Below are 230,686 nucleotides of genomic sequence, written 5' to 3'. Positions count from 1 at the left end.
ATAAATAGAAATTGAGGGATTAATATCGAGTATTCATTTTTATTAATATGAGAACTTCCTATTTATTGTTTTTAAATGGCTTTTAATTCCTATCAAAAAATGATGATAAAACGTGTTGATATTGAAATAAGCAAGAATGCTTAAGTAAATAGGTGGGCGTGAGTGAGATATCAATATTGCAAAATAAAAAGTAAGCCCTTTAAATAATCTTATTTAAAGGGCTTAAAATAAAGCTTATGGCTGGATAAGATTATCGACCATGTTCGGGTAACCAAATCTGCAAACGTAAACCACCAAGTGGACTATCGTCAGCTTTTACCCAACCTTTATGTTGTGATATCGCTGTTTCAACAATCGCCAAACCTAACCCCGTGCCTCCGGTCTCTCTATCACGAGCTTCATCAGTGCGATAGAATGGGCGGAAAATATTTTCACGGTCTGCTGGGCTAACCCCAGGGCCATCATCATCAACAGTGATTAATATGCCGTTGTTTTCCTCTTTAAAATTCACCGCAATGTGTGTATTAGAGTAACGAAGGGCATTACGAACAATGTTTTCAAATGCACTGCCAATTGCCGATGGGTTGCAGTAGATAGGCCATGGGCCGGGCGGTGCGGTTACATCCAACGTTTTATTCATTTGCTCTGCTTCAAAGCGAGCATCCTCTAAAATATCTCCCCATAAATCATCGGCTTTAATGTTCTCCCTGAGGATTTCATTTTTGTGTTGGCTACGTGATAACACCAATAAGTCGTTGATCATACTATCTAAGCGATGGGTTTCGGTTTCGATGCGTTCTAACTCTTTACTTTCACCGTGGCGACGACGTAATAGTGCCGTTGCCAACTGCAATCGAGTTAATGGCGTTCGTAATTCGTGTGAGATATCAGAAATTAAACGTTGTTGGGCGGTGACCATGCCATCAAGCGCACTGATCATCTGGTTAAAACTATTACCTGTAGAAAGAAATTCTTGAGGTCCAGATTCAAGTTCAGGGTGTGGACGTAAATTGCCTTTTGCGACATCGTCAGCTGCCATTTTTAATTTACGAGCAGGGCGAGCCAGACTCCATGATAGCCAAAGTAGTAACGGAGCACTGATTAACATGGTGGCAATTAACAGCAGGAATGGTCTATCAAACAATAAGTTAATAAAGTCTGATTGCGGGCTATTTGCCGGTCGTACTAAATAGAGTTGATAGTGATCTTCACCGTCGCGAATGGAAAACGGTCCAAGAATTTCGGCTCGTCCGTATTTTTTCTTTTTCGGGTGATCGGCGTTGTCGGATTGCCCGATAAAGTTACGGATCACTTGCATTTCACTGGGCATCGCACCGATAACACGTCCTTCACTGGTCACAATGATGAGACGTTGCCCCGGGGGAGCCCATTTTTTGATGGAGTTAGAAATACGTCGCCACCAAAGTAGGTCGTTCATCGGTGCCTGTGCAAGTTCGGCTTCGATGTGTTGCTCAAGCATCTCCCCTTGGCGTTGCTCACTTTCCAGTAGGGAAGTGAGCTGCCTAGAGTCTAGCTTGGGTACCATCAGCACTAGCATTAAAACTAGTGCGAGGGTAAACCAGAAAATCGCAAATATTCTCGCGGTTAAGCTATTTATCATGTTGCTGAAACCATCAAGTATCCACGGCCACGCAAGGTTTTAAACCAAGGTTGACCATCTGTACGTTCTGGGAGTTTACGGCGTAAGTTAGATATGTGCATATCAATTGCACGGTCAAACGGTGTTAACCGCTTACCGAGCACTTCTTGACTTAAATGTTCTCTTGAAACAACTTGACCAAGGTGCTGTGCTAATAAATACAGTAACGTGAATTCGGTACCTGTTAGGTCAAGAATTTCATTGTCAAAGCTAGCTTCTTGGCGGCCTGGATTCAATTGTAGTTTATCCACCTGTAATACTGGTGTATTGCTGTTATCTCCTTGGTTTTGTTCACTCCAATTAGAGCGGCGCAATAATGCACGGATACGCGCGACTAATTCACGGTCATTAAAAGGCTTAGGCAAATAGTCGTCAGCACCTAATTCTAACCCTAATACTTTGTCGAGTTCGCTTCCGCGGGCAGTCAACATAATAACGGGGGTTTGGTGGATTTGACGTAGCTCTTTTAATGTCTCAATACCATTTTTCTTTGGCATCATGACATCGAGTAATAACAGGTCAATGGACGAATCAAGTTGTTGCAAAGCCTGTTCACCATCATAGGCGATGACAACGTTGAAACCTTCCATTTCGAGCAGTTCTTTTAAGAGCGACGTGAGTTCACGGTCGTCATCAACTAATAGGATTTTATGCATGTGTTTAAGTCCTCCAGCTGCCAAAATACGATAACAATCTTCACGATTCCATGACTTTACGTTCTTTTACATGCTCTGACGCTAGTTTGCAGCCACCAGCGTATAGTTGTCTACATTGAATCACGAGCACTGTCCGAGAACAAGGAGTTGGGAATGCAAAGAACAGCACAAACAACAGTTATGTTGACGTTAACCTCTGCATTTATTATCGGATCAGTGACGGCTTTTGGGGATACACCAGAAAATATTATTCAAACTGGTGATTCATCGACTCCCCTAATGTTACAAATGCAAAATGAGCCGGAGTCTCCATCAGTAGTTGCTCAGCTTCAGCACCATGAGCTGTTTGGTAATGCAGAACGCACAAGTACATTTATGTTTAATGGTATCACGTTAAATGAAAAACAGCGTCAGCAATTGCGAGATTTAATGGCAACACAGCGTCGTTATCAATTTGATAACCCAGTTTCCATGCAAGAGCGTGAAGCACTGCACAATTTAATCATCGCCGATGATTTTGATGAAAAAGCGGTTCGTGACCAGTTAGAAAAACATATGCAAAAAGAATTGGCCCAGCGTGTTGAAATGGCGCGTATTCACCATGAGTTGTACCAGCTATTAACACCTGAGCAGAAAGCCCAACTTGAGCAGATCCATCAACAGAAGATGTCTCAATTTCAGGCTTTACAGTAAATAGTTTTGTTGAAGTTGTTTAATTCGAAATTCTCTTGATCGTAGTAGTGAAGTAGCAATAAGTGAAGTTTTTCCTTGCCATAGACACCATCCCTGTCTTTTACAGCCCCTTCTTGGGGCTATTTTTTTGCCTATTACTATGTATCATAGGCCTTATAAATCCAAAAAAGACTGATTTAATGAATATGAACAGTTGAATTGTGCACAGGTTAATATCGGGATAGGGCTTTCCTGTTATTTAATTTTAATCATATTATTTAGTCTATCGTGATTTATTCTGCTGCAAATTCTACTATTGAGATAAAAAACAGATGAACTTCACTTTATAAGTCGATTCTTACTATATTCCTATTGTTATTTTTTGCAGACTTTATAGTCTTTAAAACCTTAAAAAGAATGGTTATGTGTATTGCAAAGGAAAAAATATGATGAAGATGAAGGCGCTTGTTGCAGTCGCTGTTTCAGCCGTGATTTTGACGGGATGTAAAAACTTAGATCAGGGCATGCTAACAAACTCGGGTATGCAATTACTGCAAGCTGCTACTTTAACTGACGGTGACGTGAAGCAATTAAGTGACCAGTCATGTAAAGAGATGGATGCACAAAATAAAATTGCACCTGCTTCTAGCAAATACTCGAAGCGCTTAGATAAAATTGCTAAAGCATTAGGCAATGAAATCGATGGCACTCCTGTTAACTATAAAGTTTATCTGACCGATGAAGTAAATGCGTGGGCAATGGCGAATGGCTGTGTGCGTGTTTATAGCGGTTTGATGGATATGATGAATGATAATGAAGTTGAAGGTGTATTAGGCCACGAAATGGGCCACGTTGCACTGGGTCACTCACGTAAAGCTATGCAAGTTGCTTATGCCGCTGTTGCTGCCCGCACCGCAGCGGCTTCAGCAGGTGGCGTGGTTGAGCAATTGAGCGCGTCTCAGGTTGCTGCATTGGGTGAAAAACTGGTTAACTCTCAGTTCTCTCAACACCAAGAAAGTCAGGCGGATGATTTCTCTTATGACCTGCTGAAAAAGCGTGGAATTAAAACCGAAGGTCTGGCAACCAGTTTTGAAAAATTAGCAAAACTGGGCGGTAGCGAAAGCAGCATGTTTGACTCGCATCCACCGTCAGCTGAACGTGCTCAACATATCCGTGACCGTATTGCGGCTGATAAATAAGCCTTTTTGTTAGTCAACAATCATATTGAAGTGCAGCTATGGTGAATCCATCGCTGCACTTTTTTTTGCATTTTTTGTGAGTTTTTTCAGAGAATTTGCAGCGTGTCTGCGAGTGTAATCTCAAATAAGAGGAATTCAGAGCTTCCCTGTTGTGCTAATAAATAAACCCGTTTAGCTTAAGTCTTAATTTTCATTTCTGATGTGTTAATTAAAAAATATTTATCCCTTCTGACTAAGAACTGGGTAGAAAAATAGAAAAACGCTTTGCAAGGAATAAAGATGGAAAAAGCTCAAAGAGTTTCTTTGATGGCAAAAGGAATGGGGATGTTATTATCATTTACTTGCCGCTTATTAACCGGTGTACGTACGCGTTGGGTCGGTTGTCAACCAACGATGACGTCTCGTATATATTATGCGAATCACTCTAGTCACCTTGATGGTCTTGTTATTTGGTCTGGCTTACCTCCTTTAATGCGCCATACCGTCCATCCTGTGGCAGCAAAAGATTATTGGGATAAAACACCGTTTAGACGTTATTTGGTTAATAAAGTATTCCGAGCCGTATTGGTTGATCGAAAAGGGGAGGGTGCCGCCAAAGACAATATATTAGCGCCGTTAGAAGCGGTGTTAGTACAGCAACAATCATTGATCCTCTTTCCGGAAGGCACTCGCGGCGATGGCGAAGAATTAAGTCATTTCAAAAGTGGTATTTACCACCTAGCTAAAAAATTTCCTCATGTCGAAGTGGTTCCTGTTTATCTTGAAAATTTAAACCGTGTGTTGCCAAAAGGCTCCAAGCTCGTGGTTCCCGTTATTTGTTCCGCGGTAGTGGGAGCGCCTCTCTCGCCATTAGGCGAGGATGAATCTAAAGCTGAATTTTTACAACGCGCTAAATCTGCATTAGAGGAGTTGATGCCATGAGCCTTTGGGATAGCGAGATCGTGTTATTGCTATCGGGTGTATTCAGTATACTCGTGGTAGCCAGTATCATTGGTGGGATCCTTGCTTATCGCTATTCAGGAGAAAAGAGCAATCCTACAATCGACAATTTAAATGCCAGAATACGTGCATGGTGGTTGATGTGTATCGTGTGTGTATTGGCCGTTGTGATAGGCAATATCGGTGTTGTGATTTTATTTGCGCTAATTTCATTTTTCGCATTGAGAGAGTTTATTACTTTAACGCCAACTCGACGTAGTGATCATGAAGCGTTATTTTGGTGCTTTTTTATATTCCTGCCGTTGCAATATGTTTTGGTTGGTATTCAGTGGTATGGCATGTTTTCTATTTTTGTACCGGTATTCGTATTTCTTTTCTTACCGACACGTATCGCTTTAGCGGGGGATACTTATCATTTTCTTGAACGCACAGCCAAAATTCAGTGGGGCATGTTAGTTGCGGTGTTTTGTTTAAGTCATGTTCCTGCTTTATTGATGTTAGATATTCAAGGTTATGAAGGCGAGAATGTAAAATTACTCCTGTTTTTAATTGTTGTGACCCAACTTTCTGATGTGTTGCAGTATGTGTTTGGGAAATTGTTTGGCAAACATCCGATAGTGCCAAAATTAAGTCCTAATAAAACAATTGAAGGCTTTATCGGTGGCATACTCTCTTCGGTGCTTATCGGGATCTGTTTATATTGGGTAACGCCTTTCAGTTGGTGGGTTGCAGGATTGATGTCTCTTGCGATCACTTTAATGGGATTCGTCGGGGGGTTATGTATGTCGGCGATCAAACGTGATAGTGGTATTAAAGATTTCGGCGCAATTATTGAAGGGCATGGTGGCATGTTAGACCGTATCGACTCGTTATGTTTCGCAGCGCCAATATTCTTTCACTTAACACGTTATTTTTATACGTAATTTGGCTTCTGTGTTCGATTAACTCCAAAATGAAAAAAGTGCTTGAACCCGCGCGGGTCAAGCACTCAACTAAAGCCTATCAAATTTTATACCTCGCGACAGTTGTTGTGTTTAGCAACCCAACGACGGCATGTTGTCGTCCTCACGCTACTGGGGAATGATGCAAGGAGGTTCACCTTGGCTTCCTTAACACCCGTGAATAATGGCGCTTTATCATGTGAATATAGATAACCGTGCGAGTGACTGCCGCTGATGTTTAACTCGCAAGGTTAACTTTCTATTTCATATCAATGCTATGATGGAGACTTAATTTTTGTTTCGAAGTAAGGCAACAACCGCTATAGTGAGCCTGTGTTTTTACGGTAATCCATTTTATGAACTAAAATTGTGTAGACTGGATCACAATAAAGTATCAAAACTTGATGGAAAACAGGTATATCAGTACCTTTACCGTATTATAGTGGTAGGTGAATCAATTCAGCACGATGGTTTATAATCGAATTTGATGTAGAAAAGCGCAGGTGTTGTGTCTTTTATCGATTTGCAATTTATATTCATTAATCAGAGGTCATCATGGTCAAGCAGATTAAAAGAATTGGGGTATTAACAAGCGGTGGTGATGCACCAGGTATGAATGCTGCAATCCGCGGCGTGGTACGTGCTGCATTGAGCGAAGGGTTAGAAGTCATGGGTATCTATGATGGATATCTAGGTTTATATGAAAATCGCATGAAACAGCTAGACCGTTATAGTGTTTCTGACATGATTAACCGCGGTGGTACCTTCCTCGGATCTGCGCGTTTTCCTCAATTCCGCGATGAAAAAGTTCGTGCTGTTGCCATTGAGAATCTGAAAAAAAATCATATTGATGCTCTGGTCGTGATTGGTGGTGATGGTTCTTATCTCGGTGCTAAAGCATTAACAGAAGCTGGTTTCCCATGTATTGGTCTACCCGGCACTATCGATAATGACGTTGCAGGAACAGACTATACCATTGGTTACTTCACTGCCCTTGAAACCGTTGTTGAAGCGATTGACCGTCTGCGTGATACCTCAACTTCTCACAAACGTATTTCTATTGTTGAAGTGATGGGACGCTACTGTGGTGATTTAACGCTATCCGCGGCGATTGCGGGAGGGTGTGAGTTCTTAGTCTTGCCTGAAAATGAAATGGCTTATGATCGTGAAGAGCTGTTGTCTGAAATCAAACAAGGTATTGAGAAAGGCAAGCGACATGCCATCGTTGCGATTACAGAACATGTTTGCGATGTTGATGAATTAGCTAAATATATTGAAGCAGAAACCCATCATGAAACGCGTGCAACGGTACTGGGGCATATTCAACGTGGTGGATCGCCTGTTGCCTATGACCGTATTTTGGCCTCGCGTATGGGGGCATACTCTATTCAGCTCCTTTTAGAGGGCTATGGCGGTCGTTGTGTCGGGATCCAAAACGAAAAATTGGTTCACCATGACATTATTGATGCGGTAATGAACATGAAGCGCGTCTTTAAGAAAGATTGGTACGATACAGCGAAAAAACTGTACTGATTTTTACCTCTACAATTGCAAATCTCTCCTGTATCGTGCATTAACGGCACGATACAGGTTTGTTCTCTCTCATCGAATTCACGGTATATTCTTTTGTTGCATAAATTGTCATTTTTAATTATTTCATGTTATCTATGAAATCTGTCAGCCTGCCTTAACATTTAAATGAATGAGGTATGGAAGAATGGCACGAAAATGGCAGTCAGCAACGGCATTGTTATTAATCCTGACGACGGGAGCATGGGCGAAAAACATTCAATTATTAAATGTTTCTTATGATCCGACTCGGGAATTTTACCAGCAATATAACCAAGCTTTTAGCCAGTATTGGCAAGGAAAAACTGGGGATACGGTAACCATTCGTCAGTCTCATGGTGGTTCAGGTAAACAAGCAACATCTGTCATTAATGGCTTGGAAGCCGATGTCGTCACGCTAGCGTTAGCTTATGATGTTGATGCCATAGCGGACAGCGGGCGCATTGATAAAAATTGGATAAAACGGCTCCCCGATAATTCCGCACCTTACACTTCAACAATTGTCTTTCTTGTCCGTAAAGGTAATCCTAAAAATATCCAAGATTGGGATGATTTGATCCGTCAAGATGTTGCGATTGTGACACCGAATCCCAAAACCTCAGGCGGAGCGCGTTGGAATTATCTTGGGGCTTGGGGATATGCTTTGGAAAAAAATCATCATGACCCAGAGAAAGCCAAACAATTTGTTAAACAACTCTATCAAAATGTTGAGGTGTTAGATTCTGGTGCTCGCGGCGCAACAAATAGCTTTGTGGAACGTGGAATTGGAGATGTATTAATTGCGTGGGAAAACGAGGCGTTATTAGCGATTAATGAGCTTGGTGAAAATGGTGAATTTGAAATTGTGACGCCTAGCATCTCTATTTTAGCTGAGCCTACTGTGGCTGTGGTTGATAAAACCGTCGATAAACGTGACCGGCGAGAAGTCGCACAAGCCTATTTGGAGTATTTATACTCCCCTGAAGGGCAAGAAATAGCCGCTAAAAATTATTACCGACCCCGTGATGCGGATGTCGCTAAAAAATATCAGCAACGCTTTCCTAAACTGAAACTATTGACGGTTGATGATGTGTTTGGCGGTTGGACTCAAGCGCAATCTACGCATTTTGCCAATGGGGGCGTTTTTGATGAGATTAGTCGCCGCCCCTAACACTCACGGCATATTTTGAGTTGCCGACATCATTTTTGTGCACCTAACGGCCGGTTCTTTAGCCACCGAACGGCATGTTACATAGGAGAAACAGGGGTTGCTTTATGATGCTTGTGGATTGCTACCGCTCAATGAGGGGATGAGCGGTAGCAATATTTTTTCTGTTATTGCCAGACGTATTTCACGCCTAATTGGCCTAAGTAGAATGTTTGGCGGTTATGACTACCAGAGGTAATGCCGGCACCTTTCGGATTTTCCCAAGTACTCGGTTCAACCGCGAATCCACCCCATAATGTGATTTTGGGGGTTAAATTATAGAAAACTTGTGTGCCAACTCGGTAACCCTCTTTCACTTTCTGGGTCGTACGTTGGTTGCTGTCGTAATTGTGCTCATTTAGGTAATAGCGGAAGTACGGCATAATACTCCATTCTTGGTTTAGGGTAACTGGGAAGTAGCCACGGATTTGGTTTTGTTCCCATGTTTTATTGAAGTCTTTATCCCATGTCCAGTCGGTGTACATATAGAGTTTAGCGGTTGCCGAATCATTCACCTTGTAGACGATACCGTGCTCGGATTCCCACTCATAACTATTGGGGGCGTGGAAATTATCGTAGTGGTAAAACGCATCCCAGAAATTAAATGCCCACTTATCGTTGAAATTATAAGTCCCGCTAGGCATCAACCAAAATAGTGTGTTCGATGGACGCGCCATCGTTCCGGGAGCCGAGTCATTTGATTCTTTTCGGTAGGTCACGTTTAGGTTGAATTGCCCTACATCGCTCGAATACATTTTACGTGTTGCCCCAATTTGGGTACGGTTACGAATAAAAGAGTCTTTTGATGTAGAGAAATTATGGTTATAGCTTCTTAAAGACTCTTTGTGTTCAAGAAAGAAGCTCCATTTAGATTCAGGGTTTGATAAGAAGAGCTGGCCTATCATCGTTGTTTTGTCATATACCTTGCCGCCACTGGTATTATGGTGACCTTCAAATTTTTCTAATTCCATATAAACGTTAGACGTAATTCGCCAGTAGTCATTATTTATAGGCTCAGCCGCTAATACTGGGGTAGCAAGGCTAGTAACAGAGAGAAAGAGTAAACCATTCAATGATATTTTCATGATGATCCTTTAATTTTTAATTATTGTTTATGAGGTAGCAGTGTTTGTTTTTGTTGAGGTGTAATAACCAGCCTTATATTTCCGATGGAGATATAGAGGCTGGAAAGTACAGAGTGAAAATAGGAGTTAATGTGTTGTGTTGTAGGTTTCACCGTAACCATAAGGAAACAGGATTTTATCCCCTTGAGGGTTCTTGATATTGACCGGCAGTTGCCCCTTAGGCATATTCAAAGGTTGTGTCTGTTGGTCTGCAAATAATGTGCGTAATCCACTACGAATATTTGTTTCCAGTGAATTACGGTTATTATTCGTAATATCAAATCCAGTAATGCCGTAGATAGCGATGTTAGCTTTAACGTCTTTCAAATAGGCGATATCGTAAGGGTTACGAGAGGAAATAACGACGAGCGGAATATTTGCTTTATTCGCTTCATCAATGATTATCTGAGCGTTAGTTGGATTATCTTTTAAGTTATAGGTGGTCAATAAGATCAGATCTTGGTTTTTTAATCGAGGTTTAATATCTTTTTCAGTGAGGGTGTTTTCCGCTAATTTGATCACGATTTCTTGGCTATCAATAGTGACACCCGTTTCATTAGCAATAGCATTTAAGTGTTTTTGAATTAATTCATTACGTGGTTTTTCATCGGAAATGACGAGTATTCTATTTTGTGGTTTCAAGATATAAGGCAGCACATGATCATTTTTGATCACCGTAATCGCTTGCTCTGAAACCATATTCTCCAGATCTTTATGGCCTTTAGAGGCGACAATCTGTTGAGCATTTTTTAAATCAACCGGTTGAGCGGTGATCTCTTGCTGTAATTTTTTCAGTATGACGCGTTTAGCCGACTCATCAATACGTTTTTGTAATTCAGGGTTTTTCTTAGCCTCACTTTCAAGATAGCGATACATATTGTCTAGACGAGTAATTGATTCGCTGTCCCACATTTTGATTGGCATAAGGATGATATCCGAGCCTGCTAATAAAGAGGTTTCTACAGCCCAATTCATATCAAAATTATCCGCAATCGCTCCCATATCCATGGCGTCAGTGATGATGAGGCCATCATAATTTAGCTCATCACGTAAAATGCCGTGTAGGATAGGTTTTGACAGCGTAGCGGGTGTTCCCACCTCTTTCCCTGTTAGCGTTTTGATCTTGCTGTTATCGAGGGCAGGCACAATGATGTGCGCCGTCATTACTGCGTCTGCGCCATGGTTGAGCGCATACTGGAAGGGCGGTAACTCTGTAGAGCGCCACTCTTGTTCATTTGAATTCACGACAGGTAAGTCTACGTGAGAGTCAGAGGAAACATTACCATGCCCAGGGAAGTGTTTTAGTGAGGTCAATAAATTGTATTTATGGATGCCTTTGATGTAATTGGTCGAAAGCTGTTCGACCAGCTCTTTATTATCCGAATAGGAGCGCACACCAATGACAGGGTTATTTTGATTGTTATTCACATCGACAACAGGGCCAAAGTTGATATTAAAGCCGAGGCTGGATAATTCATAGCCATGGATCATGCCGGTTAGCTCTGCGAGAGCAGGATTACGGGTCGCGCCTAAGGCCATATTACCGGGCATTTCGGTTCCGACACGAAGGCGAGTGACATAGCCGCCTTCTTGGTCAGTACCAATAAAGAGTGGCAAATTACTACGGGAAGCTTGTAGCTGGTTAATTAATTCCACCGTTTGGGGGGTATCAATTAAATTTTCACGGAACAAGATGACAGAACCTAAGTGGTATTGATTAATCACTTTAGAAACTTCCTCGTTCATGACCAGAAATGGAGCTGGCTCACCTTTGCTATCCTGATTCCAATATCTGAAGTCCAACATAAATAGTTGGCCAATTTTTTCGGCTTCAGACATATTATTGACAATTTCTTCAGCAGATTTTTGTTTGTTTTTCCACAAAGTATCAAGCTGTGCTTGTGAAATAGGTTCAGCTAACGACACGGCGCTCAATAAACAGAGGGAAAGTAGAGTCAGATTTTTCATCGAGTTATCCCTAAGTTATTTTTCGATGAATAATAAGTAGGGTTAATTAATTATAAAGTGAGATAAATCACAGATAAGATTATTCTTATTTGTTATGAAAGAAGAATAGTTATCGATTTAACAAATTGTGCTATATTAAATAGCGCATTGATTTTGTTTGATTAATTTTGTGGAATACTTAATATTTCTATAGAATAATTCCACTTTGGAATTATTCCCTTATGTGATCTAGGCTGTGAATTGCGTGAAAAGATTTAATTATCTAAACTATTAATTGAAACTGAATTTTTATTCTGATTAATGTGTAAAAAATGTTTTAATTATTAATTTTAATATAAAATATAGCGTTTAATAAAAAAGCCGTATTACTGCTATTACGACTTTTTTATCTTTTAAAATAAAGTGTTGTGTTCCGCTTATCATTGCCAAGAGTATTTGATACCAATTTGCCCCAAGTAGTAGGTTTGACTATGACTCCTTCCTGATGTCATATGATTGTTTATGGGGTATTTCCACTGTGTCGCTTCAATCGCTGCGCCACCCCAGAGTGTTAATTTGGGGGTCACGTTATAAGCGATTTGTGTTCCAATACGATAGCCGTTTTTGATCCGTTGAGTTAAATTTTTCTGGCTATCATAACTGCTGTCATTCAAAAAATAGCGAAAATAAGGCGTAATCGCCCATTTTTCACTGATCTTAATAGGGAAGTAGCCTCTTATTTGATCCCGTGCAAAAACTTGATTGAAATCTTTATCCCACACTCTATCGTTATATAAAGTGAATTTTGCTGTAACGGCATTCGAGTGTTTGTAAGTGACGCCGTGTTCAGCTTCCCACTCATAGTAGTTTGATGCTAAAAAGTTACTGTAGTAATAGAGCGCATCCCAAAAATCAAAAGACCATTTTTTATTAATTTGAATGCTACCTGCTGGCATTAACCAATATAAGCTATTGGATGAAAGCGCGGTGGTATTTGGTGCGGAATCATTGGATTCTTTTCGGTAACTTCCATTTAGACTGAATGCTGCAACCGCACTTTGGTAGAGCTGGCGGGTCGCGCCAATTTGAGTTCGATTACGGATAGAGGAGTCACGGGAACTCGAAAAGTCATGCCCATAATTTTTTAATGACTCACGATGTTCGAAATAAAAGCCCCATAATGATTGCGGGTTAGTCAGTGCAAGCTTACCTACCATGCTGACTTTGTCGAATACTTTGTTATTAAAGCTGTCTCGTTGACCTTGGTACTCTTCAACTTCGACATAAACATCTGTGTCTACATGCCAATAATCATTACTGGCTTGGGAAAAAGCGGTTGTTGGTAATATTATGACTGTGCTTAGAATTAAACCTTTAAAATATTCCATAATCATCCTTATCGTGAATGCTTTATTTGATGAAAATTAATAATGCAATGTTGATGACGAATAGCCGTTATCATTTTTTATTTAACAGTAAGGTGTTATTTATCGTTAACATTCATTTTTTTAAAACGTGTAAATAATTTAAGGTCGAAGCCAATGTGAATTTAATGTAAAAAAAGTCGCCTTGTCGAGTATTCTTGATAAGAGGTATGAAAGGAATATTTAAGATTATTAGTGGGATAAGTAATAAATCATATTGATGATTTATAGTTTATTTTTCTAGGGATGATAAAATGCGAAAAGGAATAATTTATTTTAGGGAGTTTTTGTTTTTGTGACTCAAATAAATAAAATGAATTTTCTTTATTGTGGAAATATATTGTTTTTTATTAGTGTTATTATTCTTTTATTATGGCAGCAAATAAAAAAACCGCCAATAAACATTGACGGTTTATTCTCAATAAAAATAAATTATTTCGCGTTTTTCGCTTCAGCAGCCGCTTTAACAATCACAGCAAATGCGTCAGATTTTAATGACGCGCCACCGACGAGTGCACCATCAATATCTGGTTGAGTGAAAAGCTCTGCCGCATTACTTGCATTAACAGAACCACCATATTGGATGATCACTTGTGCTGCGATGGCAGCATCTTTTTTCGCAATGTGGTCACGAATGAATTTATGAACAGCTTGTGCTTGCGCTGGGGTCGCTGATTTGCCTGTACCGATAGCCCAAATAGGCTCATAAGCAATCACTGCTCCTTGGAATGCCTGCGCGCCCAGTGTATTGAGCACCGCATCGATTTGGCGAGCACACACTTCTTCTGTTTTACCCGCTTCGTTTTCCGCTTCTGTTTCACCAATGCACAGCACAGGGATCAAACCTTGTTCTTTCAATACCGCAAATTTTTTAGCAATAAACTCATCGCTTTCTTTATGGTATGTACGGCGCTCAGAGTGACCGATGATAATGTATTTTGCACCGATATCTTTGAGCATTTCAGCAGATGTTTCACCAGTGAATGCGCCGGAAAGGTTTACGTCAACGTTTTGTGCACCTAATGCGATACGGCTACCTGCAAGCGCATGTTTTGCTTGACCTAGGTAGATAGCAGGTGGGGCAATCGCTACATCGCAGCCATCAACACTGCTCAGTTCATTGCGTAAACCCGCGATCAGGTCATTAACCATATGGGTGCTGCCGTTCAGTTTCCAGTTACCCATTACCAATGGATGTCGCATGTTGTTTCCTCCAACCAGAGAGTTTGATTTATCAATAAGTGACTCGCCGCGCTGTTACATTTTGTGCAACGAGAAAAATGTTTCTGTCACTGTGCCTAAAATTGAGGTGTTAAGTATAAAGAGAATACATAACAATAGCTTTGCTTTTTATCACGCTGCTGACGATTGCTGTGATCCTTATCTATTTAAGGCGCTTCTGTTTCTAGCTTAATCGGTTCAACAGCAAAAGTAAGCACATTATTTTCACTTTTTACTAAAATGTAGCGTAGACCGCCTAAACGAACCTCTTCGGCATGGACGGCATCTTTATTCGCCATAAATTTATTTAATGCGAGGGTTAATTCAGGCGCTTTATCGACAGAAATGTTTGGGTCAAATTGATGGATAATCGCCATAATATAGCGCTCTGCTAATTGCCTATTCGCTTGAGTATCTTGACGCTCTTCTGGCAGTAAAGTGACTTGTAAACTTTTAATCTTTTCGCTTCCACGCTCAAGAACAGCGGATGAATATAGGTGAGCATTAATTCGAGAAGCGGCACGAATATAGGGAGCCGAAATATCTTGGCTCGCTATCACCTTGTATTCATATAGCGGTAACGTCGGATTGGTTTGATTAAACTGGTTACGTAACTGAGGGATAGTGAGGTCGAATGAGGGCGCATCAGGGGCTAAGTAAGCCACTTCAAAGTCCGTGTTAGGCAGTGTCGGTACTTTTTGTGCAAATGTCAGTTGTGGCAAACCAAGTAGAAAAACGGTTATGATGATAGGGATTGAACGGAGTGCGGGTTGTTTCATTTGTTTTGCCACTCATTTTAGGGTTTTTAATAGTGTATCAGGATCTGGTGTAATGACATTACAACAATGGGCCTTCTCCTTCAAAGGGCGAATAGGTCGTCGACCTTTTTGGGCGGGTATCGCCTTATGCTTTATTTTAATGACGGTTATTGTGCTTTTGCAAAATGCATTGCGCTTACCTGAAATCGTAGTGATCGTGTTGTTTGTATTGTTGCTATACCCGTTAGCGGCAATTTTTACCAAACGTCTACATGATAGAGGAAAACCCGGCGGCTGGTTTGCATTAATTATTCTTGCATTTGCCTTGTTTTCCATGGACGTCAGCCAATTAGCACCTGTTTGGCAATGGGGAATTGGGCGTTTTTTACCTCTTTTAATCGCCATGATTATGTTGTTAGACTGTGGTGTTTTTGTCGGGATGGATTCTGAAAATCAATACGGCAAAAAAACACAACCTGTTGATTATCTTTCTTGATCCCCTATATCACGCATTAAGGGGATCTTAGGATGACTACCAATATTGCTCACTGCTGATATGACCCGGTTTACGGCGTAAATGTTTGCGCATATCACGGGTTTTTATCAGTACCTCTCGTGTATCTTTAACCATTTCAGGGTTACCACATAGCATTACGTGGCTGCTAGCAGCATCAAGGGAAACTCCTGTAACGTTTTCGAGCATCTGGTTTTCAATTAATGCAGGCACTCGCCCATATAAAGCGCCTTCACACTGCTCGCGGCTGACAACGGTCACCAAATGGAGCTTTTCTGGGTAGCGCTCGGCTAGCTGTTTCATTAAAGGAAGATAACTTAGGTCTTTTTGATAGCGGACGGCATGTAAAAGGATAATTTTTTCAAAACGCTCAAGATCCTTACCTTCTTGTAAGATAGAGAGAAAAGGGCCTATTGCCGTGCCCGTTGAGAGCATCCAAAGATGCTGGCAGTCAGGGATCTCATCCAAAATAAAGAAACCAGACGCCTCATCAGTGACTTGCAGTGTATCTCCTACACGCAATTGGGCAAGTTTAGGGCTTAATTTCCCGTTAGGGACGACGACAAAGTAGAATTCAAGTCGATCATCGCTGGGAGCATTGACGTAAGAGTAGGCGCGTTGTACACGTTCTCCCTCGATTTCCAAGGCAAGTTTTGCAAATTGACCAGCGATAAAAGGTTTAATGGGGGCATTGATGACTAAGCTAAAGAGTGACTCGGTCCAAAATTTTGCTTCAATAACAGTTCCGTTAACCCAATTGGCCATAAATTTTCACCTCTGAATTTTTTTCAGCTTTGCGACTTATCAGAGTTTCATACTAAATCAGTTTACTATTTGCGCTTATCGATAAAGTGTTCCAGTGAATTATTCTTTTAAATGGTGCACTGCTAAATTTAATGTACAGTTTTATTGCCATATGTGGCGAATTTTGCTGACGTTGGCATGCTAATTAAAATGCTATCCTATCTCGAAAAAAAAATTCAATTTGTTATCTTAGTCGCGCAGCAGCTAACGATGGGATAACGGCTGCTTTATCAAATAAAACAATCGATAACACTCTGGGGTGTTCCCCTGAAATAAAGCTTTCATGTTATTTGTGTCTAATGACACAGCTAGGCTGTGCGCTCAGGATGATAAAATTAGTTTGAGAAGAAAATGAGAAAACTGGAAAATTTTAATTTACTGATCTTGCTGATTGCTTTAGCGGCAGTGGGGCAGATGACGCAGACGGTTTATGTACCTGTCATTGCGGATATTGCCGTGTATTTTGGACAACCGTCCGGCTCTGTGCAACGCGTCATGGCGGCCTATCTCTTTACTTATGGCTTTTCTCAGCTGATCTATGGGCCGTTGTCAGACCGAATTGGTCGCCGTCCCGTGATTTTAGTGGGAATGGTGATCTTTTTACTCTCAACGTTACTGGCTATTTTTGCGCCTACACTGGATATTTTAGTGCTCGCGAGTGGTTTGCAAGGTCTGGGAACTGGCGTCGCCGGTGTTATGGTTCGTACCATGCCACGCGATCTTTATAAAGGCACTTCATTACGCTATGCGAATAGCTTATTAAATATGGGTGTATTAGTGAGTCCTTTAGTGGCACCGATGTTTGGGGGCTTATTAGCCCACTTCTGGGGCTGGCATGCGTGTTATATTTTCTTGTTTGTATTAGGCGCTACTGTACTGTTAAGCATGTATCGCTGGTTGCCTGAAACAAGACCTGTTTCACCAGAAAAACACAAAATGCTCACTTCATACCGTCAATTATTATCAACGGGTTCTTTTGTGTCTTATTTAATCATGTTGATTGGCGCATTAGCGGGTATTGCTGTTTTCGAGGCGAGTAGCGGAGTGTTGATGGGCGGCGTACTGGGTCTTAACAGTATTACTGTCAGTATTTTATTCATTATTCCTATTCCAGCGGCGTTCTTTGGGGCTTGGTATGCAGGGCGTGATGGTAAAAGTTTTTATCAGTTAATGTGGCAATCGGTCATTTGCTGTCTGATAGCTGGCTTAATGATGTGGATCCCTGGTTGGTTTGGCACAATGAATATCTGGACTTTACTGGTACCGGCTTCTGTCTTTTTCTTTGGTGCGGGTATGTTATTCCCGCTTGCTACAACGGGGGCCATGGAACCTTTTCCCTATTTAGCGGGGGCGGCGGGCGCCTTAGTCGGCGGTATGCAAAATGTGGGATCCGGCATAGCAACTTGGGTGTCCGCGTTATTACCCCAAAATGGGCAGTTTAGTTTAGGGTTATTAATGTTCTTGATGTCAGTACTTGTTTTATTGTGTTGGCTGCCATTAGCACATCGCATGGATAGGACTGAACATACGGTATAATCCTCAGTTGCAGGCGGTACGCAATACCGCCTGCTCTAGCTTAGAGAGTTAAAGGCGCAGAAAAATTCTTGGTGCTAGCTGACCACAGTGTGTCGTTTTCTACACGCATATGCAGCGGTGTGTTATCCATCGCAGCAATCAAATCAATGTGTTGATCTCGCTGATTAAAAACAACGGGCCGATTGTAATCTAGCCACTGAGTATTCTCACTGAGCGGTATGGATGTATTTTGGTTTAATATTAATGTATTAGGATGAATATCGTCTTGTAAGTGCCTATCGATATAAACCTTAAGCCCTGTGATAGTTAATTTGGGTGTACTGTCGATATTGCCGATAATCGATAATTGCTCTCCCTGTCGTGATATCATCCATTGCTCTTGGGGAACTTGCTCTTGAATTTGCCCTGAGCCATCATCCAGCAGTAAGGTTAGCCAATAAGTGTATTGTCCTTCTGGCAGTTGCATCGCTGAGATATCCACGGTTTGATTAATATAGGCATCAGACAGCAGTAAACTCTCTGATTCAACATCATAAGCGATTGGCGTTACATATTTATCGATAACCTGCTCTAAGTGATTGATGGGTGAAAATGTGTGTACACCGTGAGGTAAGGCATGTTCTCCCCACGGATCACGTAATGAAAAATATTGTTTTTGCCGCTGCCCATCTTTCACCCAAATAGCACATAACACACTGTCTTGAGTTATTTTCTGTTTGTCGATTTTTCCAGTGGACATATCAATCAACGCGGTGTCTGTTGCTGACCAAAATAGTTTACTGCCTTGCCAATAGTCATCGAGCGTCAGCTGAGGAGTCGGGGATTTGCTATCCCACTGGCTAAATAGGCGGTTTGCCAAAGCATTGGGGTTGTTGTAGGTATAAATGGGCTTATCGAGTTGTTTATCGGTATTGATTTTGGCTAATTCAAGTTTGACGAGTTCCCCTTTGTCAGGAAGATTGAGGTTGATTGTTGTTAAGTCCGTGATCGCTTGTAGATGTTCGGTCAATAGACCATATTGAGTCGCGTAGGTCACTTTAAGTGCATAGTGCATGTCGTCATTGTAAGGCCGACCTGTTGCTGTGATTAAATTATGGTATGGCGCTGGTAGGTGACCACGTGTTCGTATTGGCTTGAGCGTGCTATAGGGGTGAAGCTGACCATTTGGCATGGTTAAGATTGAAGCATTGATCCAATAGACAGGGACATCTCGTTGATGGGCTAATTCATAGGGAGAACTCGTTGGGTAAAACTGCGCGAAATTATCCTCCGTGAGTGTCTCCCATTGATGACTATTATCTGACCAACGCTGATAATAACCGTCACCAGCGAAACCATGATCTTCAATATCTTCACCTTCTAGAGCGTTTGGCTGCCAGCGTAATTTTTGTCTCAGAAATTGTTGTATACGCTGAGTAAAATAATCGGAGTGGGAAGTGAATGCATTAAAAATATCATGGCCTGCATCACTTAGGTAAGGATATAACATAGGCAGCACTTCAGCCACTTGGCCTGTATACGCATTGATGTACTTGTAAGTCATATATGACTGTGCCTGTTGGTCAAATGCGATGTTGAAGCCGTTGTGTTTCTTATCAAATGGGTAAGCCGTGCTAGGCTCCGTAGTATGGTGCAGACCAAATCCATGTCCGTACACTTCGTGCCACATGACATTGGCATAAGCGACACCACTACCTTGGTTTTTCCATGCTAAGCCAAGTAGGCTACTCACGCCTGTCGGGGTCAGTGAATAGTAATTAAAGTCACTATCAAGTCCATTTGTTCTACTGGTTTCGATGCTGCGATGGGAACCCCAAGAAATTTGTTCGCTGTGATGAGGATAAAGGCCGCTTAGCCTATCATAGGTCGGCATAAAAAGTGCTGCACGATGTGTGATTTGTGGCTCGAGAGGTAAAAACTGCGACAAAGCTGGGTAACTATATAAGGTAAATGCGTTAGTGGGCAACTTGGCTGCGGCTTCCATCCCCCAGCTCAGGGGGGAATAGGCATAAACACCTTGTCCATGACGATAAAGGCTATGGTTCGTGACACGCGAAACCATGTCATTGCTTGTGCTAATTTGGGGAGTAAAGATACCGTGGTGATCGGTGTACGGCATCACCACCGGGGTATCGCCTACCAATAATTGCAATTTGATACCCGGTTGTATCCATTGACCTTGAAGCGGAGCCGTATAACTCTGCTGATGCAGCTCATGGCTTTTTATGGTCGGCGTATTTGGAATAACAGGTAATTGCTGAGGTAAATTTTCTGGTCCAGTTAAACGAATTCGCCCAATTTCTTGGTCATCTTTATCCATCACGACTGCGGTAATGTCTGGCGCATTCGCGGAGGATGGGCTTGTGATATCAACTTTTAATAATGCCCAACGATTGGCCGTGAGTACGAAATAGGGGGTATCGGGGCTTTGTAAATGGGTCTGTGCGAGCTGGATGGTGTGAACTTGCATATCTACCGGTACGTGATTGCCACGCGCAGCAGGCTCATGGTAGATCGGATCAGGTAGTGTAAAGACTCTTTTCCCCGGGTAGTTTGTCACAGGGGCATCGTCTGATTGTAGTTGAATCGACATGGGGGCGGAATATTGGCCATTTTTCAAAATGGCCATAAAGTCAAATTGATCGCTCCCTGAAAAAGGACTATCGCTATTTGCCTGATAGAGCCATTCACCTGTTTGATGGTTGAGTCTGACCTTGCCAAATGTTGGCTCCTCAAGTAAACGGTATTCAATAACATCTGGGTGAGTAGGCAATTTTCCCGTTATTGCTCCGATGATCAAAGAGGCGGCTTCTTCTCTATGATTTTCAGCGATAACCAAAGGCAATGTCTGATGTTGCAAACCCAAATTGAAGTTTTCAAGGGAACGCTTTAATGGGTCGAAGAGAGATAGTACCTGCTGATTTTCATCATAGCTTACATGCAGCGATTGGGTCTGCGCTTGGGACCGTAGATAATGCTGTAATTGTGCAACAAATTGCTCGGATGATGTGATCGGTAAGTCAGGCGATTTAAATTCACTCTTTAGCAAATGTGCACGCTTGTCCGTTTCGCCTGCCAGTGATAAAGAAAGATGTGTTAATTCTTTCAGGCTATTCGCATACAGTTTGAAGGTGTGTGTCGTGCCATTTTCATCCTCTGTCGATGCTATGTGTGTGGGATTGATGGATATATGGGCGGTTGGTCGATTTTGTTTCAGTTGAAACTGAGTAAAATAAACATCATCACCTTGAATAATAATATGATTATTTTGATATCTGACGGATACCCTTGTGTCCACGTGGTCGGTGATCCGCTGATTAATATGTTGTTCTATTTCTTGTACTAATGATTGCCATGAAGGGTGAGATGACAGAGGGATATCTTCTAAGATAAAGGGCGTCGTGGCTTCAGGCGTGTGTAGCGTGAGTGAAAAGTACTCAGTTTGAGCAAGCATTTCTTCCGTTAAATTCAGCGTATTTATTGATGTTGAAGGCAACTGAATGGTTTGCTGATAATGAGATTGCCTTAATGAAGGTTCGGTTATTGTCGGAATAGGGTCTGAACTCACTTGAACGTCAGCGGTGTCATACTCTAAGGCGTCATCAGGAACCGGTTTATAGTCTTCACCATGACAAGCTAATTGCCAATAAAGTGCGAAGTGAGGCACTTCCCCCTGTGTCATTATTGTGGCTTGAATAAGGTAGCTTTCACCTGATTTTATATTATGAACTTGATTGCTTTCAGGGTCCTGAATGTGGCTGACTGAATTTATTTGATAAGAGAAGGGCTCTGAACCTCTGCTGGTTAACCATAAGTCACCATCTTCAGGTGCCGTGACTACACCACTAAATAGCCATTGAGTTGGTCGGCTACGAGCAGGTAGGGGATCATTTGAGTTTGCAGAGAGCATATATTCTGCAACTCGCGTTGTTTCGTTAGTCAGCGGATCCCAGTCACTTACGGTCACTTGTAATCCCTTTCTCTTAAGGGTGACCGCCGGAATGGTGATATGTTCTTCATGGTTTTGTTGAGGATGAATGTCACTGATTAATTGTTGAATGGCTAGGCTGGGAACATGATGAGTTGGGCTGTGTAAAATAAAAACACTGCCGCCAGTCAGCTCCATCCAATGGCGGATTAACGCCACTTGTTGTTGATTCGCATTTGCTGGTAATACGACGATGTCATAATGGCGATGCCATTCACCACTGGGGAGTAGGGCATCTGCTAGTTGCTCTGCGGCTCGATGGTCGTTATCTTGCCAATGGTGTGGCGAGTTAAAGCTATCAACAAATAGATTGTGTTTGGTGTGAAAATCAAACCCAGAAAATTGTTCGGTATCGACCGCACTTAATAGGTAAGTTTTGCGGCTTTCATGAGCAATTCGTGGTTTTCCTGCTAACCAACTGATCAATTGAAAGGCCGTATTGCCCATCTTGGAATCGGTTGGACCTTGGTGAGATAATGCAGCGAGTAGTGCTGAATCATCGCGTATTACCGCAACACGACCACGATTCTTGTAATAGCCTAGCTGTAGTTTTTTTTGCTCAACTTCATGCACAATAATGGTATTGATGGCTTCATTTTGCGGATGATCGAGGGGCGTTGTGTTTATATTAGAGGCTTCTCTATGCTGAGGGTGGTGAAGTACATGATCGGGCACCACTTCAAACCCATTTCCAGCATCCCAATAAAAGCGAAATTGTGGCACTAAGCCATCTGTAATGGCGGTAAATCGGATGGGGTATTGTTCCCCTGATTTGAGATGGTCGACGGTGATACCATCAGCGATTTGTTGTTGGCTTAAGTCGATTTTTTGCTGATTGATTTCAAGCGATAACGGTGTGTTATGCTGATCAACCATGAAGAGATATTTTCCATCCCGTGGCACATTGAGTACTCCCTCATAAACCCACTGGCTTTGAGAGGGCCTTGCCGTTAAAGGCGTCGTGTTATTTCTTAAATCCGAAATGGCAACAGATTGTGTCATAACAGGGAGATTTGGATCTGCCATATCATAAACAAACGCTAACAAACCAGATTCATTTTTTTCTTCTTGTGGTAAAGATACGGCCTCTTTTTGGTTATCCATAACCTATCTCCGTTGTTGAACAGTGGCTTTTATTCCCTATAAAATCAATTGGATATTTTAAGTTATTAAAATGTGGCGTCTAATTTATTATTAATATACTAATAAGCTAATTATTTAATTAATCGATGGCGCGGTCATATAAAAAAGGCAACACCGAAGTGTTGCCTTTTTGTATGGGTTAGTGAAACGTGGCGTGAAAACTAGGCGCGATCTTCCCACTCTTGCGCTCTTGCAACCGCCTTCTTCCATCCTTCATATTTATAATTACGTTCTGTTGTTTCAATCCCCGGTTTGAAGACGCGTTCGATGCTTGCTTTTGATTGCAGTTCATCAAGGCTATTCCAAAAACCAACGGCTAAGCCGGCTAGGTACGCGGCACCTAAAGCGGTGCTCTCACGCACTTGAGGACGCTCAACAGAAGTCCCTAAAATATCCGCTTGGAATTGCATTAAGAAGTTGTTTGCGACCGCACCGCCATCAACACGTAGCGCTGCAAGGCGTGTTTCAGCATCCGCTTGCATTGCATCCAACACATCACGAGTTTGGTAAGCGATGGACTCCAGTGTGGCACGAATAATATGATTACGGTTTGCACCACGTGTTAAGCCAAAAATAGCCCCACGAGCATACGGATCCCAGTATGGTGCCCCTAAGCCAGTAAAAGCAGGTACAACGTAGACACCGTTACTGTCTTTGACTTTGGTGGCGAAATACTCGGAGTCAGTCGATTCATCGATCAGCTTCAACTCATCTCGTAGCCATTGAATGGATGCACCACCGACGAAAACAGCCCCTTCCAGTGCATAATTGACTTCACCTCTTGGACCACAAGCGATTGTGGTAAGTAGGCCATGGTTTGAACGAACCGCAGTTTCACCCGTATTCATCAATAAGAAACAACCGGTGCCATAGGTATTTTTTGCCATACCCTGTTTCACGCATAATTGGCCATAGAGTGCTGCTTGTTGGTCACCAGCCATACCTGAAATAGGAATACGTGTTCCACCTTTACCACCGATGTTAGTTTGCCCATAAACCTCAGATGATGGACGAACCTCGGGTAGCATTGCTCGTGGAATATTTAAGGCTTTTAAAATCTTATCATCCCATTCCAGATTGCGGATATTGAACATCATGGTACGGGAAGCATTGGTATAATCTGTTACGTGAACACGCCCTTGCGTCATTTTCCAGACAAGCCAAGTATCGACTGTACCAAATAGCAGTTCTCCTTTTTCAGCACGTTCACGTGCCCCTTCCACATGGTCCAAAATCCATTTGACCTTGGTGCCGGAGAAGTATGGGTCAACAACCAGCCCAGTGTTTTGACGAATATACTCTTCTAGTTCCCGATCATTTTGTTTGAGATGCGTACAAAAATCAGCGGTACGGCGGCACTGCCAAACAATGGCATTATAAATTGGCTTACCTGTCGCTTTTTCCCAAACAATGGTTGTTTCACGTTGGTTGGTGATCCCGATACCCGCAACTTCGTCGGTACGAATATCTGCTTTCGCCAAGACTTCAATCAGTGTTGAGCTTTGTGATGCCCAGATTTCCATCGGGTCATGTTCTACCCAGCCTGGCTTAGGGTAGATTTGGGTGAATTCACGTTGAGAAATACTGATAATGTTGGCGTCGTGATCGAGTACAACGGCCCGCGAACTGGTTGTTCCCTGATCAAGAGCGACAATATATTTTTTCTCGATATTTGTTTCTGTTGTCATAATTTAAACCTGTTCCGGTGATGATTAAACGTTTTTACTCGCTGTTTTTGATTGCTCGTCTTTTTTCGTATGAATGAAACCGGGTAAATGACGAGTAATCAGCATGCGATAACCAAATGCACCAATTAACGCACCTACAATAGGAGCAATTAATGGGACAAGAAAATAAGGAATTTCACGGCCACCCGTGAGCGCAATGTCTCCCCAACCAGCAAAATAGGCGACGACTTTAGGGCCAAAATCACGAGCTGGGTTTAAGGCAAATCCTGTCAGTGGTCCGAAAGAGCCACCAATAACAGCGATTAATATACCAATTAGAAGAGGTGCTAAAGGACCGCGTGGAATACCATTACCATCGTCAGTGAGTGCCAAGATTAGGCAAAGTAGAATCGCGGCGATAACGACTTCAATAAAGAAGGCATGCATTTCGCTTAGCTGTGGTGCTGGGTAAGTGGAGAAAACACCCGCAGTAAAGAGACTCTCTTGTGTGCCGCGAACAATGTGATGAACTTGGTCGTAGTCAATGAATACAGGGGAGTACATGGCGTAAACTAAGGCAGCAGCAAAAAAGCCGCCTAACATTTGCGCAACAATATAAGGGGCAACTTTATGTCTTTCGAAACTCGCGAATAACCATAATGCGATGGTTACAGCTGGGTTAAGGTGAGCTCCGGAAATACCGGCTGTTAGATATACAGCGAGAGCAACACCAAAGCCCCAAATAATACTGATTTCCCAGAGACCGAGTTGTGCTCCCGCGATACGGACGGCAGCAACGCAGCCTAATCCGAAGAATACGATGAGTGCAGTACCTAAAAATTCTGATATGCACTGACCTGTAAGTGTAGTTGTGGTCGTTTGGCTCATATCTTTCTATCCTACGAAAATTAAAATTATTGTAATGTTTTTCAGATTAAGATCTTCAAAGTGAAAACCTATAGTGTAAATTTATCGTTAATGAGCGCAAACGAGAAATATCGAAATTGAAATATGTGTGTTACATCACCAAAACGAAAAAGAACGACCAAAAATAGTGACGTAATCGACCTTTACAATGTGATCCGACCAGTGTTTTAAAATAAGTGATTAAGGGAATCAGAGTCAAGCTACTAGACACAGGGGATCATGCTACTTACAATCGATAATAAAGCTTACATGGGAGGTTAGAAGAATGTCATTTGAAGTATTTGAGAAATTAGAAGCAAAAGTCCAACAAGCGATTGATACAATCACATTGTTGCAAATGGAAATCGATGAACTGAAAGATAAAAATAGTGCACTCGTTCAAGAACTCGATAACGCGAAATCAGGTACTGAGTCACTCGTACGTGAAAATGAACAACTGAAACAAGAGCAGCAGACTTGGCAAGAAAAGTTGCGTGGGTTGCTCGGCAAAATGGAAGAAGTTTAAATACCCGTTATGTTTCGCGCCGCAGCAGTGCTGGCATCTCTCGGTTGCCTGATGCATATCTAGTGTATGTTCATCGGGGTCACTTGCGAATCGCTGCCTAGCTGCAACTCGAATAATTTAGGGTATTCAGTTAACGAGTTTCAATTCGTTAGAGCGGTATGTTTATTCATCAAGATAACAGTAATTTGGTGTTTAACGGCAACACAGGCTAGTTAGAGCGTTATACATTCAAGACGTTATGACGCCGTGTATGTTTGCCGTTATAGCTTGTGATGGCGACCCAGTTACAATACGAACGGTGTAGAGTATTTGGGAGAGTAATGGCTTTAATCCTTTATAGCTGTTACTGATACTTGTAGGTGACATATTGGCATTAAAAGCTGACATGCTTGATGGGGTAGTGAGATTAACACCGCTACCCTTTGTGATATAGATACAGCAAAACGTGTTCTACCGAAAAGAAGGGCCGATATCATCATCGGCCCTTCTTTTTTAATGGAATTTGTTTATTTAAGGCCTAGAGGTCTTCATCGTCAATGACTTCAAAACCTGCACTATCCTGCGTTGCAAGAGGCTCTTCTGACAGAATAATGCCTGTATTATCGGCATAAAGGTAGTCACCAGAGAAGAAGGTAACGCCGCCAAAATTAACGCGGATATCACTTTCTCCAATCCCTTCATCTGGGCAACCGCTCGGTATTGCAGCAATGGCTTGAATACCCAGATCGAGCTCCATCAATGCATCCACTTGGCGTACAGCACCGTATATCACAATGCCTTCCCAGTGGTTATCGACCGCTAATCTAGCGAGCTCTGCATCAATGAGTGCTTTACGCACAGAACCGCCCCCATCGACGAGGAGAATACGGCCATGGCCATCTTCTTCCAGCAAATCATACAGTAGGCCATTGTCTTCAAAGCACTTAACCGTAATGATTTGACCGCCAAATGAAGTACGCCCACCAAAATTGGAAAATAGAGGCTCTACCACATTGACGCTTTCTTGGTAGATATCACAGAGTTCGGAAGTATCATATTTCATAGTGTATAGGTCTTTTTTTGCTGCAAGAGAGATAAAGTATATCCCTTTTAAGAGGTGATTGGCAAAATTCACCTCTTAAAAATAGGGGAGTCGAGTCAAAAAATAAGCAATTATTTACTCAATACTACACCGATAGAAAAGAGAACGTTAGTGAATAGTGCTGCTTTCACCATGTTTTCTAGCATCGGACGCATGCCTTCGGGTGTCGGATCACTGAGTACACGGCGAATATGATTCATCAACATAGGCACCGCCAGTAAAAATAACCAGCCGGCCCAACCGTGCAGATACAGTAAATTAAAGAAAGCTAGGCATAAAATCGCGATAATAATGATAGCTGCGTGATAGATCCTCGCACCTTGAGGGCCTAAACGTACCGCGAGGGTATTTTTGCCCGCTTTAATATCATTTTCGATATCGCGCATATTGTTAATATTGAGCACTGCAACTGAAAGTAATCCACATGCCGTTGCAGGTAAAAACGTGATCATATTAAAGCTGTTGGATTGCAAATAATATGTGCCAATAACACTGAGCCAGCCGAAGAAAATAAGAACAGAAATATCCCCTAAGCCTAGGTAACCATAAGGTTTTTTACCAACGGTATAGGTGATTGCCGCAACAATTGCAACTAACCCTAACACTAAGAAGCCGATAGCGTCTTCTGGTTTTTCACAAGCGACTATAATTAACAGCAGCCCTGAAATACAGGCAGCGATAATATTAATTTTGAGCGCTTTTTTCATCTCTGCTTGGGTGATGACCCCTTTTTGCATGCCACGCAAAGGGCCTATACGTTCGGCAGTGTCAGAGCCTTTCACGGCATCGCCGTAATCATTAGCAAGGTTAGACAATATTTGCAGTAAACCTGCTGTAATTAGTGCTAAAAGGGCAACTGGCCACTTAAACGTGCCCATTAAATAGGTTAACGCAGAGCCAGTGATAATCGCAATCACCCCTAGAGGCAGGGTTTTAGGGCGTAAACTTTCTAGCCAGGCCTGCTTACGGCTAATAGAAGTAGATGAGCTCATTCAATAATTTCACAGGTTTGTTATGTTCAATATCATTAATAAGCCCTCACATGACATACCTTATGACTCTCGTTTCATGAGAGCGTCCTCATGGACAGCATAGGTCATGGTTTTGTGAGAAGCTGAATATTTGCTGCTTAATCTCATATTATAAAGTACAACGATGAATCACCGTTGTACTTTATTAGATGCATATTAAGGATACATGAAAACCTGATAATTAATAAGCTTATAAAATAAATCTACTCAGATCTTCATCAGCCACTAATTCATCTAGGTGTTGTCTGACGTATGCCGCGTCAATGTGAATGGTTTGACCGTTACGTTCACTCGCATCATAGGAGATATCCTCCATTAGACGCTCTAAAACAGTATGTAAGCGACGAGCACCAATATTTTCAGTCGACTCATTCACTTGCCATGCGGCTTCTGCAATGCGGCGAATACCATCTTCTGTGAACTCAATTGTGACACCTTCTGTTGCCATTAAGGCTTTGTATTGTTCAGTCAGCGAGGCATTTGGCTCCGTCAGAATACGTACAAAGTCTTCTGTCGTCAGTGCTTGTAGTTCAACTCGAATTGGCAAACGACCCTGTAATTCAGGGATCAGGTCAGAAGGGCTAGAGACTTGGAATGCCCCAGAAGCGATAAACAGAATATGATCTGTTTTGACCATGCCATGCTTAGTCGAAACAGTACACCCTTCGATCAATGGCAGTAAGTCACGCTGGACACCTTCACGGGAAACATCAGGGCCGGAGCTTTGTCCACCTCGTTTACAGATTTTATCGAACTCATCGATAAATACGATGCCGTGTTGCTCAACCGCTTCGATAGCCTGCTCTTTCAACTCTTCAGGGTTGACTAACTTGGCTGCTTCTTCTTCAACCAAAAGTTTAAAAGCTTCTTTTATCGTCATCTTACGTGCTTTTTGTTTTTGGCCCGCAAGGTTTTGAAACATAGATTGCAGCTGATTAGTCATCTCTTCCATACCTGGAGGAGCCATGATTTCAACGCCCATTGGCGCGGCAGCAACTTCAATTTCAATTTCTTTATCGTCTAACTGGCCTTCACGTAGTTTTTTACGGAAAGATTGACGCGCTGGTGAGTGCCCATCAACAGGCTCTGATTGGCCCCAGTTATTTTTTGCTGGTGGAATCAAGACATCGAGAATACGCTCTTCGGCTAATTCTTCTGCACGATACCGATTTTTTTCGATAGATTGCTGACGTACCATTTTGACAGCAGAGTCTGCGAGGTCACGGATGATAGAGTCTACTTCTTTACCAACATAGCCAACTTCAGTGAATTTTGTTGCTTCAACTTTGATGAAGGGGGCATTAGCAAGCTTTGCCAGACGGCGTGCAATTTCCGTTTTACCAACACCAGTTGGTCCAATCATTAAAATATTTTTTGGCGTGACTTCATGGCGCAACGTTTCATTCAGTTGCATACGACGCCAACGGTTACGCAGGGCGATTGCGACAGAACGTTTTGCCTTATTTTGACCAATAATATGGTTATCAAGTTCGCTAACTATTTCGCGTGGAGTCATTTCGGACATACAGGCAATCCTTATGATTTTGAAGAAATTTCTTCAAAGTTGACATTGTGGTTGGTATAGATACAGATATCACCGGCGATAGACAGTGCTTTTTCAGCAATTTCACGAGCACTTAAGTCGGTATTTTCAAGTAATGCGCGTGCAGCGGCTTGTGCATATGAGCCACCTGAACCTATAGCAATTAAATCATTCTCTGGCTGAACGACATCACCATTCCCTGTAATAATGAGGGAGGTATGTTCATCAGCAACAGCAAGTAGCGCTTCGAGTTTGCGTAGCATGCGGTCAGTACGCCAATCTTTTGCTAGCTCAACAGCAGCTTTAGTTAAATGGCCTTGATGTAGCTCAAGCTTGCGCTCAAACAACTCAAAAAGAGTGAATGCGTCAGCAGTGCCACCGGCAAATCCGGCAATAACTTTGTCGTTATATAAGCGACGAACTTTGCGGACATTGCCTTTCATGACGGTATTACCCATCGTCGCCTGCCCATCTCCACCAATTACGACCTGGCCATTACGGCGAACACTTACGATTGTTGTCATGAGTTAGCCCCTGGTTTTATGACGAAAAAATGCGGCGTATTAATTTTCCCAATTACCGACCTTCTTAAATCGGTAACTGGAAATAAACAAAATGCTGTAATAGCCGCTCTTGATAGTACGTTACAACAGTACATGGGGGAGGGGATTATATTTTTCAACCCCCAGAGGCACGAAGAATACAACCAGAAACACCGACGCTACTTGCTCGATCGCGCATTTTTTCTGCTGTTGCCTTAGAATAAGGGCCAAGCACAATACGATGCCAACCACCACCAACAGTGATTCTGCTCTCGATTCCCGAGAATGCGAGAGTGGCTCGGACAGATTCAGCCTGCTCGGCAGTACGGAAAGAGCCACATTGTACGAGCATATTTTGTAAATTATTGGCTGGCTTACTTTCAGATTGTGCAGGTGACGACTGCGCTGGTTGTGTAGAACGCGTCTCTGTTTTTGTCTCAGGTGGCGTTGTAGGCTTGTGCCGCACGGGTGGACTCACCGGCTGAGTTGGCTCATTGATGATCACTTGTGAGCGCGGTACAGGCTGCCCGTTATAAGGAACCTCCTGTAAATTGGTTACAGGACCACGTCTATCTGAATCAATTTGCTCCAAGAGCTGACGCTGTTCAGGTGTCAGATCGGATGGACGCATAATATTGCCATTCTGGCTGTTTGGTTGCTGAATATTTGGCGTATCAACACCACGTCGTTCCAGCTCTTTAATATAGCGCCAGCGCTCCTCGGGTTTTGGCGGCAGAGTATTGGTCGGCGCTGACGGTGGATTAGCCCCCACATTCTGCGGCGACTCTTTTTTATTTTGAGTGATATAGAAAAGGCCACCAACAAATAAAACCACAATGCCGACGGCAACGACCAATGTCGTTATCGGCAGTCCTTGTGCTTTCTTTGATTTACCTTTACTGGTTTTTCGGCGGGCTGGTGACCGCCCACGAGCTACATAATCTTTTTGTGCCACGCTGTTAATTCACTAGTTTATTGAGTGTCTGTGATTATTCAGTTTTATACTTGCATATCTCAAGCTGTAGTTGATTCGTTAGGCTGATTGACAATAATGGCCTATTGTTGCAGGCATTTCACTATTGTTCGGATCACCACTTAAGCTGCACCTTGAATAAGTTAGGACATACATGTTACTTAACCTGAACGACTTTGCCTAGCTTTTAGGCGCTTTTGCACTCTCTCTGATGATTAAATCAGAATCTAGGAGGCGAGAACCCGGAGTGACACTATTACCCTGTAGTTGTTCAAGCAGCAATAACATAGCATGTCGACCAATTTCATCTCGGGGATGGTTAATGGTTGTTAATGCCGGCAGTGTATACTTGGCTTGTTCTAAATTATCAAACCCGACGATAGATAAATCGTCAGGTAGCGTTAAACCTAATTTTTTAGCCTGCCACATGGCGCCGATTGCCATAATATCGCTATGACAAAAAATAGCGGTAGGAGGTTCCGGTAGCGATAGCAGAGTTTTGACTGCTTCAGCGCCACTTTCATGGGTAAAATCGCCTCGAACAATATAATATTCCCGCAATTTTTCGCCAGTACGTAGCATCGCTTTTTTATAACCTTCTAAACGATATTGGCTGTGAGGCATATGCTCAGGCCCTGCAATACATGCAATGCGCTTATGACCTAATTTTTGTAAATAATGGGTGGCATTAAAGGCTGATGTTAGGTTATCGATATGAACAGTCGGTAATTTTAATTCAGGCGAGAATTCGTTAGCCATAACGATTGGCGGTAAATTTTTTTGTTCTTCTGCGGATACATCAAACGGTAAGTTCGACCCTAACAGTACCATCCCATCGATTTGCTTTGTGATGATTAGATTAATAAAAGCGTTTTCTTGCTTTTGCTGATGTTTGCAGTCACCAATCAGTACAAAATAGCCTTCTTGTGCGGCAACTTTTTCAAGTCCACAAATAACATCACTAAAAAAAGGGTCGCTAATATCAGGCACTATCGCCAAGATCGTTTTCGATTCGTTACGTTTGTAGCTTCTCGCTAGGCTGTGTGGATAATAGCCCACGTCCATCACTGCTTGCTCGACTTTTTGACGAGTTTGTAATGAGACCTTTTCAGGCGTCATTAATGTTCTAGAGACAGTCGCCGTTGATACGCCCGCTGCTTTAGCAACATCTTTCATGGTTGCAGTAGCATTTTGTTGTTTTTGTTCCACAACGCCTTCCTTACGTTTAGTTAATCGATTGCTTTTTTGAATGGCGCAAAGACGTCATCGCTTCAAGTAACGAGTTATTCTAATTGGTTTAACAATAATATCTGTTACCTAGTTTACATAAAAACTGTGACTCACGTCATTTTTTAGAGCTGGTTCGCAAATATTGAAAATAGTTAGCATAAAGTTTCTGAATAAAAAGGAGGGATAATATCTGGTGAGTCAGTTTGTATGATTGCAGGTGATCGCAGGAAAAAAGTGCGGCTATTTGCATATCAAAAGAGGCTGGGAACGGTCGAGCCATGTCGAGTGTGATTCACGGTCATTGCAATAACATAAGCAGCACTTCAAACGGGTAGGCTTTGCTTACTGTTAAACTCACCGGTAGGGCGGGCCTGACGCTGTAAATTCCCCCAAACACCCTATTGGCCTTGCTAAACGATATTACCTTTATTCTTGGTAAGAACCTCTGACACGCCATTCAACCTATCGTGAGTATTTTAGAAAATCTATAAAATCAATGAATTTTACTTACTGGAAATAAGTGTTTTTACGCAAGTAAACACAATAATCTACATGTCGAATACATAATCAGAATTTATCTATGATGTTTAGAATATTTTATAAAAATTTTAAATTATCAGACACAGAGCAGCTCATGATCTGAAGCTCAGAAGGTTTAGTCTTAACAAATGTACTACCTGAGATATTTGAGGAAGACATAATTGCATTATCAAATATACAGTCTTCAAAATAGCAGTTGTAAAAATTACATTTTTTTAAACTAGCATTAGTGAAATCACATTTGATAAATTTTTTACCATTGGCTAAAACATCTTTCATGTCGGAGTTAATAAACTGACAGGAAAAAAAATCAGCATTTAATTTTGATGACTCAAATTTTGCTCCACTGAAATTACATTTTGTAAATTTTTCAGCCAAGTTAGCAGGCATCTGTGAACCAATAAAGTTGCAATCTTCAAGTATCGAACTAATAAATCCAGTTACTCCTCTTGATGGTCCGTACTTATCTTTATTACCACTTATTACCCGTGAATAAGAAAAATCAATATTTGAGATATAGTGGTAATGAATAGGCTCTCTAAAAACAAATCCTCTAAAATCTAGTTTATTATTATCGGTGGACCCAAAAGGAGCCATATTCCAACGAGCATTAATAATATTTTTGTCTCTCCAATCTTCCTTTTTAAACATGGCGTTTATCTTAAAGTTCAGCTCATCAGTCCATCTCTCTACCATTTCTTTTTTTAATTTATTATTCATATAAAATAACCTCTATTGATAAAGAATATTAATCAACCAATCCGTAACATCGTCAATATTATATTTACTCATTTTAGATGCTTGCCCCGAAGTAGTTATATCAAATACAGCTACTTTTCCGTTTGGTAGTTCGAAATGATAATCTGGGCGTAAGCTCCCCCACCATGAACCTGTTTTATTTCTGATAATACCTTCAAGATATCTATTGTTAACGGTTAATTTGTCCGTTATTTGCTGAATAGCATTCCCGCTAGCAACATTTTTTAACCACTGGGGTATATGTTGATTATTTGCCCAATTTTGATATATCTTTCCCCATGCAGTATTCATATGACCACCGCGGTCAAGATATTTACTTGCTCTCTGCACTGCGTAATCAAGTTCTCTCGCTGCTCGATCAACTTTTTGATTTCCGCCTAACCCTTTTCCACCTGAAGTTTTTCCAGAACACACCCAACCCCACGGGTCCACCCATGTCAGTGGATTTGGCGCATACTGGTACAGATTGAACCCACCCGCTAACCCGATGGGGTCTTGCTGGGTAAAGCGGCCTAAATCTGGGGCGTAGTACCTGAAGGTATTGTAGTGCAGGCCAGTTTCTTTGTCGAAGTATTGCCCTTGAAAACGCAAGTTTTGTTCACTGTTAAACTCACCGGTAGGGCGGGCCTGACGCTGTAAATACCCCCAAACACCATACTAACCTTGCCAAACGAGATGATCGTCACTGTTGGTGAGCGCCTCCGGCAATCCGTTTAAGCCACTGTGCGTGTAATAGATGGCGCACCGTGGATTGGCGGGGGTATCCGTGCACTCAATACGGGCTAAGGAGGTATAACTGTGGTCATTGTACGCATGGTACACCGTGGTGTGCGGTTTGGTGTCTAAATGCTGGGTTAATTACCCTAAAAGGTCATACTGATCGCTGTTATAGAACCCGTACCCTGAAGTAGAAATATAGCGTTGAAGCTCCTTTTGGGCTGGATTTATGCAATAATTGCCTGTTATCAATTGTTATTAGCAAAAGTTGGTATGCGCATTGGGAAAACGTAAATATATTTTTTGTTTACCCTGATGATATCCGCAAAGCCATTTATACCACGAATACCATCGAGTCACTAAATAGCGTTATTCGTCATGCGATTAAGAAACATAAGGTATTCCCCAGCGATGATTGAGTGCGTAAAGTGATTTACTTAGCGATTGAATCAGCTTCTAAAAAATGGAGCATACCAATTCAAAACTGGAAACAGGCAATGAGCCGTTTTATTATTACGTTTGGCGACCGCCTAGACGGTCACCTTTAATGAAAGGCAAATACACAGAATTATTTACAGGGTCTAATACCTCGGCAGTTTCTTATTTAAGAGATAATAGTTTAAAATCAAGAAAAGTATGATCAAATTTTACCGATAATAATTTTTCTTTAAAACTTTCAGATATCACGATATTAAACGCATCATTCCATTCATACAAACGAAAGGCATCTAAGTTTTTAGGTATCTTACTTTTATAAATAACAGGTTCAATAAAAAACGCCCACGCTTTGACTCCCATGTTTCTGGAATATATCCCACAGGCCAGTGATCAACTTTAGAATGTTCCCAATCAACACAATCAATGTAATTAAATACATGCATCAATATATATTTTAAATGACTATCTCTATTAATAATTGGTATTGGCTGGACGCCGTTAACGTCAAAATCATCTGTACAAAAAATACTGCCATTAAATGCTAAGAATCTAGAGCCTGTTGAGGTAACTGGGGGAATCTTACCCTGACTTAATATATCGAAATATAAAACACCATTAAATCTCTCTTGGATAGCTGATAGTTTTACATCATTTAATTCATTTCCTTTATCATCTAAAAAAAGTGGGCTTGGGTTCATATAACCTTTCCACTTTTTACTTGCAGGATTTATACCCAACTTATAATAATTCATTATTTATTAACCTTCGTCAATATATCATTAAGCCAAGAGCCTGGAGTGATAGCGTCAACTCTCAGTTTTTCTATATTTACTATCACCTAACAGTCAGTGGGATCCACGTCAATATTCCACTTCACTTTGCGGCTTTCTGGTTGGCTCTGCAATTCAGGCAAAATTTGTGCGACAAATTGCTGCAAATAACCTCGTGATGGGTGTTGTAATAATAATTGCCAGCGAAAGCGACCACCTCGCTTAGCTTGGATCGATGGGGTAGGGCCTAAAATCCATAAACGGGGATCACTTTGCGGGTGTTCAGTAATATATTGGCGAACGTTTTGTAAAAATTGCCGAGCATCCTGATTATTGTGATCTTCTGAACGCAATAAAATATGGCTAGAAAACGGTGGTAGCATAGCGATGCGCCGCTCTTCCATCGCTTCTTGAGTAAATGCCTCATAGCCATTTTCTAACAGCGTTAGTAATAGTGGGTGCTCGGGGTGATGTGTTTGCAAAAATACTTCACCTTGTTTACCCGCGCGGCCTGCTCGTCCAGAAACTTGAACATAGAGTTGAGCAAATCGCTCGGCGGCTCTAAAGTCACTTGAAAACAGGGCGCCATCCACATCCAATAAAGCGACCAGCGTGACATCGGGAAAATGATGGCCTTTTGCCAACATTTGTGTGCCAATCAAAATTCGTGCCCCACCAGCATGTACTTCATTTAAATGCTGTTCAAGTTCCCCTTTACGGCTGGTGGTATCACGGTCAATACGCGTGACAGGTATGTCAGGGAATAATTCATTGATGCCTTCTTCCAATTGCTCTGTCCCCATACCAACAGGCACAAGGTGTGTTGAGCCGCAGTGTGGGCATTGGCGAGGCACGGGACGTTGGCTATCACAATGATGGCAGCGTAGCTGACGGAAATTTTGGTGTAAGGTGTAATAGTGATCGCAGCGTTGGCATTCCGCTATCCAGCCACATTCATGGCAGAGCAATGCGGGTGAGTAGCCTCGGCGATTTAAAAACAAAATAACCTGATTATTTTGCGCTAAATGCTGCTGAATATGCTTAATCAATAAATGGGATAAACCAAATTTAAGCGGTTGACCTTTTAAATCAATCAGATGTTGTGTCGCAGGACGCGCATTGCCTGCTCGTAATGTTAAATTGAGTTGGCGATACTTTTTTTGCTGAACATTGGATAACGTTTCTAAAGAAGGCGTTGCTGTTCCCATGATAATCGGGATATTTTCTTTTTTAGCGCGGAAGACGGCGAGATCGCGCGCATGGTAACGCCAGCCATCCTGTTGTTTGTAAGAGTTGTCGTGCTCTTCATCAATAATAATGATGCCTAAACGAGCGAAAGGGGTAAACAGAGCGGAACGAGTTCCTATCACAATAGCGTTACTGCCTTGCTTCGCACGTAGCCACACGGCAAGGCGCTCACTATCATTTAATCCTGAATGGAGTACGTCCACGGGAGCATTAAATCGCTCTCGAAAACGGCTAATTGTTTGTGGGGTTAAGCCAATTTCAGGAACTAAAACCAGTGCTTGCTTACCTTGAGCGAGAATGTTTTCGAGTACGCTGAGATAAACCTCCGTTTTACCTGAACCAGTAATGCCGGCAAGAAGCCAAGGTGAAAAATGGTCATCTTCGGCACGAATAGCCCCAACAGCGGTAGCCTGTTCACTGTTTAAGCGTAGGCGTTCACCACTGACAGCAAATTGTGATTGCCATTTTTCAGTGATAGGTTGAACTGGATATAGCTCAATATATTCTTTCTTTTTCAGTGATTGTAATGCGCTTTCACTTAATTCTAATTCAGCGACTTGGTGACGATATACGGAGCGGCGGCGTAACAATGCTAACGCTTGTTGCTGTTTTGGTGAACGTTTTAATTCATTAAGGTCAAGTGCGCTGCCTTGTGGTGTTATCTGCCATTGCCAAATAGGTGAAAACTCCGCTGCCTTACCCTGTCGTAATAGAATGGGCAGAGCATGAAACAACACTTCGCCAATGGGGTAGTGATAATATTGTGCAGACCATAGTAATAGCTGCCATAAGTCATCAGGGAATAGCGTTTCTTTATCGAGAACAAGCTCAATGGTTTTTAACTGATCTTCAGATAGTTCACTTGTATGGCTGTGATTGACCACCACGCCGAGCGCTTGGCGCTTTCCAAAAGGCACCATGACACGGCCACCTATGGGGGGAATGGGCATGTTGTCGGCTAAGCGATAGTCAAATGCACGATTTAAAGGAACAGGTAAAGCCACCTGAACGACGATCATAACTGGAGTTCCGTCTAGTTTTTATGCAATAATAGTTTAATTATTTTGTTAGAGTACCATAAAAACTACGTGGTTTTCATTGCGCGATAAACAGATTTTCTGTATGATCCGCCGCCTTTGGTATCTAATTTTGCCAATAAATCATTTTAATCAACACGACGTGTGGTGTCCGGCGTTAGGGCTGGAATGGCGACACGGCCTTAATAGAGGTTTTCCCATGAAAAAAGGTATTCACCCTAAATACGAAGAAGTTACTGCAACCTGCTCTTGCGGTAATGTTATGAAAATTAATTCAACAGCAGGTCACTCGCTGAACCTGGACGTTTGTGGTAGCTGCCACCCATTCTACACTGGTAAACAGCGTGACGTTGCTACTGGTGGTCGTGTTGATCGCTTTAACCAACGTTTCAGCATCCCAGGTTCTAAGAAGTAATCAAACCTGTGAAATGCGAAGAAAGGGAAACTTAGTTTCCCTTTTTTTATGCGCGTAATATGGCTGAAAATCATTTAACGCCTTCCAGTCATTGGGTTCTTACTTGTGATAGGAGATCGACATTGACACTGTCATATTGTCGTCCGTTTGTTGCCAACCGACACGGGGCATATTGTTGAGTTCTGAGTGACGTTAATATTGAGTCCAGCAACTGTGTAAGGGTTAACAGTACGCTCATCATCTTTATCATAGGCATACGCATCAATATAAGGGATGTAACCCGTAAACGCATCACGGTCACTGTTGAGTTTAATCTCTGTAGCCACTTCTCCATCCACTGAAAACATCTCATGAATATCATGTTTGATATCCATTCCTAATTGCAGATCGGTGAGTTTGTTACCGATACGGCCATATTCTGCTGTAAATTCAGCATGTTTGGTTTTGGTATAGCGGTTACGGCGGCTATTTTTATAGGATAAAGTGACTTCAGGCATTCGCTGAGTTTGAGGCGTTACGGGAATACCATAACCAATACTGAGTTTTTTCTGCGTTTAAGAACGGGTCTTTAATGTCAATATGGGGATTATTAATCGGTTGATGGTACGCAAAATTAGCGTATGGGGTGATACGCTAATTGCGTGATGTCGCGATTAATACTTACGGCAGGGAGCCGGTGCGTATTGTGTATTAGCTGGGAACGGATTAGCTTCACATGCAGGTAAGGTTTCCTGTACTTCAAAAAAAGCGAGGCCAATCACGCCAATATTTCGAGCATCACCTTGTACGTTTTGATTCACGTAGGATGATTCAGGTGCTGCAAAACGAAATGCGGCAACGTGCTGACTATTCTTGCGAAAGCCTTCGATTGTCAGTTTCTTTCCTGGTCGAATTAAATAGCCTCTATTTCGGTAAGCGCCTGCTTGTCCATTGAGGACATCAAGGCCATCAACAGTAGTGACCACCTCATAGGTTCTATTTTTATCATTGTTAGTGATTTGTAGCGTATAACGCATCCCCTCTGTTGCTGGCAGTTTATATCCCTTTTGGGAATGGCGGTACATTGGCATGGCGTGTTTATTTTCATCGAGTATTTGGATCTCGAGAGGAGATGCGGCGATATAAGTTTGTGTTGCAATATGCTTTGGTACCGCTTCACCTTGATAATAAATAGTGGCGGCATCATAAGGTGTCTCTGTGAGGCGGCTGGCTGTCACACCCTGTACGGCAGAGTGAATATCTTCCCCCCACTGTGTGCCTAACGTTTTTGCGGTTGACGTTGGTTGGGGTTCCTGTGTTGCCGTAGAATTGATTGCTTGGCGTGGGTAAGAAGAGCATCCCGCTGTGAACAGCAAAACACTACTGAGTAGAACAAATGAAGCCTGAGCGTATAAACCCATGGAGATTAACCTTTGTGCCTTTATAATTGATAGAGGAAAAACTCACTACAAGTATAAATAAACACAAAAAAGAGGGACTGGGGGGAGTCTGAAATATAAATAAATAGGAATAATCGCCCCTTATCCTACCGATTAAAAACCTTAATCTGCAATCAAGGCAAGTAGGATAAGGGGAAAGAGAATTAATATTCCCAAGTTTCTGGGTCAATACCAAGTTCGCGCATGATCTCTTTTGCTGCTTCAGGGATTTCATCACTACGCTCTTTACGCAAATCTTCATCATTTGGCAGAGGCTGTCCCGTGAAGGCGTGTAAGAAAGCTTCACACAGCAACTCACTGTTGGTTGCATGACGCAAGTTATTGATCTGTCTGCGAGTACGCTCATCAGTTAAAATTTTCAGTACCTTTAATGGGATCGATACTGTGATTTTTTTTACTTGCTCACTTTTTTTGCCATGTTCAGCATACGGACTGATATATTCACCGTTCCATTCAGCCATGAGTTACCTTGGTTAGTTTCATTGATAATAAAAAATAATATGCCCGTAATCTTTCCAAGAACAAGATATTTGTGTTCTTGAATGTAAAACCAGCATAGTCAGTTAGAATCTGCATAAAATATAATAATTTCTTTTGAAAATTATTATGTTAATTCATTTTGTACAAATTACAAACAATTTACGCATAATCTTTAGGGATGATTATTTCATTAGTTAGTATAAACGTAAAGAAGTTTGGACGTCTAGATATATTGACGTCCATACATCTAATGAGTATTATTTGACTTACCGTCAATCAGGAGAAGCGTTTATGTCCCTTAAACCGTCGACTATCGCCATTCATAATGGATTAAATGAAGATACGCAGTTTGGTTGCGTTGTTCCCCCTATTTACCTGTCGAGCACTTATAACTTCACAGGATTCAATGAGCCGAGAGTTCATGATTATTCACGTCGAGGAAATCCAGGACGTGATATTGTGCAAAGAACCATCGCACAGCTTGAAGGCGGTAGTGGTGCGGTAATGACTAACAGTGGAATGTCCGCATTACATCTTTTATGTACGGTGTTTTTACAGCCTGGTGACTTACTGGTCGCCCCTCATGATTGTTATGGTGGAAGTTATCGTCTCTTCAATAGCCAGCATCAACGAGGCGCTTATCAAGTACAGTTTGTTAATCAAAACAATCAAGATGAGCTACTTGCTGCACTGAAGAAAAAACCTAAATTGGTCCTGATCGAAACACCAAGTAACCCGCTACTGACTATTTATGATATTGAGCATATTGCGCGTTTAGCGCATGAAGTGGGGGCTTTCGTTGTTGTCGATAACACGTTTTTAAGCCCTGTTTTACAACAACCTATCGCGTTAGGGGCAGATTTTGTGGTGCATTCCTGTACAAAATATCTTAATGGGCATTCAGATATTATTGCGGGTGCAGTGATTGCCAAAGAGGAAAAATGGGCTTTAGAATTAGCGTGGTGGGCGAATAATATTGGTGTCACGGGTGGCGCATTTGATAGTTATCTGTTGTTAAGAGGGATACGAACGTTGTCTCCACGCATTAAGCAGCAACAAAGTAATGCGCTGGAAATTGTCAATTATCTTACAGCTCAACCATGGGTGAAAAAGTTATACTACCCAGCGTTACAAGACCATGCTGGTCATGAAATCGCGGTGAAACAGCAAAAAGGCTTTGGTGCGATGCTGAGCTTCGAGTTTAATGGCGATGAACAACAGTTGTGCCGTTTTTTGAGTGCATTAACATTGTTTACATTGGCGGAGTCATTAGGCGGTGTTGAAACATTGATCTCGCATACCGCAACGATGACCCATGCAGGGATGTCGGCAGAAGCACGTGCCGCCGCCGGTATTACCGATAGTCTACTCAGAATTTCTGTTGGGATCGAAGATAGTGAAGATTTGATCGCAGACTTAGAGAATGCATTTAGAGTTGCGGCGCAACGTTAGTGGAGTATTTGATGAGCGTACTGACAGCAGTTGAGGCGGGTCCATATCACCGCCAGTTACATAAATTTGGGGGGAGTAGTTTAGCCGATGTAAAATGTTACCAGCGAGTTGCTAACATTATGGCGAATTATAGTCAGCCTGGTGACTTAATGGTCGTTTCCGCCGCTGGCAGTACAACTAACCAGTTAATTAGCTGGTTGAAACTGAGTCAAAGTGATCGTATTTCTGCTCATCAAGTTCAGCAATACTTGCGTCGTTATCAGCAAGAGTTGATCAATGGGTTATTGTCTGAAGAAAAAGCGGCTCAACTAAATCATCAATTTGTTGAAGACCTAGAGCGTTTAAGTACGTTATTAGATAAACCTATTAATGATGCCTCTTATGCTGAGGTTGTCGGGCATGGTGAAATTTGGTCAGCGCGGCTCATGTCAGCCGTATTACAGGAAGCTGGCATGCAAAGCGAATGGCTGGATGCTCGTGCTTTTTTACGGGCAGAAAGAGCCGCTCAACCTCAGGTTGAAGAGTCGCAATCACGCCAATTATTGCAACAAATTTTAGTGCAGTATCCTAAGCATCGTCTCGTTGTAACCGGTTTTATTTCGCGTAACCAAGCGGGAGAAACCGTGCTATTAGGCCGTAATGGTAGCGATTACTCCGCCACGCAAGTCGGTGCATTAGCTAACACCGAAAAAGTGACAATTTGGAGTGATGTTGCGGGGGTTTATAGTGCGGATCCACGCAAAATTAAAGATGCTTGTTTATTACCATTATTACGGCTTGATGAAGCCAGTGAATTAGCTCGTCTTGCCGCCCCAGTCTTACACACACGGACACTACAGCCCGTTTCTGTCAGTAATATTGATTTGCAGTTGAGGTGTAGCTACCAGCCAGAGCAAGGGTCAACAAAAATTGAACGTGTTTTGGCCTCTGGCACAGGCGCTAAGATTGTAACCAGTCATGATGACGTCTGTTTGATTGAGTTGCGCATTGCACAAGGGCGTGATTTTAATCAGATATATAAAGATATTGATCTATTATTAAAGCGAACTCAATTACGCCCGTTGGCGCATGGCATTCACCCCGATAGAAACCTATTACAATTTTGCTATACCGCTGAAATTGTTGAAAGTGCGTTGGATGTGTTAGAAGAAGCGGCATTGCCGGGCACATTATCTCTTCGGGAAGGCTTTTCGCTGGTGGCACTGGTTGGTGCTGGTGTCTGTAAGAACCCACTGCATAGTCATCGTTTCTATGAAGAGTTAAAAGAACAACCAGTTGAATTTGTTTGGCATTCAGAAGAAGGTATCAGTTTAGTCGCGGTCTTGCGTTCAAATCAGACTGACCATGTTATTCAAGGCATGCATCAAAGCCTCTTTCGTGCTGAAAAACGTATTGGGTTGGTATTGTTTGGTAAAGGTAATATTGGTGCGCGTTGGTTGGAGCTGTTTGCCACAGAACAACCCAATATTTCAGCACGCAGTGATTTTGATTTTGTGTTGGCCGGCGTTGTCGATAGTCGCCGTAGCTTACTGAATTATCAAGGAATTGATCCTAGCCGTGCGTTAGCGTTTTTCGACGATGAAGCGATTGAGCATGAAGATGATAATCTCTTTTTATGGATGCGCGCACATCCATACGATGATTTAGTGGTGCTTGATGTGACCGCCAGCCAAGCGCTAGCAGATAGTTATGTGGATTTCGCTAGCTATGGCTTCCATGTGATCAGCGCAAATAAAATTGCCGGCGCTGCACCAACACAACAGTATCGTCAGATCCGTGATGCATTCAGTAAGACTGGCCGTCATTGGTTATACAATGCGACGGTGGGAGCCGGTCTACCAATCAACCATACCGTACGCGACCTTAAAGAGAGCGGCGATGCAATTTTAGCGATTAGTGGTATTTTTTCAGGTACGCTGTCATGGCTGTTTTTACAGTTTGATGGTTCAGTGCCTTTTAGCGAGCTAGTCGAACAAGCATGGCAGCAAGGGCTGACGGAACCTGATCCTCGCATTGACCTTTCAGGTGAGGATGTTATGCGTAAATTGATTATTTTAGCACGCGAGGCGGGCTATGAAATTGAACCGAGTGATGTGCGTGTTGAATCCTTGGTGCCAGCGCAGGCAGAAGAGGGGTCTTTAGACGAGTTCTTTGAAAATAGTGCGGTCATTAATGAACAAATGCAGCAGCGTTTAGAAGCCGCTAAAGAAATGGGAATGGTATTGCGCTATGTTGCACGATTTGATGCGGTGAAAGGTCGCGCTCGTGTTGGTGTTGAAGCCGTTAAACCTGAACATCCACTCTCTTCTCTGCTACCAGGGGATAATGTGTTCGCGATAGAAAGTCGCTGGTATCGTGATAATCCATTAGTTATACGTGGCCCTGGTGCCGGCCGTGATGTGACTGCTGGAGCTATTCAATCAGACCTTAATCGGCTTTCACAATTGCTTTAATCAGTTTGATAGTTAGGCATCGCGATGGTGCCTAACTATCACTATCCGTGATTTCCCTTATTTTTCTTCTCCTATTTTTCACCTTTTTGTTCTGATGATTTAATTCTTAAGCAATATTCATGTCTTGAAAGTGCTGAATCGACGATATATTGCGCTGAAACAATACTTAAATAAGAAAAACTAATAAGAATAAGGCTGTAATTAAATTTCAGAAAAATCCCCCAAAGTGCTTTTTTTCTGATATCTATATAGAGACAAGGGTAAAATTTGGCGGCTGTATCACAAAACAACAACTCTATCGCAGCCGATTGAAATTTAGTTACAGGAAATTAGGTCGCAGTCTGTTAACCGTCAACCAACCTGAGGCGGTGTTGCATTCTGCCAGAAGCACAAGGTCAGGAGTCTCATGAATCAGCAATATTCCGCAATGCGCAGTAATGTCAGTATGCTGGGTAAACTACTTGGCGACACAATCAAAGAAGCGTTAGGTGAGGATATCCTCGATAAAGTTGAATCTATCCGTAAGTTATCAAAGTCATCACGCGCGGGTAATGAAGTACAACGCCAAAAACTATTGATGACGCTACAAAACCTCTCTAATGACGAGCTATTGCCAGTTGCAAGGGCGTTTAACCAATTTCTGAATCTGACGAATGTTGCTGAACAGTATCACAGCATCTCTCCGCATGGTGAAGCAGCGAGTAATCCTGTTGCACTTAAAAAACTTTTTAGTCGCTTAAAAGAGAAACATTTTACCGATGCTGATCTCTGTCAGGCAGTCAATCAGCTGTCGATCGAACTGGTATTAACGGCGCATCCGACTGAGATCGCACGCCGTACCTTGATCCATAAATTGGTTGAGGTTAATAACTGTTTATCGCAACTCGATCATGATGATCTGGCTGATTATGAACGCAATAATATTATGCGTCGTTTACGCCAGTTGGTCGCTCAATCATGGCATACAGATGAAATCCGTAAAATACGCCCAACGCCGATTGATGAAGCAAAATGGGGATTTGCCGTAGTTGAAAATTCATTGTGGGAAGCAGTTCCGGCTTTCTTACGTGAATTTAACGAACAACTTGAAGATTCAATTGGTGCTGAACTTCCTGTCGAAGCAAACCCAATTCGTTTTACTTCTTGGATGGGGGGAGATCGCGACGGTAACCCGAATGTCACCGCTGAAGTGACTCGTCATGTCTTATTGCTTAGTCGCTGGAAAGCTGCCGATTTATTTTTGAAAGATATTCAAGTGCTCGTTTCTGAATTGTCCATGACAGAAGCGACGCCAGAGCTACGGGCGTTAGCGGGGGGAGATGATATTGATGAGCCATACCGTCAAATTGCAAAAAATTTACGAGGTCAGCTTTTCTCCACATTAGAATATTTAGAGCGCCGCGTAAAAGGCGAGCAGGTATTACCTCCTGCTGATTTACTGACGGATAATGCGCAATTGTGGGAGCCTTTATACGCTTGTTATCAGTCACTGATGGCGTGTGGGATGAGCATTATTGCTAATGGACAATTACTGGATACCTTACGCCGTATCCGTAGTTTCGGCCTGCAACTGGTGCGTATTGATGTTCGCCAAGAAAGTACGCGTCATACAGAAGCACTTTCTGAACTGACTCAATACCTTGGTTTAGGTGATTATGCCGCGTGGTCTGAAGACGAAAAACAAGCGTTTCTTTTGTCTGAACTACAATCACGTCGCCCACTGATCCCACGTAACTGGCAACCTAGCCCAGAGACAGAAGAAGTCTTCGAAACGTGCCGCGTTATTGCCGAATCGAAAAATGATTCTATTGCCGCCTATGTTATTTCTATGGCGAAAGTACCTTCTGACGTTTTAGCCGTTAAATTACTGCTAAAAGAAGCTGGCGCATCTATTCGCCTGCCTGTCGCACCGCTTTTTGAAACACTTGAAGACTTAAATAATGCTGAAAGTGTGATGAAAAAATTATTGAGTATCGAGTGGTACCGTGAGCTGATTGATGATCGTCAAATGGTCATGATTGGTTATTCAGATTCGGCAAAAGATGCGGGAGTCATGGCTGCGTCATGGGCGCAATATCGAGCACAAGATGCGCTAATTAAGCTATGTGATAAAGAAGGGGTAACCTTGACGCTATTTCACGGCCGAGGTGGTACTATCGGTCGTGGCGGTGCACCTGCACACTCAGCTCTCTTATCTCAACCACCGGGTAGTTTGAAAGGCGGCTTACGTGTTACTGAACAAGGTGAAATGATCCGCTTTAAATTTGGTTTACCGCAAGTGGCGATCAGTAGTCTTGCTCTGTATGCGAGTGCCATTTTAGAAGCCAACTTGTTGCCACCCCCTGAGCCGAAACAAGAGTGGAAATCCGTGATGGATACGCTCTCTGATGTTTCGTGCGCCATGTATCGTGATTATGTACGTGAACAACCTGACTTTGTGCCATATTTCCGTGCTGCAACGCCTGAACTCGAATTAGGCAAATTGCCATTGGGCTCACGTCCAGCAAAACGCCGTCCAACTGGGGGTGTCGAAACCTTACGTGCCATTCCATGGATTTTTGCATGGACCCAAAACCGCCTTATGTTGCCTGCATGGCTAGGTGCTGGTGCTGCTTTGAAATACGTGATTGAGGAAGACGGTAAACAAGCCATATTAGATGAGATGTGGCAACAATGGCCATTCTTTAACACCCGCATCGCCATGTTGGAGATGGTTTACGCCAAGGCTGACTTGTGGCTGGCGGAATATTACGACCATCGCTTGGTCGAAGAACGTTTATGGCCGCTGGGGCTAAAATTACGTGAACAGCTTTCTGAAGATATTAAGAGTGTGCTCGCGGTATCGAAGGATGAAGCTTTAATGGCGGACTTACCTTGGATTGCTGAGTCGATCGCATTACGTAATGTGTATACAGATCCACTCAACGTATTACAAGCGGAGCTATTACACCGTTCTCGCCAACAAGAACAACCCGACCCACGTGTTGAACAAGCGCTGATGGTGACGATTGCGGGTGTCGCTGCGGGAATGCGCAATACTGGCTAGGTAATATACCGGTCAGATCAGTTCGCTGATTTGGCCGATATCACATCCTTTATTAAAACAGTAAGAAGGTTGCCAAATTGAAATGGCGCCTTCTTTTTTTATTGATTTTTTCTGTATTGCCTTTGACGCAGTGGTATCACTTATCTTATTGAGAATAACCACAAGAACTTTATTGATATTTATGTTAAGTTGCTAAAATAGACATGAGTTATGGACTGAATTGCATGACTTCATTCATGTATCAAACGACTAATGGAATGATGGATGTCGGTCAGATTTAATTTATTCCTGTTGTATTCAACAACGGATATCCGAAGGATAGAGTGTCATAACAATGCGTAAACTGATTATTTCTATTTTAGCGCTTATTATTATTATTTCGGTCATTGTCATTACCAACTACAACAGTATTCAACAAAATGATGAAGCTGTTGATGCTGCCGCATCCGAAGTTATTAACCAATATCAACGTCGTGCTGACCTTATTCCGAATTTAATTAATGTGGTAAAAGGTTATTCTGGTTATGAAGAAAAAATACTGATAGACGTTGTGCAATTAAGGGCGAAAGTTGGTGCAATTAACATTGATGCCAGTGCGTTATCAGACCCTGCTATTTTAGTGGAGTATCAAAAAGCACAAGCACAATTAGGGCAATCATTATCCCGTTTATTAGCCATATCGGAAAGTTATCCAGACCTTAAAGCAAGCCCATTATATCAAGACTTAATGACACAACTGGAAGGTGCTGAAAATCGTATTGCAGTTGCAAGAGGTCGTTATATTGAAGCAGTCCGCCAATACAATACACAAATTCGCAAGTTCCCTAATAACTTGATTGCAAGTTATTTTGGTGACTCTGCAAAAGCGAATTTTAACGTAGAAAACGAACAGGCGATAAAAACAGTACCGACGGTGGATTTTAATTGAAATATCGGCATGTCATCTGGCTATTATTATTCTGTGTATTGAGCAGCGGAACTTGGGCGACACAACGCATTCCACTTCCTGCATTGGGAAGTGATAGGGTACTCGACCATGCAGGTCTATTAAGTGAGTCACAGTATCAAACGTTAAATAACCAGCTATTAAACTTTGAAAAGCAGCGTGGTGATGGAACGCAATTTGTTGTTTATATTGTTCCAACGACAGCACCTGAAACAATAGAGCAATTTTCATTACGCGCGTTTAATCGTTGGGGACTCGGAAAAAAAGGCAAAAATAATGGTATATTGCTTGTTGTATCGCTAGACGACCGCAATGTCCGTTTTGAAGTTGGGTATGGTTATGAAGGCGTGATGACCGATGCCCTCTCTGGGCGTATCATTCGCCAAAGTATTATTCCTAATTTTAAACATGAACATTATTACACAGGGATCCAAAATAGCGTATCTCGTGTGATAAATGTGATCAATGAAGCCGTAGGCTATCAAATGGGCGGCTCTTATGGTGGATTTGTGCTACCAAAGAGTATCGAGAACTATAAGCTCTTCTATTTCATATCATTTATTACCGCTTATTTTACGGCGCTCTTCTATGGTACTAAACAACGTCGACTATATATTGAAAAGAAAATCTATCGTATCGCGTATGCGGATAAATCCAAACGGGCACGAGCAAATCAACAGCTACAGTTAGCTAAGCTAAAAAAGTATCATCAATATAAATACTACTTTCCTTCACTATTTAGTACGTTGTTGATAACGACTCTCTATTATTTAGCACTCATGTTATTAACGACCTTGTTAGAAGGAAGATTTGACCTAATTTTACTTCTCTTGATGGCCCTATTTTGTGTTGTAGGGAGCATGTTTGCGACACCAATATTCTTGGTCGTGATACATACCATTTTGCCAGCTTACCGACAGCAACAACAGGAATGGAATGATATTTGCCGACCTTATTATTCCTCTTCTTTTAGCTCATCGGATTTTTCGAGCTCGTCAAGCTCCTCGAGTTCATCGAGTGATCATGACAGTGGCGGAGGCGGTGGTGGGTCGAGTGGCGGCGGTGGTGCCTCAGGGCATTGGTAATAGCATAAGAGAGATGAAGGTCGCAAAGTGCGGCCTTCATACTCTATAGCGGCTATGGTCTTACTCCAAGCGTGTGGCAAATCGCATACGTCAGTTCAGAGCGGTTTAAGGTGTAAAAATGGAAATCTTTCACGCCTTCACGGCTTAAAATCTTCACCATATCCATGGCAATTGAGGCGCCAACTAAATTACGGCTTTCAGGATCGTTATCTAACCCTTCAAACATTTTATTCATCCATGATGGGATACGCACATTGGTCAGCTTGGCAAAACGTTCCAATTGACGGAAGTTTGAGACAGGGAGAATTCCCGGTACAATTTCAACATCAATCCCCGTTGCGACGCAGCGGTCACGAAAACGTAAATAGCTCTCTACATCAAAGAAAAATTGCGTAATAGCCCGATTCGCTCCCGCATCAATTTTCTTTTTTAAGCTAATCAAATCAGCTTGGGCGCTTTTAGCTTCAGGGTGCACTTCTGGGTAAGCGGCGACTGAAATATCAAAATCTGCTTCTGTTTTAAGAAGCTCAACTAAATCAGCCGCATACATATCTGGTTTACGGCTATTATCCGGCAAGTCACCACGTAATGCCACGATTTGGCGAATACCGTTATTCCAGTAATCACGCGCGATTTCTTTGAGTTCCTCACGGGATGCATCAATACAAGTCAAATGAGGCGCTGCAATTAAGCCGGTTTTGTCTTTAATATCTTTAATAATGCTATGGGTTCTATCACGCTCACCTGAATTTGCACCATAAGTTACAGAGACAAATTTGGGTTTAAGGTTTTTCAGTCTATCAATGGATTTCCACAGGGTTTGTTCCATCTCTTCAGTGCGTGGCGGAAAAAACTCAAAGGAGACATTAATTTGCCCATCTAGCTCAGCGAGACTTTGATTTAGCGCTTCGCGCTGATTTGCGTGAAAGAAACTCATACCCTGTCCTCATGACTTTGTAATGACGAAACGAAAATTGTATCGATAATTGACTATATCCATTTGTGCGTCTATACGTTTAGACGTCTAAATAGAGATTACCGGATATGCTGATACTGAGTCAACACTTAAATGAAATAGAGGTGTGAGGGTTTTTCAGGGGGAATAGGAAAAAAATTCATGTAAGAAAATGCGCAATAACCAAAGATTATTGCGCAGAACGCATTTTTATTCAGTTAAGCAGAAGTGCTCAATTAACTGGCTAATGAGTTGTCGAGTGGGTTCGATGAATTTCATATCAATAAACTCATCGGGTTGATGCGCTTGTTCAATAGAGCCGGGGCCCAGTACCAACGTTGGACACAATTCTTGAATAAATGGCGCTTCAGTACAGTAATTTACGGTATCCGCTTTTTGACCAAGGAGCTGTTCAATCACTGCAACCATTTTATGATCGGTTGGGCACTCATAACCGGGGATCGGTGGGTGGAGAGATTCAATGGCTAGCCGTCCCGGCCATTGTTTTTTCACCGGCTCTAAGGATTCATTTAATAATTCATCGAGATCTTGCAAAGTCAGCCCAGGTAATGGGCGAATATCCATGTGCAATTCACAGCAACCACAAATTCGGTTAGCTGCATCTCCACCATGAATATGACCAAAATTCATGGTTGGATAAGGGATGACAAAAGCCGGATTGTGATAGCGCTCTTTCAGCGTATTACGCAGTGTCATGAGATGTGAAATAGATTCATGCATCAATTCAATTGCGTTAACGCCTCGGGCAGGGTCACTCGAATGGCCTGATTGGCCAGTAATACGGATCGCATTGGAAAGATGGCCTTTATGTGCTCGTATCGGTTGTAGTGAGGTTGGCTCACCAATAATCGCAAAATCAGGACGTAGCTGTGTACTGGCCGCAAAATAACGCGCCCCCGCCATTGATGTTTCTTCATCTGCCGTTGCAAGGATATGCAGTGGGCGAGTCAGTTTATTGATATCAATATCACGCAACGCATCAACGATAAAAGCAAAAAAGCCTTTCATATCCGCAGTGCCGAGGCCATATAACTTGCCGTCTTGTTCTGTCAGGGTAAATGGATCTTTGCTCCATCGACCTTCATCAAACGGCACGGTATCCGTGTGGCCACATAGCATCAAGCCACCACTTCCTTCACCAATCGTCGCGAGTAGGTTGTATTTGTCGCGGGTATCTGGCACTGGTTGTATATTCACCGTAAACCCGAGTGTTTCTAGCCACCCACCAAGCAGTTCGACCAGAGCCTTATTACTCTGATCGAGTTGCGAATCAGTGGCACTGATAGAGGGAGTGGCAATTAATTGACGATAAATCTCAATAAATGCAGGTAATTTAATATTCACTGTTGACAGCCTTTATCCATAATAGTATCAATATTCATGCACTTTATTTGAATAAAAATACACATTAAACTGTTTGGGTCACGAGCACAAGGTAGAAAGCATATGTTGAACACACTCATTATCGGAGCCAGTGGTTATACTGGAGCAGAATTAGCGGCTTATCTGCAACGTCATCCTGAAATAAATCTTCAGGGATTGATGGTGTCAGCTCAAAGTGCTGATGCAGGTAAATGCTTTTCTGATCTACATCCCCAGTATAAGGGTATTATCGATATTCCTGTCTTACCATTAACGGATGTTGCGGCTGCGGCACAAGGTATTGATGTCGTTTTTCTTGCCACTGCTCATGAAGTTAGCCATGACATCGCCCCTCAGTTTTTAGAGGCAGGCTGTGTCGTTTTTGATTTATCGGGTGCTTATCGTGTTCAAGATGCCGCTTTCTACCCAAAATATTACGGATTCGAACATACAAACAGTCAATGGTTAAATCAAGCGGTTTACGGCCTTGCTGAGTGGCAAGCCGACAAAATTCGTCAAGCACAACTCATCGCTGTGCCGGGATGCTATCCAACGGTTTCTCAATTAGCGTTGAAACCGTTGATTGAAGCGAAACTACTTGATGACCAAATGTGGCCAGTGATTAACGCGACGAGTGGGGTCTCGGGCGCGGGTCGTAAAGCTTCTATGACAAATAGTTTTTGTGAAGTGAGTTTACAGCCATACGGTATTTTCACGCATCGTCATCAACCTGAAATCGCAACGCATTTGGGACGTGAGGTCATTTTTACACCGCACTTGGGGAATTTTTCTCGCGGTATTTTGGCTACGATTACTTGTAAGGTAAACGCTGGTGTGACGACCGAACAGATTCAACAAGTCTTCAAAGATGCCTATCACAACAAACCGCTAGTGCGTTTGTATGAAAAAGGTGTTCCAGCACTGAAAGCTGTCGTTGGCACACCATTTTGCGATATTGGCTTTGTATTAAAAGGCGAGCACCTAATCTTAGTCGGAACGGAAGACAACTTATTAAAAGGTGCAGCGGCACAAGCGGTACAGTGCATGAATATTCGTTTCGGTTTTAATGAAACGCAATCATTACTTTAGTGATATCACGGTCAACGAACTTATTAAGGATTAACCCATGCAACCATTAGTGATCAAATTGGGTGGTGTATTACTGGATAGCGAAGAAGCGCTTGAAAGATTATTTACTGCATTACAAACCTATCGTCAGTCTCATCAACGACCTTTAGTGATTGTACATGGTGGTGGTTGTCTGGTTGATGAACTTATGCAAAAGCTCCAATTACCGGTGGTGAAGAAACAAGGACTCCGTGTCACACCTGCTGATCAGATTGATATTATCACTGGTGCATTAGCAGGCACTGCCAACAAAACACTATTGGCGTGGGCGACTAAATACCAGTTACAAGCGGTTGGACTATCATTAGGTGATGGACAAAGTGCAACAGTCAGCCAGTTAAATGATGAGCTTGGTCATGTTGGGGATGCGAAACCCGGTGATCCTAAATTGTTACAGTTACTATTGGGGGCAGGTTATTTACCTATCATAAGCTCGATCGGTGTGACTGAACAGGGTTTATTGATGAATGTGAATGCTGACCAAGCAGCAACGGCTATCGCACAAGCTTTGAATGCCGACTTAGTCCTATTATCAGATGTTAGCGGCATCCTCGATGGGAAAGGGCAAAAAATTGATGAAATGACCACAGCAAAAGCGCAGAAGCTCATTGAACAAGGCATTATCACAGATGGCATGATCGTCAAAGTGAACGCGGCATTAGACGCAGCAAAAACGTTGCAACGCCCAGTAGACATTGCAAGTTGGCGTCATGCAGAGCAACTCCCCGCACTATTTAATGGCACAGCCATCGGTACGCGGATTTTAGCATCATAAAATGGGTGCGTTCGGGGGGCTTTGCCAACCAATAACACATGAACTCTTTAATTAAGCGAAATCGGGATAGGTAAGTTATGAAAAAGGGCATCAAAAAAATCGTATTGGCATATTCAGGCGGTTTAGATACATCAGCCATTATTCCATGGTTGAAAGAAAACTATGATGACTGCGAAGTGGTTGCCTTTGTGGCAGATGTAGGTCAAGACAGAGAAGATCTGGTGGGTGTGGAGCAAAAAGCACTGCAATCAGGTGCATCTGAATGTTATGTGGTGGATCTGCGCGAAGAATTTATCAAAGAATATATCTACCCAGTATTAAAAACGGGTGCGTTATATGAAGGGAGCTACCTATTAGGCACGTCGATGGCACGTCCTATTATTGCTAAAGCACAAGTTGAAATCGCATTAAAAGTTGGGGCCGATGCCGTTGCGCATGGCGCAACCGGTAAAGGAAATGACCAAGTGCGTTTTGAAAGCACCTACACCGCGCTGGCACCTCAGTTAAAAGTTGTTGCGCCGTGGCGTGAGTGGAATTTACGTTCCCGTGAAGCGCTACTGGACTACCTGAAAGAACGTAATATTCCAACAACGGCAAGTTTAGAGAAAATTTATAGCCGCGATGAAAACGCATGGCATATTTCGACTGAGGGTGGCGTATTAGAAAGTACTTGGAATGCAGCCAACCAAGACTGCTGGGTGTGGACTGTGGATCCAAAAGATGCCCCAGATGAAGCGGAACTCGTCACTGTTGGCGTTAAACAAGGGGAAGTGGTTTCTGTTAATGGTCAAGCTTTATCTCCACTCGGTTGCCTTGAAGCATTAAACGTCTTAGGTGCGAAACACGGTGTGGGTCGTATTGATATCGTTGAAAACCGTTTAGTAGGCATGAAGTCTCGTGGTTGTTATGAAACACCCGGAGGCACCATTATGATGGCAGCTCTACGTGGTATTGAGCAACTTGTTTTGGATCGCGATAGCTTCAAATGGCGTGAGCAGCTAGGCCTAGAAATGTCTTATGTGGTCTATGATGGACGCTGGTTCGCTCCTTTACGTCAATCACTGCAAGCGGCAGCAGAATCTTTAGCGCAGGATGTCACCGGTGAAGTTGTTTTGAAACTGTATAAAGGGCAAGTGACAGCTATTCAGAAAAAAGCTGATAACAGCCTGTATTCAGAAGAGTTTGCAACTTTTGGTGAAGATGAAGTCTATGATCACAGCCATGCTGGTGGCTTTATCCGTTTATATTCTCTTTCTTCACGTATTCGTGCACTCAAAGAGCAGAACAAAGCGAAATAGTTTTATTGAAATACTCCGCCGACAGCCATTGGCTGTCGGGGATAACATTTATTTTATCAATCAGATAGGGAACAGTTATGGCACTTTGGGGTGGACGTTTTAGTCAAGAAGCCGATCAACGGTTTAAACAATTTAATGATTCATTGCGTTTTGATTACCGCTTGGCGCAACAAGACATTATTGGTTCGGTTGCCTGGTCAAAAGCGTTAGTCACAGTCGGGGTGTTATCAGAAGCAGAACAACAATCCCTTGAACAGGCATTGAAGGCGCTATTGAAAGAAGTACAAGATAACCCCGAAAGCATTTTGCAAAGTGATGCAGAAGATATTCATAGCTGGGTTGAAGGAAAACTGATTGATAAAGTAGGTGATTTAGGTAAAAAACTGCATACGGGTCGTAGCCGTAACGACCAAGTCGCGACGGATTTGAAATTATGGTGTAAAGACCAAATAGCACAACTATTAGAAGCGGTGATTGAGCTACAAAAAGCCTTAGTTATCACCGCTGAAAATAATCAAAATGCAGTGATGCCTGGTTACACCCACTTACAACGTGCTCAACCCGTTACTTTCGCACACTGGTGTTTAGCATACAGTGAAATGCTGGCTCGGGATGAAAGCCGCCTCAAAGATACATTAAAACGTTTAGATGTTAGCCCATTAGGCTGTGGTGCATTGGCAGGTACGGCTTACGATATTGACCGTGAACAACTGGCTTCTTGGCTGGGGTTTGCATCTGCAACACGTAATAGTCTTGATACGGTGTCAGATAGGGATCATGTTTTAGAACTGTTATCTGATGCAAGCATTGGTATGGTTCACTTATCCCGTTTTGCGGAAGATTTAATTTTCTTCAATAGCGGTGAAGCTGGTTTTGTTGAACTTTCTGACAAAGTCACCTCCGGTTCATCATTAATGCCTCAAAAGAAAAACCCAGACGCACTTGAGTTAATTCGTGGTAAGTGTGGTCGTGTGCAAGGGGCATTAACTGGGATGATGATGACGCTTAAAGGATTGCCATTAGCTTATAATAAAGATATGCAAGAAGATAAAGAGGGCCTGTTTGATGCTCTTGATACGTGGCTAGACTGTATGCATATGGCTGCATTGGTGTTAGATGGTATTCAAATCCGTCGTCATCGTTGTGAAGACGCAGCAAAACAAGGCTATGCCAATGCGACAGAACTCGCAGACTACCTTGTTGCTAAAGGCGTTCCATTCCGTGAAGCACATCATATTGTGGGCGAAGCCGTTGTGGCGGCAATTAGCCAAGGAAAAGCATTGGAAGAAATGACATTAAGTGATTTACAAAAATTCAGTGATACTATCCAACTCGATGTATATCAAATCTTATCGTTACAATCATGCTTAGATAAGCGTTTAGCCAAAGGTGGGGTTGCAAAGAGCCAAGTGAGTCAGGCAATCATCGAAGCTAAATTACGTTTAGGGCTGTAAGAGATGGTTGGGTGTTGAGTAGAAACATAAAAAAAGCGGGGTAGTTATTCTACCCCGAGGTCAATCGTTGCTACTTAAATATACTTAATTGTTAAAAGGCCTAATTGACTTTGCTTATCAACCCAATGATAGGTATAAACGCCTCTACCATTATTCATGGTTCCCCAGTCTTTAGACTGCGCTATTTTTTTGATATCCAATTTTTCTTCTACCATATCCGCCTTGTCATTTAAGCAATTAAATATTAATTGTTGTTGGTTGCTTACACTGTTCATACAAGGTGGATGGACAATAGAGCCAGTAAAATGAATAACCCCACTGTGCGTTCTTTGTTTTACTTCCGTATCTGCAACGCTAAATACAGGAGTCATTAAGAGTACTGTTAATAGAGCGAAAAGATTTTTGTTTAAAGTTGAAGATAATGTTTTCATGATTTTTTTCCTTGCTGATCTGTAGTTTATAATTAACTGTTTGTTTTTATTTATTTTTTGTTAAAGGTACTGCACTGAAATCATGGCAAGATTTCTTTCTTTATTCGTCCATTTGAATTGATATATGCCGCGATTATCAGTTGTTTGCTTCCATTCAGATGTTTTGCTTTGTCGTGAGTAATGAATATTTGATTTTTTAGTTTTATTTTCTTTGCTATTAAAACAATTCAATTGAACGTTGTTGTTATTAAAATCATAGCTGCAAGGCGGTTGTACAATAACTGCTTTAAATGTAATGGTGGTATTGTTTGTCTTTGCTTGTGCATTCTCTGTTAATAGTACTGTAGCGAGTAATACAAGTGACATTGATGATATGACGACTTTTTTCATCATGGCTTTCATCCTCTAGATATATTTAAGTGTGGTTTGCGTATATTAATTACCACCAATTTTTGATGAGCGAATTATATAGATATCAACTCGATTTAGGTGTTAATTTTAAAAAGCAAATGTGAGTAAATATATTTAAAATGAGTTGGCTTTATTTATGCACAGCATTGCCTTATGTATAATGTGTCAGAATTAAACTCTGTAAAATATCATCAATTGTTGGTATTTGGTGTTATATGCCACTGTCTGTCTTTATTTTGTTGGTTTTATCTTTCGCAGTGTGAAAAAAGTCATTATCTAATTTGATGTAAAATATAAAGTAAATCATGGGAATTTTTATTGATTTTTTAATTAAAATTAATAAATCAATAAACAAAATCGACATAATGTATCTAAATGTTTCACTGGGTAAGTGAATTATTAATTATCTTTTTTAATCCTTATTGTGTTTTACCTTAATATATTTGTAAGTCTTTAAAATGTTTTTATTTTACTTAATTATCTGTTGTTAATATTGATGGCTGATTTTATGTAATAATAAATTTATATCTTTAACACTCAATCGGCGTATTACAGGGCCAATAAGAGTACATTAGTTGTTTATACCTATCGGTGTGCTTTGCTTATTAACTCTCTAATGATAGTTAGGTAATGCCATTCTTAATTTTTTGGTGGCTATTGTGCTTCTCATCGTGAAAGCCATAATTCTCTTCATATCTATATGAGTGATTCTTTTTGGTTATCAAGATCGTTGTTATGAATGCTGACAGGACTTGCCACCAATGAAACGCGATGGTTCCAACGATAAGTACAGTGTTTAACAAGTCGCTAAGCGTTTTGCTAATCGAGTACAAGAATGTGAATGGATTAATACGGTTTACGATAGGATTTAAGCTTTTCATAGCGTTTCTCCTTTGGCTGTACCTGTAATAGGTTTTAAGCATTCCAGAAAATCGCTATTCCATTAACGTCTATTTCCTTTTTGTTGTTCCTTCTTATTTACCTAAATATAGCCTCCATTTTGGAATGCAATTTATTTTTTCACTAATAATATGTTGCTAATTATTAGTGAAAAACTTCAAAATTAATCACGATATCGATAATTTTTTGGGTATAAATATTATTTATATTTCTTAGTTAAGTGATTAATTTTTTATGGTGGGTTTTGAGTTTTCTTTAGAAGGGGGGCACAGAGCTAAAAAATATATTTATAAATAATATGTTAATAAACGTGAACTAATATTACTATTTATTTCATTAATAATGGCATTTAATTTCATTAAAACGATGAAAATTAATGATATTTGAAATGTTCTATTGGGTTATTTTATGAGAGATTCAATGTAATATTTAGTCATATTTGGTTTCATTTAGACATGTTTATACTGAGTACACAGGATACCTAAAGCAGTAAAGATGAAGAAATACTGAGCATCTCAATGGTAATTGATAGTTAAAAGCATTAGATTTCTGCTATACTGATTGGCAATCTATATTAAGAAGGGCTGCAAAATGAACATTCGCGATCTGGAATATCTAGTAGCATTAGCTGAACACAAACACTTTCGTCGAGCCGCGGACTCTTGTCACGTGAGTCAACCAACACTGAGTGGCCAAATACGTAAGTTAGAAGAAGAACTCGGTGTTATGTTACTGGAACGAACCAGTCGTAAAGTGTTATTTACTCAACAGGGGTTGCTGCTTGTTGAACAAGCGAGAACGATTTTACGCGAAATTAAAGTATTACAAGAAATGGCGGCTCTACAAGGTGAAAGTATGTCGGGACCTTTACATATAGGGTTAATTCCGACAATTGCTCCTTATCTTCTACCTCTGATTATTCCCGAATTGCATAAACTGTTTCCTAAACTTGAGATCTATTTACACGAAGCGCAAACGCAACAATTACTCGCGCAGCTCGATAGTGGGAAATTAGATTGTGCAATTTTGGCTCAAGTAAAAGAAACAGATCCGTTTATTGTGGTTCCTTTATTTGAAGAACCGATGAAGTTAGCTATTTATGAAGGTCATTCATGGCGTGATCGCGACACTATTGATATGAGTGAATTAGCAGGTGAAAAGCTATTGATGCTTGAAGACGGCCATTGCTTACGTGATCAAGCCATGGGCTTTTGTTTCCAAGCTGGCGCAAAAGAAGATACACATTTTCGTGCTACCAGTTTAGAAACTTTGCGGAATATGGTCGCGGCGGGAAGTGGAATTACATTATTACCTGATTTGGCAGTACCGAGTGAAACATGTCGTGATGGGGTGTGCTACTTAAATTGTATTCATCCAGAACCGAAGCGTACTGTGGTATTAGTTTATCGTCCAGGATCACCATTACGTGGACGCTATGAGCAACTTGCTGAAGCTATTTATAATTTAATGAGTAGTTATTACAGCCAAAAGGCGCGTTAAAGTGACATAGAATCTATTTTACTTGCGAGTAGTGATTGCCGTGTGATTTTCGGCAATCACTAACGTCACTGCTTAAAATAAACGGTTTAACCCATTTAATGCTGCGACACGAAATGCTTCTGCCATCGTAGGGTAGTTGAATGTAGTATTCACAAAATACTCGATCGTATTTCCTTCCCCTTTTTGCTCCATGATAGCTTGACCGATATGAATAATTTCAGCGGCTCTTTCACCAAAACAGTGGATACCCAAGATCTGCAATGTTTCACGATGAAATAGAATTTTCAAGCTGCCAACATTCATACCCGCAATTTGCGCGCGAGCCAAATGCTTAAATTGAGCGCGTCCGACTTCGTATGGAATTTTCATCGCTGTTAATTGCTGTTCTGTTTTACCAACAGAACTAATTTCAGGGATGGTATAAATACCAGTAGGAATATCTTCAACTAGATGGGCATTTCCTAAATCTTCAGCAATAGCTCGAGCGGCAATACGACCTTGGTCATAAGCAGCGGATGCCAAGCTTGGGTAACCAATAACATCGCCAACAGCATAAATACGTTCATTAGATGTACGATATGCGCTATCGACTTTAACGAGTCCTCGGCCATCAGCTTCAATACCAACATTAGCTAAGCCAAGCTTGTCTGTATTACCTGTCCGCCCGTTAGCGTAAAGTAAACAGTCAGCTTTGACTTTTTTGCCTGACTTAAGATGAACAATAACCCCATCATCGACGCCTTCAATTTTTTCATATTCTTCGTTATGACGAATAACGATACCGCTATTCCAGAAGTGATAAGAAAGGGCATCTGACATTTCTTGGTCTAAGAATGCCAGTAAATGATCGCGAGTATTAATTAAATCAACTTTAACACCTAATCCGCGGAAGATAGATGCATATTCACAACCAATCACGCCAGCACCATAAATAATCACATGACGCGGTTCATGGGTGAGATTTAGGATGGTATCACTGTTGTAAATACGGGAGTGATTAAAATCAACATCGGATGGACAATAAGGGCGAGAGCCTGTCGCTATCACAATATTATCTGCGCTGAGAACATCGCAGCTTCCATCCGCATAGCGCACACTAACATGGCGCTCATCAATAAAGGTTGCTTCGCCAGAAAACATTGTGCAGCCATTACGCTCATAAAAACCTTGGCGCATACGTGTTTGTTGGCTAATGACACTTTCAGCATGCTTAAGGATTTCAGAGAAAGAGGAGCGTAAAGAGCGAGAATTATCACTGTAGAGAGGATTTTGGTTGAATTCGATAATTCGACTAACGGCATGACGGAGTGCTTTGGAGGGAATGGTTCCCCAGTGGGTACAGCCACCGCCGACACTATTATAACGTTCTATAACGGCGACGTTTTTTCCTTGCTTCACCAGTCCCATGGCGGCGCCTTCTCCACCTGGCCCGGAACCAATGACGATTGCATCAAAATGAATGTGTTGCATGAGGTAAGACCTGCTATAAAAACAAAATGACAACATGATGTTAGCATATCCGCTGATTATTTACCCGTTTTAGTCATGACCTTTCAATCTATAACTTAATTTATACCGCTTATTTTATTGGCTGACGGGGAATCGACAGCTTAAATTAACAGGCGTGGCTGGCTTTGATTCAGAAAAATATTTCTTTATGCCTTATTTAAATGGGGTAATGAATTTTGAGCAATTAAGCCATGAAAAGCCAAAAGTTATTGAAAAATGATTTGGTCAAATTCTGAAAAGCAGTAATCTGTATACTTAATCGCTTTTTCCCTCAAACAGTCTAATAATTTTAGGGTATGCTAGAACGATAGCCGCGCTGTCATTTTAATATTTTGGTATATTGAAAGTTAATGGCTGTTTAATGACATAGAAATCAGGATCACCGTGAGCAATAATATTGGCGTTAGAGCAAAACAGAAAGAAAAAACTCGTCGTTCGCTCATTGAAGCCGCATTTAGCCAATTAAGTGCAGAACGTAGTTTTACCAGTCTCAGCTTACGTGAAGTCGCACGTGAGGCAGGCATTGCACCCACTTCATTTTATCGCCATTTCAAAGATGTTGACGAACTGGGTCTGACCATGGTTGACGAAAGTGGTTTGATGTTGCGTCAACTGATGCGGCAAGCTCGGCAGCGTATCGCAAAAGGCGGTAGTGTGATCCGGACGTCAATCTCAACTTTTATGGAGTTTATTGGTAATAACCCTAATGCCTTTAGGTTATTATTGCGTGAACGCTCCGGTACTTCAGCTGAATTCCGCGCTGCGGTGGCACGGGAAATCCAACATTTTATTGCTGAATTGGCGGATTACCTAGAACAAGAAAGCCATATGCCGCGCCATTTCACTGAACTACAAGCAGAATCCATGGTTACCATCGTTTTTAGTGCGGGTGCTGAGGCGCTCGATATTGATGAAGAGAAAAGGCAACATCTGGAAGAACGGCTTGTACTTCAACTACGAATGATTGCTAAAGGCGCATATTACTGGTACCGACGCGAACAAGAAAAACAGAATCAAACTGACCCCGATCTCACTAAATAACATAAGGAGAATCAATGACGGAACACAATCGCTATGAGAAAAGCACATTACTACTCGCCTTAGTCATTGGCTTATCGACTCACGGAACTTTCTCTGCTCTGTTTAACTCCTTAGTAGAGTTTTCCATTTTTCCAATTATTACTTTAGTATTAGCAGTTTATTGCTTACATCAGCGTTATTTACATCATGCGATGCCTATAGGATTGCCTAAATTTGTCGTGGGTAACTTCTTTTTAGGTTTGTTTGCTTATGCGGCAATTTTACGCGTACAACACCCAGAAGTTGGCTCTAACTTTATTCCTGCAACGATCATTGTTGCTTTAGCATTGTGGTTGTATACAAGCTGGAAGGCACGTAAAAGAGAGCAGCAAGAATTGACAGCCGAAAATGAAGCTGAAATTTAATTTCAATTAAAATGAGCTTGATAGAAAACGCCGTAATGTTAAGCATTGCGGCGTTTGTGTTTCACAATCAAAAAAACTAACGGCGAGTCAGCAAAACACCACTTTCCATATGATGGGTGTAAGGAAACTGATCAAACAGCGCGAGTTTTTTCACTTCATGAGTTTCATTTAAAACCGCTAAATTGTCACACAAGGTTTCTGGGTTGCAAGAAATATAGAGGATATGGTCATACTCTTGCACTAATTGAACGGTTTTATCATCTAGGCCACTGCGTGGAGGGTCAACGAAAATAGTATTACATTGGTAATCACGTAAATTAATACCTTCAAGGCGTTTAAACTCACGTATGCCACGCATAGCCTGTGTAAAGTCTTCTGCTGACATACGGATAATCTGCACATTATTGATGTTGTTTGCAGCGATATTATATTGTGCAGCAGATACCGACGGTTTAGCAATTTCAGTTGCTAAGACGCGCTCAAAGTTTTGTGCTAATGCCAATGAAAAATTGCCATTTCCACAATACAGTTCAAGTAGGTCGCCTGTAGCCCCTTTAGTTGCAGCGATTGCCCACTCCAACATATTAATATTCACGTGAGCATTAGGCTGGGTAAAGCTATTTTCAACTTGCCGATAAATCATATTCCGACCATTAACGGGTAGCACTTCATCAACATAATCATTATCGAGCATGATTTTAGTTTTTGATGCACGACCGATGAGTTGAAGGTCAAAACCTTTACTCACTAATTTTGCTTTTAATTGTTTAGCTTCTTCGGTCCACTCGTCATTCAGTTTTTTATGATAGAGCAAAGAGATAATTAACTTATTACTCAGCGTTGAAAGATAGTCGATTTGAAATAATTTCTGACGCAGAAGCGTACTTTCTTTTATTAAAGGCAAAAGTGCTTGCATTGCCTGGTTAATTAGCTCACTTGCAACGGGGAATTGATCAACCCGAATACGTTCTTTGGTTTCTTTATCAAACATGATATGAAATAAATCATCACCGTCGTGCCACACTCTAAATTCTGCACGCATCCGATAATGGGATTCTGGTGACGCAAATACTTCAGGCTCAATTGTCGTATAAGGGGCCATCATCATTTTTAGTCGTTCTACTTTTTCTGCAAGTTGCAATGCATAGTGCTCGGTGTTCATTAATATGGCCCCATTCATAGAAAACAGTAAAAATTGCATCAGGGACGAAATTGTAGGGCAAGTCGTGCAGATGTCCAGTTTTGATTCTATTTATAAAGTCTCTGGGCTGAATAAGATGCCAATCGTGAGTGTCATATGAGGGATCATGAAAATAGATCCATAGACACCTATACTCGTTCCCTTTAGGATAATACGGCTATGGTCTCAATGCATGAAGAGGGAACTCGGTGTGATTCCGAGACTGACGCGCAGCGGTAATGAAGTATAAGAGGAGATACAACACTGTTTTAAATTGATGGGAAGTTGCCTCCATAATTATCGTACCCTTAATGGGTATCACTTCTAAGTCCGAAGACCTGCCATAGCTTTATCGCTTTGTTGATTATTAGCGCGGATCTGATATTCAACCTCGCGGAATTTTAATTTTATTGATATTCCGAGTTTATCAAAATGAATAAGAATAAGTTGTTGCCGTTATCGGCTGCTGCTATGGCAGTGTTGTGTGGTATTTCTTCTTTGGCAAATGCAAATAATCAATCAGATGAAATGGTGGTATCAGCGAACCGCTTTGAACAGCCTATCTCATCGATATTAGCGCCAGTAACCGTTGTCACGCGTGAAGATATTGATCATTGGCAGTCGAATACTGTGATTGATGTATTACGGCGGCTACCGGGTGTGGATATTGCCCAATATGGTGGTATAGGACAGCAGAGCTCCCTCTTTATTAGAGGTTCAGAGTCTCGCCATGTATTGGTATTAGTTGATGGTGTTCGTTTAAACCAAGCGGGTATTTCTGGCTCATCAGATATGAGCCAAATTCCTATCTCTTTAGTTCAGCGAATCGAATATATTCGTGGAGCAAGATCGGCTGTTTATGGCTCGGATGCAATTGGTGGTGTTGTTAATATTATTACTCGCCGAGATAATGTAGGAACCACATTAAATGCGGGTATTGGTTCTTATGGTTATCAGAATTATAACGGCTCAACTCAACAGAAAATCGGTGAAAATACAACAGTAACCGCTGCCGCAGCTTATACCTATACAAAAGGATTTGATCTAGCACCTAAGGACGTTAGTCCACGTGACTACGATAAAGATGGTTTTCTTAATAAATCACTATGGCTAGGTGTGGAGCACCAGTTATCATCTGAAATATCAGCTTATGCGAGAGCATATGGATATGATAATAGAACTCGTTATGATGCCTCTGAATACTCAGGTGTGCGGGTAGATACCCGTAAACTTTATAGCCGTACATATGAAACTGGCGTTAAATATCATCAAAACCAATACTCAACCTCACTATCCGGAAGCTATAGTTACGTTAAAGATTACAATTTTGATCCAAGGCAAGGGCAGTATGCTAGCTCTTCTAATCTAGATGAATCAAAGCAGTATAATATTCAGTGGGGTAACAATTATCGTTTAGATAAAGGTAATATTAGTGCGGGTATAGATTATCAGCGTCAAAGCATAGAACCTAATGGCTATGCTTTAATAACTAAAAAAGAAACCATGAATAACACGGGGCTCTATTTGACGGGGCAATACTCGTTTGTTGATTCTGTTATAGCTGAAGCCGCCGTTCGCACGGATCATCATTCAGAATTTAATTGGCATACATCATGGCAATCAGGGCTGAGCTGGGAATTTTATGATGGGTATAAACTGGTTGGATCATACGCAACAGCATATAAAGCACCTAATCTAAGTCAACTGTACGCATATTCTTCATCAAGTTGGGGAACAACAAAAGGTAATCCGAACTTAAAACCAGAAGAAAGTAAGCAGTGGGAAATTGGTGTTGAAGGAACAACAGGGACCGCTATTCTGGCAAATTAATGCTTATCATAATGATATTGATAACCTGATTGAATATAAATATGGCAATTTTATCAATACATATGAAAATATTGGAAAAGCAGAAATTAAAGGTATCGAGTGGGTTGGTGAATTTAGCACTGGCTTTTTACATCATCAATTAACATACCAATATGTCGATCCCAGAAATAAAAAAACGAACAAAGTATTGGAGCGCCGAGCTAAGCAACAAGTGAAATACCAATTAGATTGGAATATTGCTGAGGTAGATATGGGGCTAACTTATCACTATATAGGTTCGCGTTATGATAATGACTTTTCCCAATCACCATCAAAACGTCTAAAACAAGGGGGAGTTAGCCTTTGGGATCTCACAGCGGCATATCCAATCACTTCACAGCTCACAATTCGTGGTAAAATAGCTAATATGTTCGATAAAGACTATGAGACCGCGTATGGTTATCGCACCGCTGGAAGAGAATATTTCCTTACAGGAAGCTACAACTTCTAATCACAACCTATCTATTCGCCCGACCATCCTTGTGTTTGATTCAGGGGTGGGCGGGTTATCTGTTTATCGTGAAGTCAAAAAATTACTGCCTAACGCACATTATATATATGCATTCGATAATGAAGCTTTTCCTTATGGCGAAAAGAGCGAAGAGTTTATTGTCGATAGGGTTTATCAAATCGTGAATGCAATTGCCAAAAAGCATCCTTTGACTATTACTATCATCGCATGTAACACCGCAAGTACGATTAGCTTGCCTAATCTTAGAGCGCATTTTAATTTTCCTGTGGTTGGTGTCGTACCCGCGATTAAACCCGCCACTAAATTAACCCGAAATGGCATAGTTGGGTTGTTAGCGACGAAGGGCACCGTCAATCGCGAGTATACGAAAGAGTTGATTGCGCGATTTGCGACAGACTGTAGAGTCATTTCACTTGGTTCAGCGGACCTTGTGCAATTGGCAGAAAGAAAGCTACATGGAGAACAGATACCTTTAACAGAAGTCGCCAATGCGGTGAAACCATGGTTAAGAATGCCAGAAGCGCCAGATACCGTTGTTCTAGGCTGTACTCATTTCCCTCTATTAATAGAAGAACTTGAGCAAGTGCTTCCAAATGGAACTCGATTCATTGATTCAGGCGCTGCAATTGCTAGGCGTACGGTATGGCTGATTAACAATCAAGCAGAAGATATCATTGCGAGTCATGATGCAGATTTTGCGTATTGTCTATTAATGAATCATAGCGCGATAGAATTGCAATCAGTGTTGGCCACTGAAGGGTTTAATTCGTTGGAAAAACTGGCTATCTAAGTTAAATTTGATGGCAATCTGAGCAAACGAAAAAAAAATTGAAAAAAGGGGTTGCCAGAATTTTCTGACTCCCTATAATGCGCCTCCACTGACCGACGATGAGCCAACACAGAATGTGATGGCAAGCCCAAAAGGCTAACGACGGCAGACGAGAGAATCTGAAAAGATAAGCGAAAAAAAAGCTTGACTCTCGATGAGGAAAGCGTAATATACGCCACCTCGCGACAAAGACCTAAACGGTTAATATCGAAAGATAAAGTCGCAACGCTCTTTAACAATTTATCAGACAATCTGTGTGGGCACTCACAGGACACTATCAAAAAAAATATTTGATTTTAAGTCTTGAAGAGTGACTAACACGTTAATTCATATATGAACTAACAATGTGCAATTCGATTGTAGAAGGATAACGCGAAGGCGAGTGAGCATTTCCGAGACAGTACTGAGGTACGGCGAGGAAAGCGGAGCGAAGCCGACAATGTTAGCCGAACAGAAGCGAATTGATAAACAGTATAATTCTTTGAGCATCAGACTACTTTTAATTGAAGAGTTTGATCATGGCTCAGATTGAACGCTGGCGGCAGGCCTAACACATGCAAGTCGAGCGGTAACAGGGGAAGCTTGCTTCCCGCTGACGAGCGGCGGACGGGTGAGTAATGTATGGGGATCTGCCCGATAGAGGGGGATAACTACTGGAAACGGTGGCTAATACCGCATAATCTCTAAGGAGCAAAGCAGGGGACCTTCGGGCCTTGCGCTATCGGATGAACCCATATGGGATTAGCTAGTAGGTGGGGTAATGGCTCACCTAGGCGACGATCCCTAGCTGGTCTGAGAGGATGATCAGCCACACTGGGACTGAGACACGGCCCAGACTCCTACGGGAGGCAGCAGTGGGGAATATTGCACAATGGGCGCAAGCCTGATGCAGCCATGCCGCGTGTATGAAGAAGGCCCTAGGGTTGTAAAGTACTTTCAGTCGGGAGGAAGGCGTTGATGCTAATATCATCAACGATTGACGTTACCGACAGAAGAAGCACCGGCTAACTCCGTGCCAGCAGCCGCGGTAATACGGAGGGTGCAAGCGTTAATCGGAATTACTGGGCGTAAAGCGCACGCAGGCGGTTGATTAAGTTAGATGTGAAATCCCCGGGCTTAACCTGGGAATGGCATCTAAGACTGGTCAGCTAGAGTCTTGTAGAGGGGGGTAGAATTCCATGTGTAGCGGTGAAATGCGTAGAGATGTGGAGGAATACCGGTGGCGAAGGCGGCCCCCTGGACAAAGACTGACGCTCAGGTGCGAAAGCGTGGGGAGCAAACAGGATTAGATACCCTGGTAGTCCACGCTGTAAACGATGTCGATTTGGAGGTTGTGCCCTTGAGGCGTGGCTTCCGGAGCTAACGCGTTAAATCGACCGCCTGGGGAGTACGGCCGCAAGGTTAAAACTCAAATGAATTGACGGGGGCCCGCACAAGCGGTGGAGCATGTGGTTTAATTCGATGCAACGCGAAGAACCTTACCTACTCTTGACATCCAGAGAACTTAGCAGAGATGCTTTGGTGCCTTCGGGAACTCTGAGACAGGTGCTGCATGGCTGTCGTCAGCTCGTGTTGTGAAATGTTGGGTTAAGTCCCGCAACGAGCGCAACCCTTATCCTTTGTTGCCAGCGATTCGGTCGGGAACTCAAAGGAGACTGCCGGTGATAAACCGGAGGAAGGTGGGGATGACGTCAAGTCATCATGGCCCTTACGAGTAGGGCTACACACGTGCTACAATGGCGTATACAAAGAGAAGCGACCTCGCGAGAGCAAGCGGAACTCATAAAGTACGTCGTAGTCCGGATTGGAGTCTGCAACTCGACTCCATGAAGTCGGAATCGCTAGTAATCGTAGATCAGAATGCTACGGTGAATACGTTCCCGGGCCTTGTACACACCGCCCGTCACACCATGGGAGTGGGTTGCAAAAGAAGTAGGTAGCTTAACCTTCGGGAGGGCGCTTACCACTTTGTGATCCATGACTGGGGTGAAGTCGTAACAAGGTAACCGTAGGGGAACCTGCGGTTGGATCACCTCCTTACCATTGAAGTGTTCTTGTGAAGTGTTCACACAGATTGTCTGATGAAAAGTAGAGCAAAGCCAATCTAAGATTGACTGAAGACCTTGTTGTCCCCTTCGTCTAGAGGCCTAGGACACCGCCCTTTCACGGCGGTAACAGGGGTTCGAATCCCCTAGGGGACGCCATTCAGTGTGGGTCAATCGAAAGGCTGCGCGTCGACCTTTCAGCGTTGTGCGGTGCTCGCGATGCTCATGTACTGAATGTACATTCCGCTCGCTGTGCGCCTACGCCTTGAAATGTCTTAGCTCGCACTTTCTCGAAAGTGCTGGCCATAAATAATGATTAAACTAATTCACTGAGTTAGTTTAACAATTATGCTCTTTAACAATCTGGAACAAGCTGAAAATTGAAACAACGCACATTGTTTATCGCTTAAACAATGTGAGAGTCTCTCAAAATTTCAAACCTGAAATTTTCGGTCATTCAAACGAGTGGCATGAGCGAGCAGTGTGAAATTCGCGGCGTAGGAGCGCAGTCAGCGCAGCGTACATGGGTACGTGAGCATGACGAGCACCGCGCAACAAAGAATTTCACCACGCACAGCCATGACAGTTAGGTGATCGTTGAAACAATTTCGGGTTGTGAGGTTAAGCGACTAAGCGTACACGGTGGATGCCTAGGCAATCAGAGGCGATGAAGGACGTGCTAATCTGCGAAAAGCGTCGGTAAGGTGATATGAACCGCTATAGCCGACGATGTCCGAATGGGGAAACCCAGTGCAATTCGTTGCACTATCGTTTGATGAATCCATAGTCAAACGAGGCGAACCGAGGGAACTGAAACATCTCAGTACCTCGAGGAAAAGAAATCAACCGAGATTCCCCTAGTAGCGGCGAGCGAACGGGGAGCAGCCCAGAGTCTTAATCAGCATCAGCATCAGGAGAACGGTCTGGAAAGTCCGGCAGTAAAGGGTGATAGCCCCGTATCCGAAGGTGTTGGTGTTGTGAACTCGACGAGTAGGGCGGGACACGTGTTATCCTGTCTGAATATGGGGGGACCATCCTCCAAGGCTAAATACTCCTGATTGACCGATAGTGAACCAGTACCGTGAGGGAAAGGCGAAAAGAACCCCGGCGAGGGGAGTGAAATAGAACCTGAAACCGTGTACGTACAAGCAGTGGGAGCACCTTTTAGGTGTGACTGCGTACCTTTTGTATAATGGGTCAGCGACTTATATTCTGTAGCAAGGTTAACCGTATAGGGGAGCCGTAGGGAAACCGAGTCTTAACTGGGCGATTAAGTTGCAGGGTATAGACCCGAAACCCGGTGATCTAGCCATGGGCAGGTTGAAGGTTGGGTAACACTAACTGGAGGACCGAACCGACTAATGTTGAAAAATTAGCGGATGACTTGTGGCTGGGGGTGAAAGGCCAATCAAACCGGGAGATAGCTGGTTCTCCCCGAAAGCTATTTAGGTAGCGCCTCGTGAACTCATCTTCGGGGGTAGAGCACTGTTTCGGCTAGGGGGTCATCCCGACTTACCAACCCGATGCAAACTACGAATACCGAAGAATGTTATCACGGGAGACACACGGCGGGTGCTAACGTTCGTCGTGAAGAGGGAAACAACCCAGACCGCCAGCTAAGGTCCCAAAGTCATGGTTAAGTGGGAAACGAAGTGGGAAGGCTCAGACAGCCAGGATGTTGGCTTAGAAGCAGCCATCATTTAAAGAAAGCGTAATAGCTCACTGGTCGAGTCGGCCTGCGCGGAAGATGTAACGGGGCTAAACCATGCACCGAAGCTGCGGCAGCGACATGTAAATGTTGTTGGGTAGGGGAGCGTTCTGTAAGCCTGTGAAGGTGTGCTGCGAGGCATGCTGGAGGTATCAGAAGTGCGAATGCTGACATAAGTAACGATAATGCGGGTGAAAAACCCGCACGCCGGAAGACCAAGGGTTCCTGTCCAACGTTAATCGGGGCAGGGTGAGTCGACCCCTAAGGCGAGGCAGAAATGCGTAGTCGATGGGAAACAGGTTAATATTCCTGTACTGGTGATAATTGCGATGGGGGGACGGAGAAGGCTAGGCTGGCCGGGCGACGGTTGTCCCGGTTTAAGGATGTAGGCAGGTGAATTAGGCAAATCCGGTTCACTACATGCTGAGGTCTGATGACGAGTCACTACGGTGGCGAAGTAGCTCATGCCCCGCTTCCAGGAAAAGCCTCTAAGCTCTAGATTATCATTAATCGTACCCCAAACCGACACAGGTGGTCAGGTAGAGAATACTCAGGCGCTTGAGAGAACTCGGGTGAAGGAACTAGGCAAAATGGTGCCGTAACTTCGGGAGAAGGCACGCTGGCGCTAGGTGAAGTCCCTCGCGGATGGAGCTGAAGCCAGTCGCAGATACCAGCTGGCTGCAACTGTTTATTAAAAACACAGCACTGTGCAAACACGAAAGTGGACGTATACGGTGTGACGCCTGCCCGGTGCTGGAAGGTTAATTGATGGGGTTATCCGTAAGGAGAAGCTCTTGATCGAAGCCCCAGTAAACGGCGGCCGTAACTATAACGGTCCTAAGGTAGCGAAATTCCTTGTCGGGTAAGTTCCGACCTGCACGAATGGCGTAATGATGGCCAGGCTGTCTCCACCCGAGACTCAGTGAAATTGAACTCGCTGTGAAGATGCAGTGTACCCGCGGCAAGACGGAAAGACCCCGTGAACCTTTACTATAGCTTGACACTGAACATTGAGCCTTGATGTGTAGGATAGGTGGGAGGCTTTGAAGTGTGGACGCCAGTCTGCATGGAGCCAACCTTGAAATACCACCCTTTAATGTTTGATGTTCTAACGTGGCCCCATCATCTGGGGTGCGGACAGTGTCTGGTGGGTAGTTTGACTGGGGCGGTCTCCTCCCAAAGAGTAACGGAGGAGCACGAAGGTTGGCTAAGCATGGTCGGACATCATGCGGTTAGTGCAAAGGCATAAGCCAGCTTGACTGCGAGAGTGACGGCTCGAGCAGGTACGAAAGTAGGTCTTAGTGATCCGGTGGTTCTGAATGGAAGGGCCATCGCTCAACGGATAAAAGGTACTCCGGGGATAACAGGCTGATACCGCCCAAGAGTTCATATCGACGGCGGTGTTTGGCACCTCGATGTCGGCTCATCACATCCTGGGGCTGAAGTAGGTCCCAAGGGTATGGCTGTTCGCCATTTAAAGTGGTACGCGAGCTGGGTTTAGAACGTCGTGAGACAGTTCGGTCCCTATCTGCCGTGGGCGTTGGAAGATTGAAAGGGGCTGCTCCTAGTACGAGAGGACCGGAGTGGACGCACCACTGGTGTTCGGGTTGTCATGCCAATGGCACTGCCCGGTAGCTAAGTGCGGAAGAGATAACCGCTGAAAGCATCTAAGCGGGAAACTTGCCTTGAGATGAGTCTTCCCTGACTCTTTAAGGGTCCTAAAGGAACGTTTAAGACTAAGACGTTGATAGGCTGGGTGTGTAAGCGTAGCGATACGTTGAGCTAACCAGTACTAATGAACCGTGAGGCTTAACCTGACAACACCGAAGGTGTTTTAGAGAGAACGTTGTGAAGCGCACGCAGAGTGCGAGAAATTAGCTTGTTCAAGATTGCTGTTCTGGTTGGTGTAAGCCAACGGGAACGAAAACCGAATTTGTCTGGCGGCAATAGCGCGGTGGTCCCACCTGACCCCATGCCGAACTCAGCAGTGAAACGCCGTAGCGCCGATGGTAGTGTGGGGTCTCCCCATGTGAGAGTAGGGAACTGCCAGACATCAATTTTAAAGGTTGTGTCAGTACTGACTGACCGCACCATATTGCTGATATGGCTCAGTTGGTAGAGCACACCCTTGGTAAGGGTGAGGTCCCCAGTTCGAATCTGGGTATCAGCACCATGAATTATCGGCATTTAAAAAGAATTTACCTAGCGGCAATAGCGCGGTGGTCCCACCTGACCCCATGCCGAACTCAGTAGTGAAACGCCGTAGCGCCGATGGTAGTGTGGGGTCTCCCCATGTGAGAGTAGGGAACTGCTAGGTTTTAAACATAAAAAAGCCACCTTAATCGGTGGCTTTTTGCTATTTAGCGTTTGCAAAAGCTCCCACAGCCTTTGATATATTGTTTCGATTTTTACTGTTTTAAAGTAATACTCTTAATATCATCAATGTCGCTTCATTATTTAATGATTCTCGTTGGTCGGCCTGATAGACTTGTCTTATCTTTATTTATTGTTTATCGAAGGCTGCAATGAACCCATCCCTTGAATTAAAACCATTTAATAGTTTTGGTATTGATGCAACAGCAAAGTCCATTTGTATTGCTGAATCAGCGGAAGCTATTTATCAGCAATGGCTTGAAGCAAAAAAACAGCAGTTACCTGTTTTGATTCTTGGTGGCGGTAGTAATGTTTTATTTATCGATAATTTTGATGGCGTAGTTATTTTAAATCGCATTAAAGGGATCAATGTAACTGAAACAGCTGATGATTGGCAGGTATATTCAGCAGCAGGTGAAAACTGGCATCAATTTATTGAATATTTAATGAATAACGGCATTAATGGGGCTGAAAACTTAGCATTAATACCTGGCTGTGTAGGATCTGCGCCAATACAAAATATAGGCGCTTATGGCGTTGAGCTAAAAGATATATGTGAGTATGTGGATATGTTGCATCTGATAACAGGTGAAACGGTGAGGATCCAAGCTGAAGAATGTCGTTTTGGTTATCGTGATAGTATCTTTAAGCATGAATATCAGGATGATTACATTATTATTGGTGTTGGGTTTAAACTTTCTAAACAATGGACTCCAAAACTCACTTATGGCGATTTGGCGCTGTTAGATCCTGAAACAGTCACACCACAGCAAGTTTTTGACTCTGTATGTAATACACGAAAAATGAAATTACCCGACCCTGCTATTACAGGAAATGCGGGTAGCTTTTTTAAAAACCCAATTATCTCGGCAGATAAAGCACAGCAAATAAAGCAGCTTTACCCCACATGTCCACAATATCTTCAGGAAGATGGTTCAGTCAAAGTTGCCGCAGGATGGCTGATAGATCAGTGTGGTCTGAAAGGTTATGAATTGGGCGGAGCGGCAGTTCATACACGGCAAGCTTTAGTGATAATTAATAAAAATCAAGCGACAGGGAATGATGTCGTTAATCTCGCTAGACATATTAGCCAAACGGTACATTCACATTTTGGTATTATGCTTGAGCCTGAAGTGAGATTTATTGGCAAAAATGGTGAAATTAACCCAATGGATTGTATTTTATGAAAGAAACTAGCATACCATTACAATTGATTGAGCTTTTATCGGATGCCCAAATTCACTCTGGACAACAACTGGGTGATAAAATTGGTATGACAAGAGCGGGTATCAATAAGCACATTAAAACGCTACGTTCATGGGGTATTCAGGTACAAACAATTACCGGAAAAGGCTATAAATTACCTTATTCAGTTAATTTGTTGAATGGTGAAGTAATTAGAAAGCAGGTTCAGGGGAGTCATGTGATCGTCGAACCTGTCATTGATTCAACAAATCAGTATATGCTGGATAGAATTCCTGGCTTACAGTCTGGTGATACATGTTTAGCGGAATATCAAAGTGCTGGAAGAGGCCGTAGAGGGCGACAGTGGGTTTCTCCATTTGGCTGTAATCTATATTTATCCATGTATTGGAAACTTGACCAAGGGCCGGCGGCGGCGGTAGGTCTTAGTTTAGTTGTGGGTATCGTCATTGCGAAAACGTTAAACAAAATTAGCAAAGGCAAAGTTAAGGTTAAATGGCCTAATGACCTTTACCTTAATGATAAAAAATTAGCAGGAATACTTGTTGAATTAACAGGTAAAACAGGTGATGCGGCACATATTATTATTGGTATTGGCATTAATATTGGTATGGAGAAAAAAAATATTGATAAAGAAAAATCCATCAACCAAGAATGGGCATCATTGGTAGACGAAGTTGAAAATATTGAAAGAAACGAATTATCAGCAAGTATTATTAATGCATTAAAAGAAGCATTAATCTTATTTGAAAAAGAAGGTTTAGCCCCATTTTTAGAGAGCTGGTTTGAGCTTGATAATTTCTTAGGAAGAAAGGTTAAGTTATTGATTGGAGATAAAATTATCACTGGGATTGAAAAGGGGATTGATCAGCAAGGTGCTCTTTTATTGCAACATGATAATGGTGATATTATTCCATATATTGGCGGTGAAATTTCATTAAGAGCGAATGAAATATAACGAAGTGTTTAATATATATCGACTGATTTTAGGTATATTTTTTGGTAGTGCAATAAAGGTATTTAAATCAGTTGATATCGAGTAAAACAGAAAAAATATTATTAAGGGCGACAATATTTTATTGTTAGAAATAAATAATTAATAATCTACACTTATTATAAATTATTTAAATCATACAGTTAATGCGAACATGATGAGAAGAATACAACAAACAGCTTTATTTTTAGTGCTAGTACATAATGCAAATTTAACTTATGCTGATGACTTAACTTCCGGATACTCTAAACTTTTAACCTTATCATCAAGCAATGATATCAGCGCATCTACGCTGCATTCTGAAGGGGTTGATTACAACAAATATATTTTGCCATATGTATTTGAAAATTTGTATCAGTATGAAGATTATGCATTCTCTCTCGGACTAAAAGGAAGTTATCTTAAAGTTCGCTTAGACCCGATTAGTATCAATGACGATAACGATATTTATTATGGGCGCTGGGATATATTCAATGTAATGGTTACCCCAAAAGTGGATTACAAATTAAATCAATATGTAACCCTAGAAGGGGCGGTTGATTTAGGTTATTCAAAAATGGTGAATAATTCTAAGGTTCGAGGAAGTCAAGAAGTAAAAGAGGGCCTCACCGATAATGGGCTACTTGATTGGGATGTTAATACCTTACATTTTGCGCCTGAAATCGGTGCGAAATTTAAAAAAGCCTTTGATAATAATGATGAGCTCACATTCCATAGTCGCATTTCATATATGGTGTTAACCGGTATTGATAATAATAAAAGCGGCGTTAAAGTTGATGATAATGCAGGAACATGGTCAACCGGAGCAAGTTATTTAGTTTCGGATGCCTTGAATATTATGGAAAAGGATTTTGACCTATTGCTGTCCAATCGAATTGGCGGTTTTTATGGTAAAGGTTATCGTGACTTATCTTTTGGATTTATTAACAGTACTGAAGTTGCAGTTGAAACACCGCTGAAAATTTATGGTTATGATATGAAAATGAAAATCGGTGTAGGCTATCTGTCGAGCGATAACGCCCACGGTACTACATTGGTATTTGGCCTCCAGTAATGATACGAACAGCGTATTTTAAATGCCGTTGGAAATTATCAGTGAATAAATAACAGCCGGTTTTTAGCCGGCTTGCTGTTATTATTTTCTTAACCGAACACTCTGAATGGAATGGTTTTCACCCTTAGTCATGATGAGGCTAGCACGTTCTTTTGTCGGCAAAATATTTTCTTTGAGATTGAGTCCATTAATTTCATCCCAAATAGCGCCAGCGATATTAACGGCTTCTTCTTCACTCAATTTAGAGTAATTGTGAAAATAAGAATCAGGATCTGAGAATGCGCCTTGGCGAAATTTTAAGAATCTCCCCACATACCACTGTTTTAATAGTTCAGGGTTCGCATCGACATAGATAGAGAAGTCAACAAAATCGGATACAAACACATGGTGAGGGTCATGTGGGTAGTCCATATCGCTTTGTAACACGTTCAAGCCTTCTAAAATCAATATATCAGGTTGATCAATGACTTGTTGTTGGTCGGGAACGATGTCATAAGTGAGGTGCGAGTATACTGGTGCAACAACATTGCGGGCGCCTGACTTTATTTGTGAGACAAAGTTAACCAACCTACGCATATCATAAGATTGAGGGAAACCTTTTTTCTTCATGATATTACGATCTTTTAAAACTTGGTTCGGATATAAAAAACCATCCGTTGTGATTAAATCAACTTTTCGATGCTCAGGCCAGCGAGTCAACAGCGCCTGTAATAAGCGAGCCGTCGTGCTTTTACCGACAGCAACACTTCCAGCAATCCCTATAATGTATGGAACCTTAGCGCCATTGGTACCAAGAAATTGTTCTAACACAGCTTGGCGACGTAAATTAGAGCTAATATAGAAATTGAGTAAACGAGACAATGGTAGATAGATCTCAATAACATCTTCCATGGAGAGTTCTTCATTAATGCCTTTCAGCTCAGAAAGCTCACTTGGTGTTAATGTTAATGGCACTGAATCACGTAATGTAGCCCAATGTTCTCGATCAAACTCTAAGTATGGTGTAGTAATTAAATTCTCTGTCTGTTTCATAAACCAACATCTGCCTATTCTATGCAGGTTGGACAGGTTGCCTAAACACCCGTATCCGTAAAATTAAGTTGCATCATAGCGAGTGAAAGATAGTAGGCGTAGAACTTTTTATGTTTTATGTGAATTTTTTTTGACGGAGGCTGTAAAAATATCATTAACTGCTGAAAAAAACAGCGATAGACATGGTCTCTAAACAGACAAAAAACGTCATTTTTAATTTTAAAAAATGAGTTCACCATTTTTTTATGGTGCAAAGACACTTTACTGATTAAATAATCCTAGATTATAGTAGCAATTCGCTGTAGATGTTTTAAGCTGAATGTAGCGAAAAAAGCATCAAAATCACAAAAAACGAATAAAATGTGAGCAAGCGAACAAAAAATTAAATTTTTTTGTTGCAAGTCGCGCTCACTCTTCCTAGAATGCGCAGCACTTGATGCCGGCATAGCTCAGTTGGTAGAGCAACTGACTTGTAATCAGTAGGTCCCGAGTTCGACTCTTGGTGCCGGCACCAATTAACAATTTGGATAGGTGGGATACCCAAGCGGCCAAAGGGAGCAGACTGTAAATCTGCCGTCATCGACTTCGAAGGTTCGAATCCTTCTCCCACCACCATCTCCAAGAAGCTTCCCAAGAGGAAACTTTAAGGAACAGTTTAGCAGCTGATAACTCAGGTAGCCGAGTTCATTGCGGGCATCGTATAATGGCTATTACCTCAGCCTTCCAAGCTGATGATGCGGGTTCGATTCCCGCTGCCCGCTCCAAGATGTGCTGATATGGCTCAGTTGGTAGAGCACACCCTTGGTAAGGGTGAGGTCGGCAGTTCGAATCTGCCTATCAGCACCACTTCCCTTATGTTCTCAAATATCTCCCTGATTTGTCTCCTGTAAAAAGCAAGCAAATAGAATCTTAACTGCTTGGTTGATGTGGTGTAGCCACCGATTCCGTGTCTTAGAGGGACAATCTAATGTCTAAAGAAAAATTTGAACGTTCAAAACCGCACGTTAACGTTGGTACAATCGGCCACGTTGACCACGGTAAAACTACCCTGACAGCAGCAATCACTACTGTTCTGGCAAAAACTTACGGCGGTAGCGCTCGTGCATTCGATCAAATCGATAATGCACCAGAAGAAAAAGCGCGTGGTATCACCATCTCTACTTCTCACGTAGAGTACGATACACCAACTCGCCACTACGCACACGTAGACTGCCCAGGACACGCCGACTATGTTAAAAACATGATCACCGGTGCTGCGCAGATGGATGGTGCAATCCTGGTTGTTGCTGCAACTGATGGCCCAATGCCACAAACTCGTGAGCACATCCTGTTAGGTCGTCAGGTTGGTGTTCCTTACATCATCGTTTTCCTGAACAAATGTGACATGGTAGACGACGAAGAGCTGTTAGAGCTGGTTGAAATGGAAGTTCGTGAGCTTCTGTCTCAGTACGATTTCCCAGGCGATGACACACCAGTTATCCGTGGTTCAGCTCTGAAAGCGCTGGAAGGCAACCCAGAGTGGGAAGCGAAAATTGTTGAATTAGCAGAAGCACTGGACAGCTACATTCCAGAGCCAGAGCGTGCAATTGACAAGCCATTCCTGCTGCCAATCGAAGACGTATTCTCAATCTCTGGTCGTGGTACTGTAGTAACAGGCCGTGTTGAGCGTGGTATCATCAAAGTGGGTGAAGAAGTTGAAATCGTTGGTATCAAAGAGACCGCGAAAACCACTTGTACTGGTGTTGAAATGTTCCGTAAGCTTCTAGACGAAGGTCGTGCAGGTGAGAACGTTGGTGTTCTTCTGCGTGGTACTAAGCGTGAAGAAATCGAACGTGGTCAAGTTCTGGCGAAACCAGGTTCAATCAAGCCACACACTACTTTCGAATCAGAAGTTTATATCCTGAGCAAAGATGAAGGTGGTCGTCACACTCCATTCTTCAAAGGCTACCGTCCACAGTTCTACTTCCGTACAACTGACGTAACCGGTACTATCGAACTGCCAGAAGGCGTAGAGATGGTAATGCCAGGTGACAACATCAACATGAAAGTTACCCTGATCCACCCAATCGCGATGGATGACGGTTTGCGTTTCGCAATCCGTGAAGGTGGCCGTACTGTAGGTGCGGGTGTTGTTGCAAAAATCATTGCATAATAACAACCCACTTTAGTAAAAAGGGCATCATTAAGATGCCCTTTTGCATTTCAGCGCTCTATTCCCTATTTTAACTCTCTCACTTTCATTTCACTTCGAACAATTACAAATAAAACTGTTCCTCTAGATATTATAATAATGAGTGATATTTTAATTTATTCATTACATATCAACGCGTTAAATCGATCACAGAACAAACATTAATCTGAGTGCTTTCTAAAAAGATAAGACACAGCGCCTATTATTTAATAGTTGATGTCAAAATAAGGAAGCTAACTATGATTTCGTTTGAAAATAAGGTCGGTATCATTACTGGCGGTAATAGTGGAATTGGTTTAGCGGCGGCAAAAAAGTTTTTAGCGCTAGGGGCATCAGTTGTGATAACGGGGACTAACGTAGTTCGTGGTCAGAATGCTGAAAAGAAATTACAGGAAAAAGGGTACCCGATAAAATTTATACAAATGGATGCTGCTAGCGAAAAAGATAACCAACAATTGGTACAGTTTGTAGCGAAAGAATATGGCACGATTGATTTTTTATTCGCAAATGCAGGGGTTCTGACTGATAGTGCTGCGGATAAATTAGCGTATGAGCAATGGAAGCGTCTCATTGATGTTAATTTGAATGGTGTTTTTTTGATCAATCAGGCAGTGATTCAATATTGGTTAGAAAATCAGCAAAAAGGAGCCATTGTTAACTGTAGTTCGATTTGCTCTTTTGTTGGTCAGCATGAATTTTCTGGATATTGTGCCTCAAAAGGGGGAGTAAAGTTGTTAACGCAAACATTAGCCATAGATTATGCGATCCACAATATTCGTGTGAATGCCGTTTGTCCTGGTTATATTGATACTCCTTTGTTAGATGGACGTCATTTAGATAAGCAGAAATTAGCAGAGCTTCATCCGATGAAAAGAATAGGTACGCCAGAAGAAGTCGCTAATGTTGTTGCATTTTTAGCGAGTGATGCAGCCTCTTTTGTCACAGGTGCTTCATATCTGGTTGATGGAGGCTTCACCGCTTAGCGAGGGAAATGCAAATTAACAATAATGATAATTGAAATGGTAATCATTATTATTTAAACTACCTGTATGTGATTTATACAGGTAGTTGTTATGTACGTATGTCTTTGTGAAGCTATTACCGACAAACAAATTAGGAATGCCGTACGTCAGCATCATGTGGCATCCTTAAAAGGTTTGCGCCAAATTCTTCCCATTGGTCGTGAGTGTGGCAAATGTATTAGGCAAACACGTGAAATTATGAATGAAGAGCTAATACATATCGGCCAGCTACACATTGCTGAAGTCGCTTAATCGAAATAAGAATCATTTAACTCATTCATTAATAAGTAACTTTCATTTTAAATCTTGCAGATAAAATTACTCATTCATCGAATTTCAGTACTACACTTTAAAGACTGGAAGCGATGGAGGATTAAAAATGAAAGGCGATAAAAAAATGATAGCCCATTTAAACAAACTGTTGGGCAATGAATTAGTAGCAATTAATCAATATTTTCTTCATGCCCGTATGTTCAAAAATTGGGGATTAACCCGCCTCAACGAAGTGGAATACCATGAATCAATTGATGAAATGAAGCATGCAGATAAATATATTGAGCGTATATTATTTCTTGAAGGAATACCTAACCTACAAGATCTGGGTAAATTGAACATTGGTGAAGATGTTGAAGAAATGTTGGCCTCAGATCTCAAACTCGAATTAGATGGTGCTAAAAATCTGAAAGAAGCGATCAGTTATGCTGATTCCATCCATGACTATGTTAGTCGTGACTTAATGATTGAAATCTTAGCAGATGAAGAGAACCATATTGACTGGATTGAGACTCAGCTCGATTTAATTAAACGTATGGGGATTCAAAACTATACGCAAGCTCAAATCATCGAAGAGTAATCAAACTTCACATTATGCATTTTCCAAAAATGCCTCATTTGCTTACTGTGCGATGGGGCATTTTTTATTATCGGCAAAGAGGGAAGGGGGATAAAAATCAGAAAAATTCGCACATATTTTCCACGATTACTTGCGTTTAAGATTCAGTTGCGTATAATGCGCGGGCTTACTGATTAGTAATCTCTAATTTTTTAGGTTTTAAAGGTCAGTATTGAGTCAACGATTTGTTGCTCATTTAGACAATACTCCCGATTTGGGGGTTACATCAAAGAACGATTACACTCCCCCATCAATCGAAATGGGTGCGAGGAGTAATTATTTACGTTTATAAAATAGTTGGAGCTCTGGTCTCATGCAGAACCAAAGAATCCGTATCCGCCTGAAAGCCTTTGATCATCGTTTAATTGATCAATCAACTGCGGAAATCGTAGAGACTGCTAAGCGCACTGGTGCGCAAGTTCGTGGTCCTATCCCGCTGCCGACACGTAAAGAGCGTTTTACCGTTCTGATTTCTCCGCACGTTAACAAAGATGCGCGTGATCAGTACGAAATTCGCACTCACAAACGTCTGGTTGACATCGTTGAGCCAACCGAGAAGACCGTTGATGCTCTGATGCGTCTGGACCTGGCTGCCGGCGTAGACGTGCAGATCAGCCTGGGTTAATCAGGTCGTCGAACGATTGAGAGGTTGAAACAATGATTGGTTTAGTCGGTAAGAAAGTGGGTATGACTCGTATCTTCACTGAAGATGGCGTTTCTATCCCTGTAACTGTTATCGAAATCGAAAATAACCGTGTTACTCAGGTTAAAACTGCAGAAACTGACGGTTACAATGCAATTCAGGTGACTACTGGTAGCAAAAAAGCGAACCGTGTATCTAAGCCTGAAGCAGGTCATTTCGCTAAAGCTGGCGTTGAAGCTGGCCGTATTCTACGTGAATTCCGTACTGAAGAAGGTGCAGAGTTTAACGTAGGTCAAAGCATTAGCGTTGAAATTTTCGCTGACGTTAAAAAAGTCGACGTTACTGGTACATCTAAAGGTAAAGGTTTTGCCGGCACAGTTAAGCGCTGGAATTTCCGTACTCAAGATGCGACTCACGGTAACTCCTTGTCACACCGTGTTCCGGGTTCTATCGGTCAGAACCAGACTCCGGGCAAAGTGTTTAAAGGCAAGAAAATGGCAGGCCAACTGGGTAATGAGCGTGTAACCGTTCAGAGCTTAGATGTAGTACGTGTTGACGCTGAGCGCAACCTGCTGCTGGTCAAAGGTGCTGTTCCAGGAGCAACTGGTAGCAACCTGATCGTAAAACCGGCTGTCAAGGCTTAACGTCGAGGAGATAGGAATGGAATTGGTAATGAAAGACGCGCAAAGCGCGCTGACTGTTTCCGAAACTACCTTCGGGCGTGATTTCAATGAAGCGCTTGTTCACCAAGTAGTTGTTGCGTATGCAGCTGGTGCTCGTCAAGGTACTCGTGCTCAGAAAACTCGTGCTGAAGTTTCTGGTTCAGGTAAAAAACCATGGCGTCAAAAAGGCACAGGCCGCGCACGTTCTGGTTCTATCAAGAGCCCAATTTGGCGCTCTGGTGGTGTTAGCTTTGCTGCTAAACCACAGGACCACAGTCAAAAAGTTAATAAGAAGATGTACCGTGGTGCTCTGAAAAGCATCCTGTCTGAACTGGTACGTCAAGATCGTCTGATCGTTGTCGAGAAGTTTTCTGTTGAAGCACCTAAAACTAAGTTGCTCGCACAAAAACTGAAAGATATGGCTCTGGAAGATGTGCTGATCATCACTGCTGAATTAGATGAGAATCTGTTCTTAGCAGCACGTAACCTGTACAAGGTTGACGTTCGTGATGCAGCGGGTATCGACCCAGTTAGCTTAATCGCCTTCGACAAAGTGGTTATGACTGCTGATGCTGTGAAGCAAGTTGAGGAGATGCTGGCATGATCCGTGAAGAACGTCTGCTAAAAGTACTGCGCGCGCCGCACGTATCTGAAAAAGCTTCTACAGCGATGGAAAAAAGCAATACCATCGTTCTCAAAGTTGCGAAAGACGCGACTAAAGCAGAAATCAAAGCTGCTGTGCAGAAACTGTTTGAAGTCGAAGTTGAAGGTGTTAACACTTTGCTGGTTAAAGGCAAAACTAAACGCCACGGTCAGCGTTTCGGTCGTCGTAGCGACTGGAAAAAAGCTTACGTTACGCTGAAAGAAGGCCAGAATCTGGACTTCATTGGCGGCGCAGAGTAAGTCGGAGGAGTAAAGAACAATGGCAATTGTTAAATGTAAACCTACGTCTCCGGGCCGTCGCCACGTAGTTAAAGTGGTTAACCCTGAGCTGCATAAGGGTAAACCTTATGCTCCGCTGTTAGAGAAAAACAGCAAATCCGGTGGTCGCAACAACAATGGCCGTATCACCACTCGTCACATTGGTGGTGGCCATAAGCAACATTATCGTCTGGTTGACTTTAAACGCAACAAAGATGGTATCCCTGCTGTTGTTGAGCGTTTGGAATATGATCCAAACCGTTCTGCGAACATTGCACTGGTTCTATATAAAGACGGTGAACGTCGTTATATTCTTGCACCTAAAGGCCTGAAAGCTGGTGACCAGATTCAATCTGGTGTTGATTCAGCAATCAAAGCGGGTAACGCACTGCCTATGCGCAACATCCCTGTTGGTTCTACAGTTCACAACATCGAACTGAAACCAGGTAAAGGTGGTCAGTTAGCGCGTTCAGCAGGTACTTACGCTCAGATCGTTGCTCGTGATGGTGCTTATGTCACCCTACGTCTGCGTTCTGGTGAAATGCGTAAAGTTCTGGCTGATTGCCGTGCAACTTTAGGTGAAGTTGGTAACGCTGAACATATGTTACGTGTTCTGGGTAAAGCTGGTGCTAGCCGCTGGCGTGGTATTCGTCCTACTGTTCGTGGTACGGCGATGAACCCAGTTGATCACCCACATGGTGGTGGTGAAGGTCGTAACTTTGGTAAACACCCTGTAACACCATGGGGCGTTCAGACCAAAGGTAAGAAAACTCGTAGCAACAAGCGTACTGATCAATTCATCGTACGTCATCGTTCTAAAAAATAATTAGAGGATAAGCCATGCCACGTTCTCTCAAGAAAGGTCCTTTTATTGACCTGCACTTGCTGAAGAAGGTAGAGAAAGCGGTGGAAAGCGGAGACAAGAAGCCTCTCAAGACTTGGTCCCGTCGTTCAACGATCTTTCCTAATATGATCGGATTGACCATCGCTGTCCATAATGGTCGTCAGCATGTTCCAGTTTTCGTAACCGACGAAATGGTTGGTCACAAACTGGGTGAATTCGCACCGACTCGCACTTATCGCGGCCACGCGGCTGATAAGAAAGCTAAGAAACGTTAAGGATAGGAGGAAGAGATGGAAACTTTAGCTATGCATCGCCACGCTCGTTCTTCTGCCCAGAAGGTTCGCTTAGTTGCAGACCTTATTCGCGGTAAGAAAGTGTCGCAAGCTCTGGAAATTCTGACCTATACCAACAAGAAAGCTGCTGGTTTAGTGAAGAAAGTACTTGAATCTGCAATTGCTAACGCAGAGCAAAACGATGGCGCTGACATTGATGACCTGAAAGTTGCGAAAATTTTCGTAGACGAAGGTCCAACCATGAAACGCATCATGCCGCGTGCGAAAGGCCGTGCAGATCGTATTCTTAAGCGCACCAGCCACATTACTGTGGTTGTGTCCGATCGCTGAGACTCTGGAGACTAGCAATGGGTCAGAAAGTACATCCTAATGGTATTCGCCTGGGTATTGTCAAACCTTGGAACTCTACTTGGTACGCGAATACTAATGAATTCGCTGACAACCTAGACAGCGATTATAAAGTACGCCAGTACTTGAACAAAGAATTGGCAAAAGCGTCAATTTCACGCATCGTTATCGAGCGTCCTGCAAAAAGCATCCGTGTGACTATTCACACTGCTCGCCCAGGTATCGTTATCGGTAAGAAAGGTGAAGACGTAGAAAAACTGCGTAAAACAGTAGCGGATATCGCTGGTGTTCCTGCGCAAATCAATATCGCCGAAGTTCGTAAACCAGAACTAGACGCTAAATTGGTTGCTGATAGCATCGCTTCACAGCTGGAACGTCGTGTTATGTTCCGTCGTGCTATGAAACGTGCTGTACAGAACGCAATGCGTCTGGGCGCTAAAGGTATCAAAGTTGAAGTCAGTGGCCGTTTAGGCGGTGCTGAAATCGCTCGTACCGAGTGGTATCGTGAAGGCCGTGTGCCACTGCACACTCTACGTGCTGATATCGATTACAACACTTCAGAAGCGCACACTACTTATGGTGTTCTCGGCGTTAAGGTATGGATCTTCAAAGGTGAGATTCTGGGTGGTATGGCTGCTGTTGAACAAGCTGAGAAACCAGCTGCTCAACCTAAAAAGCAGCAGCGTAAAGGCCGCAAGTAAGGAGAGTCGCTGATGTTACAACCAAAGCGTACAAAATTCCGTAAAGTGCATAAAGGCCGCAACCGTGGTCTGGCACAAGGTACGGATGTTAGCTTCGGCACTTTCGGTCTTAAAGCTGTGGGCCGTGGTCGTCTGACTGCTCGTCAGATCGAAGCGGCACGTCGTGCTATGACCCGTGCAGTTAAGCGTCAAGGTAAAATCTGGATCCGTGTGTTCCCAGATAAGCCAATTACTGAAAAGCCACTCGAAGTTCGTATGGGTAAAGGTAAAGGTAACGTAGAATATTGGGTTGCTTTGATCCAGCCTGGTAAAGTCCTGTATGAAATGGACGGTGTGCCTGAAGAGCTGGCTCGTGAAGCATTCTCTCTGGCAGCAGCGAAACTGCCTATCAAAACCACCTTTGTAACTAAGACGGTGATGTAATGAAAGCACAAGAGCTGCGCGAAAAAAGCGTTGAAGAGCTGAATTCTGAACTGCTGAATCTGCTGCGTGAACAATTCAATTTACGTATGCAGGCTGCAAGCGGTCAGCTACAACAGTCTCATCTGTTGAAACAAGTGCGTCGCGATATCGCACGTGTGAAGACTTTACTGACTGAGAAGGCAGGTGCGTAATGAGCGATAAAATCCGTACTCTGCAAGGTCGTGTAGTTAGCGATAAAATGGAGAAATCCATCGTTGTTGCTATCGAGCGTATGGTGAAGCACCCTCTGTATGGTAAATTCATCCGTCGTACGACTAAATTGCACGTACATGACGAGAACAATGAATGTGGTATCGGTGACGTGGTAGAAATCCGCCAAACTCGTCCACTGTCTAAGACTAAGTCTTGGGCCTTAGTTCGCGTTGTTGAAAAAGCAATTCTGTAATAGAATAGCTTCTTCTGATAAATAAACGGCTCTTTTTTTACTGGGCCGTTTATTTTTTTCTGTCCATAACGAAGATGTGGTGTTATAATGCCGCGCCCTCGTATTATGGGGTATATTGAACGGTCTCTTCAATAATGAAGTGGCTCAGTAGTAGTTGACATTTAGCGGAGCACTAAAATGATCCAAGAACAGACTATGCTGAACGTGGCCGACAACTCCGGTGCACGTCGCGTAATGTGTATCAAGGTTCTAGGTGGCTCGCACCGTCGCTACGCAGGCGTCGGCGACATCATTAAAATTACTGTTAAAGAAGCAATTCCACGCGGTAAAGTGAAAAAAGGTGATGTCCTGAAGGCGGTAGTGGTGCGCACCAAGAAGGGTGTACGTCGCCCGGACGGTTCTGTCATTCGCTTCGATAGTAATGCATGCGTTATTTTAAACAATAACAGCGAGCAGGTAGTCGGTACGCGTATTTTTGGGCCGGTAACTCGTGAACTTCGTACAGAGAAGTTTATGAAAATTATTTCACTGGCACCTGAAGTACTCTAAGGAGCGGAACTATGGCAGCGAAAATCCGTCGTGATGACGAAGTTATCGTGCTGACTGGTAAAGATAAAGGTAAGCGCGGTAAAGTAAAACAGGTTATTTCTTCTGGTAAAGTTATCGTTGAAGGTATCAATCTGGTTAAGAAACATCAGAAGCCTGTCCCGGCTCTGAACCAACCAGGTGGCATCGTTGAAAAAGAAGCGGCTATTCAAGTTTCTAACGTTGCAATCTTTAACAAGGCAACCGGTAAGGCTGACCGTGTAGGCTTTAGATTTGAAGACGGTAAAAAAGTCCGTTTCTTCAAGTCTAACAGTGAAACTATCAAGTAATTTTTGGAGTATACGATGGCGAAACTGCATGATTACTATAAAGACGAAGTAACTAAACAACTGATGACTCAGTTTGGTTACAATTCTGTCATGCAAGTCCCTCGGGTCGAGAAGATCACCCTGAACATGGGTGTTGGTGAAGCGATCGCTGATAAGAAACTGCTGGATAATGCAGCAGCTGACTTAGCAGCAATCTCTGGTCAAAAACCACTGATCACCAAAGCACGCAAATCTGTTGCAGGCTTCAAAATCCGTCAGGGCTATCCAATCGGCTGTAAAGTAACTCTGCGTGGCGAACGCATGTGGGAGTTCCTTGAGCGACTGATTTCTATTGCTGTACCACGTATTCGTGACTTCCGTGGCTTGTCCGCTAAGTCATTTGATGGTCGCGGTAACTACAGCATGGGTGTACGTGAACAAATCATCTTCCCTGAAATCGATTACGATAAAGTGGATCGTGTACGTGGTTTAGATATTACTATCACCACGACTGCGAAATCAGATGATGAAGGTCGCGCACTGTTAGCAGCGTTCAACTTCCCGTTCCGCAAGTAAGGCAGGGTACTCATGGCTAAGAAATCTATGAAAGCGCGTGATGTTAAGCGTGCTAAATTAGCTGATAAGTTCTTCGCAAAGCGCGTTGAGCTGAAAGCTATCATCTCTGATGTAAAAGCATCTGATGAAGATCGCTGGGACGCTGTTCTCAAGCTGCAAACACTGCCACGTGATTCAAGTCCTTCTCGTCAGCGTAACCGCTGCCGTCAAACTGGGCGTCCGCACGGTTTCCTGCGGAAATTTGGTCTGAGCCGTATTAAAGTCCGTGAAGCCGCTATGCGCGGTGAAATCCCGGGCCTTAAAAAGGCTAGTTGGTAATTGTCACCATATTGAATCACGGGAGTAAAGACAGATGAGCATGCAAGATCCCATCGCGGATATGCTGACCCGTATCCGTAACGGTCAGGCCGCGAACAAAGTTGCGGTCACCATGCCTTCCTCCAAGCTGAAAGTGGCAATTGCCAAAGTGCTGAAGGAAGAAGGTTATATTGAAGATTTTAAAATTGAAGGCGACATCAAGCCAGAATTGGAACTGACTCTGCGTTATTTCCAAGGTAAGGCTGTTGTAGAAAGCATTCAGCGTGTAAGCCGCCCAAGTCTGCGCATCTATAAGAAAAAAGATGAGCTGCCACAAGTTATGGCTGGCCTAGGCATCGCTGTTGTTTCTACCTCTAAAGGTGTCATGACTGATCGTGCAGCTCGCCAAGCTGGTCTTGGTGGCGAGATTCTCTGCTACGTAGCTTAATTCGGGAGGAAAGAATGTCTCGTGTGGCAAAAGCACCCGTCGTCATTCCTGCCGGCGTAGAGGTAAAACTCAACGGTCAGGTTATTTCGATTAAGGGTAAAAACGGCGAGCTTACTCGTACTATCCATAATGCGGTTGAAGTTAAACATGAAGATGGCCGCTTAACTTTCGCACCACGCGAAGGTTTTGCTGATGCTTGGGCACAGGCGGGTACTTCTCGTTCTTTGCTTAACTCAATGGTTGTTGGTGTTACTGAAGGCTTCACTAAAAAACTTCAACTAGTCGGTGTTGGTTACCGTGCAGCAATCAAAGGCAATGCAGTTAGCTTGTCTTTAGGTTTCTCGCATCCGGTTGAACACGCACTGCCAGCAGGCATTACTGCAGAATGTCCAACACAAACTGAAATCGTACTGAAAGGTGCTGATAAGCAAGTGATTGGTCAAGTCGCGGCAGAACTGCGTGCTTACCGTCGTCCTGAGCCTTACAAAGGCAAGGGTGTTCGTTACGCCGATGAAATCGTGCGTACTAAAGAGGCTAAGAAGAAGTAAGGTAACACTATGGATAAGAAAGCAGCTCGTATCCGTCGTGCGACCCGCGCACGCCGCAAGATCCAAGAGTTGGGTGCGACACGCCTGGTGGTACACCGTACTCCACGCCATATTTATGCGCAGGTTATCGCTCCAAACGGTTCTGAAACTTTGGTGGCCGCTTCTACTACAGAAAAAGCTATCAATGAGCAAGTGAAATTCACTGGAAACAAAGACGCAGCAGCAGTTGTTGGTAAAATTATTGCTGAGCGCGCACTGGAAAAAGGCATCACTGTTGTTGCTTTTGACCGTTCTGGTTTCCAATATCATGGTAGAGTCCAGGCACTGGCAGATGCTGCCCGTGAAGCTGGCCTTCAGTTCTAAGGTAGAGGTGTAAGATGGCTCACATCGAGAAACAAGCTGGTGAACTGCAGGAAAAGCTGATCGCGGTAAACCGCGTAGCAAAAACCGTTAAAGGTGGCCGTATTTTCAGCTTTACAGCACTAACAGTAGTTGGTGATGGTAACGGTCGCGTTGGTTTTGGCTACGGCAAAGCGCGCGAAGTTCCGGCAGCAATCCAGAAAGCGATGGAAAAAGCCCGTCGCAGTATGAAAACCGTTGCTCTAAACAACGGCACACTGTTCCACCCTGTGAAAGGTACACACACCGGTTCTCGCGTGTTTATGCAACCTGCTCACGAAGGTACCGGTATCATTGCCGGTGGTGCAATGCGTGCTGTTTTAGAAGTAGCTGGAGTTCGCAACGTACTGGCTAAAACCTATGGTTCCACAAACCCAATCAACGTGGTTCGTGCAACACTGGATGCTTTAGACAGCATGAAGTCTCCAGAAATGGTCGCAGCTAAGCGTGGAAAATCCGTCGAAGAAATTCTGGGGTAATCAGCCATGGCTAAGACTATTAAAATTACACAAGTTCGCAGTTCAATCGGTCGTCTGCCTAAGCATAAGGCAACTTTGGTCGGTTTAGGTCTGCGTCGCATTGGTCATACAGTAGAACGTGAGGATACTCCTGCTGTTCGCGGTATGGTCAACTTGGTTTCCTACATGGTTAAAGTTGAGGAGTAAGAGATGCGTTTAAATACTCTGTCTCCGGCTGAAGGTGCCAAGCACGCGCCTAAGCGCTTAGGTCGTGGTATCGGTTCTGGTCTGGGTAAAACCGGCGGACGTGGTCACAAAGGTCAGAAATCTCGTTCTGGCGGTGGCGTACGTCGTGGTTTTGAAGGTGGCCAGATGCCTTTATACCGTCGTCTACCAAAATTTGGTTTTACTTCACGTAAAGCAATGATCACCGCAGAGATTCGTCTGTCTGATTTTGCTGCTGTTGAAGGCGATGTAATTGATCTGAACGCACTAAAAGCCGCGAATGTTGTTGGCATCCAGATTGAATATGCGAAAGTTATTCTGTCTGGCGAAGTGAATCGTGCAGTTACTGTACGTGGCCTTCGTGTTACTAAAGGTGCTCGCGCTGCGATTGAAGCTGCCGGCGGTAAAATTGAGGAATAAGTGACAGATGGCTAAACAACCAGGATTAGATTTTCAAAGTGCCAAGGGTGGAGTTGGTGAACTGAAGCGCAGACTTTTGTTTGTTATTGGTGCACTAATCGTTTTCCGAATTGGTTCTTTTATTCCAATCCCTGGTATTGATGCCACTGTGCTTGCCAAATTGCTCGAACAGCAACAAGGCACCATCATTGATATGTTTAACATGTTCTCTGGTGGTGCTCTTAGCCGAGCTTCTATCTTTGCTTTGGGTATTATGCCGTATATTTCTGCGTCAATTATTATCCAATTATTATCTGTGGTTAACCCACGATTAGCAGAGATTAAGAAAGAAGGTGAAGCAGGTCGTCGGAAGATAAGCCAATATACCCGTTGGGGTACTTTGGTTTTAGCAATATTCCAATCTGTTGGTATTGCGATGGGTCTTCCGAATATGCCAGGGATGCAAGGGCTAGTTATTGATCCGGGTCTCCCGTTCTACTTCACGGCTGTTGTTAGCTTAGTTACTGGAACCATGTTCTTGATGTGGCTAGGTGAGCAGATAACTGAAAGAGGTATTGGTAACGGTATCTCAATCATTATCTTCGCTGGTATCGTTGCGGGTCTACCGCCGGCCATTGGCCATACTATCGAGCAAGCTCGGCAAGGCGATCTGCACTTCCTCCTGTTGCTGTTGGTTGCAGTGCTCGTATTCGCGGTAACTTTCTTTGTTGTATTCATGGAGCGTGGTCAACGTCGTATCGTTGTTAACTACGCGAAACGCCAACAAGGACGCCGTGTTTATGCTGCACAAAGCACACATTTACCACTAAAAGTGAATATGGCGGGTGTAATTCCTGCAATTTTTGCTTCCAGTATCATACTGTTCCCGGGTACAATAGCATCCTGGTTCGGTGATGGGACTGGTTGGGACTGGTTAACGACTATTTCGATGTATTTACAACCAGGCCAACCGTTGTATGTGTTGCTTTATGCTTCTGCGATCATCTTCTTCTGTTTCTTCTATACGGCGTTGGTTTTCAACCCAAGAGAAACGGCAGATAACCTGAAGAAGTCCGGTGCATTTGTACCAGGAATTCGTCCGGGAGAGCAAACGGCCAAGTACATTGATAAGGTAATGACACGTCTAACTTTAGTTGGCGCGCTCTATATTACCTTTATCTGCCTAATCCCGGAGTTCATGCGTGACGCAATGAAAGTACCTTTTTACTTTGGTGGTACTTCCCTATTAATCGTAGTCGTCGTTATCATGGACTTTATGGCTCAAGTGCAAACTCTCATGATGTCAAGTCAATATGAGTCTGCATTGAAGAAAGCAAATCTTAAAGGTAAGTAATCACTTAGTGTGATTATGGTTTGCTTTAGAAGTTACGGAGAGTAAAAATGAAAGTTCGTGCTTCCGTCAAGAAATTATGCCGTAACTGTAAAGTTATCCGTCGCAATGGTAGCGTTCGTGTAATTTGCAGTGTTGAACCAAGACATAAACAACGTCAAGGTTAAGAAAAAGCATTTTTTTCTTGCAAAGTTGGGTTGAGCTGGCTAAATTAGCCAGCCAATCTTTTTTATCGAAGATACATTATTGTTTGAGTATCCTGAAAACGGGCTTTTCAGCACAGTAATGTATATTTTAACTTAGGAGTGCATAGTGGCCCGTATAGCAGGCATTAACATTCCTGATCATAAACATACCGTAATCGCTTTAACATCGATTTTCGGAATCGGCAAAACTCGTTCACAGGCTATCTGTGAAGCAACTGGTATTGCTGAAAATGTTAAGATCAGTGAGCTGTCTGAAGAACAAATCGACAAGCTGCGTGACGAAGTTGCCAAGTATGTGGTAGAAGGTGACCTACGTCGTGAAATTACCCTGAGCATCAAGCGTCTGATGGACCTTGGATGTTACCGTGGTTTACGTCATCGTCGTGGTCTTCCTGTGCGCGGACAGCGTACTAAGACTAACGCTCGTACCCGTAAGGGTCCGCGTAAGCCGATCAAGAAATAAGTCGGGGTACTGAATAATGGCAAAGGCACCAATTCGTGCACGTAAACGTGTAAGAAAACAAGTCTCAGACGGTGTGGCTCATATCCATGCTTCTTTCAACAACACAATCGTTACTATTACTGATCGTCAGGGTAACGCATTAGGTTGGGCAACTGCCGGTGGTTCCGGTTTCCGTGGTTCTCGCAAATCCACTCCGTTTGCAGCTCAGGTTGCAGCAGAGCGTTGCGCAGAAGCCGTGAAAGAATACGGTATCAAGAACCTGGAAGTTATGGTTAAGGGACCGGGTCCGGGTCGCGAATCAACAATTCGTGCTCTGAACGCCGCAGGTTTCCGCATCACAAATATTACTGATGTGACTCCTATCCCTCATAACGGTTGTCGCCCACCGAAAAAACGTCGCGTTTAATACGTTTCGTTTTTAGGACTGTTGGAGAAAGAAAATGGCTAGATATTTGGGTCCTAAGCTCAAGCTGAGCCGTCGCGAAGGAACAGACCTCTTCCTGAAGTCTGGTGTTCGCGCGATTGACACCAAGTGTAAATTAGAACAAGCACCTGGCCAGCACGGCGCGCGTAAACCGCGTCTGTCTGACTACGGTGTTCAGTTACGTGAAAAACAAAAAGTTCGTCGTATTTACGGTGTTCTAGAACGTCAATTCCGTAACTATTACAAAGAAGCAACACGTCTGAAAGGCAACACAGGTGAAAACCTGCTGACTCTGCTGGAAGGCCGTCTTGATAACGTCGTTTACCGTATGGGCTTTGGCGCAACTCGCGCAGAAGCACGTCAAATGGTTAGCCACAAGGCTATCATGGTAAATGGTCGAGTAGTTAATATCGCTTCTTATCAGGTTTCCCCGAATGACGTTATCAGCGTTCGTGAGAAAGCGAAAAAACAGTCTCGTATTAAGGCTGCTTTAGAGCTGGCTGAACAGCGTGAGAAGCCAACTTGGCTGGAAGTTGATGCTGCTAAAATGGAAGGTGTGTTCAAACGTATTCCTGAACGTACTGACCTGTCTGCGGACATTAACGAACACCTGATCGTCGAGCTTTACTCTAAGTAAAGCTTAGCACCAAAGAGAGGACACAATGCAGGGTTCTGTGACAGAGTTTCTAAAACCGCGCCTGGTAGATATCGAGCAAGTGAGTTCGACGCACGCCAAGGTGACCCTTGAGCCTTTAGAGCGTGGCTTCGGTCATACTCTTGGTAACGCACTGCGCCGTATTCTGCTTTCGTCTATGCCGGGTTGTGCGGTGACAGAGGTTGAGATTGATGGTGTACTGCATGAGTACAGCACCAAAGAAGGTGTACAGGAAGATATCCTGGAGATTCTCCTCAACCTGAAAGGGCTGGCGGTAAAAGTTCAGGGGAAAGATGAAGTTATTTTAACCTTGAATAAATCTGGCATTGGCCCTGTGACTGCAGCCGACATCGTCCATGATGGCGATGTCGAAATCGTCAAGCCACAGCACGTTATCTGCCACCTGACAGACGAAAGCGCATCAATCAATATGCGTATCAAAGTTCAGCGTGGTCGTGGTTATGTGCCGGCTTCTGCCCGAGTACATTCGGAAGAAGATGAGCGCCCAATTGGTCGTTTGTTAGTCGATGCTTGCTATAGCCCTGTAGAGCGTATTGCCTACAATGTTGAAGCAGCTCGTGTTGAGCAACGTACTGACTTGGATAAGTTAGTTATCGAAATGGAAACTAACGGTACAATCGATCCTGAAGAGGCGATTCGCCGTGCAGCGACTATCCTGGCTGAACAACTTGAAGCTTTTGTTGACTTACGTGATGTTCGTCAGCCTGAAGTTAAAGAAGAGAAACCAGAGTTCGATCCTATCTTATTGCGCCCAGTTGACGATCTGGAATTGACTGTCCGCTCTGCTAACTGCCTTAAAGCAGAAGCTATCCACTACATCGGTGATCTGGTACAGCGTACTGAAGTTGAGTTGCTTAAAACGCCTAACCTTGGTAAGAAATCTCTTACTGAAATTAAGGACGTCTTGGCATCTCGTGGTCTTTCTCTGGGCATGCGCTTAGAAAATTGGCCACCAGCAAGTATTGCTGATGATTAGGATCACAGGTTAAGGTTTTACTGAGAAGGATAAGGTCATGCGCCATCGTAAGAGTGGTCGTCAATTGAACCGCAACAGCAGCCACCGCCAAGCTATGTTCCGTAACATGGCAGGTTCTTTAGTTCGTCATGAAATCATCAAGACGACTCTGCCTAAAGCGAAAGAACTGCGTCGCGTCGTTGAGCCGCTGATTACTCTTGCCAAGACCGACAGCGTAGCTAATCGTCGTCTGGCATTCGCCCGTACTCGTGATAACGAGATCGTGGCAAAATTGTTTAATGAATTGGGACCTCGCTTTGCAGCGCGTGCGGGCGGTTACACTCGTATTCTTAAGTGTGGCTTCCGTACTGGTGACAATGCTCCGATGGCTTACATCGAGCTTGTTGACCGTGCTGTTGAGTCTCAAGAAGTAGCTGCAGAGTAATCTGTTTGCTATCAAAAAAACCGGGTATATTTGCCCGGTTTTTTTGTACCTGCTATTCTATCTTCCACTAAACATCATCCTTGATTTATTCCATTTAGACCTTATTTAAAGTGGAGTACCCATGAATATGTATAAAATAGGGCAAATTGCTCGTCTTGCTGATGTTACCCCTGATACGATCCGCTTTTATGAAAAGCAAGGCCTGATGGGGCATAAGCTTAGGACTGAAGGCGGTTATCGCTTGTATACGGATCAAGATCTGCAACGGCTGCGTTTCATCCGTTATGCAAAGCAATTAGGTTTTACTTTGGAAGCGATTACTGAGCTCTTATCGATAAGAGTCGATCCTGAACATCATACATGCCAAGAGTCAAAAAAAATTGTTGATTTGCGTCTGTTTGAAGTTGAAAAAAAGATCCAAGAACTTATTATTATGCGTGATTCTTTGAAGATGCTTAGCTCCGCTTGCTGTGGCGAGGAACACGCAACAACATATTGTTCGATAATGGAGATTCTTGAAAAGGGTGCATCCAAAGTCTATTAGTTGATTACCATTTAGTTTTATTGTTATAGGAAGGTATATACCATGAGCCAATATCAACATAAACGTGGTCAGATAAAAGATAATGCAATTGAAGCATTGTTACACGACCCATTATTTAGGCAACGAGTTGAAAAAAATAAGAAAGGAAAAGGAAGCTATACTCGGAAAGGAAAACATCAAAGAAATGGTAACTGGGAGGCCAGTGGTAATAAGTTATTCTACGTATTACCACTGGCTTTTTAGTTATTACTTTTTATTTTGTTCTTTTAATAAATCACGAATTTCTGATAATAAAACTTCTTCTTTACTCGGTGCCGGTGGCGCTTCAGGTTCTGCTTCTTTTTCGCGACGTACTTTATTCATCACTTTAATTGCCATGAAAATAGCAAATGCGACAATAACAAAATCAAATACCGTTTGAATAAACATACCATAATTAAGAACAACAGCAGGCATATCTCCTTCAGCCGCCCTTAAAATAACACTGAATTGTTTAAAGTCGACCCCGCCAATTAATAAGCCGAGAGGGGGCATAATGACATCAGCTACTAATGAAGAAACAATCTTACCGAATGCTGCACCAATAATGATACCGACAGCCATGTCGACAACATTGCCCTTCATTGCAAATTCACGAAACTCTTTTAAAAAACTCATTTGACCCCCTAATTAAAAACTCTGTTTCATAAAATAAATATTTAGTTAACAAATTATAGTACCTAGATCAATTAAGCTGCAAATGAATCGTCATTTTATTTTTATAAAAAGAAAGGGCTAGGCTGAAATAGTTTTTCAACGTCAGGTACATATTTTTTATCTGTAATAAACATGATGACATGATCACCTTGTTCAATAATATGATAATCACTGGCAATAATAACTTCATCTTCTCTAACTAAAGCACCAATAATTGTCCCCGGTGGAAGCTTAATATCTGAAATTTTCTTTCCTACAACTTTAGATGTATTTTCATCTCCGTGTGCAATTGCCTCAATGGCTTCAGCAACCCCCCTTCTTAATGAGGAAACGCTGACAATATCGGCTTTTCGGACATGACCAAGTAATGCCGAGATTGTTGCTTGCTGTGGTGATACAGCAATATCAATCACCCCTCCTTGAACTAATTCAACATAAGCGGTGCGTTGAATTAAGACCATGGCTTTTTTAGCCCCCATTTTTTTAGCTAACATAGCCGACATGATATTTGCTTCGTCATCGTTAGTTAGGGCTATGAATACATCCATTTGCTCAATATGCTCTTCGGTTAATAACTCCTGATCAGAAGCATCACCATAAAACACGATCGTATCATGAAGTAGTTCAGCCAGTTCTGTTGCGCGTTGTTGATTACGCTCTATTAGCTTGACGCTATAATCTTTTTCTAGCCGTTTTGCTAAGCCTGCACCAACATTACCGCCACCTACTATCATTAAACGTTTATAAGGTTTTTCTAGACGTTGTAATTCACTCATGACAGCGCGAATATGTTGTGTTGAAGCGACAAAAAATACTTCATCTCCAGCTTCAATGATGGTCGAGCCTTGAGGTCTTATAGGACGATCTTGACGGAATATTGCTACGACTCTGGTATCAATATGTGGCATGTGTTCACGTAAGCTTGATAGAGCATTACCCACGAGTGAACCGCCATAATAGGCTTTAACCGCAACAATACTGACTTTACCTTCGGCAAAATTAACTACTTGGAGTGCGCCAGGGTATTGGATTAGTTTGTAAATATAGTCTATGACTAATTGTTCCGGAGAGATTAAATAATCAATAGGAATTTGTTCAGGTAAAAATAGCTTGTCTGCTTCACGGATATATTCAGTTGCTCTAATACGCGCGATTTTATTCGGGGTATTAAAAAGACTATAGGCAATTTGACATGCGATCATGTTAGTCTCATCTGAATTAGTCACTGCGACTAACATATCTGCATCTTCAGCTCCCGCATCACGGAGTACTCGTGGGTGGGAGCCGTGACCATTGACGACTCTAAGATCAAACTGATCTTGTAATTGACGCAAGCGATCAGCATTCGTGTCAACGACAGTAATATCATTGTTTTCGTCTACTAGATTTTCAGCGAGAGTTCCACCAACTTGTCCTGCACCTAAAATAATGATTTTCATTGAATATTCCTATCTCAGACAAGCCTTATCCAGTTAATTTATTTGCTTTACTAGGCGTGCGTAGAAGAAACCATCACCCCCTGTTTCACTGGGGAGTATTTGTAATCCTGCACTTGTGCCATCATTCAGTTTAGCTTCCGGGTGTTTAGCTAAAAAGTTTTTTATTTGCAGGCTATTCTCTTCGGGCATAACAGAGCAAGTTGCATAGACAAGAGTACCGCCTACTTTTAAATATGGCCAAATAGACTCGAGTATTTTGGCTTGAAGAACGGTGAGCTCATTAATATCAGAATCCCGTCTTAACCATTTTATATCTGGGTGACGTCGAATAACACCGGTTGCTGAACATGGTGCATCAAGCAATATGCGATCAAACAATTTACCCTCAGCCCATTGCTCAGGAGTAGTTCCATCACCTTGAATAACAACAGCATGTTGCTTGAGTCGCGACAAATTTTCGTTTACGCGTTTTAGGCGAGATTCATCAATATCGACAGCCACAACATGCGCTTTTGGTGCTATTTCTAAGATATGAGTTGTCTTACCGCCAGGTGCTGCACATAGGTCGAGAATATGTTCATTATTTTGAGGTGCAAGTATTTCGGCACAACCTTGGGCGGAGACATCTTGTACTGTAGACCAGCCTTCATCAAAGCCGGGTAGTTTTGCTACTGAAGTTGGTTCAGATAGCCTTAATGCGGAAGGGTGTTTAAGATGTCGCTCAGATGTAATTCCTATTTCTTCCAACAGCTTTTGGTATTGTTCAGCACTATGATGTTGAGCGTTAACCCTCAACCACATAGGTGGACGTTGGTTGTTCGCTTCAACAATGGATTGCCATTCGTTAGGGTATGCGTTTTGCAGTCTTTTTAGTAACCAACTAGGATGTAAATATTGACTATTATGATTTGCGCTACGTTCTTCTAACTGAGCTTGTTGTCTTTGGAATGAACGCAATACACCATTGATAAGCCCTTTTAGTTGAGGACGTTTTAATGCAACGGCTCCATTGACTGTTTCAGCAAGGGCTGCATGAGCTGGAATACGTGTATAGAGTAGCTGATAAATACCAACCATAATGAGGTAGTGTAATGTTCGTTGCTTACCTGTCAGTGGTTTTTCCATTAGTTGGCTAACAAACCATTCAAGTTTAGGTAAATAGCGGAGAACACCAAAACAGATCTCTTGTAATAGAGACTTATCTTTATCGCTAATATTTTTTTGTAATTCAGGTAGTACCGTACTTAGGGATTGGCCTTTGTCAATGACTTGACCAATGGCTATTGCTGCGATGCTACGCAAGTTATATGTATTCTTCATAAATGAGGGTGAGTCTATTCGTCACGAAATAAATTTGCCTGAATATATTATCAGGCAAATTTATTGGTGTTTTAATTAAGTAGTGTTCCAGGAGCGAACCATTCACGGCGAGAGTTTAATAGATCTTGTGCTGCCATGGCTTTTTTACCTGGAGGCTGTAATTGAACGATATTCAATTTTCCGCTAGCAGTGGCGACACATATACCATTTTTATCGGCGCTAATAATCGTACCTGGTTTTTCACTGTGATTTTGTGAAATCACTTCAGCCTGCCAAACTTTTATCAGTTGATCTTGAACCATAAAATAGCTCATAGGCCAAGGATTAAACGCTCTAACACAACGTTCTATCTGCTCTGCTGATAATTGCCAATCAATACGCGCTTCTTCTTTAGATAATTTCTCTGCATAATTTGCTAAGGAATCGTCCTGTTTTTCAGGAAGGCATTGTTGGCTAGATATCAGGTCTAAGGTGTGTATTAGGGCTTCTGGACCAATAACAGCCAATTTTTGATAGAGTGTTGCGCTAGTATCTTCTGGCAGGATAGGGCATTTCGCTTTATAGAGCATATCACCGGTATCTAAGCCTTCATCCATTTGCATAATCGTGACGCCCGTTTCAGCATCACCCGCCCAAATAGAACGTTGAATAGGAGCAGCCCCACGCCAGCGAGGTAGTAGTGAGCCGTGGACATTTAGGCAACCTAAACGGGGGATATCTAAAACGGCTTTTGGCAAAATAAAGCCATAAGCAACAACAATCATCAAATCAGCATTTTGCTCTTTGATCCATTGATGGTTTTCTTCCTTTTTCAGTGTAGTAGGCTGAAAAACGGGAATATTATTTTCTTGCGCTAATACTTTTACAGGGCTAGGTGTCAGCTTCTTTCCTCTTCCCGCGGGCTTATCTGGTGGAGTGAGGACACCTACAACCTGATGTTTAGTGTTAAGCAAAGCAGCTAAATGACCAGCAGCAAAATCAGGTGTACCTGCAAAGATAATTTTTAATGATTCTGACACGTTTATGTTCCCTGTATAAATCTATCTATTTAGCTATTTTGGCTTCTTTAGCTCTCATTCTATCCAACTTTTCAACTTTTTGGCGGATACGTTGGCGTTTTAATGGAGAGAGATAATCGACAAATAGTTTCCCAACAAGGTGATCCATCTCATGTTGAATACAAATAGCGAGTAAGCCATCGGCCTCAAGTTCAAACGTTTCGCCATTATAGTCGAGAGCTCGAATTTTAACGTTTTCGGCTCTTGGGACAAATCCATGCTGTTCAGGAATGGAGAGACAGCCTTCCTCTATACCTGTTTCACCTGATTTGTCGAGTAATTCAGGATTGATCAATACCAGTCGTTCATCACGCGTTTCGGAAACATCAATAACGATGATCCGCTGATGAATATCAACTTGGGTCGCAGCAAGACCGATACCTTCTTCTTCATACATCGTTTCGAACATATCATCGATAATACGTTGAATTTCGGCATCTACTTTTTCTACTGGCTTAGCAATAGTGCGTAAGCGTTCGTCTGGGTAATGTAATACGTTTAATACTGACATAAATTTTTTCGAGCAGCGTCCAAAAAAGTGAATAAGAATTAATGCCTATTCTAGACATTTATTGGTCATATTGACAGTATTGGTGATGATTTGTTCATTGATGAACTCATTTATTATAACGTCAGGAAGATGCGATGGATTCTCAAGAAATATGGTTAAGAATGTCTCAAGTCAGCCGGTTATCACCGCATAAGGCATTAAGAATAATTAACAAGCTACTCTTATTAGAGAAAGTTAGTCTGCCTATCTTACGAGAATGTGGGCTGAATGAGTTGCAATGCTTACAGTTTCAACATTTTTCTTCGACCAAGTTAACTCAAACGATTAAATGGTTGGAAAAAGAAGAGCACCAGCTGATCACCTTTTATGATTCACACTATCCCCTTTTGCTAAAACAAATCTCGAATTTTCCGCTGGTGTTGTTTGTCATCGGGCAAAGGGAATTAATTGCAACTGCACAGATTGCAATCGTTGGCAGCCGCCAAACGAGTGCTTACGGTCGTAAATGGGCCGAGCTGTTTGCCAAAGAATTTACACGTTATGGTTTAACGATTACGAGTGGGCTAGCTTTTGGAATCGATGTTGTTAGTCATCGGGCGGCATTAAATGAAAAAGGGAAAACAATCGCTGTTTTAGGTAGTGGACTCGCAAATATCTACCCCAAGCAACATATTTTTTTGGCGGAAAAAATAAAAGAAGAAGGCGCATTAATTTCTGAATATTTACCTCATACACCGCCACTCCCTAAGCAATTTCCTCGGCGAAATCGAATCATTAGTGGTTTAAGTAAAGCCACCGTTGTTATTGAGGCAGGTATGAAAAGTGGTTCATTGATAACAGCACGCTATGCTATTGAACAAAATAGAGATCTTTTTACGATACCAGCACCGTTAGGAGATCCCGCTTTCAGTGGCAATCATTGGTTATTGCAGCAAGGCGCGTATTTATTAGTTGATCCCGAAGATATTAAACCTCATCTAGAGGCCGGACTGAATTGGTTGCCTGTCGAATCGTTAATTAAAGAAGAAATTAATTCTGAATTTAATCTGACAGAAAACAAAATATTGAGTATGGTTGAGTATCATCCTTTACCCGCAGATGTTATTGCTGAGCGCGCACAACAGCCCATAACAGAAGTGACTTCTATTTTGACTGAATTAGAAATAGATGGTGTGATCGCTTCAGTTGCTGGTGGATATATAAAATTAAGTTAGTTGGCTAAGAGAAAATCATGTCAAAGCAATTGCCTTTTGAAACAGAAAAAAATGAACATTGCCCTGAATGCGGTGCGGTATTGGTTATTCGTAATGGTGCACATGGACCTTTTTTTGCGTGTTCTTCATATCCGCAGTGTCATTATGTCAAACCTATGCGCCCTTCAGCAGAAAGCCATGTAATAAAGGTATTAGAAGGACAGGCATGCCCTCAATGTGGTTATGATCTCGTTTTGAAACAAGGGCGATTTGGTATGTTTATTGGATGTAGTCACTACCCTGAATGTGAGCATATAGAATTAATTGATAAGCCAGATGAAACGAAAGTTTCTTGCCCTCAGTGTCAAACAGGGCATCTGTTGCAACGTAAATCTAGGTTTGGTAAGACATTTTATGCTTGCGATAGCTATCCATCCTGCCAATTTATTCTTAATAACAAGCCCGTATCTGGCGAGTGTGAGCATTGTCATTATCCATTACTTATGGAAAAAAGGGGTGCTCAAGGAGTAAGATTATTTTGTGCCAGTAAACGATGTGGTAAACCACAGAAAGAATAATGAGTTAAAAAGATGCAAAATAAATCTACACCTGCAATTGAAAATATTATCACAGCCCTTAATAAAGGGGATGTTATCGCTTATCCCACAGAGGCTGTTTTTGGACTTGGCTGTGACCCCGATAGTGAACAAGCGGTCAATAAATTACTTGAATTGAAACAACGTCCTTGGGAAAAAGGGTTGATTCTCATTGCTGATAATTATGAGCAATTGAAAAGTTACGTTGATGATAGTCAGCTAACAGATGAACAAAAACAGGTCATGTTTGAAAGCTGGCCTGGCCCCGTTACGTGGGTTATCCCAGCGAAGCCATCTACACCTAAATGGTTAACGGGTCGCTTTGATACTTTGGCGGTAAGGGTGACTGACCATAAGTTAGTAAAAGCACTTTGCCGAGAATATGGAAAACCATTGGTATCAACGAGCGCAAATTTGAGTGGAAAGGAACCTTGTAGAACGACCCATGAAGTTATAGAGCAGTTTGCGGGAAGTATCCCTGTACTGGATGGGGCTGTAGGTGGACGTCAAAATCCATCAGAAATTCGTGATGCTAAAACTGGGCAATTATACCGAAAAGGATAACTATTTTATGGATAAGTATGCCGTCTTTGGCCATCCGATTGCACATAGTAAATCTCCTATCATTCATCAGATGTTTGCTCAACAAACAGGGATCTCGTTGGAGTATGAACGTATTCTGGCTCCGATAGATGAATTTGAGCAACAACTCTCTGAGTTTTTTGCTCAAGGAGGAAAAGGAGCGAATATCACTCTTCCTTTTAAAGAAAGAGCACATCACATGATGTCAGAACTAACAGAACGGGCTCAATCATGTGGTGCTGTCAATACGGTCATGAAACTTGATGACCATCGGTTCTTAGGTGATAACACGGATGGTGTAGGTCTATTATTAGACCTGCAACGGCTGAAGTTTATTCGTACGGATAGTAAAATATTAATGATTGGTGCTGGTGGCGCAACTCGCGGAGCGCTGTTACCACTTTTGGAATTTGGGTGTGAAATAACGCTAACAAATAGAACTTTCTCTAAAGCGAAAACATTAGTAAACCAATTTGCAAGTTTTGGAACAATTACCGCACAGCCGATCGATGAGATCAAAACTGCGACTTTTGATCTTATCATCAACGGAACATCTTCTGGCGTTAGTGGGGAAATTCCTGAACTTGATCCTGCGGTATTTTCTAAGCAAGTCGCTTGTTATGACATGTTCTATCAACAATCATTAACGCCATTTTTATCTTTTGCGAAAGCTTATAATGTTGAACAGCTTGCTGACGGCTTGGGAATGCTCGTTGGGCAAGCCGCTTTTGCCTTTAAGTTATGGCATGGTGTACTGCCAGATATGGAACCAGTCTTGTATGCGTTACAGAAGGAATTGAAAAAATGAATCAAGCAATTCAATTCCCAGATAGAGAAGAATGGGATGTAATGACTGGAAAAGTACGATTTCCAGTATTAATTAATGGAATGTTAGCGCATTGCGTCATATCGGACAGGTTACTATATAAAAGATATGGGATGGGAGCCGAACCATTAGCATTATTTCAAACTCACCGTTGGGATATAGAAGAAGAGTTTGAGGTCTTGATCGCTCAAGACCTTTTAGACAATGGTAATGATTACTCTTTGCCTGATGATAAGTAGTCATTTTTCCATTGAACATAGTTATTAGCGGAATAGCGCAAATGCTCCAACTCCCCTTCAGTCAGTTTGCGGGCCGCTTTTGCTGGGCTACCGACATATAGGTAGCCACTTTCGAGTTTTTTACCTTGGGTAACTAAACTGTTAGCACCTATAACAACGTCATCCGCAATAATTGCACCATCTAATACAATCGACCCCATTCCAACTAAAACGCGATCCCCAATGGTACAGCCATGCAGCATCACTTTATGGCCGACAGTGACATCTTCACCGATAATTAACGGGTTACCGTCAGGGTTGTGTTTTGACTTATGGGTAACATGTAAGACTGAACCATCTTGTATATTCGTGCGAGATCCAATTTCAATATAATTCACATCACCACGTAATACAGACAGAGGCCAAATACTTACATCATCGGCTAAGCGAACATCTCCGATAACAACAGCGGAAGGATCGATAAATACGTCAGTGCCAGTAGTTGGGTAAATACCTAAATAAGGTCTTAAATGTTTATTCATAGCAGTCGCCATAGTCAATAAATGGTAGTGTTAAAAGCATAGTTAATATGTATACATACAATGAAGATGTTTAATCTGCAAAAGGTAAAGTATTCAAAGTATCTTTTCGTTGTCTATTTCAGCATCATATTGCTAGAAAAAAAAACATAATGATGATTTTATCTTCAAACAGTATTTTTTTTCAAAAAAAGGGTTGCCAGAATTTTCTGACTCCCTATAATGCGCATCCGTTGTCACGACAAACCGCTTCGGTGGTCAGGTTGAAAAAGAAACCCTCGTGATGACTGAGGTGAAAAAGAGAGAAAAAGTTGAAAATAATCACTTGACTTTCTGACAAAAAAACGTAGTATACGACACCTCGCGACAACAACCTAAACGGTTAATATCGAAAGATAAAGTCGCAACGCTCTTTAACAATTTATCAGGCAATCTGTGTGGGCACTCACAGGACACTATCAAAAAAATATTTGATTTTAAGTCTTGAAGAGTGACTAACACGTTAATTCATATATGAAAGAATGTAGTCAGTTTAATTCTTTGAGCATCAAACACTTTTAATTGAAGAGTTTGATCATGGCTCAGATTGAACGCTGGCGGCAGGCCTAACACATGCAAGTCGAGCGGTAACAGGGGAAGCTTGCTTCTCGCTGACGAGCGGCGGACGGGTGAGTAATGTATGGGGATCTGCCCGATAGAGGGGGATAACTACTGGAAACGGTGGCTAATACCGCATAATCTCTAAGGAGCAAAGCAGGGGACCTTCGGGCCTTGCGCTATCGGATGAACCCATATGGGATTAGCTAGTAGGTGGGGTAATGGCTCACCTAGGCGACGATCCCTAGCTGGTCTGAGAGGATGATCAGCCACACTGGGACTGAGACACGGCCCAGACTCCTACGGGAGGCAGCAGTGGGGAATATTGCACAATGGGCGCAAGCCTGATGCAGCCATGCCGCGTGTATGAAGAAGGCCCTAGGGTTGTAAAGTACTTTCAGTCGGGAGGAAGGCGTTGATGCTAATATCATCAACGATTGACGTTACCGACAGAAGAAGCACCGGCTAACTCCGTGCCAGCAGCCGCGGTAATACGGAGGGTGCAAGCGTTAATCGGAATTACTGGGCGTAAAGCGCACGCAGGCGGTTGATTAAGTTAGATGTGAAATCCCCGGGCTTAACCTGGGAATGGCATCTAAGACTGGTCAGCTAGAGTCTTGTAGAGGGGGGTAGAATTCCATGTGTAGCGGTGAAATGCGTAGAGATGTGGAGGAATACCGGTGGCGAAGGCGGCCCCCTGGACAAAGACTGACGCTCAGGTGCGAAAGCGTGGGGAGCAAACAGGATTAGATACCCTGGTAGTCCACGCTGTAAACGATGTCGATTTGGAGGTTGTGCCCTTGAGGCGTGGCTTCCGGAGCTAACGCGTTAAATCGACCGCCTGGGGAGTACGGCCGCAAGGTTAAAACTCAAATGAATTGACGGGGGCCCGCACAAGCGGTGGAGCATGTGGTTTAATTCGATGCAACGCGAAGAACCTTACCTACTCTTGACATCCAGAGAATTTAGCAGAGATGCTTTAGTGCCTTCGGGAACTCTGAGACAGGTGCTGCATGGCTGTCGTCAGCTCGTGTTGTGAAATGTTGGGTTAAGTCCCGCAACGAGCGCAACCCTTATCCTTTGTTGCCAGCGATTCGGTCGGGAACTCAAAGGAGACTGCCGGTGATAAACCGGAGGAAGGTGGGGATGACGTCAAGTCATCATGGCCCTTACGAGTAGGGCTACACACGTGCTACAATGGCGTATACAAAGAGAAGCGACCTCGCGAGAGCAAGCGGAACTCATAAAGTACGTCGTAGTCCGGATTGGAGTCTGCAACTCGACTCCATGAAGTCGGAATCGCTAGTAATCGTAGATCAGAATGCTACGGTGAATACGTTCCCGGGCCTTGTACACACCGCCCGTCACACCATGGGAGTGGGTTGCAAAAGAAGTAGGTAGCTTAACCTTCGGGAGGGCGCTTACCACTTTGTGATCCATGACTGGGGTGAAGTCGTAACAAGGTAACCGTAGGGGAACCTGCGGTTGGATCACCTCCTTACCATTGAAGTGTTCTTGTGAAGTGTTCACACAGATTGTCTGATGAAAAGTAGAGCAATAGGCTATACGTGGGAGACTTACCACAGGGTAAGACTTGCATGAAATAGGCCACAACATAGTTGTGCAATATTTTGTGTCCCCTTCGTCTAGAGGCCTAGGACACCGCCCTTTCACGGCGGTAACAGGGGTTCGAATCCCCTAGGGGACGCCAATTGCGCCGATATCGAGTGAAAGACGATGTCCTCAATAATGATTAAGCTAATTCACTGAGTTAGTTTAACAATTATGCTCTTTAACAATCTGGAACAAGCTGAAAATTGAAACAACGCACATTGTTTATCGCTTAAACAATGTGAGAGTCTCTCAAAATTTCAAACCTGAAGTTTTCGGTCATTCAAACGAGTGGCATGAGCGAGCAATGTGAAATTCGCGGCGTAGGAGCGCAGTCAGCGCAGCGTACATCGGTACGTGAGCATGACGAGCACCGCGCAACAAAGAATTTCACCACGCACAGCCATGACAGTTAGGTGATCGTTGAAACAATTTCGGGTTGTGAGGTTAAGCGACTAAGCGTACACGGTGGATGCCTAGGCAATCAGAGGCGATGAAGGACGTGCTAATCTGCGAAAAGCGTCGGTAAGGTGATATGAACCGCTATAGCCGACGATGTCCGAATGGGGAAACCCAGTGCAATTCGTTGCACTATCGTTTGATGAATCCATAGTCAAACGAGGCGAACCGAGGGAACTGAAACATCTCAGTACCTCGAGGAAAAGAAATCAACCGAGATTCCCCTAGTAGCGGCGAGCGAACGGGGAGCAGCCCAGAGTCTTAATCAGCATCAGCATCAGGAGAACGGTCTGGAAAGTCCGGCAGTAAAGGGTGATAGCCCCGTATCCGAAGGTGTTGGTGTTGTGAACTCGACGAGTAGGGCGGGACACGTGTTATCCTGTCTGAATATGGGGGGACCATCCTCCAAGGCTAAATACTCCTGATTGACCGATAGTGAACCAGTACCGTGAGGGAAAGGCGAAAAGAACCCCGGCGAGGGGAGTGAAATAGAACCTGAAACCGTGTACGTACAAGCAGTGGGAGCACCTTTTAGGTGTGACTGCGTACCTTTTGTATAATGGGTCAGCGACTTATATTCTGTAGCAAGGTTAACCGTATAGGGGAGCCGTAGGGAAACCGAGTCTTAACTGGGCGATTAAGTTGCAGGGTATAGACCCGAAACCCGGTGATCTAGCCATGGGCAGGTTGAAGGTTGGGTAACACTAACTGGAGGACCGAACCGACTAATGTTGAAAAATTAGCGGATGACTTGTGGCTGGGGGTGAAAGGCCAATCAAACCGGGAGATAGCTGGTTCTCCCCGAAAGCTATTTAGGTAGCGCCTCGTGAACTCATCTTCGGGGGTAGAGCACTGTTTCGGCTAGGGGGTCATCCCGACTTACCAACCCGATGCAAACTACGAATACCGAAGAATGTTATCACGGGAGACACACGGCGGGTGCTAACGTTCGTCGTGAAGAGGGAAACAACCCAGACCGCCAGCTAAGGTCCCAAAGTCATGGTTAAGTGGGAAACGAAGTGGGAAGGCTCAGACAGCCAGGATGTTGGCTTAGAAGCAGCCATCATTTAAAGAAAGCGTAATAGCTCACTGGTCGAGTCGGCCTGCGCGGAAGATGTAACGGGGCTAAACCATGCACCGAAGCTGCGGCAGCGACATTTAGATGTTGTTGGGTAGGGGAGCGTTCTGTAAGCCTGTGAAGGTGTGCTGCGAGGCATGCTGGAGGTATCAGAAGTGCGAATGCTGACATAAGTAACGATAATGCGGGTGAAAAACCCGCACGCCGGAAGACCAAGGGTTCCTGTCCAACGTTAATCGGGGCAGGGTGAGTCGACCCCTAAGGCGAGGCAGAAATGCGTAGTCGATGGGAAACAGGTTAATATTCCTGTACTGGTGATAATTGCGATGGGGGGACGGAGAAGGCTAAGCTGGCCGGGCGACGGTTGTCCCGGTTTAAGGATGTAGGCAGGTGAATTAGGCAAATCCGGTTCACTATATGCTGAGGTCTGATGACGAGTCACTACGGTGGCGAAGTAGCTCATGCCCCGCTTCCAGGAAAAGCCTCTAAGCTCTAGATTATCATTAATCGTACCCCAAACCGACACAGGTGGTCAGGTAGAGAATACTCAGGCGCTTGAGAGAACTCGGGTGAAGGAACTAGGCAAAATGGTGCCGTAACTTCGGGAGAAGGCACGCTGGCGCTAGGTGAAGTCCCTCGCGGATGGAGCTGAAGCCAGTCGCAGATACCAGCTGGCTGCAACTGTTTATTAAAAACACAGCACTGTGCAAACACGAAAGTGGACGTATACGGTGTGACGCCTGCCCGGTGCTGGAAGGTTAATTGATGGGGTTATCCGTAAGGAGAAGCTCTTGATCGAAGCCCCAGTAAACGGCGGCCGTAACTATAACGGTCCTAAGGTAGCGAAATTCCTTGTCGGGTAAGTTCCGACCTGCACGAATGGCGTAATGATGGCCAGGCTGTCTCCACCCGAGACTCAGTGAAATTGAACTCGCTGTGAAGATGCAGTGTACCCGCGGCAAGACGGAAAGACCCCGTGAACCTTTACTATAGCTTGACACTGAACATTGAGCCTTGATGTGTAGGATAGGTGGGAGGCTTTGAAGTGTGGACGCCAGTCTGCATGGAGCCAACCTTGAAATACCACCCTTTAATGTTTGATGTTCTAACGTGGCCCCATCATCTGGGGTGCGGACAGTGTCTGGTGGGTAGTTTGACTGGGGCGGTCTCCTCCCAAAGAGTAACGGAGGAGCACGAAGGTTGGCTAAGCATGGTCGGACATCATGCGGTTAGTGCAAAGGCATAAGCCAGCTTGACTGCGAGAGTGACGGCTCGAGCAGGTACGAAAGTAGGTCTTAGTGATCCGGTGGTTCTGAATGGAAGGGCCATCGCTCAACGGATAAAAGGTACTCCGGGGATAACAGGCTGATACCGCCCAAGAGTTCATATCGACGGCGGTGTTTGGCACCTCGATGTCGGCTCATCACATCCTGGGGCTGAAGTAGGTCCCAAGGGTATGGCTGTTCGCCATTTAAAGTGGTACGCGAGCTGGGTTTAGAACGTCGTGAGACAGTTCGGTCCCTATCTGCCGTGGGCGTTGGAAGATTGAAAGGGGCTGCTCCTAGTACGAGAGGACCGGAGTGGACGCACCACTGGTGTTCGGGTTGTCATGCCAATGGCACTGCCCGGTAGCTAAGTGCGGAAGAGATAACCGCTGAAAGCATCTAAGCGGGAAACTTGCCTTGAGATGAGTCTTCCCTGACTCTTTAAGGGTCCTAAAGGAACGTTTAAGACTAAGACGTTGATAGGCTGGGTGTGTAAGCGTAGCGATACGTTGAGCTAACCAGTACTAATGAACCGTGAGGCTTAACCTGACAACACCGAAGGTGTTTTAGAGAGAACGTTGTGAAGCGCACACAGAGTGCGAGAAATTAGCTTGTTCAAGATTGCTGTTCTGGTTGGTGGAAGCCAACGGGAACAAAAACCGAATTTGTCTGGCGGCAATAGCGCGGTGGTCCCACCTGACCCCATGCCGAACTCAGCAGTGAAACGCCGTAGCGCCGATGGTAGTGTGGGGTCTCCCCATGTGAGAGTAGGGAACTGCCAGACATTAAATTAAAGACTTATTGCGAAGCGATAAGCAGCCGTTAGGCGAAAGAATAGTGGAGCGGTAGTTCAGTTGGTTAGAATACCTGCCTGTCACGCAGGGGGTCGCGGGTTCGAGTCCCGTCCGTTCCGCCACTTAATTTAGGGGCGTAGTTCAATTGGTAGAGCACCGGTCTCCAAAACCGGGTGTTGGGAGTTCGAGCCTCTCCGCCCCTGCCAGTTACCAATTAAGTAAAAATAAAAGAAGTATCTTATTGATAACCCGATTATTTTAATCGGGTTTTTCTTTATCTAACCTACAGACACATCACCATCTCCCACCGAGCAGACATCCCACTTGTATTACCCTTTGATAATGCAGTCAATGACTCAATTTTGGGATTAAAGAGAACACTATCACTCTTTGATCAAATTGAGTAATAGAGTGCGTATATAAGCAGTTACACCCTACCTCAATGCTAAAATGCCTAAAAGTGACTTTTGGGTTGTATTAATATCCCCTAACACGCTGAATGAACTTAAAGATTAAATGTAGCTTATTAACGGAATATCATTGTGACGTTAAACGGCGCAGTTATTACTGTCATTGATAGCTCAATTTAGACCTATCAGTGTTGTTAGGTTTTAATGGGAACGGCTTTCTATCGATTTTTCTCTTTCTGCTTACATGCTAAGAAGGTTTGATTGTTTTAATCTATCTGGCATGAAGACTTGGTTTTTGTTTGCCTACCTATATACCTTTCGATTGTGACTTCGTTTAAGCCAATATGACTAATGCCATGACTTTAAAGAAGCGTGCCAAGTGATGTGATGATGTTTATATATTGCATGTTTAGGACATTGCCGTCGCTCACCCAAGCCGGTAAATACCCCATAAAATTTAATAGCATTAATTTTGGGCGATAGGGGTATTATCAAATATCACCATTTTTTATTGGCAGGGAATGATAACTTATTTAGATATCAATAAAATGGGATAGCTCTTTGATGTGCCTGTGACTTTCGAGCAAATTAACATTATTGAAAAACTAGACGCTCGATAAAACAATCGAGCGTCATGGCGTGATGAGCTTATTTTATGGGATTAATTGAGCATTCTTAATAGGGGTTTTTATTAGTTGATTAATCAATGCTTGTTGATCGTTCTTCTGTAGCCAAACAGCGTAGAGTGGTTTTGCCATTGGACTTTCTGAGAGTGTTTTTAGCCCAGGGTACTGGATACTCCAGTGAGAAGGTAAAAACGCAGCAGAAAGTGATACAGAGAGTAATTGACGGGCTATATGCGCTGATGTCGTTATCATGACAGGTGAGTCATCAGGCGTTAAAGCTGAATCATTTTGAGGATGGAAATCGGCTCCCCACTCTAATTTGATATAATTATAATTTGTTAGCGCAATATTTTTTTGTGAAGCCATTAGCTGAAGTTCAATCGTACCAATAATGGTGCTTTCAAACTCATCCATTTTCGGTGGCTCCGTTGCTATCAGCAAATCGAGTTCTCTGGAGTGTAGTTGCTTGACGAGTGATTGACGCGTTGATACTCGCGCTTCTAATCGTAGCTCATCATGCTGTTCATATAATGCTTGTACCCAGTCCGTCAGATAGCCTTCCCACAGTGATGCGGTCGCTCCAATTGATAGTTCAGTATGCTGTGATGCATGTGAGATCTCTTTTTTAGCCTGTAACCATGTATTCATCAACGATTCTGCATAGGGGACTAAGCGCTCCCCCGCGGCCGTTAATCGAATGTTATTACGATGCCGAGTAAATAGGTTTGTGCCTAGTTGTGTTTCAAGTTGTCTGATACGAAAGCTAACAGCAGATTGTGTTAAATATAGTGATTCTGCGGCTCGGCCGAAGTGTCTGGTTCTACTGACTTCCAAAAAAGTTTTTAATAACTCAGTATCCACATACATCTCCAATAATTTTTGTCGTGATGATTTAAATGTTTTGTTTTACAGATTGTCAATGCTGTCTAATACTCCGCGCCATAAAGAGTTGACAGTAATAAGTTAGGAGTGTGTCAGATGGCAGAAAGCTTCATCACGACTAATCGTTTTTTTGATAATAAACATTACCCACGTGGCTTTTCTCGTCATGGTGATTTCACCATCAAGGAAGCTCAGTTACTCGAACGTCACGGTCAAGCTTTTTCTGAGCTTGATTCTGGCAAACGCGCTGCACAGACTGATGAAGAAAAACTGTTCGTTGCAGTTTGCCGTGGCGAAAGGGAACCAGTAACTCCTGAAGAAAAGGTGTGGGCGAAATATTCTAGCCGTATAAATCGTCCAAAACGCTTTCATACTCTCTCTGGCGGTAAACCTCAGATAGACCCTTCAGATGACTATACAGATACAGATGATTAATATCATCAATATATTTACAGAGGGGCTTTAGGCCCCTTAGTTTATTTATCGGATATTAGTATGACTTATCGACCATGCTATTCTTGCAAATGTGTGCTTATCTAATCGCATATCGTCATCATTTCATGCATTCTGTACCTATCCACTGAAAATTGTTAGGTTCTCTGTTTTATTTTTCTGTCTTTAACTCTCTCCCAGCCAGTCAGCTTACTTGTTTTTGCAAATGAAGCAATAACTTATCCATTGCTCGGTAACCTAATGCTTCGAGAAGATGCGGTTTTTCAATATTGTCTGTATTTTGTAAATCAGCAATGGTACGAGCAACCCTTAAGATCTTATGCCAAGCCCTGATAGATAATCCGAGCTTATTTAAAGCCTGCTCTAAAAAAAAGGCATCCTTGGTATTGAGTTGACAGAGTGCAGTGGTTTCTTTCTCGGTTAACTGGCTGTTTAATTTCCCTATTCTTTTCATTTGAATGTTTCTTGCAAGTAGGACCCTAGAGCGTATTTGTTCGCTATTTTCACTGTGAGAGGATGGGTGGCTTAGCGTGCCTAGAGGTAGTAATGGAATCTCTATTGAAAGATCAAATCGATCAAGAAAAGGGCCTGAAATACGTGAGAGATAGCGTAAAATTTTAGTTGGAGAGCTGCGGCAAAAGTTTCCTTGATATTGACCTGTAGGGCTTGGATTTAAGGCAGCAATGAGTTGAAAGTTAGCAGGGAAAGAGACTTTTGCTTTAGCACGAGAAATAATGATTTGCCTTGATTCTAGCGGCTCACGTAATGCATCAAGTACAGTGCGGCTAAATTCCGGTAATTCATCTAGAAACAAAATCCCATTATGCGCTAGGGATATCTCCCCCGGCTTCGGTAAGCTTCCTCCGCCAATAAGTGCTGCCATTGAGGCGCTATGATGAGGCGCTCTAAATGGCCGAGGAGGCCAATCATAACTTAAGTGAGTGGATTGACATAGACTATGTATTGAAGCGACTTCTAACGCTTCCTGTGGCGTTAGAGTGGGTAAAAGCGTCTTGAGTCTGCTTGCTAACATTGTTTTTCCAGTACCAGGAGGGCCTAATAAGAGTAAATTATGTCCACCACTGGCACAGATTTCTAATGCTCTTTTTCCTTGTTCTTGCCCAATGATATCGCTGATGTTGTCATTACAATTGAGTGATGCAGGGATGTTAGTTGGATGGAAATTACGTGGTAAGGCGGTCTTTTCATATAAAAAATGGCAAAGTTCTAATAGTGTTCCTGCAAACATAACGCTGTTATCAGGGAGTAAGTTCAGCTGTTGTGGATTTTCCGCTGCAAGAATGAGCTGTCTTTTTTTTGTTAATGCAGCCAAAGCGGCAGGAATAGCGCCATTAACATGACGAATTTGGCCAGATAAAGCAAGTTCGCCGAGAAATTCATATTGATGAAGTATCTTAGCGGGGACTTGGCCTGAAGAAACTAAGATAGCAATGGCTATCGCTAGATCATAACGCCCCCCTTCTTTAGGGAGATCGGCAGGGGCCAAGTTAATTGTCATTTTTTTGGTTGGATATTCAAAGCCGCTGTTTATTAGAGCGCTTCGTACCCTATCTCTAGATTCTTTAACAGCGGTTTCTGGCAGACCGACTAGCGTTAAGCCTGGAAGTCCATTACTAATATGGGCTTCAACAGTCACAAGTGGGGCATCCATTCCTATCGAGGCTCTGGTGTAGACAATCGCTAGTGCCATATTTTCTCCCTTTTAGTAAACAGAGTAATATTCTGTTTAACAAAAAGGCGGTGCAATCGCATGTTTTAATGTTGAGAAGCCGTTTGGAAAGCAGATTAGAAAATATTTAGCAATCATCATTTTCTTGCGAAGATGTTCACAAAATTATTATTTATCATGGTATTGGGTTTTATTTATAAATAATCATTAAGTATTACTTTAGATAATTATTATTGAAAAGTGATATATGAAATAAATTTAATATCTTCAATGTTAGGTTTAGATAATGGAATATCAGACTAATTATTCAATCAGAACAATATGTATTTGCTATATATATAGCGAAATACTAGATAATCATGCTAAATATTTTGTAGTGCTATGTTTTTAAAGTAAATTTATTTTTTAATAGGAAAAAAAGAAAATAAAAGTTGTCAAAGTAATTTTAACATGATAACTCTTTAGTATAGATAACGAATAACAGTGAAAGAAAAAAACAGATGAACGCATTTTTCCGAGTGATTAGCCTAATTATTATCAGCGTGGTGGTGATTATTATCCCACCGTGCGGGGCTGCACTTGGACGACGAAGGCTAAATTAGTAGCCAGATCTCACGAGAACCCCGCACCGAAAGGCGCGGGGTTTTTTTTGACATAAAAGTTTACCAACATCATTCAACCTAAAAAAACAAAATAAATACAAATAGATAAAGCAAATGGAAGACAGGAGAGAAGCATGAATGGGGCACAATGGTTAGTTCAAGCATTAAGAACTCAAGGGGTTGAAACCGTGTTTGGTTACCCTGGTGGTGCGATTATGCCAGTGTATGATGCATTGTATGATGGCGGCGTTGAGCATCTGTTATGCCGCCATGAGCAAGGTGCTGTGATTGCGGCGATTGGTTATGCGCGATCAACCTCGAAAACGGGAGTATGTATTGCGACATCTGGGCCGGGTGCCACAAACTTAATTACAGGATTAGCCGATGCGTTGTTAGATTCAGTTCCTGTTGTTGCCATTACAGGGCAGGTGAGCTCTGAATTTATTGGTACGGATGCTTTTCAGGAAATTGATGTTTTAGGGTTATCGCTTGCCTGTACTAAGCACAGTTTTTTAGTGGAATCTCTTGAAGACCTGCCTCGTATTGTTGCTGAAGCTTTCGCAATCGCAAATAGTGGTCGTCCAGGACCTGTACTGATTGATATTCCGAAAGATATTCAACTACAGCAGGCCGACCTAGCACCATTTTTAATGCCTGTTGAACAGGATTTGCCTATCCAAACTGATGAAGTACAGCAAGCAAGAGCGTTACTCCAACAGTCGCAAAAGCCGATGTTATACATTGGTGGCGGTGTTGGTATGTCGGGAGCGGTTGCCGAGTTAAGACAATTTATTGCGTGCACAGGGATCCCTTCTGTGGCGACGTTAAAAGGGTTGGGGGCTGTAGCGGCGACGGAGCCTTATTATCTTGGCATGTTAGGTATGCATGGAACGAAAGCCGCTAACCTAGCGGTACAACGTTGCGATTTATTGATTGCGGTTGGTGCACGTTTTGATGATCGTGTGACGGGCAAATTAAATACATTCGCTCCGGATGCCAAAGTCATACATATCGATATTGACCATGTTGAGCTTGATAAATTGCGTCAAACGCATGTGGCTTTGTTAGGTGATGCCAAACAGCTATTACCTGAATTGACGATGGAAAAAAATATTTCGTCATGGCAGGAAGAGGTGCAGCAGTTAAAACACGAATTCAGTTGGCGCTATGACCATCCTGGCGAAGCTATTTATGCCCCTTTGCTGTTAAAGCAACTTTCCGATCGTATGGGGCCTAATACGGTTGTCACAACGGATGTTGGGCAGCACCAAATGTGGTCAGCTCAGCATTTAGAGTTTGATGCCCCTGAAAACTTTATAACTTCAAGTGGTCTGGGAACCATGGGCTTTGGTATTCCTGCGGCGATCGGTGCTCAGGTTGCTCGTCCTGAAGATACCGTGATCTGTGTTTCTGGAGATGGCTCGTTCATGATGAACGTTCAAGAGTTGGGAACCATTAAGCGTAAACAGTTACCGGTTAAAATTTTATTGTTAGATAACCAACGTTTAGGCATGGTTCGTCAGTGGCAAGAGCTGTTTTTTGAGCAACGTTATAGTGAAACTATTTTAACGGATAACCCTGATTTTGTCGCTTTGGCGCAGGCTTTTGATATTCCTGGACGCCGTATCACTGCAAAATCGGAAGTCGATGCTGCGCTAGATGAATTACTTAATAGTGAAGGCGCTTACATCTTGCAGGTTTCAATAAATGAATTAGAAAACGTCTGGCCGCTGGTTCCACCAGGGGCGAGTAATGAAAAAATGATGGAGAAACCGTTATGATGCAACATCAACTCGCAATACAAGCCCGTTTCCGTCCTGAGGTTTTAGAGCGTATATTACGGGTGACTCGCCATCGTGGATTCCAAATCAGTTCAATGACTATGGATCACATGCCAGATGGTGATAATGTAAATATTGAAATGACTGTGAATAGCCAGAGGCCACTCACCCAGCTATATGCACAGTTAACTAAGTTGTCTGATGTTTCAGAAGTTGAAATAAGAGAACAAGAATCACGACTATTACGCACTCAGAGTGCAATGTAAGGAATAAATACAATGACTAAGAAAGCTGACTATATTTGGTTTAACGGTGAAATGACGCCATGGGCTGATGCTAAGGTACACGTTATGTCTCATGCTCTGCATTATGGAACATCGGTATTTGAAGGCGTCCGTTGCTATGACTCTCACAAAGGGCCAGTTGTATTCCGCCATAGAGAACACATGCAACGTTTGCGTGATTCCGCAAAAATCTATCGTATGCCTGTCAGCTATAGCGTAGATGAGCTAATGGAAGCTTGCCGTGCCACTCTGCGTAAAAACAACTTAGTCAGTGCATATATTCGTCCACTCGTTTTTATCGGTGATGTTGGCATGGGAGTGAACCCACCGGACGGTTATAAAACAGATGTCATCATGGCTGCTTTCCCATGGGGAGCGTATTTAGGGGAAGAAGCATTAGACCAAGGTATTGATGCAATGGTTTCTTCTTGGAATCGTGTGGCACCAAATACTATCCCAACAGGTGCAAAAGCTGGCGGTAACTATCTGTCATCGCTGTTAGTAGGGAGTGAGGCTCGCCGTCATGGCTACCAAGAAGGTATCGCGTTAGACGTTCATGGTTATCTATCTGAAGGTGCGGGCGAAAACATCTTTGAAGTGAAAGATGGTATTTTATTTACTCCTCCATTTACTTCTTCTGCTCTACCGGGGATCACTCGTGACGCTATTTTAACCCTAGCAAAAGACATGGGGATTGAGGTGCGTGAGCAAACATTATCACGTGAGTCACTTTATCTTGCTGATGAAGTCTTTATGACAGGAACCGCGGCGGAAATTACTCCAGTACGTAGCGTTGACGGTATCCAAGTCGGCATTGGCCGTTGTGGCCCTGTGACGAAAAAGATCCAGCAAGCATTCTTTGGCTTGTTTGATGGGTCGACGGAAGATAAATGGGGTTGGTTAGATCCAGTAAACCCTTAATAACAAATATAAACAGACTTACAGGCGGTCGTTCCCCGCCTGTTTTAAAACACGGGAGTAAAGATATGCCTAAGTACCGTTCAGCAACAACCACTCATGGCCGTAATATGGCAGGCGCTCGTGCATTATGGCGTGCCACCGGTATGACGGATGCTGATTTTGGAAAACCAATTATTGCAGTGGTTAACTCATTTACTCAATTTGTTCCAGGGCACGTTCATTTGCGCGACCTAGGGAAGCTGGTTGCTGAGCAAATTGAAGCTGCGGGTGGTGTTGCGAAAGAGTTTAATACGATTGCCGTTGATGATGGTATCGCTATGGGGCATGGCGGGATGCTTTATTCCTTACCTTCCCGTGAGTTAATTGCAGATTCTGTTGAATATATGGTGAATGCGCACTGTGCAGATGCCATGGTTTGTATCTCCAACTGTGACAAAATCACACCGGGCATGTTAATGGCGTCATTACGTTTGAATATTCCGGTGATATTTGTTTCAGGTGGCCCAATGGAAGCGGGTAAAACGAAGCTTTCAGATCAAATCATTAAGTTGGACTTGGTCGATGCGATGATCCAAGGTGCTAACCCTAATGTCAGTGATGCGGATAGTGAACAAATTGAACGTTCGGCTTGCCCAACGTGTGGATCTTGCTCGGGAATGTTCACCGCTAACTCGATGAACTGTTTAACAGAAGCGCTTGGCTTATCACAACCCGGAAATGGATCCTTATTAGCCACTCATGCTGACCGTAAAACCCTTTTCATTAATGCGGGTAAACGCATTGTCGAACTGACAAAACGCTATTATGAGCAGAATGATGAAAGTGCATTACCACGTAATATCGCCAACAAAGCCGCGTTTGAAAATGCGATGACACTGGATATTGCGATGGGGGGATCGACAAATACCGTATTGCACTTGCTTGCTGCCGCGCAAGAAGCAGAGGTTGATTTTACCATGGCGGATATTGATCGTTTGTCACGTCAAGTTCCGCACTTATGTAAAGTCGCGCCGAGCACCCAGAAATACCATATGGAAGACGTTCACCGTGCTGGTGGTGTGATTGGTATTTTAGGTGAGTTGAGCCGAGCAGGTTTATTACAAGAAAATGTGAAAAATATTCTGGGGCTGACTTTTAAACAGACGCTTGAGCAATACGACGTCATGTTGACGAAAGATGAGTCAGTTAAATCGATGTTTTTAGCGGGGCCTGCGGGTATTCGCACAACACAAGCATTCTCGCAAAGTTGCCGTTGGCCTTCCTTGGATACTGACCGTGAAAATGGGTGTATTCGTAATATTGAACATGCTTATAGCTTAGATGGCGGATTAGCGGTATTAGCCGGTAATATCGCCGAAGATGGTTGCATTGTAAAAACTGCGGGTGTTGATGAAGGAAGTTTAACGTTCCGAGGCCCAGCTAAAGTGTATGAGAGCCAAGATGATGCTGTTGAAGCGATACTTGGTGGCAAGGTTGTTGAAGGTGATGTGGTCGTTATTCGTTATGAAGGCCCGAAAGGCGGCCCAGGCATGCAAGAGATGCTCTATCCGACGTCATACCTTAAATCGATGGGATTAGGTAAGGCCTGTGCACTGATTACAGACGGTCGTTTCTCTGGGGGAAGTTCTGGGTTATCGATCGGTCATATTTCACCGGAAGCAGCAAGTGGTGGTTTGTTAGCCTTAGTACAGGATGGTGACATCATTGATATTGATATTCCAAAGAGAACCATTGCTTTGGATGTGAGTGAAGATGAGCTAAATAAACGCCGTGATGCGGAATTAGCGCGAGGTGATAAAGCTTATACACCACGTGATCGTCAGCGTGAAGTCTCTTTTGCTTTACGTGCCTATGCATCTCTTGCAACCAGTGCAGATAAGGGCGCTGTACGCGATAAGTCTAAGTTGGGAGGCTAACGGTGGCAGCTGCAAAACCATTACCATCAGCCCCAACGAGTGCTGATTATCTAAAAGCGGCGCTGAGTGCGCCGGTTTATGAAGTCGCTCAAGTTACGCCATTGCAAGAAATGAGCAAAGTCTCGGCTCGTATGGGAAATACGATCCTCGTTAAACGTGAAGATAGGCAGCCTGTGCATAGTTTTAAGTTGCGCGGTGCTTACGCCATGATTGCAGGGTTGACCGACGAGCAAAAAGCGAAAGGTGTCGTGACTGCTTCTGCGGGAAACCATGCTCAAGGGGTAGCCTTATCGGCGAGCCGTGTTGGTGTGAAAGCAAAAATTGTGATGCCTGTTGCGACAGCGGATATCAAAGTTGATGCAGTACGTAACTTTGGGGGCGAGGCCATTTTGCATGGCGCTAATTTTGATGAGGCGAAAGCAAAAGCCATTGAGATGGCAACTCAAGAGGGCTATACCTTTGTTCCTCCTTTCGATCATCCCGCGGTCATTGCAGGTCAAGCAACGATTGCATTAGAGCTACTGCAACAAGATGTGCATCTTGACCGAATTTTTATACCTGTTGGTGGTGGTGGCCTAATCGCGGGTGTGGCGGTTTTAATCAAACAATTAATGCCAGAAATTAAAATCATCGGCGTTGAAGCAGAAGATGCCGCCTGTTTAAAAGCAGCGCTAGAGGCTGGCCATCCGGTTGACTTACCTCGAGTTGGTTTATTTGCAGAAGGTGTGGCAGTAAAACGTATTGGGGATGAAACATTTCGTCTCTGCCAACAATATGTCGATGATGTGATCACGGTAGATAGCGATGCGATCTGTGCAGCCTTGAAAGATATTTTTGAAGACGTCCGTGCTATTGCCGAACCATCAGGTGCATTGGCGCTGGCGGGCCTGAAAAAATATGTGCAACAGCATAATATTAAAGGCGAACGTTTAGCGCATATTTTGTCTGGCGCCAATATGAACTTTCATGGGCTACGTTATGTGTCTGAGCGCTGTGAAATTGGTGAACAGCGGGAAGCACTACTTGCCGTTACGATCCCTGAACAAAAAGGCAGCTTTTTACGCTTTTGTCAGTTGCTAGGTCATCGGTCTATCACGGAGTTCAACTATCGTTATACCGATGCAGATCCTGACCGCGCGTGTATTTTTGTCGGAGTAAGACTTAATGGCGGGGAAAGTGAGCGAATTGAAATAATTCAGGAGCTACAACAGAACGGCTATGAAGTGGCTGACCTTTCCGATGATGAAATGGCAAAATTACATGTCCGCTATATGATTGGTGGTCGCCCATCGAAACCATTGGAAGAGCGCCTCTATAGTTTCGAGTTTCCTGAGTCACCCGGGGCACTGTTGAAATTCTTAGAGACGTTAGGTACCTATTGGAATATTACACTGTTCCATTATCGGAGTCATGGCACTGACTACGGGCGTGTGTTAGCCGCGTTTGAGTTATCTGGACCAGAAGTTCGCTTTGATAGGCACCTTGATGCATTAGGCTATGAATATCATGATGAAACGGGGAATCCCTCTTTCCGTTTCTTTTTAGCGCCCCAACGTCTCCCTCAAACATTAGATTAAGCTTTCTGGGAGTAGTTGCCAGAATGATTTGATTAAGGGTTCGCTAAGGCGTTTGCTAAGTGAGCAAACGCCTAGTTCAAAAGGCTCCACTAGCGAAATATTATCTAATTGTAATATACGACTACGTACCGGTTCTGGGCTGTTATCAACCACGACGCTCGGAATCAAAGCGATACCACAACCAAGCGCGACCATTGAGACGATTGCTTCATGCCCAGAGACGGTTGCATAGATCACGGGGTTATTGATGTGGTGGCGACGGAACCATAGTTCGATACGTTTTCTTGAGGGGCCGTGTTCAGGCAGGATAAAAGGAATGGCAGACCAATCAGGTTGTGGTTCTGTCGCCATGGTGCGTACCGCACAAGGCAATGCCGGAGCAATCAGAACCAATGGAATTTCACCAATTTTAGTAAATTTTACATTATCAGGAAGGCGTTCCGGTTTACCGGCAATCCCTAAGTCCGCTTCTTTGGTTTCGACTTTATCGACGGCATCGGCAGCATCCCCTGTGGTGAGTTTGATTTCAACGAGTGGGTGAAGGGCTCGGAATTTATCTAAAACCTGTGGTAAATGGCTGTAGGCGGCTGTTACTGAACAAAAAAGGCGTAGCTCACCCGTGAGAGAGGGGCTTTGTTGATTGAGAACATGTTGCAGTTGTTGATATTGCAATAAGGTTTGTTGAGCAAATTGTTTTAAATGCTCTCCAGCTTGCGTCAGTTTTACCGAACGATTATCACGAATAAATAGCGGATGCCCTAGCTGTTCTTCTAAGCGTTGAATTTGTCTCGATAAGGTTGAGGGGCTGACATACATTGCTTTAGAGGTTCGACCGAAATGGCAGCTTTCTGCTAAATGAAGAAATAGCTTTAAATCACGAATATCCATTTTTGTATTAGCCTCAGATTCAATAAATATGACGTTGCAAAATATGCAACATTGTATTGTTAATATATCAATTTAAGCAATGCAAATCATCGCATATAGTAAAACCATAACCGCTTAATAAAAGCGACGGGCCAAGGGCCTGACATAACGAACACAACAGAACAATGGAGTAAGACAATGGCGAATTATTTTAATACTTTGAATCTGCGTCAGCAGTTGGAACAATTAGGCAAGTGTCGTTTCATGAAGCGCGAAGAGTTTGCTGATGAAGCAGGATACTTAAAAGGTAAAAAAATCGTCATCGTCGGTTGTGGTGCACAAGGCCTAAACCAAGGCTTGAATATGCGTGACTCGGGCTTAGATATTGCTTACGCACTGCGCGCTGAAGCTATCGCTGAGAAGCGTGCATCATGGCGCAAAGCGACAGAAAATGGTTTCAAAGTGGGCACTTATGAAGAGTTGATCCCAGAAGCTGACTTAGTGATTAACTTAACGCCAGACAAACAGCACTCAACCGTTGTTCGTGCTGTTCAACCAATGATGAAACAAGGCGCGGCTTTAGGTTATTCGCACGGTTTTAACATTGTCGAAGTTGGCGAAGAAATTCGTAAAGATATTACTGTTGTGATGGTAGCACCGAAGTGCCCTGGTACTGAAGTACGTGAAGAATACAAACGTGGCTTTGGTGTTCCAACGCTGATTGCGGTTCATCCTGAAAATGATCCGAAAGGTGAAGGAATGGCAATTGCTAAAGCTTGGGCTGCTGCAACGGGAGGTCATCGCGCTGGGGTATTAGAATCTTCATTTGTTGCTGAAGTTAAGTCTGACCTGATGGGCGAGCAAACTATCCTGTGCGGTATGTTGCAAGCTGGTGCTTTGCTGTCTTACGACAAAATGGTTGCTGATGGTGTTGAGCCAGGCTATGCAGGCAAATTGATTCAGTTTGGTTGGGAAACCATTACCGAAGCCTTGAAACAAGGTGGTATCACACTGATGATGGATCGCCTGTCTAACCCAGCTAAACTGCGTGCATTTGCTCTGTCAGAACAATTGAAAACCATCATGGCGCCTTTATTCCAAAAACATATGGATGACATTATCTCAGGCGAATTCTCAGCAACTATGATGGCTGACTGGGCTAATGATGATAAAAACCTACTGGCTTGGCGTGAAGAAACAGGTAAAACGGCGTTTGAAAATTACCCAGAATATACTGGTAAGATTTCGGAGCAAGAGTATTTCGACCATGGCGTTCTGTTAGTTGCAATGGTTAAAGCAGGGGTTGAGTTAGCATTCGATACGATGTTAGAAGCGGGTATTCTTGAAGAGTCTGCTTATTACGAATCACTGCATGAATTGCCGCTGATTGCCAATACGATTGCTCGTAAGCGTTTGTATGAAATGAACGTGGTTATTTCAGATACCGCAGAATATGGTAACTACCTGTTCTCATTTGCAGCCGTTCCAATGCTGAAAGACTTTATGAGTAAACTGCAAGCCGGTGATTTAGCTAAACCTGTTGCTGATAATGGCACTGATAACGCGCAACTACGTGATGTGAATGAAGCGATTCGTAACCATCCTATCGAGAAAATCGGTAAGACATTACGTGGTTATATGACGGATATGAAGAAAATCTCTAGCGCGCAATAATCCTTACCATTCTCCGCATCAATAGATGCGTTGGCTGAACGGAGGTTACCCAAGTCACATACTTAATGTATGCCCCTTGGGATAACCTCCTTTTTCGTCACTCTTCGCGTGATAGGTGCGTTGGCTTCACTCGGTTACCCAAGTCACATATTTAATGTATGCTCCTTGGGATAACCTCCTTTGCCGCCTTCCTCTAACGCGAATAGTTTAGAAAAATGTATTGATGTTATAAAAGAAAAAGAACAGAACCACATCGGTCTAATGAATGATGTGGTTTTTTGCTTTTATAAAGGATCGTTGCTCAAGAGTTGGCTAGGTTTCTGCTACAATCCGTAGAGAGTTCCATTTTGAATAACTAAGTGATGTAGAGAAACCATGCGATTAAATCCAAGCCAACAGCAGGCTGTTGAATTTGTGGATGGCCCATGCCTTGTGCTGGCGGGTGCCGGTTCGGGAAAAACCCGAGTTATTACCAATAAAATAGCGCATCTGATCCGCCATTGTGGCTATCAGCCTCGTCAAATCGCTGCGGTAACGTTTACCAATAAAGCGGCGCGTGAGATGAAAGAGCGTGTCGCCCAAACCTTGGGTAAAAAAGAAGCGCGTGGGTTGATTATCTCGACATTCCATACTCTTGGCTTGGAGATCATCAAGCGAGAATATAACGCATTAGGTATTAAAGCGAACTTTTCTCTGTTTGATGATCAGGACCAAATGGCATTACTAAAAGAGCTAACCTTTGATTTATTAGAAGAGGATAAAGATCTTTTACAGCAATTGATCTCATCGATCTCAAATTGGAAAAATGATCTATTATCACCTGATCAAGCATTGGCGCGTGCCAGAAGTGAAAAAGAGCACCATTTCGCTGAATGCTATCGCCGCTACGAATTACATTTAAGAAGCTGTAACGTATTGGATTTTGATGACCTTATCAGTAAGCCAACGTTACTTTTGTCACATAACGAAGAGGTTCGCGAACGTTGGCAACAAAAAATTCGTTATTTGCTGGTGGATGAATATCAAGATACCAATACTAGCCAATATCAATTGGTTAAGTTGTTGGTTGGTCAGCGCGCGCGCTTTACGGTGGTAGGGGATGATGATCAATCTATCTACTCTTGGCGTGGTGCTAGACCACAAAACTTGGTGCTGTTAAGTCAAGACTTTCCAAAACTGAATGTGATTAAGTTGGAGCAAAACTATCGTTCATCTGAGCGAATACTCAAAGCGGCAAATATTTTGATTGCCAATAACCCTCATGTATTTGAAAAACAATTGTTCTCGACACTGGGCTATGGTGCGCCACTCAAAGTGATTACCGCCAACAATGAAGATCATGAGGCAGAAAGGGTGATTGGTGAATTGATTGCTCATCACTTCATCAATAAAACACAATATAAAGATTATGCGATTTTATATCGTGGTAACCACCAATCTCGTATTTTTGAAAAAATGTTGATGCAAAATCGCATCCCATATCGCATTTCAGGGGGAACCTCCTTTTTTTCTCGTCCTGAAATAAAAGATTTATTAGCGTATTTGCGGGTACTGACTAATCCTGAAGATGATAGTGCTTTCTTGCGTATCGTGAATACGCCACGTCGTGAAATTGGTCCGAAAACAATCCAAAAGCTTGGTGAATGGGCTAATCAGCGGGGCAAGAGCCTCTATCAAGCCAGTTTTGATTTGGGCTTAGAGCAAACGTTAACAGGCAAAGGATTAAACGCGCTTCAGCAATTCGCTCATTGGATGGACAAGATTGTGAAATTGGCTGAACGTGAGCCATTGATAGCGGTACGTGATTTGCTGCGTGAAATGGATTATGAAAGCTGGTTGTATGAAACTTCCGCCAGTACTAAAGCTGCCGAAATGCGGATGAAAAACGTGAATCAATTGTTTACGTGGATGAGTGAAATGGTAGAAGGCGACGACTTGAATGACCCAATGTCGTTAGATCAGGTTGTAACGCGTTTCACGTTACGTGACATGATGGAACGAGGTGAAGATGATGAAGAGTCAGACCAAGTTCAGTTAATGACCTTACATGCATCAAAAGGGCTTGAGTTTCCTTATGTTTTCCTAGTCGGTATGGAAGAAGGGCTGTTACCACATCAAAGCAGTATTGATGAAGACAATATCGATGAGGAACGCCGTCTAGCTTATGTTGGAATTACTCGGGCACAAAAAGAGCTCTTTTTTAGTCATTGTCGTGAACGTCGCCAATATGGGGAGCTAATCCGGCCAGAGTTAAGCCGCTTTTTATTAGAATTACCACAAGATGATTTAGAGTGGGAGCAACAGCGGAAAGTCGTTACGGCGGAGGAGCGAATGCAAAAAGGGCAATCAGCACTTGCCGATATTAAGGCCCGTCTAGGACTGAATAAAAAAGATAAGTAGGAGATTGCCCCTCACACTGCTTGTGCTTATCGAGTGTGAGGGGGGAAAAACTAACTATTGGAACTATTGCGTTCTTCAAGTTTCAAAGGCCAGTTAACATAACCTTGCCATTGAACTTCTTGTTGCAAGTTTTCTGATCGTAATGGATGCTCCGCTAACCAACGATATGGTAATACAATCGTGAGAGTATCCGATTCAGCCTGAAGCCTCAACGCCGGCAATGTGTCATCACGTCGACGGCTAGCAAAAATGATCGCCAAACGCAGCAAGCGGCATAAATAGTAGGCTTGTTGCATGGGGAGCGCATTTTGTTGACTCAGTGTGGCAAGATCAACAGGGCCTTGCTGATTACGTAACAGTGCTGCTAATAAGCGTTTTTGTGCCGGAGTAAAACCGGGTAAATCTAGGTTGGTGATCAGGTAGCTGGCATGTTCAGGGCCTTTGCGAAAGTCCACACTAAGGCCTATTTCATGTAAGGCACACGCACTGGATAATAACTCACGACAGCGTAGGTCGAGCTCCCAGTGTTTGGCGACTTGCAAAAAGAAATGTTCAGCTAATTGACTCACACGGGCGGCTTGCTCAATATCCACTTGGAAACGGCGTTGAATATTCCGCAATGTTCGCGCACGAACATCTTGTTCTATCGGTAATTCAAGCATGCCGTAGACCAGACCTTCACGTAATGCACCACCGGCGAGGGTCATATTATCAATCGACAGGGTTTCGAAAATAGCGATGAGGATTGATAGGCCGCTTGGGAATACGAGTGCTCGCTCAAACGTTAAACCTTCAATTTCTAGCTCTTCAAGCTTATGGCATTGAATTGCTTTATATTTGAGCTGCTGTAGTTTATCGAGAGTGATCAGCTCATCCATCCCTTGCGAAATCATGATTTCTTGGATGGCCTGAACGGTACCCGATGCACCAACACAAATTTTCCAACCATGACGTGTTAACGTCTCGGCAACAGGTGCAATAACTGCGCGCGCGGCACGTTCTGCTTGCGCAAAATTTTCTTCCGTCAGCGCGCGGTCACTAAAATATTTTTCAAGCCAAGTGACACAGCCCATTTCAAGACTGAATAATTGCTCGGCTTTGGCTCCTGTTCCCGCCACAAGCTCTGTACTACCACCACCGATATCCACCACTAACCGTTGATCAGGGCCGCCGGTTGTATGGGCAACACCTTGGTAAATCAAACGTGCTTCTTCTTCTCCCTGAATGACCTTAACGGTATTACCTAGAATTTCACTGGCTTTTTGTACAAAAATATCGGCATTTTTTGCCAACCGCAATGTTGCAGTTGCGACGACACGTATTTGAGAGCTAGGAATATCCTGTAAATGCTCAGAAAAAAGTCGCAAACATTGCCAACCGCGCTCCATAGCTTGCTCTGACAGCCTATTTTGACTGTCTAAACCCGCTGCGAGACGCACTTTGCGTTTTACTCTTGAAATAATCTGAATACTACCCGCAACTTCACGAACGACCAGCATATGAAAACTGTTCGAACCTAAATCAATCGCTGCATAGAGAGAAGAGGATTTCAGCATATCGTTATCACTCAGCCTGAACGTTTATGGTTATTACGTGGGCCATTATGGCGACGTGGCGAATTTGAATTGCGACGAGGCCCTCCTGGACGCGGACGATGGCGACGTTTCGGAGTCGGAAGGTCGGTTAATAACGCTTCGCTGTTATATTTGCTCACTGGAATCGAATGTTGAATATAGTCTTCAATAGCCGGTAGATTCAACGCATACTCTTCACAAGCGAGACTGATTGAATGACCACTTTCACCGGCTCGGCCGGTACGACCAATACGGTGTACATAGTCTTCACAATCGTCAGGTAAATCATAGTTAAAAACATGGGTCACTGAAGGAATGTGTAAGCCACGGGCTGCAACATCGGTCGCCACTAAAATATCAAGGTTGCCTTGTGTAAACTCTTCTAAAATGCGCAGACGTTTCTTTTGAGCGACATCCCCTGTTAAGAGACCAACGCGATGTCCGTCAGCAGCAAGGTGCGCCCAAATTTCATCACAACGATGTTTGGTGTTAGCAAAAATGATGCAACGCTCTGGCCACTCTTCCTCTAGTAGCGTCTGTAATAAGCGCATTTTTTCTTCATTTGAAGGATAAAACAGTTCTTCTTTAATACGGTGACCTGTTTTTTGTAATGGCTCGACTTCAATATATTCAGGGTTACTCATTTGTTCAAATGCCAGTTCTCTTACGCGATAAGAAAGCGTTGCTGAAAAGAGGAGATTCAATCTTTCAGCGACGGATGGCATACGGCGAAATAGCCAGCGAATATCTTTAATAAAGCCAAGGTCATACATGCGATCCGCTTCATCAAGGACAACAACTTGTACTGCACCTAAGTCAACATGCCCTTGTTTAGCGTAGTCAATTAAACGCCCAGTCGTGCCGATTAGGATATCAACACCACGTTGTAGCACTTTTAATTGCTCATCATAACCATCGCCACCATAAGCAAGCCCCATTTTTAAGCCAGTATACTCGGCTAGTTCTTTGGCATCCGAGTAGATTTGTACCGCCAATTCACGCGTTGGTGCCATGATAAGGGCGCGAGGCTGATTGGCTTGTTTCCCCTCAATGGCAGGGTGAGTTAGTAAATAATGAAATGTAGACGTTAAAAATGCTAACGTTTTTCCGGTTCCAGTTTGCGCTTGCCCCGCAACATCTTTGCCTTCGACAGTGAAAGGCAAGGTAGAAGCCTGTATAGGCGTGCAAAAATTGAAGCCTTTTTTATTCAGGGCTTCAATGACTTTTGGGTGCAAGGCGAAGTCGGAAAACTTCTTTTCTGTCAAGTGTGCTTTACTCATAGTGTGGTAGAATATCAGTTAACGGTTGGTTTACGAAAGTGTATCTTTTGAAATAAAGCATACTGCTGCCAATTAATGTTACACTAAGACTGCAAAAATGATCCATTGGAGTACAACATGAGCAACAAAATTATTCATATCACTGATGCAAGTTTTGAGACCGCAGTACTGAAAGCTGGTTCACCTGTTCTTGTCGATTTTTGGGCAGCATGGTGTGGTCCTTGTAAAATGATCGCGCCAATTCTTGATGAAGTTGCTGAAGAATATACAGGCAAACTGACTATCGCAAAACTGAATATTGATGATAACCCTGCTACAGCACCAAAATATGGTATTCGTGGTATCCCAACACTTTTACTATTTAAAAATGGTAGTGTAGCGGCAACAAAAGTGGGTGCATTATCTAAAGCTCAGTTGAAAGAATTTTTAGACGAAAATCTGTAAGTTATCGTTGTTAGTTTAGATAAAACGTTTAGCGGTACATCTATTTTATAGAGGGGACCGCTAGACGTCCTGATTGAAGCATGGTAAGTTATCCTCAATCTCCATATCGCACCCGAATGAATTACCTTGTAATCCGTTGCTCTTATCAAAAATATCTGGTTTGTCAGTTCAGTTGTGGTTCATATCATGTGATCTAGGGCTGATAATGTGTTGATTTCTGAAATTATCAATTGAAAATTGAGTTGTTGCGCTTACAACGTTCAATTATTTCTTTCGTGGTACATTTACAATATCAATTTATGATAGTGATAAACAGCAACTGTTAAGGGTTATTTAGGTTAGTGGAGATTGCAAAGTGGCGCTTTTGTTTTTTCGTGCGTTGAAAGCTGACAATTTGCCATATTGAGATATATGTTGTCTTAAATGTACAAAAAACTATTGCTAATATTGTCTGTGTTTCTAATAATAAGCCGCACATCATTCAGATGAATCGCCGCGATATGTTAGTGCAGTCTTAGCAAGAATAAGCGCAAGAATTTTTACGCATTGTTAATGGTTTCTGTTTGTAACTATCAACAGGGCGTTATAAAGTTAAGCTGGCAGTTATATATCTTATATATAGTTGTCTTCAATTTACGTTCATAGTTCGAGAATTACCCCGAGTTAAAGAACCCACCATTATGAATCTTACCGAATTAAAAAATACGCCAGTATCAGAATTGATTACGTTAGGCGAAAACATGGGGCTAGAAAACTTAGCCCGTATGAGAAAGCAAGATATTATCTTCTCGATTTTAAAGCAGCATGCTAAAAGCGGGGAAGATATCTTTGGCGATGGCGTGTTGGAGATATTGCAGGATGGATTTGGTTTCCTCCGTTCAGCAGACAGCTCTTACCTCGCAGGTCCCGATGATATCTATGTTTCCCCCAGCCAAATTCGCCGCTTTAACCTTCGTACAGGTGATACAATTTCAGGAAAAATCCGTCCTCCTAAAGAAGGTGAACGTTATTTTGCCCTGTTAAAAGTTAATGAAGTTAACTTTGATAAACCTGAAAACGCCCGCAGCAAAATTCTTTTTGAAAACTTAACCCCATTACATGCTAATAATCGTCTTCGTATGGAACGTGGTAACGGTTCAACAGAAGATTTAACGGCACGTGTTCTGGATTTAGCGGCTCCGATTGGTCGTGGTCAGCGTGGTTTGATTGTTGCTCCACCAAAAGCAGGTAAGACAATGTTACTGCAAAATATTGCCGCTAACATTGCACATAATTACCCAGATTGCGTATTGATGGTTCTGCTGATTGATGAGCGTCCAGAAGAAGTGACCGAGATGCAGCGCTTAGTGAAAGGTGAAGTGATTGCGTCTACGTTTGATGAGCCAGCAGCACGTCACGTGCAAGTTGCTGAAATGGTTATCGAGAAAGCAAAACGTTTAGTTGAGCATAAGAAAGATGTGATTATTCTTCTCGACTCCATTACTCGTTTGGCTCGCGCTTATAATACCGTTGTTCCTTCATCGGGTAAGGTATTAACAGGTGGTGTCGATGCAAACGCATTACATCGTCCTAAGCGTTTCTTCGGTGCAGCTCGTAATGTGGAAGAAGGTGGTAGCTTAACGATTATTGCTACAGCACTGGTCGACACAGGCTCGAAAATGGATGAAGTCATTTACGAAGAGTTTAAAGGTACAGGTAACATGGAATTACACCTGTCTCGTAAAATTGCGGAAAAACGTGTTTTCCCTGCGATTGATTATAATCGCTCAGGTACACGTAAAGAAGAGTTACTGACTTCACAAGATGAATTACAAAAAATGTGGATCCTCCGTAAGATCATTCACCCTATGGGCGAAATCGATGCGATGGAATTCCTCATCAGTAAGTTAGCGATGACGAAAACTAACGAAGAATTTTTCGACTTTATGAAAAGAGCATAATCGCTAAATTTTCAACATGGTTGAATGGATTAAGCGCTGTCGATGACAGCGCTTTTTTTATGGCTATTTTTTTGATTTTCAAATGGATATTGCATTTATTTTGCCCTGCATAATATCCGTATCCGTTTGTAACTCATAAAAAATATAAGTTAAGTTTATATTTATAGTAACGAAATCATCATTGAATGATTCTAATTTATAATAATTAAATATCATTTATGATGATTAAAATAGGGTTATTAAAAAAATAATATTTTTTATATTGGATTTTTGGTGTAACAAAATGGAAAATCAATTCGTTGCATAGAATTGATTATTGTTTTATTCCAAGATTGATTGGTTTGAAGTAATACATGCATTCAATGTCTTCATTTATTTAAAGATTATGTCATTTTGGTAATGGCGTTTTTTGACTTGTCAGAAAAGGTTCATTTATTAAACAAAAAAGCAACTTAAAATTAGCATCATAGAAAATAACAGTTCGTTATGGCATGCATCTTGCTTTTATTAAGTATAAAATCGGCAGATAAGGCATAGCTGTATAAAAAACTACACTGATAACTGAGCTGGGTAAATTTTTATATAGTTATAATAGTCGTGATTAAAGACTCGTCTTATAGCAGTTATTTCTTTTGAGAGAATAATGCATTAGCTGTCGGTCATAGGATCTGCATGGGCTTAAACGTTTTAGTTTTAGGTTGATTAGATAAAGAATAAGAGAGTTGACTCGTGGACACCGCACAATTTATTGCCAGTCTTTTTTATGTTTTTTTGTTCACGTTAGTATTTATTTTTATCGCTCGAGTTGTTGCAACGAAAATCGGGCTGGTAGATAAACCTAACTTCCGAAAAAAACATGTAGGATTAGTTCCTTTAGTGGGAGGGATTACGGTATTTTTTGGCATCTGCTTCGCATTTGTGATAACGGAGGAATACATTCCTCACAAATGGTTATACCTAATATGTGCAGGCCTACTTGTTTTAATTGGCGCTTTGGATGACCGGTTTGATATCAGTGTGAAGTTAAGAGCGGGTGTGCAGGCAATTGTTGCTGTCGTGATGATGACGGTTGCCGACCTAAAATTAGAATCATTAGGTTATGCTTTTGGTCCATGGGAGCTAGTGCTCGGGCCGTTTGGTTATATCGTGACGCTATTTGCTGTTTGGGCAGCCATTAATGCGTTTAACATGGTTGATGGTATTGATGGCCTGTTAGGTGGGTTATCGTGCGTTTCTTTTGGCGCATTAGGCTTTTTACTTTATCAAAGTGGTAACTATGCGTTAGCATTTTGGTGTTTTGCCTTCATTGCCGCTATCCTTCCTTATATCTTTTTAAATTTAGGTTTGTTAGGCCGACGCTTTAAGGTCTTTATGGGGGATGCTGGAAGTACACTTATTGGCTTTACGATTATTTGGATCCTAGTTGAATCAACTCAGGAAACAGTACATCCACTGAATCCTGTTACAGCGCTTTGGATCATTGCAATCCCGTTGATGGACATGGTTGCAATAATGTATCGACGTATTCGTAAGGGAATGAGTCCATTTTCACCGGACCGTCAACATATTCACCATTTAATCATGCGTTCAGGTTTTACGCCTAAAGGTGCTTTTGTACTAATTACCCTAGCGGCTGCATTTTTGGCATGCATAGGAATTATTGGTGAACGCTTAACATTTATCCCAGAATGGGTCATGTTGGCATTGTTTTTGCTTGTATTCTTTATGTATGGTTACTGCATCAAACGAGCATGGAAAGTGGCTCGTTTTATTAAGCGCATCAGACGTCGTATGCGGAGAGGTGGTGCAGTACGGTAACGACAAACGGAAATAATAGAGGTTCTGTGCAGTGAAAAACTCAGAAACACAACCTAATCAGTATCAGCCGCCGATAGAACCGGAATTGGATATCCGTGGTTTATGTCGCTCTTTGTGGCAAGGTAAAATTTTGATCGTGGCATTTGCGGTAATTTTTGCCGCTGTTGCATTAGGCGCATCTTATTTTATGCAGCAAAAATGGAGTGCAACCGCGATCACCGACCTGCCAACTGTTAATAATTTAGGCAGCTATTATTCGCAGCAACAATTTTTGCGTAATCTTGATTCTCGTATTAATACGACGGGGCAAGAAGGGCAATTGCCAACGATAGCGAATGAGGCTTATCAAGAGTTCATCAAACAGGTGGGCTCTTATGATACTCGTCGTCAATTTTGGTTAACCACTGATTATTACAAGCAGCGGTTAGAAAATGACCCGAAAGCAGATGCGGCATTATTAGATGAGCTGATTAACAATATTGAATTTACGCCAGCAGATAATCTGAAAAATCTCACTGACAATATTAAATTGATTGCTGAAACCTCTACCGATGCGAATCAGCTATTACGTCAGTACATTCAGTTTGCCAACCAGCGAGCAACGGCTAACCTGAATGATGAAATCAAAGGAACTTGGGCTACCAAAATGCAATCCATGAAAGCGTTGGTAAAACGTGAGGATATGGTGGCTCAATCTGCTTATGAAAGACGCTTAAATGTACTTGAACAGGCATTGAAAGTCGCTCAAAAACAAGGCATTTCACGTAATCAAAGTACAACGCCTGTTGATGAAATCCCTGATTCTAAAATGTTCATGTTAGGGGTGCCATTGCTGGAAGCTCAAATTGAGACGCTAAAAGCTACGGGGCCAGATCATGACACAGATTACGATCAAAACATGGCAATGCTATCAACATTGAGTGTTGGACCGACCCTTCAAGACCGTTTTCAGGCTTACCGTTATTTAAGGACACCTGAAGATCCCGTCAAACGCGATAGCCCACGTAGAGCCTTTATGATGGTTCTCTGGGGCGCTATAGGTGCGTTGGTTGGTGCTGGTGTGGTACTTGCACGCCGTCGCCCGTCCTAATTTTACATAAGTGGCAGGCTTAATGTCTGCCACTATATAAAGTTATCAATAATGAGATCAAGCAGCTAACTGCATTAGATAAAAATAAGAGAGTCACTGTGAAAGTATTGACTGTATTCGGCACTCGACCTGAAGCCATCAAAATGGCTCCGTTGGTTCATGCACTTGCTAATGATGCGGCTTTTGAAGCCAAAGTCTGTGTGACGGCCCAGCACCGAGAAATGCTCGATCAGGTACTGAAGCTATTTGAGATCACGCCTGATTATGATCTCAATATTATGAAGCCAGGGCAAGATTTAACAGATATTACGTGTCGTATTTTGGAAGGATTGAAAACGGTATTTGCCGATTTCCAACCGGATGTTGTTTTAGTCCATGGTGATACTGCAACGACGATGGCAACCAGCCTCGCTGCCTTCTACCATCGTATTCCTGTTGGGCATGTGGAAGCAGGATTACGTACGGGGAACCTATATTCGCCATGGCCGGAAGAAGCCAATCGAAAAATTGCGGGTCATCTCGCCATGTATCATTTCGCTCCCACAGAAAACTCGCGTCAAAATCTACTGAAAGAGTCTATCCCAGATAAGCATATTTTTGTGACAGGGAATAGCGTGATCGATGCTTTATTGTGGGTACGCGATAAAGTGATGAGCGACCAGCACATGGCCGAAAAATTGGCGGCAAATTATCCCTTTATTGATCCAAATAAAAAAATGATTTTAGTGACGGGGCACCGCCGCGAAAGCTTTGGTGGAGGCTTCGAGCGTATTTGTCATGCATTAGCTGAAATAGCTCAAAGTCATCCGGACGTTCAGGTGGTTTACCCTGTGCATTTAAATCCAAATGTTAGCGAGCCTGTCAAACGTATTTTGCATGGCATTGATAATATTATTCTGATTACTCCACAAGAGTATTTGCCCTTTGTTTATTTAATGAATCATGCTTATCTAATCTTAACAGACTCCGGTGGCATTCAAGAAGAAGCGCCATCGCTAGGTAAGCCCGTTTTAGTGATGCGGGATACGACCGAACGTCCTGAAGCGGTTGATGCGGGAACAGTACGTCTTGTGGGTACAGACACACAAAAAATTGTTGCAGAAGTTAATAGGTTACTGACAGATGAAGCGGAATATCATGCAATGAGCCGCGCTCATAACCCTTATGGTGATGGTCATGCTTGTCAGCGAATTCTTGAAGCACTAAAAAGCAATCAGGTGAAATTATGAGTTTTGAAACTATTTCTGTTATTGGCCTTGGGTATATTGGTTTACCAACAGCGGCAGCTTTTGCATCACGTAAAAAGCAAGTGATTGGTGTTGATGTCAACCAGCATGCGGTTGATACCATTAATCGCGGTAAAATCCATATTGTCGAACCTGAACTGGACCTTGTTGTAAAAACAGCGGTTGAAGCAGGTCACTTGAAAGCATTTACTAAGCCACAACCTGCCGATGCTTATTTGATCGCAGTACCAACTCCGTTTAAAGGTGAGCATGAACCTGACCTGACTTATGTCAGAGCAGCCGCAGAGTCGATCGCACCTGTGTTGAAAAAAGGGGATTTGGTTATTTTAGAGTCAACGTCTCCTGTTGGCACAACCGAACAGATGGCGGAGTGGATGGCTCAAGTCCGTCCAGATTTGACGTTCCCTCACCAAGCGGGTGAAGACGCTGATATTGATATGGCTTATTGTCCGGAACGTGTTCTGCCTGGGCAGGTGATGGTTGAGTTGATTAAAAATGACCGTGTTGTCGGTGGTATGACACCTAAGTCATCCTTGCGTGCTAGTGAGCTGTACAATATTTTCCTTGAAGGTGAATGTGTTATTACTAATGCCAGAACAGCGGAAATGTGCAAATTAACTGAAAACAGTTTCCGTGATGTGAATATCGCATTTGCTAATGAATTATCACTGATTTGTGCCGAGCAAGATATTAACGTGTGGGAATTGATTAGCTTGGCTAACCGCCATCCACGCGTCAACATTCTACAACCAGGTCCTGGTGTCGGCGGGCACTGTATCGCTGTCGATCCATGGTTTATTGTGGCGCAAAACCCCAAACAATCTCGCTTAATTCATACGGCTCGTTTAGTGAACGATGGCAAGCCTATCTGGGTTGTCGACCAAGTCAAAGCTGCTGTAGCGGATTGCTTATCTGAGACAGGTAAAAAAGCCAGTGAAGTGACTATTGCTTGTTTTGGTTTGTCATTTAAACCCAATATTGATGATTTACGTGAAAGCCCAGCCATGCATATCACTAAAATGATTGCGAATTGGAATACAGGTAAAACCTATGCGGTTGAACCGCATATTGAAGCGCTACCAACGTCTCTTAAAGGGATTGCGGAATTAGTTTCGATTGAGACCGCAGTGAATGAAGCCGATATCATTTTGATGTTGGTTGATCATACGGTCTTTAAAGGAATCCAAGGTTCTGCTATTCCACAGAAATGGGTTGTGGATACAAAAGGAGTTTGGCGTTGAAACGTATTCTAATTACGGGTGGAGCGGGATTTATCGGTTCTGCTGTTGTGCGACATATTATTGAGAACACTCGCGATAGCGCAATTGTTGTCGATTGTTTGACCTATGCCGGTAATTTAGAGTCACTCAGTGAAGTCTCTAACAGTGATCGCTATGCGTTTGAACAAGTGAATATCTGTGATCGCATAGCGCTAGACCGCGTGTTTGCTGAATATCAACCTGATGCGGTGATGCATTTGGCTGCTGAAAGCCATGTAGACCGTTCTATTGATGGCCCTGCGGCGTTTATTGAGACCAATATTGTTGGCACTTATACCTTACTTGAGGCCGCACGCCACTATTGGATGGGGCTGGATGGCAATAAGAAAGCGCAATTCCGCTTCCATCATATCTCTACTGATGAAGTCTATGGTGATTTAGAAGGTCCTGATGGTTTCTTCACTGAAACAACACCTTATGCACCAAGTAGCCCTTATTCAGCATCTAAAGCATCGAGCGACCACTTAGTACGCGCGTGGCATCGTACTTATGGGTTGCCGACCATGATCACGAATTGTTCAAATAATTATGGGCCATATCATTTTCCAGAAAAATTGATTCCATTAATTATTCTCAATGCATTAGCCGGCAAGCCATTACCTGTTTATGGCAAAGGCGAGCAGATCCGTGATTGGTTATTCGTTGAAGACCATGCGCGGGCATTACATTTGGTGGCAACCACGGCTCAGCCGGGGACAACTTATAACATTGGTGGGCACAATGAGCGCCGTAATATTGATGTTGTTAACACCATTTGTGAATTGCTTGAAGAACTTCATCCTCAAAAACCGCAGGGTGTTGCACATTATCGCGATTTAATTACCTATGTGACGGATAGGCCTGGGCATGATATGCGTTATGCCATTGATGCTGACAAAATAGCGCGTGAGTTAGGGTGGACACCACAAGAAACCTTTGAGTCGGGGATCCGCAAAACGGTGTTGTGGTACCTCAATAATGAGACTTGGTGGCGTCGTGTGCAAGATGGCTCTTATGCCGGTGAACGCCTTGGTTTAGGCGCTTAAGGGGGGATCATGAAAGGTATTATACTTGCTGGTGGTTCGGGAACTCGTTTACATCCTATTACGCGAGGCATCTCGAAGCAGTTGTTACCCATCTATGATAAGCCAATGATTTATTATCCATTGTCAGTGCTAATGCTGGCAGGGATCCGTGAAATATTGATCATTTCTACGCCTGAAGATTTGCCGATGTTTAAACGCTTGCTGGGTGATGGTCATGAATTTGGTATCGAGCTGAGCTATGCTGAACAACCCTCTCCTGATGGCTTGGCTCAAGCCTTTATCATCGGTGAAGAGTTTATAAATGGTGATGCATGCTGTTTAGTGTTAGGCGATAACATTTTCTTTGGGCACTCGTTTAGCCCAAAACTGAAATCCGTTGCGGCGAGAACCCAAGGTGCCACGGTATTTGGTTATCAGGTCATGGATCCTGAGCGTTTTGGTGTCGTAGAATTTGATGACGATTTCAAAGTGCTATCGATTGAAGAGAAACCGAAAAAGCCACTGTCTAACTGGGCAGTCACTGGGCTTTATTTTTATGATCACCAAGTGGTTGATTTTGCAAAGCAGGTGAAACCATCTGAACGCGGTGAGTTGGAAATTACCTCAATCAACCAGATGTATCTCGATAAAGGTGAGTTGAACGTAGAGTTATTAGGCCGAGGTTTCGCTTGGTTAGATACAGGTACTCACGATAGCCTGATAGAAGCGGGTACTTTTGTTCAAACTGTTGAAAAACGTCAAGGTTTTAAGGTTGCCTGTCTAGAAGAAATCGCATGGCGTAATGGTTGGTTAACTGACGAGCAAGTCAAAATGTCAGCTAAACAACTCAGTAAGACAGGGTATGGTCAGTATTTAGAGGATCTACTCCGTGTCCGTCCGCGCCAATATTGATTATTTATCATGGGAGTCTGAGTTTTTCGGACTCTCAACAGCAAAGCTAGACTTCACTGCTCCTCAGGCAGAGATGATCCTTGCAAGCCAATTAGATGACTATGCGATAACTCAAGCCAAAATACGGGCTAATGAAACAGAGCGCTTAGATGAATTAAGGCGGCTTGGTTTCTCTTTGGTTGAAGGGGAAGTCGATTTTGCGCTGACTGTTGGCATAGAAAATGCTTACTTGAATAGTGATTTACGGAAAAAAGTGCGCATTGAACCCGCGGTTACTGAAGATATACCTGTATTGCGTCAGGTAGCGGAGCAGGTTTTTAGCCAAAGCCGCTTTCGAACGCCTTGGTATCGTGAAGGTGATAGTGGACGCTTTTATGCATTGTGGATAGAAAAAGCAGTCTTAGGCACTTTCGATCATACCTGTTTATTAGTCAAAAATGTGGCAGGAGATATTTTAGGTTTCGTTAGTTTAAGGCACCTTGATGATGACACAGCACGTATAGGCCTACTCGCTGTTATGCCGAATGCTCATGGGCAGGGAGTTGGTCGTAAATTGATGTCAGCAGCCGTTGTTTGGTGTGAGCAGCACAAAAAAAGACAGTTAAATGTGGCCACTCAAATAAGCAATATTGCGGCATTGAATCTTTATTCACGTAGTGGTGCGGCAGTTGCTAGCACTGCATATTGGTTATATAGGGGACAACATGATTCCATTTAATAAGCCACCCGTTGTAGGAACAGAATTAGCATATATGAAGCAAGCCATGGAAAGCGGCAAGCTGTGTGGTGACGGTGGTTTTACAAAACGTTGTGAAGAGTGGATGGAAAAGCGTTTTAATTGCCCTAAAGTCCAGCTAACACCTTCTTGCACAGCGTCATTAGAAATGGCGGCAATCCTGATTAATATTCAGCCTGGTGATGAAGTGATCATGCCAAGCTTTACCTTTGTGTCTACTTCTAATGCGTTTGTACTGAGAGGGGCAACCATTGTTTTTGTCGATATTCGTCCAGATACAATGAATATTGATGAAACCAAAATCGAAGCTGCCATTACTGAACGTACTCGTGCAATTGTTCCTGTTCATTATGCGGGCGTAGCCTGTGAAATGGACACCATCATGGCAATAGCCCAAAAACATAACTTATTTGTGATTGAAGATGCGGCTCAAGGGGTGATGTCGACTTATAAAGGTCGTGCACTCGGAACGATTGGCCATATTGGCGCTTACAGTTTTCACGAAACGAAAAACTACTCTTCTGGTGGTGAAGGTGGCGCCACGTTAGTGAATGATAAGTCTCTGATTAACCGTGCTGAAATTATTCGTGAAAAAGGGACTAACCGTAGCCAATTTTTCCGTGGACAAGTTGATAAATATACGTGGCGCGATATCGGCTCCAGCTATTTGTTGTCTGATTTACAGGCGGCTTATTTATGGGCTCAGCTTGAGGAAGCAGACAAGATTAATGACCGTCGTCTGTTGTTATGGCAGCGTTATTATGATGCTCTAGCACCTTTAGCACAGGCAGGCCAGTTAGCATTACCTATCGTACCGGAAGGATTAAAACATAATGCACATATGTTTTATATCAAGTTGAAGGATGTCGAAGAGCGTACTGCTTTCAATGACTATATGAAGTCAAATGACATTTTAACGGTATTCCACTATGTTGCGTTACATACCAGCCCTGCTGGAGAGAAATTTGGGCGTTTCGATGGCGAAGACCGTTATACAACAAGTGAGAGTGACCGTTTAGTACGTCTGCCAATGTTCTACAACATGACAGATGAGGAACAGCAAACGGTTATCACAAAAATTAAGGCGTTTTTTGCCTAATGTCGTTAGCTAGAGCATCGGTTTGGACTGCGGGGTCTACCTTGATAAAAATCGGGGCAGGCCTGCTTATTGTTAAGTTATTAGCAGTCACATTTGGCCCCAGTGGGGTAGGACTGGCGGGAAACTTCCGCCAGTTAATCACTGTGTTAGGGGTATTATCGGGCGCGGGTATTTTCAATGGGGTGACCAAATATATTGCGGAACACCATGAAGACCCTGAAAAATTGCGCGCGGTATTAGGGACCTCTTCAACACTTATTCTTGGTTTTTCGACGTTATTGGCGCTGGTATTTCTATTTTTTAGTGCCCCGATCAGTGAAGCGCTCTTTGATAGTCGGGAGTATCAATCGGTCATTCAAGCTGTTGCCTTGATTCAGATGGGCATTGCCTACGCTAACTATTTTTTGGCGATCCTCAAGGGATATCGGGATGCGTCGGGTAATGCACAATCCATTATTTTTGGTAGCATAATTGGTGTTGTTGCCTATTATTTATGCTATACGTTCGGTGGTTATGAAGGGGCATTAGTCGGATTAGCTTTGGTTCCGGCGTTAGTGGTTTTACCTGCTATCGGGATGATTGTTCGCCGTAAGCGGTTTGCATTATCGATGTTGAAACCGGCTTGGAATAAGGCGATTGCCACCAACTTAGGTAAATTTACCATTATGGCGTTAATTACGTCGGTCACTTTACCTGTCGCCTATGTCATGATGCGAAACTTGTTGGCTGCAAAATATAGCTGGGATGACGTAGGTCTATGGACGGGAGTTAGCACTATTTCGGATGCTTATTTGCAGTTTATCACTGCAACATTTTCCGTGTATTTGCTGCCTACACTTTCTCGATTACAACACAAGAATGAGATCTCTGCGGAGATCATTAAGACGCTAAAATTTGTATTACCTGCTGTTGCCGTTGCAAGCTTTATGGTGTGGCTATTACGCGATTTCGCAATTTGGCTACTGTTCTCCGAAAAATTTAATGGCATGCGCGATTTATTTGCATGGCAATTGGTAGGGGATGTACTGAAAGTTGGCGCTTATGTCTTTGGCTATCTGGTGATTGCGAAGGCGGCATTACGTTTTTATATTTTAACTGAGGTGAGCCAGTTTATCCTCTTAATGGGCTTTTCCCATTGGTTGATACCTATGCATGGTACGATAGGGGCAACACAAGCCTATATGGCAACATATATCGTGTATTTTCTCCTCTGTTGTTGTGTATTTTTGATTTACCGTAGGCGAGTATGACAACCTTAATACATGTACTGGGATCTGATCTCCCTCACCATAATCAAACGGTGCTGACGTTTTTTAATAATGTGATCTGTAAAGAAAAAGCAGTGTCACAGAAACCCCATTTTATGGTGGTGAGCCTCGATGATCAGATGGCCAATGCTTATCCCGAGTTGGATATCGAAGTCTTTGACAGCAAAAAGGCGATCGCAGATGCGGTGATTCGTCGGGCAACATCCAACCGAAGAGAACGTTTTTTCTTCCATGGCCAATTTAATGCACCTATTTGGCTCGCTTTGCTGTTTGGCAAAATTAAATCACACCAATTTTGGTGGCATATTTGGGGTGCAGATCTCTACGAAGAGTCTAATTCGATAAAATTCAAATTGTTTTATGTATTACGTCGTTTAGCACAAAAGAAGGTAGGGCATGTTTGCGCGACCCGAGGTGACTTGTGTTACTTTCAGCAATTTAACCCTAAAGTCCCTGCATCGGTATTGTATTTCCCAACACGCATGGACCCTGCACTCACGCTAAGTGAACGTCCAGCACGTCAGGGCGATACATTGACAATACTATTAGGTAACTCAGGTGATCGATCAAATCGTCACACAGAGGCGCTGAGAGCGATTAAACAGCAATTTGGTGAGCAGGTCAGCATTATCGTGCCTATGGGTTACCCTGCAAATAACCAAGCTTATATCCAACAGATCGAAGAAACCGCACAAACACTGTTTGCGGCGGGTCAGGTGAATATTTTAAAAGAACGTATGGAATTTACGGATTACCTGAATTTATTGAAAACCTGTGACTTAGGCTATTTTATTTTTAATCGCCAACAAGGTGTGGGAACGGTGTGTCTGCTGATTCAATTTGGGGTCCCATTTGTCATCAGTCGACAAAATACATTTTGGCAAGATTTGACGGCACAGAATGTCCCAGTATTCTTCTATGGGGATGAACTATCGTTGGAATTAGTTGATGAAGCACAGCGCCAGATGGCGTTGCTGGATAAGCAACATATTGACTTTTTCGCGCCTAACTTTACCGATGGTTGGAAAAAAATCTTAGGTATTGCGGAGGAGAAAGCATGACCTTAGCAGAGTTAGGCGGCTTATCGCTTGTCTACCTGATTTCCATCATTTTTATGGGCACGTTACTCTATAAAGAGTTCAGACGTGTGCGCTTCAATTTTAATATTTTCTTTTCATTACTGTATTTACTGACGTTTTATTTTGGTTTTCCATTGACGTGTGCATTGGTGTTTCAGTTTGATGTGGCAGTCGTGCCTGCGGAGTACTTATTGTATGCGCAGCTTGCAGCGACAAGTTTTTATGCCATCTATTATGTAGCCTATAAAACACGCCTAACAAAAAGCGCCACTGTCGCTAAGCGGCCGCTGTTCACGATGAATAAAGTTGAGACTCACTTAACCTGTTTATTGCTGATAGCTGTTGCCGTCGTGACAGTGGGTATTTTCTTCTTACAGAATGGCTTTTTATTATTTAAGCTTCAATCATATAGTCAGATATTCTCCAGTCAGGTTTCAGGCGTTGCATTAAAGCGTTTTTTCTACTTCTTTATTCCTGCAATGCTGATTGTTTACTTCCTACGCCCATCCCAGAAACGTTGGGTCTTCTTTCTTGTCAGTACTGTGGCATTTGGTTTTTTAACCTATGTCATCGTGGGCGGAACTCGTGCAAATATCATCATCGCGTTCGCACTATTCTTATTTATTGGTATCGTAAGAGGGTGGATCACGCTATGGATGCTAGTTGCGGCAGGGGTTGCAAGTATTGTCGGCATGTTCTGGTTAGCGCTAAAACGCTATGGTTTGGACGTGAGTGGTGCCGAAGCTTTCTACACCTTCTTGTATTTAACCCGAGACACATTTTCGCCTTGGGAAAACCTTGCCTTGTTATTGAGTTACTACGACAAGATTGAGTTTCAAGGGCTGGCACCGATTGCACGTGATTTTTATGTGTTTATCCCATCGTGGGTATGGCCAGATAGGCCTGATACCGTACTGAACTCAGCTAATTACTTTACTTGGGAAGTCCTTAATAACCATTCTGGATTAGCCATTTCTCCGACTCTCATCGGCTCATTAGTCGTGATGGGCGGTGTGCTATTTATCCCTTTAGGGGCAATTGTCGTTGGGTTAATTATCAAATGGTTTGACTGGATTTATGGTATGAGTCTGAAAGAGTCAAACCGCTATAAAGCTGCAATTATGCAAGCGTTTTGTTTTGGTGCCATTTTTAACATGATTGTTTTGGCACGTGAAGGCGTCGATTCTTTTGTGTCACGAGTGGTCTTTTTCTGCCTGATTTTCGGACTTTGTTTGATTTTGGCGAAATTACTGTACTGGTTATTTGAAAGTGCGGGGCTTATTCGGGCAAAAGCATCTTCTTATCTAAGAAGCCAACGTCGCGAAGACCGCTAAAGGAGCATTATGGAACAGCAATCTATTCCGCAATATAGTATCAGAGGCCACCAAATTTGGGGGTTTAAAGATATGGCACATTTTCTGGATCATCTGTTTGCTGATGGCGAGACTCAGTCAGGGACTCTGGTTGCAATCAACGCTGAAAAAGTCATGACGGCGGAAAAAGATGCTGCATTAAACACCTTGCTTGGCCAAGCCGAATACCTATATGCGGATGGTATTAGTATTGTGCGCGCTATTCGCCGTAAATATCCACAGGCTCAAGTTTCTCGTGTTGCAGGCGCTGACCTTTGGGAGGCGTTAATGGAGCGAGCAGGGAGGGAAGGAACGCCGGTTTTCTTAGTCGGAGGCAAACCTGAAATTCTTGAACAAACAGAAGAAAAATTACGTTCTCAATGGAATGTGAATATTGTTGGTTCACAAAATGGTTATTTTACAGCAGAAGACCGAGATGCTCTGTTTGAGCGTATCCGAGCCAGCGGCGCGAAGATTGTGACAGTTGCGATGGGGTCGCCAAAACAAGAAATTTTCATGCGCGATTGCCGTAAAGTTTACCCTGAGGCATTGTATATGGGGGTCGGTGGTACTTATGATGTTTTCACCGGTCATGTGAAGCGGGCGCCCAAAATATGGCAAAACCTTGGGTTAGAGTGGCTGTATCGCCTGCTAGCACAACCCACACGTATTAAACGACAATTTAAATTATTAAAATTTTTAGCTTATTACTATGGTGGTAAGCTTTAAAGAGCCTTCACGCGCCATGGTATAAGATGCCGTGGCGCGTTTTCTCATCGTTCTTATCAAAAATATCAGACTAACTGCTATTTTATCTTTGTAATAACAAAAACGTTACTTCTGGCCTCTTCTCTCAATTATTTTTATAATCCATCAAAAATATATGCAATGCATGGGCTTTTAGCTTAGTTTAATGCTTATATCATGTTTTTCGGCTATTAAAATAGTCGTTTTATGAAGATGAAATCATACTTATTACTATAAATACTCATAAGTCGTGATTTGTTTTTTGGGTAACGACAGGGGGAATGAATGGAAAGCTCACAACAAGAACGACCTCAAGGATTGCAACGAGGCTTAGAAGCGCGGCATATCGAGCTCATTGCGCTAGGTGGAACAATTGGTGTTGGCCTATTTATGGGTTCAGCCAGCACATTAAAATGGGCAGGGCCATCGGTTTTGCTCGCTTACATTATTGCCGGTATTTTTGTGTTTTTTGTCATGCGCTCAATGGGCGAAATGTTATTTGTTGAGCCAGTAACAGGTTCTTTTGCCTCTTTCGGCTATAAGTACTTAAGCCCATTTTGGGGCTGCTTAACGGCATGGGGCTATTGGTTTATGTGGGTTGCTGTCGGTATCTCTGAAATTACGGCAATAGGTGTCTATGCTGAGTATTGGTTCCCAGACGTCCCTCAATGGATATTTGCGTTGATCGCGGTGGTTTCCGTTGCACTTGCAAACCTTGCGGCAGTTAGGCTCTATGGAGAGCTAGAGTTTTGGTTTGCTATGATAAAAGTCACCACGATTGTGGTTATGATACTGATTGGGTTGAGTCTCATTTTTTTAGGCATTGGCAATAATTTTGAACCGATTGGCCTTGCGAATTTGACGGATCATGGCGGGTTCTTTGCGGGTGGCTGGAAAGGTTTTTTATTTGCTTTGTGTATCGTAGTTGCTTCTTATCAGGGCGTCGAATTAGTCGGGATCACCGCGGGTGAAGCGAAAAATCCACAGGTGACATTGAAAAAAGCGATCAATAATATCTTATGGCGTATTTTAATTTTTTATGTTGGCGCTATTTTCATTGTTGTTACGCTGTTTCCGTGGACGGACGTTGGGCAACAAGGTAGCCCGTTTGTATTGACCTTTGCTAAGGTAGGTATCGCGTCAGCGGCGGCGGTGATAAATTTTGTGGTGCTGACTGCGGCGCTATCAGGCTGTAATAGCGGTATGTACAGTGGTGGCCGTATGTTATATGCGTTAGCCCAAAATAGACAACTCCCCGCCTCACTATTAAAACTGACACGTAATGGCGTACCAGCGCGCTGTGTTGGCTTGACTATCTTATGCTTATTGGTAGGTTCGAGCCTAAACTATATCATTCCTAACCCTGAACAAGTTTTTGTTTATGTGTACAGCGCGAGTGTTTTACCTGGCATGGTGCCTTGGTTAGTGATATTGACCAGTCAACTGCGTTTTCGGCAGCAGAACCAAGACAAGATTGTTGGACATCCGTTTAAATCGATTCTGTTTCCATGGGTGAACTACGCAACGTTACTGTTTTTAGCTTGCGTGATAGTCGGCATGGCGATTAACCCTGATACCCGCTTGTCGTTAATTGTTGGTGCGATCTTTTTATTGACGGTTTCTGCGCTTTATTTCTTACTGCGCACACGCAACCGCGCGAAGAGTCAGTGCTAATTCGCTATCATCATCACGCTGTTGATTGACCAATATTGCGATAAAGAGAGAAAAAATGCTCTCTTTATCGACGAAATGCGCAAAAGGCAAGCAATCGAAAATTTTATTGAAAAAAGGACTAGACAGAACCTCATTAAATCCGTACTATCCACACCCGCAACGGCGTTAAGCGCCCGTAGCTCAGCTGGATAGAGCGCTGCCCTCCGGAGGCAGAGGTCTCAGGTTCGAATCCTGTCGGGCGCGCCATTAAATTAGCGTGCTGCTACGGTTGGCAAAACAAAGTTGTATGTAGTATAATAGCAACGCTTTGAATAAAGTGAAGTTATGGTGGCTATAGCTCAGTTGGTAGAGCCCTGGATTGTGATTCCAGTTGTCGTGGGTTCGAGTCCCATTAGCCACCCCATTCTTTTGTGACATTGCGAGGGTGGCGGAATTGGTAGACGCGCTAGCTTCAGGTGTTAGTGTCCTCAGGACGTGGGGGTTCAAGTCCCCCCTTTCGCACCACGAAAAGAATGTAAAGTAGATATACCCTATCGGCGAGTAGCGCAGCTTGGTAGCGCAACTGGTTTGGGACCAGTGGGTCGGAGGTTCGAATCCTCTCTCGCCGACCAAATTTAAAGAACCCCGCTTTAATCAGCGGGGTTTTTGCATTTAGAAGCGCGCAAAATCAGCTTATTCATTGGTACGAGCTACCTTTGGCACGGGTGTACCAATCATCAATTATCAATCATTATTCAAACCCCAAACCCCAAACCCCAAACCCCAAAACCCAAACTCCAAAACCCAAACTCCAAAACCCAAAACCCAAACCCCAAACCCCAAACCCCAAACCCCAAAACCCAAACCCCAAAACCCAAACCTTCGACATTAACTCCAACGTCAACTTCAAGTGCCAAATAAACGGTAAGCATGACTGAACGTATTTAAATGTCTGTGCGTTAAGAATGACCGTTTATGGTTCCCGATATACTCATTGACTGGTTATCTGTTAGAACAAATGCGACTGAGGGCTTTATGAAGAAAATCATAGCTAATAGACTGTTTATATTTGTTATTTTTTCTATCTATTCGTCTGTGTCGCAAAATAGATACAAACCAGTATCTCAGTGTCGCCAAATGGAGACATATAATGCATTGATTTTTAATAGTAAATTATCCAGGTGATTTTGATGTCTCTGAATTGAGACAGCTTTGTTGTTAAAAAAGGATGCTAACACAGCCTCATGTAAGGCAGAGGGAAAATGGCACTATATAAAAAACTGCTAGGATTGCGTTAGGCGTGTTTTTTCCGATGAAATGGGATAATAGAAAGAAAAAAGGCCATTCAAAAAAAGTTGGCACGCATTCTGCATTATCTATTGTGTAGATGCTCATTCCACTTATTATGACAGCAATGCTTCATAAACCCAGGAATGATGCAAAGCCGATTATCGGTGCCTATTGTCCAATATAGATGAACAAGAGCTAATCCTCTTCTCATCAACCCGTGGACGAAACGTTGAGTGAGGCACCATCCGTCTGTAGACCTGATTGTATATTTACACCTGCCTTGCTGGCAGGTGTTTTTTTTTATATGAACTCATCGACTAGAGCGATTTCCCTCTGTACAGCATGATGCTGCTACGGAAGGAAATCAGAAATTCATTTGTATGACATTAATTTTTGCGATTACAAAACCACTTGCTGAACCAGCGAGTGAGGTAGGTATAACACAAAATAATAAATGTAATGATGAAAACGTCTTTATTTAGATCAACAGTATCGAAACCAATGATAGAGATAAAAACAAAAGGTGACAGAATTAAAAGTAGCAGGTCGAAAAATACTTGTAGTCGATTCGGGGTTGAAATGATCCAGCGCCAAATAGTTTTAATTACATTCATGTAGATGTCCTGAGTTCGATTAAATCAAAAACAATGTATTATTTATACACTATGTAAATGGTATATTACAGAACAACCGTTATTTTGTTTGATGTTATACAACAATTAGGCGTTTTTCAGTCTAATTTGTGCTTTTTAAATATCATGGCGACTGATAACAGCCGTCAATATAATGTATTTAAATAAGTTTAATTAGGCTAATACTGTTAATCATATTATGAGTGATAAAAATGTTTGATTAAATATGATGGTATTTAGAATAAAAATAGCGGATAAAAAAACTCCACTTATAAAGTGGAGTTTTTCGTTTATATATTTCAAAATAGTTTTTAAGAACGTTCTTTTTTGAGTGAATGCAGTAAGGCTTCTTGACGTATTTTAGCGGCTTCCTCTGCTTTGTGCAGTTTATCGAGGGCATCGGCTAACCAAGCGGCATCATGAGCATCAAAACGTTGCGCTAATGCGGCTTTGAAATAAGTCTCTGCGTGTTCCCATTGCGCATGCTGTAATGCGATTTGCCCCATTGTACTATTGAGTAATGGTGTTGCTCCTGACTGCTTAACCAGTTGCTTTAATACTTTCTCAAGCTGTTCTGGTTTATCGCTACGGAGTCTTGGTGCGAGGAGTAATAAGCGCTCATCATATTGCTGTTTCAAACCATCAATCACAATTTTTTCAGCACTTTCGATATCATCACATTCAATCAAATGTTCAGCTAAGAAGGACTGTAAAGCCGTTTCATGACGGATTTTTCGTGGCTGAGCTTTCCACCACTGTTTCAAGCCTTCACTACCATTTTCAGCCATACATTGATTCATCAAGCCCTTATAAGCTTTCAGTTTTAATGCCTCTAACTCATCTTCGTTATGAAGTTGTGTTTTCGCCATAATCGGTAGCAGTTCAATCAGTGCCTGATAAGCCCCTGAACGTAAGTAGGCTTGTTCAGCAAGACGTAGTACTTCAGGGTGGCGGGGTGCTTGATCGAGAAGTTTATCGACCCCCGTTCGAGCCGCATACACTTCGCCTTCAGCCAATTGAATACGAACACGGCTGATATCGACGGGAAGTTGGTCGTTACCAGCAACTTCGGCGGCTCTATTGAGGTATTGATGAGTTCGATGCTCATCTCCACGCTGTTGTGCCGCTTCAGCGGCAAGTAAATAGTTAATCACTGGCTGCTGAGAAAAATCCGCGTGTTTACTCATCAGTTTTTCAACTTGGTCGAAATCGCCTTCGGCAAGTTTGAGTAAGGCTTTTTGTGTTTGTGAGTGCGCTTTATGGTATTTACGCCCACTGACCCAGCCTTTAGTTCGTGAAGTGGTGCTAATAAAACGACGGTAACACCAGCCAAGGAACAGCAGGACAAACTGGAGCAACACAAAGCACAGCACTAAGTTAGTGACACTGGTGGTGATATCATAATCATCTGTACGGATGAAAACATAACCTTGGTGGCCCGCTAAGAGAGGGCCTAAGATAATACCAGCGATAAGCACAATAAAAAGGATCAGTACTTTAATCATAATTACCCCTTCTGCTCATTGGCTGGTGCATCAAGAGGTGCTGCCTCTGAATCTTCAGGTTTTGCGACTGCTTTTTCAGGCTGTTTTTCTTCTGTTGGTGCAGCTTCAGCAGGCGTATTAGCCACTTCTTCTGACTGTGCCAACAGATTACGAACGCGTGTTTGCATTACTTTTTCAAGTTTAGGTTGGCTTTCTAAAGCATCAGGCATCTCAGTCGCGATCGGTTGATTTATTAAATCATCAACTTCAGCTAAGAAGGCTTTTGTTGCCGGAGCGTTAACATCAAAATAAGCACGAACCCAAGTAGAAACTTGTTCGAGTGACTGTTTATAGGTTTCTTCTTGATATCGAGGCACCGCTTGTGCAGCGATCAACAATTGAGAACGAATGTTTTCACGTAGATAGATATCTTGATTTGGTGCCAATAATGGGGCTTCTGAACCGTCACGAGCACGTACGGTGATAAAATCATTAGTAAAGTTTTTCCAACTCCGTGATAGATTTTGCTTCCAATCCGCTATATTGCTGGAGACTTCTCCTTCATCTTCAGCTTTCACATCACCGCTGTTAATCTCATTGAGGCGCAAGTTATCGACTTCATTACTCAATTGATTCAAACGAAGAATAATACCGTCATAATCGACTTGATTGATCGCCGCTAAGCTAGCAATATCATTTTTAATGGCTTTACGGATATCAAGCAGGCTAGGGTCATTCATTTCAGCAAGACTAGAATCCGCACTTTTTAAGAGTACCGCGGCCGTGACTGGGTCGTGATCATTCCATAATTTTCTTCCTGCCATTTTGACCATAAAATCAGCCTGTGCCAGCAACCAACTTTTAACATCTGAGCTTGAGAGCGTATTAACATGTGCTTGTAGCTCTTGCATATGACGGTTGAGCTGCTCTTCATATTCACGAGTCTGTGTTTTGATTTCTGACTGCGAGGCGAACAGCGCATCCAAGCGCTGGCGGTCAACTTTTTGCTGTTCGGCTAAATCATTCAACTGTTGCTTCAATTCGTTATTTTCATTCACGAGTTGCGCATTACTTTGTTGAGTAAAATAATAAATACCACCACCAATGGCGATGATAATTGCGATAGCGATGGCACTACCGATGAGACCAGAACGTTTTTGCTCCGAAGACGGCTTGGGTTGGCGGTTTTTTGGGGTCTCCGCGACAGTTTCATTATTAACCGTTTCGGTAGAATTATTTTGTTCCGTCATAAATTAGCATCCCATGTCGGTTGAAAATAAGGCGTCCAATAAAGCATTATTTTCTGCGCTATTTGCCACACAGACCTTTTTCCAACCATTTTGGCGGGCTTGGTCTGCAATCCGTTCGCTGACAACTAATAAGCGGCGATTGAACCACCATTCTTTGGTATTTTCAGCGATTAATTGATTGAGTAAGGCTAACATTTGACCACTACTGATCACAATATCAGTAATATTTGCATTAACCCATTGTTGATTAAACTCTGTTTTATCGTATAAAACAGGGTGTCTCGCATAACACTCACAATACTCAACCTCTGCACCTCTGGAACGTAATGTTGAGGCTAGGAGCTCCCTTCCTCCGTTTCCGCGTAATAGAAGTGCACGTTTACCTTCAAGAAATTGTAATTCAGGAAGGCTAAGTAATGCTTCACTGGTCTCACCGTGCTCTGGCCAACGGATAGTGCGACCTGTTAACGCCTCAAAATACTGGCCGGTTGAACGACCTATCCCATAGTAGGATAACTTATCTGACCAGTTGCGTCCTGCTTGTTTAAGGGTTAAATGTGCATACCAGACCGCATTTTTAGATAAAAGAAAGACTAAATCGTGTTGATCAAGCTGCTGAAGGCGTGATCCCAGTAAATTTAATTCAGCACCCGGCGCAATACTAATGAGCGGGGAAGCGAAAGCATCGCCTCCCTTTGCTTTGATTGCTGCGATGAGTTCGCAACCAGCTGGCTCAGGCCGCGTGACTAGTACTTTCATGCCGGTGGATTCCCTTGGTAAACCACAGAGAGAATTTCGCGGGCGCCTTTATCGAGTAATTCCTCAGCAAGAGAGATCCCTGCTTGTTTTGCTTGTTCTGGGGCGATTAAACGCTCGCCACGAATGACTTGGCTACCATCTGGCGCCCCCACTAAAGCACGTAGCCAAATTTGGTTATTTTGCCAAATCGCATAGCTCCCAATAGGTACTTGGCAACCGCCTTCAAGGCGCATATTCATAGCACGTTCCGCGAGAACACAGATGGCTGTTTCATCGTGGTTAAGTTTTTCGAGTAGTTGACGAGTACGCTCATCCTCTAAGCGGCACTCAATACCCACCGCACCTTGTCCCACGGCTGGTAAGGATTGTTCAGGCGCTAATGCAGTACGAATTCGCGCTTCTAAACCTAACCGTTTCAGCCCCGCGACGGCCAAAATTATGGCATCGTATTCGCCATTATCCAGTTTCGAGAGCCGAGTTCCCACGTTTCCGCGTAGATCGCGGATAATGAGGTCTGGGCGTAGTTCTCGTATTTGGCATTGGCGGCGTAAACTGGACGTTCCCACTATGCTACCGCTAGGTAGAGCCTCAAGGCTGTCAAAGTGATTAGACACAAAAGCGTCACGTGGGTCTTCACGCTCACAGATCGTGACTAAACCGAGCCCTTCTGGAAATTCAACGGGAACATCCTTCATTGAATGCACTGCGATGTCTGCGCGTTTTTCCAGTAAAGCTAACTCTAATTCTTTAACAAATAGACCTTTTCCACCTACTTTAGCTAAGGGAGTATCTAAAATAATATCGCCTTTAGTCACCATCGGTACCAGTTCAACCTGCAAACCGGGGTGTAGTTGTTCGAGCTTCTCTTTAACAAAGTGTGCTTGCCACATAGCTAAAGGGCTTTTACGTGTTGCAATACGGACGATATTTATTGAAGTCATTTCGTTGCTTTCTCAGGCATAAAGGCCATAGATTAACCATACAATTATCCCTAGTTTTAACATTTTAGCGATGGATTTTCCAGTTAACGACGCTAAAGCTAACGATTCATTAATTGCCTTATTAATAGAAAGCGTCTCTTTTTGATAAGGTTGCTGCGACATAAATCATCAAAAAAAGAAAGTAATGCAAAGGATTGTTTAGCTATTTGTGCGGTTAAAGTCGTAAACAAATTTCAATTTAAGTCAATTTAGTGGTGAAGCGTTCAAGCACAGGCCTAATGCGAAATACGTTTGTGATGGATGCTTGGTGTGTTTTTTTTGAGCAATCAGATGATTTGTTATTATTCCATTGATAAACAAGGGATATTCAGTCGCTATAAAAAATAAAAAGCCTTTTTATACAATATGTTGAAAATTAATTTGTATCAAAAATACACAGATAAAATTATGTGATCTACTTTACCCTTTTGCCGCAAGGTGTTAAATTGATCACGTTTCCGACAATTCATTTGAAAATAAATTTAAACTTACTTTTAATTAACGCGAGATGTCGCTAGGCGGCAGGTCGATAAGTCGCTAGGCGTTGTAAAAACCAGGTAACTAGCGCAAGTCAGCATCGTTAGTAGCGCTGCAACTTGAAGTATGACGAGTAGATATTTCTCTTTATTGGGTGCTGGGTATTCCCAGATTTGTCGTTAAGTTCATTCAGCCAGGCGTATCCCTTGTATCTCTATATTGAAACTCTAAAACAGAGACTTGATGCGATAAACCAACTTCGGTTAGATCGTGCGACAGCGTCAATGGATGAAACCTTCTGTAAGGTTTACAGTCTGCTGCCTGTCTTATTTCATTATCATCACCCAATGATGCCTGGCTATATTGAAGGAAACGTCCCTCATGGTGTGTGTTTCTTCACGCCTGATGATGACCAACAAACATGGTTGTCGCAATTTGAAAAATATCTTCCCTCAGCAGATAAAGCGAATGGTGAACTTCCTATCACAGGCATTTATTCCATGGGGAGTACATCATCGATAGGTCAAAGCCAATGTTCAGATATTGATATTTGGGTTTGTCATCCCTCTTGGTTGGATAGTGAAGAAAAGCGCCTATTACAGAAAAAATGCACATTAATCGAACAGTGGGCGGCTTCTCTTGGCATTGATGTGACGGTTTTTTTGATCGATGAAAATCGTTTTAGACACCATGCGAGTGGCCATATTGGCGGAGAAGATTGCGGTTCAACACAACATATTTTATTGCTTGATGAATTCTACCGTACCGCGGTACGTATGGCGGGTAAAAGGCTGTTATGGACCATGGTACCCGTCGAAGAAGAACATCATTATGATGAATATGTGATGTCGCTTTATGCTCAGGGGGTATTAACGCCAAATGAATGGCTAGACCTCGGTGGATTGGGCGAACTGTCTGCCGCTGAATACTTTGGTGCAAGTTTGTGGCAATTATATAAAAGTGTCGACTCACCTTATAAAGCGGTTTTAAAAAGCTTACTATTAGAATCTTATTCGTGGGATTATCCAAAAGGCAAATTACTCGCATTAGAATTTAAACGCCACCTCCACGCTGGCGAGATAGTTTGTTACGGTTTAGATTCTTATTGTTTAATGTTAGAGCGTGTTACCCGCTATTTAATCGAAATTAATGATACTACTCGCCTTGATTTAATTCGTCGTTGTTTCTACCTCAAAGTCTGTGAAAAACTCTCCAAAGATACTGAAGATGAATGTTCTGGCTGGCGCCGTGATGTACTTTCACAGTTAGTTGAATCGTGGGGGTGGGGTGCTGAACGTTTAGAGATGTTAGATTTGCGCAATCAATGGAAAATTGAGCGTGTTCGTGAAGCCCATAATGAGTTACTCGACACGATGATGCAAAGTTACCGTAACCTGATCCGCTTTGCTCGTCGTAATAATTTAAGTGTTAGTGCTAGCCCACAAGATATTGGCGTATTAACCCGTAAGTTATATGCTGCTTTTGAAGCGCTACCGGGTAAAGTGACACTTGTTAACCCGCAAATCTCTCCAGACCTCAGTGAGCCACATCTTACGTTTATTTATGTTCCTTCTGGCCGCGCGAATCGTAGCGGTTGGTATTTGTATAACCAAGCACCACATATTGACACCATTATTGGTCATCAACCGCTCGAATATAACCGTTATTTGAACAAACTGGTCGCTTGGGCTTACTTTAATGGATTACTAACTGAAAATACTCAGGTGTATATGCATCATGGTCAGTCTCAATGTGATGAGAAGAAGTTACTTGAATTGATGCATGACGTTTCGGGGCATTTTCCGATTCGCTTACCGGCCCCAACGCCAAAAGCCTTGTATAGTCCTTGTGAAATCCGCCACTTAGCCATTATCGTCAATTTAGAAAAAGATCCGACACAAGTTTATTCAGACCAAGTGGTACATTTTGATTTCAGAAAGCTAGACGTGTTTAGTTTTGGTGAAGAACAACGTTGTCTAATTGGTAGTATTGATCTGCTGTATCGCAACTCTTGGAATGAAGTGAGAACACTTCACTTTAGCGGCGAACAATGCATGTTAGAGGCACTCAAAACCATTTTAGGTAAAATGCATCAAGATGCTGCGCCGCCAGATGCGGTGGAAGTCTTCTGCTATTGTGAGCATTTACGTGGCCTAGTGAGAACACGTGTACAACAGTTGGTTTCAGAGTGTATTGACTTGCGTTTATCAAGTAATCGCAATGACCCCGGTCGTTTCAAAGCGTTACGGATTGCTGGGCAAACATGGGGCTTATTCTTTGAACGGTTAAATGTTTCAGTTCAGAAACTGGAAAATGCGGTTGAGTTCTATGGGGCCATTTCTCACAATAAATTACATGGTTGGCCTGTCAAATTAAACGCCAAAGAAAATAACCATTTACCCGCCGTTGTTGACGGTTATGCAAGTGAGGGTATCGTACAGTTTTTCTTTGAAAATACCGCAGATAACACAGGCTTTAACATTTATGTTTTAGATGAAGCCAACCGAGTGGAAATTTATTCTCACTGTGAGGGTTCCAAAGAAGACTTAGTACGAGACGTTAGCCGTTTCTATTCATCGTCTCATGACCGTTTTACGTACGGTGCTAATTTTATTAATTTTAATTTGCCGCAGTTCTATCAAATTGTGACTCATAAAGGCAAAAGCCAAGTGATACCCTTTTCAGGCGGAACTTGGCCTTTCGATATTGAAGAGCAGGATGAATTAATGAATGCAGGGCATTTTGATACTTCACCGCATCATCAAGCCCATCATTATTGAGCGGACGAATCGTTAATACTAAAACGTAAAAGGCTCACCGCTTTGCGCGCTAATAGCTTGTGCGAGCATCTCCGTGAATCGTTGCCCTGAACGATCGCATACCCACTCATTATCTTTATAGTCGTAGTGATAGCCGCCGTGTTTCGTGGCGAGCCAAATTTGGTGGAAAGGCTCTTGTCGATTGATAATGATTTTGCTGCCATCTTCAAAACTGAGCGTCATGACACCACCATTCGTTTCACAATCAATATCCGCATCACCGTCATAATTGTCCAAATGTTGTTCAATAGAAGCCATCATTTGATCGGCAAGTTGGTGAAATTCACTGTCATTCACGGTTAATTTCCTATCAGCTTAAATAATTTACTAATAGAAATTATAGGTGTGAATATCAGTGAGGGTCAATCGACGAAAAGGGAGGACGCAGGGTAACTTTCTTTTGAGAATACTAAAACATTTGTTGGTGACTGTTCTTTTAAGCATTATGCTATTGTGGGTAGGGAATAAAATCACGATACAATTGATGAACAATAGTGATTTGCTTAGGCTGCCCTGTTAATCTGTTAACCCTATTCAGACGTCAAAAGTTAGTTTTACAGGCGAAATATAATGAAAAAAAGTTTAGTTGGACTCTCTGCGTTTATTATGTTGTTGACTCTTTCTGGTTGTGGCTTAAAAGGCCCTCTCTATTTTCCACCAGAAGAACAGGCTTCAGCATCACAAACTGAAGATGTTGAACCTAAGGCTCAAAATAGTACCGCGGCAGATTCACGAGCGCCGTCTTCAAATCAACAATAAGCTGCTGCGATGGAGCGGATTATGCAATTTTCTAAAATGCATGGCTTAGGTAATGATTTCATGGTCGTCGACGGCGTCACTCAGAATGTTTATTTTTCTCCTGAGCTGATTAGCCGCCTTGCGGATAGGCATACAGGGGTTGGCTTTGACCAACTGTTGTTAGTTGAGGCGCCTTATGATCCTGATTTAGATTTTCATTATCGTATCTTCAATGCAGATGGAAGTGAAGTTGCACAATGTGGCAATGGTGCTCGCTGTTTTGCACGTTTCGTACGTTTAAAAGGGCTGACAAATAAACAAAAAATTAAAGTCAGTACTCAAGCAGGTCGCATGACATTGACGATCAATGAAAATGACGATGTTTGCGTGAATATGGGGGAACCTGAATTTGAACCTCAGAAAATACCTTTTCGCGCTATCAAAGCAGAAAAAACCTATATTATTAGAGCGTTAGAACGTACAGTATTATGTGGTGTGGTTTCGATGGGAAATCCTCACTGTGTTATTCAAGTTGAAAGTGTAAAAACAGCTGAAGTGGAAATTTTAGGCCCTGTTCTTGAGAGCCATGAACGGTTTCCAGAACGCGTTAATGTCGGTTTCATGGAAATAATCAATGCGAACCATATCAGCTTACGTGTGTTTGAACGTGGAGCGGGAGAAACGCAGGCATGCGGTAGCGGTGCTTGTGCCGCGGTGGCAATCGGTATCCAGCAAGGGTTATTATCAAATCGAGTGAAAGTTGACTTGCCAGGAGGATCCCTTGATATTAGTTGGGAAGGGCCTGGCCATCCATTATATATGACAGGGCCTGCGAGTCATGTTTATGATGGGGTACTACAACTTTAAGCTTTATTTCGCGACTCAAGAAATTGCAAGTGACAGCGTTATTGGCTGTACGCGTTGGCGTTAGCGACCTGTTTTGTGACTGACTAGCGCCTTATTTGCCATCTAACTATACTGGGATTTATTTAGAGTAGACTTAATCATCAAGAGGTTATAATGGATAAACTGAAAATAGAGCCAGATAGCCCTTATCAAATTGATGATCGCCAAGTGGCGCGTTACTTACAGGAACAGCCCGACTTCTTTATCCGCAATGCTTCGCTTGTTGAGCAACTTTCAATACCGCATGCAATACAGGGGACAATTTCGTTACCTGAAGCGGTGATGAATCGACAGCGACTAAAAATCAAACAGCTCGAACAAGATATCTGTTTCATGGTTGAACAAGCGCATGAAAATGGTTTGCTATTTGATGAGTTACTGTATCTTGTCATCGATATGTCAATGGCGCAAAGCCTGAATGAGATGCTCAGCAGTTTAAATCGCTGGGCAAAAAAACTCGGCCTATCAGGGGCATCTGTTCGTTTATTTAGTGATTGTTGGCGGTTGTCTGCTCCTCTTGATGCGCAAGCACTTGTGGTTTCCCGTAGTGCGTTCGAATCTATTCGCCTTCAGCGTTTTGGAGAGAAAACGCATTATTTAGGTACGCTGAATGGCCCTGAAATACAACTGCTGTTGCCGGAAGCTATGAATGTAGGCTCGGTAGCGATTTCTCTCTTTGGTCATCATGGGGAATCAGGAATGGTCATTTTTACTAGCCGAAATCGAGACCATTATCAATCTGGTATGGGAACAGTGATGTTAGAAAAAGTGGCTCAAATTCTACCGAGGTTATTATGCCGATGGATAGAACGCTTATAACGACTCAGCCGGAAGGGCTGATGACCCAAGTCGAAGCATTTTTACGTTATTTACATGTTGAGCGTAGATTAAGCCCTGTCACGATCACTAATTATCGCCGCCAGCTCACGACAGTGACAGAAATGCTCAATGAAATGAAGGTGAGTGAGTGGCAACAGCTTGATGTCGTTAAAGCCCGTAATATCGCGGCTAAAAGCCGTCGAGCAGGCTTGCAAGCAGCCAGTATGGCGCTGCGATTGTCTGCATTACGGAGTTTTTGTGATTGGATGGTACAACAAGGTGAATTACCGGCTAATCCAGTCAAAGCAGTACAGGCGCCAAAAGCGAAAAAGCGACTGCCAAAGAATATGGATGTTGATGAAGTCTCACAATTACTGAATATGGATAGCGGTGACCCACTGGTGGTGCGAGACAGAACCATGTTGGAAGTGATGTATGGCGCGGGGCTGCGTTTATCTGAATTAGTTGGATTAGATATTCGTCATTTAGATCTCGCCTCGGGTGAAGTCAAAGTGATGGGAAAAGGCAGTAAAGAACGTAAAATCCCATTAGGTAAAACCGCGGTGAGTTGGTTAACACGTTGGCTAGAAATGCGTGAGTTATATGCACCGGAAGATAATGCCGTTTTTATTTCGACACAGAGTGGCAAACGAATATCAAACCGTAATGTGCAAAAACGTTTTGAGCAATGGGGCATTAAACAAGGGGTAAATAGCCATATTAACCCACATAAGTTGCGCCATTCATTTGCAACACATATTCTTGAATCAAGTGGTAATTTACGCGGTGTGCAAGAATTGCTCGGCCATGCCAACTTATCAACAACGCAAATCTATACACACTTAGATTTTCAGCATTTGGCTAATGTTTATGATGTGGCTCATCCCAGAGCAAAAAGGGAGAAACCTTAATGCATTTTTACCGTCCGCTGTCACCGATTCAAGCGATAACGTTTGATTTGGATGATACTTTATATGATAACCATCCGGTCATTGATAAAACGGAAGAAGAGGTATTACGTTTTGTCCGTGAATATGATCCACAATTCAGTCATTTTACTCATCATGATTTGTATACTTTTCGTCGCATTGTGGCTGAACAAGAACCGGATATTTGCCACGATATCACCCGCTGGCGCTGGTTATCATCGAAAATGATGTTTTGCCATTATGGATATAGCCGAGAAGACGCTCTAAAAGGGGCGGATGAACTAATGGCTCATTTTACTTATTGGCGAAATCAAATAGATATTCCTGAATCAACCCACCAGATATTAGCTCAGCTTGCAGAAAAATTACCCCTAGTGGCGATTACCAACGGTAATGCAGAGCCAGATGCTTGTGGCTTGGGGCAATATTTTCAGTTTGTGTTGAAAGCAGGGCCGGATGGGCGCTCAAAACCTTATTGTGATATGTATCGGCTAGCCGCGCAAAAACTCGATTTACAGCCTCATGCTATTTTACATGTGGGCGATAATCTATTGACGGATGTAGAGGGTGCTATTCGTAGTGGTATGCAAGCCTGTTGGATTAACGTCGACAATAAAACACTCATGGAAGAGAAAGATGTACGCTTATTGCCGCATGTTGAAATTTCGCAGTTGGCTTCTCTATTGTCGCTGGTATAATCATTTTTCTGTATAAAAACACAGTGGTCGTGGCCACTGTCCTGCTTTGATGGTAATTATGGACGTTTCTTATCTGCTCGAAGGCCTTAATGATAAACAGCGTGAGGCAGTTGCTGCACCACGCACTAACTTATTAGTACTTGCAGGTGCAGGTAGTGGTAAAACGCGCGTATTGGTACACAGAATCGCTTGGTTAATGGCGGTTGAGCATGCATCACCATTCTCGATCATGGCAGTGACCTTTACCAACAAAGCAGCAGCAGAAATGCGCCATCGTATCAATCAGTTGATTGGCTCAAGTGAAGGTGGCATGTGGATTGGTACTTTCCACGGTTTAGCCCATCGCTTACTACGTCAACACTATTTGGATGCTGGCTTACCACAAGATTTCCAAATTCTCGATAGCGATGACCAATATCGATTAATTCGTCGGTTGTTAAAAGCGATGAATCTTGATGAAAAACAATGGCCCCCCCGCCAAGGAATGTGGTACATCAACGGTAAAAAAGATGAGGGATTACGTCCTCAACATATCGAATGTTATGGTAACCCGATAGAAAGTACATGGTTAAAAGTGTATCAAGCTTATCAAGAGGCTTGTGATCGTGCTGGGTTAGTCGATTTTGCTGAGTTGTTATTACGAGCCCATGAATTATGGCTCAATAAGCCCCATGTATTGCAACACTATCGTGAACGCTTCACGAATATTCTCGTCGACGAATTCCAAGATACGAACAGCATTCAATACGCTTGGATCCGCGTGTTAGCTGGCGAAACGGGTAAGGTGATGATTGTTGGCGATGATGATCAATCAATTTACGGCTGGCGTGGGGCACAAGTGGAAAATATTCAGCGTTTTTTGAATGACTTCCCTGGAGCTGAAACAATCCGTCTTGAACAAAATTACCGTTCCACTAACAATATTCTGAAAGCTGCGAATGCCTTAATTGCGCATAATAGCGATCGATTAGGGAAAAATTTATGGACGGAAGATGGCGATGGTGAGCCGATTTCCCTCTACTGTGCTTTTAATGAATTAGATGAAGCGCGCTATATTGTCAGCCGTATAAAACAGTGGCAAGAAAATGGTGGTGCTTTGCAGGATTGTGCGATGCTATATCGTAGCAACGCGCAATCTCGTGTGTTGGAAGAGGCATTAATTCAAAGTGCTATGCCATATCGCATTTATGGTGGACAACGCTTCTTTGAACGTCAAGAAATTAAAGATGCACTGTCTTATTTAAGGCTGATTGCTAATCGTAATGACGATGCCTCCTTTGAACGTGTGGTAAATACGCCAACGCGAGGTATTGGCGATCGTACTCTGGATACCGTACGCCAAACCGCACGAGACCAACAATTAACCTTATGGGAAAGTTGTGAATATTTACTTCGTGAGCAAGTTCTTGGGGGTCGTGCCGCGGCGGCTATTGAACGTTTTCTCGAATTGGTCGATGCGCTGGCGAAAGAAACGCAAGATATGCCCTTACATGTACAAACGGATAGAGTGATTAATGACTCTGGTCTACGTGCGATGTATGAGCAAGAGAAAGGTGAAAAAGCACAGGCTCGCATCGAAAACTTGGAAGAGTTGGTGAACGCAACCCGCGATTTTAGTTATCAAGATGAAGATCAGGATTTGATGCCGCTACAAGCCTTTTTATCACATGCCGCATTAGAATCGGGTGATGGCCAAGCCGATGTGAATCAAGATGCGGTGCAGTTAATGACACTACACTCAGCAAAAGGACTCGAATTCCCAATAGTCTTTATCGTTGGTATGGAAGAAGGGATGTTCCCTAGCCAAATGTCAATGGATGAAAGCGGTCGCTTAGAAGAAGAGCGTCGCTTAGCTTATGTTGGGATCACGCGAGCGATGCAAAAGCTGACGATCACGTATGCGGAAAGTCGTCGTTTATATGGTAAAGAAGTTTATCACCGCCCATCACGTTTTATTGCGGAGTTGCCGACAGAATGTGTGGAAGAAGTTCGTTTACGTGCAACGGTTTCTCGTCCTGTTAATCATCAGCGCCTTGGCACGCCAGTAACCCAAAATGATTCAGGTTATGCGTTAGGCCAACGTGTACGGCACCCTAAATTTGGTGAAGGTACTATTATTAATTTGGAAGGAAGTGGAGAACATTGTCGTTTGCAAATTGCTTTCCAAGGTCAAGGCATTAAATGGCTCGTGGCATCCTATGCTCGGCTAGAAAATGTATCATAAGTTATTTTTCCCCGTAGAGTGTCATAAACAAAATATGGCATTCTACCTAATATACGGTGTGTTTTAATTTCATGAGGCATATTAAAACACATAAAAATAAAATAGATTGTAATTATCAATTAATAATATATTTAAACTCATTTTCACTGTAATTATTTTATTGCTTTTTTATATAAATTATAAATTTGTTTTTTCGATTTTTTGCTTATAGCATGATTTGCGTTTTAATAATCATTAATTCAAGGACGATGAGTGTGAATTGGGCAATTGAAACAATAAACGATGATCTCATTGGGGATTTTCGTCGCAATACAACATTAAGCTGATCGCTTCCCTTTCTTCAGTACAGGTATAAAGTAGAGTTTCCTGCCTTTTTTCTCCTGAAAAAGAGGTCATCTGACATGAAAAAGACACGTTATACTGAAGAACAGATAGCGTTTGTCCTGAAATAGGCTGAAACCAGCACCCAGGTGGAGGAAGTGTTTGCGGCAAGCTCTGAAGCTGCGAGTTTCATTAAATTGGATTCATCGCGATGAATCACAATATTGTCATTAGCACTGAGGGTGAGTTTATTCGTTTTGGCTAACTGGGTATTATCAAAATTGATGCTTTTCCCTGCTTGGATATGTAACGAATTTGTGGCGTTAATCAGCGAGGGGTGATAATACATTATCTTTAAAGGCAGAAACGGAAATCCCCACTAATTCAATTTGGTTCGCGTTAAAACACAAGGCATTATCACTAGTGCTTTTCTGTGTCGGGTCTACCGTAACAGTATTTTGATTTTCAAGAGCCTCTCGTTGCTGTTTTTCCGATTCTAAGCGCCTTTTTTGTTTTGTCTCTATTGGCTGGAAATCATAAGGGCTCAGAATAATTGAGTTCCGTAAAGACGATTAAAGGTAAGAACAAGACAGCAGGGATCAGTTTTATCATAATAAGTGAATACCATTAATCGCACAAAAAGTTAAATTTCGCTTAATCTAAAGAGTCATTAACCTAATGGCAAGAGAAATCATCAAGAAAGGATATAAAAACTGGATTTGATTACCTTTGAAGGTTAATTCAATGCAAAATATAGCTGTTTGGCTAATTGGTAGATTGTTTTTCTATTATTTATTTTTTTGTTGGCGAAACAATTTGCTTTAAGTTGGTTTGGCAAGCAGTAATTACGACTATTTTAGGTAAGATATCTTTACTACTTTGTCCTGAATTGAATGATAGCGTTAATGAAAAGGGGATGTTGGGAAGCAACGAAACGATAACAATGGTTAATGGGTTAAATAGAATGGCTAAGATTTGTTAAACTGACTAATGTTTGGAACGGGCTGCTAGTGGTTAAAATGATTGCTTAACGACGTTTACTGTTCCATTGCTTCCCAAACCTCGGGGTCTAACTTCTATTTGAAATACAATAAAAAACAACGAACAAATCTCTTAAGCTAATATTAATAAAAAAATTAATGCCAAAGATCGCCAAGCAATAGTTACAGCGTTAGAATCAGTTGAAATTGCCGATGCCACCAAAAACTTTAAACTGTTGAGTAAAGGCATGGGGTATGTTGGACCAGCAATTGATGGTTATGAGCTTTTCTTTGTTGAGTTACCTAATGCAATAAAAAGTGATAATTAGCGATCTTTTTTTGTTAAAGCAACGATTGGAAGACAAAGATGCTCATGTTGATAGCTTAAAAAATGCCATGCTATTAATCGAATCCAAGCTACTAACAACATCTGAACCAGTTGCATCAGTGCCAGCCAAAAAATCTTGGCAATTCTGGAAAAATAGCCGTTTGGTATCATTTCCATGCTGAAACCCAAACCGCCATTTTGATAACAAACGAGCAATATCAAAAATGGTGTTTTTACGGGTGAAAAGAAGTGGCTTTAGCCCATTGAGTAGATTTTTGAATGAGTGCCTAAGTGGCTGTCACTCCAATTTTAAAATGTCACCTAATTCTCCAAAATAGAAATGTCACTTTTATTCTTTAACGGAATTTTCTGTAATTTTCCAGTATGATAGTCAAAGTTAAAAACTATTATTGGTAACGTAATGAAAAAACAGTTAATTGTGATTAAGAGACATATTTCTGAATACCCTAATCCCATTCATTTCTCTGCTGGTGACCTGCTGACTGTTGGCGAAAAATACGTAGGAGATGAGGGCTGGCATAATTGGTATCTTTGCTCGTTTAATGGTTTAAGTGGTTGGGTTCCTAAGCAGATAATTGAATTAATTAGCGAAACTACAGGAATTGCCAAAGAAAACTATAGTGCATTGGAACTGAATGTGGAGACACAGGAACATGTCATTGGATACAAAGAAACCAATGGTTGGGTTTGGTGCAAAAAATTAGATACAGGAGAGCAAGGCTGGATCCCTGTATCAAATCTAAAAGAAATTTAGTGAATTAGCTCTACTTTAACAAACTGGCTCTAAATTCTTCTGGATTAACTAATATTGGGTTGATAGCTCTGAGTTGCTCCTGAATCCTTGCTTGAGCTCGTCTTTTTGGCATTCTTTGACTCCTGTCTCGTTTGCCTTGACGTTCCAAGTCATCCATCTTGTCCTGAGCCAGTTTGAGAACTGTTCCAAGCCTTTTATTATCAACGATTTGTCCTTGGTCAATGCACTCCAGCTTATCAAACACCTGATAACGTAGTGAACGGTGACCATATTTGAAAGCCAGTGTCCCATCAGGATAGTCATAGACTTGGATGTTTTCACCTGCGAGCCGAGAATTTTCTTCTGTTGGCTCAACAAGATATATCATCTTGTCGTAGCGGAATGTCAGCGCTTTTGTGAGCTTACGTGTTTCTTGCCACGAGAAGATATCATCAATTTCTTCTCGATATTCAGTCACTGGACGGTGTAGATTTTTAGGGTATCTAGGAGCTTGAGCAAAACGCTGGTTAAAATCCCCCACAAAGCCTTCCAGCCATACATTAGCTTCTTCAATGTTGCTGATGCCTTCTAGTCGCATCTCTTTGATTAGGCGGTCTTGGAGTGTTTTATTCGCACGTTCTACACGACCTTTTGCCTGGGGACTGTTCGCACAAATCAGTTCTACGCCAATATCATGAAGAACTCGACCAAATTGAGTTGTACCGGTCGTGGCGCCGTTTGGATGATTTACCCGGAAAACACCTTGTTTATCGCTGTAGAATGCAAGAGGTTTACCATGTTTTTCAATGTACTCTCGTGTTGCTAGCATATAATCAAAGGCAGATTCAGTTTCGCCAAAACGCAGGTGCATTAAGCGTCCAGTGGCATCATCAACAAACACTAGTAAGCAACATTTTGGGGCTCGACCTTCAAACCAATCATGATGAGAACCATCTAGCTGGATCAGCTCACCAAGGCAATCACGACGACTACGAGGCTGGTAAATACGAGGTTTTCGTCGAACATAAGGAACCCAAAGACCATCAGCAATCATCCATTTTCTGATAGTTTCGACAGAAACAATAATCTTGTGTTTTTCATGCAATTTTTCGGCTGCTAGGGTTGGACCAAAATCACTGTAATTTTGGTGTAGTAGCGCCATCACGCGAAGTTTAAAAGCGTCAGGAAAACAGTTGTTACTTTGTTTTCCTCGTTGTGCATGAGCCAGACCAGCTATACCTAATTCACGATACCGGTTAACGAGCCGCTGCACCTGTCGTTCGGTTAAATTGAGTTGAGATGCAGCGTCACACCGCCGTAATCGTTTTTCACAAACAGCTTGAATAACATTAATCCGATTTAATTCTTTATCCGACATAGTCACCAACATTTTGAATGTCCTTATCGCGGCAAAAGGTTGACCCCTTTATGCCGCAAAAAGTGACATTTCTAAATGGCTAAAAAGTGACATTACTAAATTGGAGCTACATTTAAGGTGCTCATAAGACCCATTATGTTAAATCAGAGCGATAAAAACAGAATTATCGCTCTAGCGTGTGAATTAAAACGCATTCGGTTTATAACGTAGCGAACCGACAATTCTGTCCCATATTTCGATCATCTCTGATTCACTATAGGTGGTAAATTTATTTCTATTATTCATAACGATATATAATTTAGGGAGAATTAAAGAGCCCGTTGCTTCATTGCCGTTAAACGTAAAGAAATAATACGGTAAATCGGGGATCTGTTTATTTTCTGTTTTTGAATACACTTCTTGTTCACCTTTCACGAGCCATTCCTGTGAAGGAATATTATTGGGTGATGCATTTCCATTTCGGATGGTTTTTCGGTTATGTCGACGTATCGCTTCGTTTATCTCTGCGCTGCGGCTTAATAGAGTGTCATTGGAGCCTGCAAAGCGATTATCCGACTCAACCGAAAAAATAAACTCGTTCGAGTCGTAAACAAAAGAAACGTCCTGTTTCGGGATTGCGTTATCGTCTAAAATAAAACCATTTGGGATGCAAACACCTTTTTCCATCGGGATTTCATGATCTAATCGCCCTTGTAATCGAGTAATTAACGACTGCATAGCCGCTAATTTAGTGGGTTTATCATTTGCCTGAACCTCTGTAAACCCTCTGGCTAAAAATGCCAATTTTTTCTTTTCATACTTTTGGTCAGAAAAATCTCTGATATTTGTAGTAATAATAAAAGCTATATGATTCACATACACATGAGCTTCTAACATTCGATACGAATCGTCGGATGTTGGTTTATTTCTATCAAAAACAACCCCTTTACCATCGGGTAATTGAATAATCGCTTTCAGCATCGGTGCATTTTCTGCACTGGTTTTCCATTCCCGCAATTCTGCTTCACGTAATTCAATGCGTTGTTTAAATGATGGTGGGTAGATAAACTGACTTTCAATTTTAAAGTCACCAATAAAGATACTATTACGAAGTTGATTATTAAAAGACTCAGGGACATTGATTACATAGCGCCCAATGCATTGTGGTTTTGTTTTTTCAAATAAGGTCTCAATCACGGTATTTTCCTTGTCGGTCAATTCAGTTTGCGCGAGCGTTTTTGTGAAACTCCCTCCGATACACATCACTATCCCAATAAACGCGATGATGCTTCGCTGACGATGATTAATCTGCTGCACGAATATCCACCTCTTGCACCATCTTCACGATAGCTCTTAGCGTAAATTGAATTGCTTTTCGCTGCTCGCTTTTAATATCGCCAAGGCTGTCTACTGCGTAAGCATTTTGATGGTCTACATTGGTCGCCAAACTACTTTGTGTTGATGGACTCTTGATAATATCAACCAGTGATTCGACTGGAACTGTACCATCGCCAGCACCTTGAGAAGAAACCAATCGAAATTGCGTGTATTTGTATGCGCTGCTATCCCATAGACCAAATGCATTGTTCAATTCATTCGCTCCAGAAAATACAATGCGTTGGTTATTTTCAGGATTAAAAATTAAAGGATGCTTAGGACTTGGCTTCAAGGGGACTTCCTTTTCAACCGACCACGCTAGTGTGTTATCCGAGCTTATTTCTGTGCCATAAAAAACATAGGTATTCGGATGGTATAGGCCTTTTTCTTGATGCTCCATAAACTTGCGAACTTTATCATCCATAAGATCATTATAAGCAAGCCAATTACTATTAATATCTGTCTGTTTTTTATCTAGAATATCTGGCTCGTATAATCGCCACCACACATCTTCGCGTAAATAAATTTCATCAAACGGATCGAATTTTCCCGTGGAAGTATCCACGATAGAAGGATAACGGCCACTACCTTCGACGGTGAGCCATGAGGGTTGATATTTCGGGTAAGGAAGAAGCTGTAGAGGTGCAGGGGCAAACGCAAGGACAGACATGAGTTCCTTTGCGGTAGAGCCTAAGACAGCCCCTGCAATACCTTCTTGTGCCGCGCCCACCTTCATTCGCCGATACGCAGCAGGAGAGCCTAAATCCGGAATAACACCATGCACAACGCCTAAGACTTTATCTTTGCACCCTTGAAATGCCCCTTCTGGTGGGTTCATGGCATAACGCGCAATCAACCCGCCCATTGAATGGGTTAAAATAATGACTTTTTCAATGGCTAAACCATATCCATGTTTATATTTATAAGTATCTAGAACCTCATCGATATAGGTCGCCAGATTTTCAGCAGAAATGGCGTTATCTTCAAGCCAGTTATACCCGAAGACATGTACTGAAAATAAGAAATGTTCAAAATGAGCTAACTCTTCGTCAGACAATAAGGCTTCACCCGTTCCCCCTATGGGTTTATTCACAAGATGTCGTAATATGCCTTTTGATGGACCTTTGCTCTGAAAAGATTTGCTTTTATCTCTCCTCACTATATTCAAGATATCGTGTTGCCAATCATCGAGTAATGCGGTTTGGAGCACATCAAGAAACGTCCCATAACTTAAAAAAAGGGCTTTTCCCCACCCGCGTTCGCTCCTTTTGGGTAGAATGTTACCGTCATCACTAAAGGGGGTATTCTCGCTCTTAATATACTTACCGCTATCATCAATCAGTGTAGATTCAACGTTTAATATCTCCCGCCTTTTTTTCCCATTTAAATTGGTCAGGTAGAGTGTATCCATCCCCATAAACTTATCCGCTCGCCAAACGGGTTCTCCGTTTTTTGTATTTTTAAGATTGGTTCCCATAATTCCAGGAATAAAAATGACCGGAATAACTTTCGTTGGCGGTACAATGCATTTTGCTTCAGCATTCAGTGATTTATGTTGAGTAGTGACATCATCCCAATGAACTTTTCCATTCTCCGTCCATTTAGGAATATGATACGAAACGTGTAGACATTCTCCGGCTTCAGGGGGGGCTTTCTCTGACATAACGCAGTTCCTTTCGAGTTTTCCTTAAGGTAAATAAGATAGCGTAATTTTGCTTAAGTTTCCGCTTGATATGTCTGATTTATTAGATTCCCATAAGACTTATTATTTATGTTAAACGGACGAGTTGGCTACTCAAAACCGCCTTCTTATATCCATTAAAGCCCCTAAAATCAATTTTAAGACACGAAAACTCTATCAAACCATCCAATGGGCAACGCTACAACACTCGCAGTTGGCTGTGCATGATTTTATGGATAGCGCAACGCGAGCATTGATTAAACGATTTAATCGTGAAGTAGGTGCAGTCTACCATTCACTGAAAGATAGTCAGCATCGTTTGGCTGAGATCAGTGAGCAATACTTATCTTCTCGTATTGATATGTTGACTGCTTATCAGCAGGACCTCAAATTTGTTACGGCAAAATATAAAGGTTTAAATTCATTCTTATTGAGTGAACAGATATCGCTATTCCATAAGGGAGAGGACGCGGTAAGCTCATTGACAGGTATGACTGAGATGCATGACCGAATTGGATCATCATTGACGTTTTGCTTGGGTAAAACAGTAATTTGCACAACGGTTTCTGGCTAATTTTTTAAGCGATTAATACTCAGTGAGTAGCGATCTTTTAAGCATAGAAAGCGTTCATCATGGCCGTGATGAACGCGATAACATGATGAATATCACTCACTCATCTACCAATAGTTTTGTCATATTAAAACTCGGCTTTATGGTTAGTCACATTGATTTAAGAGTCTAATCATTAAGATTTAAGTTTTTAATTTTAAATTTTCCATTCAGTGAAGTATAAAATCATACCGAGTAACCATTCTAATATTTATCATGTCATTGAATAAGTTAATTGATTCTCTTTCTACACAAGGTTGGTATGTGTGGGATGACTTTTTGAACCTGTCAGAAATACAGGCAATTAAAAGCTGCATTCCTGAAAAACTACACGACGCTCGTATTGGTAACGGTGAATCGTTACAAGACAATAAAACGATTCGTGGTGACCAAACTATTTGGCTAGAGTCTGAAATGGGGGCACCTATTGCAGAGTATATGGCGAAAATGGACGTTATCCGCCAAGCATTAAACCAACAATGCTACATGGGGTTACGTGACTTTGAGACGCATTTTTGCCGTTACCCAAATGGCGCGTTTTATAAAAAGCATGTCGATAATTTTCAAGGCCAAGGCCGACGCAAAGTGACGACGGTGCTTTATATGAATGAGGCGTGGCAGCGAGGTGATGGTGGGGAATTGGTTGTGTATGATCATCAAGATAATAAACTGTTTCAACTTGACCCTTTAGCGGGGCGGATGATTGTGTTTATGTCTGAAGAGTTTCCTCATGAAGTTCTCCCTACCCAACAAAAGCGTGAAAGTATAGCCGGTTGGTTTTTAACCGAAAAAATACTTTAACCTTACTGACGAATGCCACCTCCTCGCGGAGGTGGGCTGTAAATGGATTAATTAATTCGTTTAAATGCTTGCCCAGAAAAGATAATATTCGCATTTCCTCTTTCTATTTGATAATGCGCATTATGTCGTTGCTTATTCAATTCCGATGCTTGCTGATCTTGGTATTCATTTAAACGCCAATAAATAAGTTGCTTAGCTAATTTCTTATTCGCATGCTGACTACGCTCAGATTGCACTTTGACACTGATCCCAGTTGCAAGATGTTTTGCTCTTACCGCTGAGCAAGTTTTATTAACATGCTGCCCACCAGGACCTTGAGCTTTTATAAATTCGAATTCAATATCACTCTCTTCAATAGCTTGAATAGGTGAAAAGCGGATCACATTAATAAACCAATTTTTCCGTTTATGGTTGGGCCTTAAGGGGCTTGGACATTGCCACTGTAGTGTACCAGACCATAACTGAGCTAGCTTTTCAGCGTCATGCCCTTCTAAAGAGACCAACGCAGATTTTAAACCGTGTTTTGATGCGACAGTGTCGAGTAGATCAACCGTCACTTGATGTTTTTTAGCTTCAACGAAAAAGCAAGCTAACGCTTTTTCAACGACAATACAGCACTCCTCGGGGCCTTGTGCAGAAGAAAATTGTAATAACATTACGCACACTCCCCACTGGTTTTGTAGGTCAGTAAGGGGCGTAAACGTGCGATAACCTCAATTAACCCTGCTCCCACCATGCTTTCAATCACGGTTTCAATCGACTTATAGGATTGTGGCGCTTCCTCATAAATCAATTGTTTATTAGCACAGATGACTCGGCTACCTAATGCAGTTCGCGCTAGCTGTAATGGGGTATAGCGATGAGACAGTCGCCCCTTACACTCCGTACGCATCCATTTGCGACCCGCACCGTGAGCCAGTGAATTTAAGCTAACCTCACGGGGATGAGGCAGAACTAAATAACTGAAATCGCCGCGTGATCCCGGAATAATGACCATGCCTTGGTCAGAAGGGGTGGCACCCTTGCGATGTAGCCAACCTTCTATACCGTTAAGAGTGCACGGCTCAACCAAATTATGATTAACATCAAGGACCATTTCCCCCTTAGCCTTGACCTGCTGCAACATACGTAAACCAATTAATTGGCGGTTTAATTCGGCAAAAGATAATGCATTTTGGTGTGCCTCTAAATAGGCTTTCGCTTCATTTGAAGACTCTTCAAGGCCATTGTGTCCATAGTTTTCAACATGCTGACGTAATATGGATTGGCCTAATCCACGAGAGCCACTGTGCACAAGCAGTAATGCACATTTTTTATTTAAACCGCTTTGGGTAATCGACTCGTCGCTAAAGATTTTGTCGATGATTTGAAATTCAGCAAAGTGATTACCGCCACCAATGGAGCCGAGTGAGGACATAAAATGATGGGATTTCATCTCATGTGGAACATGCTCATCAAGCCATTCTAAGGGAGCGCTATCCGGCATTGTGGATAACTGTTTTTCAAACTTATCCAAGTTTAACTTAGTGCTCTTGATATCGGTTTGAAATAAACGCATTCCACAACCAATATCATTACCGACCAATGCGGGATAGAAGCGCTGTGCTGAGAAAAATGCAGCACCAATTGGGTAACCACGACCCGGATGTAGATCTGGCATACCGACCACAGAAACCATGTTAGGGAGTGCCGCGGTTGTTTGTAATTGTTGGATCGCTTTGCTTTCAATCCACGTGTTTTCTGTCGCGATATAACTGACGTGTTCGCTGACAGAATGAATGATATTGCCCATAAGTCATTAACTCATTTTTAAGGAAAAAATAAGGTGATTTAGCAGGCAAGAACTGGAGAGATAGAGAGACTATTTCTGAGTACGCCCGCAAAGAGTGTGATGAATTGTTGTCATAATGTTCCTCCTTGCAGTGTGTGGGTGAGTAAAAAAACGAGCGGATAATAACGAGGGGGATAGGGGATTGCAAGCAGTTTTCACAATGGTGTTGCTGATTAAGAATGCTTTACTCTGTGTAGAACGGCTTACTGAAAGGCAGTAAGCCGTCTAAATATTAATTAAATATTAAGCTATTATGCGACATGGACGGTCTTTCCGCCAATAATCGTACGCAATACTTTTACATTTTCGATATCATCTGCTGGGATTTTAAATACATTGCGATCAAGGACGATCATGTCTGCAAATTTCCCGACTTCTAATGAACCAATCACATCTTCTCTGTGTTGAGCATAGGCAGAATCAATGGTTGCTGAACGTAGAACTTCAGTCACGGTCATATCACGGTCATTATCCAGACGTGGTGCTGGGTTACCGTCAATGTGACGCCCGCGACGAGTGGCTGCGACTTTTAAATCATACCACTCATCAAAGTCATCAATTGGCCAGTCACTACCGAAAGCAACTACCGCGCCCGCATCGATAAACTTCGCAATCGGTTCCAATTGTTCGAAACGCTCTTCGCCTAACATCTTGCGTTCAAAGGCGGCCAGTTCAGGTGTGGGGGCTGCCCATTGAAAGGAAAGGCAAGCAATAGTGTTGAGGCGTGCAAAACGTTCATAATCTTTTGGATGTACCAATTCATTATGAGCAAGACCTGGGCGAATATCTTTTTCTGGATGCGCTGCGCGCATCTTTTCAATCGCATCCAGCACGATAGAAACGGCTCCCTCACCAACGGTATGTAAATGGGGGTCGTAACCTGCTGCTGCAATTTTTTCCATTAATTCATCCAGAATTTCAGCAGTAAAATACAAATCACCGTAGTTATCGGTTTCAACCCAGTTCGGTGCTTCGTCAGTGCCTTTATTGATACGATAAGGTTGGAGCAATGAAGCCGTCATGGTTGGGTATTGCAATACGCCATCGACAAACATTTTGATATTACGTAGACCAATCCCCGGTGCTGGCGTCCAATCAGCTTGGTGCCATTTTTTGGCAAAAGCAACGGCTTTATCCACCGCGGCCGCAACGGCTGCGACATTAGGCGTATCATCAGGTGTAATTTCTCGAGCCGCTTGAAAACGCACCGTTAGTTCGCCGCGGCGTTGGAGTTCCGCGAACGCTTCTAACTGCTGTTCGGAAACACGCGCATCCATAACGGTGGTCACGCCTTGCTGGTTGAGTACTTTTTGCACTAATTCAGCGACTTCAACCGCTTGGTCATCACGAATTGATGGAATGCTATCCGCGGCACGCATCGCCGGAGCATCTTCTAAAATGCCATTTAGCTCGCCATTAGCATATTTACCGATTTTGCCATCAGGTGGCTCAGGGGTATCTTTGGTGATACCAAAGAGTTCTAATGCACGGCTATTGGCTAATAAGGTGTGGCAGTCATTGGAAAATAGGACGACCGGACGCTTTGTCTTCAGTTTATCCATGTCTTCGCGATACATATCGATGCCTGCGGGTAACATGCCTTGACGTAGCCATGCAGTGACTTTTAGCCAATCATTTTCACCTGTACGAGGATCTTTATCCAAGTGTTCTTGGACGCGCTGAAGAATTTGTTCAATAGTCAGCGATTCATAGTTGAGGTGACACCCAAATAATTGAATACCGCCCCAAAATGGGTGCATATGACCATCGATGATGCCTGGCATCATCATCTTACCTTCTAAATCGATACTTTCAGTTTTCGGCCCAACATATTGATGTAATTCATCAGAAGTACCGCTCGCGATAATATAGCCATCTTGTACGGCAATGGCATCTACAACACTATCTTGTTTATCAGCAGTGTAGATATAACCGTTGAAATAAATGACATCAGCAACTTTATTATTCATTTCTATCACAGTCTTTATCAGGGGCTCGGTATAGGTAGAGCCAGAATAACAAAGGGGAAGGCATCGCTCCCCCAAGTCTACAATTATATGAATGTCACTCTAACTACTTCGAGGCACAGCTGGGTAGCAACAGTATGCGACATCTATACGTGATTCTAGTCAATACATACGTTAGCTCGAAATAGCGAGAGTTAATTGATAATCATATTCGTCTCATCGTCAGAGATTGCTGGTGGACTACGTCTGAAACCCTGTGTCAGCAATGTCAGATAAAACGCGCCTGCCGCAAGCCAGCATAAGCCAACCGTAAAGGCTTCTTTATCTAAACTTGTCCATAACCATAAGGTCAGTATGACACCAATCGACGGCATAATCAGGCAAGTGATCAATTTTTTACCGTTTAGAGCCTCTTTACGGTCGATATAAAAGTGTTTGATAACCGACAAGTTAACAAAGGTAAACGCAATCAATGCACCAAAGCTGATCATTGACGCTACCATGCTTAACGACAGTACCAGTGAGAGTAGTGACGCGATAGCAACAAAGATAATTGAATACACCGGCGTATTCAGCCTTGGGTGCAGGTAAGCAAATATAGAGCGTGGCAATACACCATCACGACCCATAGCATAGAAAATACGCACAATACTGGCTTGTGACGTCATTGCAGAGGCAAACACACCGATCACATAAGCGGTGATAAAGCTGGATGCCATCATGGCTCCACCAACTTGTTTCATGACTGCAAGGCTAGCAACATCGGTATTTGGAATAAACTCTTGCCACATAGGGTAGCTTAAGTGTGCGCTATACGAGATAACCACAAATAAGGTGCCAGCAATAAAGACGGTATAGATAATCGCTTTAGGTAGGGCGTTGCGAGCATCCTTTGTTTCTTCCGCCATTGTTGAAATGGCATCGAAACCTAAGAAGGCTAAGCAGAGAACCGCTGCTCCTGCAAATAAACCAGGAACCTGATCTGCTGCCAGCGTAATCGGCGCGAGTAGTGCTTCAGTATCTAGCACAAAGTTTGTTTTGAAACTCAGATATAAGAAGACCGCAATAAAGACAATTTGCATGGCGATGATCAGCATATTCATGGAGGAAACTAATTTTATCCCCAAAATATTCATCAAGCTGACAACGGCAATTGTCGTGCAGATAATCACTGGCATTGGAATGCTCGGGAATGCTTCATGAACGAAGATCCCAATAGCAATATAGTTAATAATTGGCAGAAATAGATAATCGAGCAATTGTGCCCAACCGACGAGGAAGCCCAGTGTACCGCCAAACGTCCTTTGCACATATGAATAGGCAGAGCCTGCTAGCGGCAGTGCACTTGTCATTCGGCAATAACTCATCGCAGTAAATAGAACAGCAGCCAATGTCACAAGATAAGCGATAGGCAAATGGCCTTCACTTAATACAGTCACTTGGCCATAGGTGGTGAAAATTCCGAGTGGCACCATATAAGCCAGCCCGAAAAAAACTAACGCAGGTGTGGTCAGTACACGTTTCATTTGAACGGTATTCTGTTGCATTTTTAAGCCCTTCCCAAAAGCCCTTAACAACTATCAACTCCATAGGCGGAGTGAACCTAAAATGCAGCTATACTCGTTAATACTTCAGTTGCAGCGTTATGTTAATAAATGGTAGCTATGTTCATTTGAACAAGCAGCATCACTTTCTATGCTATTAGCGGTGCATTCATTGATGTTTAACTGCATCTAGAATTATGTGAGTATATAACCTGAGTTATAACGCTACATTATTGTATTAAAATAAATTTTAGAGCGAACTCATATTCAATTTCAGAAAACCTCGCACCAGGACATTTGATAAATCATCTGTCATCGTGCGCACTTTAATGAAACGTCAGTGATGAATCGGACCATCACCATCCGCTGGGGTGAATACAAGCGGCGTACAATATAGATTCGATGTTCCTTTAACGCAATGATTAATTATTAAAAAAATAAATATTTTTTTAATTCAATAAGTTGGTTTGATTTTAATGTGGGTAAATAAAAGCTCATTTTGGATAAATATAATAATAGCTTGTTTGAGAATTAAATCAATGTGTCACATGTTTTTCTAACATATTGATTTTTATTGGGTTTATTGTTTTTTGAATGAAAGTATTAGAGCCATTGCCAATGACAGATGATCATTTCTCTATTGGTGTGAATAATAGGTACTATTAATCGTAAATAGGTTATTTGTAATTTATTTAGGTTGGGGAAATCATTTATCTAAATGATATAACTTTGTCGGTTGTCTATATGCATAAAGTAAATTAACAAATGAAGTTCCATAAAATGAAACCCTGACCTTCTAATTAATAAATAATAAAAGGTCAGGGTTTCGATAATTGCCTTTAAATAGGCAATTTACTGAATTTATCTTCGTAACCTACGTTGTGTGTAAAGTGCATCCAAGGTAAATAAAATTAATGCAACCCAAATAAAACCAAAAGTGACTAACAATTCTGATGTCATTTGTTCACCATAGATAAATACAGCGAGTAAGAACATAATTGTTGGTCCCAAATATTGGAAAAATCCAAGTGTTGATAAACGTAAGTGGTTTGCTGCTTCAGTAAACAGTAACAAAGGCACCGTTGTAATCACACCAGCGAGGATTAATAACACATTTAAATGCCAATCATTCATTGTCATATTGCTAGTCGGACTATCCGCAAAGAATAGTAAGAAGATGATGCCGACAGGTAATAACCAGAGTGTCTCGAATGTCATGCCAATTTGAGCATCAACCCCCAGTTTTTTACGCAATAAACCGTAAGTTGCAAAAGTGACCGCAAGGCTTAACCCAATGATCGGCACTGAACCAAATTGCCATAGTTGGATCAGCACTCCCATGAGCGCTAAACTGACGGCAATCCACTGCATGCGGCGAAAACGTTCTTGTAGAAATAGCATGCCAAACAAGACGTTGACTAAAGGGTTTATAAAATAGCCTAGGCTAGCTTGTAACATATGACCATTATTGACAGCCCAAATATAAATTAGCCAGTTGGAAGCAATGGTTACCGCAGTGACACCCAAAATCAGAATTTTTTTAGGGTGTTTTAACACTTGGCGCATATAGCTCCAATGCCTAGTGGCTGTTAATAAGACCAACATAAAGAAAAATGACCAAATAATACGGTGAGTCAGTATTTCTTCTGCTGGCACCTCTTGGATGGTTTTAAAATAAATAGGTGCGACGCCCCAAATTAAATAGGCGCCCAAGGCGCATAAGACACCCTTAATGGTGTTTTGTTGGTTCATTATTGACTCTGAATTCGAATAAACGGCTAAAAGTAAGTCGATTGAGATATCGAGCCAAAGAAAATATTGGCTCGATTTATGACCTTATTAATGTGACATTGCTCGAGTTTTTTTACAAGTCATTAGTTGAGTAAGTAACTAAATTTTTACTTTTTATTTTCATCCAATTAGATAAGTCGCAGTGGCTGTAGCAATATGCTGATTACGTTCATTATGTAATTCACAGCGAGTCACGGCAATTTTATTACCGTCGCGCAGTAAACTTGCACTAGCCGTAAAAATTTCACCGCGACCAGGACGTAAATAATCAACTCGTAGATCGATGGTGCCCATTTTTGACATTTTCTCAACGATATCTTGATGGATTAATGGGGTGATACGTTGAAGAATGCGGTTAATACATACCATGCCGCCGGCAACATCTAATAGGGATGCGATCACGCCACCATGCAGGATATTTTGTGTGAAATTGCCTATCAATTCTGGACGATTATTAATGGTCAGTTGGACAAAATCATCGCTCATATGTGCTAATTCGATGCCTAAAAGGTGATTAAAAGGCATTTTATAGATAAATGCATCACTCATGAGCTTACTGGCTTCTTCTAATGTGTAAGTATGGTCATTCATCTGCTTTATTCCTTTAAAAATATGTGAACAATAAGTTACCACTATGTATAAAATATGTCTCTAGCAAATGAACGAATAATCTTTCAGCAGTTATCAGATTTTATGTGTAAAATGAGAAAAACTTTTTTTGGGAATGTACAAAATAGGAATAACAGAATGCGCATTTTTCACAAATTACTTAGTGTAGTGCTCTGTTTTTGGTCCGTATCATTATTTGCGGCAGAAAAATCGGATACGCCAAATTCGCAAGAAGTTACAGATAACAAGCCAATAAGAGGGAGTATTATTTCGGGTTTATTACAAAATTACGATAATCCTTTTGTACTTTATCCATATGAGTCTAACTACATTATTTATACTTATACTTCATCAATAAATAAGGAAGCGATACAAACCTATAATTGGGGTGATGATGCTTTACATGACGAAGTAAAATTTCAACTGAGTTTAGCTTTTCCTTTATGGAGAGGGATTGCGGGGGATAACTCCGTCTTAGCCGCATCTTATACGCAACGTTCTTGGTGGCAATTAAGTAATAAAAAAGAATCTTCACCCTTTCGTGATACTAACTATGAACCGCAAATTTTTATTGGTTGGGCGACTGACTACCAGTGGGGGGGTTGGACGTTGCGTGAATTAGAAACGGGTTTCAACCATGAGTCGAATGGCCGTTCTGAGCCGACGTCACGCAGTTGGAATCGTATTTATGCACGTGCTATGGCCCAAAATGGTAACTGGCAAGTCGATTTAAAACCTTGGTATCGCATTCACGAAAGTGAAGGAAGTGATGATAATAAAGATATCACCAAATATATGGGCTATTACCGGTTAAAAGTAGGTTATGCCTTAGGTGATAGTGTATTTACGGCAACGGGGCGTTATAACTGGAATAGTGGCTATGGTGCGGCTGAGCTAGGTTGGAGCTATCCAATCACCAAGCATGTGAGGTTCTATACCCAATTATTTAGCGGTTACGGCGAATCCATGATCGATTATGATTATCGGCAAACTCGCTTTGGTATCGGTGTGATGCTAAATGATATGCTTTAGTCGTTAGCACTTATTTGTTAGCATACGACAACCTTAATTCAAGCGATACCTTGAAAGGCTTCGGGCACTAACCCACTATTTAGACGCTGCTCTCTGACGGGCAGCTATCAGTTTGTAATTTGAGGATCCGCGTGTCTACTGCAGAAGTGATCTCCCAGTTTTCACTTGCTGAAAGTATACTCAACAGTACTTTCGGTTATCAGTCTTTCCGCCCTGGGCAGGAAGCCGTTATTCGAGCAATTTTTGACCATCGTGACTGCTTAGTACTCATGCCAACAGGGGGCGGTAAGTCTCTGTGCTATCAAGTGCCTGCTCTAGTCAAGGAGGGGGTGACGCTGGTGGTTTCCCCCTTAATTTCATTAATGAAAGATCAGGTCGATCAATTACGACTTCATGGCATTAGTGCGGCTTGTTTAAATTCTTCTCAGACCGCCCAAGAACAGCGTGAGGTCATGGATCTGTGCGCGCAAGGTGTTTTGAAATTACTGTATATCGCCCCTGAAAGATTACTGACTGACTACTTTCTAAACCAACTGGCTAATTGGAATATAAGTCTATTGGCCGTCGATGAGGCTCATTGTATTTCACAATGGGGCCATGATTTCCGTCCTGAATATCGTGCCCTTGGCCAATTGAGACAACATTTTCCCGATGTGCCAGTGATGGCATTAACAGCAACGGCAGATGAAACAACACGAGCAGATATTGTTCGCTTGCTCGATTTACATGACCCGTTGATACAAATCAGTAGCTTTGATAGACCGAATATTCGCTATACCTTAGTAGAAAAGTATAAGCCACTGGAACAACTTTGGTTTTTTATTAAAGCCCAGAAAGGCAAGGCTGGTATCGTTTATTGTAATAGCCGTAGTAAAGTGGAAGAAACCGCCGAACGCTTACAAAAACGGGGGCTAAGTGTTGCAGCGTATCACGCGGGATTAGATAGCCAGCAACGTGAGTGGGTTCAGGATGCTTTTTTAAAAGACAACTTGCAAATTGTTGTGGCAACAGTGGCATTTGGTATGGGGATCAACAAGTCGAATGTGCGTTTTGTTGCACATTTTGATATTCCTCGCAATATTGAAGCCTATTACCAAGAGACTGGACGTGCCGGACGTGATGGGGTTGAGGCGGAAGCAATCCTTTTTTATGATCCCGCTGATATGGCATGGCTACGCCGCTGTCTCGAAGAAAAACCCGCGGGTCTGCAACAAGATATTGAACGGCATAAACTAAATGCGATAGCCGCATTTGCTGAAGCACAAACTTGTCGTCGATTGGTACTACTCAATTATTTTGGCGAAAATAGGCAGGCACCGTGTGGGAATTGTGATATCTGTTTAGACCCTCCAAAACAGTATGATGGTTTAGTCGATGCACAAAAAGCGCTCTCGTGCATTTATCGTGTTGGTCAACGTTTTGGTATCGGCTATATTGTCGAAGTATTACGTGGGGCGAATAATCAGCGTATTCGGGAATTAGGCCATGACCAATTACCTGTTTACGGTATCGGAAAAGAGCAAAGCCATGAGCATTGGGTGAGTGTGATCCGTCAATTAATTCACCTTGGCATGATCACACAAAATATTACTCATTTCTCCGCATTACAACTTACTGAAGCAGCTAGGCCGATTTTACGCGGTGAATCATCACTGCAATTAGCCGTTCCTCGCGTTTTGGTAACAAAAAGCCGTAATCAGCAAAACAAAGTTTATCGGGGCAACTATGATAAGAAGTTGTTTGCTAAGCTACGCAAATTACGTAAATCTATAGCCGATGAAGAAAACATCCCCCCATTTGTGGTTTTTAATGATGCAACACTGATTGAAATGGCAGAGCACTGCCCTACGTCTTCCTCAGAATTGTTGTTGATCAACGGCGTGGGAGAACGGAAGCTAGAACGCTTTGGTGATGCCTTTATGACATTGATTCGGGATCATCTTGAAGGTTACGAATGACGAAAGGATAAATATAATGACCCCTGAGAAGCTAAAAGAGAGCTGGTTAAATCGAGAAGCTCAATTTGCTGCGTTTACCAACGGGCCTCTTTTGGATTTCTGGATACAGCGAGAGGAAGCTGAATTTTTGGGGGTAGATGATGTGCCTATCCGTTACGTTCGTTTTATCAATTCTCAGCACAGTAAAGCCATTGTGATCTCTCCAGGGCGTAGTGAAAGCTATGTGAAATATCCTGAAGTTGCTTATGACTTTTATCATCTTGGCTTTGATGTCTTTATTGTGGATCATCGAGGGCAGGGACGATCAGGACGTATGCTTGCCGATCCACAAAAAGGGCACGTTGAAAAGTTCACTGATTATATCGATGATTTTGCAAAGTTTATTGAACTTGAAGTGCAATGTCGGCATTATCTCAAATGTTATGCCTTAGCCCACTCGATGGGAGGAGCGATCCTAGGAGGCTACTTATTGCGAGATAAGGTGACTTTTGATGCGGCTGCGCTTTGTGCGCCTATGATTGGGATTAATTTACCTATACCACATTGGCTAGCCAGCTTTATTGTTGATAGGGCAGAATTACACCAAAGTGTGCGTAATGAGTATGCGGTATCGACGGGTAAATGGCAGCCATTACCTTATATGATTAACGTCCTGACACACAGTCAAGAGCGCTATCGGCGTTATTTGCGTTATTATGCCGACTATCCTGACTTGCGTCTTGGAGGGCCAACTTATCATTGGCTAAAAGAAAGTTTTGCAATTGGTGATGAGTTGATTGCAAGAGCGGGAGAAATTGATGTACCACTGATGCTACTAGAAGCAAGTGAAGATAAAGTGGTCAGCAATCGAGAGCTACAGGCTTTTTGTCAAAGTCGGCAAAAAGCACAAACAGGAAGAGAAGAAAAATTACCTCTCGTGATAGAAGGGGCACACCATGAAATCCTGTTTGAAGTGGATGCACTAAGAGCGATGGCACTTAATGCAATCTGTGATTTTTTTGAGCAGTATTAGTTAGGAATGATTTATGAAATATCCTGTTGTTGCTTCTGATTTGGATGGTACGCTTTTATCTCCCAATCATGATTTAACCTCTTTTACCAAGGAAACGTTGAAACAGTTAGTCGAAACACAAGATATCCATTTTGTGTTTGCAACGGGCCGTCATCATGTGGATGTTGCACAAATTAGAGATGGTTTAGGTATTGATGCTTATATGATCACCTCCAATGGTGCTCGAGTTCACAATACAAAGGGCGAACTGATTTTTAAACATAATGTTGATCCTGACATTGCACATGAATTGTGCTTGATGGACTTCGATAATCCTGATCTTGTGACTAACTATTACAGTGGTGATGACTGGTTTATTAACCGCGAAAGCCCTGAACAAAAAGAGTTTTTCAAAGAATCCGTGTTTCAATATACCTTATTTGAGCGCGATAACTTTGATACTTCTGACGTGTGTAAAGTCTATTACACGAGTGAAGATCACGACCTGTTAGTCGATTTACAAAATCGGATCCGTGAGCGTTGGCAAGACCGCGTCAATGTGACATTTTCATTACGTAGTTGCCTTGAAGTGATGGCTGGAGTGGTTTCTAAAGGTGAAGCGTTGCAACAAGTTGCGGCGTTGCAGGGCTATCAAGTTCATGATTGTATCGCCTTTGGTGATGGGATGAACGATAAAGAAATGCTGACCTTATCAGGTAAAGGCTGCATTATGGAAAATGCTCATCAAATGCTCAAAGATGAATTACCACAACTTGAAATTATTGGCTCTAATGCAGATGATGCGGTAGCAAACTACCTGAGAAAACTGTATCTCACTCATCCTGTTGGTTAACTGACAACACGAAAAAGAGATTATTCCAAATTAGAGGCAAATTATACTGCCTCTAATTATTTATACTCGATATTGGCGTTAACATAGTCAATAGCATCACGGATAAATATTCCTTTATTAAATCGGATTTATATAAAAACATAAAAATAGATTTTATTTTTATTTGAGAAAAATAAAAGAAGGAAGTGTTGTGAGTACGGAAAGCTGGGTCACGCTATTGCAACAGCCCGTGGCCATAGTCAGCCATTCAATACGATTCATGGAATAATCACGCAGAAATAAATGCGTTATTGCAATAGCGGTTGCATAAAATAAGGGGACGGGTAGAGATACATCGCTTAATACTGTCTTACTGAATGGGTGAGGTCAAACCATACTCATTGATGCGCACTATAAATAATTTTGTCTTATTTTTTAGAGAACAGTCTGTTTTTATTTGACTTGGTCAGGAAATACCTCAGTTTCTATAATAAAAGTAAAAAATGTGCTAAATCAGTAATAAACTCAATTTTCCTATTCTTTCTGTATGAAAGTCGCATTAAACTATGACGAGTCGGCTGTGAGTTTAGGCTATAGTCAAACCGCAGCCTGCCGATAATAATGGATCACACTGTTTTCTCAGTCGGTATTTTGCACTGTTGAGGGTTGTTTAGGATGAAAAAAATTGCGTTAGCGCTCTTATTAGGTTCTGTTTGCTATAGTTCACTGTTACTTGCCACGCCGTCGACAAAATCGGCACCTCCTCAACAGACCATAGAGCAAATTACGCAGTTAGCACAAAAAGGTGATCCAACAGCGCAATACCTTCTTGGTCAGCGCTATTTTAAAGGCAATGGCGTTTCTCAGGACTCAAAAATTGCAGCGGAATGGTTTATTAAAGCAGGTGACCGAGGTAATTCGGATGCACAATTCCAATTAGGTACGATGTATGTGAATGGTTTCGGTGTGCGTCGAGACTACGATAAGGCGATGCTTTGGTATCAACAAGCCGCTAAACAAAATGACACCCGTGCAGAAACCAACATGGCGATGATGTATGCACAAGGGCTTGGTGTTGCACAAGATCTCGAAAAAGCAGCTTATTGGTTTAGGAAAGCAGCGCAAGGTGGCAATGTCATTGCGCAATTCCACATCGGCCAAATGTATTCAATTGGTAGCGGTGTTGATCAGGATAATGAAAAAGCCGTGTTTTGGTTCCGTAAAGCAGCTAAACAGCGTGATGCAAAAGCGCAAGATCGTTTAGGTGTTATGTATTCAGAAGGGAAAGGTGTCAAGAAAAACCTGCAACAGGCTTATGCTTGGCTGGCAACCGCAGTTTATAGTGGTAATAAAGAGAGCCAGAAATTGCAAAATAAAATTGCCGAGCAATTAAATGAAAATGACTTAAAACAAGCACAGCAACTCGCTGAGAATTATATTCAATCCTATGGATCTAAGGCGAGCTGACGAACAGTAAACTCAGTGGGATATGATCCGATATCCCACCATGATAATGATCGATAGCACGAGATAGGCCCAACTCATACGATAAAACCGATTATATCCCCAGCCTCTACGTACATTTAACTGTAACGCTTTGGTTGATAATTTACTCACCAACATGCGATAAGCCACAATATAGAGTAGGGAAAGCGCTTGCCATAAATAGAGTATATAGACGGCAAATGATTTTCCGACGACTAACAAGATAATCAATGGGATCAGGAAAAAGAGGATCGAGCCAACTTTATCAAATTGAGTGACTCGTAATAAAACCTGCTCATCTTGTGGATCAATAGGTGCTTTCATTTCACTACCTTAAAAATTAGTATCATGGTCAATAACCTAAGTTATTGACCATTAAGTTCTGCGGTTATAGCTCTCCTGATTTACGTGGAGGATTGCGACCTGCAAGATTATTCGTTGCACTTTGTAATGCATTATCACGTATATCCACGCGTGCTTGGAATGGAGGGAATGGCAAGGTAATCCCTTGTTCAGCAAATGCCGCCAATATATTTTGATGGATTTCGTGCCGTGCTGGTAAGCGGTGCCCCATTTCGCCAGCATAGACGCGTAATTCGAAAATCTGAATACCCTGTTGTAAATCGACCAAATAAACTTCAGGATTCGGGTTATCCAATATCATGCTCGAGCGTTCAGCCGCGCTGAGAATGATGGAGGTGACTTGCTGGCTGTCTGCATCCGCAGGAGCAGGGATAGTCATAACAATACGTGTGATGGTGTCAGAGAGAGACCAGTTGATAAACTGTTCTGTAATAAAGGCCTTATTGGGCACAATAATTTCTTTTCTATCCCAATCAGTCAGGGTGGTCGCACGGGTGTTAATCTTAGTAATACTACCCGTTAAATTGCGTATGGTGACGGTATCACCAATTCGGATAGGTTTTTCAAACAAGATCATTAGACCGGAAATGATATTGGCAAAGATCTCTTGTAAACCAAAGCCTAACCCAACCCCCATGGCGGCGACTAACCACTGTAATTTCGACCAATCGATCCCCAACATAGAGAAACCAACAATGGTGCCTATGATAGTGAGTGAGTACTTCGTCAGTGTGGTTATGGCATAACCCGTGCCAGGGGTTAAATCTAAATGCTGTAACACCGCTAACTCAAGCAATGCAGGTAAATTTCTGACTAATTGCGTGGTGACAATGATGATCAAGATGGCGATAAAAATCGATCCCATCGTGATTGGTTGCACAGTATCAACACCATTAATGGTAGAGGTGACATCCCACAAGCGAATATTTTCAAGGAACGAAAATGCAGTGTGCAGCTCAGACCATAGCCAAATCAGAGAGACTAAGGCAATCATCGTAAGTATCGAACGTACTAAGCCGACGGATTGTGCGCTGATCGCATCAAGGTCAATCACTTGCTCATCAATATCAATACTACCTTCTCCACTGGCGTTTGGCTGTTGTGAGTCATCCTCTCCTTTTGCCCGCTGGGCTAAGATGTCTGCACGACGCTGTTTGGCGCGTTCAAAGGCGAGTTTACGACGCTGAATTGACATCCAACGGCGGATAGTATGATAGATAATTAATAACACAAACCAGATGGCAACCGAGGTTTCTAAACGACCGAGCAGGGCTTGAGAAGTTGAAAAATACCCTAACAGAGAGAAAAAGGCAGCGACGACTGGTGCACCGAGTAGCATCCACCATAATGCCTTGTTGATGAGATTATCGCCTGAGCCATGTCTATCAAGGTAGAGTGGAACGTGTGTGCGACGCAAGTTATTGGTCATTAAACTCAATGCAAAGCATAGTAACAAGAAACAGAAGCGACCAATGGTTGAGGCGAATTCTCTGTCACTGTAATACTCAAAAGTAATCAGCGCCATCATCAAGGGGACAATAACGAAAATAGCGAGGCGATAGTAACGCATCGCACGTTTTACGGCATCTTTATCCCAGCCGAAGTGTGCAATAAATAACCCTGTGGGGCGAGAGAAGGTTTCACTGATCATAAACAGCCATAGCACCGGCGTCGTCGCGCTGACGCCATAGCCTATCGCCGCCGCCATCGGGTATTGCCATGCACTTTGTAACCCGTAGCCAATGGCGGACCACATCATCGGGAGTGGTAGCGCCACAATGATAGACCAAAAAATGGTTCGTACAGTGAGGTAAAAATGGTCTTGGGTGACTTTACCAATACGTAAGCTAGCGCGATCAAGAAAATCCTGATAATGCTTACGAGTGCTGATACTGAAGATAACTAAAATAATTGAGCCGAGCAGATACAAAAAAGTATCTTGGGTCGTCAGCATCACCTTTAAGGCACCGGTCAGTTGCGATAAGGTGTCTAAAGAGAGCAACTGGGTAATATCAGTGATCAATAAGACAGGATAGTGAAGCGTTACTGGCGGTGCGTCAGCGACCCAAAACAGATAACGATGTGAGGCATCTTTTACATCTTTCAATGCATCGGTGAGCTGGCTAGTGGCTACGTTTAATTTCGTTAGCTCAAGCATTTCTGTATCAAAGCCTGAAATCAGTGCCGTGAGCAGTTCTTTACGCGTTTTGATCAGCGATGAATAAACTTGTGCTTGTGCTGGGCTTAAATTATTTTCAGTTTCTTGTGTGGCAGTATCCAGCTTGGATAGCCGATCAAGCATGTCTTCATAGTTTAGCCTTTGCACACGTAAGTCAGCCATATCACGGTTAAGCTGTTGGCTTTTAGGGATCTCAGGTAGGCGTGATAACTGAGTGCGTAAGGCTTCTCCTAACGTACTTGAACCGTCAAGCCATTGTGCTTGTTCACGAATAGTGGTGAGTGCTTGGCGTGCATCTTGGATACCCGAGGAAATTTCTGCTTGGCTAGTACTGATATTGTTCATGCGAACCGCTTGGTCAGTTAGCTCTTGTGACAATTTGCGGTTAATATCAATTTGTTCTTTTAGAAAAGGGGTCAGCTCGCCTTGCTCAGCCAGCATTTCAGTATGCTCAAGGGCTAATACGGCTTTTTGCTGACGTAACGTGTTTTGCACTTCACGCAATTTTTGCAGTTCAAGTTCTAGCCGGTTGTAGCGTTTTTTATTGATCTCTAATGTGACACGGGAAATCTCTTGGCGGTTATTGGCTGATAACTGTGCCATTTCCAATTCATTAACTTCGGATTTGCGAGCACTTACTTCTGCTTGAGCAAGGATTGACTGCGCTTCCGCTAATGGTGTCGAGGGCGTACTTAGCGATTGTAAACGAAAAGCCGCTTCAGAAAGCAAGCGTCGTGACTCTGACAACTGCTTGGGAAGCGCACTGAGTGACTCACTAATCTCACGTCCTTTATCTTGTTCTTGCTGAGTTTTTCTTCCTTGTTCAAGTAGTTGGCTACTGACTTGAATAATTTGTTGTTCAAGCTCAGACAAACTGATATTGGCAGGGATAGCCGGTGGCTCATCACTTTCATTGAGTAATTCTTGCCTTAACCCTTTAATAATTTTAGGGAAATTATCAATGGCGTCTTGGTAAGACTTGGCTCTAGCATCCGCTTCATTGGCTTCACTGATCCAGTTGAGAGCGCCTTGTAAAGCTTGCGCTATCTCCGCATCTTTGGGATTTTTGCTAGGATCTAGTTGAGACAGCTCCTGCTTAATCTGTGCTTCATTTAGCGTGGTATTAGGAGCCCCAGCCGCAGAAAAGGCGATTAGCAGGCTGAAAAAAAAACTGATAATCAAGCGCACAGTCGGGAGCTCCTTCAAATCATTAATTGAGTATTACTGAGTTTCTGTTTGTTCAGCGGTAGCCGCCGCTAAAGTGTCATTTGTGACCGTTTCAGCTAATAGCTCACCCATACGGGTAGCATAACCTGGGATCAGTGAAGAATTGAAACGGATTGTATTAGCTTCGAACAGGTTGATAACGGTTGAGCCAAGTTTGAAACGACCCATTTCCTCGCCTTTTTTCAGGAATACCGCATTTTCAGTTAATTGGTCTGGATAAGTCCAACGCTGAATAATACCTTGGCGTTGATCATTAACGCAGCCACTCCAGACGGTTTCAATACTACCGACAATTGTTGCACCAACTAAAATTTGTACCATCAGACCTATCTCGGTTTTAAACACACAAATCAGGCGCTCATTACGTGCAAATAAATTCGGTACATTGGCGGCAGTGAGTGGGTTCACAGAGAAAAGATCCCCAGGAACATAAATCATTTCGGTTAATAAGCCATCACAAGGCATATGAACACGGTGATAATCACTTGGAGATAAGTAAGTGGTAATAAAGTCGCCGTGACGAAATTTTTCTGCCAACTGATAGTTACCCGCCAGTAAAGCTTCCACCGTATAATTGTGACCTTTGGCTTGGAAAATGTGACCGCCTTGAATTGGGCCTAATTGGCTGACAGCGCCATCAGCAGGTTGGGCTAATTGATGTTGACCTTCAACCAATGGGCGAACTTCGTCTTTCAATGGTCGTACAAAAAAATCATTAAACGTGGCATAAGCGGTGAATTCGCTTTTTTGTGCTTCACTCATATCCACTTTATAGGCTTTAGCAAATAGTTTTATGGCCCACTGAGTGATGAAGCCAGCTTGCTTGTTGGCAAACCAGCCCGCAAGTTGTGTAAGACCTTGTTTTGGTAATAAATATTGTAAACGTATTTTAATCTTATCTAGCACGTTAACCTCAAATTCGAAAAGGCCAGTTAGCAAAAAGGCGTTATTGTACCTTTGCTTTTTTAAATAGGCTATTTTGTTTCGATGGGCTTAAAAATCTTTACCTTTAGCCTGTGCATCCATAAAAAAATGTAAGCACACACTTACGTTTTAAGCCGGTTTATTTCTCTTTCCCCGTGAAATTACCACGCGGTTTCACTTGCTCCATGCTTTCTAAAATACGGTGGTAATTTTCAAAGCGTGATTCCGCGATTTTCCCATCTTCTGTTGCTTCACGCAGTAGGCAGCCGGGATCATCCAAATGTTTACAATCTCGGAACTTACAGCCACCTAAATAATCTTTAAATTCGACAAATCCTTTGGTGACTTGTTCCGTTGAAAGGTGCCATAAGCCAAACTCACGCACGCCCGGAGAGTCGATAACGTCACCTCCATGAGGGAAGTGATACAAGCGCGCCGTTGTTGTCGTGTGTTGACCCAACCCCGAGGTGTCAGACACTTCATTTACTAAAATAGCTTCCTCATTATGTGGTAATAATGCATTCAGTAAACTGGATTTACCCACGCCGGACTGCCCCACAAAGACCGATATTTTGCCTTCTAATAAGTTAGTGAGCGCTTCCATTCCTTCGTTGGTATGACTGGATACCTCGAGGACTTGGTAGCCAATATCGCGATAAATCGTCATCAGCTCACTGACCCATTCGCGGTTCTCTTGGTCTAACAGGTCAATTTTATTCAGAACAATAATTGGTTGAATACCAACGGTTTCACAAGCCACTAAATAGCGGTCAATAATATTGAGAGAAAGTTCCGGTAGGATTGCCGAAACCACCACGATTTGGTCAATATTCGCAGCAATGGGTTTCAGCCCGTCATAATAGTCAGGTCGTGTTAAGACTGAGCGGCGCTCATGAACCGCTTCGACAATGCCGTTCACCTTGTTATCTGTTTGCGTATTCAGTGCCGGGCGCCAAACAACACGGTCGCCAGTCACAAGAGACGAGATAGTGCGGCGCAAGTTACAACGCTGCAATGTACCGTCATTGGCTTCAATATCAGCATGTTGTCCAAACCGGCTGATAACTAGCCCTTCTTGTGCTTCTCCTAGTTGACTATCATCAATTTCAGTGACATTTTGTTTTTTCAGTCTTTTTTGATGATTTGCCTGCACGCGGCGCTGCTGGCCTTTTGACAATTTCTGCTTAGCCACCTGACCTCTCTTGATATTGTTGGCTGAGTTTTTTTGTTTGCTTCATTGAGTGGATCGCGTCGATACCTCAAACGCGCTATCATACACGAATTCCACCGGATCAAGTTAGGGTATATGATGCAAAAGAATGAGAATAATTTAATCTGGATCGATTTAGAAATGACCGGTCTCGATCCTGAGCGTGACCGTATTATCGAAATCGCGACTATTGTTACGGACAGTCAACTTAATATTTTAGCACAAGGTCCTGTCATTGCGATTCATCAAACACAAGCGCAATTGGATTTGATGGACGAATGGAATGTCAATACGCATACAGGAAGTGGATTAGTTGAACGTGTTAAAAGCAGTACGTTCAGTGAACATGACGCTGAATTAGCGACGATTGCTTTCTTAGAGCAGTGGGTGCCAAAAGGCGCTTCACCAATTTGTGGTAATAGTGTTGGTCAAGATCGTCGTTTTTTATTTCGCTATATGCCTGAATTAGAAAGTTATTTCCATTATCGCTACCTTGATGTCAGCACATTAAAAGAGCTAGCTCGTCGTTGGAAACCGGAAATACTGGGGGGATTTACGAAAAAAGGTACCCATCAAGCATTAGATGATATTCGTGAATCCATTGCTGAATTAGCCTATTACCGCGAAACTTTTATTAAATAAAGCCGATTAGACCAGGCGATTAAAAATAGATGGGCCACCGATAAGTGGCCTATTTATGTTAGTAGCTGACCTTCTTTAACTCCTCGTTATTGTTGACGTATTCATGACTTATTTTCCTAATAGGATGAAGTGCTGATCTCGCTATTTTTATTCAAAAAAATTGATAAACAAAGCCAAATTTAGTTACTTTTATTTGCGGTAACTTGAGGTTAAATTAATGGCATAGCAGATAACAAGGGTTATCAAGTCAATTTTAACGATAAAATTAAAGGATAAAAATTATGAACATGATTAAAACATTAACAACAGCTTCATTGTTATCTTTAGCGGCTTTCGGCGCTTCAGCTCAAACGGTTACAGCAACGGGTGACACGCTAGCTTCTACCGAAGCTATGATTGCTCAGAAAGCAAAAGAGGCGGGTGCGGACAGCTACAAAATTACCAGTGCGCGTGTTGGTAATTTCGTGACAATGAGTGCAGATCTCAATAAATAAGCCCTGTTGCTAAGTCGAGTTAACGGAATGCCTATTGAAGGCACTCCGTTGCTTGCGATATTAACTGCTTACCGCTATTTATCTCATCTCTCTTTATCATCAAATGGCTGTCAACATGTCTGTTAGCGTGCTTTATTGTTGAGTGCGTTATGCGGAATAACACAAAAGTAAAAAAGTGTTAACCGATTGAAATCAGAAGGTTACTTTCATCGTTGATAAAATCATCACAATGCCCAATTTATCAGCAAACGAACAAAAAAATGAAAAATTTGCGACAAGGGACTTGCCTGCCGTGCAATTTCTCGTATAATGCGCTCCCCGTACCGATGAAGATTTTTATCTGTACGGTAAAGCAAAAAGATGCAGTTTTGCGGGAATAGCTCAGTTGGTAGAGCACGACCTTGCCAAGGTCGGGGTCGCGAGTTCGAGTCTCGTTTCCCGCTCCAAACTCTCTTAATGTTTTGCTAAAACACTATTTTCGGTCTGCGGGAATAGCTCAGTTGGTAGAGCACGACCTTGCCAAGGTCGGGGTCGCGAGTTCGAGTCTCGTTTCCCGCTCCAATCTCTCTTAGTGTTTTAGTTGCAGTACTCACACCAAATGCGGGAATAGCTCAGTTGGTAGAGCACGACCTTGCCAAGGTCGGGGTCGCGAGTTCGAGTCTCGTTTCCCGCTCCAAAATTCACTGTATTTTCGACGCCATCCACACTCATTTTAAAGCCACAGATCGCTTACCTAAGCAAAAACCGTTATTTATCGATATTGAATATCATGAACGATATGGCGATTATTCTTTTAAGCCTAAGCGAAAGGCGCTGTCTTGATACGGTTCGGGATCTTTTTAGGATCTTGGGGATTTTTCTGCTTGCATTCATTAGGTTGCCGCCATAGAATAGCCACCCCTTACTGATTGGGGAAATAAATTATTATTTCAAATGTTATAGTTTTGGTTGCGTAGTATACAAAAGATCTATTTTTTGCCGTTTTAGTTAATTTTATTGTTCCAATCTTACATTTTTATAACTTTACTTCTGTTGTGAGTAGCAAAAAGTCGCTTTATTTTAGTTTCCTGCCGTGAATAAGTTATCCACAATCTATTATCGAAACAAAGTCGCTTATAAGTCTCTGTAATACTTTATTACACAGAGTTATCCACAGGATGTGTCTGTGAGTATTTTTACATAATTGAAAAAATAATTTCCAATGGTTATTAATTATCTTATTGAATTTAAAGTATAAAAAAATTGCTGAAAATGTGGGTGTCATAACTTGCAAATCCTTTAACCATTGTCAGTTAAGCAATTTTTTATTTTATTCACACGAGGTTGACTTTTGTCTATTTAGGATATAATGACGTATTATTTTTAAGCGTCTCTAGGCAAACCTTTAGATATGGCACGTACAAGGCGTTTCTGTTGTGAAGTTTGAATAGTCACTTGGTTTTCTTCTCTACGATTCAATTGTTGTTGTATCGCCCATTGAACATGTTCATCTAGCATTTCCCCCATGCCTAAGCGGGAACGTAAAGCGATGACGATATTGTCTTGATAAGGCGCATTTCCCAATGCCACACTGATGTTTCTTAGCCATTTCAGGTAACCAATTCGGCGAATTGCAGAGCCTTCAGTGACTTTTAAAAAAGTGGCTTCATCCCAACTAAAGAGATCGAGAAGCTCCGGTGTGTGTAGCACCCGTCTTGGGCTGAAATCCTCTTCGTCAGTTAATTGAGAAAAACGATTCCAAGGACAAATTAATTGGCAATCATCACAACCGTAGATACGGTTTCCCATTAGGGGGCGAAACGCTTCTGGGATTGGGCCGTCCAGTTCAATTGTGAGGTAAGAAATACAGCGGCGAGCATCCACAACGTATGGTTCAACAATTGCCCCCGTCGGACAGGTTGTCATACAGGCAACACAACGGCCACATTGCTCCTCAACGGGCTGATCGACAGGAAGGGGTAAGTTGACCAGCAATTCACCGAGAAAAAACCAGGATCCAGCTTCACGATTGAGGATCAACGAATGTTTACCCGTCCAGCCCAAACCGGCTTTGACGGCGAGTGGACGTTCTAAGATGGGAGCAGAATCAACAAAAGGGCGAAAATTGAGTTCTTCTGAACAGGTGTGTTCTCGACAATAGGCTAAAATACGGTCACTCAGCATTTTTAAGCGTTTTTTAAGTAGCTTGTGATAATCTCTACCTAAGGCATAACGGCTAATGTACCCCAGTTTAGGGTCATTGAGAGTGCTCGCAAAAGCGGCTTTTGCAGGAAGGTAATTCATACGTACACTAATGACGCGCAATGTGCCAGGGTGTAACTCATGTGGCCTTGCTCGCATCATTCCATGGCGTTCCATCCACGCCATATCGCCATGATACTGTTTATCCAGCCATGCCTGCAATTTTGGTTCTTCTAACGAAAGGTCAGTGTCACAAATACCGACTTGCTGGAAGCCAATTTCTACTCCCCATTGCTTGATATTTTGAGCGAGAAGGTTGAGATCAAGAAGTGTTGCCATGAGATTTTATCGTGATACTAGGCTCTATACCTTGCTAAGCGTTATTGACGTTTGGTGGTCTGTTTGTCTGTGAATGCATCTTATTTGAGTGAGACCCCAAATACCGTGTTCAGTCATCTAAGCTGGACGCCCTCCATTTCTTGAGAACTTTATCATGGCTAGGTGAATTCACAAAATATCGACTTGTTAATCTCGTTGTGTGATTAAGTTCGATGACTAATTTAATATCCATGATGCCAATATTTCTGTAATGTTATTTAAGAAAAATGGATCGGCTTGAGTTAATATAGTCGTTAATATCAACATTGATCTGTTTTTTCCTTACTATAGCTGATTGAATAATTCATGAAAGAACGCATATTACAACTTGCCAACGAAGAGCAAACCGTGGCACTAGGGCGTGCAGTTGCACAGGCCTGCAAACAAGGTGCTGTGATTAACTTGTATGGCGATCTTGGGGCGGGTAAAACAACGTTTAGTCGAGGTTTTTTGCAGGCATTAGGGCATCAAGGTCATGTGAAAAGCCCGACTTACACACTGGTTGAGCCTTATGATCTCCCTGAGCGACAAGTTTTTCATTTTGATCTTTATCGTTTAGCCGACCCAGAAGAATTGGAATTTATGGGGATCCGTGACTATTTTTCCCCTGAGTCGATCTGCCTAGTTGAATGGCCTCAACAAGGTAAAGGTTTTCTACCTGAGGCGGACTTGGAACTTCATTTGACCTATCAGGATAAAGGACGTCAGGCTCACTTGATTGCTTTTTCTGCAAATGGGGAGTCGTTGTTAGAAGAACTACCCGCTCTTTAAGGATATATTGCTCATGACGAATGCATTACCAAGAAAAATAACCGATAGGCGCATTGCTTCCTACTTATTACTATTGATGATTTTTGCGCTCTGTCTCGTTGCACGGCCTGTTCAGGCAGCAACGTTAGCGAACATTCAAGTAGATAACAGCCCATCAAGTGCACAGGTCACACTCTCCTTTGCTGGAGGTAACCCTGACTACAAATATTTTCCCCTGCATTCGCCAGAGCGTCTCGTCATTGATATTAAACAAAATGGCGAAATTATGGGTTTACCGATGAAACTCCCTGCGGGTGATTTAGTGAAAGTTGTTCGCACGAGTCAGCCACCGGATAGTCGGCATAAACGTATTGTTTTGGAGCTGACAAAAGCAGCCAAGGTACAAACGTCGCTGAAACAAGTTGCTGGTCAATATCAAGTGGTGTTTAGCCTTTCGACAGGGAAAGGTGGGACATCTGCACCGTCGAATAACATAACTCAACCAGTACAGGCCGTTGGCAATAATAGTGCACAGGATAAGCCGTTAAAAATGAACGCGGCGGGACAACAAAAAACGCCTGTACCAGTGCAAGCCAATAAAACGATGCCAAAAGGTGCTAAACAGGTGGTGATTGCAATTGATGCGGGCCATGGTGGTAAAGACCCCGGTGCGATTGGTAAAAATGGTTATCGTGAAAAAGATGTTACCTTGAGTGTGGCGCGCAAACTGTATGCCAAATTGGCGGCAGACCCCATGTTTAAGCCGGCAATGACCCGTGACGGTGATTATTTTATTTCAGTGAGTGGCCGTTCTGATGTTGCACGTAAGAAAGGCGCCAATATGTTAGTGTCTATTCATGCTGACTCCGCGCCAAACAGCAGTGCGAGAGGGGCATCGGTATGGGTTCTTTCTAATCGTCGTGCTAACAGTGAATTAGGTAACTGGCTTGAGCAGCGCGAAAAACAATCTGAATTATTAGGTGGAGCTGGTGATGCCTTAAGTGGTGCGGATCCTTATTTGAGCCAAGCGGTCCTTGATTTGCAATTTGGTCATTCACAGCGAGTGGGGTATGACGTTGCCGTCCAAGTGATTAAACAACTCAGAAAAGTTGGCAATATTCATAAACGTAGCCCTGAGCATGCCAGTTTAGGCGTACTGCGTTCGCCGGATATCCCTTCAATTTTGGTTGAAACAGGGTTCATTAGTAATAGTGCGGAAGAACAATTGCTAAAATCAGACGCTTATCAAGAGCAAGTTGCTGAAGCAATTCATCAAGGTTTGCGCCAATATTTCCTAGCAAACCCTCTGCAAGCCGCACCTAATTAAGAGGTGATAGCGATGGCGATCCAGATTCTTTCCCCTCAACTTGCTAACCAGATTGCTGCTGGAGAGGTAGTGGAGCGTCCTGCCTCGGTTGTTAAAGAGTTAGTTGAAAATAGCTTAGATGCTGGTGCAACACGCATTGATATCGATATTGAGCGTGGTGGGGAGAAATTAATTCGTATTCGCGATAATGGTAATGGCATCAGTAAAGATGAATTAGTTTTGGCTTTAGCACGTCATGCAACCAGTAAGATAGCGACATTAGATGATCTTGAAGCCATTATGAGTATGGGCTTTCGAGGGGAAGCGCTGGCCAGTATTAGTTCAGTTTCACGCTTAACGTTAACGTCAAAGCCCGCGGAACAATCCGAAGCATGGCAAGCGTATGCGGAAGGGCGGGATATGACGGTGACGGTAAAGCCTGCTGCTCACCCAAACGGCACTACGGTAGAAGTGCTTGATCTGTTTTATAACACCCCCGCTCGCCGCAAATTTATGCGTACTGAGAAAACGGAATTTGGTCATATCGACGAAATTGTGCGACGTATTGCACTTTCTCGGCCTGACGTAGCGATTAATTTGAATCATAACGGTAAACTTGTTAAGCAATACCGAGCGGCTCATGATGAAGTGCAACAAGAACGTCGATTAGCAACGGTTTGTGGAACAGGGTTTATGCAAGGCGCATTGGCAATCGCGTGGGAGCACGGCGATCTCGGTATAAAAGGCTGGGTAGTCTCCCCTGACAATACGCTTTCTGTCAGTGATATTCAGTACTGTTATGTGAATGGCCGCATGATGCGAGATAGGTTAATCAATCATGCTATTCGTCAAGCTTATGAAGGACACCTTGATGATAATCAACAGCCCGCTTATGTCCTTTACTTGACCATAGATCCTCAACAAGTTGATGTGAACGTGCATCCTGCTAAGCATGAGGTGCGTTTTCATCAAGCTCGTTTAGTCCATGATTTTATTTATCAAGGGGTTCGGACAGCATTGTTGAATGCTCATGGCGCCGATGAATTGCCTGGCATTGAGCCTGTTACGCATGAATTAGCCAATCGGACTTCCGCAGGCGATAATTATTTTTCATCACCAACAAGTTTTAGTGCGCAGGAAAATAAACAAGCGGCCTATACTCAAGAAGAACGCGAGCAAGAGCATGATGAGCAATCAAAAAAAGCGCGTTTTACGCCATCACTATCGGCCCAGCCAGCGGTATCAGTCAATCGTGATATTCAAGGAAAAAGCGCTTATTCCCCTTCTTCCTCAAATTATGACCGAAAAGCAGGGCAGTTATATCAGGCGTTAATGTCGGTTCCTGTGGCTGAAGAGGATAAAAAACCATTATTTCCGGCTCGACAACCACTAGATGTTTCAACAATTTCTTCCCAATCAGTCGCAGAAAATGCCAACAACTTCACATTTGGCAAAGTATTGACAATTTACGCAAAAAACTTTGCATTAATTGAGTCTTCATTAGGGCTAATCCTGTTATCCTTAACAGAAGCAAATTATTTGCTGAAGTTGGCTCAATTATCACCAAAGGGTGAAGCGTTGAAACCTCAGCCATTATTGATCCCGTTAAAATTATCATTGAGTGCTGATGAAATTGCGGTTTTTCAACGTAACAAGGAACAATTGACATTATTTGGTGTTGAAGCCACGATATCTCATGGAAAAGTAACTATTCATGCGGTATCGTTACCGCTAAGAACACAAAATTTATCTCAGCTTTTTTCAGGTTTGCTGAATTTTTTGTCGACAAAAGAGCATGTCTCTCATCAAGATATTGCTCAATGGCTTGCAAAAACAGTTTCTCGAGAAAAAATGCAAGAAAGCTGGAGCTTAGCACAAGCAGTTCAGTTACTCGCTGATGTTGAGCGGCTTTGTCCACAGTATGTCAAAAAGCCGTCACCAACATTATTACAATTAATTAATTTACAACCCGTGGTAGCTACACTAACAAATGAGTGAACTGTTAACTCAGAAAAAACCGAATGCTATATTCCTGATGGGGCCGACAGCCTCCGGTAAGACCGCGTTGGCAATTGCTTTGCGTCAACACTTGCCTGTGGAGATAATCAGTGTCGATTCGGCGTTGATCTACCGTGGTATGGATATCGGTACAGCGAAGCCAAATGCAGAGGAACTTAGTCAAGCCCCTCACCATCTGATCGATATTCTCGATCCTTCTTTGCCGTATTCCGCCGCCGATTTCCGGCGAGACGCATTAAATGTAATGGAGGAGATTACTTCTCAAGGTAAAATTCCATTACTGGTGGGTGGCACAATGCTTTATTTTAAGGCGTTGTTAGAAGGGCTTTCACCATTGCCTTCAGCGGATCCTGCTATCCGTGCTGAGATTGAAGATATTGCACAGCAACACGGATGGGCTGACATTCACCGTCGTTTAGCTGAGGTTGATCCGGTTGCGGCGGCTAGGATTCATCCTAATGATCCGCAAAGATTATCTCGAGCTTTAGAGGTATATCTCATTTCAGGGAAAACTTTGACTGAAATGACTCAAACAGCAGGTGAAGAATTACCTTATAATGTGTTTCAGTTTGCTATTGCGCCTCAAGATCGTAAAATTTTACATCAGCGCATTGAACAACGCTTTCATCAGATGTTAGATGCTGGATTTGAAGAGGAAGTTAGAGCGCTTTATAACAGAGGTGACCTCCATGTTGACTTGCCCTCTATCCGTTGTGTGGGATATCGACAAATGTGGTCTTATCTGGCAGGCGAAACAGATTATGATGAAATGGTTTATCGGGGAATTTGTGCAACACGCCAATTGGCAAAACGTCAAATTACCTGGTTGAGAAGCTGGGAAAATGTTCACTGGCTAGATAGTGAACAACCACAGCTAGCGCTTAAGTCTGTTATGCAGGTTATATGTGCATAGAGCCAAGGTTTGTGTACAATTAGAATGTTAAGCGCAATTTTTGAGTAGTTACTTTTTGGAATCGAAAGATTCTCATTTAAAAACAACAAAATAAGGAAAACATAGAATGGCTAAGGGGCAATCTTTGCAAGATCCGTTCCTGAACGCATTACGTCGTGAAAGGGTTCCGGTCTCAATTTATTTGGTTAACGGCATCAAATTGCAGGGTCAGATTGAATCTTTTGACCAGTTTGTCATTTTACTAAAAAACACGGTTAGCCAGATGGTTTATAAGCATGCTATCTCTACCGTTGTCCCTGCTCGTCCTGTTTCTCATCATAGCGGTAGTGCTGCTGGTGGGGCAGGTAATGGCAATTATAACACTGGTGCTCCTACTCAACAGGATGGCGAAGCCGCTGAGTAAGGCCAGTTGTGCGTTAAAATTCAAGGAAAACATAGGTAGGGAGACTTTACCTGTGTTTTTCCTTTGTATTGATAGTGATTAAGCCTAAGAGGTTATAGCCCTTGTTTGATAGGTATGAAGGCGGTGAGCTGGCTGTATTAGTGCATGTTTTTTTCTCACAAGAAAAGGACACGGAAAATCTAACCGAATTTGAGTCACTCGTGACATCGGCAGGCGTTAAACCTGTACAGATAGTCACAGGCAGTCGTAAGTCTCCTCATCCTAAATATTATGTCGGAGAAGGGAAAGCGGAAGAAATCGCGGAGGCGGTGAAGGAAAGTGGCGCGGATGTGGTGTTATTCAACCATACTCTGAGTCCAGCGCAAGAACGTAATCTCGAAAGGCTATGCCAATGTCGGGTCGTCGACCGCACAGGGGTCATTTTAGATATCTTTGCTCAAAGGGCGCGCACGCATGAAGGGAAGCTTCAAGTTGAGCTTGCGCAATTACGCCATCTATCAACTCGCTTAGTGAGGGGATGGACGCACCTTGAGCGACAAAAAGGCGGAATTGGCTTACGTGGCCCTGGTGAAACTCAGTTAGAGACTGACCGTCGGTTATTAAGGGGAAAAATCAGTCAGATTTTATCCCGTCTCGGCCGAGTAGAAAGACAACGTGAACAAGGGCGTCAGGCGCGAAATAAAGCGGATATTCCAACGATTTCGCTTGTTGGTTATACCAACGCCGGTAAATCGAGTTTATTTAACCGGATGACGGCTTCTGACGTTTACGCTGCGGATCAACTGTTTGCGACACTGGATCCAACATTAAGACGTATTGATGTCGATGATGTAGGAACTGTTGTGCTTGCAGATACTGTTGGTTTCATTCGCCATCTGCCTCATGATTTAGTTGCTGCCTTTAAAGCAACACTGCAGGAAACTCGCGAAGCAACATTATTGCTTCATGTGATTGATGCAGCAGATAGCCGTTTGGATGAAAATATTCATGCGGTCGAAAGTGTATTGGAAGAAATTGAAGCTGATGAAATTCCGACACTTTTAGTTATGAATAAAGTGGATATGCTGGAAGAATTTATCCCGCGTATCGACAGAAATGAGGATAACAAACCGGTTCGTGTCTGGGTATCAGCGCAAACGGGTGAAGGTATCCCCTTGTTGCTACAAGCATTGACGGAACGCCTTTCAGGTGAAATCGCACATGTTGAAATGCGTTTACCACCTAGTGAAGGCCGCTTACGTAGCCGTTTTTATCAACTTCATGCGATTGAACGTGAATGGCTTGAAGAGGACGGCTCAATTGGCCTTGAGGTGCGTATGCCAATGGTTGATTGGCAGCGTTTGTGCAAACAGGAACAACAATTACCTAGTTATGTTATCTAACATGTCGCTAGGAAATGGAATTGATATTAAGAGTTATTTGTTGCTCTTAACCCGAAAAATCAATCATAAAGATATGGAGCTAAAACATGGCGTGGAATCAGCCCGGTAATGACGGACAAGACCGCGATCCGTGGGGAAGCGGCAATAAAGGCGGCAACTCTGGCGGGAACAAAGGTGGTCGAAAACGTGGGGCTTCTGATCTCGACGATCTCTTTCGTAAACTGAGCAGTAAGCTTGGTGGTAAAAAAGGCGGCGGTGGTGATGGTGATAATAAACAACCCTCTCAAATCAGCGGTCGTCTTGGTGTATTGGCTCTTGCTGCCATCGTAGTTGTATGGGCTGGATCAGGTTTCTATACCATTAAGGAAAGTGACCGAGGTGTTATATTACGCTTTGGCGAGTATAGCGGTGTTGTCGGACCTGGTCTGAACTGGAAGCCAACATTTATTGACAAGGTTATCCCTGTTAACGTTGAAACCGTTCGTGAACAAGCGACTAACGGTATGATGCTAACGTCAGATGAAAACGTGATCCGCGTTGAAATGAACGTTCAGTATCGTGTCACTGATCCTGCTGAATACCTGTTCAGTGTGACCAACCCAGATAACAGCTTACGTCAGGCTCTTGATAGTGCTGTGCGTGGCGTTATCGGTCAGTCAGCAATGGAACAAGTGTTGACAACAAACCGTGCATTTATCCGTGATGTTACGCAAAAAGAGCTAGAAGCAACAATTGCGCCATACAAAATGGGTATCACACTGCTCGATGTCAACTTCCAAGCTGCTCGTCCGCCTGAAGATGTTAAAGCCGCATTCGATGACGTAATCGCTGCAAGGGAAGAAGAACAAAAAACCATTCGTGAAGCTCATGCTTACCGTAACGAAGTTCTGCCAATGGCAAAAGGTAACGCACAAAAGCTAATCGAAGAAGCTGAAGCTTATAAGGCAAGTGTTGTCTTTAAAGCAGAGGGTGAGGTTGCAAGCTTTGCGAAGATGTTGCCTGAGTATCGTGCAGCACCTGAAATTACGCGTGAGCGTCTCTACATTGATACGATGGAACGTGTTTTAAGCAATACACGTAAAGTTATCGCCAATGATAAGAGCAACAGCATGTTAGTTCTGCCATTAGAGCAATTGATGCGTGGTGGCAACAGCAGTGCGCCAGCACCAAAAACGAGCTTAGCGCCTAAAGTGATGAATCCTAATACCAATAATTCATCATCTTATGGTTCGGCACCCGCGCAACAAAACAGTGGTGTTCGTGGTGATGCCGTTAGAGTAGGGAGACAATAATCATGCGTAAATCGCTAATTGTTATCGTTATTGCCATCTTGGCAGTTGCTTACGCATCCATCTTTATTGTTCCTCAAACCGATCGTGGCATTGTGTTACGTTTTGGTAAGGTATTGCGTGACTCAGAAAATAAACCCATTATTTATGAGCCAGGCTTACACTTTAAAGTGCCGTTTATTGAAACGGTGAAAATGCTTGATGCGCGTATCCAGACTTTGGAAATTCAAGCTGACCGTTACTTAACAAGTGAAAACAAAGACTTGATGGTAGACTCTTACCTGAAATGGCGTGTTACAGACTTTAGCCGTTACTATGTAGCGACGGGAGGTGGTAACCCTTATCAAGCCGAAACACTGTTAAAACGTAAGTTCAGTGACCGTTTACGTTCTGAGTTTGGTCGTTTAAGCGTTAAAGACATCATTACGGACTCTCGTGGTCGTTTAACCATTGATGTGCGTGATGCATTGAACAAAGGTACGGCAACGGATGATGCTACGAAAGATGCCGATGCTGCTATCGCATCTGCGGCTGCACGCGTTGAGCAAGAAACTAACCTAGCGCCATTGGTTGTGAATGCAAACAGTATGGCTGCATTAGGGATTGAAGTGGTTGACGTTCGTATCAAACGTATTGAGTTACCGAACGAAGTTTCTGAGGCTATCTATGCGCGTATGCGTGCTGAACGTGAAGCGGTTGCCCGTCAACATCGTTCACAAGGTCAGGAAGAAGCCACTAAGATCCGTGCGGTTGCTGATAAAACGGTAACAGAAACGTTGGCAGAAGCTGAACGTACAGCATTGACACTACGCGGTGAAGGGGATGCGATGGCAACAAAACTGTTTGCTGACGCTTTCAACCAAGATCCTGAGTTCTATGCCTTTATCCGTAGTTTACGTGCCTATGAGCAGAGCTTTAAAGGTGGCGATGATGTGATGGTGCTTAGCCCTGACACAGATTTCTTCCGCTTTATGAAAGCGCCAACTAAGTTGCGTTCTACTGATGATTAAGTTGCGTTCTACTGATGATTAAGTTACGTGCAACAGATTAAAATAACTGTTAAGCTAGTAAAGAAAAGCCCGCTTCGCGGGCTTTTTTTTCGCCTACCATTTTAAGTGTTGGATTTTTCAGGGAAAATTCAATCTGGTCGAGCTGGCTATTATCAGTTGGAGTTATGGTAGAAATAAAAAATGCCATTTTTGCTTGCTTTCCAGAAAAATAATTTTTGCTGTGCCAAAAATTACTGGAACAGAATATTTTAGATGGTAGAATTCATTTTTAAGCAACCGAGTGTATTTTGAAATGGGTAAGAACGTTGTCGTACTGGGCACCCAATGGGGTGACGAAGGAAAGGGCAAGATCGTCGACTTGCTGACAGAGCGTGCTAAATATGTAGTTCGCTATCAGGGCGGCCATAATGCTGGCCATACTCTTGTTGTAAACGGTGAAAAAACCGTTCTCCACTTAATTCCATCCGGTATTCTTCGTGAAAATGTCATCAGCATTATTGGTAATGGTGTAGTACTTGCACCTGACGCTTTAATGAAAGAGATGAAGCAATTAGAAGATCGCGGTGTTCCTGTTCGCGAACGCTTACATATTTCTGAAGCATGCCCACTGATCCTGCCTTATCATATCGCATTAGATAATGCGCGCGAAAAAGCGCGTGGTGCGAAAGCGATTGGTACAACGGGTCGTGGAATTGGTCCTGCTTATGAAGACAAAGTTGCTCGTCGTGGTTTGCGAGTTGGCGACCTGTTTGATAAAGCAAGTTTTGCTGAAAAACTAAAAGAAATCATTGAGTATCACAATTTCCAACTGGTGAACTACTACAAAGAGCCTGCGGTTGATTATCAGAAAACCCTCGATGACATCATGGCAGTCGCGGATATTCTGACTAGCATGGTAGTTGATGTTTCTGATCTGCTCTATAAAGCACATCAGAAGAATGAATTAGTGATGTTCGAAGGTGCACAAGGCACTTTATTGGATATTGACCACGGTACTTATCCGTATGTCACCTCTTCTAATACCACTGCTGGTGGAGTTGCAACAGGTTCTGGTTTAGGTCCTCGCTACGTCAGCTACGTGTTAGGTATTATTAAAGCATACTCTACGCGTGTTGGTGCAGGCCCATTCCCTACGGAGCTTTTTGACGAGACAGGTGAATTCCTGCGTGAAAAAGGCCAAGAGTTTGGTGCGACTACAGGTCGTAAACGTCGTACAGGTTGGTTAGACATTGTTGCGATTAATCGCGCTGTTCAGATCAACTCCCTGTCTGGTTTCTGCTTGACTAAACTTGATGTGTTAGATGGTCTGAAAGAAGTGAAAATCTGTGTAGGCTACCGCCGCCCAGATGGTCAAGTGCTAGAAACGACACCACTGGCAGCAGATGAGTGGGAAGGTTTAGAGCCTGTCTACGAAACTATGCCGGGTTGGAGCGAAACAACTTTTGGTGTTAAAGACAGAGCGCTGTTACCACAAGCCGCTTTAGATTACATCAAGCGTATTGAAGAGCTGACGGGTATTCCAGTTGATATTATTTCAACAGGACCTGATCGTTCTGAAACGATGATCCTGCGCGATCCATTTGATGCATAGTTCAGCCATAGCAGTTTCTTAGATAAGAAGCTGCTCATTATCCGCTGAGAGCCTGTGTATTGAACAGGCGTCTAGGCAGATTAAAAACACCGATTTATTCGGTGTTTTTTGTTATTGGTTATTCACGTTTTAAATTCGCCAGATCACTGCCGGATGGGTGTTGGTAAATTCTTAGCTTAAAGTATTTTGCTGAAGCATTAACATATTCAAAAATTTCAGATTGTACTTCCTCATACTCAACCCAAGTCGTTGAGCGAGTGAAACAATAAATTTCGACGGGTAACCCGTTGGGGGTTGGTGGCATCGTTCTTATGACTAAGTACATATCAGTCCTAACATCGCCACGCATTTTTATCCAATTCAAAATATATTTTCTGAATAGTTGTAGGTTCGTTACACCATTATTAATCATCCATTCATTGATATTAGTGATGTCACTTCGTGCTTCTAGCATATTTTCTATACTTTGGCGTAAGGGCGCTGTATTTTTTAGCTCATTAAATAAAGCTTCGGTGGCAAATGAAATTGAAGATTGATCAATGTAAAAACTGCGTTTGATGCGACGACCCCCCGATGAAAACATGGGTTGCCAGTTAGTGTATTTTTCAGTCAAAAAATCCTTTGTCGGGATACGTGAAATCGTATTATCCCAATTTCGAACGGTGATCGTATGCAAGGCGATATCAATTACTTCGCCACTAATATTACTGCTTGGTAATTCAATCCAATCGTAAAGTTTCAGTACCTTACCATTTGATACAAGTATGTTGGCAACAAATGATAGCAATGTGTGCTGGAAGACAAACATTAATACTGCGGCAATAGCACCAAAACTCGAAATAATAATGATCGGTGATTGGTCGGTCATTAGGGCGATGATCAAGATAAATGAAATTATCCATACAATAATTTTTGCGATCTCGATATAGCCTTTTATTGAGTTATTGCGATGCAGGGTCTTTTTGGCTTGGCGCAGAATAAAAACATCTAAGCCATCGTTTATCAGAGCGGCAACATTAATAATAATCAACGCCCAACAGATGGTTTTAAAGGTGATATTCACTTCATCAGAAAATGAAGGCAGCATCTGATTGAGATAAAGCACAAAGGTGACGGCAACAATGGATGCAATTTTTCGTGCAACGCCATCAATTAAGTCATCGTCAGTTAAATTGGTTAATAATGGTAATAACCTTCTGGCAAATCGTAAGAAAATGACTTTGCCAACGATCCATGTCAGCAGTAAAACGACGACTAAGATCGCTGTCATTAATAAGGTGTTCCCTGATATAAAATCATAAATTTCGATAATTTGTTCCATAACGTCCTATATCACCTACTTAGCGTGCCGACTGTTCATTGTAAAACGGAAAAAATAAAAAGATTTGATGTTAAAAGTGATAAGCAGCCTATCGATTCAACTCACTCTTGTTCAAACAGTATAGACAATAGGGAGTGAGTCAGGAATCTCGAGTGGCTTAAGGAATCTGTGCTATTATGTGTTCGATTATTCTTTGATATTATTTGTTTGTCAGTATCTGGCTTGCATCGATAGGCAAAAACAGGAGATGGTAGGAGTGTTTATCTCGCTCTGAAAACCGACATGTTTCCTGCATAGTAAGCTAAACTAGAATAAACGGTATTTGATGATGTCAAATGCAGACGTAATGGCATTCGTTATCGTCTAGGTTATTGTTGTTAACGTGAATGTCTTTGTTGAGCGTTGAAGAGCGGCTTGATTTGATGAAGCCTATTGGCATTAATTTGTTTGCCTTTTGAAGCAAGGCCAACATGAGGTACGGAACATGTACCGTGCCGAGTATAACTTGAATTATTTGAAAGATATCCTTAGGTTATTTTGGCCTAGCGCAAACAATATGGATACCATTTCGTGATAATTTGAGTTTAATAAGAGATAAGTGGTGAGATAACCATTGGCTAAGCCAAAAATTTTGAGGTGATTGTGCAGCTAACGAGTTTTACAGATTATGGGTTACGTGCTCTGATTTATTTGGCATCACTCCCTGAAGGGAAAATGACCAGTATCACAGAAGTCACTGACGTCTATGGTGTCTCCCGCAATCATATGGTTAAGATTATCAATCAACTCAGCCATCTTGGCTATGTTAAAGCGACTCGTGGTAAAAATGGTGGGATAACGCTTGGACAACCCGCAGAAACCATCCGGATCGGGGACGTTGTCAGAGCACTAGAGCCCCTCACGTTAGTGAATTGCAGTGGTGAGTTTTGCCATATAACACCCGCCTGCCGTTTGAAGGGTGTACTTCATCAGGCGATACAACAGTTTTTAAAGGAACTCGATAAACATACGCTAGCTGACATGGTTAAAGATAACAGTCCGCTTTATCAATTACTGCTCGATTAGACAACGCAGTAATAGCAAATTCTGATGACAACGGAGGTAACGATGTCACAAGATCCTTTTCAGGAAAGAGAAGCAGAAAAATACGAATCCCCAATTCCTAGCAGAGAATTCATACTCGAACTCCTCACTAAACGCTCGGCCCCTGCAAAGCGCGAAGAAATAGCACAATTATTGAATCTCTCTTCAGAAGAAGAGTTAGAAGCCTTACGCCGCCGTTTACGAGCGATGGAGCGTGATGGGCAATTAGTGTTTACTCGCCGTCAATGCTATGCGCTACCAGAGCGTTTAGATTTACTTAAAGGCAAAGTGATAGGCCACCGTGATGGCTATGGTTTCTTGCGCGTTGAAGGTAAAAAAGAAGACTACTACCTATCACAAGATGAGATGAAACGTGCATTACATGGCGATGTCATTTTAGCACAGCCTTATGGTCAAGACCGTAAAGGGCGCACTGAGGTGCGTGTTGTTCGTGTACTTGAACCTCGTAACAATCAAATTGTTGGGCGCTATTTTATTGAATCAGGGATGGGGTTTGTGGTTCCTGATGATAGCCGTTTAAGTTTTGATATTTTAATTCCTAAAGACCAAATCAACGGTGCTCGTATGGGCAACGTGGTGGTGGTTGAATTGGTCACAAGACCACAGCGCCGTTCTCAAGCGGTTGGACATATTATTGAAGTATTAGGCGAAAGTATGGGTACAGGTATGGCAGTTGAGATTGCCTTGCGTACTCATGAAATCCCACATTCATGGCCACCTCAAGTCGAAAAACAGGTGGCGGATTTAAGTGAGCAGGTTCCTGAATCAGCAAAAAAAGGGCGTGTCGACTTACGTGATTTACCCCTTGTGACGATTGATGGTGAAGATGCTCGTGACTTTGATGACGCCGTACATTGTGCTCCGAAAAAAGGAGGGGGTTGGCGTTTATGGGTGGCGATTGCTGATGTAAGTTATTATGTTCGTCCACAAACTGCACTTGATGATGAAGCACGTAGTCGGGGTAACTCCGTCTATTTTCCATCGCAAGTGGTACCTATGCTGCCAGAAGTGCTCTCAAATGGCCTCTGTTCACTGAACCCAGGTGTTGATCGCCTTTGTATGGTGTGTGAAATGACGGTATCTGCGTCAGGTCGCCTATCTTCCTACAAATTCTATGAAGCCGTGATGAATTCACACGCAAGGCTGACGTACACCAAAGTATGGAAGATTTTACAAGGTGATGAGGAGTTGCGTGAACACTATAAGGCATTGGTTCCGCATATTGAGCAATTACATGCGCTTTATAAAGCTCTGGATGATGCACGTATTGAACGTGGTGCAATTTCGTTTGAATCAGAAGAAGCAAAATTCATCTTTAACGCTGAACGCCGTATAGAACGCATCGAGCCTGTAGAACGTAATGACGCTCATAAACTGATTGAAGAGTGTATGATTCTAGCCAACATCGCAGCGGCTCGCTATGTTGAGAAAAATGAAGAGCCAGCACTGTATCGTGTGCATGATCGTCCAAAAGAAGAGAGCGTGATGAACTTACGTTCCGTCTTTAGTGAATTGGGCTTAACGCTACCAGGTGGCATGAAGCCTGAGCCGAAAGATTATGCTCAAGTCATGAATGAGGTTGCTGACCGTCCTGACCATGAATTACTGCAAACGATGATCTTGCGTTCAATGAAGCAGGCGATTTATGATCCTGAAAATCGCGGCCACTTTGGGCTGGCTTTAAAATCCTACGCGCATTTTACGTCACCTATCCGCCGTTACCCTGATCTAACGTTGCATAGAGGAATTAAATACCTACTTGCGAAAGAGCGTGGGCACTCCGAGCATCGTTGGACGCCGACAGGTGGCTGGCATTCTGATATGGATAGCATGTTACAGCTCGGAGAGCATTGTTCCATGACGGAACGCCGTGCCGATGAAGCGACACGCGATGTCGCCGATTGGTTAAAATGTGACTTTATGCAAGACCAAGTCGGTCAAGTCTTTACAGGGCTAATTACCAGCGTGACAGGTTTTGGTTTCTTTGTTCGCTTAAATGACCTGTTTATTGATGGCTTAGTGCATGTATCGACGCTAGATAATGATTACTACCGTTATGATGCAGTGGGACAACGCTTGATTGGTGAGTCTTCCGGAACTACTTATCGACTTGGCGATGAAGTGGAGATTCGCGTTGAAGCGGTGCATATGGATGAACGCACCATTGATTTCGCATTGATTTCAACTACGCGTAAAGCCAAGAATCCCGGTAAAACAGCACGTGATAGAATGAAAAAAGAAGTTAAAAATGCAACTAAATCAGCACGCAGTAAACGTGGTGATGTGAGCAAGGATAAAAACTTCGAGCCTGATTCAGCTTTTCGTCGTTCAGAGAAGAAAGGCAAGAAAACAGATAAAAAATCAGATAATAAGGCTAAAGGGAAAAAAGCCTCTGATAAAACCAAGAAAATTAGTGCAAAATTAAAAGCTAAACGCGCAGCGAAAAAAGCCCAAAAACAAGAAGGGTAATGGATCCGCTGAGTTAACTAAGGTGGCGTCATGCCACCTTGAATTCCATCAACAAAAAAGAGATTTATGAGCGAAATTATTTACGGCATTCATGCGGTGAAAGCCCTACTTGATCGTGATGCATCACGACTCAAAGAAGTTTATATTTTAAAAGGGCGCGAAGATCGCCGTCTGATGCCGATTATTCATGAAATCGAAGCGCTTGGCATTGTGGTGCAAGTCGCGAATCGTCAATGGATGGATGCACAAACAGAAGGTGCGGTACACCAAGGCATCATTGCAAAAGTATTGCCGGGTAAGCAGTATCAAGAAGGGGATTTGCCTGATTTTCTTGAAAATACAGAAACCCCTTTCCTATTGGTGTTAGATGGCGTTACAGACCCTCATAACTTAGGGGCATGTTTGCGTAGCGCAGATGCAGCGGGCGTTCATGCAGTGATTGTGCCGAAAGATAAATCAGCACAACTTAATGCAACCGCGAAAAAAGTTGCTTGTGGCGCAGCGGAAAGCGTTCCTTTGATTCGCGTGACTAATTTAGCGAGAACGTTGCGTTTATTGAAAGAGTACAATGTCTGGATTGTGGGTACCGCGGGTGAAGCCGACCACACCTTGTATCAAAGTAAATTAACTGGGGCAATGGCACTCGTGATGGGAGCTGAAGGGGAAGGCATGCGCCGTTTAACCCGTGAGCACTGTGATGAGTTGATCAGCATCCCAATGGCGGGAACGGTTTCTTCATTAAATGTTTCTGTTGCAACAGGTATTTGCCTGTTTGAAGCTGTGCGTCAACGTACTGATAAGTCACCCGAATAATAAATATTCAGTGATATTTGTCGCCATCTCTTGAGTTTTCTCTCGGGGATGGGTATAGTGACGCGTCAATTTTTTAGCCGCACTCAACAAGTTCCTTGCCTCCGCGGGCCGCGGTTAACCCTGACAGGAGGCTGAATAATCCGTAAGGAGCAACTACTAATGCGTCATTACGAAATCGTTTTTATGGTCCATCCTGACCAAAGCGAACAGGTTCCGGGCATGATCGAGCGTTACAGTGCTGTAATCACTAACGCACAAGGTCAGATCCACCGTCTGGAAGACTGGGGCCGTCGTCAACTGGCTTACCCAATCAATAAACTGCACAAAGCTCACTATGTTCTGTTGAACGTAGAAGCTCCACAGGAAGCGATTGATGAGCTGGAAACTAACTTCCGCTTCAACGATGCCGTTATCCGCAGCATGGTTATGCGCTTAAAACACGCAGTAACAGAAGCTTCTCCAATGGTTAAAGCTAAAGACGAACGTCGTAGCCGTGACCTGGCTGATGAATATCAGGATGAAGAAGCTGAAGAAGCTGGGGATTCTGAAGAGTAATTGCGCAGGTGTTCACTAATCGTTTGGTGCTCACAGGCACAGTCTGTAAAGCATTGATTCGAAAAGTGAGTCCGTCGGGTATCCCTCACTGCCAGTTTGTTTTAGAACATCGTTCACAACAACAGGAAGCAGGATTAACCCGACAAGCATGGTGCAGAATGCCCATAATTGTTAGCGGACAAACCTTACAAGCCCATACTCACAGTATAACGGTCGGCAGTCGAATTACAGTCACTGGTTTTATTAGTACCCATCAAGGGCGCAATGGATTAAGTAAACTGGTTCTTCATGCCGAGCAGATTGATTTGATAGATTCTGGAGACTAGCCATATGGCACGTTATTTCCGTCGTCGCAAGTTCTGCCGTTTCACAGCGGAAGGCGTTCAAGAGATCGACTATAAAGATATCGCAACGCTGAAAAACTACATCACTGAAAGTGGTAAAATTGTACCAAGCCGTATCACCGGTACTCGTGCAAAATATCAGCGTCAGCTCGCTCGTGCTATCAAGCGCGCTCGCTACCTGTCTCTGTTGCCATATACTGATCGTCATCAGTAATTGGTACAGTCCATTAACGACTTTAAGAGGATAAGGTAATGCAAGTTATTCTGCTTGATAAAGTAGCTAACCTAGGTAGCCTGGGTGATCAGGTTAACGTTAAATCGGGCTATGCTCGTAACTACTTAGTTCCACAGGGCAAAGCTGTTCCTGCAACTAAGAAAAACATCGAATTCTTCGAAGCTCGCCGCGCTGAACTGGAAGCTAAATTAGCTGACGTTCTGGCAGCAGCTCAGGCTCGTGCAGCAGCTGTTACTGCGCTGGGTTCTGTTACTCTAGCTTCTAAAGCGGGTGACGAAGGTAAACTGTTTGGTTCTATCGGTACTCGTGACATCGCTGATGCAGTAACTGCTGCTGGCGTTGCAATCGCGAAAAGCGAAGTTCGCCTACCAAATGGCGTTCTGCGTACTACTGGTGACCACGAAGTTCACTTCCAGTTACACAGCGATGTTTTTGCTGAGCTGAACGTTATCATCGTTGCTGAGTAATCAAAAATGATGGTAGTGCCATCGGTTTTCCGATAGCACAAAAAAACACCGGCTAGTCCGGTGTTTTTTATTGCCTGTAATCGCGCTTGTTCAAGTCAAGCTACGGTGTTCGGTAGTAACTACCATCACTTAGACGCGCAAAGCTAAATGTTTTACCTTCAGCGGTCGTAATCTCTAATAGCTGTACTTCCCCTTTTGCATTTGCCTTTAAACGTATTTTCTGACCCTGCCGTAAACTACTGAGAGGTTTTTCCGCTCCCTCAACACGGGCCATAACAAATGCATCATTGGCTTGCAGGTGGTTATCACGAAACAGTTGTGCCAATGTTTTGCCCTTTTGTATCTGATAGTTTTGCCATTCATTGGTTGTAGGGCGAGTTGCAGGCTGTTGTGTCTGCTTTGGTGGTGTGGTGGTCGTTGGTGGTGATGTAACCTCAGGTGGAGTCTGCTCCACTGGCGGTTCTTGGATGATCTCTGGTTCAGCAGGCACGCCTGCGGGGGCACCTTCCGTTTGACCGTTATCTATTGGTTCTTCTGATGGTGTGGGAGTCACTATCTCGGGAGTCGTTGGTGGCGGTACAACAATAGGCTGTGGCTGACTTTGAGGTGTTTTATTACCTTGGTTTTCATCACCAGTAGGCCAGAAAAGGGCTGCAATAACGATAATCGCTAAGATAGTGATACCAATGCGATGAAATCTTGAAAATTTAAGCATGACTCCTCCTTGATTGAGGAACGAACGGTGACGAACTAAATTCATTTGTGATGATAGGAATAGTAGCACTGATTTTTAGTAATTTGATTACCCTAGGTTATTTTTCAGAGAACACTGAGCTGAATCATACAAAATAGCTTACTTTTAACGCTCAGAGGTATGGTTTAGGTTTACCCATAAGGTAGGGGCTGTTATTCTTGCTTTTTTATCAAAAACCATACAGGTATTTTCATGGCAAACCCAAATTTTGATTCAGTAGAAGCTCAAGCAAGCTATGGTATTGGCTTACAAATCGGTCAGCAATTATTAGAGTCTGGTTTAGAAGGCCTAGAACCTGCTGCTATTTTAGCAGGCCTCACTGATGCGTTAGAAGGTAATATGCCTTCAGTTCCTGTTGAAGCACTTCATAAAGCGCTACGTGAAATCCATGAGCGTGCAGATGCAGTCCGTGCTTCTCGCCAAGAAGCCATGGCGGCTGAAGGCCGTGCATTCCTTGAAGAAAACCAAAAGCGTGAAGGTGTATCAACCACTGATTCTGGTTTGCAATTCTCTGTGATTAACCAAGGTGAAGGTGCGATCCCTGCACGTACTGACCGTGTTCGCGTCCATTATACAGGTCGTCTCATTGACGGTACTGTTTTTGATAGCTCAGTTCAACGTGGCCAACCCGCAGAATTCCCTGTGAGTGGCGTTATCCAAGGTTGGATAGAGGCTCTGACTCTGATGCCTGTCGGTTCTAAGTGGGAACTGTACATCCCTTCTGAGCTGGCTTATGGTGAGCGTGGTGCAGGCGCATCTATCCCGCCATTCAGTACGCTAGTCTTTGAAGTCGAATTACTCGAAATTCTGTAATCTTGGCGGTCAGTATAACTGACTAAGCCAATATCAGGGCTTTGCAGGCCTGCCTTTTTATGATGAAGGCAAGGTCGCAAAGCCCTTTTTATGTTTTAAGCTGTAGGTGTTATTGAGGGGGAATCTTTTTTAGTTCTAAACACCCGTTTATTTACAAGACGTGCAATGATAATAAAAATCACAAAACCAACGATGACAAATAACTCATCTAAAGTGGTGATTTGTTGAGAGACCTCTATTGATAAATACAGTAAGAAAGCTAATAGGCTCATTATTGCCAGTAGTATGATGGTATTAATGAACGAAAGAAGCATTAAACGTTTTATCTTGAGTTGATTTCCTTGGAAAGGAATTGACCTATATATACTTAAAAGCAATATAACGATAGCAGCGGCTGTTGCAGGAAATAACATGTCAGATGCTTGGTAACTCAGAAGCAAAAAACTTTTTAATATCAGTTGATTTTCCTTGAATAACGCAATGCAATATATCGTGAGAGAGGCGATAACAAGCGTAAAACATAGCATGGTTATGGTATAGAGTGCATTGTAAATTAACCCATGATTTTTTTCTGTTAATACGAAATCATGACGGGCTTTTTTACAAAAAAATATTCTTGGTATAAATAGTAAAATAAGTATCAAGACGTTGATAATGTTAAATATAATGGAAAAGCTATAGGTATATATTAAGCTAGGGCGATGATATAACTGTACCTCTCCAAACATCTTATGCATGGCTATCCCATTTACGTATTGCGTAAATTTGAGAATAAAAAAGTAGACGATGGCAATACCCGCAACAATAAGGATATTTTTAAGGTTAGCTTGGTTCAATTTGGTGTAGTAAAAGATAAGGCAAGTGGAAAATAGGAAGATAAAAATCTTAATGAACCACTCTACCCTTAGGCTATATATAATCGCATTTAAATAATGAGGCGGTACGTATAATAATGGTTGAATTGTCACGCTATAAAACCAAAAGTACTCCGTGAGGATCCAAACACTCACAAATATGGCGGGTAATCTAAAAAAAGAGAGCTTGGCTGTATTTGATTGACTCATTTTTATTCCTAAATTTTAGAGAATCACATCATTGATAGTGGTGATATATAAGTGGTGATATATAAATAGCAGGTTAGATTCCTATTCAAAAATGCGATTAAGCTTATTGTCATTTTTACTTATTGTTCTGTATAGCATTAAATCATAATGCGTTGTTGCAACTCGAGAATGGGGTATAAAGTTTGCTACCTTAATGTTGTCATCGAGCCTAAATATAGGCATTTTTCTTAGCGGCATTAGCGCTAAAAACCTAAAGTCACTTCTTATATATTCACAATCTATAATTGCCTTTCTTTAAAAGAAGCTCACCGCTCTCTCTTATTTGTTTCTTATGGATACAAAACAACGGATTAAACAATATTACTATTGCAAATGTCGAGTGATAAATCAAACCTAAAGCATAATATAAAGCGCTGTTTCTGATATAACGCAATATTTCCCCAAGAACACTATTCTTTTCATTAATTGAAACTACTTGGAAAGAAAATAATGTAAATTGATAAGGTAAGTGTGAACGGTTTCTGTGGTTCCAATGATCTATGGCTGTTAAGCTAAAGGTACAGAGTGATGGAAAAGAGGTGAATCATGCTAAAACAAATTTGCGAATTGGCTATCGATGCAGGCTCCGCCATTATGGCTATTTATACCAGCCAAGAGCCGTTACATATTGATCATAAAAGCGATCAATCTCCTGTGACAGAGGCTGATATTGCTGCTCATAACATTATTACTGCCGGTTTAACACGTATTGCACCCGATATTCCTCAATTATCTGAAGAAGCGCCACCGTCATGGGATGAACGTAAAAATTGGCAGCGTTATTGGTTGATTGACCCTCTGGATGGAACAAAAGAATTTATTCATCGCAATGGTGATTTTACAGTCAATATTGCGTTGATTGAAAAGGGTATACCGATTATGGGCGTTGTTTATGCGCCAGCCAAAGGGTTACTCTATTACGCTAAAGGTAATCAAGCGTGGAAAGAAGAAGGTGGGCACAAGCAACCGATTCATGTTAAAGATTCAATGCCACCTATCATAGTGATCAGCCGCTCTCATCAAGATGGTGAATTGCGCGATTATCTTGCTCAAATGGGAAGCCATGAAACGGTTGAAATTGGTTCTTCATTAAAGTTTTGTTTAGTGGCAGAAGGCAAAGCGCAACTGTATCCGCGTTTCGGGCCAACCAATATTTGGGATACGGCAGCAGGGCATGCTGTGGCAATCGCATCCGGTGCTAAGGTTTTAGATTGGAACGGTAAAACGCTAGATTACACCCCACGAGAGTCTTTTTTAAACCCTGGTTTCCGTGTAACTTTGTTCTGACTGGAAATGAGAACATGTCGGGTAAATTGGTATATTTACCCGACAAAACGCGATTAGTTATCGAGTTTGAGTACTTTTGCCGTTGCCGCGCGAATATCTAAGCAAGCTTTTGCGTCGACTTTTAAATCAATTCCATAAGTTGGAATGATCTCTTTTAAACGCGCTTCCCAGCCATCTGAATTGAGCTGATCCGCAAAGCAAGTCTTCAAGACATTCAATGCAATAAACGCAGCGGTAGAAGCACCCGGTGATGCGCCCATCAAGACAGTCAGTGACTTATCTGCGCTGGTAATCAATTCAGTACCAAATTCTAGGATACCTTTTTTATCGTGATCTGGTTTTATGATCTGAACACGTTGTCCCGCAACCACTTCTTTCCAGTCTTCACGCTGTGCTTCTGGGTAGAATTGTTGCAGCATAGCAAATTGGTGGGCTGAAGTTTGGAGCACTTGCCCAACTAAGTACTCAGCTAGCGCCCAGTTATCTTTAGCAACGGCAAGCATTGGCTCTATGTTATTTAATTTAACCGATTCAAATAAATCTAAATAAGAGCCGTGTTTGAGGAATTTGCTAGAAAATCCAGCATAAGGACCAAACAATAATGAGCGTTTACCATCAATGATACGTGTATCTAAGTGTGGAACGGACATAGGTGGGGAGCCTTTGTCTGCTTTACCATACACTTTTGCATGATGGCGAGCTGCAATTTCTTCATTATCACAACGTAGCCAAATACCGCTAACAGGGAAGCCACCATAGCCTTTACCTTCAGGAATACCTGATTTTTGGAGTAATTCGATAGCTCGTCCGCCCGCACCGATAAAGACAAATTTAGCGGTCGTAATGGTTTTTTCATGAGTGAGTAGGTTTTTGACTTCGATATTCCATCTGCCGTCAGCGGCTCTTTTAATATCGATAACTTCATGTTTGTAGTGAACAGCAAAACCTGACTGCTGGCTCAATTGTTCCATTAATAGATGCGTCAGCGCGCCGTAATCCACATCGGCACCGGTTGCAACCCGTGTCATCGCGATGGTTTCTTTTGGATCACGGCCTTCCATGATCAGTGGTGCCCACTCATTGATCTGTTGCGGATCCTCCGTGTATTCCATGTTCTGATAACAGTGGTGAGCTGACATCTGGGTATAGCGCTGTTTCAAAAACTTGACGTTATCTTCACCCCAAACAAAGCTCATATGTGGGCAAGGATGGATGAAATCACGGGGATCTTTGATTTTGCCTTTCGTGACTAAGTAAGACCAGAGTTGGCGAGACAGATCAAACTCGGTATTCACTTCAAGGGCTTTACTGATATCAACCGTGCCATCTGGATTCGGTGGCGTATAGTTCATTTCACAGTTTGCAGCATGACCTGTACCGGCGTTGTTCCAAGGATGAGAACTTTCTTGCGCACAGTCATTCAGTCTTTCAAAAACCGCAATATTCAGTGATGGTTCAAGTTCTTTTAAAAAAGTGCCGAGGGTAGTACTCATGATACCGGCACCGATGAGCGCGATATCTACTTGTTCTGAAATAGGCTTACTCATTAAAAACTCCTAAGACTTAGAGGGTTTAAAACACAGCTCAGTGCCTTCTTGATAGACAACATACGCGCGACGCCATGGTTCATCGCCGATTAAACGCCATTTATGGCCGGTTCCCGTGTTATCTTGGGCGAGTAAAATATCACCCGGTTTAATAATAAACGTTGAACCATCTTTGGTTTCAAACTCTAAAGTACCAGTAAGTGTGATGACATAGCGTGGAACAGGATCTTTGTGCCAATCCCATGACCCGCCTGAAGAGGTTTCGCGGAAGGATAATTCACTAACGGCAATAGCAGGAGTTTCGCTATCTCCTCTCGCTTCTCCACTTAATTCAATCGTGCCTTCTTCAAACAGAGAATTACCATCTTCACCGGTCCACATACGAACACAACGTATCATATTATTAACCTCTTAAGTTTTGTATGGATGAACAAACAAGCTAATAGGTAAACATGAAGCACTTTTAACAAAAGATATTGTCAAATAGTCATATTAAGATAACTCTAAATAAGTGTACTTTTAGAATAAATATTCTATTCAACTATTGTATCCTATTCTATTTAAAATAAATACTGTAGGAATTGGTAGGATGTTTTCCGATGATATTTATTTGAATGACAAAAAATAAAATAAATGGTGACGTAACTTATTGATAATAAATAAACTATTTATTTTGTTTATTATGGGTCAAACAACACATCAATAAATAGAGAATTAACGTAATAAATAAAAAAATATAAATAGAAATAAACACGATTTAATTTTCCTTCCTAATTCTAATCAAGAAGGAAAATAGAATAATATAAATAGCATTATTTTTAATGAGTTAAAATATTATTTAAGGCAAGATGCTGAATAAGCATGATGGTTTTACCATCGACAATTTCGCCCGTTTTTATGGCGGCCAATGCTTTGGGAAATGGCCACTCTAATACCTCAATATCTTCACCTTCTTCAGCAAGGCCACCACCTGAGCTAATTCGATCTTGGTCATGATATTCTGCGATATAAAAATACAGTTTTTCAGTTACAGAGCCTGGGCTCATATAAGCTTCAAAAATTTTTTCAATTTTTTCAATACGAAATCCGGTTTCTTCTTCCGCTTCAGCACGTATACGTTGTTCTGGTGAGGCGTTATCCAGTAATCCAGCGGCGGCTTCGATGAGTAAATGCGGGTATCCATTAATATATAAAGGAAAACGAAACTGGCGGATCAGTACAATCGTATTTTTCACTCGATTGTATAGCAAAATCACCGCACCATTTCCTCTATCATAGGATTCGCGGGTTTGTTGTTGCCAACTGCCATCACGGCGCTGAAGTTCATAAGTGTATTTCTTCAGTGTATACCAATTATCAGAGAGCAAAGTTTCTTGAATATTACGAACTTGAGGGATTTTAGTCGACATGATATGACCTTCATAATGATGATAGCTGTTAATCTAGCATTGTCATCAATATCTCGAAATAGGAAATCATGCTAGTTGCACCCTATTGAAGGGAATAAAGGATAGATAAGGCAGCTTGGATGCCAAGCCACCTTATCAAATCAACGTTATTTAATCAGTTGGATCTGTTTTACTTCCACTTCTCGTGAGTTCCAATCTTTGTCAATTTTACCGCGGATCTCCACTTTATCTTTTGGCGTTACGTTAAGGCCATTCCATCTTTTTGGACTAATTTCAAGATTGATGGTGCCTGTACCATCGGTAAATTCATAATGTTTCTGATCCAACTGTTTAACGATATTACCACGCAGAATTACCCAGCTATCATCAGAGAGATCTAATGCTTTAGCGACAGTGGTTTCGCCACTACTTGGTCCCGTGAAACCACCTGATTGGGAAGTTTGAGCGGTGGTATTTTGGGTTGCACCTGGTCCATCAAAGCCACCATTTACAGCCAGTACTGGTGCAGAAGCTAATGCCGCAATCAAGGTAATTAAAGGTAATGTTTTCATAGTGGTCCTCTCCATTTGGTTACCAAAATTTGTTTACGGGAGCTATTAAAACAAAAAATTCTTAACAGGATCTTAAGGGAATCCCATAAAAAAATATATTTTAAATTTAGGCCATAACAGCTGGTCATCGCTAAACGAATCGGATAAATATAATAATATGCTAACACAGGAGAGAAGCATGCGTATTTTGCTGATAGAAGATGACCGATTAATTGGTGATGGTTTAAAAGTGGGCTTAAGCCAGTTAGGCTTTACCATTGATTGGTTTACTGATGGAAAACAGGGGCAAGTTGCGCTACTTGATGCACCATACGATGCCGTGATCCTCGATCTTTCTCTACCGAGTTTAGACGGCATGGATATTTTGAAATATTGGCGTCAAGAAGGGCGCGATGAGCCTGTTCTCATACTGACTGCCAGAGATGCATTGGATCAGCGTGTTCAGGGGTTACAGCAAGGTGCCGATGATTATCTCTGTAAACCTTTTGCCCTCGCTGAGGTTGCCGCGCGGTTACAGGCTTTAATTCGTCGGCGAAGCGGGCAGTTATCACCCATACTCAAACATGGTGATGTAGAAATGGATCCTGTGGCGATGACGGTAACTTGTCATGGTAAATTTATCGAATTAAAAAGCAAAGAGTTATCCTTGTTATCGCTATTTCTACATAATCCAAATAAGGTGTTGTCCCGAACGATGATAGAGGAAAAATTATATAACTGGGATGAAGAAGTATCGAGCAATGCTGTTGAGGTGCATATTCATCATTTACGCCGCAAATTAGGATCGGGTTTTATCCGGACGGTTCATGGTGTTGGTTACCGTTTAGGTGAAGCGGTATGAAAACCTTTAGTTTACGTTTAAAGCTAACGCTGATACTGCTGTTACTTGCCTTAATGACATGGGGTATTGCGAGTTTACTCGCATGGCATCAAACCTATAAAACCATTAATGAATTATTTGATACCCAGCAAATGGTTTTCGCCAAACGCTTATCCGTATTACCTTCTGACCTTGACTTTAATAATACGTCATTAGCAAAAACGAAAAAAATCTTACGTAAAAACCGGGGCCATCAAGATGATGATGCACTGGCATTCGCTATTTTTACACCTCAAGGCGAAATGGTCCTCAACGATGGTGATAATGGGCGTAAAATTCCCTTCAGTTTTTCTCGGGAAGGTTTTACTGAAGGCAAAATTAAAGGGAGTGATGACGAATGGCGTTTTGTCTGGTTAAAGTCCTCGGAAGGGCAATATATTATTGCAGTAGGGCAAGAGTGGGAATATCGGCAAGACCTGGCAATGGACATTATGGTTGCTCAGTTTTTGCCTTGGTTAATCGCGTTACCGACGCTGTTGATTGTATTTTTATGGTTATTAACCCGAGCATTGCGCCCCTTACATCAAGTGGCTACTCAGCTCTATCAACGGCGGCCAGATGAATTAACGTCGGTTCAGGTCGAACGCTTGCCGTCAGAAGTTAAGCCTATGTTAGATGCGCTTAACCACTTATTTGAACGGATCCAGACGATGTTTGCCCGCGAACGGCAATTTACCTCCGATGCGGCACATGAGTTACGTAGCCCATTAGCCGCCCTTAAAGTTCAGGCTGAAGTCGTGCAAATTGCAGGGCAAGACTCGGCAATCCGCGAACATGCGGTGGCCAATTTATCCGAAGGTATCGATAGAGCAACACGCCTTGTTGACCAACTCTTGACACTTTCGCGCTTAGAATCACTGTCACAACTGGACGATATTGAGCAGCTATCATGGCTTGCATTAATTCAGTCATCAATTAAAGACATTGAGTTAGAGGCTAAGGCGGCACAAGTTACCATTGATGTCAGTGTGCTCAGTGAACCACCATCATTTACAGGACAACGTTTGTTATTAGCTATCTTACTGAGAAATATACTGCATAATGCGATCCGTTATGGGAAGACGGGTGGGAAAGTTGAAATAGAATTAAATAATAATGACCTAACGATTAAGGATGATGGGGCGGGAGTTCCGCTAGAGGTGCTGAAGCGATTAGGTGAACGTTTTTATCGTCCAGCAGGGCAAGAAAAAACGGGCAGTGGATTAGGATTATCGATTGTTAAACGTATCGCTGAATTACATCATTTTAAATTAGCGTTTACGAATGGTGAAAATGGCGGTTTTTGTGTGAAAATACATTGGTCATAATGATTGGTTATTAATATATTTCAAATAATTATTCACCGTGTAAATTTAAAGGTAATACGCTTTCTTTAGAATAACGCTCTATTGGTATGGAAATCTGTGCCTCTCGATACGATGCCATTCTCTATGTGCACGACAGCAATATTTCCGTGCACTAGAGAGGGGGAAATTTATTGTCCTAGTTCTGCTTTTATCAGGGTTATCACTTTATTAATTTCAGGTTCAGTCAGTGCCCCATCTTTGAAATACAGTACTTTTCCTTCTTTATTCAATAGGATAATCGCTGAGCTTTCAGGGGCGAGGCTCCATGCTTTTTTAACGACACCATCACTATCAACAATAAATTGTGAGTAAGGAAACTCTTTCTTGCTGTCCTCAACGCTATTACTCACAAAAACACCGGTGCCGAAAATGGCATCATCGGCATTAATAATTGAGGTTGTTTGATAGGTATCATGAGGAAAGCGGGCTTTTTTGATCGCTTCAATCAGTGGTGCATTGAGTTCTTTAGCTGAAGAGCGCCCCGCAATATGTTGAATTGTCCGAACTTTTCCAGGTAGCTGTTGGCTTTTCCATTCTTGATAAGAAAATTTTCCATCAGGACTTAATTGCATTTCACCTTTATCAGTCACTGAAACAGGGGGAACGGATTGGTTAAGTTGGATTGGGCTTGCCAAGGCGGTAGAGGAGAGGGTTAGTAGGCAAGCAAATAAAAAACTCTTCTTAATCATTATATTACCTCTTTTGTTATATTTTGATGCATCAACGAGAAATGAACCATCACAAAAATGTGTTGTGCTTACAGTTATAGCATAGCTCATCCGATGAGTTGTGAAACCAAAATTAACATTTTTGCAAAATTTAGCATAACTACAAAGTTTTTGAGGTTATTGACAGAATGTTTGTAGTGTCATTTTCTGTAAATGAATTGAATAAAACTGCAATAATCGAACCAAAGTAAATATTCCTGGTCTATTATTAACGAGCGGTATGAGTGAAGAGTATCGTAAGACAAAAGGAAAGGAAAAGTTCTAATGAAAATATTTAACCGTTATAACCCATCCAAAATTGCACTCTACGTTAAAACGCTATTCCGTGGTCGTATCTACATCAAAGGCTTTGGGGCTTTTGAGTTTAATTATGGCAAAATCTTACCACCAAAGGTGGGCGACAAGCGCCACTACAATGTGATGAGTGAGGTGAACAAACAAGTATTGGTACTACAGTCTGAGTTGGGGTAGTTGCTGTTAGCCTAAATAGCAAATTGCTATTGAGCTAAAAACAGCGCCACATAGAGTGGCGCGTTAAGCGAAACGGCTTCGCTGTAAAGCATTAATGCTTAGTTTGTTGTGTTGGTTGTTCTGCGTTAGCCGTTTCCACGTTACTTTTTCCTGCTTGAACCACGACGGCTGCTGGCGGTGTTGTGACTCGGGTAACAAGTAATTGATCGATCTTGTAGTTATCAATATCAACCACTTCAAATTTATACCCCGCATATTTGACATAATCAGTACGCTTTGGCATTTTTCTTAAGCGATACATCATAAAACCAGCAATGGTCTCATAGTTGCTAACGTCAGGAAATTCATCAATATCCAAAATACGTTGCACATCTTCAATAGGGGTTCCGCCTTCAACTAACCATGAGTTTTCATCTCGTGAGATGATCTGCTCTTCTTGGCCTGGCCCGATAAGATCCCCCATTAACGTGATCATCACATCATTAATTGTGATCAGCCCCATAACGAGAGCGTATTCATTGAGGATCACCGCAAAGTCAACGCCATTAGCTTTAAAGGCCTCAAGAGTGTCAGACAAAGAGAGCGTATCAGGGATCATTAAGGCATTTTGAATATGAACACCATCTTGTAAATTAAGACTTTGGCCATTCAATACACGGTTTAATAGGACCTTCGAGTCAACATAACCAATGACATGATCAATATCACCGCTACACACTAAAAATTTGGAGTGTGGCTCGGTTGAAATTTTGTGTTTGATGCTCTCTTCGGATTCATCTTTATCAAAGTAAATAATACTTTCACGCGGGGTCATTGCCGATGGAACCGTGCGAGATTCCAGTTCAAAGACATTTTCAATCAACTCATGCTCTTGTTTACGCAATACGCCAGCAACAGCACCTGCTTCAACAACAGCAAAAATATCATCTGAAGTGATATCTTCATTACGCGCAGTGGGTAACTTGAAAATTTTGAAAATCAAGTTAGCAAGGCCATTGAAGAACCAAACCAGTGGGCTGAGTAGGGTTAAACACAAACGCATTGGGTTAACAATCCGTACAGCGATAGCTTCGGGTTTTACCATTCCAATACGTTTAGGGGTTAAGTCTGCCACTAAAATAAATAGGCTGGTGACAATGGTAAATGACAGAATAGATGCAGTTTGTTGTGCCCACTCGGGAGAAAGGAAATTAATAAAAATGTCTTGTAATGCAGGTGAAAAGGCAGATTCACCGACAATCCCTGCCAAGATGGCGACCGCATTTAGGCCGATTTGAACCACAGTAAAAAACATACCGGGCATTTCCTGTAATTTCAGGACTCGTGCCGCATTAATGTTGCCCTCATCGGCCATTAACTTGAGTTTGATACGACGAGAAGCTGCCAGTGAAATTTCTGACAACGAAAAAAATGCGCTAATTGCACATAATAAAAGAACGATCAGTAAACTATTAAGCATAAATTATCCAAATATTACCTTCAGGAACCTCTGACCCTTTATGGAGGATCCCCTGAAGGCAACTCTTTCTACTACAGAGATAAAATAGCGCGGAGGTGCGCAAAATTGGGTTAGTGACGTTATTATAGCATTAGGTTAAATTTTCTGCCTAGTTTATGTTCTGTGGCGGTAAACAAATTCCAGTTCCTCCTAATCCACAATAGCCTGCTGGATTTTTATGGAGGTATTGTTGGTGGTAATCTTCCGCAAAATAAAAGGTTTCTAATGGTGCAATTTCTGTGGTGATTTGGCGAGTATCATTTTGAGCAACCATCGCTTGTTGATAAGCCGCTCGTGTCTCTTGTGCTTGCTGTAATTGTGAATCAGAAACGGTATAGAGGGCTGAACGATATTGTGTGCCAATATCACCGCCTTGACGCATGCCTTGGGCTGGATCATGGTTTTCCCAAAACAGAGTTAATAGATCAATATAGCGGATAGTCTGTGGATCAAAGACCACTCTAACAATCTCGGTATGGCCTGTCAGTCCTGTGCAAACTTCTTCATAGGTTGGGTTTGGGGTAATCCCTCCACTATAGCCAACAGAGGTGGAATAAACGCCGGACTGCTGCCAAAACAAGCGCTCAGCGCCCCAAAAACAACCCATCGCAAAATAGGCAACTTCAGCATTCTTCGGAATATTATCAATCGAATACTGGTTCACCGCATGGTATGGTGAATGGGGAATGGCGGTTTCTCTACCGGGTAGCGCTTGCGAAATACTCACGGGTTGTAATTTATTAGAAGACATAACAGATTCCTATGTGTGGTAATGTGCATTTTCGGTAAAAATTAGGATAAAAACTTGTATCTAGAGTTTATTTTACTCAAAATAAATTGATATGAAGTGTTTAGTCAAATTATCAATGATCTTAGGAGCGGGCGTGTCAAAATACCCTATCATCTGTTTTCTAACCTTAATGGCGACAGTTCCTGCTGCGTATAGCGCAAATCTACGCCTTAATATTGAAGGACTTGAAGGGCAACCTAATCAGAACGTCCGTGTTCAGCTTTCTAATATTTCTCAGGATGAAGTGGTGCCTAATGGTCGCTTTCGTGCTCGTGTCACAAAAGCAATCGAGGAAGGTCTGAAACCACTTGGATACTATCAGCCTAAAATTGAGTTCACTTATCAAGAAAATAAGCCACCAGCACGTTCCGTATTAACGGCGAAAGTCACACTGGGCGAACCTGTTCGAGTACAAGGTGTTAATATTACATTAGAAGGGGGAGCGAAAAACGACCCTGACTATGCAAAAATGATAAAAAATAACACACCTAAGATCGGTACGATCCAGAATGATGGCGAATATGAAAGCTTTAAAGGTAAATTTAGTGGGCTTGCGATCCGTAAAGGTTATTTTGATGCGATCATGGAAAAAAGCCAACTAGGCATATCACTTGATCACCATGCCTCTTATTGGGACTTTGACTTTAATAGTGGTGAGCGTTACCGATTTGGTGACATTTCCTATGAAGGTTCTCAAATCCGCACTGATTATCTGAACAACCTCGCGCCTTTTAAAGAAGGTGAATATTACACTTCAGAACAACTGGCCGAATTTAACCGCCGATTAGTGGAAACGGGTTGGTTTACTTCCGCCATTGTGACTCCCAATATCGCTAAAGCTCGGGAAGAGCACACTGACCTGTTGCCGATGGAAGGGGTGATGGTTCCTCGTGCAAAAAACTTCGTTGAATTAGGTGGTGGTTATGCCACTGACGTTGGTCCTCGCGTTAAAGCAACATGGAATAGGCCTTGGGTAAACTCGCGAGGGCAAAGTATTACCTCAAATATCAGTTTATCGCAGCCTGAACAGATTATTGATGCTAGCTATAAGATCCCCCTTAAAGCCAATCCTTTAGAACAATATTATGCGGTTCAAGGGGGGTATAAACGTACTGACTTAAACGATACAGAGTCCGATACGACGACCCTAAACGTGTCACGTAATTGGGATTATTCCAGCGGCTGGCAATATGGCGTGAACATGCGTTGGATGTTGAGCCACTTTACCCAAGCGGATGTCACGAATACCACGATGTTGCTTTATCCTGGGGCTAATGTTAGCCGAATTCGCCAACGTGGTGGTGTGATGCCAAGTTGGGGGGACAGTCAGCGTTACTCTATTGATTATTCGAATGAAATTTGGGGTTCCGATATCGATTTTCTTGTATTGCAAACTAAGCAAGTGTGGATCCGCTCCCCATGGGAAGGCCATCGTTTTGTATTCAGAGGAAATTTAGGGTGGATTGAAACGAATAATTTTGACAAGGTGCCACCAGACTTACGTTTCTTTGCCGGTGGTGATGGCAGTGTACGTGGTTATGGTTACCAAAAAATCTCACCAGAGGATAGCAAAGGTAAACTAACAGGGGCATCTAAACTGGTCGTGGGTTCCATTGAATACGATTATAACTTCACGGGTAACTGGTGGGGTGCTGTGTTTATTGATAGTGGTGAAGCCGTTAACGATATTAAGAAAAGTGATTTTAAAACGGGGGCTGGTGTTGGTGTCCGCTGGGTTTCTCCGGTAGGACCAATAAAATTCGACCTAGCGACCCCGATCGGGGATCCTGATAATAATAAAATACAATTTTATATCGGCTTGGGGACTGAACTATGAAATGGATGAAGTGGTTAAAATGGACAGCTCTTGCCGTTTTACTTGTATTGATCTTGATTGTTGCCGCACTAAGTTGGGTATTGGGTACGCAATCAGGCCTCCATTTTGCACTTAATAGTGCGACACGTTTTGTACCTGGGCTAGAGATCCGCTCTATTGATGGGGATATCAATAATCTGACCTTGGCTGGGGTAAAATACCAAATGCCGGGCGTCGATGTTGATGCAGAAAAACTGCATCTTGCATTACGTTTAGGCTGTTTGACTAGTCGCGAGCTTTGCATTGATGATCTTTCGACTGAAAATGTTATCGTCAATGTTGATACCTCAAAAATGCCTCCTTCAGAAGAAACGCCGCCTTCTGAGCCATTAACCGAATTGAATGCACCACTCACGATTAATCTCAATCAATTACAATTAACATCAACCAAAGTTAATGTTGATGGGATGGCGATTGACCTCGAAAAGTTTAAGACAGGTATTCACTGGCAGCAAAAAGCACTGACATTAGCACCCACGGATGTGATTAATTTAGCGATTAATCTGCCAGTAAGCGAAGAACCGCAGTCAGATGAACCCGTGACAGAAGTTCCTGTTGGAGAAGAAAAATCGATTGGCGAAACGCTGAAGGAACTGTTCGCTAAACCATTACTGGCGGAATTACCGGAAGTGATCCTTCCTGTCGATTTAAATGTTGAAGGGATCAACGGTTCGAATTTACAGCTAACGGGCGCGACGGACGTTGTGATCAATAGCTTGAATTTAACGCTTTCAAATGATGGGCAAAATGTCCTACTGAAGAAATTTACGGTTGATTCGCCCCAAGGTCACCTTGCCTTATCGGGAACAGCAACATTAGCTGATAAATGGCCTGTTTCTCTGTCGATTACTGGGGAAAGCCGTCTAGAAGACCTTGATGGTCAAAAAGTCGATTTATCACTCAAAGGTGGGTTACTTGAGGAGCTAAAACTCGCACTGAACTTAAGTGGACCGGTGAACGCAACCTTAGCGGCTCAAGCCGATCTTGCCCAAGCTGACTTACCTATTCAGTTAACGTTAGAAAGCCAGAAACTGAGTTGGCCATTAGTGGGTGATGCTCAATATCAACTTGATGGTACACGTTTACGTTTGAATGGCCGACCTTCTGCTTATGATTTATCTCTTCGCTCAGCGATAACTGGGCAGGAAATTCCACCATCCACATTGATGTTGGATGCGAAAGGGAATGAAGAGCAAGTCAATATTACTCGTCTGCGATTAGCGGCTTTACAGGGTAATGCTGATATTACGGGTGTCGCTGATTGGAGCAAAGCAATCAGTTGGAATGCCGTATTGACCTTATCAGGTATCAATACGGCTAAGCAATGGCCGGAATGGCCTGCAAAAGTCGATGGTAAGATTGCGACCCGGGGTAGCCTTTATGGTGGCAGCTGGCAGTTACAAATACCTGAAATTACGTTAGATGGTAATGTTAAGAATAACTTACTCAAAGCGCGAGGTGAGGCGACTGGTAATGCTGCTGGACAGTGGAATATTCCAGCGCTGAAACTTTCACTCGGAAAAAACCACCTTGATGTTAAAGGAAACCTATCAGATAAATGGAATTTAGACACGAAAATCAATGCGCCGGGATTAGATGGCATATTGCCGGGCCTTGGTGGGGTGATTATCGGTGATGTTAAATTACGAGGTGACCTGCAAGCGCCTGAAATATTGGCGGATTTAACAGCTCGTGGCGTAAGATGGCAAAAAGAGCTGTCTGTCGATAATGTTGTTATCAAAGGTAAAGTGGCTTCAGGTGAACAGATCAAAGGTGACTTATCCGTCGTTGTTCGCCAGTTAAAACAAGCTGACCTCGTCATCAGTCGCTTAACTTTGGATGCGAAAGGTAGCGAAAAGCAACATACCTTAAAGCTGGATGTGAGTGGAGAACCCGTCTCTGGCCATCTAACATTAGCAGGTGGGTTTGATCGCCAAACTGAGGTTTGGAAAGGCAACCTGAGTAATACCTTGTTTGAAACCCCCGTTGGTGAATGGAAACTCAGCAAGGCCATGGCTCTTGATTATGCAAATCAAACTCAAGAAGTGACGATTGGTACCCATTGCTGGGTGAATATCAATGCGCGCCTTTGTGTGCCAAAACCAATTAAAGCAGGTAAAAACGGTAGCGCGGATATTGTGCTAGAACGTTTTGATCTTGCAATGTTGAAACCCTTCCTCACGGATGAAACACGTGTTCGCGGTGTGTTTAGTGGT

At 42.6% G+C, this 230,686-nt stretch carries 203 protein-coding genes, 16 tRNA genes, 7 rRNA genes, 3 pseudogenes and 1 riboswitch (1 of these 230 only partly in view); of the genes and pseudogenes, 155 read left to right on the top strand and 74 right to left on the bottom strand.

Annotation, left to right across the window (positions count from 1 at the left end; genetic code table 11):
- Window positions 1–250: 250 nt before the first annotated feature.
- Both cpxA and cpxR read right to left on the bottom strand, forming a co-directional pair.
- Window positions 251–1,621, bottom strand: a complete 1,371-nt coding sequence (gene cpxA, locus ACWPW6_RS18095; RefSeq protein ID WP_154623646.1) for an envelope stress sensor histidine kinase CpxA — start codon at window positions 1,619–1,621, stop codon at window positions 251–253.
- The gene (gene cpxR, locus ACWPW6_RS18090; protein ID WP_004924392.1) at window positions 1,618–2,316 is read right to left on the bottom strand and encodes an envelope stress response regulator transcription factor CpxR; all 699 of its coding nucleotides are present in this window, start codon (window positions 2,314–2,316) and stop codon (window positions 1,618–1,620) included. The genes cpxA and cpxR overlap by 4 nt, the downstream gene beginning before the upstream one ends.
- Window positions 2,317–2,469: 153 nt before the next feature.
- Here cpxR and ACWPW6_RS18085 point away from each other — a divergent pair, with 153 nt between their 5' ends.
- From ACWPW6_RS18085 to ACWPW6_RS18060, 6 genes are all read left to right on the top strand, one after another.
- Window positions 2,470–3,009, top strand: coding sequence for a Spy/CpxP family protein refolding chaperone (locus ACWPW6_RS18085; protein WP_154623647.1), 540 nt, complete (start codon window positions 2,470–2,472; stop codon window positions 3,007–3,009).
- Between the two features lie 428 nt (window positions 3,010–3,437).
- Window positions 3,438–4,187 (top strand): metalloprotease LoiP, encoded by a 750-nt coding sequence (gene loiP / locus ACWPW6_RS18080; protein WP_154623654.1) that lies wholly within the window; start codon window positions 3,438–3,440, stop codon window positions 4,185–4,187.
- A gap of 279 nt (window positions 4,188–4,466) precedes the next feature.
- Window positions 4,467–5,108, top strand: a complete 642-nt coding sequence (locus ACWPW6_RS18075; protein ID WP_154623648.1) for a lysophospholipid acyltransferase family protein — start codon at window positions 4,467–4,469, stop codon at window positions 5,106–5,108.
- Window positions 5,105–6,049: a phosphatidate cytidylyltransferase gene (locus ACWPW6_RS18070; protein WP_154623649.1), complete on the top strand. Its 945-nt coding sequence runs from the start codon at window positions 5,105–5,107 to the stop codon at window positions 6,047–6,049. Before ACWPW6_RS18075 ends, ACWPW6_RS18070 begins: the two co-directional genes overlap by 4 nt.
- A gap of 573 nt (window positions 6,050–6,622) precedes the next feature.
- Window positions 6,623–7,600: a 6-phosphofructokinase gene (gene pfkA, locus ACWPW6_RS18065; RefSeq protein WP_154623650.1), complete on the top strand. Its 978-nt coding sequence runs from the start codon at window positions 6,623–6,625 to the stop codon at window positions 7,598–7,600.
- 184 nt (window positions 7,601–7,784) lie between these two features.
- On the top strand, window positions 7,785–8,786 hold the full coding sequence (locus ACWPW6_RS18060; RefSeq protein ID WP_163863354.1) for a sulfate ABC transporter substrate-binding protein: 1,002 nt from the start codon (window positions 7,785–7,787) through the stop codon (window positions 8,784–8,786).
- A gap of 164 nt (window positions 8,787–8,950) precedes the next feature.
- Here the strand turns inward: ACWPW6_RS18060 and ACWPW6_RS18055 are convergent, their stop codons facing one another.
- From ACWPW6_RS18055 to ACWPW6_RS18035, 5 genes are all read right to left on the bottom strand, one after another.
- Complete coding sequence (locus ACWPW6_RS18055) at window positions 8,951–9,907, bottom strand: porin family protein (protein ID WP_163863352.1); 957 nt, start codon at window positions 9,905–9,907, stop codon at window positions 8,951–8,953.
- A gap of 126 nt (window positions 9,908–10,033) precedes the next feature.
- On the bottom strand, window positions 10,034–11,914 hold the full coding sequence (locus ACWPW6_RS18050) for a glycoside hydrolase family 3 protein (RefSeq protein WP_154623653.1): 1,881 nt from the start codon (window positions 11,912–11,914) through the stop codon (window positions 10,034–10,036).
- 419 nt (window positions 11,915–12,333) lie between these two features.
- Window positions 12,334–13,281, bottom strand: a complete 948-nt coding sequence (locus ACWPW6_RS18045) for an OmpG family monomeric porin (protein WP_282563579.1) — start codon at window positions 13,279–13,281, stop codon at window positions 12,334–12,336.
- Window positions 13,282–13,749: 468 nt separating this feature from the next.
- Window positions 13,750–14,520: a triose-phosphate isomerase gene (gene tpiA, locus ACWPW6_RS18040; protein ID WP_249999511.1), complete on the bottom strand. Its 771-nt coding sequence runs from the start codon at window positions 14,518–14,520 to the stop codon at window positions 13,750–13,752.
- A 185-nt stretch (window positions 14,521–14,705) separates the two neighbouring features.
- Entirely contained in the window at window positions 14,706–15,317 is a 612-nt protein-coding gene (locus ACWPW6_RS18035) for a DUF1454 family protein (RefSeq protein WP_249999509.1), read from the bottom strand.
- A gap of 52 nt (window positions 15,318–15,369) precedes the next feature.
- On the opposite strand from ACWPW6_RS18035, the gene ACWPW6_RS18030 reads away from it, so the two are divergent.
- Window positions 15,370–15,792 (top strand): DUF805 domain-containing protein, encoded by a 423-nt coding sequence (locus tag ACWPW6_RS18030; protein WP_154623344.1) that lies wholly within the window; start codon window positions 15,370–15,372, stop codon window positions 15,790–15,792.
- Window positions 15,793–15,828: 36 nt separating this feature from the next.
- Here ACWPW6_RS18030 and fpr read toward each other — a convergent pair whose 3' ends face one another.
- Window positions 15,829–16,575, bottom strand: coding sequence for a ferredoxin--NADP(+) reductase (gene fpr, locus ACWPW6_RS18025; RefSeq protein WP_154623345.1), 747 nt, complete (start codon window positions 16,573–16,575; stop codon window positions 15,829–15,831).
- Window positions 16,576–16,965: 390 nt separating this feature from the next.
- Here fpr and emrD point away from each other — a divergent pair, with 390 nt between their 5' ends.
- Window positions 16,966–18,150 carry a multidrug efflux MFS transporter EmrD gene (emrD, locus tag ACWPW6_RS18020; RefSeq protein WP_163863350.1) on the top strand — a complete coding sequence of 395 codons (1,185 nt, stop codon included), beginning with the start codon at window positions 16,966–16,968 and terminating at the stop codon, window positions 18,148–18,150.
- Between the two features lie 40 nt (window positions 18,151–18,190).
- Here emrD and ACWPW6_RS18015 read toward each other — a convergent pair whose 3' ends face one another.
- From ACWPW6_RS18015 to ACWPW6_RS18005, 3 genes are all read right to left on the bottom strand, one after another.
- Window positions 18,191–23,242 (bottom strand): hypothetical protein, encoded by a 5,052-nt coding sequence (locus ACWPW6_RS18015; protein WP_249999507.1) that lies wholly within the window; start codon window positions 23,240–23,242, stop codon window positions 18,191–18,193.
- A 200-nt stretch (window positions 23,243–23,442) separates the two neighbouring features.
- The gene (gene glpK, locus ACWPW6_RS18010) at window positions 23,443–24,969 is read right to left on the bottom strand and encodes a glycerol kinase GlpK (protein ID WP_154622272.1); all 1,527 of its coding nucleotides are present in this window, start codon (window positions 24,967–24,969) and stop codon (window positions 23,443–23,445) included.
- A gap of 24 nt (window positions 24,970–24,993) precedes the next feature.
- Window positions 24,994–25,836: an MIP/aquaporin family protein gene (locus tag ACWPW6_RS18005; protein ID WP_154622271.1), complete on the bottom strand. Its 843-nt coding sequence runs from the start codon at window positions 25,834–25,836 to the stop codon at window positions 24,994–24,996.
- A 304-nt stretch (window positions 25,837–26,140) separates the two neighbouring features.
- Here ACWPW6_RS18005 and zapB point away from each other — a divergent pair, with 304 nt between their 5' ends.
- Complete coding sequence (gene zapB, locus ACWPW6_RS18000) at window positions 26,141–26,380, top strand: cell division protein ZapB (protein ID WP_154622270.1); 240 nt, start codon at window positions 26,141–26,143, stop codon at window positions 26,378–26,380.
- A gap of 517 nt (window positions 26,381–26,897) precedes the next feature.
- Here the strand turns inward: zapB and rraA are convergent.
- From rraA to ACWPW6_RS17960, 8 genes and pseudogenes are all read right to left on the bottom strand, one after another.
- Window positions 26,898–27,422 (bottom strand): ribonuclease E activity regulator RraA, encoded by a 525-nt coding sequence (gene rraA, locus ACWPW6_RS17995; protein ID WP_154622269.1) that lies wholly within the window; start codon window positions 27,420–27,422, stop codon window positions 26,898–26,900.
- A gap of 110 nt (window positions 27,423–27,532) precedes the next feature.
- Window positions 27,533–28,453: a 1,4-dihydroxy-2-naphthoate polyprenyltransferase gene (locus ACWPW6_RS17990; RefSeq protein ID WP_249999505.1), complete on the bottom strand. Its 921-nt coding sequence runs from the start codon at window positions 28,451–28,453 to the stop codon at window positions 27,533–27,535.
- 229 nt (window positions 28,454–28,682) lie between these two features.
- Window positions 28,683–30,017, bottom strand: coding sequence for an HslU--HslV peptidase ATPase subunit (gene hslU / locus ACWPW6_RS17985; protein WP_154622267.1), 1,335 nt, complete (start codon window positions 30,015–30,017; stop codon window positions 28,683–28,685).
- A gap of 11 nt (window positions 30,018–30,028) precedes the next feature.
- Window positions 30,029–30,559: an ATP-dependent protease subunit HslV gene (gene hslV / locus ACWPW6_RS17980; protein ID WP_154622266.1), complete on the bottom strand. Its 531-nt coding sequence runs from the start codon at window positions 30,557–30,559 to the stop codon at window positions 30,029–30,031.
- A gap of 154 nt (window positions 30,560–30,713) precedes the next feature.
- Entirely contained in the window at window positions 30,714–31,532 is an 819-nt protein-coding gene (ftsN, locus tag ACWPW6_RS17975) for a cell division protein FtsN (protein WP_163863346.1), read from the bottom strand.
- A 198-nt stretch (window positions 31,533–31,730) separates the two neighbouring features.
- Entirely contained in the window at window positions 31,731–32,759 is a 1,029-nt protein-coding gene (gene cytR / locus ACWPW6_RS17970; protein WP_196714160.1) for a DNA-binding transcriptional regulator CytR, read from the bottom strand.
- 618 nt (window positions 32,760–33,377) lie between these two features.
- Window positions 33,378–34,040 carry a pentapeptide repeat-containing protein gene (locus tag ACWPW6_RS17965; protein ID WP_249999503.1) on the bottom strand — a complete coding sequence of 221 codons (663 nt, stop codon included), beginning with the start codon at window positions 34,038–34,040 and terminating at the stop codon, window positions 33,378–33,380.
- A gap of 456 nt (window positions 34,041–34,496) precedes the next feature.
- Window positions 34,497–34,931: pseudogene (locus ACWPW6_RS17960) on the bottom strand (RHS repeat-associated core domain-containing protein); the annotation flags it as partial.
- 122 nt (window positions 34,932–35,053) lie between these two features.
- Here ACWPW6_RS17960 and ACWPW6_RS17955 point away from each other — a divergent pair.
- Window positions 35,054–35,344 (top strand): annotated as a pseudogene (locus ACWPW6_RS17955) (transposase); the annotation flags it as partial.
- Between the two features lie 180 nt (window positions 35,345–35,524).
- On the opposite strand, the gene ACWPW6_RS17950 reads toward ACWPW6_RS17955, so the two are convergent.
- Window positions 35,525–35,986, bottom strand: coding sequence for a hypothetical protein (locus ACWPW6_RS17950; protein WP_247047161.1), 462 nt, complete (start codon window positions 35,984–35,986; stop codon window positions 35,525–35,527).
- 86 nt (window positions 35,987–36,072) lie between these two features.
- Window positions 36,073–38,271, bottom strand: coding sequence for a primosomal protein N' (gene priA / locus ACWPW6_RS17945; RefSeq protein WP_154622564.1), 2,199 nt, complete (start codon window positions 38,269–38,271; stop codon window positions 36,073–36,075).
- Between the two features lie 217 nt (window positions 38,272–38,488).
- Here priA and rpmE point away from each other — a divergent pair, with 217 nt between their 5' ends.
- Window positions 38,489–38,704: a 50S ribosomal protein L31 gene (gene rpmE / locus ACWPW6_RS17940; protein ID WP_154622565.1), complete on the top strand. Its 216-nt coding sequence runs from the start codon at window positions 38,489–38,491 to the stop codon at window positions 38,702–38,704.
- 131 nt (window positions 38,705–38,835) lie between these two features.
- On the opposite strand, the gene ACWPW6_RS17935 is transcribed toward rpmE, so the two are convergent.
- The 3 genes from ACWPW6_RS17935 to metJ form a co-directional block, all read right to left on the bottom strand.
- A complete protein-coding gene (locus tag ACWPW6_RS17935) occupies window positions 38,836–39,201 on the bottom strand; it encodes a hypothetical protein (protein WP_249999500.1) in 366 nt (121 codons plus the stop codon).
- Window positions 39,202–39,357: 156 nt separating this feature from the next.
- Entirely contained in the window at window positions 39,358–40,104 is a 747-nt protein-coding gene (locus ACWPW6_RS17930; RefSeq protein WP_249999498.1) for a hypothetical protein, read from the bottom strand.
- A gap of 182 nt (window positions 40,105–40,286) precedes the next feature.
- Window positions 40,287–40,604 (bottom strand): met regulon transcriptional regulator MetJ, encoded by a 318-nt coding sequence (gene metJ, locus ACWPW6_RS17925; protein WP_004924597.1) that lies wholly within the window; start codon window positions 40,602–40,604, stop codon window positions 40,287–40,289.
- Between the two features lie 310 nt (window positions 40,605–40,914).
- Here metJ and metB point away from each other — a divergent pair, with 310 nt between their 5' ends.
- From metB to ACWPW6_RS17900, 5 genes are all read left to right on the top strand, one after another.
- Window positions 40,915–42,075 (top strand): cystathionine gamma-synthase, encoded by a 1,161-nt coding sequence (gene metB, locus ACWPW6_RS17920; RefSeq protein WP_154622561.1) that lies wholly within the window; start codon window positions 40,915–40,917, stop codon window positions 42,073–42,075.
- 11 nt (window positions 42,076–42,086) lie between these two features.
- Window positions 42,087–44,528, top strand: a complete 2,442-nt coding sequence (locus ACWPW6_RS17915) for a bifunctional aspartate kinase/homoserine dehydrogenase II (RefSeq protein WP_249999496.1) — start codon at window positions 42,087–42,089, stop codon at window positions 44,526–44,528.
- A gap of 406 nt (window positions 44,529–44,934) precedes the next feature.
- Window positions 44,935–47,574, top strand: coding sequence for a phosphoenolpyruvate carboxylase (gene ppc / locus ACWPW6_RS17910; RefSeq protein WP_154622559.1), 2,640 nt, complete (start codon window positions 44,935–44,937; stop codon window positions 47,572–47,574).
- 334 nt (window positions 47,575–47,908) lie between these two features.
- Window positions 47,909–48,502 (top strand): LemA family protein, encoded by a 594-nt coding sequence (locus ACWPW6_RS17905; protein ID WP_249999494.1) that lies wholly within the window; start codon window positions 47,909–47,911, stop codon window positions 48,500–48,502.
- On the top strand, window positions 48,499–49,605 hold the full coding sequence (locus ACWPW6_RS17900; RefSeq protein ID WP_249999492.1) for a TPM domain-containing protein: 1,107 nt from the start codon (window positions 48,499–48,501) through the stop codon (window positions 49,603–49,605). Before ACWPW6_RS17905 ends, ACWPW6_RS17900 begins: the two co-directional genes overlap by 4 nt.
- A 52-nt stretch (window positions 49,606–49,657) precedes the next feature.
- Here the strand turns inward: ACWPW6_RS17900 and metF are convergent, their stop codons facing one another.
- Both metF and argE read right to left on the bottom strand, forming a co-directional pair.
- Window positions 49,658–50,542: a methylenetetrahydrofolate reductase gene (gene metF, locus ACWPW6_RS17895; protein WP_154622556.1), complete on the bottom strand. Its 885-nt coding sequence runs from the start codon at window positions 50,540–50,542 to the stop codon at window positions 49,658–49,660.
- 228 nt (window positions 50,543–50,770) lie between these two features.
- On the bottom strand, window positions 50,771–51,925 hold the full coding sequence (argE, locus tag ACWPW6_RS17890; protein WP_196714153.1) for an acetylornithine deacetylase: 1,155 nt from the start codon (window positions 51,923–51,925) through the stop codon (window positions 50,771–50,773).
- 102 nt (window positions 51,926–52,027) lie between these two features.
- Here argE and argC point away from each other — a divergent pair, with 102 nt between their 5' ends.
- From argC to argH, 4 genes are all read left to right on the top strand, one after another.
- On the top strand, window positions 52,028–53,032 hold the full coding sequence (gene argC, locus ACWPW6_RS17885; protein ID WP_163863328.1) for an N-acetyl-gamma-glutamyl-phosphate reductase: 1,005 nt from the start codon (window positions 52,028–52,030) through the stop codon (window positions 53,030–53,032).
- Between the two features lie 37 nt (window positions 53,033–53,069).
- Window positions 53,070–53,846, top strand: a complete 777-nt coding sequence (gene argB / locus ACWPW6_RS17880; RefSeq protein ID WP_154622553.1) for an acetylglutamate kinase — start codon at window positions 53,070–53,072, stop codon at window positions 53,844–53,846.
- A 77-nt stretch (window positions 53,847–53,923) separates the two neighbouring features.
- Window positions 53,924–55,144 (top strand): argininosuccinate synthase, encoded by a 1,221-nt coding sequence (locus tag ACWPW6_RS17875; protein ID WP_154622552.1) that lies wholly within the window; start codon window positions 53,924–53,926, stop codon window positions 55,142–55,144.
- Window positions 55,145–55,221: 77 nt separating this feature from the next.
- Window positions 55,222–56,598, top strand: a complete 1,377-nt coding sequence (argH, locus tag ACWPW6_RS17870; protein WP_154622551.1) for an argininosuccinate lyase — start codon at window positions 55,222–55,224, stop codon at window positions 56,596–56,598.
- Between the two features lie 74 nt (window positions 56,599–56,672).
- Here the strand turns inward: argH and ACWPW6_RS17865 are convergent, their stop codons facing one another.
- Both ACWPW6_RS17865 and ACWPW6_RS17860 read right to left on the bottom strand, forming a co-directional pair.
- Window positions 56,673–57,029 carry a hypothetical protein gene (locus tag ACWPW6_RS17865; RefSeq protein ID WP_154622550.1) on the bottom strand — a complete coding sequence of 119 codons (357 nt, stop codon included), beginning with the start codon at window positions 57,027–57,029 and terminating at the stop codon, window positions 56,673–56,675.
- Window positions 57,030–57,089: 60 nt separating this feature from the next.
- Window positions 57,090–57,422, bottom strand: coding sequence for a pilus assembly protein (locus tag ACWPW6_RS17860; RefSeq protein ID WP_249999490.1), 333 nt, complete (start codon window positions 57,420–57,422; stop codon window positions 57,090–57,092).
- A gap of 1,509 nt (window positions 57,423–58,931) precedes the next feature.
- On the opposite strand from ACWPW6_RS17860, the gene oxyR reads away from it, so the two are divergent.
- Entirely contained in the window at window positions 58,932–59,840 is a 909-nt protein-coding gene (gene oxyR, locus ACWPW6_RS17855; RefSeq protein ID WP_154624410.1) for a DNA-binding transcriptional regulator OxyR, read from the top strand.
- A 72-nt stretch (window positions 59,841–59,912) separates the two neighbouring features.
- Here the strand turns inward: oxyR and sthA are convergent, their stop codons facing one another.
- The gene (gene sthA, locus ACWPW6_RS17850) at window positions 59,913–61,310 is read right to left on the bottom strand and encodes a Si-specific NAD(P)(+) transhydrogenase (RefSeq protein WP_154624411.1); all 1,398 of its coding nucleotides are present in this window, start codon (window positions 61,308–61,310) and stop codon (window positions 59,913–59,915) included.
- Window positions 61,311–61,733: 423 nt separating this feature from the next.
- Between sthA and fabR the strand changes: the two genes are divergently transcribed.
- Window positions 61,734–62,390 (top strand): HTH-type transcriptional repressor FabR, encoded by a 657-nt coding sequence (gene fabR, locus ACWPW6_RS17845; protein WP_163863326.1) that lies wholly within the window; start codon window positions 61,734–61,736, stop codon window positions 62,388–62,390.
- 14 nt (window positions 62,391–62,404) lie between these two features.
- Window positions 62,405–62,794 carry a YijD family membrane protein gene (locus tag ACWPW6_RS17840; RefSeq protein ID WP_154624413.1) on the top strand — a complete coding sequence of 130 codons (390 nt, stop codon included), beginning with the start codon at window positions 62,405–62,407 and terminating at the stop codon, window positions 62,792–62,794.
- Window positions 62,795–62,870: 76 nt separating this feature from the next.
- Here ACWPW6_RS17840 and trmA read toward each other — a convergent pair whose 3' ends face one another.
- The gene (trmA, locus tag ACWPW6_RS17835; protein ID WP_249999488.1) at window positions 62,871–63,956 is read right to left on the bottom strand and encodes a tRNA (uridine(54)-C5)-methyltransferase TrmA; all 1,086 of its coding nucleotides are present in this window, start codon (window positions 63,954–63,956) and stop codon (window positions 62,871–62,873) included.
- A gap of 182 nt (window positions 63,957–64,138) precedes the next feature.
- Window positions 64,139–64,334, top strand: a riboswitch (cobalamin riboswitch).
- A 72-nt stretch (window positions 64,335–64,406) separates the two neighbouring features.
- Between trmA and btuB the strand changes: the two are divergent.
- From btuB to ACWPW6_RS17780, 11 genes and pseudogenes are all read left to right on the top strand, one after another.
- Window positions 64,407–66,294: pseudogene (gene btuB, locus ACWPW6_RS17830) on the top strand (TonB-dependent vitamin B12 receptor BtuB).
- Window positions 66,239–67,105, top strand: coding sequence for a glutamate racemase (gene murI, locus ACWPW6_RS17825; RefSeq protein WP_163863321.1), 867 nt, complete (start codon window positions 66,239–66,241; stop codon window positions 67,103–67,105). Before btuB ends, murI begins: the two are co-directional and overlap by 56 nt.
- A gap of 539 nt (window positions 67,106–67,644) precedes the next feature.
- A 16S ribosomal RNA gene (locus ACWPW6_RS17820) occupies window positions 67,645–69,184 on the top strand.
- An 88-nt stretch (window positions 69,185–69,272) separates the two neighbouring features.
- Window positions 69,273–69,348 (top strand) — tRNA-Glu (locus ACWPW6_RS17815).
- A 460-nt stretch (window positions 69,349–69,808) separates the two neighbouring features.
- Window positions 69,809–72,714, top strand: a 23S ribosomal RNA gene (locus tag ACWPW6_RS17810).
- 119 nt (window positions 72,715–72,833) lie between these two features.
- Window positions 72,834–72,949: ribosomal RNA gene (gene rrf, locus ACWPW6_RS17805) — 5S ribosomal RNA — on the top strand.
- 45 nt (window positions 72,950–72,994) lie between these two features.
- A tRNA-Thr gene (locus ACWPW6_RS17800) sits at window positions 72,995–73,070 on the top strand.
- A 28-nt stretch (window positions 73,071–73,098) separates the two neighbouring features.
- Window positions 73,099–73,214: ribosomal RNA gene (gene rrf, locus ACWPW6_RS17795) — 5S ribosomal RNA — on the top strand.
- The 16S, 23S and 5S rRNA genes sit together here with 2 tRNA genes alongside, the layout of an rRNA operon.
- A gap of 208 nt (window positions 73,215–73,422) precedes the next feature.
- The gene (murB, locus tag ACWPW6_RS17790; RefSeq protein ID WP_154624963.1) at window positions 73,423–74,457 is read left to right on the top strand and encodes a UDP-N-acetylmuramate dehydrogenase; all 1,035 of its coding nucleotides are present in this window, start codon (window positions 73,423–73,425) and stop codon (window positions 74,455–74,457) included.
- Window positions 74,454–75,431 (top strand): bifunctional biotin--[acetyl-CoA-carboxylase] ligase/biotin operon repressor BirA, encoded by a 978-nt coding sequence (gene birA / locus ACWPW6_RS17785; protein WP_249999486.1) that lies wholly within the window; start codon window positions 74,454–74,456, stop codon window positions 75,429–75,431. The genes murB and birA overlap by 4 nt, the downstream gene beginning before the upstream one ends.
- 190 nt (window positions 75,432–75,621) lie before the next feature.
- Window positions 75,622–76,521, top strand: coding sequence for a hypothetical protein (locus tag ACWPW6_RS17780; RefSeq protein ID WP_196714230.1), 900 nt, complete (start codon window positions 75,622–75,624; stop codon window positions 76,519–76,521).
- 81 nt (window positions 76,522–76,602) lie between these two features.
- On the opposite strand, the gene coaA is transcribed toward ACWPW6_RS17780, so the two are convergent.
- A complete protein-coding gene (gene coaA, locus ACWPW6_RS17775; protein WP_154624779.1) occupies window positions 76,603–77,553 on the bottom strand; it encodes a type I pantothenate kinase in 951 nt (316 codons plus the stop codon).
- Between the two features lie 438 nt (window positions 77,554–77,991).
- On the opposite strand from coaA, the gene ACWPW6_RS17770 reads away from it, so the two are divergent.
- The 38 genes from ACWPW6_RS17770 to ACWPW6_RS17585 all read left to right on the top strand — a co-directional run bounded on the left by ACWPW6_RS17770 (window position 77,992) and on the right by ACWPW6_RS17585 (window position 96,449).
- Window positions 77,992–78,067: transfer RNA gene (locus tag ACWPW6_RS17770), tRNA-Thr, on the top strand.
- A gap of 16 nt (window positions 78,068–78,083) precedes the next feature.
- Window positions 78,084–78,168: transfer RNA gene (locus ACWPW6_RS17765), tRNA-Tyr, on the top strand.
- 74 nt (window positions 78,169–78,242) lie between these two features.
- Window positions 78,243–78,317, top strand: a tRNA-Gly gene (locus tag ACWPW6_RS17760).
- A gap of 6 nt (window positions 78,318–78,323) precedes the next feature.
- Window positions 78,324–78,399, top strand: a tRNA-Thr gene (locus ACWPW6_RS17755).
- A gap of 121 nt (window positions 78,400–78,520) precedes the next feature.
- Entirely contained in the window at window positions 78,521–79,705 is a 1,185-nt protein-coding gene (gene tuf, locus ACWPW6_RS17750) for an elongation factor Tu (protein WP_154624778.1), read from the top strand.
- A 278-nt stretch (window positions 79,706–79,983) separates the two neighbouring features.
- On the top strand, window positions 79,984–80,727 hold the full coding sequence (locus tag ACWPW6_RS17745; RefSeq protein WP_249999484.1) for an SDR family NAD(P)-dependent oxidoreductase: 744 nt from the start codon (window positions 79,984–79,986) through the stop codon (window positions 80,725–80,727).
- A gap of 90 nt (window positions 80,728–80,817) precedes the next feature.
- Window positions 80,818–81,018 (top strand): bacterioferritin-associated ferredoxin, encoded by a 201-nt coding sequence (gene bfd / locus ACWPW6_RS17740; protein WP_154624959.1) that lies wholly within the window; start codon window positions 80,818–80,820, stop codon window positions 81,016–81,018.
- 127 nt (window positions 81,019–81,145) lie between these two features.
- On the top strand, window positions 81,146–81,619 hold the full coding sequence (gene bfr / locus ACWPW6_RS17735) for a bacterioferritin (RefSeq protein WP_154624958.1): 474 nt from the start codon (window positions 81,146–81,148) through the stop codon (window positions 81,617–81,619).
- A 352-nt stretch (window positions 81,620–81,971) separates the two neighbouring features.
- Complete coding sequence (rpsJ, locus tag ACWPW6_RS17730; RefSeq protein WP_001181005.1) at window positions 81,972–82,283, top strand: 30S ribosomal protein S10; 312 nt, start codon at window positions 81,972–81,974, stop codon at window positions 82,281–82,283.
- Window positions 82,284–82,315: 32 nt separating this feature from the next.
- Window positions 82,316–82,945, top strand: a complete 630-nt coding sequence (gene rplC, locus ACWPW6_RS17725) for a 50S ribosomal protein L3 (RefSeq protein ID WP_154624957.1) — start codon at window positions 82,316–82,318, stop codon at window positions 82,943–82,945.
- A 16-nt stretch (window positions 82,946–82,961) separates the two neighbouring features.
- Window positions 82,962–83,567: a 50S ribosomal protein L4 gene (rplD, locus tag ACWPW6_RS17720; RefSeq protein WP_004926458.1), complete on the top strand. Its 606-nt coding sequence runs from the start codon at window positions 82,962–82,964 to the stop codon at window positions 83,565–83,567.
- Window positions 83,564–83,866: a 50S ribosomal protein L23 gene (rplW, locus tag ACWPW6_RS17715; protein ID WP_004926456.1), complete on the top strand. Its 303-nt coding sequence runs from the start codon at window positions 83,564–83,566 to the stop codon at window positions 83,864–83,866. Before rplD ends, rplW begins: the two co-directional genes overlap by 4 nt.
- Window positions 83,867–83,885: 19 nt before the next feature.
- Entirely contained in the window at window positions 83,886–84,710 is an 825-nt protein-coding gene (gene rplB / locus ACWPW6_RS17710) for a 50S ribosomal protein L2 (protein ID WP_070928794.1), read from the top strand.
- A 14-nt stretch (window positions 84,711–84,724) separates the two neighbouring features.
- A complete protein-coding gene (rpsS, locus tag ACWPW6_RS17705; protein WP_004265426.1) occupies window positions 84,725–85,003 on the top strand; it encodes a 30S ribosomal protein S19 in 279 nt (92 codons plus the stop codon).
- Between the two features lie 15 nt (window positions 85,004–85,018).
- Window positions 85,019–85,351: a 50S ribosomal protein L22 gene (rplV, locus tag ACWPW6_RS17700; protein ID WP_004265430.1), complete on the top strand. Its 333-nt coding sequence runs from the start codon at window positions 85,019–85,021 to the stop codon at window positions 85,349–85,351.
- Between the two features lie 17 nt (window positions 85,352–85,368).
- Window positions 85,369–86,070 carry a 30S ribosomal protein S3 gene (gene rpsC / locus ACWPW6_RS17695; protein ID WP_004926451.1) on the top strand — a complete coding sequence of 234 codons (702 nt, stop codon included), beginning with the start codon at window positions 85,369–85,371 and terminating at the stop codon, window positions 86,068–86,070.
- 12 nt (window positions 86,071–86,082) lie between these two features.
- Window positions 86,083–86,493: a 50S ribosomal protein L16 gene (rplP, locus tag ACWPW6_RS17690; protein ID WP_004926449.1), complete on the top strand. Its 411-nt coding sequence runs from the start codon at window positions 86,083–86,085 to the stop codon at window positions 86,491–86,493.
- On the top strand, window positions 86,493–86,684 hold the full coding sequence (rpmC, locus tag ACWPW6_RS17685; protein WP_008913885.1) for a 50S ribosomal protein L29: 192 nt from the start codon (window positions 86,493–86,495) through the stop codon (window positions 86,682–86,684). Before rplP ends, rpmC begins: the two co-directional genes overlap by 1 nt.
- The gene (gene rpsQ, locus ACWPW6_RS17680) at window positions 86,684–86,938 is read left to right on the top strand and encodes a 30S ribosomal protein S17 (RefSeq protein ID WP_154624956.1); all 255 of its coding nucleotides are present in this window, start codon (window positions 86,684–86,686) and stop codon (window positions 86,936–86,938) included. The genes rpmC and rpsQ overlap by 1 nt, the downstream gene beginning before the upstream one ends.
- 177 nt (window positions 86,939–87,115) lie before the next feature.
- Complete coding sequence (gene rplN / locus ACWPW6_RS17675; RefSeq protein WP_004926446.1) at window positions 87,116–87,487, top strand: 50S ribosomal protein L14; 372 nt, start codon at window positions 87,116–87,118, stop codon at window positions 87,485–87,487.
- Window positions 87,488–87,498: 11 nt separating this feature from the next.
- Window positions 87,499–87,813 carry a 50S ribosomal protein L24 gene (gene rplX / locus ACWPW6_RS17670; RefSeq protein WP_154624955.1) on the top strand — a complete coding sequence of 105 codons (315 nt, stop codon included), beginning with the start codon at window positions 87,499–87,501 and terminating at the stop codon, window positions 87,811–87,813.
- Between the two features lie 15 nt (window positions 87,814–87,828).
- Window positions 87,829–88,368: a 50S ribosomal protein L5 gene (rplE, locus tag ACWPW6_RS17665; RefSeq protein WP_070928791.1), complete on the top strand. Its 540-nt coding sequence runs from the start codon at window positions 87,829–87,831 to the stop codon at window positions 88,366–88,368.
- A 12-nt stretch (window positions 88,369–88,380) separates the two neighbouring features.
- Window positions 88,381–88,686, top strand: coding sequence for a 30S ribosomal protein S14 (gene rpsN, locus ACWPW6_RS17660; protein WP_154624954.1), 306 nt, complete (start codon window positions 88,381–88,383; stop codon window positions 88,684–88,686).
- Window positions 88,687–88,720: 34 nt separating this feature from the next.
- Window positions 88,721–89,113, top strand: coding sequence for a 30S ribosomal protein S8 (gene rpsH, locus ACWPW6_RS17655; protein WP_004907134.1), 393 nt, complete (start codon window positions 88,721–88,723; stop codon window positions 89,111–89,113).
- 14 nt (window positions 89,114–89,127) lie between these two features.
- Complete coding sequence (rplF, locus tag ACWPW6_RS17650) at window positions 89,128–89,661, top strand: 50S ribosomal protein L6 (protein WP_154624953.1); 534 nt, start codon at window positions 89,128–89,130, stop codon at window positions 89,659–89,661.
- 9 nt (window positions 89,662–89,670) lie between these two features.
- Window positions 89,671–90,024, top strand: coding sequence for a 50S ribosomal protein L18 (gene rplR, locus ACWPW6_RS17645; RefSeq protein ID WP_070928789.1), 354 nt, complete (start codon window positions 89,671–89,673; stop codon window positions 90,022–90,024).
- Between the two features lie 14 nt (window positions 90,025–90,038).
- Window positions 90,039–90,539 (top strand): 30S ribosomal protein S5, encoded by a 501-nt coding sequence (rpsE, locus tag ACWPW6_RS17640; RefSeq protein ID WP_004265471.1) that lies wholly within the window; start codon window positions 90,039–90,041, stop codon window positions 90,537–90,539.
- Window positions 90,540–90,545: 6 nt separating this feature from the next.
- The gene (gene rpmD, locus ACWPW6_RS17635) at window positions 90,546–90,725 is read left to right on the top strand and encodes a 50S ribosomal protein L30 (protein ID WP_004265475.1); all 180 of its coding nucleotides are present in this window, start codon (window positions 90,546–90,548) and stop codon (window positions 90,723–90,725) included.
- A gap of 3 nt (window positions 90,726–90,728) precedes the next feature.
- Window positions 90,729–91,163: a 50S ribosomal protein L15 gene (gene rplO / locus ACWPW6_RS17630; protein WP_070928788.1), complete on the top strand. Its 435-nt coding sequence runs from the start codon at window positions 90,729–90,731 to the stop codon at window positions 91,161–91,163.
- Window positions 91,164–91,170: 7 nt separating this feature from the next.
- Window positions 91,171–92,496, top strand: a complete 1,326-nt coding sequence (gene secY / locus ACWPW6_RS17625) for a preprotein translocase subunit SecY (RefSeq protein WP_070928787.1) — start codon at window positions 91,171–91,173, stop codon at window positions 92,494–92,496.
- A gap of 47 nt (window positions 92,497–92,543) precedes the next feature.
- Window positions 92,544–92,660, top strand: a complete 117-nt coding sequence (gene rpmJ, locus ACWPW6_RS17620; RefSeq protein WP_071548716.1) for a 50S ribosomal protein L36 — start codon at window positions 92,544–92,546, stop codon at window positions 92,658–92,660.
- Between the two features lie 145 nt (window positions 92,661–92,805).
- The gene (rpsM, locus tag ACWPW6_RS17615; protein ID WP_004907144.1) at window positions 92,806–93,162 is read left to right on the top strand and encodes a 30S ribosomal protein S13; all 357 of its coding nucleotides are present in this window, start codon (window positions 92,806–92,808) and stop codon (window positions 93,160–93,162) included.
- A 16-nt stretch (window positions 93,163–93,178) separates the two neighbouring features.
- Window positions 93,179–93,568: a 30S ribosomal protein S11 gene (rpsK, locus tag ACWPW6_RS17610; protein WP_002919257.1), complete on the top strand. Its 390-nt coding sequence runs from the start codon at window positions 93,179–93,181 to the stop codon at window positions 93,566–93,568.
- A gap of 34 nt (window positions 93,569–93,602) precedes the next feature.
- Window positions 93,603–94,223, top strand: coding sequence for a 30S ribosomal protein S4 (gene rpsD / locus ACWPW6_RS17605; protein WP_004265487.1), 621 nt, complete (start codon window positions 93,603–93,605; stop codon window positions 94,221–94,223).
- Window positions 94,224–94,248: 25 nt separating this feature from the next.
- Window positions 94,249–95,238 carry a DNA-directed RNA polymerase subunit alpha gene (locus tag ACWPW6_RS17600; protein ID WP_004926425.1) on the top strand — a complete coding sequence of 330 codons (990 nt, stop codon included), beginning with the start codon at window positions 94,249–94,251 and terminating at the stop codon, window positions 95,236–95,238.
- A gap of 37 nt (window positions 95,239–95,275) precedes the next feature.
- The gene (rplQ, locus tag ACWPW6_RS17595) at window positions 95,276–95,662 is read left to right on the top strand and encodes a 50S ribosomal protein L17 (protein ID WP_154624952.1); all 387 of its coding nucleotides are present in this window, start codon (window positions 95,276–95,278) and stop codon (window positions 95,660–95,662) included.
- Window positions 95,663–95,789: 127 nt separating this feature from the next.
- Window positions 95,790–96,206, top strand: coding sequence for a Zn(2+)-responsive transcriptional regulator (gene zntR, locus ACWPW6_RS17590; RefSeq protein WP_154624961.1), 417 nt, complete (start codon window positions 95,790–95,792; stop codon window positions 96,204–96,206).
- A 42-nt stretch (window positions 96,207–96,248) separates the two neighbouring features.
- Complete coding sequence (locus ACWPW6_RS17585) at window positions 96,249–96,449, top strand: alternative ribosome-rescue factor A (protein WP_167520927.1); 201 nt, start codon at window positions 96,249–96,251, stop codon at window positions 96,447–96,449.
- A 3-nt stretch (window positions 96,450–96,452) separates the two neighbouring features.
- On the opposite strand, the gene mscL is transcribed toward ACWPW6_RS17585, so the two are convergent.
- The 5 genes from mscL to def all read right to left on the bottom strand — a co-directional run bounded on the left by mscL (window position 96,453) and on the right by def (window position 101,230).
- Window positions 96,453–96,863, bottom strand: coding sequence for a large-conductance mechanosensitive channel protein MscL (gene mscL, locus ACWPW6_RS17580; protein ID WP_154624951.1), 411 nt, complete (start codon window positions 96,861–96,863; stop codon window positions 96,453–96,455).
- A gap of 101 nt (window positions 96,864–96,964) precedes the next feature.
- Complete coding sequence (trkA, locus tag ACWPW6_RS17575) at window positions 96,965–98,341, bottom strand: Trk system potassium transporter TrkA (RefSeq protein ID WP_154622880.1); 1,377 nt, start codon at window positions 98,339–98,341, stop codon at window positions 96,965–96,967.
- 33 nt (window positions 98,342–98,374) lie between these two features.
- Window positions 98,375–99,661 (bottom strand): 16S rRNA (cytosine(967)-C(5))-methyltransferase RsmB, encoded by a 1,287-nt coding sequence (gene rsmB / locus ACWPW6_RS17570; RefSeq protein ID WP_154622879.1) that lies wholly within the window; start codon window positions 99,659–99,661, stop codon window positions 98,375–98,377.
- A gap of 71 nt (window positions 99,662–99,732) precedes the next feature.
- Window positions 99,733–100,680 (bottom strand): methionyl-tRNA formyltransferase, encoded by a 948-nt coding sequence (gene fmt / locus ACWPW6_RS17565; protein WP_249999482.1) that lies wholly within the window; start codon window positions 100,678–100,680, stop codon window positions 99,733–99,735.
- Between the two features lie 25 nt (window positions 100,681–100,705).
- Window positions 100,706–101,230, bottom strand: a complete 525-nt coding sequence (gene def / locus ACWPW6_RS17560; protein ID WP_163863309.1) for a peptide deformylase — start codon at window positions 101,228–101,230, stop codon at window positions 100,706–100,708.
- A gap of 134 nt (window positions 101,231–101,364) precedes the next feature.
- On the opposite strand from def, the gene dprA reads away from it, so the two are divergent.
- The 5 genes from dprA to ACWPW6_RS17535 are packed head-to-tail and all read left to right on the top strand — an operon-like array spanning window position 101,365 to window position 104,666.
- Window positions 101,365–102,444, top strand: coding sequence for a DNA-processing protein DprA (gene dprA / locus ACWPW6_RS17555; protein WP_154622877.1), 1,080 nt, complete (start codon window positions 101,365–101,367; stop codon window positions 102,442–102,444).
- Window positions 102,445–102,461: 17 nt separating this feature from the next.
- Window positions 102,462–103,001 carry a DNA topoisomerase family protein gene (locus ACWPW6_RS17550; protein ID WP_163863307.1) on the top strand — a complete coding sequence of 180 codons (540 nt, stop codon included), beginning with the start codon at window positions 102,462–102,464 and terminating at the stop codon, window positions 102,999–103,001.
- A 12-nt stretch (window positions 103,002–103,013) separates the two neighbouring features.
- Window positions 103,014–103,583 carry an L-threonylcarbamoyladenylate synthase type 1 TsaC gene (tsaC, locus tag ACWPW6_RS17545; RefSeq protein WP_154622875.1) on the top strand — a complete coding sequence of 190 codons (570 nt, stop codon included), beginning with the start codon at window positions 103,014–103,016 and terminating at the stop codon, window positions 103,581–103,583.
- A 7-nt stretch (window positions 103,584–103,590) separates the two neighbouring features.
- Window positions 103,591–104,409, top strand: a complete 819-nt coding sequence (gene aroE / locus ACWPW6_RS17540) for a shikimate dehydrogenase (RefSeq protein WP_247047142.1) — start codon at window positions 103,591–103,593, stop codon at window positions 104,407–104,409.
- Window positions 104,406–104,666, top strand: a complete 261-nt coding sequence (locus ACWPW6_RS17535) for a DUF1488 family protein (protein ID WP_163863300.1) — start codon at window positions 104,406–104,408, stop codon at window positions 104,664–104,666. The genes aroE and ACWPW6_RS17535 overlap by 4 nt, the downstream gene beginning before the upstream one ends.
- Here ACWPW6_RS17535 and ACWPW6_RS17530 read toward each other — a convergent pair.
- Complete coding sequence (locus ACWPW6_RS17530) at window positions 104,642–105,187, bottom strand: gamma carbonic anhydrase family protein (RefSeq protein WP_154622872.1); 546 nt, start codon at window positions 105,185–105,187, stop codon at window positions 104,642–104,644. The genes ACWPW6_RS17535 and ACWPW6_RS17530 overlap by 25 nt on opposite strands.
- Before the next feature lie 555 nt (window positions 105,188–105,742).
- Between ACWPW6_RS17530 and ACWPW6_RS17525 the strand changes: the two genes are divergently transcribed.
- The 6 genes from ACWPW6_RS17525 to ACWPW6_RS17500 all read left to right on the top strand — a co-directional run bounded on the left by ACWPW6_RS17525 (window position 105,743) and on the right by ACWPW6_RS17500 (window position 111,194).
- Window positions 105,743–107,282, top strand: a 16S ribosomal RNA gene (locus ACWPW6_RS17525).
- A 134-nt stretch (window positions 107,283–107,416) separates the two neighbouring features.
- A tRNA-Glu gene (locus ACWPW6_RS17520) sits at window positions 107,417–107,492 on the top strand.
- Between the two features lie 345 nt (window positions 107,493–107,837).
- Window positions 107,838–110,743, top strand: a 23S ribosomal RNA gene (locus tag ACWPW6_RS17515).
- A 119-nt stretch (window positions 110,744–110,862) separates the two neighbouring features.
- A 5S ribosomal RNA gene (gene rrf / locus ACWPW6_RS17510) occupies window positions 110,863–110,978 on the top strand.
- 55 nt (window positions 110,979–111,033) lie between these two features.
- Window positions 111,034–111,110, top strand: a tRNA-Asp gene (locus ACWPW6_RS17505).
- A gap of 8 nt (window positions 111,111–111,118) precedes the next feature.
- Window positions 111,119–111,194, top strand: a tRNA-Trp gene (locus ACWPW6_RS17500).
- Between the two features lie 857 nt (window positions 111,195–112,051).
- Here the strand turns inward: ACWPW6_RS17500 and hdfR are convergent.
- A complete protein-coding gene (hdfR, locus tag ACWPW6_RS17495) occupies window positions 112,052–112,891 on the bottom strand; it encodes an HTH-type transcriptional regulator HdfR (RefSeq protein WP_249999479.1) in 840 nt (279 codons plus the stop codon).
- A 111-nt stretch (window positions 112,892–113,002) separates the two neighbouring features.
- Between hdfR and ACWPW6_RS17490 the strand changes: the two genes are divergently transcribed.
- A complete protein-coding gene (locus ACWPW6_RS17490; RefSeq protein ID WP_004915426.1) occupies window positions 113,003–113,341 on the top strand; it encodes a DUF413 domain-containing protein in 339 nt (112 codons plus the stop codon).
- Between the two features lie 202 nt (window positions 113,342–113,543).
- On the opposite strand, the gene ACWPW6_RS17485 is transcribed toward ACWPW6_RS17490, so the two are convergent.
- Window positions 113,544–115,070, bottom strand: coding sequence for a YifB family Mg chelatase-like AAA ATPase (locus ACWPW6_RS17485; RefSeq protein ID WP_163863298.1), 1,527 nt, complete (start codon window positions 115,068–115,070; stop codon window positions 113,544–113,546).
- Window positions 115,071–115,549: 479 nt separating this feature from the next.
- Between ACWPW6_RS17485 and ilvL the strand changes: the two genes are divergently transcribed.
- The 6 genes from ilvL to ilvA all read left to right on the top strand — a co-directional run bounded on the left by ilvL (window position 115,550) and on the right by ilvA (window position 122,130).
- Window positions 115,550–115,651: an ilv operon leader peptide gene (gene ilvL / locus ACWPW6_RS17480; RefSeq protein ID WP_071599630.1), complete on the top strand. Its 102-nt coding sequence runs from the start codon at window positions 115,550–115,552 to the stop codon at window positions 115,649–115,651.
- A 134-nt stretch (window positions 115,652–115,785) separates the two neighbouring features.
- Window positions 115,786–117,432: an acetolactate synthase 2 catalytic subunit gene (gene ilvG, locus ACWPW6_RS17475; protein ID WP_249999477.1), complete on the top strand. Its 1,647-nt coding sequence runs from the start codon at window positions 115,786–115,788 to the stop codon at window positions 117,430–117,432.
- The gene (gene ilvM, locus ACWPW6_RS17470; protein WP_154623521.1) at window positions 117,429–117,698 is read left to right on the top strand and encodes an acetolactate synthase 2 small subunit; all 270 of its coding nucleotides are present in this window, start codon (window positions 117,429–117,431) and stop codon (window positions 117,696–117,698) included. The genes ilvG and ilvM overlap by 4 nt, the downstream gene beginning before the upstream one ends.
- A gap of 12 nt (window positions 117,699–117,710) precedes the next feature.
- On the top strand, window positions 117,711–118,637 hold the full coding sequence (locus ACWPW6_RS17465) for a branched-chain amino acid transaminase (protein WP_154623520.1): 927 nt from the start codon (window positions 117,711–117,713) through the stop codon (window positions 118,635–118,637).
- Window positions 118,638–118,702: 65 nt separating this feature from the next.
- Window positions 118,703–120,553 (top strand): dihydroxy-acid dehydratase, encoded by a 1,851-nt coding sequence (ilvD, locus tag ACWPW6_RS17460; RefSeq protein ID WP_163863294.1) that lies wholly within the window; start codon window positions 118,703–118,705, stop codon window positions 120,551–120,553.
- 2 nt (window positions 120,554–120,555) lie between these two features.
- A complete protein-coding gene (gene ilvA / locus ACWPW6_RS17455) occupies window positions 120,556–122,130 on the top strand; it encodes a threonine ammonia-lyase, biosynthetic (protein WP_163863291.1) in 1,575 nt (524 codons plus the stop codon).
- On the opposite strand, the gene ilvY is transcribed toward ilvA, so the two are convergent.
- On the bottom strand, window positions 122,122–123,018 hold the full coding sequence (ilvY, locus tag ACWPW6_RS17450; protein WP_154623518.1) for an HTH-type transcriptional activator IlvY: 897 nt from the start codon (window positions 123,016–123,018) through the stop codon (window positions 122,122–122,124). The genes ilvA and ilvY overlap by 9 nt on opposite strands.
- Window positions 123,019–123,195: 177 nt before the next feature.
- Here ilvY and ilvC point away from each other — a divergent pair, with 177 nt between their 5' ends.
- Window positions 123,196–124,671, top strand: coding sequence for a ketol-acid reductoisomerase (gene ilvC, locus ACWPW6_RS17445; protein ID WP_154623517.1), 1,476 nt, complete (start codon window positions 123,196–123,198; stop codon window positions 124,669–124,671).
- Window positions 124,672–125,046: 375 nt separating this feature from the next.
- Window positions 125,047–127,071 (top strand): DNA helicase Rep, encoded by a 2,025-nt coding sequence (gene rep, locus ACWPW6_RS17440; protein ID WP_249999476.1) that lies wholly within the window; start codon window positions 125,047–125,049, stop codon window positions 127,069–127,071.
- Between the two features lie 50 nt (window positions 127,072–127,121).
- Here rep and gppA read toward each other — a convergent pair whose 3' ends face one another.
- On the bottom strand, window positions 127,122–128,627 hold the full coding sequence (gene gppA, locus ACWPW6_RS17435) for a guanosine-5'-triphosphate,3'-diphosphate diphosphatase (RefSeq protein ID WP_154623515.1): 1,506 nt from the start codon (window positions 128,625–128,627) through the stop codon (window positions 127,122–127,124).
- Between the two features lie 11 nt (window positions 128,628–128,638).
- On the bottom strand, window positions 128,639–129,925 hold the full coding sequence (gene rhlB / locus ACWPW6_RS17430; RefSeq protein ID WP_096617953.1) for an ATP-dependent RNA helicase RhlB: 1,287 nt from the start codon (window positions 129,923–129,925) through the stop codon (window positions 128,639–128,641).
- 117 nt (window positions 129,926–130,042) lie between these two features.
- Here rhlB and trxA point away from each other — a divergent pair, with 117 nt between their 5' ends.
- The 19 genes from trxA to ACWPW6_RS17335 all read left to right on the top strand — a co-directional run bounded on the left by trxA (window position 130,043) and on the right by ACWPW6_RS17335 (window position 148,226).
- A complete protein-coding gene (gene trxA / locus ACWPW6_RS17425) occupies window positions 130,043–130,369 on the top strand; it encodes a thioredoxin TrxA (RefSeq protein WP_096617951.1) in 327 nt (108 codons plus the stop codon).
- 680 nt (window positions 130,370–131,049) lie between these two features.
- Complete coding sequence (rho, locus tag ACWPW6_RS17420) at window positions 131,050–132,309, top strand: transcription termination factor Rho (RefSeq protein WP_004915469.1); 1,260 nt, start codon at window positions 131,050–131,052, stop codon at window positions 132,307–132,309.
- Window positions 132,310–133,038: 729 nt separating this feature from the next.
- The gene (wecA, locus tag ACWPW6_RS17415; RefSeq protein WP_163863287.1) at window positions 133,039–134,127 is read left to right on the top strand and encodes a UDP-N-acetylglucosamine--undecaprenyl-phosphate N-acetylglucosaminephosphotransferase; all 1,089 of its coding nucleotides are present in this window, start codon (window positions 133,039–133,041) and stop codon (window positions 134,125–134,127) included.
- Between the two features lie 31 nt (window positions 134,128–134,158).
- The gene (gene wzzE / locus ACWPW6_RS17410; RefSeq protein WP_163863285.1) at window positions 134,159–135,217 is read left to right on the top strand and encodes an ECA polysaccharide chain length modulation protein; all 1,059 of its coding nucleotides are present in this window, start codon (window positions 134,159–134,161) and stop codon (window positions 135,215–135,217) included.
- A gap of 98 nt (window positions 135,218–135,315) precedes the next feature.
- On the top strand, window positions 135,316–136,446 hold the full coding sequence (gene wecB, locus ACWPW6_RS17405) for a non-hydrolyzing UDP-N-acetylglucosamine 2-epimerase (protein WP_163863284.1): 1,131 nt from the start codon (window positions 135,316–135,318) through the stop codon (window positions 136,444–136,446).
- A complete protein-coding gene (wecC, locus tag ACWPW6_RS17400) occupies window positions 136,443–137,705 on the top strand; it encodes a UDP-N-acetyl-D-mannosamine dehydrogenase (protein ID WP_154624222.1) in 1,263 nt (420 codons plus the stop codon). Before wecB ends, wecC begins: the two co-directional genes overlap by 4 nt.
- On the top strand, window positions 137,702–138,769 hold the full coding sequence (rffG, locus tag ACWPW6_RS17395) for a dTDP-glucose 4,6-dehydratase (protein WP_154624223.1): 1,068 nt from the start codon (window positions 137,702–137,704) through the stop codon (window positions 138,767–138,769). The genes wecC and rffG overlap by 4 nt, the downstream gene beginning before the upstream one ends.
- A gap of 9 nt (window positions 138,770–138,778) precedes the next feature.
- The gene (gene rfbA, locus ACWPW6_RS17390) at window positions 138,779–139,660 is read left to right on the top strand and encodes a glucose-1-phosphate thymidylyltransferase RfbA (RefSeq protein WP_154624224.1); all 882 of its coding nucleotides are present in this window, start codon (window positions 138,779–138,781) and stop codon (window positions 139,658–139,660) included.
- Window positions 139,638–140,378 (top strand): dTDP-4-amino-4,6-dideoxy-D-galactose acyltransferase, encoded by a 741-nt coding sequence (rffC, locus tag ACWPW6_RS17385; RefSeq protein ID WP_163863282.1) that lies wholly within the window; start codon window positions 139,638–139,640, stop codon window positions 140,376–140,378. Before rfbA ends, rffC begins: the two co-directional genes overlap by 23 nt.
- The gene (rffA, locus tag ACWPW6_RS17380; protein ID WP_154624225.1) at window positions 140,365–141,495 is read left to right on the top strand and encodes a dTDP-4-amino-4,6-dideoxygalactose transaminase; all 1,131 of its coding nucleotides are present in this window, start codon (window positions 140,365–140,367) and stop codon (window positions 141,493–141,495) included. The genes rffC and rffA overlap by 14 nt, the downstream gene beginning before the upstream one ends.
- A complete protein-coding gene (gene wzxE, locus ACWPW6_RS17375; RefSeq protein ID WP_257759870.1) occupies window positions 141,495–142,745 on the top strand; it encodes a lipid III flippase WzxE in 1,251 nt (416 codons plus the stop codon). Before rffA ends, wzxE begins: the two co-directional genes overlap by 1 nt.
- Window positions 142,742–143,824 carry a TDP-N-acetylfucosamine:lipid II N-acetylfucosaminyltransferase gene (locus ACWPW6_RS17370; RefSeq protein ID WP_249999472.1) on the top strand — a complete coding sequence of 361 codons (1,083 nt, stop codon included), beginning with the start codon at window positions 142,742–142,744 and terminating at the stop codon, window positions 143,822–143,824. The genes wzxE and ACWPW6_RS17370 overlap by 4 nt, the downstream gene beginning before the upstream one ends.
- Window positions 143,821–145,176 (top strand): ECA oligosaccharide polymerase, encoded by a 1,356-nt coding sequence (gene wzyE, locus ACWPW6_RS17365; RefSeq protein WP_154624228.1) that lies wholly within the window; start codon window positions 143,821–143,823, stop codon window positions 145,174–145,176. Before ACWPW6_RS17370 ends, wzyE begins: the two co-directional genes overlap by 4 nt.
- Window positions 145,177–145,185: 9 nt before the next feature.
- Window positions 145,186–145,923, top strand: coding sequence for a lipopolysaccharide N-acetylmannosaminouronosyltransferase (wecG, locus tag ACWPW6_RS17360; protein WP_154624229.1), 738 nt, complete (start codon window positions 145,186–145,188; stop codon window positions 145,921–145,923).
- A 303-nt stretch (window positions 145,924–146,226) separates the two neighbouring features.
- Window positions 146,227–147,615 (top strand): bifunctional threonine/serine APC transporter ThrP, encoded by a 1,389-nt coding sequence (thrP, locus tag ACWPW6_RS17355; RefSeq protein WP_163863278.1) that lies wholly within the window; start codon window positions 146,227–146,229, stop codon window positions 147,613–147,615.
- Between the two features lie 169 nt (window positions 147,616–147,784).
- A tRNA-Arg gene (locus ACWPW6_RS17350) sits at window positions 147,785–147,861 on the top strand.
- An 81-nt stretch (window positions 147,862–147,942) separates the two neighbouring features.
- Window positions 147,943–148,018: transfer RNA gene (locus ACWPW6_RS17345), tRNA-His, on the top strand.
- A 15-nt stretch (window positions 148,019–148,033) separates the two neighbouring features.
- Window positions 148,034–148,119: transfer RNA gene (locus ACWPW6_RS17340), tRNA-Leu, on the top strand.
- Between the two features lie 30 nt (window positions 148,120–148,149).
- Window positions 148,150–148,226: transfer RNA gene (locus ACWPW6_RS17335), tRNA-Pro, on the top strand.
- A gap of 1,044 nt (window positions 148,227–149,270) precedes the next feature.
- On the opposite strand, the gene ACWPW6_RS17330 is transcribed toward ACWPW6_RS17335, so the two are convergent.
- The 5 genes from ACWPW6_RS17330 to hemC all read right to left on the bottom strand — a co-directional run bounded on the left by ACWPW6_RS17330 (window position 149,271) and on the right by hemC (window position 153,950).
- On the bottom strand, window positions 149,271–149,498 hold the full coding sequence (locus ACWPW6_RS17330) for a hypothetical protein (protein ID WP_154622326.1): 228 nt from the start codon (window positions 149,496–149,498) through the stop codon (window positions 149,271–149,273).
- Window positions 149,499–149,827: 329 nt separating this feature from the next.
- Window positions 149,828–151,021 (bottom strand): protoheme IX biogenesis protein HemY, encoded by a 1,194-nt coding sequence (gene hemY / locus ACWPW6_RS17325; RefSeq protein WP_163863276.1) that lies wholly within the window; start codon window positions 151,019–151,021, stop codon window positions 149,828–149,830.
- A gap of 2 nt (window positions 151,022–151,023) precedes the next feature.
- Window positions 151,024–152,250 (bottom strand): uroporphyrinogen-III C-methyltransferase, encoded by a 1,227-nt coding sequence (hemX, locus tag ACWPW6_RS17320; RefSeq protein WP_249999470.1) that lies wholly within the window; start codon window positions 152,248–152,250, stop codon window positions 151,024–151,026.
- A 3-nt stretch (window positions 152,251–152,253) separates the two neighbouring features.
- Window positions 152,254–153,009, bottom strand: coding sequence for a uroporphyrinogen-III synthase (locus tag ACWPW6_RS17315; RefSeq protein ID WP_249999468.1), 756 nt, complete (start codon window positions 153,007–153,009; stop codon window positions 152,254–152,256).
- A complete protein-coding gene (gene hemC / locus ACWPW6_RS17310; protein WP_154622904.1) occupies window positions 153,006–153,950 on the bottom strand; it encodes a hydroxymethylbilane synthase in 945 nt (314 codons plus the stop codon). The genes ACWPW6_RS17315 and hemC overlap by 4 nt, the downstream gene beginning before the upstream one ends.
- Window positions 153,951–154,672: 722 nt before the next feature.
- On the opposite strand from hemC, the gene ACWPW6_RS17305 reads away from it, so the two are divergent.
- Window positions 154,673–157,246, top strand: a complete 2,574-nt coding sequence (locus ACWPW6_RS17305) for a class I adenylate cyclase (protein ID WP_163863272.1) — start codon at window positions 154,673–154,675, stop codon at window positions 157,244–157,246.
- An 18-nt stretch (window positions 157,247–157,264) separates the two neighbouring features.
- Here the strand turns inward: ACWPW6_RS17305 and cyaY are convergent, their stop codons facing one another.
- Window positions 157,265–157,582 (bottom strand): iron donor protein CyaY, encoded by a 318-nt coding sequence (gene cyaY, locus ACWPW6_RS17300; protein WP_163863270.1) that lies wholly within the window; start codon window positions 157,580–157,582, stop codon window positions 157,265–157,267.
- A gap of 273 nt (window positions 157,583–157,855) precedes the next feature.
- Here cyaY and lptM point away from each other — a divergent pair, with 273 nt between their 5' ends.
- The 7 genes from lptM (at window position 157,856) to ACWPW6_RS17265 (ending at window position 165,229) form a co-directional block, all read left to right on the top strand.
- Complete coding sequence (gene lptM, locus ACWPW6_RS17295; RefSeq protein ID WP_154622902.1) at window positions 157,856–158,044, top strand: LPS translocon maturation chaperone LptM; 189 nt, start codon at window positions 157,856–157,858, stop codon at window positions 158,042–158,044.
- Window positions 158,045–158,065: 21 nt separating this feature from the next.
- A complete protein-coding gene (gene dapF, locus ACWPW6_RS17290; protein WP_163863267.1) occupies window positions 158,066–158,890 on the top strand; it encodes a diaminopimelate epimerase in 825 nt (274 codons plus the stop codon).
- A gap of 153 nt (window positions 158,891–159,043) precedes the next feature.
- Window positions 159,044–159,748 (top strand): DUF484 domain-containing protein, encoded by a 705-nt coding sequence (locus tag ACWPW6_RS17285; protein ID WP_154622900.1) that lies wholly within the window; start codon window positions 159,044–159,046, stop codon window positions 159,746–159,748.
- On the top strand, window positions 159,730–160,659 hold the full coding sequence (gene xerC / locus ACWPW6_RS17280) for a tyrosine recombinase XerC (protein ID WP_196713738.1): 930 nt from the start codon (window positions 159,730–159,732) through the stop codon (window positions 160,657–160,659). Before ACWPW6_RS17285 ends, xerC begins: the two co-directional genes overlap by 19 nt.
- A complete protein-coding gene (yigB, locus tag ACWPW6_RS17275; protein WP_154622898.1) occupies window positions 160,659–161,375 on the top strand; it encodes a 5-amino-6-(5-phospho-D-ribitylamino)uracil phosphatase YigB in 717 nt (238 codons plus the stop codon). The genes xerC and yigB overlap by 1 nt, the downstream gene beginning before the upstream one ends.
- 58 nt (window positions 161,376–161,433) lie before the next feature.
- Window positions 161,434–163,599 carry a DNA helicase II gene (gene uvrD / locus ACWPW6_RS17270; protein WP_454210048.1) on the top strand — a complete coding sequence of 722 codons (2,166 nt, stop codon included), beginning with the start codon at window positions 161,434–161,436 and terminating at the stop codon, window positions 163,597–163,599.
- Window positions 163,600–165,043: 1,444 nt separating this feature from the next.
- The gene (locus ACWPW6_RS17265; RefSeq protein ID WP_350588750.1) at window positions 165,044–165,229 is read left to right on the top strand and encodes a colicin-like pore-forming protein; all 186 of its coding nucleotides are present in this window, start codon (window positions 165,044–165,046) and stop codon (window positions 165,227–165,229) included.
- Here the strand turns inward: ACWPW6_RS17265 and ACWPW6_RS17260 are convergent.
- A complete protein-coding gene (locus tag ACWPW6_RS17260) occupies window positions 165,226–165,405 on the bottom strand; it encodes a hypothetical protein (RefSeq protein WP_154624384.1) in 180 nt (59 codons plus the stop codon). The genes ACWPW6_RS17265 and ACWPW6_RS17260 overlap by 4 nt on opposite strands.
- A gap of 244 nt (window positions 165,406–165,649) precedes the next feature.
- On the opposite strand from ACWPW6_RS17260, the gene ACWPW6_RS17255 reads away from it, so the two are divergent.
- Complete coding sequence (locus tag ACWPW6_RS17255; protein WP_249999466.1) at window positions 165,650–166,003, top strand: SH3 domain-containing protein; 354 nt, start codon at window positions 165,650–165,652, stop codon at window positions 166,001–166,003.
- 10 nt (window positions 166,004–166,013) lie between these two features.
- Here ACWPW6_RS17255 and ACWPW6_RS17250 read toward each other — a convergent pair whose 3' ends face one another.
- The 3 genes from ACWPW6_RS17250 to ACWPW6_RS17240 all read right to left on the bottom strand — a co-directional run bounded on the left by ACWPW6_RS17250 (window position 166,014) and on the right by ACWPW6_RS17240 (window position 170,379).
- Window positions 166,014–167,360, bottom strand: a complete 1,347-nt coding sequence (locus ACWPW6_RS17250; RefSeq protein WP_250000532.1) for an ISNCY family transposase — start codon at window positions 167,358–167,360, stop codon at window positions 166,014–166,016.
- A gap of 183 nt (window positions 167,361–167,543) precedes the next feature.
- Entirely contained in the window at window positions 167,544–168,536 is a 993-nt protein-coding gene (locus ACWPW6_RS17245; protein WP_410241998.1) for a T6SS immunity protein Tli4 family protein, read from the bottom strand.
- A gap of 106 nt (window positions 168,537–168,642) precedes the next feature.
- Entirely contained in the window at window positions 168,643–170,379 is a 1,737-nt protein-coding gene (locus ACWPW6_RS17240) for a lipase family alpha/beta hydrolase (protein ID WP_249999462.1), read from the bottom strand.
- Between the two features lie 124 nt (window positions 170,380–170,503).
- Between ACWPW6_RS17240 and ACWPW6_RS17235 the strand changes: the two genes are divergently transcribed.
- On the top strand, window positions 170,504–170,971 hold the full coding sequence (locus ACWPW6_RS17235; protein ID WP_249999460.1) for a hypothetical protein: 468 nt from the start codon (window positions 170,504–170,506) through the stop codon (window positions 170,969–170,971).
- A gap of 252 nt (window positions 170,972–171,223) precedes the next feature.
- Window positions 171,224–171,808, top strand: coding sequence for a 2OG-Fe(II) oxygenase (locus tag ACWPW6_RS17230; RefSeq protein WP_154624355.1), 585 nt, complete (start codon window positions 171,224–171,226; stop codon window positions 171,806–171,808).
- A 47-nt stretch (window positions 171,809–171,855) separates the two neighbouring features.
- On the opposite strand, the gene prfH is transcribed toward ACWPW6_RS17230, so the two are convergent.
- The 6 genes from prfH to ACWPW6_RS17200 form a co-directional block, all read right to left on the bottom strand.
- A complete protein-coding gene (gene prfH / locus ACWPW6_RS17225; protein ID WP_154624356.1) occupies window positions 171,856–172,464 on the bottom strand; it encodes a peptide chain release factor H in 609 nt (202 codons plus the stop codon).
- Window positions 172,464–173,600, bottom strand: coding sequence for an RNA ligase RtcB family protein (locus ACWPW6_RS17220; protein ID WP_196713728.1), 1,137 nt, complete (start codon window positions 173,598–173,600; stop codon window positions 172,464–172,466). Before ACWPW6_RS17220 ends, prfH begins: the two co-directional genes overlap by 1 nt.
- Before the next feature lie 290 nt (window positions 173,601–173,890).
- Complete coding sequence (locus ACWPW6_RS17215) at window positions 173,891–175,609, bottom strand: amidohydrolase (protein ID WP_249999458.1); 1,719 nt, start codon at window positions 175,607–175,609, stop codon at window positions 173,891–173,893.
- Between the two features lie 191 nt (window positions 175,610–175,800).
- Window positions 175,801–177,153, bottom strand: a complete 1,353-nt coding sequence (locus ACWPW6_RS17210) for an APC family permease (RefSeq protein ID WP_249999456.1) — start codon at window positions 177,151–177,153, stop codon at window positions 175,801–175,803.
- Between the two features lie 858 nt (window positions 177,154–178,011).
- Window positions 178,012–178,902 (bottom strand): EamA family transporter RarD, encoded by an 891-nt coding sequence (gene rarD / locus ACWPW6_RS17205; RefSeq protein WP_154624519.1) that lies wholly within the window; start codon window positions 178,900–178,902, stop codon window positions 178,012–178,014.
- Window positions 178,903–179,061: 159 nt separating this feature from the next.
- Window positions 179,062–179,532, bottom strand: a complete 471-nt coding sequence (locus tag ACWPW6_RS17200) for a thioesterase family protein (protein WP_249999455.1) — start codon at window positions 179,530–179,532, stop codon at window positions 179,062–179,064.
- 156 nt (window positions 179,533–179,688) lie between these two features.
- On the opposite strand from ACWPW6_RS17200, the gene pldA reads away from it, so the two are divergent.
- The 5 genes from pldA (at window position 179,689) to ACWPW6_RS17175 (ending at window position 185,830) form a co-directional block, all read left to right on the top strand.
- Entirely contained in the window at window positions 179,689–180,582 is an 894-nt protein-coding gene (gene pldA, locus ACWPW6_RS17195; RefSeq protein ID WP_154624517.1) for a phospholipase A, read from the top strand.
- A 131-nt stretch (window positions 180,583–180,713) separates the two neighbouring features.
- A complete protein-coding gene (gene recQ, locus ACWPW6_RS17190; protein ID WP_247046955.1) occupies window positions 180,714–182,540 on the top strand; it encodes an ATP-dependent DNA helicase RecQ in 1,827 nt (608 codons plus the stop codon).
- 16 nt (window positions 182,541–182,556) lie between these two features.
- Window positions 182,557–183,552 (top strand): lysophospholipase L2, encoded by a 996-nt coding sequence (gene pldB / locus ACWPW6_RS17185; RefSeq protein WP_154624515.1) that lies wholly within the window; start codon window positions 182,557–182,559, stop codon window positions 183,550–183,552.
- 13 nt (window positions 183,553–183,565) lie between these two features.
- Window positions 183,566–184,384: a sugar/pyridoxal phosphate phosphatase YigL gene (gene yigL, locus ACWPW6_RS17180; protein WP_154624514.1), complete on the top strand. Its 819-nt coding sequence runs from the start codon at window positions 183,566–183,568 to the stop codon at window positions 184,382–184,384.
- Window positions 184,385–185,038: 654 nt separating this feature from the next.
- Window positions 185,039–185,830 carry a tetratricopeptide repeat protein gene (locus tag ACWPW6_RS17175; RefSeq protein ID WP_154624513.1) on the top strand — a complete coding sequence of 264 codons (792 nt, stop codon included), beginning with the start codon at window positions 185,039–185,041 and terminating at the stop codon, window positions 185,828–185,830.
- 12 nt (window positions 185,831–185,842) lie between these two features.
- Here ACWPW6_RS17175 and ACWPW6_RS17170 read toward each other — a convergent pair whose 3' ends face one another.
- The 4 genes from ACWPW6_RS17170 to rsgA all read right to left on the bottom strand — a co-directional run bounded on the left by ACWPW6_RS17170 (window position 185,843) and on the right by rsgA (window position 191,733).
- Window positions 185,843–186,172, bottom strand: a complete 330-nt coding sequence (locus ACWPW6_RS17170) for a hypothetical protein (protein ID WP_154624512.1) — start codon at window positions 186,170–186,172, stop codon at window positions 185,843–185,845.
- A gap of 64 nt (window positions 186,173–186,236) precedes the next feature.
- On the bottom strand, window positions 186,237–189,578 hold the full coding sequence (mscM, locus tag ACWPW6_RS17165; protein WP_163863237.1) for a miniconductance mechanosensitive channel MscM: 3,342 nt from the start codon (window positions 189,576–189,578) through the stop codon (window positions 186,237–186,239).
- Between the two features lie 33 nt (window positions 189,579–189,611).
- Window positions 189,612–190,523, bottom strand: coding sequence for an archaetidylserine decarboxylase (gene asd / locus ACWPW6_RS17160; RefSeq protein ID WP_249999454.1), 912 nt, complete (start codon window positions 190,521–190,523; stop codon window positions 189,612–189,614).
- 157 nt (window positions 190,524–190,680) lie between these two features.
- On the bottom strand, window positions 190,681–191,733 hold the full coding sequence (gene rsgA, locus ACWPW6_RS17155) for a small ribosomal subunit biogenesis GTPase RsgA (protein WP_163863233.1): 1,053 nt from the start codon (window positions 191,731–191,733) through the stop codon (window positions 190,681–190,683).
- A 117-nt stretch (window positions 191,734–191,850) separates the two neighbouring features.
- On the opposite strand from rsgA, the gene orn reads away from it, so the two are divergent.
- The 5 genes from orn (at window position 191,851) to ACWPW6_RS17130 (ending at window position 193,563) form a co-directional block, all read left to right on the top strand.
- Window positions 191,851–192,393, top strand: coding sequence for an oligoribonuclease (gene orn, locus ACWPW6_RS17150; RefSeq protein WP_154624509.1), 543 nt, complete (start codon window positions 191,851–191,853; stop codon window positions 192,391–192,393).
- A gap of 281 nt (window positions 192,394–192,674) precedes the next feature.
- Window positions 192,675–192,887, top strand: a complete 213-nt coding sequence (locus ACWPW6_RS17145; RefSeq protein WP_196713725.1) for a YdgH/BhsA/McbA family protein — start codon at window positions 192,675–192,677, stop codon at window positions 192,885–192,887.
- Window positions 192,888–193,257: 370 nt separating this feature from the next.
- Window positions 193,258–193,333: transfer RNA gene (locus ACWPW6_RS17140), tRNA-Gly, on the top strand.
- Window positions 193,334–193,372: 39 nt separating this feature from the next.
- Window positions 193,373–193,448: transfer RNA gene (locus ACWPW6_RS17135), tRNA-Gly, on the top strand.
- 39 nt (window positions 193,449–193,487) lie between these two features.
- Window positions 193,488–193,563: transfer RNA gene (locus tag ACWPW6_RS17130), tRNA-Gly, on the top strand.
- A gap of 686 nt (window positions 193,564–194,249) precedes the next feature.
- On the opposite strand, the gene queG is transcribed toward ACWPW6_RS17130, so the two are convergent.
- Entirely contained in the window at window positions 194,250–195,407 is a 1,158-nt protein-coding gene (gene queG / locus ACWPW6_RS17125) for a tRNA epoxyqueuosine(34) reductase QueG (protein ID WP_154623469.1), read from the bottom strand.
- A 345-nt stretch (window positions 195,408–195,752) separates the two neighbouring features.
- On the opposite strand from queG, the gene tsaE reads away from it, so the two are divergent.
- From tsaE to hflC, 8 genes are all read left to right on the top strand, one after another.
- A complete protein-coding gene (gene tsaE / locus ACWPW6_RS17120; protein ID WP_154623468.1) occupies window positions 195,753–196,217 on the top strand; it encodes a tRNA (adenosine(37)-N6)-threonylcarbamoyltransferase complex ATPase subunit type 1 TsaE in 465 nt (154 codons plus the stop codon).
- Window positions 196,218–196,230: 13 nt separating this feature from the next.
- Window positions 196,231–197,523 (top strand): N-acetylmuramoyl-L-alanine amidase AmiB, encoded by a 1,293-nt coding sequence (amiB, locus tag ACWPW6_RS17115; RefSeq protein ID WP_163863229.1) that lies wholly within the window; start codon window positions 196,231–196,233, stop codon window positions 197,521–197,523.
- Window positions 197,524–197,535: 12 nt separating this feature from the next.
- Window positions 197,536–199,500 carry a DNA mismatch repair endonuclease MutL gene (gene mutL, locus ACWPW6_RS17110; protein WP_249999453.1) on the top strand — a complete coding sequence of 655 codons (1,965 nt, stop codon included), beginning with the start codon at window positions 197,536–197,538 and terminating at the stop codon, window positions 199,498–199,500.
- On the top strand, window positions 199,493–200,434 hold the full coding sequence (miaA, locus tag ACWPW6_RS17105) for a tRNA (adenosine(37)-N6)-dimethylallyltransferase MiaA (RefSeq protein ID WP_154623465.1): 942 nt from the start codon (window positions 199,493–199,495) through the stop codon (window positions 200,432–200,434). Before mutL ends, miaA begins: the two co-directional genes overlap by 8 nt.
- A gap of 106 nt (window positions 200,435–200,540) precedes the next feature.
- A complete protein-coding gene (hfq, locus tag ACWPW6_RS17100) occupies window positions 200,541–200,837 on the top strand; it encodes an RNA chaperone Hfq (protein WP_154623464.1) in 297 nt (98 codons plus the stop codon).
- A gap of 101 nt (window positions 200,838–200,938) precedes the next feature.
- Window positions 200,939–202,219: a ribosome rescue GTPase HflX gene (gene hflX, locus ACWPW6_RS17095; RefSeq protein ID WP_154623463.1), complete on the top strand. Its 1,281-nt coding sequence runs from the start codon at window positions 200,939–200,941 to the stop codon at window positions 202,217–202,219.
- An 86-nt stretch (window positions 202,220–202,305) separates the two neighbouring features.
- Window positions 202,306–203,511, top strand: coding sequence for an FtsH protease activity modulator HflK (gene hflK / locus ACWPW6_RS17090; RefSeq protein WP_154623462.1), 1,206 nt, complete (start codon window positions 202,306–202,308; stop codon window positions 203,509–203,511).
- Between the two features lie 2 nt (window positions 203,512–203,513).
- The gene (gene hflC / locus ACWPW6_RS17085; RefSeq protein ID WP_154623461.1) at window positions 203,514–204,518 is read left to right on the top strand and encodes a protease modulator HflC; all 1,005 of its coding nucleotides are present in this window, start codon (window positions 203,514–203,516) and stop codon (window positions 204,516–204,518) included.
- A gap of 49 nt (window positions 204,519–204,567) precedes the next feature.
- On the opposite strand, the gene ACWPW6_RS17080 is transcribed toward hflC, so the two are convergent.
- Complete coding sequence (locus ACWPW6_RS17080; RefSeq protein ID WP_163863225.1) at window positions 204,568–204,705, bottom strand: hypothetical protein; 138 nt, start codon at window positions 204,703–204,705, stop codon at window positions 204,568–204,570.
- Window positions 204,706–204,810: 105 nt separating this feature from the next.
- Between ACWPW6_RS17080 and ACWPW6_RS17075 the strand changes: the two genes are divergently transcribed.
- Window positions 204,811–206,109: an adenylosuccinate synthase gene (locus ACWPW6_RS17075; RefSeq protein ID WP_154622437.1), complete on the top strand. Its 1,299-nt coding sequence runs from the start codon at window positions 204,811–204,813 to the stop codon at window positions 206,107–206,109.
- A gap of 118 nt (window positions 206,110–206,227) precedes the next feature.
- Here the strand turns inward: ACWPW6_RS17075 and ACWPW6_RS17070 are convergent, their stop codons facing one another.
- Entirely contained in the window at window positions 206,228–207,430 is a 1,203-nt protein-coding gene (locus tag ACWPW6_RS17070) for a mechanosensitive ion channel family protein (protein ID WP_154622438.1), read from the bottom strand.
- A 642-nt stretch (window positions 207,431–208,072) separates the two neighbouring features.
- Here ACWPW6_RS17070 and nsrR point away from each other — a divergent pair.
- From nsrR to rplI, 7 genes are all read left to right on the top strand, one after another.
- Entirely contained in the window at window positions 208,073–208,495 is a 423-nt protein-coding gene (nsrR, locus tag ACWPW6_RS17065) for a nitric oxide-sensing transcriptional repressor NsrR (protein ID WP_163863223.1), read from the top strand.
- Window positions 208,496–208,537: 42 nt separating this feature from the next.
- A complete protein-coding gene (gene rnr / locus ACWPW6_RS17060; RefSeq protein ID WP_154622439.1) occupies window positions 208,538–211,003 on the top strand; it encodes a ribonuclease R in 2,466 nt (821 codons plus the stop codon).
- Between the two features lie 66 nt (window positions 211,004–211,069).
- Entirely contained in the window at window positions 211,070–211,816 is a 747-nt protein-coding gene (rlmB, locus tag ACWPW6_RS17055) for a 23S rRNA (guanosine(2251)-2'-O)-methyltransferase RlmB (protein WP_154622440.1), read from the top strand.
- Between the two features lie 159 nt (window positions 211,817–211,975).
- On the top strand, window positions 211,976–212,371 hold the full coding sequence (gene rpsF / locus ACWPW6_RS17050; protein ID WP_154622441.1) for a 30S ribosomal protein S6: 396 nt from the start codon (window positions 211,976–211,978) through the stop codon (window positions 212,369–212,371).
- Between the two features lie 8 nt (window positions 212,372–212,379).
- Window positions 212,380–212,697: a primosomal replication protein N gene (gene priB, locus ACWPW6_RS17045; protein ID WP_163863218.1), complete on the top strand. Its 318-nt coding sequence runs from the start codon at window positions 212,380–212,382 to the stop codon at window positions 212,695–212,697.
- A gap of 4 nt (window positions 212,698–212,701) precedes the next feature.
- Window positions 212,702–212,929: a 30S ribosomal protein S18 gene (gene rpsR, locus ACWPW6_RS17040; RefSeq protein ID WP_000135199.1), complete on the top strand. Its 228-nt coding sequence runs from the start codon at window positions 212,702–212,704 to the stop codon at window positions 212,927–212,929.
- Between the two features lie 38 nt (window positions 212,930–212,967).
- Window positions 212,968–213,417: a 50S ribosomal protein L9 gene (gene rplI / locus ACWPW6_RS17035; protein WP_154622442.1), complete on the top strand. Its 450-nt coding sequence runs from the start codon at window positions 212,968–212,970 to the stop codon at window positions 213,415–213,417.
- 100 nt (window positions 213,418–213,517) lie between these two features.
- On the opposite strand, the gene ACWPW6_RS17030 is transcribed toward rplI, so the two are convergent.
- Window positions 213,518–214,132 (bottom strand): LysM-like peptidoglycan-binding domain-containing protein, encoded by a 615-nt coding sequence (locus ACWPW6_RS17030; protein ID WP_196713720.1) that lies wholly within the window; start codon window positions 214,130–214,132, stop codon window positions 213,518–213,520.
- A gap of 231 nt (window positions 214,133–214,363) precedes the next feature.
- Between ACWPW6_RS17030 and fklB the strand changes: the two genes are divergently transcribed.
- Window positions 214,364–214,984, top strand: a complete 621-nt coding sequence (fklB, locus tag ACWPW6_RS17025) for an FKBP-type peptidyl-prolyl cis-trans isomerase (RefSeq protein ID WP_154622444.1) — start codon at window positions 214,364–214,366, stop codon at window positions 214,982–214,984.
- Between the two features lie 95 nt (window positions 214,985–215,079).
- Here fklB and ACWPW6_RS17020 read toward each other — a convergent pair whose 3' ends face one another.
- On the bottom strand, window positions 215,080–216,048 hold the full coding sequence (locus ACWPW6_RS17020; RefSeq protein WP_249999452.1) for a hypothetical protein: 969 nt from the start codon (window positions 216,046–216,048) through the stop codon (window positions 215,080–215,082).
- Between the two features lie 585 nt (window positions 216,049–216,633).
- Between ACWPW6_RS17020 and cysQ the strand changes: the two genes are divergently transcribed.
- Window positions 216,634–217,374 carry a 3'(2'),5'-bisphosphate nucleotidase CysQ gene (gene cysQ, locus ACWPW6_RS17015; protein WP_249999451.1) on the top strand — a complete coding sequence of 247 codons (741 nt, stop codon included), beginning with the start codon at window positions 216,634–216,636 and terminating at the stop codon, window positions 217,372–217,374.
- A 53-nt stretch (window positions 217,375–217,427) separates the two neighbouring features.
- Here the strand turns inward: cysQ and mqo are convergent, their stop codons facing one another.
- The 4 genes from mqo to ACWPW6_RS16995 all read right to left on the bottom strand — a co-directional run bounded on the left by mqo (window position 217,428) and on the right by ACWPW6_RS16995 (window position 220,881).
- Window positions 217,428–218,921, bottom strand: a complete 1,494-nt coding sequence (gene mqo, locus ACWPW6_RS17010; RefSeq protein ID WP_196713718.1) for a malate dehydrogenase (quinone) — start codon at window positions 218,919–218,921, stop codon at window positions 217,428–217,430.
- 9 nt (window positions 218,922–218,930) lie between these two features.
- The gene (locus ACWPW6_RS17005; RefSeq protein WP_154623671.1) at window positions 218,931–219,320 is read right to left on the bottom strand and encodes a cupin domain-containing protein; all 390 of its coding nucleotides are present in this window, start codon (window positions 219,318–219,320) and stop codon (window positions 218,931–218,933) included.
- Between the two features lie 419 nt (window positions 219,321–219,739).
- Complete coding sequence (locus tag ACWPW6_RS17000; RefSeq protein ID WP_154635545.1) at window positions 219,740–220,330, bottom strand: NUDIX domain-containing protein; 591 nt, start codon at window positions 220,328–220,330, stop codon at window positions 219,740–219,742.
- A 146-nt stretch (window positions 220,331–220,476) separates the two neighbouring features.
- Window positions 220,477–220,881 (bottom strand): YgiW/YdeI family stress tolerance OB fold protein, encoded by a 405-nt coding sequence (locus ACWPW6_RS16995; RefSeq protein ID WP_154624524.1) that lies wholly within the window; start codon window positions 220,879–220,881, stop codon window positions 220,477–220,479.
- A 178-nt stretch (window positions 220,882–221,059) separates the two neighbouring features.
- On the opposite strand from ACWPW6_RS16995, the gene qseB reads away from it, so the two are divergent.
- Together qseB and qseC are read left to right on the top strand one after the other, a co-directional pair.
- Window positions 221,060–221,722 (top strand): quorum sensing response regulator transcription factor QseB, encoded by a 663-nt coding sequence (gene qseB / locus ACWPW6_RS16990; RefSeq protein WP_154624525.1) that lies wholly within the window; start codon window positions 221,060–221,062, stop codon window positions 221,720–221,722.
- Window positions 221,719–223,068, top strand: a complete 1,350-nt coding sequence (gene qseC / locus ACWPW6_RS16985; RefSeq protein WP_249999450.1) for a quorum sensing histidine kinase QseC — start codon at window positions 221,719–221,721, stop codon at window positions 223,066–223,068. Before qseB ends, qseC begins: the two co-directional genes overlap by 4 nt.
- 167 nt (window positions 223,069–223,235) lie before the next feature.
- Here the strand turns inward: qseC and ACWPW6_RS16980 are convergent, their stop codons facing one another.
- A complete protein-coding gene (locus tag ACWPW6_RS16980; protein WP_249999449.1) occupies window positions 223,236–223,796 on the bottom strand; it encodes a YtfJ family protein in 561 nt (186 codons plus the stop codon).
- A gap of 303 nt (window positions 223,797–224,099) precedes the next feature.
- Here ACWPW6_RS16980 and ACWPW6_RS16975 point away from each other — a divergent pair, with 303 nt between their 5' ends.
- The gene (locus ACWPW6_RS16975) at window positions 224,100–224,306 is read left to right on the top strand and encodes a DUF1107 domain-containing protein (RefSeq protein ID WP_014657315.1); all 207 of its coding nucleotides are present in this window, start codon (window positions 224,100–224,102) and stop codon (window positions 224,304–224,306) included.
- A 91-nt stretch (window positions 224,307–224,397) separates the two neighbouring features.
- Here the strand turns inward: ACWPW6_RS16975 and ACWPW6_RS16970 are convergent, their stop codons facing one another.
- Together ACWPW6_RS16970 and msrA are read right to left on the bottom strand one after the other, a co-directional pair.
- Window positions 224,398–225,765 carry a hemolysin family protein gene (locus ACWPW6_RS16970; RefSeq protein ID WP_154624528.1) on the bottom strand — a complete coding sequence of 456 codons (1,368 nt, stop codon included), beginning with the start codon at window positions 225,763–225,765 and terminating at the stop codon, window positions 224,398–224,400.
- Between the two features lie 148 nt (window positions 225,766–225,913).
- Window positions 225,914–226,555, bottom strand: a complete 642-nt coding sequence (msrA, locus tag ACWPW6_RS16965; RefSeq protein ID WP_249999448.1) for a peptide-methionine (S)-S-oxide reductase MsrA — start codon at window positions 226,553–226,555, stop codon at window positions 225,914–225,916.
- Window positions 226,556–226,688: 133 nt separating this feature from the next.
- Between msrA and tamA the strand changes: the two genes are divergently transcribed.
- The gene (tamA, locus tag ACWPW6_RS16960) at window positions 226,689–228,431 is read left to right on the top strand and encodes an autotransporter assembly complex protein TamA (protein ID WP_163863204.1); all 1,743 of its coding nucleotides are present in this window, start codon (window positions 226,689–226,691) and stop codon (window positions 228,429–228,431) included.
- A protein-coding gene (gene tamB, locus ACWPW6_RS16955) for an autotransporter assembly complex protein TamB (protein ID WP_249999447.1) crosses the window boundary here: on the top strand, window positions 228,428–230,686 show its 5' portion. 1,512 nt of this gene lie beyond the right edge of the window; 2,259 of the gene's 3,771 nt are visible here — the first part of the coding sequence; its start codon is at window positions 228,428–228,430; its stop codon lies off the right edge, out of view. Before tamA ends, tamB begins: the two co-directional genes overlap by 4 nt.

The sequence above is a fragment of the Providencia sp. Marseille-Q8014 genome (assembly GCF_965112055.1).
This window is presented reverse-complemented; position numbering and strand designations above follow the sequence as displayed.

Excerpts from the sequence above, each read along its gene's own strand:
- cpxA (WP_154623646.1), bottom strand. The coding sequence starts at position 1,621 with ATGATAAATAGCTTAACCGCGAGAATATTTGCGATTTTCTGGTTTACC.
- cpxR (WP_004924392.1), bottom strand. The coding sequence starts at position 2,316 with ATGCATAAAATCCTATTAGTTGATGACGACCGTGAACTCACGTCGCTC.
- ACWPW6_RS18085 (WP_154623647.1), top strand. The coding sequence starts at position 2,470 with ATGCAAAGAACAGCACAAACAACAGTTATGTTGACGTTAACCTCTGCA.
- loiP (WP_154623654.1), top strand. The coding sequence starts at position 3,438 with ATGAAGATGAAGGCGCTTGTTGCAGTCGCTGTTTCAGCCGTGATTTTG.
- ACWPW6_RS18075 (WP_154623648.1), top strand. The coding sequence starts at position 4,467 with ATGGAAAAAGCTCAAAGAGTTTCTTTGATGGCAAAAGGAATGGGGATG.
- ACWPW6_RS18070 (WP_154623649.1), top strand. The coding sequence starts at position 5,105 with ATGAGCCTTTGGGATAGCGAGATCGTGTTATTGCTATCGGGTGTATTC.
- pfkA (WP_154623650.1), top strand. The coding sequence starts at position 6,623 with ATGGTCAAGCAGATTAAAAGAATTGGGGTATTAACAAGCGGTGGTGAT.
- ACWPW6_RS18060 (WP_163863354.1), top strand. The coding sequence starts at position 7,785 with ATGGCACGAAAATGGCAGTCAGCAACGGCATTGTTATTAATCCTGACG.
- ACWPW6_RS18055 (WP_163863352.1), bottom strand. The coding sequence starts at position 9,907 with ATGAAAATATCATTGAATGGTTTACTCTTTCTCTCTGTTACTAGCCTT.
- ACWPW6_RS18050 (WP_154623653.1), bottom strand. The coding sequence starts at position 11,914 with ATGAAAAATCTGACTCTACTTTCCCTCTGTTTATTGAGCGCCGTGTCG.
- ACWPW6_RS18045 (WP_282563579.1), bottom strand. The coding sequence starts at position 13,281 with ATGGAATATTTTAAAGGTTTAATTCTAAGCACAGTCATAATATTACCA.
- tpiA (WP_249999511.1), bottom strand. The coding sequence starts at position 14,520 with ATGCGACATCCATTGGTAATGGGTAACTGGAAACTGAACGGCAGCACC.
- ACWPW6_RS18035 (WP_249999509.1), bottom strand. The coding sequence starts at position 15,317 with ATGAAACAACCCGCACTCCGTTCAATCCCTATCATCATAACCGTTTTT.
- ACWPW6_RS18030 (WP_154623344.1), top strand. The coding sequence starts at position 15,370 with ATGACATTACAACAATGGGCCTTCTCCTTCAAAGGGCGAATAGGTCGT.
- fpr (WP_154623345.1), bottom strand. The coding sequence starts at position 16,575 with ATGGCCAATTGGGTTAACGGAACTGTTATTGAAGCAAAATTTTGGACC.
- emrD (WP_163863350.1), top strand. The coding sequence starts at position 16,966 with ATGAGAAAACTGGAAAATTTTAATTTACTGATCTTGCTGATTGCTTTA.
- ACWPW6_RS18015 (WP_249999507.1), bottom strand. The coding sequence starts at position 23,242 with ATGGATAACCAAAAAGAGGCCGTATCTTTACCACAAGAAGAAAAAAAT.
- glpK (WP_154622272.1), bottom strand. The coding sequence starts at position 24,969 with ATGACAACAGAAACAAATATCGAGAAAAAATATATTGTCGCTCTTGAT.
- ACWPW6_RS18005 (WP_154622271.1), bottom strand. The coding sequence starts at position 25,836 with ATGAGCCAAACGACCACAACTACACTTACAGGTCAGTGCATATCAGAA.
- zapB (WP_154622270.1), top strand. The coding sequence starts at position 26,141 with ATGTCATTTGAAGTATTTGAGAAATTAGAAGCAAAAGTCCAACAAGCG.
- rraA (WP_154622269.1), bottom strand. The coding sequence starts at position 27,422 with ATGAAATATGATACTTCCGAACTCTGTGATATCTACCAAGAAAGCGTC.
- ACWPW6_RS17990 (WP_249999505.1), bottom strand. The coding sequence starts at position 28,453 with ATGAGCTCATCTACTTCTATTAGCCGTAAGCAGGCCTGGCTAGAAAGT.
- hslU (WP_154622267.1), bottom strand. The coding sequence starts at position 30,017 with ATGTCCGAAATGACTCCACGCGAAATAGTTAGCGAACTTGATAACCAT.
- hslV (WP_154622266.1), bottom strand. The coding sequence starts at position 30,559 with ATGACAACAATCGTAAGTGTTCGCCGTAATGGCCAGGTCGTAATTGGT.
- ACWPW6_RS17965 (WP_249999503.1), bottom strand. The coding sequence starts at position 34,040 with ATGAATAATAAATTAAAAAAAGAAATGGTAGAGAGATGGACTGATGAG.
- ACWPW6_RS17950 (WP_247047161.1), bottom strand. The coding sequence starts at position 35,986 with ATGAATTATTATAAGTTGGGTATAAATCCTGCAAGTAAAAAGTGGAAA.
- priA (WP_154622564.1), bottom strand. The coding sequence starts at position 38,271 with ATGATCGTCGTTCAGGTGGCTTTACCTGTTCCTTTAAATCGTGCATTT.
- rpmE (WP_154622565.1), top strand. The coding sequence starts at position 38,489 with ATGAAAAAAGGTATTCACCCTAAATACGAAGAAGTTACTGCAACCTGC.
- ACWPW6_RS17935 (WP_249999500.1), bottom strand. The coding sequence starts at position 39,201 with ATGCCTGAAGTCACTTTATCCTATAAAAATAGCCGCCGTAACCGCTAT.
- ACWPW6_RS17930 (WP_249999498.1), bottom strand. The coding sequence starts at position 40,104 with ATGGGTTTATACGCTCAGGCTTCATTTGTTCTACTCAGTAGTGTTTTG.
- metJ (WP_004924597.1), bottom strand. The coding sequence starts at position 40,604 with ATGGCTGAATGGAACGGTGAATATATCAGTCCGTATGCTGAACATGGC.
- metB (WP_154622561.1), top strand. The coding sequence starts at position 40,915 with ATGTCCCTTAAACCGTCGACTATCGCCATTCATAATGGATTAAATGAA.
- ACWPW6_RS17915 (WP_249999496.1), top strand. The coding sequence starts at position 42,087 with ATGAGCGTACTGACAGCAGTTGAGGCGGGTCCATATCACCGCCAGTTA.
- ppc (WP_154622559.1), top strand. The coding sequence starts at position 44,935 with ATGAATCAGCAATATTCCGCAATGCGCAGTAATGTCAGTATGCTGGGT.
- ACWPW6_RS17905 (WP_249999494.1), top strand. The coding sequence starts at position 47,909 with ATGCGTAAACTGATTATTTCTATTTTAGCGCTTATTATTATTATTTCG.
- metF (WP_154622556.1), bottom strand. The coding sequence starts at position 50,542 with ATGAGTTTCTTTCACGCAAATCAGCGCGAAGCGCTAAATCAAAGTCTC.
- argC (WP_163863328.1), top strand. The coding sequence starts at position 52,028 with ATGTTGAACACACTCATTATCGGAGCCAGTGGTTATACTGGAGCAGAA.
- argB (WP_154622553.1), top strand. The coding sequence starts at position 53,070 with ATGCAACCATTAGTGATCAAATTGGGTGGTGTATTACTGGATAGCGAA.
- ACWPW6_RS17875 (WP_154622552.1), top strand. The coding sequence starts at position 53,924 with ATGAAAAAGGGCATCAAAAAAATCGTATTGGCATATTCAGGCGGTTTA.
- argH (WP_154622551.1), top strand. The coding sequence starts at position 55,222 with ATGGCACTTTGGGGTGGACGTTTTAGTCAAGAAGCCGATCAACGGTTT.
- ACWPW6_RS17865 (WP_154622550.1), bottom strand. The coding sequence starts at position 57,029 with ATGAAAACATTATCTTCAACTTTAAACAAAAATCTTTTCGCTCTATTA.
- ACWPW6_RS17860 (WP_249999490.1), bottom strand. The coding sequence starts at position 57,422 with ATGATGAAAAAAGTCGTCATATCATCAATGTCACTTGTATTACTCGCT.
- oxyR (WP_154624410.1), top strand. The coding sequence starts at position 58,932 with ATGAACATTCGCGATCTGGAATATCTAGTAGCATTAGCTGAACACAAA.
- sthA (WP_154624411.1), bottom strand. The coding sequence starts at position 61,310 with ATGCAACACATTCATTTTGATGCAATCGTCATTGGTTCCGGGCCAGGT.
- ACWPW6_RS17840 (WP_154624413.1), top strand. The coding sequence starts at position 62,405 with ATGACGGAACACAATCGCTATGAGAAAAGCACATTACTACTCGCCTTA.
- trmA (WP_249999488.1), bottom strand. The coding sequence starts at position 63,956 with ATGAACACCGAGCACTATGCATTGCAACTTGCAGAAAAAGTAGAACGA.
- murI (WP_163863321.1), top strand. The coding sequence starts at position 66,239 with ATGGTTATCGCACCGCTGGAAGAGAATATTTCCTTACAGGAAGCTACA.
- murB (WP_154624963.1), top strand. The coding sequence starts at position 73,423 with ATGAACCCATCCCTTGAATTAAAACCATTTAATAGTTTTGGTATTGAT.
- birA (WP_249999486.1), top strand. The coding sequence starts at position 74,454 with ATGAAAGAAACTAGCATACCATTACAATTGATTGAGCTTTTATCGGAT.
- ACWPW6_RS17780 (WP_196714230.1), top strand. The coding sequence starts at position 75,622 with ATGATGAGAAGAATACAACAAACAGCTTTATTTTTAGTGCTAGTACAT.
- coaA (WP_154624779.1), bottom strand. The coding sequence starts at position 77,553 with ATGAAACAGACAGAGAATTTAATTACTACACCATACTTAGAGTTTGAT.
- tuf (WP_154624778.1), top strand. The coding sequence starts at position 78,521 with ATGTCTAAAGAAAAATTTGAACGTTCAAAACCGCACGTTAACGTTGGT.
- ACWPW6_RS17745 (WP_249999484.1), top strand. The coding sequence starts at position 79,984 with ATGATTTCGTTTGAAAATAAGGTCGGTATCATTACTGGCGGTAATAGT.
- bfd (WP_154624959.1), top strand. The coding sequence starts at position 80,818 with ATGTACGTATGTCTTTGTGAAGCTATTACCGACAAACAAATTAGGAAT.
- bfr (WP_154624958.1), top strand. The coding sequence starts at position 81,146 with ATGAAAGGCGATAAAAAAATGATAGCCCATTTAAACAAACTGTTGGGC.
- rpsJ (WP_001181005.1), top strand. The coding sequence starts at position 81,972 with ATGCAGAACCAAAGAATCCGTATCCGCCTGAAAGCCTTTGATCATCGT.
- rplC (WP_154624957.1), top strand. The coding sequence starts at position 82,316 with ATGATTGGTTTAGTCGGTAAGAAAGTGGGTATGACTCGTATCTTCACT.
- rplD (WP_004926458.1), top strand. The coding sequence starts at position 82,962 with ATGGAATTGGTAATGAAAGACGCGCAAAGCGCGCTGACTGTTTCCGAA.
- rplW (WP_004926456.1), top strand. The coding sequence starts at position 83,564 with ATGATCCGTGAAGAACGTCTGCTAAAAGTACTGCGCGCGCCGCACGTA.
- rplB (WP_070928794.1), top strand. The coding sequence starts at position 83,886 with ATGGCAATTGTTAAATGTAAACCTACGTCTCCGGGCCGTCGCCACGTA.
- rpsS (WP_004265426.1), top strand. The coding sequence starts at position 84,725 with ATGCCACGTTCTCTCAAGAAAGGTCCTTTTATTGACCTGCACTTGCTG.
- rplV (WP_004265430.1), top strand. The coding sequence starts at position 85,019 with ATGGAAACTTTAGCTATGCATCGCCACGCTCGTTCTTCTGCCCAGAAG.
- rpsC (WP_004926451.1), top strand. The coding sequence starts at position 85,369 with ATGGGTCAGAAAGTACATCCTAATGGTATTCGCCTGGGTATTGTCAAA.
- rplP (WP_004926449.1), top strand. The coding sequence starts at position 86,083 with ATGTTACAACCAAAGCGTACAAAATTCCGTAAAGTGCATAAAGGCCGC.
- rpmC (WP_008913885.1), top strand. The coding sequence starts at position 86,493 with ATGAAAGCACAAGAGCTGCGCGAAAAAAGCGTTGAAGAGCTGAATTCT.
- rpsQ (WP_154624956.1), top strand. The coding sequence starts at position 86,684 with ATGAGCGATAAAATCCGTACTCTGCAAGGTCGTGTAGTTAGCGATAAA.
- rplN (WP_004926446.1), top strand. The coding sequence starts at position 87,116 with ATGATCCAAGAACAGACTATGCTGAACGTGGCCGACAACTCCGGTGCA.
- rplX (WP_154624955.1), top strand. The coding sequence starts at position 87,499 with ATGGCAGCGAAAATCCGTCGTGATGACGAAGTTATCGTGCTGACTGGT.
- rplE (WP_070928791.1), top strand. The coding sequence starts at position 87,829 with ATGGCGAAACTGCATGATTACTATAAAGACGAAGTAACTAAACAACTG.
- rpsN (WP_154624954.1), top strand. The coding sequence starts at position 88,381 with ATGGCTAAGAAATCTATGAAAGCGCGTGATGTTAAGCGTGCTAAATTA.
- rpsH (WP_004907134.1), top strand. The coding sequence starts at position 88,721 with ATGAGCATGCAAGATCCCATCGCGGATATGCTGACCCGTATCCGTAAC.
- rplF (WP_154624953.1), top strand. The coding sequence starts at position 89,128 with ATGTCTCGTGTGGCAAAAGCACCCGTCGTCATTCCTGCCGGCGTAGAG.
- rplR (WP_070928789.1), top strand. The coding sequence starts at position 89,671 with ATGGATAAGAAAGCAGCTCGTATCCGTCGTGCGACCCGCGCACGCCGC.
- rpsE (WP_004265471.1), top strand. The coding sequence starts at position 90,039 with ATGGCTCACATCGAGAAACAAGCTGGTGAACTGCAGGAAAAGCTGATC.
- rpmD (WP_004265475.1), top strand. The coding sequence starts at position 90,546 with ATGGCTAAGACTATTAAAATTACACAAGTTCGCAGTTCAATCGGTCGT.
- rplO (WP_070928788.1), top strand. The coding sequence starts at position 90,729 with ATGCGTTTAAATACTCTGTCTCCGGCTGAAGGTGCCAAGCACGCGCCT.
- secY (WP_070928787.1), top strand. The coding sequence starts at position 91,171 with ATGGCTAAACAACCAGGATTAGATTTTCAAAGTGCCAAGGGTGGAGTT.
- rpmJ (WP_071548716.1), top strand. The coding sequence starts at position 92,544 with ATGAAAGTTCGTGCTTCCGTCAAGAAATTATGCCGTAACTGTAAAGTT.
- rpsK (WP_002919257.1), top strand. The coding sequence starts at position 93,179 with ATGGCAAAGGCACCAATTCGTGCACGTAAACGTGTAAGAAAACAAGTC.
- rpsD (WP_004265487.1), top strand. The coding sequence starts at position 93,603 with ATGGCTAGATATTTGGGTCCTAAGCTCAAGCTGAGCCGTCGCGAAGGA.
- ACWPW6_RS17600 (WP_004926425.1), top strand. The coding sequence starts at position 94,249 with ATGCAGGGTTCTGTGACAGAGTTTCTAAAACCGCGCCTGGTAGATATC.
- rplQ (WP_154624952.1), top strand. The coding sequence starts at position 95,276 with ATGCGCCATCGTAAGAGTGGTCGTCAATTGAACCGCAACAGCAGCCAC.
- zntR (WP_154624961.1), top strand. The coding sequence starts at position 95,790 with ATGTATAAAATAGGGCAAATTGCTCGTCTTGCTGATGTTACCCCTGAT.
- ACWPW6_RS17585 (WP_167520927.1), top strand. The coding sequence starts at position 96,249 with ATGAGCCAATATCAACATAAACGTGGTCAGATAAAAGATAATGCAATT.
- mscL (WP_154624951.1), bottom strand. The coding sequence starts at position 96,863 with ATGAGTTTTTTAAAAGAGTTTCGTGAATTTGCAATGAAGGGCAATGTT.
- trkA (WP_154622880.1), bottom strand. The coding sequence starts at position 98,341 with ATGAAAATCATTATTTTAGGTGCAGGACAAGTTGGTGGAACTCTCGCT.
- rsmB (WP_154622879.1), bottom strand. The coding sequence starts at position 99,661 with ATGAAGAATACATATAACTTGCGTAGCATCGCAGCAATAGCCATTGGT.
- def (WP_163863309.1), bottom strand. The coding sequence starts at position 101,230 with ATGTCAGTATTAAACGTATTACATTACCCAGACGAACGCTTACGCACT.
- dprA (WP_154622877.1), top strand. The coding sequence starts at position 101,365 with ATGGATTCTCAAGAAATATGGTTAAGAATGTCTCAAGTCAGCCGGTTA.
- ACWPW6_RS17550 (WP_163863307.1), top strand. The coding sequence starts at position 102,462 with ATGTCAAAGCAATTGCCTTTTGAAACAGAAAAAAATGAACATTGCCCT.
- tsaC (WP_154622875.1), top strand. The coding sequence starts at position 103,014 with ATGCAAAATAAATCTACACCTGCAATTGAAAATATTATCACAGCCCTT.
- aroE (WP_247047142.1), top strand. The coding sequence starts at position 103,591 with ATGGATAAGTATGCCGTCTTTGGCCATCCGATTGCACATAGTAAATCT.
- ACWPW6_RS17535 (WP_163863300.1), top strand. The coding sequence starts at position 104,406 with ATGAATCAAGCAATTCAATTCCCAGATAGAGAAGAATGGGATGTAATG.
- ACWPW6_RS17530 (WP_154622872.1), bottom strand. The coding sequence starts at position 105,187 with ATGAATAAACATTTAAGACCTTATTTAGGTATTTACCCAACTACTGGC.
- hdfR (WP_249999479.1), bottom strand. The coding sequence starts at position 112,891 with ATGTATGTGGATACTGAGTTATTAAAAACTTTTTTGGAAGTCAGTAGA.
- ACWPW6_RS17490 (WP_004915426.1), top strand. The coding sequence starts at position 113,003 with ATGGCAGAAAGCTTCATCACGACTAATCGTTTTTTTGATAATAAACAT.
- ACWPW6_RS17485 (WP_163863298.1), bottom strand. The coding sequence starts at position 115,070 with ATGGCACTAGCGATTGTCTACACCAGAGCCTCGATAGGAATGGATGCC.
- ilvL (WP_071599630.1), top strand. The coding sequence starts at position 115,550 with ATGAACGCATTTTTCCGAGTGATTAGCCTAATTATTATCAGCGTGGTG.
- ilvG (WP_249999477.1), top strand. The coding sequence starts at position 115,786 with ATGAATGGGGCACAATGGTTAGTTCAAGCATTAAGAACTCAAGGGGTT.
- ilvM (WP_154623521.1), top strand. The coding sequence starts at position 117,429 with ATGATGCAACATCAACTCGCAATACAAGCCCGTTTCCGTCCTGAGGTT.
- ACWPW6_RS17465 (WP_154623520.1), top strand. The coding sequence starts at position 117,711 with ATGACTAAGAAAGCTGACTATATTTGGTTTAACGGTGAAATGACGCCA.
- ilvD (WP_163863294.1), top strand. The coding sequence starts at position 118,703 with ATGCCTAAGTACCGTTCAGCAACAACCACTCATGGCCGTAATATGGCA.
- ilvY (WP_154623518.1), bottom strand. The coding sequence starts at position 123,018 with ATGGATATTCGTGATTTAAAGCTATTTCTTCATTTAGCAGAAAGCTGC.
- ilvC (WP_154623517.1), top strand. The coding sequence starts at position 123,196 with ATGGCGAATTATTTTAATACTTTGAATCTGCGTCAGCAGTTGGAACAA.
- rep (WP_249999476.1), top strand. The coding sequence starts at position 125,047 with ATGCGATTAAATCCAAGCCAACAGCAGGCTGTTGAATTTGTGGATGGC.
- gppA (WP_154623515.1), bottom strand. The coding sequence starts at position 128,627 with ATGCTGAAATCCTCTTCTCTCTATGCAGCGATTGATTTAGGTTCGAAC.
- rhlB (WP_096617953.1), bottom strand. The coding sequence starts at position 129,925 with ATGAGTAAAGCACACTTGACAGAAAAGAAGTTTTCCGACTTCGCCTTG.
- trxA (WP_096617951.1), top strand. The coding sequence starts at position 130,043 with ATGAGCAACAAAATTATTCATATCACTGATGCAAGTTTTGAGACCGCA.
- rho (WP_004915469.1), top strand. The coding sequence starts at position 131,050 with ATGAATCTTACCGAATTAAAAAATACGCCAGTATCAGAATTGATTACG.
- wecC (WP_154624222.1), top strand. The coding sequence starts at position 136,443 with ATGAGTTTTGAAACTATTTCTGTTATTGGCCTTGGGTATATTGGTTTA.
- rfbA (WP_154624224.1), top strand. The coding sequence starts at position 138,779 with ATGAAAGGTATTATACTTGCTGGTGGTTCGGGAACTCGTTTACATCCT.
- rffA (WP_154624225.1), top strand. The coding sequence starts at position 140,365 with ATGATTCCATTTAATAAGCCACCCGTTGTAGGAACAGAATTAGCATAT.
- wzxE (WP_257759870.1), top strand. The coding sequence starts at position 141,495 with ATGTCGTTAGCTAGAGCATCGGTTTGGACTGCGGGGTCTACCTTGATA.
- ACWPW6_RS17370 (WP_249999472.1), top strand. The coding sequence starts at position 142,742 with ATGACAACCTTAATACATGTACTGGGATCTGATCTCCCTCACCATAAT.
- wzyE (WP_154624228.1), top strand. The coding sequence starts at position 143,821 with ATGACCTTAGCAGAGTTAGGCGGCTTATCGCTTGTCTACCTGATTTCC.
- wecG (WP_154624229.1), top strand. The coding sequence starts at position 145,186 with ATGGAACAGCAATCTATTCCGCAATATAGTATCAGAGGCCACCAAATT.
- thrP (WP_163863278.1), top strand. The coding sequence starts at position 146,227 with ATGGAAAGCTCACAACAAGAACGACCTCAAGGATTGCAACGAGGCTTA.
- ACWPW6_RS17330 (WP_154622326.1), bottom strand. The coding sequence starts at position 149,498 with ATGAATGTAATTAAAACTATTTGGCGCTGGATCATTTCAACCCCGAAT.
- hemY (WP_163863276.1), bottom strand. The coding sequence starts at position 151,021 with ATGATTAAAGTACTGATCCTTTTTATTGTGCTTATCGCTGGTATTATC.
- hemX (WP_249999470.1), bottom strand. The coding sequence starts at position 152,250 with ATGACGGAACAAAATAATTCTACCGAAACGGTTAATAATGAAACTGTC.
- ACWPW6_RS17315 (WP_249999468.1), bottom strand. The coding sequence starts at position 153,009 with ATGAAAGTACTAGTCACGCGGCCTGAGCCAGCTGGTTGCGAACTCATC.
- hemC (WP_154622904.1), bottom strand. The coding sequence starts at position 153,950 with ATGACTTCAATAAATATCGTCCGTATTGCAACACGTAAAAGCCCTTTA.
- lptM (WP_154622902.1), top strand. The coding sequence starts at position 157,856 with ATGAAAAAAAGTTTAGTTGGACTCTCTGCGTTTATTATGTTGTTGACT.
- dapF (WP_163863267.1), top strand. The coding sequence starts at position 158,066 with ATGCAATTTTCTAAAATGCATGGCTTAGGTAATGATTTCATGGTCGTC.
- ACWPW6_RS17285 (WP_154622900.1), top strand. The coding sequence starts at position 159,044 with ATGGATAAACTGAAAATAGAGCCAGATAGCCCTTATCAAATTGATGAT.
- xerC (WP_196713738.1), top strand. The coding sequence starts at position 159,730 with ATGGATAGAACGCTTATAACGACTCAGCCGGAAGGGCTGATGACCCAA.
- yigB (WP_154622898.1), top strand. The coding sequence starts at position 160,659 with ATGCATTTTTACCGTCCGCTGTCACCGATTCAAGCGATAACGTTTGAT.
- uvrD (WP_454210048.1), top strand. The coding sequence starts at position 161,434 with ATGGACGTTTCTTATCTGCTCGAAGGCCTTAATGATAAACAGCGTGAG.
- ACWPW6_RS17260 (WP_154624384.1), bottom strand. The coding sequence starts at position 165,405 with ATGGAAATGATACCAAACGGCTATTTTTCCAGAATTGCCAAGATTTTT.
- ACWPW6_RS17255 (WP_249999466.1), top strand. The coding sequence starts at position 165,650 with ATGAAAAAACAGTTAATTGTGATTAAGAGACATATTTCTGAATACCCT.
- ACWPW6_RS17250 (WP_250000532.1), bottom strand. The coding sequence starts at position 167,360 with ATGTCGGATAAAGAATTAAATCGGATTAATGTTATTCAAGCTGTTTGT.
- ACWPW6_RS17240 (WP_249999462.1), bottom strand. The coding sequence starts at position 170,379 with ATGTCAGAGAAAGCCCCCCCTGAAGCCGGAGAATGTCTACACGTTTCG.
- ACWPW6_RS17230 (WP_154624355.1), top strand. The coding sequence starts at position 171,224 with ATGTCATTGAATAAGTTAATTGATTCTCTTTCTACACAAGGTTGGTAT.
- prfH (WP_154624356.1), bottom strand. The coding sequence starts at position 172,464 with ATGTTATTACAATTTTCTTCTGCACAAGGCCCCGAGGAGTGCTGTATT.
- ACWPW6_RS17220 (WP_196713728.1), bottom strand. The coding sequence starts at position 173,600 with ATGGGCAATATCATTCATTCTGTCAGCGAACACGTCAGTTATATCGCG.
- ACWPW6_RS17215 (WP_249999458.1), bottom strand. The coding sequence starts at position 175,609 with ATGAATAATAAAGTTGCTGATGTCATTTATTTCAACGGTTATATCTAC.
- ACWPW6_RS17210 (WP_249999456.1), bottom strand. The coding sequence starts at position 177,153 with ATGCAACAGAATACCGTTCAAATGAAACGTGTACTGACCACACCTGCG.
- rarD (WP_154624519.1), bottom strand. The coding sequence starts at position 178,902 with ATGAACCAACAAAACACCATTAAGGGTGTCTTATGCGCCTTGGGCGCC.
- ACWPW6_RS17200 (WP_249999455.1), bottom strand. The coding sequence starts at position 179,532 with ATGAATGACCATACTTACACATTAGAAGAAGCCAGTAAGCTCATGAGT.
- pldA (WP_154624517.1), top strand. The coding sequence starts at position 179,689 with ATGCGCATTTTTCACAAATTACTTAGTGTAGTGCTCTGTTTTTGGTCC.
- pldB (WP_154624515.1), top strand. The coding sequence starts at position 182,557 with ATGACCCCTGAGAAGCTAAAAGAGAGCTGGTTAAATCGAGAAGCTCAA.
- yigL (WP_154624514.1), top strand. The coding sequence starts at position 183,566 with ATGAAATATCCTGTTGTTGCTTCTGATTTGGATGGTACGCTTTTATCT.
- ACWPW6_RS17175 (WP_154624513.1), top strand. The coding sequence starts at position 185,039 with ATGAAAAAAATTGCGTTAGCGCTCTTATTAGGTTCTGTTTGCTATAGT.
- ACWPW6_RS17170 (WP_154624512.1), bottom strand. The coding sequence starts at position 186,172 with ATGAAAGCACCTATTGATCCACAAGATGAGCAGGTTTTATTACGAGTC.
- orn (WP_154624509.1), top strand. The coding sequence starts at position 191,851 with ATGCAAAAGAATGAGAATAATTTAATCTGGATCGATTTAGAAATGACC.
- ACWPW6_RS17145 (WP_196713725.1), top strand. The coding sequence starts at position 192,675 with ATGAACATGATTAAAACATTAACAACAGCTTCATTGTTATCTTTAGCG.
- queG (WP_154623469.1), bottom strand. The coding sequence starts at position 195,407 with ATGGCAACACTTCTTGATCTCAACCTTCTCGCTCAAAATATCAAGCAA.
- tsaE (WP_154623468.1), top strand. The coding sequence starts at position 195,753 with ATGAAAGAACGCATATTACAACTTGCCAACGAAGAGCAAACCGTGGCA.
- amiB (WP_163863229.1), top strand. The coding sequence starts at position 196,231 with ATGACGAATGCATTACCAAGAAAAATAACCGATAGGCGCATTGCTTCC.
- mutL (WP_249999453.1), top strand. The coding sequence starts at position 197,536 with ATGGCGATCCAGATTCTTTCCCCTCAACTTGCTAACCAGATTGCTGCT.
- miaA (WP_154623465.1), top strand. The coding sequence starts at position 199,493 with ATGAGTGAACTGTTAACTCAGAAAAAACCGAATGCTATATTCCTGATG.
- hfq (WP_154623464.1), top strand. The coding sequence starts at position 200,541 with ATGGCTAAGGGGCAATCTTTGCAAGATCCGTTCCTGAACGCATTACGT.
- hflK (WP_154623462.1), top strand. The coding sequence starts at position 202,306 with ATGGCGTGGAATCAGCCCGGTAATGACGGACAAGACCGCGATCCGTGG.
- hflC (WP_154623461.1), top strand. The coding sequence starts at position 203,514 with ATGCGTAAATCGCTAATTGTTATCGTTATTGCCATCTTGGCAGTTGCT.
- ACWPW6_RS17080 (WP_163863225.1), bottom strand. The coding sequence starts at position 204,705 with ATGGCATTTTTTATTTCTACCATAACTCCAACTGATAATAGCCAGCTC.
- ACWPW6_RS17075 (WP_154622437.1), top strand. The coding sequence starts at position 204,811 with ATGGGTAAGAACGTTGTCGTACTGGGCACCCAATGGGGTGACGAAGGA.
- ACWPW6_RS17070 (WP_154622438.1), bottom strand. The coding sequence starts at position 207,430 with ATGGAACAAATTATCGAAATTTATGATTTTATATCAGGGAACACCTTA.
- rnr (WP_154622439.1), top strand. The coding sequence starts at position 208,538 with ATGTCACAAGATCCTTTTCAGGAAAGAGAAGCAGAAAAATACGAATCC.
- rlmB (WP_154622440.1), top strand. The coding sequence starts at position 211,070 with ATGAGCGAAATTATTTACGGCATTCATGCGGTGAAAGCCCTACTTGAT.
- rpsF (WP_154622441.1), top strand. The coding sequence starts at position 211,976 with ATGCGTCATTACGAAATCGTTTTTATGGTCCATCCTGACCAAAGCGAA.
- rpsR (WP_000135199.1), top strand. The coding sequence starts at position 212,702 with ATGGCACGTTATTTCCGTCGTCGCAAGTTCTGCCGTTTCACAGCGGAA.
- rplI (WP_154622442.1), top strand. The coding sequence starts at position 212,968 with ATGCAAGTTATTCTGCTTGATAAAGTAGCTAACCTAGGTAGCCTGGGT.
- ACWPW6_RS17030 (WP_196713720.1), bottom strand. The coding sequence starts at position 214,132 with ATGCTTAAATTTTCAAGATTTCATCGCATTGGTATCACTATCTTAGCG.
- fklB (WP_154622444.1), top strand. The coding sequence starts at position 214,364 with ATGGCAAACCCAAATTTTGATTCAGTAGAAGCTCAAGCAAGCTATGGT.
- ACWPW6_RS17020 (WP_249999452.1), bottom strand. The coding sequence starts at position 216,048 with ATGAGTCAATCAAATACAGCCAAGCTCTCTTTTTTTAGATTACCCGCC.
- cysQ (WP_249999451.1), top strand. The coding sequence starts at position 216,634 with ATGCTAAAACAAATTTGCGAATTGGCTATCGATGCAGGCTCCGCCATT.
- mqo (WP_196713718.1), bottom strand. The coding sequence starts at position 218,921 with ATGAGTAAGCCTATTTCAGAACAAGTAGATATCGCGCTCATCGGTGCC.
- ACWPW6_RS17005 (WP_154623671.1), bottom strand. The coding sequence starts at position 219,320 with ATGATACGTTGTGTTCGTATGTGGACCGGTGAAGATGGTAATTCTCTG.
- ACWPW6_RS17000 (WP_154635545.1), bottom strand. The coding sequence starts at position 220,330 with ATGTCGACTAAAATCCCTCAAGTTCGTAATATTCAAGAAACTTTGCTC.
- ACWPW6_RS16995 (WP_154624524.1), bottom strand. The coding sequence starts at position 220,881 with ATGAAAACATTACCTTTAATTACCTTGATTGCGGCATTAGCTTCTGCA.
- qseB (WP_154624525.1), top strand. The coding sequence starts at position 221,060 with ATGCGTATTTTGCTGATAGAAGATGACCGATTAATTGGTGATGGTTTA.
- qseC (WP_249999450.1), top strand. The coding sequence starts at position 221,719 with ATGAAAACCTTTAGTTTACGTTTAAAGCTAACGCTGATACTGCTGTTA.
- ACWPW6_RS16980 (WP_249999449.1), bottom strand. The coding sequence starts at position 223,796 with ATGATTAAGAAGAGTTTTTTATTTGCTTGCCTACTAACCCTCTCCTCT.
- ACWPW6_RS16975 (WP_014657315.1), top strand. The coding sequence starts at position 224,100 with ATGAAAATATTTAACCGTTATAACCCATCCAAAATTGCACTCTACGTT.
- ACWPW6_RS16970 (WP_154624528.1), bottom strand. The coding sequence starts at position 225,765 with ATGCTTAATAGTTTACTGATCGTTCTTTTATTATGTGCAATTAGCGCA.
- msrA (WP_249999448.1), bottom strand. The coding sequence starts at position 226,555 with ATGTCTTCTAATAAATTACAACCCGTGAGTATTTCGCAAGCGCTACCC.